Source organism: Microcystis aeruginosa NIES-2549, from assembly GCF_000981785.2.
Lineage (GTDB): Bacteria > Cyanobacteriota > Cyanobacteriia > Cyanobacteriales > Microcystaceae > Microcystis > Microcystis aeruginosa_C.
Genome location: NZ_CP011304.1, coordinates 980,580 through 1,211,265 on the forward strand (window position 1 = coordinate 980,580; position 230,686 = coordinate 1,211,265).

The 230,686-nt window shown below is 42.5% G+C and carries 211 protein-coding genes, 4 tRNA genes, 2 other RNA genes and 9 pseudogenes (2 of these 226 only partly in view); 119 read left to right on the top strand and 107 right to left on the bottom strand.

The genetic code is table 11. The features are described from left to right. Together myaer_RS04695 and myaer_RS04700 are read left to right on the top strand one after the other, a co-directional pair. Nucleotides 1-644, top strand: partial view of a class I SAM-dependent methyltransferase gene (locus myaer_RS04695; protein WP_046661161.1) — the 3' portion only. It extends 283 nt beyond the left edge of the window; the window shows 644 of its 927 coding nt (coding positions 284-927); its start codon lies off the left edge, out of view; it ends in the stop codon at nt 642-644. 14 nt (nt 645-658) lie between these two features. Beyond that, a complete protein-coding gene (locus myaer_RS04700) occupies nt 659-1,312 on the top strand; it encodes a HupE/UreJ family protein (RefSeq protein ID WP_046661162.1) in 654 nt (217 codons plus the stop codon). A 143-nt stretch (nt 1,313-1,455) separates the two neighbouring features. On the opposite strand, the gene myaer_RS04705 is transcribed toward myaer_RS04700, so the two are convergent. Beyond that, entirely contained in the window at nt 1,456-2,460 is a 1,005-nt protein-coding gene (locus myaer_RS04705) for a helix-turn-helix domain-containing protein (RefSeq protein WP_046661163.1), read from the bottom strand. A gap of 571 nt (nt 2,461-3,031) precedes the next feature. On the opposite strand from myaer_RS04705, the gene myaer_RS04715 reads away from it, so the two are divergent. Next, a complete protein-coding gene (locus myaer_RS04715) occupies nt 3,032-3,469 on the top strand; it encodes a helix-turn-helix domain-containing protein (RefSeq protein ID WP_046661165.1) in 438 nt (145 codons plus the stop codon). Nucleotides 3,470-3,953: 484 nt separating this feature from the next. Here the strand turns inward: myaer_RS04715 and myaer_RS04720 are convergent, their stop codons facing one another. Next, nucleotides 3,954-4,787 (bottom strand): GIY-YIG nuclease family protein, encoded by an 834-nt coding sequence (locus tag myaer_RS04720; protein WP_046661166.1) that lies wholly within the window; start codon nt 4,785-4,787, stop codon nt 3,954-3,956. Between the two features lie 721 nt (nt 4,788-5,508). Here myaer_RS04720 and myaer_RS04725 point away from each other — a divergent pair. Continuing rightward, nucleotides 5,509-8,259 carry a glycerol-3-phosphate acyltransferase gene (locus myaer_RS04725; protein ID WP_046661167.1) on the top strand — a complete coding sequence of 917 codons (2,751 nt, stop codon included), beginning with the start codon at nt 5,509-5,511 and terminating at the stop codon, nt 8,257-8,259. Nucleotides 8,260-8,863: 604 nt separating this feature from the next. Here myaer_RS04725 and myaer_RS04740 read toward each other — a convergent pair. From myaer_RS04740 to myaer_RS04750, 3 genes are all read right to left on the bottom strand, one after another. Continuing rightward, nucleotides 8,864-11,020 carry a putative PEP-binding protein gene (locus myaer_RS04740; RefSeq protein ID WP_046661168.1) on the bottom strand — a complete coding sequence of 719 codons (2,157 nt, stop codon included), beginning with the start codon at nt 11,018-11,020 and terminating at the stop codon, nt 8,864-8,866. 128 nt (nt 11,021-11,148) lie between these two features. Next, nucleotides 11,149-12,240: a polysaccharide pyruvyl transferase family protein gene (locus myaer_RS04745; RefSeq protein ID WP_052734162.1), complete on the bottom strand. Its 1,092-nt coding sequence runs from the start codon at nt 12,238-12,240 to the stop codon at nt 11,149-11,151. Between the two features lie 35 nt (nt 12,241-12,275). Next, complete coding sequence (locus myaer_RS04750; RefSeq protein WP_046661170.1) at nt 12,276-13,292, bottom strand: Npun_R2821/Npun_R2822 family protein; 1,017 nt, start codon at nt 13,290-13,292, stop codon at nt 12,276-12,278. 175 nt (nt 13,293-13,467) lie between these two features. Here myaer_RS04750 and myaer_RS04755 point away from each other — a divergent pair, with 175 nt between their 5' ends. Next, nucleotides 13,468-14,163 carry a response regulator transcription factor gene (locus tag myaer_RS04755; protein WP_046661171.1) on the top strand — a complete coding sequence of 232 codons (696 nt, stop codon included), beginning with the start codon at nt 13,468-13,470 and terminating at the stop codon, nt 14,161-14,163. A 91-nt stretch (nt 14,164-14,254) separates the two neighbouring features. After that, nucleotides 14,255-14,473 (top strand): annotated as a pseudogene (locus tag myaer_RS04760) (DUF433 domain-containing protein). Here myaer_RS04760 and myaer_RS04765 read toward each other — a convergent pair. Beyond that, nucleotides 14,474-15,106: a TetR/AcrR family transcriptional regulator gene (locus myaer_RS04765; RefSeq protein ID WP_046661172.1), complete on the bottom strand. Its 633-nt coding sequence runs from the start codon at nt 15,104-15,106 to the stop codon at nt 14,474-14,476. A gap of 211 nt (nt 15,107-15,317) precedes the next feature. Between myaer_RS04765 and myaer_RS04770 the strand changes: the two genes are divergently transcribed. From myaer_RS04770 to psbC, 4 genes are all read left to right on the top strand, one after another. Then, nucleotides 15,318-15,794 (top strand): YbjN domain-containing protein, encoded by a 477-nt coding sequence (locus myaer_RS04770; protein WP_046661173.1) that lies wholly within the window; start codon nt 15,318-15,320, stop codon nt 15,792-15,794. After that, on the top strand, nt 15,757-16,518 hold the full coding sequence (locus myaer_RS04775; RefSeq protein ID WP_046661174.1) for a lipoate--protein ligase family protein: 762 nt from the start codon (nt 15,757-15,759) through the stop codon (nt 16,516-16,518). The genes myaer_RS04770 and myaer_RS04775 overlap by 38 nt, the downstream gene beginning before the upstream one ends. Before the next feature lie 325 nt (nt 16,519-16,843). Continuing rightward, the gene (gene psbD / locus myaer_RS04780; protein WP_002737445.1) at nt 16,844-17,899 is read left to right on the top strand and encodes a photosystem II D2 protein (photosystem q(a) protein); all 1,056 of its coding nucleotides are present in this window, start codon (nt 16,844-16,846) and stop codon (nt 17,897-17,899) included. Then, a complete protein-coding gene (gene psbC / locus myaer_RS04785) occupies nt 17,883-19,265 on the top strand; it encodes a photosystem II reaction center protein CP43 (RefSeq protein ID WP_002790427.1) in 1,383 nt (460 codons plus the stop codon). Before psbD ends, psbC begins: the two co-directional genes overlap by 17 nt. 62 nt (nt 19,266-19,327) lie before the next feature. Here psbC and cobD read toward each other — a convergent pair whose 3' ends face one another. Together cobD and myaer_RS04795 are read right to left on the bottom strand one after the other, a co-directional pair. Continuing rightward, entirely contained in the window at nt 19,328-20,392 is a 1,065-nt protein-coding gene (gene cobD / locus myaer_RS04790) for a threonine-phosphate decarboxylase CobD (protein WP_046661176.1), read from the bottom strand. 31 nt (nt 20,393-20,423) lie between these two features. Next, on the bottom strand, nt 20,424-20,708 hold the full coding sequence (locus myaer_RS04795) for an HU family DNA-binding protein (protein ID WP_002759570.1): 285 nt from the start codon (nt 20,706-20,708) through the stop codon (nt 20,424-20,426). Nucleotides 20,709-21,254: 546 nt separating this feature from the next. On the opposite strand from myaer_RS04795, the gene myaer_RS04800 reads away from it, so the two are divergent. From myaer_RS04800 to myaer_RS04810, 3 genes are all read left to right on the top strand, one after another. Next, nucleotides 21,255-21,740, top strand: coding sequence for a DUF4168 domain-containing protein (locus tag myaer_RS04800; RefSeq protein WP_046661177.1), 486 nt, complete (start codon nt 21,255-21,257; stop codon nt 21,738-21,740). Nucleotides 21,741-21,817: 77 nt separating this feature from the next. After that, nucleotides 21,818-22,294 carry an urease accessory protein UreE gene (ureE, locus tag myaer_RS04805; protein ID WP_046661178.1) on the top strand — a complete coding sequence of 159 codons (477 nt, stop codon included), beginning with the start codon at nt 21,818-21,820 and terminating at the stop codon, nt 22,292-22,294. Nucleotides 22,295-22,676: 382 nt separating this feature from the next. Further along, a complete protein-coding gene (locus myaer_RS04810) occupies nt 22,677-22,958 on the top strand; it encodes a hypothetical protein (protein ID WP_046661179.1) in 282 nt (93 codons plus the stop codon). A gap of 23 nt (nt 22,959-22,981) precedes the next feature. Here the strand turns inward: myaer_RS04810 and myaer_RS04815 are convergent, their stop codons facing one another. Then, nucleotides 22,982-23,962, bottom strand: a complete 981-nt coding sequence (locus myaer_RS04815) for an aspartate carbamoyltransferase catalytic subunit (protein ID WP_046661180.1) — start codon at nt 23,960-23,962, stop codon at nt 22,982-22,984. Nucleotides 23,963-24,045: 83 nt separating this feature from the next. On the opposite strand from myaer_RS04815, the gene myaer_RS04820 reads away from it, so the two are divergent. The 3 genes from myaer_RS04820 to myaer_RS04830 all read left to right on the top strand — a co-directional run bounded on the left by myaer_RS04820 (nt 24,046) and on the right by myaer_RS04830 (nt 26,718). Beyond that, a complete protein-coding gene (locus tag myaer_RS04820) occupies nt 24,046-24,648 on the top strand; it encodes a GUN4 domain-containing protein (protein WP_046661181.1) in 603 nt (200 codons plus the stop codon). Between the two features lie 112 nt (nt 24,649-24,760). Further along, entirely contained in the window at nt 24,761-26,218 is a 1,458-nt protein-coding gene (locus myaer_RS04825) for an efflux RND transporter periplasmic adaptor subunit (protein WP_046661182.1), read from the top strand. Nucleotides 26,219-26,223: 5 nt separating this feature from the next. After that, nucleotides 26,224-26,718, top strand: a complete 495-nt coding sequence (locus tag myaer_RS04830; RefSeq protein WP_046661183.1) for an ureidoglycolate lyase — start codon at nt 26,224-26,226, stop codon at nt 26,716-26,718. A 12-nt stretch (nt 26,719-26,730) separates the two neighbouring features. On the opposite strand, the gene myaer_RS21525 is transcribed toward myaer_RS04830, so the two are convergent. The 5 genes from myaer_RS21525 to myaer_RS04850 all read right to left on the bottom strand — a co-directional run bounded on the left by myaer_RS21525 (nt 26,731) and on the right by myaer_RS04850 (nt 29,718). Beyond that, entirely contained in the window at nt 26,731-26,883 is a 153-nt protein-coding gene (locus myaer_RS21525; RefSeq protein ID WP_002759543.1) for a hypothetical protein, read from the bottom strand. Beyond that, complete coding sequence (locus myaer_RS04835; RefSeq protein ID WP_046661185.1) at nt 26,870-27,748, bottom strand: SDR family oxidoreductase; 879 nt, start codon at nt 27,746-27,748, stop codon at nt 26,870-26,872. Before myaer_RS04835 ends, myaer_RS21525 begins: the two co-directional genes overlap by 14 nt. A 3-nt stretch (nt 27,749-27,751) precedes the next feature. Then, nucleotides 27,752-28,060 (bottom strand): hypothetical protein, encoded by a 309-nt coding sequence (locus myaer_RS04840; RefSeq protein ID WP_046661187.1) that lies wholly within the window; start codon nt 28,058-28,060, stop codon nt 27,752-27,754. 67 nt (nt 28,061-28,127) lie between these two features. Then, nucleotides 28,128-29,189, bottom strand: coding sequence for an ABC transporter permease (locus myaer_RS04845; protein WP_046661189.1), 1,062 nt, complete (start codon nt 29,187-29,189; stop codon nt 28,128-28,130). Nucleotides 29,190-29,199: 10 nt separating this feature from the next. Continuing rightward, entirely contained in the window at nt 29,200-29,718 is a 519-nt protein-coding gene (locus myaer_RS04850; RefSeq protein WP_002737799.1) for an adenine phosphoribosyltransferase, read from the bottom strand. A 98-nt stretch (nt 29,719-29,816) separates the two neighbouring features. On the opposite strand from myaer_RS04850, the gene myaer_RS04855 reads away from it, so the two are divergent. Next, a complete protein-coding gene (locus myaer_RS04855; protein ID WP_046661190.1) occupies nt 29,817-30,443 on the top strand; it encodes a DUF3038 domain-containing protein in 627 nt (208 codons plus the stop codon). Nucleotides 30,444-30,445: 2 nt separating this feature from the next. Beyond that, nucleotides 30,446-31,099 carry a DUF4335 domain-containing protein gene (locus tag myaer_RS04860; RefSeq protein ID WP_046661191.1) on the top strand — a complete coding sequence of 218 codons (654 nt, stop codon included), beginning with the start codon at nt 30,446-30,448 and terminating at the stop codon, nt 31,097-31,099. Here myaer_RS04860 and myaer_RS04865 read toward each other — a convergent pair. Next, a complete protein-coding gene (locus myaer_RS04865; RefSeq protein WP_046661192.1) occupies nt 31,074-31,418 on the bottom strand; it encodes a HigA family addiction module antitoxin in 345 nt (114 codons plus the stop codon). The two genes, myaer_RS04860 and myaer_RS04865, sit on opposite strands and share 26 nt — an antisense overlap. Nucleotides 31,419-31,708: 290 nt before the next feature. Here myaer_RS04865 and speD point away from each other — a divergent pair, with 290 nt between their 5' ends. The 3 genes from speD to myaer_RS04880 all read left to right on the top strand — a co-directional run bounded on the left by speD (nt 31,709) and on the right by myaer_RS04880 (nt 33,072). Next, nucleotides 31,709-32,116, top strand: a complete 408-nt coding sequence (speD, locus tag myaer_RS04870; RefSeq protein WP_002781248.1) for an adenosylmethionine decarboxylase — start codon at nt 31,709-31,711, stop codon at nt 32,114-32,116. A gap of 59 nt (nt 32,117-32,175) precedes the next feature. After that, on the top strand, nt 32,176-32,481 hold the full coding sequence (locus myaer_RS04875; RefSeq protein WP_046661193.1) for a DUF6464 family protein: 306 nt from the start codon (nt 32,176-32,178) through the stop codon (nt 32,479-32,481). A gap of 78 nt (nt 32,482-32,559) precedes the next feature. Further along, complete coding sequence (locus myaer_RS04880) at nt 32,560-33,072, top strand: L,D-transpeptidase (protein ID WP_002781245.1); 513 nt, start codon at nt 32,560-32,562, stop codon at nt 33,070-33,072. On the opposite strand, the gene myaer_RS04885 is transcribed toward myaer_RS04880, so the two are convergent. The 3 genes from myaer_RS04885 to myaer_RS04890 form a co-directional block, all read right to left on the bottom strand. After that, entirely contained in the window at nt 33,034-33,684 is a 651-nt protein-coding gene (locus myaer_RS04885) for a TIGR04282 family arsenosugar biosynthesis glycosyltransferase (protein ID WP_046661195.1), read from the bottom strand. The genes myaer_RS04880 and myaer_RS04885 overlap by 39 nt on opposite strands. A gap of 118 nt (nt 33,685-33,802) precedes the next feature. Next, complete coding sequence (locus tag myaer_RS21425; RefSeq protein WP_162496088.1) at nt 33,803-33,958, bottom strand: hypothetical protein; 156 nt, start codon at nt 33,956-33,958, stop codon at nt 33,803-33,805. Next, entirely contained in the window at nt 33,958-34,683 is a 726-nt protein-coding gene (locus myaer_RS04890; RefSeq protein ID WP_046661197.1) for a GDSL-type esterase/lipase family protein, read from the bottom strand. The genes myaer_RS21425 and myaer_RS04890 overlap by 1 nt, the downstream gene beginning before the upstream one ends. A gap of 225 nt (nt 34,684-34,908) precedes the next feature. Here myaer_RS04890 and myaer_RS04895 point away from each other — a divergent pair, with 225 nt between their 5' ends. From myaer_RS04895 to clpB, 4 genes are all read left to right on the top strand, one after another. Then, complete coding sequence (locus tag myaer_RS04895) at nt 34,909-35,802, top strand: methylenetetrahydrofolate reductase (RefSeq protein ID WP_046661198.1); 894 nt, start codon at nt 34,909-34,911, stop codon at nt 35,800-35,802. A gap of 119 nt (nt 35,803-35,921) precedes the next feature. Next, nucleotides 35,922-36,230: a membrane protein gene (locus myaer_RS04900; RefSeq protein ID WP_046661200.1), complete on the top strand. Its 309-nt coding sequence runs from the start codon at nt 35,922-35,924 to the stop codon at nt 36,228-36,230. A gap of 22 nt (nt 36,231-36,252) precedes the next feature. Next, nucleotides 36,253-36,738, top strand: coding sequence for a GNAT family N-acetyltransferase (locus myaer_RS04905; RefSeq protein ID WP_046661202.1), 486 nt, complete (start codon nt 36,253-36,255; stop codon nt 36,736-36,738). A 92-nt stretch (nt 36,739-36,830) separates the two neighbouring features. Further along, nucleotides 36,831-39,491, top strand: a complete 2,661-nt coding sequence (clpB, locus tag myaer_RS04910) for an ATP-dependent chaperone ClpB (protein WP_046661203.1) — start codon at nt 36,831-36,833, stop codon at nt 39,489-39,491. Between the two features lie 359 nt (nt 39,492-39,850). On the opposite strand, the gene myaer_RS04915 is transcribed toward clpB, so the two are convergent. The 3 genes and pseudogenes from myaer_RS04915 to myaer_RS22285 form a co-directional block, all read right to left on the bottom strand. Beyond that, nucleotides 39,851-40,564, bottom strand: a complete 714-nt coding sequence (locus tag myaer_RS04915; RefSeq protein ID WP_046661204.1) for a choice-of-anchor R domain-containing protein — start codon at nt 40,562-40,564, stop codon at nt 39,851-39,853. A 297-nt stretch (nt 40,565-40,861) separates the two neighbouring features. After that, the gene (locus tag myaer_RS04920) at nt 40,862-41,449 is read right to left on the bottom strand and encodes a Uma2 family endonuclease (RefSeq protein ID WP_046661205.1); all 588 of its coding nucleotides are present in this window, start codon (nt 41,447-41,449) and stop codon (nt 40,862-40,864) included. A gap of 1 nt (nt 41,450) precedes the next feature. After that, nucleotides 41,451-41,555 (bottom strand): annotated as a pseudogene (locus tag myaer_RS22285) (hypothetical protein); the annotation flags it as partial. A gap of 631 nt (nt 41,556-42,186) precedes the next feature. On the opposite strand from myaer_RS22285, the gene myaer_RS22290 reads away from it, so the two are divergent. Further along, nucleotides 42,187-42,321, top strand: coding sequence for a hypothetical protein (locus tag myaer_RS22290; protein WP_255420522.1), 135 nt, complete (start codon nt 42,187-42,189; stop codon nt 42,319-42,321). A 244-nt stretch (nt 42,322-42,565) separates the two neighbouring features. On the opposite strand, the gene ltrA is transcribed toward myaer_RS22290, so the two are convergent. Beyond that, the gene (gene ltrA / locus myaer_RS04925) at nt 42,566-44,296 is read right to left on the bottom strand and encodes a group II intron reverse transcriptase/maturase (RefSeq protein WP_046661207.1); all 1,731 of its coding nucleotides are present in this window, start codon (nt 44,294-44,296) and stop codon (nt 42,566-42,568) included. 510 nt (nt 44,297-44,806) lie between these two features. On the opposite strand from ltrA, the gene myaer_RS04930 reads away from it, so the two are divergent. The 4 genes from myaer_RS04930 (at nt 44,807) to myaer_RS04950 (ending at nt 49,198) form a co-directional block, all read left to right on the top strand. After that, nucleotides 44,807-45,808, top strand: a complete 1,002-nt coding sequence (locus tag myaer_RS04930) for a pentapeptide repeat-containing protein (protein WP_046663608.1) — start codon at nt 44,807-44,809, stop codon at nt 45,806-45,808. A gap of 390 nt (nt 45,809-46,198) precedes the next feature. Continuing rightward, on the top strand, nt 46,199-46,858 hold the full coding sequence (locus myaer_RS04935; protein WP_046661208.1) for a sulfite exporter TauE/SafE family protein: 660 nt from the start codon (nt 46,199-46,201) through the stop codon (nt 46,856-46,858). A gap of 227 nt (nt 46,859-47,085) precedes the next feature. Next, on the top strand, nt 47,086-48,330 hold the full coding sequence (locus tag myaer_RS04940; RefSeq protein WP_046661211.1) for an RNA-guided endonuclease InsQ/TnpB family protein: 1,245 nt from the start codon (nt 47,086-47,088) through the stop codon (nt 48,328-48,330). A 247-nt stretch (nt 48,331-48,577) separates the two neighbouring features. After that, entirely contained in the window at nt 48,578-49,198 is a 621-nt protein-coding gene (locus tag myaer_RS04950) for a PEP-CTERM sorting domain-containing protein (protein WP_046661214.1), read from the top strand. 65 nt (nt 49,199-49,263) lie between these two features. Here myaer_RS04950 and myaer_RS04955 read toward each other — a convergent pair. The 8 genes and pseudogenes from myaer_RS04955 to myaer_RS04985 all read right to left on the bottom strand — a co-directional run. Continuing rightward, nucleotides 49,264-49,512: pseudogene (locus tag myaer_RS04955) on the bottom strand (flagellar assembly protein H); the annotation flags it as partial. Nucleotides 49,513-49,554: 42 nt separating this feature from the next. Beyond that, on the bottom strand, nt 49,555-50,409 hold the full coding sequence (locus myaer_RS04960) for an Rpn family recombination-promoting nuclease/putative transposase (protein WP_046661217.1): 855 nt from the start codon (nt 50,407-50,409) through the stop codon (nt 49,555-49,557). A gap of 30 nt (nt 50,410-50,439) precedes the next feature. After that, on the bottom strand, nt 50,440-51,294 hold the full coding sequence (locus myaer_RS04965; RefSeq protein ID WP_046661218.1) for an Rpn family recombination-promoting nuclease/putative transposase: 855 nt from the start codon (nt 51,292-51,294) through the stop codon (nt 50,440-50,442). A 111-nt stretch (nt 51,295-51,405) separates the two neighbouring features. After that, nucleotides 51,406-53,046: an MBL fold metallo-hydrolase gene (locus myaer_RS04970; protein WP_046661219.1), complete on the bottom strand. Its 1,641-nt coding sequence runs from the start codon at nt 53,044-53,046 to the stop codon at nt 51,406-51,408. 24 nt (nt 53,047-53,070) lie between these two features. Then, nucleotides 53,071-53,193, bottom strand: coding sequence for a hypothetical protein (locus tag myaer_RS22295; RefSeq protein ID WP_002737208.1), 123 nt, complete (start codon nt 53,191-53,193; stop codon nt 53,071-53,073). Between the two features lie 405 nt (nt 53,194-53,598). Continuing rightward, nucleotides 53,599-54,141 carry an HNH endonuclease gene (locus tag myaer_RS04975; RefSeq protein ID WP_046661221.1) on the bottom strand — a complete coding sequence of 181 codons (543 nt, stop codon included), beginning with the start codon at nt 54,139-54,141 and terminating at the stop codon, nt 53,599-53,601. A 15-nt stretch (nt 54,142-54,156) separates the two neighbouring features. Continuing rightward, complete coding sequence (locus tag myaer_RS04980) at nt 54,157-54,519, bottom strand: hypothetical protein (protein ID WP_046661222.1); 363 nt, start codon at nt 54,517-54,519, stop codon at nt 54,157-54,159. After that, nucleotides 54,516-55,211 carry a hypothetical protein gene (locus myaer_RS04985; protein WP_046661224.1) on the bottom strand — a complete coding sequence of 232 codons (696 nt, stop codon included), beginning with the start codon at nt 55,209-55,211 and terminating at the stop codon, nt 54,516-54,518. The genes myaer_RS04980 and myaer_RS04985 overlap by 4 nt, the downstream gene beginning before the upstream one ends. Nucleotides 55,212-55,499: 288 nt before the next feature. Here myaer_RS04985 and cysK point away from each other — a divergent pair, with 288 nt between their 5' ends. Further along, nucleotides 55,500-56,459: a cysteine synthase A gene (gene cysK / locus myaer_RS04990; RefSeq protein ID WP_046661225.1), complete on the top strand. Its 960-nt coding sequence runs from the start codon at nt 55,500-55,502 to the stop codon at nt 56,457-56,459. A gap of 69 nt (nt 56,460-56,528) precedes the next feature. On the opposite strand, the gene myaer_RS04995 is transcribed toward cysK, so the two are convergent. From myaer_RS04995 to myaer_RS05000, 3 genes are all read right to left on the bottom strand, one after another. Beyond that, nucleotides 56,529-57,245, bottom strand: coding sequence for a hypothetical protein (locus myaer_RS04995; protein WP_046661226.1), 717 nt, complete (start codon nt 57,243-57,245; stop codon nt 56,529-56,531). A 451-nt stretch (nt 57,246-57,696) separates the two neighbouring features. Further along, on the bottom strand, nt 57,697-57,885 hold the full coding sequence (locus myaer_RS21300; RefSeq protein WP_158524792.1) for a hypothetical protein: 189 nt from the start codon (nt 57,883-57,885) through the stop codon (nt 57,697-57,699). Between the two features lie 157 nt (nt 57,886-58,042). Next, nucleotides 58,043-58,933 (bottom strand): hypothetical protein, encoded by an 891-nt coding sequence (locus myaer_RS05000; RefSeq protein WP_046661230.1) that lies wholly within the window; start codon nt 58,931-58,933, stop codon nt 58,043-58,045. A 177-nt stretch (nt 58,934-59,110) separates the two neighbouring features. Between myaer_RS05000 and psbA the strand changes: the two genes are divergently transcribed. The 3 genes from psbA (at nt 59,111) to myaer_RS05015 (ending at nt 61,531) form a co-directional block, all read left to right on the top strand. After that, nucleotides 59,111-60,193, top strand: a complete 1,083-nt coding sequence (psbA, locus tag myaer_RS05005) for a photosystem II q(b) protein (RefSeq protein ID WP_002731626.1) — start codon at nt 59,111-59,113, stop codon at nt 60,191-60,193. Between the two features lie 268 nt (nt 60,194-60,461). After that, nucleotides 60,462-60,974 carry a helix-turn-helix domain-containing protein gene (locus tag myaer_RS05010; protein WP_046661231.1) on the top strand — a complete coding sequence of 171 codons (513 nt, stop codon included), beginning with the start codon at nt 60,462-60,464 and terminating at the stop codon, nt 60,972-60,974. A gap of 86 nt (nt 60,975-61,060) precedes the next feature. Further along, the gene (locus myaer_RS05015; protein ID WP_235614847.1) at nt 61,061-61,531 is read left to right on the top strand and encodes an IS630 family transposase; all 471 of its coding nucleotides are present in this window, start codon (nt 61,061-61,063) and stop codon (nt 61,529-61,531) included. 88 nt (nt 61,532-61,619) lie between these two features. On the opposite strand, the gene myaer_RS05020 is transcribed toward myaer_RS05015, so the two are convergent. From myaer_RS05020 to petJ, 4 genes are all read right to left on the bottom strand, one after another. After that, a complete protein-coding gene (locus myaer_RS05020) occupies nt 61,620-61,883 on the bottom strand; it encodes a type II toxin-antitoxin system RelE family toxin (RefSeq protein ID WP_002733470.1) in 264 nt (87 codons plus the stop codon). Continuing rightward, the gene (locus myaer_RS05025; RefSeq protein ID WP_046661235.1) at nt 61,873-62,166 is read right to left on the bottom strand and encodes a hypothetical protein; all 294 of its coding nucleotides are present in this window, start codon (nt 62,164-62,166) and stop codon (nt 61,873-61,875) included. Before myaer_RS05025 ends, myaer_RS05020 begins: the two co-directional genes overlap by 11 nt. Before the next feature lie 472 nt (nt 62,167-62,638). Beyond that, nucleotides 62,639-64,318: a DUF3352 domain-containing protein gene (locus myaer_RS05030; protein WP_046661236.1), complete on the bottom strand. Its 1,680-nt coding sequence runs from the start codon at nt 64,316-64,318 to the stop codon at nt 62,639-62,641. 116 nt (nt 64,319-64,434) lie between these two features. Then, nucleotides 64,435-64,755, bottom strand: a complete 321-nt coding sequence (gene petJ, locus myaer_RS05035; RefSeq protein ID WP_002732729.1) for a cytochrome c6 PetJ — start codon at nt 64,753-64,755, stop codon at nt 64,435-64,437. Nucleotides 64,756-64,947: 192 nt separating this feature from the next. Here petJ and petE point away from each other — a divergent pair, with 192 nt between their 5' ends. From petE to myaer_RS05055, 3 genes are all read left to right on the top strand, one after another. After that, nucleotides 64,948-65,325: a plastocyanin gene (petE, locus tag myaer_RS05040; protein ID WP_046661237.1), complete on the top strand. Its 378-nt coding sequence runs from the start codon at nt 64,948-64,950 to the stop codon at nt 65,323-65,325. 442 nt (nt 65,326-65,767) lie between these two features. Beyond that, entirely contained in the window at nt 65,768-67,495 is a 1,728-nt protein-coding gene (locus myaer_RS05050) for a succinate dehydrogenase/fumarate reductase flavoprotein subunit (RefSeq protein ID WP_046661240.1), read from the top strand. 83 nt (nt 67,496-67,578) lie between these two features. Next, nucleotides 67,579-67,652: transfer RNA gene (locus tag myaer_RS05055), tRNA-Met, on the top strand. Nucleotides 67,653-67,688: 36 nt separating this feature from the next. Here myaer_RS05055 and myaer_RS05060 read toward each other — a convergent pair. After that, nucleotides 67,689-68,417 carry a TauD/TfdA family dioxygenase gene (locus myaer_RS05060; RefSeq protein ID WP_046661241.1) on the bottom strand — a complete coding sequence of 243 codons (729 nt, stop codon included), beginning with the start codon at nt 68,415-68,417 and terminating at the stop codon, nt 67,689-67,691. A gap of 166 nt (nt 68,418-68,583) precedes the next feature. Here myaer_RS05060 and myaer_RS05065 point away from each other — a divergent pair, with 166 nt between their 5' ends. The 14 genes and pseudogenes from myaer_RS05065 (at nt 68,584) to myaer_RS05120 (ending at nt 75,897) form a co-directional block, all read left to right on the top strand. Beyond that, nucleotides 68,584-72,336, top strand: coding sequence for a HEAT repeat domain-containing protein (locus myaer_RS05065; RefSeq protein ID WP_046661243.1), 3,753 nt, complete (start codon nt 68,584-68,586; stop codon nt 72,334-72,336). Between the two features lie 44 nt (nt 72,337-72,380). Continuing rightward, a complete protein-coding gene (locus tag myaer_RS22635) occupies nt 72,381-72,575 on the top strand; it encodes a hypothetical protein (protein ID WP_419178825.1) in 195 nt (64 codons plus the stop codon). A 125-nt stretch (nt 72,576-72,700) separates the two neighbouring features. Beyond that, a complete protein-coding gene (locus myaer_RS05070) occupies nt 72,701-72,904 on the top strand; it encodes a hypothetical protein (RefSeq protein WP_002732229.1) in 204 nt (67 codons plus the stop codon). After that, entirely contained in the window at nt 72,901-73,170 is a 270-nt protein-coding gene (locus myaer_RS05075) for a type II toxin-antitoxin system RelE family toxin (RefSeq protein WP_046661244.1), read from the top strand. The genes myaer_RS05070 and myaer_RS05075 overlap by 4 nt, the downstream gene beginning before the upstream one ends. Nucleotides 73,171-73,223: 53 nt before the next feature. After that, the gene (locus tag myaer_RS21530) at nt 73,224-73,361 is read left to right on the top strand and encodes a hypothetical protein (protein ID WP_046661245.1); all 138 of its coding nucleotides are present in this window, start codon (nt 73,224-73,226) and stop codon (nt 73,359-73,361) included. A 1-nt stretch (nt 73,362) separates the two neighbouring features. Continuing rightward, nucleotides 73,363-73,695, top strand: coding sequence for a DUF6883 domain-containing protein (locus myaer_RS05080; RefSeq protein ID WP_002800853.1), 333 nt, complete (start codon nt 73,363-73,365; stop codon nt 73,693-73,695). Nucleotides 73,696-73,705: 10 nt separating this feature from the next. After that, nucleotides 73,706-73,948, top strand: coding sequence for a DUF4926 domain-containing protein (locus myaer_RS05085; protein WP_012267894.1), 243 nt, complete (start codon nt 73,706-73,708; stop codon nt 73,946-73,948). A 32-nt stretch (nt 73,949-73,980) separates the two neighbouring features. After that, a pseudogene (locus tag myaer_RS21885) lies at nt 73,981-74,202 on the top strand (element excision factor XisH family protein); the annotation flags it as partial. Beyond that, nucleotides 74,106-74,441, top strand: coding sequence for a XisI protein (locus myaer_RS05095; RefSeq protein ID WP_002762148.1), 336 nt, complete (start codon nt 74,106-74,108; stop codon nt 74,439-74,441). The pseudogene myaer_RS21885 and the gene myaer_RS05095, both read left to right, overlap by 97 nt. 97 nt (nt 74,442-74,538) lie before the next feature. Further along, nucleotides 74,539-74,757, top strand: coding sequence for a DUF2283 domain-containing protein (locus myaer_RS05100; protein WP_046661247.1), 219 nt, complete (start codon nt 74,539-74,541; stop codon nt 74,755-74,757). Between the two features lie 108 nt (nt 74,758-74,865). After that, nucleotides 74,866-75,180 carry a DUF433 domain-containing protein gene (locus myaer_RS05105; protein WP_002753976.1) on the top strand — a complete coding sequence of 105 codons (315 nt, stop codon included), beginning with the start codon at nt 74,866-74,868 and terminating at the stop codon, nt 75,178-75,180. Continuing rightward, the gene (locus myaer_RS05110; protein WP_046661248.1) at nt 75,170-75,442 is read left to right on the top strand and encodes a DUF5615 family PIN-like protein; all 273 of its coding nucleotides are present in this window, start codon (nt 75,170-75,172) and stop codon (nt 75,440-75,442) included. Before myaer_RS05105 ends, myaer_RS05110 begins: the two co-directional genes overlap by 11 nt. A gap of 31 nt (nt 75,443-75,473) precedes the next feature. After that, nucleotides 75,474-75,608: pseudogene (locus myaer_RS05115) on the top strand (element excision factor XisH family protein); the annotation flags it as partial. Between the two features lie 43 nt (nt 75,609-75,651). Continuing rightward, on the top strand, nt 75,652-75,897 hold the full coding sequence (locus tag myaer_RS05120) for a hypothetical protein (protein WP_002775412.1): 246 nt from the start codon (nt 75,652-75,654) through the stop codon (nt 75,895-75,897). Nucleotides 75,898-75,964: 67 nt separating this feature from the next. On the opposite strand, the gene myaer_RS05125 is transcribed toward myaer_RS05120, so the two are convergent. From myaer_RS05125 to bchM, 5 genes are all read right to left on the bottom strand, one after another. Then, nucleotides 75,965-76,312: a carbon dioxide-concentrating mechanism protein CcmK gene (locus myaer_RS05125; protein ID WP_002733188.1), complete on the bottom strand. Its 348-nt coding sequence runs from the start codon at nt 76,310-76,312 to the stop codon at nt 75,965-75,967. 104 nt (nt 76,313-76,416) lie between these two features. Further along, entirely contained in the window at nt 76,417-76,725 is a 309-nt protein-coding gene (locus myaer_RS05130) for a carbon dioxide-concentrating mechanism protein CcmK (protein WP_002782143.1), read from the bottom strand. A 27-nt stretch (nt 76,726-76,752) separates the two neighbouring features. Beyond that, nucleotides 76,753-77,271: a peptide-methionine (S)-S-oxide reductase MsrA gene (gene msrA, locus myaer_RS05135; RefSeq protein WP_046661251.1), complete on the bottom strand. Its 519-nt coding sequence runs from the start codon at nt 77,269-77,271 to the stop codon at nt 76,753-76,755. Then, on the bottom strand, nt 77,264-78,031 hold the full coding sequence (gene panB / locus myaer_RS05140; protein ID WP_046661253.1) for a 3-methyl-2-oxobutanoate hydroxymethyltransferase: 768 nt from the start codon (nt 78,029-78,031) through the stop codon (nt 77,264-77,266). Before panB ends, msrA begins: the two co-directional genes overlap by 8 nt. A gap of 3 nt (nt 78,032-78,034) precedes the next feature. Beyond that, nucleotides 78,035-78,727: a magnesium protoporphyrin IX methyltransferase gene (bchM, locus tag myaer_RS05145; RefSeq protein WP_002733840.1), complete on the bottom strand. Its 693-nt coding sequence runs from the start codon at nt 78,725-78,727 to the stop codon at nt 78,035-78,037. A 235-nt stretch (nt 78,728-78,962) separates the two neighbouring features. On the opposite strand from bchM, the gene pyk reads away from it, so the two are divergent. The 6 genes from pyk (at nt 78,963) to myaer_RS05175 (ending at nt 85,513) form a co-directional block, all read left to right on the top strand. Then, nucleotides 78,963-80,384, top strand: a complete 1,422-nt coding sequence (pyk, locus tag myaer_RS05150; RefSeq protein WP_046661256.1) for a pyruvate kinase — start codon at nt 78,963-78,965, stop codon at nt 80,382-80,384. Nucleotides 80,385-80,554: 170 nt separating this feature from the next. Continuing rightward, a complete protein-coding gene (modA, locus tag myaer_RS05155) occupies nt 80,555-81,352 on the top strand; it encodes a molybdate ABC transporter substrate-binding protein (RefSeq protein WP_046661257.1) in 798 nt (265 codons plus the stop codon). 3 nt (nt 81,353-81,355) lie between these two features. After that, a complete protein-coding gene (gene modB / locus myaer_RS05160; protein WP_046661258.1) occupies nt 81,356-83,194 on the top strand; it encodes a molybdate ABC transporter permease subunit in 1,839 nt (612 codons plus the stop codon). A 322-nt stretch (nt 83,195-83,516) separates the two neighbouring features. Next, complete coding sequence (locus myaer_RS05165) at nt 83,517-83,804, top strand: transposase (protein WP_268807326.1); 288 nt, start codon at nt 83,517-83,519, stop codon at nt 83,802-83,804. A gap of 67 nt (nt 83,805-83,871) precedes the next feature. Then, nucleotides 83,872-84,477, top strand: coding sequence for a hypothetical protein (locus myaer_RS05170; RefSeq protein ID WP_046661260.1), 606 nt, complete (start codon nt 83,872-83,874; stop codon nt 84,475-84,477). 217 nt (nt 84,478-84,694) lie between these two features. Continuing rightward, on the top strand, nt 84,695-85,513 hold the full coding sequence (locus tag myaer_RS05175; protein ID WP_046661261.1) for a transglutaminase-like domain-containing protein: 819 nt from the start codon (nt 84,695-84,697) through the stop codon (nt 85,511-85,513). A gap of 236 nt (nt 85,514-85,749) precedes the next feature. Here myaer_RS05175 and myaer_RS05180 read toward each other — a convergent pair whose 3' ends face one another. Beyond that, nucleotides 85,750-86,556, bottom strand: coding sequence for a hypothetical protein (locus tag myaer_RS05180; protein WP_046661262.1), 807 nt, complete (start codon nt 86,554-86,556; stop codon nt 85,750-85,752). Nucleotides 86,557-86,637: 81 nt separating this feature from the next. Here myaer_RS05180 and murG point away from each other — a divergent pair, with 81 nt between their 5' ends. Further along, the gene (murG, locus tag myaer_RS05185) at nt 86,638-87,711 is read left to right on the top strand and encodes an undecaprenyldiphospho-muramoylpentapeptide beta-N-acetylglucosaminyltransferase (protein WP_046661263.1); all 1,074 of its coding nucleotides are present in this window, start codon (nt 86,638-86,640) and stop codon (nt 87,709-87,711) included. Here murG and myaer_RS05190 read toward each other — a convergent pair. From myaer_RS05190 to myaer_RS05200, 3 genes are all read right to left on the bottom strand, one after another. After that, a complete protein-coding gene (locus tag myaer_RS05190; RefSeq protein WP_046661264.1) occupies nt 87,693-88,283 on the bottom strand; it encodes a Uma2 family endonuclease in 591 nt (196 codons plus the stop codon). The two genes, murG and myaer_RS05190, sit on opposite strands and share 19 nt — an antisense overlap. 35 nt (nt 88,284-88,318) lie before the next feature. Further along, nucleotides 88,319-89,179 (bottom strand): fructosamine kinase family protein, encoded by an 861-nt coding sequence (locus tag myaer_RS05195; RefSeq protein WP_046661265.1) that lies wholly within the window; start codon nt 89,177-89,179, stop codon nt 88,319-88,321. A 175-nt stretch (nt 89,180-89,354) separates the two neighbouring features. Then, a complete protein-coding gene (locus myaer_RS05200; protein WP_046661266.1) occupies nt 89,355-90,644 on the bottom strand; it encodes a M16 family metallopeptidase in 1,290 nt (429 codons plus the stop codon). Nucleotides 90,645-90,898: 254 nt separating this feature from the next. Between myaer_RS05200 and ssrS the strand changes: the two genes are divergently transcribed. The 3 genes from ssrS to myaer_RS05215 all read left to right on the top strand — a co-directional run bounded on the left by ssrS (nt 90,899) and on the right by myaer_RS05215 (nt 92,957). Then, nucleotides 90,899-91,086, top strand: a non-coding RNA gene (ssrS, locus tag myaer_RS05205) — 6S RNA. A 181-nt stretch (nt 91,087-91,267) separates the two neighbouring features. Further along, the gene (locus myaer_RS05210) at nt 91,268-92,638 is read left to right on the top strand and encodes an NAD(P)/FAD-dependent oxidoreductase (RefSeq protein WP_046661267.1); all 1,371 of its coding nucleotides are present in this window, start codon (nt 91,268-91,270) and stop codon (nt 92,636-92,638) included. Between the two features lie 64 nt (nt 92,639-92,702). Beyond that, nucleotides 92,703-92,957: a hypothetical protein gene (locus myaer_RS05215; protein ID WP_046661268.1), complete on the top strand. Its 255-nt coding sequence runs from the start codon at nt 92,703-92,705 to the stop codon at nt 92,955-92,957. 355 nt (nt 92,958-93,312) lie between these two features. On the opposite strand, the gene myaer_RS05220 is transcribed toward myaer_RS05215, so the two are convergent. After that, nucleotides 93,313-93,954, bottom strand: coding sequence for a hypothetical protein (locus myaer_RS05220; RefSeq protein WP_002766539.1), 642 nt, complete (start codon nt 93,952-93,954; stop codon nt 93,313-93,315). Nucleotides 93,955-94,241: 287 nt separating this feature from the next. On the opposite strand from myaer_RS05220, the gene myaer_RS05225 reads away from it, so the two are divergent. Next, nucleotides 94,242-95,288, top strand: a complete 1,047-nt coding sequence (locus myaer_RS05225) for a glucokinase (protein WP_046661270.1) — start codon at nt 94,242-94,244, stop codon at nt 95,286-95,288. A gap of 676 nt (nt 95,289-95,964) precedes the next feature. Here the strand turns inward: myaer_RS05225 and rsgA are convergent. The 4 genes from rsgA to dnaK all read right to left on the bottom strand — a co-directional run bounded on the left by rsgA (nt 95,965) and on the right by dnaK (nt 100,668). Beyond that, nucleotides 95,965-97,041, bottom strand: a complete 1,077-nt coding sequence (rsgA, locus tag myaer_RS05230) for a small ribosomal subunit biogenesis GTPase RsgA (RefSeq protein WP_046661272.1) — start codon at nt 97,039-97,041, stop codon at nt 95,965-95,967. Then, the gene (locus myaer_RS05235; protein WP_002792863.1) at nt 97,042-97,263 is read right to left on the bottom strand and encodes a sulfurtransferase TusA family protein; all 222 of its coding nucleotides are present in this window, start codon (nt 97,261-97,263) and stop codon (nt 97,042-97,044) included. It lies immediately after the preceding gene. A 2-nt stretch (nt 97,264-97,265) separates the two neighbouring features. Then, nucleotides 97,266-98,390 carry a molecular chaperone DnaJ gene (dnaJ, locus tag myaer_RS05240; protein WP_046661273.1) on the bottom strand — a complete coding sequence of 375 codons (1,125 nt, stop codon included), beginning with the start codon at nt 98,388-98,390 and terminating at the stop codon, nt 97,266-97,268. Between the two features lie 229 nt (nt 98,391-98,619). After that, nucleotides 98,620-100,668 (bottom strand): molecular chaperone DnaK, encoded by a 2,049-nt coding sequence (gene dnaK / locus myaer_RS05245; RefSeq protein WP_046661274.1) that lies wholly within the window; start codon nt 100,666-100,668, stop codon nt 98,620-98,622. A 572-nt stretch (nt 100,669-101,240) separates the two neighbouring features. Here dnaK and ahr point away from each other — a divergent pair. Continuing rightward, nucleotides 101,241-102,245 carry an NADPH-dependent aldehyde reductase Ahr gene (gene ahr / locus myaer_RS05250; protein ID WP_046661275.1) on the top strand — a complete coding sequence of 335 codons (1,005 nt, stop codon included), beginning with the start codon at nt 101,241-101,243 and terminating at the stop codon, nt 102,243-102,245. 133 nt (nt 102,246-102,378) lie between these two features. Here ahr and myaer_RS05255 read toward each other — a convergent pair whose 3' ends face one another. The 3 genes from myaer_RS05255 to myaer_RS22300 form a co-directional block, all read right to left on the bottom strand. Next, nucleotides 102,379-102,579, bottom strand: a complete 201-nt coding sequence (locus tag myaer_RS05255; protein ID WP_046663609.1) for a hypothetical protein — start codon at nt 102,577-102,579, stop codon at nt 102,379-102,381. A 201-nt stretch (nt 102,580-102,780) separates the two neighbouring features. Further along, nucleotides 102,781-103,368: a hypothetical protein gene (locus myaer_RS05260; RefSeq protein ID WP_004163689.1), complete on the bottom strand. Its 588-nt coding sequence runs from the start codon at nt 103,366-103,368 to the stop codon at nt 102,781-102,783. A gap of 1,314 nt (nt 103,369-104,682) precedes the next feature. Next, on the bottom strand, nt 104,683-104,817 hold the full coding sequence (locus myaer_RS22300; protein ID WP_268807319.1) for a hypothetical protein: 135 nt from the start codon (nt 104,815-104,817) through the stop codon (nt 104,683-104,685). A 265-nt stretch (nt 104,818-105,082) separates the two neighbouring features. Between myaer_RS22300 and myaer_RS05270 the strand changes: the two genes are divergently transcribed. Further along, a complete protein-coding gene (locus tag myaer_RS05270; protein ID WP_046661276.1) occupies nt 105,083-106,981 on the top strand; it encodes an Hpt domain-containing protein in 1,899 nt (632 codons plus the stop codon). An 11-nt stretch (nt 106,982-106,992) separates the two neighbouring features. On the opposite strand, the gene myaer_RS05275 is transcribed toward myaer_RS05270, so the two are convergent. From myaer_RS05275 to clpS, 3 genes are all read right to left on the bottom strand, one after another. After that, a complete protein-coding gene (locus myaer_RS05275; RefSeq protein WP_046661277.1) occupies nt 106,993-108,510 on the bottom strand; it encodes an ammonium transporter in 1,518 nt (505 codons plus the stop codon). 63 nt (nt 108,511-108,573) lie between these two features. Beyond that, nucleotides 108,574-109,392 carry a CPBP family intramembrane glutamic endopeptidase gene (locus myaer_RS05280; protein WP_046661278.1) on the bottom strand — a complete coding sequence of 273 codons (819 nt, stop codon included), beginning with the start codon at nt 109,390-109,392 and terminating at the stop codon, nt 108,574-108,576. Further along, nucleotides 109,385-109,672, bottom strand: a complete 288-nt coding sequence (gene clpS, locus myaer_RS05285; protein ID WP_002738526.1) for an ATP-dependent Clp protease adapter ClpS — start codon at nt 109,670-109,672, stop codon at nt 109,385-109,387. The genes myaer_RS05280 and clpS overlap by 8 nt, the downstream gene beginning before the upstream one ends. Before the next feature lie 198 nt (nt 109,673-109,870). Here clpS and myaer_RS05290 point away from each other — a divergent pair, with 198 nt between their 5' ends. The 5 genes and pseudogenes from myaer_RS05290 to myaer_RS05310 all read left to right on the top strand — a co-directional run. After that, nucleotides 109,871-110,371, top strand: coding sequence for a hypothetical protein (locus myaer_RS05290; RefSeq protein ID WP_046661279.1), 501 nt, complete (start codon nt 109,871-109,873; stop codon nt 110,369-110,371). Between the two features lie 156 nt (nt 110,372-110,527). After that, entirely contained in the window at nt 110,528-110,725 is a 198-nt protein-coding gene (locus tag myaer_RS05295; protein WP_002755355.1) for a hypothetical protein, read from the top strand. Nucleotides 110,726-110,728: 3 nt separating this feature from the next. Then, nucleotides 110,729-110,995 (top strand): type II toxin-antitoxin system RelE family toxin, encoded by a 267-nt coding sequence (locus myaer_RS05300; protein WP_046661280.1) that lies wholly within the window; start codon nt 110,729-110,731, stop codon nt 110,993-110,995. A 72-nt stretch (nt 110,996-111,067) separates the two neighbouring features. After that, nucleotides 111,068-111,355: a hypothetical protein gene (locus myaer_RS05305; RefSeq protein ID WP_103672694.1), complete on the top strand. Its 288-nt coding sequence runs from the start codon at nt 111,068-111,070 to the stop codon at nt 111,353-111,355. After that, nucleotides 111,271-111,759, top strand: a pseudogene (locus myaer_RS05310) (DUF4351 domain-containing protein); the annotation flags it as partial. The gene myaer_RS05305 and the pseudogene myaer_RS05310, both read left to right, overlap by 85 nt. 29 nt (nt 111,760-111,788) lie before the next feature. On the opposite strand, the gene priA reads toward myaer_RS05310, so the two are convergent. Then, on the bottom strand, nt 111,789-114,278 hold the full coding sequence (gene priA / locus myaer_RS05315) for a primosomal protein N' (RefSeq protein ID WP_046661281.1): 2,490 nt from the start codon (nt 114,276-114,278) through the stop codon (nt 111,789-111,791). A 571-nt stretch (nt 114,279-114,849) separates the two neighbouring features. On the opposite strand from priA, the gene myaer_RS05325 reads away from it, so the two are divergent. The 3 genes from myaer_RS05325 (at nt 114,850) to myaer_RS05330 (ending at nt 117,476) form a co-directional block, all read left to right on the top strand. Then, nucleotides 114,850-115,983: an RNA polymerase sigma factor, RpoD/SigA family gene (locus tag myaer_RS05325; RefSeq protein WP_046661282.1), complete on the top strand. Its 1,134-nt coding sequence runs from the start codon at nt 114,850-114,852 to the stop codon at nt 115,981-115,983. Nucleotides 115,984-116,098: 115 nt separating this feature from the next. Beyond that, nucleotides 116,099-116,230 (top strand): hypothetical protein, encoded by a 132-nt coding sequence (locus tag myaer_RS22305; protein WP_268807320.1) that lies wholly within the window; start codon nt 116,099-116,101, stop codon nt 116,228-116,230. Between the two features lie 85 nt (nt 116,231-116,315). Beyond that, nucleotides 116,316-117,476 carry an aminotransferase class V-fold PLP-dependent enzyme gene (locus tag myaer_RS05330; RefSeq protein ID WP_046661283.1) on the top strand — a complete coding sequence of 387 codons (1,161 nt, stop codon included), beginning with the start codon at nt 116,316-116,318 and terminating at the stop codon, nt 117,474-117,476. Nucleotides 117,477-117,481: 5 nt separating this feature from the next. Here myaer_RS05330 and myaer_RS05335 read toward each other — a convergent pair whose 3' ends face one another. Together myaer_RS05335 and ruvB are read right to left on the bottom strand one after the other, a co-directional pair. After that, entirely contained in the window at nt 117,482-118,258 is a 777-nt protein-coding gene (locus myaer_RS05335) for an RNA polymerase sigma factor SigF (RefSeq protein WP_046661284.1), read from the bottom strand. Between the two features lie 378 nt (nt 118,259-118,636). After that, nucleotides 118,637-119,713 carry a Holliday junction branch migration DNA helicase RuvB gene (gene ruvB, locus myaer_RS05340; RefSeq protein WP_046661285.1) on the bottom strand — a complete coding sequence of 359 codons (1,077 nt, stop codon included), beginning with the start codon at nt 119,711-119,713 and terminating at the stop codon, nt 118,637-118,639. A 23-nt stretch (nt 119,714-119,736) separates the two neighbouring features. On the opposite strand from ruvB, the gene hisF reads away from it, so the two are divergent. The 5 genes from hisF (at nt 119,737) to myaer_RS05365 (ending at nt 122,373) form a co-directional block, all read left to right on the top strand. After that, entirely contained in the window at nt 119,737-120,501 is a 765-nt protein-coding gene (gene hisF / locus myaer_RS05345) for an imidazole glycerol phosphate synthase subunit HisF (protein ID WP_046661286.1), read from the top strand. Nucleotides 120,502-120,510: 9 nt separating this feature from the next. Then, on the top strand, nt 120,511-120,729 hold the full coding sequence (locus tag myaer_RS05350; RefSeq protein WP_046661287.1) for a hypothetical protein: 219 nt from the start codon (nt 120,511-120,513) through the stop codon (nt 120,727-120,729). A 24-nt stretch (nt 120,730-120,753) separates the two neighbouring features. Then, complete coding sequence (locus tag myaer_RS05355; RefSeq protein ID WP_008196202.1) at nt 120,754-120,954, top strand: hypothetical protein; 201 nt, start codon at nt 120,754-120,756, stop codon at nt 120,952-120,954. Between the two features lie 117 nt (nt 120,955-121,071). Next, nucleotides 121,072-121,144, top strand: a tRNA-Ala gene (locus myaer_RS05360). A 131-nt stretch (nt 121,145-121,275) separates the two neighbouring features. Continuing rightward, nucleotides 121,276-122,373, top strand: coding sequence for an AI-2E family transporter (locus tag myaer_RS05365; RefSeq protein WP_046663611.1), 1,098 nt, complete (start codon nt 121,276-121,278; stop codon nt 122,371-122,373). 105 nt (nt 122,374-122,478) lie between these two features. Here the strand turns inward: myaer_RS05365 and myaer_RS05370 are convergent, their stop codons facing one another. Continuing rightward, nucleotides 122,479-123,318 carry an ACT domain-containing protein gene (locus myaer_RS05370; RefSeq protein WP_046661288.1) on the bottom strand — a complete coding sequence of 280 codons (840 nt, stop codon included), beginning with the start codon at nt 123,316-123,318 and terminating at the stop codon, nt 122,479-122,481. 220 nt (nt 123,319-123,538) lie between these two features. Here myaer_RS05370 and myaer_RS05375 point away from each other — a divergent pair, with 220 nt between their 5' ends. From myaer_RS05375 to myaer_RS05390, 4 genes are all read left to right on the top strand, one after another. Next, nucleotides 123,539-123,781, top strand: coding sequence for an Asr1405/Asl0597 family protein (locus tag myaer_RS05375; RefSeq protein WP_046661289.1), 243 nt, complete (start codon nt 123,539-123,541; stop codon nt 123,779-123,781). A 44-nt stretch (nt 123,782-123,825) separates the two neighbouring features. Beyond that, the gene (locus tag myaer_RS05380; RefSeq protein WP_046661290.1) at nt 123,826-124,401 is read left to right on the top strand and encodes a (2Fe-2S) ferredoxin domain-containing protein; all 576 of its coding nucleotides are present in this window, start codon (nt 123,826-123,828) and stop codon (nt 124,399-124,401) included. A gap of 121 nt (nt 124,402-124,522) precedes the next feature. Further along, a complete protein-coding gene (gene purU / locus myaer_RS05385) occupies nt 124,523-125,377 on the top strand; it encodes a formyltetrahydrofolate deformylase (protein ID WP_046661291.1) in 855 nt (284 codons plus the stop codon). Between the two features lie 113 nt (nt 125,378-125,490). Further along, nucleotides 125,491-126,120, top strand: coding sequence for a DUF3782 domain-containing protein (locus tag myaer_RS05390; RefSeq protein WP_046661292.1), 630 nt, complete (start codon nt 125,491-125,493; stop codon nt 126,118-126,120). A 37-nt stretch (nt 126,121-126,157) separates the two neighbouring features. On the opposite strand, the gene myaer_RS05395 is transcribed toward myaer_RS05390, so the two are convergent. The 6 genes from myaer_RS05395 to zds form a co-directional block, all read right to left on the bottom strand. Then, nucleotides 126,158-127,429 (bottom strand): MFS transporter, encoded by a 1,272-nt coding sequence (locus myaer_RS05395; RefSeq protein WP_080949801.1) that lies wholly within the window; start codon nt 127,427-127,429, stop codon nt 126,158-126,160. 9 nt (nt 127,430-127,438) lie between these two features. Then, an RNA gene (ffs, locus tag myaer_RS05400) (signal recognition particle sRNA small type) lies at nt 127,439-127,535 on the bottom strand. An 86-nt stretch (nt 127,536-127,621) separates the two neighbouring features. Continuing rightward, the gene (locus myaer_RS05405) at nt 127,622-128,758 is read right to left on the bottom strand and encodes a DUF58 domain-containing protein (protein ID WP_046661293.1); all 1,137 of its coding nucleotides are present in this window, start codon (nt 128,756-128,758) and stop codon (nt 127,622-127,624) included. 937 nt (nt 128,759-129,695) lie between these two features. Beyond that, a complete protein-coding gene (locus tag myaer_RS05410; RefSeq protein ID WP_046661294.1) occupies nt 129,696-130,715 on the bottom strand; it encodes a long-chain acyl-[acyl-carrier-protein] reductase in 1,020 nt (339 codons plus the stop codon). A 149-nt stretch (nt 130,716-130,864) separates the two neighbouring features. Next, entirely contained in the window at nt 130,865-131,560 is a 696-nt protein-coding gene (locus myaer_RS05415; protein WP_046661295.1) for an aldehyde oxygenase (deformylating), read from the bottom strand. A 229-nt stretch (nt 131,561-131,789) separates the two neighbouring features. Continuing rightward, nucleotides 131,790-133,250, bottom strand: a complete 1,461-nt coding sequence (zds, locus tag myaer_RS05420) for a 9,9'-di-cis-zeta-carotene desaturase (protein WP_046661296.1) — start codon at nt 133,248-133,250, stop codon at nt 131,790-131,792. Between the two features lie 137 nt (nt 133,251-133,387). On the opposite strand from zds, the gene myaer_RS05425 reads away from it, so the two are divergent. After that, nucleotides 133,388-135,826 carry a glycosyltransferase family 39 protein gene (locus myaer_RS05425; protein ID WP_046661297.1) on the top strand — a complete coding sequence of 813 codons (2,439 nt, stop codon included), beginning with the start codon at nt 133,388-133,390 and terminating at the stop codon, nt 135,824-135,826. A gap of 749 nt (nt 135,827-136,575) precedes the next feature. Here myaer_RS05425 and leuC read toward each other — a convergent pair. Further along, entirely contained in the window at nt 136,576-137,976 is a 1,401-nt protein-coding gene (gene leuC, locus myaer_RS05430) for a 3-isopropylmalate dehydratase large subunit (protein ID WP_046661298.1), read from the bottom strand. Nucleotides 137,977-138,253: 277 nt separating this feature from the next. Next, entirely contained in the window at nt 138,254-139,252 is a 999-nt protein-coding gene (locus myaer_RS05435; RefSeq protein ID WP_046661299.1) for an MraY family glycosyltransferase, read from the bottom strand. A gap of 353 nt (nt 139,253-139,605) precedes the next feature. Between myaer_RS05435 and myaer_RS05440 the strand changes: the two genes are divergently transcribed. The 5 genes from myaer_RS05440 (at nt 139,606) to myaer_RS05460 (ending at nt 143,162) form a co-directional block, all read left to right on the top strand. Then, entirely contained in the window at nt 139,606-140,466 is an 861-nt protein-coding gene (locus tag myaer_RS05440; protein ID WP_046661300.1) for a hypothetical protein, read from the top strand. A gap of 258 nt (nt 140,467-140,724) precedes the next feature. Then, nucleotides 140,725-140,850, top strand: coding sequence for a hypothetical protein (locus myaer_RS22310; protein ID WP_268807322.1), 126 nt, complete (start codon nt 140,725-140,727; stop codon nt 140,848-140,850). 503 nt (nt 140,851-141,353) lie between these two features. Next, nucleotides 141,354-141,815: a DUF2996 domain-containing protein gene (locus myaer_RS05450; RefSeq protein ID WP_046661302.1), complete on the top strand. Its 462-nt coding sequence runs from the start codon at nt 141,354-141,356 to the stop codon at nt 141,813-141,815. A gap of 79 nt (nt 141,816-141,894) precedes the next feature. After that, nucleotides 141,895-142,272, top strand: a complete 378-nt coding sequence (locus myaer_RS05455) for a DUF3110 domain-containing protein (RefSeq protein WP_004268065.1) — start codon at nt 141,895-141,897, stop codon at nt 142,270-142,272. Nucleotides 142,273-142,742: 470 nt separating this feature from the next. Then, the gene (locus tag myaer_RS05460; RefSeq protein WP_046661303.1) at nt 142,743-143,162 is read left to right on the top strand and encodes a YraN family protein; all 420 of its coding nucleotides are present in this window, start codon (nt 142,743-142,745) and stop codon (nt 143,160-143,162) included. A 449-nt stretch (nt 143,163-143,611) separates the two neighbouring features. Here myaer_RS05460 and myaer_RS05465 read toward each other — a convergent pair whose 3' ends face one another. Next, the gene (locus tag myaer_RS05465) at nt 143,612-144,412 is read right to left on the bottom strand and encodes a tetratricopeptide repeat protein (protein ID WP_046661304.1); all 801 of its coding nucleotides are present in this window, start codon (nt 144,410-144,412) and stop codon (nt 143,612-143,614) included. A gap of 274 nt (nt 144,413-144,686) precedes the next feature. On the opposite strand from myaer_RS05465, the gene myaer_RS05470 reads away from it, so the two are divergent. Continuing rightward, nucleotides 144,687-145,559, top strand: a complete 873-nt coding sequence (locus myaer_RS05470; protein ID WP_046661305.1) for a hypothetical protein — start codon at nt 144,687-144,689, stop codon at nt 145,557-145,559. Nucleotides 145,560-145,626: 67 nt separating this feature from the next. On the opposite strand, the pseudogene myaer_RS22435 reads toward myaer_RS05470, so the two are convergent. From myaer_RS22435 to myaer_RS05485, 3 genes and pseudogenes are all read right to left on the bottom strand, one after another. After that, nucleotides 145,627-145,848 (bottom strand): annotated as a pseudogene (locus myaer_RS22435) (hypothetical protein); the annotation flags it as partial. 24 nt (nt 145,849-145,872) lie between these two features. Further along, a protein-coding gene (locus myaer_RS05480) for an IS1 family transposase (protein ID WP_103672714.1) occupies nt 145,873-146,567 on the bottom strand; the annotation gives its coding sequence in 2 pieces (ribosomal slippage) (nt 145,873-146,225 and nt 146,225-146,567; 696 coding nt in all). A gap of 37 nt (nt 146,568-146,604) precedes the next feature. Then, nucleotides 146,605-146,865 (bottom strand): annotated as a pseudogene (locus myaer_RS05485) (hypothetical protein); the annotation flags it as partial. Between the two features lie 38 nt (nt 146,866-146,903). On the opposite strand from myaer_RS05485, the gene myaer_RS05490 reads away from it, so the two are divergent. Beyond that, on the top strand, nt 146,904-147,827 hold the full coding sequence (locus tag myaer_RS05490; RefSeq protein WP_046661307.1) for a lysylphosphatidylglycerol synthase domain-containing protein: 924 nt from the start codon (nt 146,904-146,906) through the stop codon (nt 147,825-147,827). A gap of 64 nt (nt 147,828-147,891) precedes the next feature. Here the strand turns inward: myaer_RS05490 and myaer_RS05495 are convergent, their stop codons facing one another. Next, the gene (locus myaer_RS05495) at nt 147,892-148,128 is read right to left on the bottom strand and encodes a hypothetical protein (protein WP_002738997.1); all 237 of its coding nucleotides are present in this window, start codon (nt 148,126-148,128) and stop codon (nt 147,892-147,894) included. A 117-nt stretch (nt 148,129-148,245) separates the two neighbouring features. Then, entirely contained in the window at nt 148,246-148,602 is a 357-nt protein-coding gene (locus tag myaer_RS05500; protein ID WP_046661308.1) for a hypothetical protein, read from the bottom strand. Nucleotides 148,603-148,716: 114 nt separating this feature from the next. On the opposite strand from myaer_RS05500, the gene myaer_RS05505 reads away from it, so the two are divergent. Then, nucleotides 148,717-152,040 (top strand): AAA-like domain-containing protein, encoded by a 3,324-nt coding sequence (locus tag myaer_RS05505; RefSeq protein ID WP_046661309.1) that lies wholly within the window; start codon nt 148,717-148,719, stop codon nt 152,038-152,040. Nucleotides 152,041-152,158: 118 nt separating this feature from the next. Here the strand turns inward: myaer_RS05505 and myaer_RS05510 are convergent, their stop codons facing one another. Then, nucleotides 152,159-153,001, bottom strand: coding sequence for a Ycf66 family protein (locus myaer_RS05510; protein ID WP_046661310.1), 843 nt, complete (start codon nt 152,999-153,001; stop codon nt 152,159-152,161). A 198-nt stretch (nt 153,002-153,199) separates the two neighbouring features. Between myaer_RS05510 and myaer_RS05515 the strand changes: the two genes are divergently transcribed. From myaer_RS05515 to myaer_RS05525, 3 genes are all read left to right on the top strand, one after another. Beyond that, entirely contained in the window at nt 153,200-153,355 is a 156-nt protein-coding gene (locus myaer_RS05515) for a WD40 repeat domain-containing protein (RefSeq protein ID WP_174236402.1), read from the top strand. Between the two features lie 164 nt (nt 153,356-153,519). Beyond that, nucleotides 153,520-154,503, top strand: coding sequence for a DNA polymerase III subunit delta (holA, locus tag myaer_RS05520; protein WP_002780413.1), 984 nt, complete (start codon nt 153,520-153,522; stop codon nt 154,501-154,503). Nucleotides 154,504-154,573: 70 nt separating this feature from the next. Next, a complete protein-coding gene (locus myaer_RS05525; RefSeq protein ID WP_046661312.1) occupies nt 154,574-156,274 on the top strand; it encodes a CHAT domain-containing protein in 1,701 nt (566 codons plus the stop codon). A 124-nt stretch (nt 156,275-156,398) separates the two neighbouring features. Here the strand turns inward: myaer_RS05525 and corA are convergent, their stop codons facing one another. Then, complete coding sequence (gene corA, locus myaer_RS05530) at nt 156,399-157,556, bottom strand: magnesium/cobalt transporter CorA (protein WP_046661313.1); 1,158 nt, start codon at nt 157,554-157,556, stop codon at nt 156,399-156,401. A 191-nt stretch (nt 157,557-157,747) separates the two neighbouring features. Between corA and pdxA the strand changes: the two genes are divergently transcribed. From pdxA to myaer_RS05550, 4 genes are all read left to right on the top strand, one after another. Further along, entirely contained in the window at nt 157,748-158,776 is a 1,029-nt protein-coding gene (gene pdxA / locus myaer_RS05535; protein WP_046661314.1) for a 4-hydroxythreonine-4-phosphate dehydrogenase PdxA, read from the top strand. Nucleotides 158,777-158,800: 24 nt separating this feature from the next. Then, nucleotides 158,801-160,165: an NAD-dependent succinate-semialdehyde dehydrogenase gene (locus myaer_RS05540; protein ID WP_046661315.1), complete on the top strand. Its 1,365-nt coding sequence runs from the start codon at nt 158,801-158,803 to the stop codon at nt 160,163-160,165. A 108-nt stretch (nt 160,166-160,273) separates the two neighbouring features. Continuing rightward, nucleotides 160,274-163,603 carry a helicase-related protein gene (locus myaer_RS05545; protein ID WP_046661316.1) on the top strand — a complete coding sequence of 1,110 codons (3,330 nt, stop codon included), beginning with the start codon at nt 160,274-160,276 and terminating at the stop codon, nt 163,601-163,603. Nucleotides 163,604-164,328: 725 nt separating this feature from the next. Then, nucleotides 164,329-167,745, top strand: a complete 3,417-nt coding sequence (locus myaer_RS05550; protein ID WP_046661317.1) for an Eco57I restriction-modification methylase domain-containing protein — start codon at nt 164,329-164,331, stop codon at nt 167,743-167,745. A 95-nt stretch (nt 167,746-167,840) separates the two neighbouring features. Here the strand turns inward: myaer_RS05550 and myaer_RS05555 are convergent. Next, nucleotides 167,841-167,913: transfer RNA gene (locus tag myaer_RS05555), tRNA-Arg, on the bottom strand. 57 nt (nt 167,914-167,970) lie between these two features. Between myaer_RS05555 and surE the strand changes: the two genes are divergently transcribed. Together surE and myaer_RS05565 are read left to right on the top strand one after the other, a co-directional pair. Next, nucleotides 167,971-168,783, top strand: a complete 813-nt coding sequence (gene surE, locus myaer_RS05560) for a 5'/3'-nucleotidase SurE (protein ID WP_046661318.1) — start codon at nt 167,971-167,973, stop codon at nt 168,781-168,783. 47 nt (nt 168,784-168,830) lie between these two features. Beyond that, complete coding sequence (locus tag myaer_RS05565; RefSeq protein WP_046661319.1) at nt 168,831-169,412, top strand: DUF3727 domain-containing protein; 582 nt, start codon at nt 168,831-168,833, stop codon at nt 169,410-169,412. Nucleotides 169,413-169,658: 246 nt separating this feature from the next. Here the strand turns inward: myaer_RS05565 and myaer_RS05570 are convergent, their stop codons facing one another. From myaer_RS05570 to myaer_RS05585, 4 genes are all read right to left on the bottom strand, one after another. Further along, a complete protein-coding gene (locus myaer_RS05570; RefSeq protein ID WP_046661320.1) occupies nt 169,659-170,489 on the bottom strand; it encodes a metal ABC transporter permease in 831 nt (276 codons plus the stop codon). A gap of 86 nt (nt 170,490-170,575) precedes the next feature. After that, complete coding sequence (trxB, locus tag myaer_RS05575; protein ID WP_046661321.1) at nt 170,576-171,934, bottom strand: thioredoxin-disulfide reductase; 1,359 nt, start codon at nt 171,932-171,934, stop codon at nt 170,576-170,578. Nucleotides 171,935-172,036: 102 nt separating this feature from the next. Continuing rightward, complete coding sequence (locus myaer_RS05580) at nt 172,037-172,807, bottom strand: HAD family hydrolase (protein WP_046661322.1); 771 nt, start codon at nt 172,805-172,807, stop codon at nt 172,037-172,039. A 42-nt stretch (nt 172,808-172,849) separates the two neighbouring features. Further along, nucleotides 172,850-174,043: a hypothetical protein gene (locus myaer_RS05585; protein ID WP_046661324.1), complete on the bottom strand. Its 1,194-nt coding sequence runs from the start codon at nt 174,041-174,043 to the stop codon at nt 172,850-172,852. 376 nt (nt 174,044-174,419) lie between these two features. Between myaer_RS05585 and myaer_RS05590 the strand changes: the two genes are divergently transcribed. Beyond that, nucleotides 174,420-175,073: a Uma2 family endonuclease gene (locus myaer_RS05590; RefSeq protein WP_046661325.1), complete on the top strand. Its 654-nt coding sequence runs from the start codon at nt 174,420-174,422 to the stop codon at nt 175,071-175,073. 48 nt (nt 175,074-175,121) lie between these two features. Here the strand turns inward: myaer_RS05590 and myaer_RS05595 are convergent, their stop codons facing one another. After that, nucleotides 175,122-176,102 (bottom strand): ABC transporter ATP-binding protein, encoded by a 981-nt coding sequence (locus myaer_RS05595; RefSeq protein ID WP_046661326.1) that lies wholly within the window; start codon nt 176,100-176,102, stop codon nt 175,122-175,124. Nucleotides 176,103-176,382: 280 nt separating this feature from the next. Between myaer_RS05595 and dacB the strand changes: the two genes are divergently transcribed. Then, complete coding sequence (dacB, locus tag myaer_RS05600; RefSeq protein WP_046661327.1) at nt 176,383-177,270, top strand: D-alanyl-D-alanine carboxypeptidase/D-alanyl-D-alanine-endopeptidase; 888 nt, start codon at nt 176,383-176,385, stop codon at nt 177,268-177,270. Between the two features lie 81 nt (nt 177,271-177,351). Here dacB and myaer_RS05605 read toward each other — a convergent pair whose 3' ends face one another. The 7 genes from myaer_RS05605 to patD form a co-directional block, all read right to left on the bottom strand. Then, a complete protein-coding gene (locus myaer_RS05605; protein WP_002739044.1) occupies nt 177,352-177,618 on the bottom strand; it encodes a DUF6761 family protein in 267 nt (88 codons plus the stop codon). A gap of 266 nt (nt 177,619-177,884) precedes the next feature. Continuing rightward, the gene (locus myaer_RS05610; protein WP_046661328.1) at nt 177,885-178,850 is read right to left on the bottom strand and encodes a M48 family metallopeptidase; all 966 of its coding nucleotides are present in this window, start codon (nt 178,848-178,850) and stop codon (nt 177,885-177,887) included. Nucleotides 178,851-179,201: 351 nt separating this feature from the next. After that, a complete protein-coding gene (locus myaer_RS05615) occupies nt 179,202-179,981 on the bottom strand; it encodes a hypothetical protein (RefSeq protein WP_046661329.1) in 780 nt (259 codons plus the stop codon). A gap of 151 nt (nt 179,982-180,132) precedes the next feature. Next, on the bottom strand, nt 180,133-182,268 hold the full coding sequence (locus tag myaer_RS05620) for a glycosyltransferase (RefSeq protein WP_046661330.1): 2,136 nt from the start codon (nt 182,266-182,268) through the stop codon (nt 180,133-180,135). A 129-nt stretch (nt 182,269-182,397) separates the two neighbouring features. After that, nucleotides 182,398-182,622: a hypothetical protein gene (locus myaer_RS05625; protein WP_046661331.1), complete on the bottom strand. Its 225-nt coding sequence runs from the start codon at nt 182,620-182,622 to the stop codon at nt 182,398-182,400. A 55-nt stretch (nt 182,623-182,677) separates the two neighbouring features. Continuing rightward, entirely contained in the window at nt 182,678-184,303 is a 1,626-nt protein-coding gene (locus tag myaer_RS05630; RefSeq protein WP_046661332.1) for a dipeptide ABC transporter ATP-binding protein, read from the bottom strand. A 72-nt stretch (nt 184,304-184,375) separates the two neighbouring features. Next, nucleotides 184,376-184,735, bottom strand: a complete 360-nt coding sequence (gene patD / locus myaer_RS05635) for a heterocyst frequency control protein PatD (RefSeq protein WP_046661333.1) — start codon at nt 184,733-184,735, stop codon at nt 184,376-184,378. Nucleotides 184,736-184,961: 226 nt separating this feature from the next. On the opposite strand from patD, the gene myaer_RS05640 reads away from it, so the two are divergent. Beyond that, entirely contained in the window at nt 184,962-187,259 is a 2,298-nt protein-coding gene (locus myaer_RS05640; protein WP_046661334.1) for a RelA/SpoT family protein, read from the top strand. A gap of 619 nt (nt 187,260-187,878) precedes the next feature. Here myaer_RS05640 and myaer_RS05650 read toward each other — a convergent pair. Then, nucleotides 187,879-190,872 (bottom strand): type ISP restriction/modification enzyme, encoded by a 2,994-nt coding sequence (locus myaer_RS05650; protein WP_046661336.1) that lies wholly within the window; start codon nt 190,870-190,872, stop codon nt 187,879-187,881. 211 nt (nt 190,873-191,083) lie between these two features. Beyond that, nucleotides 191,084-191,157, bottom strand: a tRNA-Pro gene (locus myaer_RS05655). 71 nt (nt 191,158-191,228) lie between these two features. On the opposite strand from myaer_RS05655, the gene lipA reads away from it, so the two are divergent. Further along, a complete protein-coding gene (gene lipA / locus myaer_RS05660) occupies nt 191,229-192,134 on the top strand; it encodes a lipoyl synthase (RefSeq protein ID WP_071846421.1) in 906 nt (301 codons plus the stop codon). On the opposite strand, the gene rdgB is transcribed toward lipA, so the two are convergent. After that, complete coding sequence (gene rdgB, locus myaer_RS05665; protein WP_046661338.1) at nt 192,097-192,690, bottom strand: RdgB/HAM1 family non-canonical purine NTP pyrophosphatase; 594 nt, start codon at nt 192,688-192,690, stop codon at nt 192,097-192,099. The two genes, lipA and rdgB, sit on opposite strands and share 38 nt — an antisense overlap. Nucleotides 192,691-192,779: 89 nt before the next feature. Between rdgB and hflX the strand changes: the two genes are divergently transcribed. Continuing rightward, a complete protein-coding gene (hflX, locus tag myaer_RS05670) occupies nt 192,780-194,423 on the top strand; it encodes a GTPase HflX (RefSeq protein ID WP_045359504.1) in 1,644 nt (547 codons plus the stop codon). 121 nt (nt 194,424-194,544) lie between these two features. Here the strand turns inward: hflX and myaer_RS05675 are convergent, their stop codons facing one another. Beyond that, a complete protein-coding gene (locus myaer_RS05675) occupies nt 194,545-195,657 on the bottom strand; it encodes a DegT/DnrJ/EryC1/StrS family aminotransferase (RefSeq protein WP_046661339.1) in 1,113 nt (370 codons plus the stop codon). Between the two features lie 228 nt (nt 195,658-195,885). Between myaer_RS05675 and myaer_RS05680 the strand changes: the two genes are divergently transcribed. Next, the gene (locus tag myaer_RS05680; protein WP_046661340.1) at nt 195,886-196,662 is read left to right on the top strand and encodes an ABC transporter permease; all 777 of its coding nucleotides are present in this window, start codon (nt 195,886-195,888) and stop codon (nt 196,660-196,662) included. Between the two features lie 53 nt (nt 196,663-196,715). On the opposite strand, the gene myaer_RS05685 is transcribed toward myaer_RS05680, so the two are convergent. Together myaer_RS05685 and myaer_RS05690 are read right to left on the bottom strand one after the other, a co-directional pair. Further along, nucleotides 196,716-197,732, bottom strand: coding sequence for a type I glyceraldehyde-3-phosphate dehydrogenase (locus tag myaer_RS05685; protein WP_046661341.1), 1,017 nt, complete (start codon nt 197,730-197,732; stop codon nt 196,716-196,718). Between the two features lie 366 nt (nt 197,733-198,098). After that, the gene (locus tag myaer_RS05690; protein WP_046661342.1) at nt 198,099-198,413 is read right to left on the bottom strand and encodes a DUF3155 domain-containing protein; all 315 of its coding nucleotides are present in this window, start codon (nt 198,411-198,413) and stop codon (nt 198,099-198,101) included. Between the two features lie 388 nt (nt 198,414-198,801). On the opposite strand from myaer_RS05690, the gene myaer_RS05695 reads away from it, so the two are divergent. The 4 genes from myaer_RS05695 (at nt 198,802) to myaer_RS05710 (ending at nt 203,506) form a co-directional block, all read left to right on the top strand. Then, nucleotides 198,802-200,058 (top strand): GAF domain-containing sensor histidine kinase, encoded by a 1,257-nt coding sequence (locus tag myaer_RS05695; RefSeq protein ID WP_046661343.1) that lies wholly within the window; start codon nt 198,802-198,804, stop codon nt 200,056-200,058. Between the two features lie 119 nt (nt 200,059-200,177). Beyond that, nucleotides 200,178-200,555, top strand: coding sequence for a type IV pilus biogenesis protein EbsA (gene ebsA, locus myaer_RS05700; RefSeq protein WP_046661344.1), 378 nt, complete (start codon nt 200,178-200,180; stop codon nt 200,553-200,555). Between the two features lie 34 nt (nt 200,556-200,589). Continuing rightward, entirely contained in the window at nt 200,590-201,666 is a 1,077-nt protein-coding gene (locus myaer_RS05705; RefSeq protein WP_046661345.1) for a phosphotransacetylase family protein, read from the top strand. Between the two features lie 40 nt (nt 201,667-201,706). Then, nucleotides 201,707-203,506 (top strand): ABC transporter ATP-binding protein, encoded by a 1,800-nt coding sequence (locus myaer_RS05710; protein WP_046661347.1) that lies wholly within the window; start codon nt 201,707-201,709, stop codon nt 203,504-203,506. Nucleotides 203,507-203,530: 24 nt separating this feature from the next. Here myaer_RS05710 and aroQ read toward each other — a convergent pair whose 3' ends face one another. Further along, entirely contained in the window at nt 203,531-203,986 is a 456-nt protein-coding gene (gene aroQ, locus myaer_RS05715) for a type II 3-dehydroquinate dehydratase (RefSeq protein WP_046663614.1), read from the bottom strand. 340 nt (nt 203,987-204,326) lie between these two features. On the opposite strand from aroQ, the gene mutL reads away from it, so the two are divergent. Further along, complete coding sequence (gene mutL, locus myaer_RS05720) at nt 204,327-205,979, top strand: DNA mismatch repair endonuclease MutL (RefSeq protein ID WP_046661348.1); 1,653 nt, start codon at nt 204,327-204,329, stop codon at nt 205,977-205,979. A 348-nt stretch (nt 205,980-206,327) separates the two neighbouring features. Here the strand turns inward: mutL and myaer_RS05725 are convergent, their stop codons facing one another. After that, on the bottom strand, nt 206,328-206,798 hold the full coding sequence (locus myaer_RS05725) for a DUF4079 domain-containing protein (protein WP_046661349.1): 471 nt from the start codon (nt 206,796-206,798) through the stop codon (nt 206,328-206,330). Nucleotides 206,799-207,178: 380 nt separating this feature from the next. On the opposite strand from myaer_RS05725, the gene der reads away from it, so the two are divergent. From der to myaer_RS05750, 4 genes and pseudogenes are all read left to right on the top strand, one after another. Further along, nucleotides 207,179-208,537 (top strand): ribosome biogenesis GTPase Der, encoded by a 1,359-nt coding sequence (gene der, locus myaer_RS05730; RefSeq protein ID WP_002741006.1) that lies wholly within the window; start codon nt 207,179-207,181, stop codon nt 208,535-208,537. 3 nt (nt 208,538-208,540) lie between these two features. Beyond that, nucleotides 208,541-209,416 carry an energy-coupling factor transporter transmembrane component T family protein gene (locus tag myaer_RS05735; protein WP_046661350.1) on the top strand — a complete coding sequence of 292 codons (876 nt, stop codon included), beginning with the start codon at nt 208,541-208,543 and terminating at the stop codon, nt 209,414-209,416. Between the two features lie 283 nt (nt 209,417-209,699). Beyond that, nucleotides 209,700-209,783: pseudogene (locus tag myaer_RS22440) on the top strand (RNA polymerase sigma factor SigF); the annotation flags it as partial. Between the two features lie 826 nt (nt 209,784-210,609). Further along, nucleotides 210,610-211,749, top strand: a complete 1,140-nt coding sequence (locus myaer_RS05750) for a sensor histidine kinase (RefSeq protein WP_052734164.1) — start codon at nt 210,610-210,612, stop codon at nt 211,747-211,749. Between the two features lie 519 nt (nt 211,750-212,268). Here myaer_RS05750 and myaer_RS05755 read toward each other — a convergent pair. Then, nucleotides 212,269-212,724: a peroxiredoxin gene (locus myaer_RS05755; protein WP_046661351.1), complete on the bottom strand. Its 456-nt coding sequence runs from the start codon at nt 212,722-212,724 to the stop codon at nt 212,269-212,271. A gap of 49 nt (nt 212,725-212,773) precedes the next feature. Beyond that, nucleotides 212,774-214,468 (bottom strand): ABC-F family ATP-binding cassette domain-containing protein, encoded by a 1,695-nt coding sequence (locus myaer_RS05760; RefSeq protein WP_046661352.1) that lies wholly within the window; start codon nt 214,466-214,468, stop codon nt 212,774-212,776. A gap of 135 nt (nt 214,469-214,603) precedes the next feature. On the opposite strand from myaer_RS05760, the gene myaer_RS05765 reads away from it, so the two are divergent. Next, entirely contained in the window at nt 214,604-216,247 is a 1,644-nt protein-coding gene (locus tag myaer_RS05765; protein ID WP_046661353.1) for a CocE/NonD family hydrolase, read from the top strand. Here myaer_RS05765 and myaer_RS05770 read toward each other — a convergent pair. From myaer_RS05770 to myaer_RS05780, 3 genes are all read right to left on the bottom strand, one after another. Further along, a complete protein-coding gene (locus tag myaer_RS05770) occupies nt 216,230-216,805 on the bottom strand; it encodes a hypothetical protein (protein WP_004268100.1) in 576 nt (191 codons plus the stop codon). The two genes, myaer_RS05765 and myaer_RS05770, sit on opposite strands and share 18 nt — an antisense overlap. 110 nt (nt 216,806-216,915) lie before the next feature. Continuing rightward, on the bottom strand, nt 216,916-217,875 hold the full coding sequence (locus tag myaer_RS05775) for an aldo/keto reductase (protein ID WP_046661354.1): 960 nt from the start codon (nt 217,873-217,875) through the stop codon (nt 216,916-216,918). Between the two features lie 358 nt (nt 217,876-218,233). Then, nucleotides 218,234-219,733: an SLBB domain-containing protein gene (locus myaer_RS05780; RefSeq protein ID WP_046661355.1), complete on the bottom strand. Its 1,500-nt coding sequence runs from the start codon at nt 219,731-219,733 to the stop codon at nt 218,234-218,236. Between the two features lie 130 nt (nt 219,734-219,863). Here myaer_RS05780 and myaer_RS05785 point away from each other — a divergent pair, with 130 nt between their 5' ends. Further along, nucleotides 219,864-222,062 (top strand): transketolase, encoded by a 2,199-nt coding sequence (locus tag myaer_RS05785; protein WP_046661356.1) that lies wholly within the window; start codon nt 219,864-219,866, stop codon nt 222,060-222,062. A gap of 74 nt (nt 222,063-222,136) precedes the next feature. Here myaer_RS05785 and myaer_RS05790 read toward each other — a convergent pair whose 3' ends face one another. Next, nucleotides 222,137-223,066 carry a 2OG-Fe(II) oxygenase gene (locus myaer_RS05790; RefSeq protein ID WP_046661357.1) on the bottom strand — a complete coding sequence of 310 codons (930 nt, stop codon included), beginning with the start codon at nt 223,064-223,066 and terminating at the stop codon, nt 222,137-222,139. An 84-nt stretch (nt 223,067-223,150) separates the two neighbouring features. On the opposite strand from myaer_RS05790, the gene myaer_RS05795 reads away from it, so the two are divergent. The 3 genes from myaer_RS05795 to myaer_RS05805 all read left to right on the top strand — a co-directional run bounded on the left by myaer_RS05795 (nt 223,151) and on the right by myaer_RS05805 (nt 228,595). Further along, on the top strand, nt 223,151-224,278 hold the full coding sequence (locus myaer_RS05795; RefSeq protein WP_046661358.1) for an ABC transporter permease: 1,128 nt from the start codon (nt 223,151-223,153) through the stop codon (nt 224,276-224,278). Nucleotides 224,279-224,353: 75 nt separating this feature from the next. Next, nucleotides 224,354-225,580, top strand: coding sequence for a glycoside hydrolase family 10 protein (locus myaer_RS05800; protein ID WP_046661359.1), 1,227 nt, complete (start codon nt 224,354-224,356; stop codon nt 225,578-225,580). 135 nt (nt 225,581-225,715) lie between these two features. Next, nucleotides 225,716-228,595: a UPF0182 family protein gene (locus myaer_RS05805; protein WP_046661360.1), complete on the top strand. Its 2,880-nt coding sequence runs from the start codon at nt 225,716-225,718 to the stop codon at nt 228,593-228,595. A 289-nt stretch (nt 228,596-228,884) separates the two neighbouring features. On the opposite strand, the gene myaer_RS05810 is transcribed toward myaer_RS05805, so the two are convergent. Both myaer_RS05810 and uvrB read right to left on the bottom strand, forming a co-directional pair. Continuing rightward, a complete protein-coding gene (locus myaer_RS05810) occupies nt 228,885-229,916 on the bottom strand; it encodes a hypothetical protein (RefSeq protein WP_046661361.1) in 1,032 nt (343 codons plus the stop codon). Nucleotides 229,917-229,920: 4 nt separating this feature from the next. Next, nucleotides 229,921-230,686, bottom strand: partial view of an excinuclease ABC subunit UvrB gene (gene uvrB, locus myaer_RS05815; protein ID WP_046661362.1) — the 3' end only. The gene runs 1,238 nt beyond the window's last position; only the last 766 of its 2,004 coding nucleotides appear in the window; its start codon lies off the right edge, out of view — the gene reads right to left on this strand; it ends in the stop codon at nt 229,921-229,923.

The window sequence follows — 230,686 nt, forward strand, 5'->3', positions numbered from 1 at the left end:
CAGCTTTTGAGGTAGAATCTGCCGCCTATGCTGTTCATTCTACCATCTGGCCCGGGGCGGGGATTGACGGCGATCCGCGATTGCGGCGGGAATATCACCGGATATTGAAGGAGCAAATCAAGGCAGAAATTAACGATATTGTCGATTTAGGCTGTAGTGTCGGCATGAGTAGCTTTGCGCTACAAGATACTTATCCTCAAGCCAGGGTAACTGGGTTAGATCTCTCTCCCTACTATTTAGCTGTTGCCCAATACCAAGCTCAACAAAAACAAAAGACGATTCAATGGCAACACGCGGCGGCGGAAAAAACTCAATTACCCAGTCAGTCCTACGATCTGGTATCTTCGTTTTTAATGTTCCACGAACTACCCCAACAGGCTACTAGAGAAATTTTCGCCGAAGCGCGTCGTTTATTGCGATCGGGAGGTTATTTGACGCTGATGGATATGAATCCGCGCTCGGAAATTTATCGAAAAATGCCCCCTTATGTCCTAACCTTACTCAAGAGTACCGAACCCTATCTCGATCAATATTTTACTCTCGATATCGAACGGGCATTAGTTGAAGCCGGGTTTCAAGCACCGATCATTACCCCCACCAGTCCCCGACACCGGGCGATTGTTGCGCGGGTTTCCGAATCATAATTTTGAGGTAATCAATGAAGATAATTTTTCGTCAAAGCTGGACAAGGATATTAACTATTGTCCCTCTCTTCCTGTTAATTTTTGCCAGCAAAACCCTCGCCCATCATGCCATGGCAGGGGAAACTCCTGATAATTTTTTGAAGGGATTTTTATCGGGTTTAGCTCACCCGGTTATCGGTTTAGATCATTTAGCTTTTGTGGTGGCTAGTGGTTTAATTGCTGTGGGGATGGAACAGGGTTTATTAATTCCGATCGCTTTTGCGATTGCCACTTTAATCGGCACAGGCATTCATTTACAGGGAATAAATTTACTTTTTCCTGAGGGGATTGTTGCCCTTTCTGTGGTGATTTTTGGCGTGATTTTAACCCTAAAAAAAGGTTTACAAACTCATTCTAATCTCTATACGATCGCTCTGGCAACTCTGGCAATGATTGCGGGAATTTTTCACGGTTATGCCTACGGAGAATCAATTATCGGGGCGCAAGTTGCCGCTTTAGTTGCCTATTTAATCGGTTTTACCGTCATCCAATTAGCGATCGCATCTGGTGCTTTTTTCCTTGGCAGTGTCATCAAGGAAAAATTAGCCAAGCAAGCAACTCTAATTAGCAAGTTAATCGGATTGGCAATTATGGCGATCGGTACAACTTTTTTAGTGGGAATTAAGTAAATTAATCTCGGTGGGGCTAATTATTAATGGCTCTCTTGAGGTTATGGGATCGAAGAAAGGGCGTACAATATACGCCCCTGCCAAACAAGTGCGGGAGAGCCGCTAAATCAAAAATAATCCTGATTTCTACCCCTACTATTTTTTTAGGTTTCCGAGGGGAAGTAACCAAACAGTTTTTTATAATCAGAGGCCAGATATCCTCGGTGAAAAAAACCTAATTCTTCGGCAATTTCATAAACTAATTTTGTCTGATTATTTTGGTTAAGAGATTGATGTAAAGCATTAAGACGAAGCAATTTAAAATAATTGTAAGGAGACATTTGATAGAAGTCTTTAAATATATATTCTAAGGTGCGTTGACTTACTTCTAAGTCTTGACAAATCGCTGGAATAGTCAGATCAGAACGCAGATTTTTTCTCATCATTTCTTCTGCTTTTTTGAGGATAGAGGTACGTCTGATAGCGTTTTTAGGGGTTTTAATATCTTTGGTTACTGCTAAAGTAAAAAGAAAATCTTTGACAATTTCTTCTTTTAATTTTTGACTGACAAAATTCAATCTTAATGCTTTTCTTTTCCCAGATATTTGTTGACGATCTAAATTAAATAGCATTTGATAAAGTTGATGACAAGATTGTTGGAGATGACGAATTTTTTCCGATGGGCAAATCACAATAGAAGAAGCAGAAGAATTTAAAAACTTTTTGGCTTCTGGTAGCTCTAAAGTTTGGCACAATTGTTGCAGATAATTATCATGAACGTAAAGCTGAAAACGATTAGAAAAAGGATGCTGAAAAACGGAAATTTCTGATTTAGGGGGTATAATCCCCAGATAGTTATTTTCTAATGGATACAAATTTTGGAAGAAGACAGAATTCACCTGAACAGGAATCGCAAAAACCCACATTTTAGAATGGACTACTCCCGCAACATTCGTTAAACAATTACGTTGCGATAATTCTAACATCACTTCATCGATGATGATCCTTGAAAGATACCCTTCAAAATTATCGCCACTGAGTTGTAAAGCATCTAAGTTGACAAATTCTCGATTCTGAAAATAATGAGAAAAGTCACAAACATATTCACTTTTAAAGGTTAATTCCTGAGAATTAATTAAAATATCGGTTTTATTGTCAAAAATAAACATCTATCTATATATAACTATTTGGTTATTTAGTAAAGTTAAAATTTTTTTTGCCCATCAATTTAAAAACTTGCGTTTTTTGGATCATCTTAGCATAAAAGACTGAGTAGTATGAGTTACAGCAGAGTTGATTTGTTAATTTTGTCCATCAGTGTAATTCCAGTTAAATCTCTCACTTTTTTCCGTTATCAATTACTAAGGAGATTTCGATGACTGAACAATATATGCCCCTTGAAGATTGCTCTGGGTGTGCGGTATTGGGTGGAGAATTCCGCAATTACGTCACCTGGCATTTTCTAATGACTCAAAATATACCACATTTAGCTATACCTATTATCCAGGGGTATCAGAAATTTACGAGGCTGTTGCTCCTAATATTAGCACTCGTTTCTATGCCATCGAAGCAACTATTGATTTCTCCAAAGCTAAAGGGTGCTTACAAGGTGTTCTGATGGCGCACGAAGGATGTTTTGGTGGACATAGTTTCTACATCTATCAGGGAAAACTATGTTAAGCTGTTCAAAATTTAAATAGCGTACAATAGAAATAGTAACCTAGTCAAATATTAATAGCCATGCCAGCCCCTAATCACTTAAATTCCGAGCAAAAAGAAAAATTACAAAAGGCATTAAAAGAAGAAAAAAATGCCTGCATTCGAGAAAGAATTTTGATACTATTGTTGTTAAATGACGGAAAAACTCAAGTCCAAATCTCTCAAATCATTGGGTGTTCACTGCGCACAGTATCCTATTGGTGTGTTCATGGAGATGCGGATAATTTAGATAGTTTAAAAGACAAGAGAATGGCGGGTAATTATCGAAAAGCAACGGAAGAGTATATCAAAATATTGTTAGAGACAATTGACAAAAATCCTCATGAAATGGGGTATGAATTTAGTCGTTGGACAGCCAAAAGATTAGCCACTTATCTAACAGAACAGACAGGAATCAAGTTAAGTAGTTCTCAAGTCATGAACATTTTAAAAAAAAGTCTATATTTAGGCAAAATCTAGTTTATAAGATCGACAAACCCTTGAAAAAACAAGAGAATTTAAACAGAAACTAGCGGAATATTTAAAAATAGCAAAAGAAGAATTAAGCTCAATTTCTGGTTCTTCGGTTTGTGTGATGCCATGACGGGAGTTTTAAGGGATGAAATCCTTACAGAAAAAGGCATTCGGCGATTTTTGTCAATTGTTTTCGTTCTAGAACGAACTAATCAATTAAGTCTCTTGCCAAATAAGGATTTAGTCGATTTATGCCACCCGATCAAACCATACCAAGTAACGAAGAACCCAATTTCTTTTATCGCTTTGACTCATTGTCAGCTGTAGAACATTTAAATTGGTTATTTAGGCAAAGGAACAGGGAACAGGAAAAGGGAGGCTCTCTCTCAACAAATTTGGGAGGCTATTCCCTTAAGTTGACACCAATGATCCTATGCGCCCAAAATGTAATATAGATATTTCTACAAAATTGAGATGCACCCATTCAAGATTACCCTTCAATCCAAAGTAACGGAACTAAATCATCGACAAAGCAGCATAAATCCGCAAAATCATGAGGATATTGATTAGACATTCTCTTAAAATCATGTTCTGGGATTGTTCTCATTTTTACCCCAGCAAGTTTTTGAAAATTTGTTACTGATTTAATCTGTTTATAATTATCGGTAGAGGTGATAGAGATTATCACTCCATTACAAGCCATTTCCCAATGATTATTATAGGAACGATTCTGACGAGCTAGGGCTTTTTGTCCGCGACTGCCTATTTGAAACTCTTCTGGCCCCCTGATTCTTCCCCAAGGTTTTCTTCTAATCTTAAAACTGGTATTTATATGATTATTTTCTTGAATAAAATTTTTAATCTTTGCGGCTGTCCCTTTCGGAGAACAATCTGTCCAGTCATATTTCAAATGAATATGTGGTAGCTCTTGAGAAGTTTGTGGTTTAAACCCAATAATGATTAATCGTCGAGAAAATTCCCTGAGAAAATTTTGGAAGACTAACTCTGATGGTACAATTTGTGGAGATTTAACTTGTGTTCTATTTAGCAAAGGTTGAAAATGTTTAATTAGATATAGTTCAATTTCATTTAATTCTTCATTATTGCAAACTTGCCAAGCTATTCTTACAGGATAATCTTGATTAATTTCTTGTAATTGATATATACGATGGTGATTTTTCCAGCGATTTAAAAGATTGACTGCTTGACCAATATAAAGAATTCTATTTTGAGAATCGATAGCAAAATATATGGCCGAACAATCAGGAAGTTGATTTAAATTATCTAGTTCTACTGAAGACATTGCCAAAGGATCGAGCAACATAAACCTAGTCTTATTTTATTTCCAATATAATAATTTTCTGTAATTGCTATCAATTATAAGTCATTATTCGCTTAATTTTTTAAGGCAAGGGTTTTAAAATTGCTGTAACCTTTATCCTGTATACTTTTTAGCGAATAAGGTAAACAGAACAGTGGCGATTCCTTAACCTCAAAATAGTCTTTTTGTATTAATAAATATTCTAGTAGAAGGCTCAATGCGTTTGCTAGACTGCATTTGAGACAATTTATCAAATTTTCGGTTCCAGAAATGAGCGAACGGTGAGTTAGAAAATTCATGTCAGCGAAGAAGTCCGTCAAGCTGTGGGAGAAGAAGGAGCCTAAGATAGTTTATTTACATCCTTACTCTCTCGACTTTACCTCGATTGAAAACTATTGAAAATTTTTGCCCAAAAGCCAAGTCTATCTTGGGAAAATTACAACCGAAAAATTATCGAGATTTAGACAAGGCTCTCGAAGAAGCTTTTAAGGCAGTCTCCAAGAAAGACACCCGTAATTGCTGCAATCACTGTTGTCATTATACCTCATCTGTCTGAGAAAGGCTGTAAGTATTTATAAAGTAAAATTTAAAATAAATAATGTCGTGGGTTGGTAGAGCTAAAATACTATATAAGATTTAAGGGAGTGTGGGCGGAATTCTTCTAATCCCGATACCTGACAGGACTCCACCGAGAAGTAACTATTTTTTAGAGCCAGAAAATATAATGACAGAAATTTGGGGATCCCTATTTATTTTTTTAGTCTGTCCCATAATCGGGGGATTGCCTCTGATCGATTGGATAAATTATCTAGTAACTGGACGTAAATTATCCCAATTAGGGACCGGTAATATCGGTGTAACTGCCGCCTTTTATCATGGGGGTAAATTAGCGGGAATTTTGGCGGTAATTTCGGAAGCAGCCAAGGGAATTATCGTTATTTTCCTAACCCGTTTCTTTTTTCCTACCGGCTCTCCTTGGGAATTATTAGCTTTAATTGCCTTAGTCGTGGGGCGCTATTGGTTAGGAAAAGGTGCAGGAACGACTAATGTTTTCTGGGGATTAATCGTTCACGATTTTGTCGCTGTTTTTCTCACCTCAATTATCAGTGGGATTAGCTTTACTATTTTTCGAGAAAAATCTACGGGTAGATTGGTAGGATTATTTTTATTAGCTTTAATTCTCACCTTGCGCCGTCCCCACGATTTAGGTTATATTATAACTGCCATTGCTTTAGCCTGTCTATTAGGGGCAATTTTTCAAAAAATAGCCGACGATTTAGACTTACCCGAAGCAACTGTTAACAATGAATCAAAAACTATGTTTCGTTTTTTTCGTGGAGATCGATCGATCCAAACTCTTGATGACAATCTAGCGGCTTTAAAAGTGGGACAAAAAGCCGCCACTCTATCCTATCTTAAGCGTACCGGTTATCCCATTCCTAGGGGTTGGATTTTACCACCAGGAGATGATCCACAACCCTTAATAGAATCTCTTCATCCTGATATTAATCATCCCTTAGTCGTGCGATCTTCCGCTATTGGAGAAGATAGTGAAACCGCTTCATCTGCGGGACAATATACTACAATTCTTAACGTCATCGATCAAGAAAATTTAGCGGCGGCGATTTTAAGTTGTCAAACCTCCTATAATAGTCCTAATGCCGTTAATTATCGACTCGATCGAGGTCAAGAAAACACGGCCATGGCTGTGTTAATTCAAGAACAAATTCGAGGAGTTTTTTCGGGGGTTGCCTTCAGTCGCGATCCGATTAATCCTCTCAGTTTAGATGTAGTTATTGAAGCTTTACCCGGAGATGCTACCAGAGTTGTATCGGGGAGAATCACCCCCGAAAGTTATCGAGTTAATTTAGAAGAAGATATCATCATCGGAGCGGGAGATATTCCCCCGGCTATTATTCAACAGGTAGCTAATCTTTGTCGGCAATTAGAAGCCCTTGATCATGGCATTCCCCAAGATATAGAATGGACTCATGACGGACAAAAATTATGGTTATTACAGTGCCGTCCTATCACCAATTTACAGCCAATTTGGACAAGAAAAATCGCGGCTGAAGTTATCCCAGGGGTAATTCGTCCCTTGCCTTGGTCAATTAATCGCCCCTTAACCTGTGGAGTTTGGGGAGATATTTTCAGTTTAGTTTTAGGCAAAAAAGCCCTCGATTTGGACTTCAATGAAACAGCCACTTTACACTATCAAAGAGCCTATTTTAATGCTTCTTTATTAGGAACAATTTTCCGTCGCATGGGATTACCTCCAGAAAGCTTAGAATTCCTGACCAAAGGGTCAAAGTTTACCAAACCACCTTTAACGGCAACCTTGGCTAATTCCCCCGGTTTATTAAAACTTTTAGGACGGGAATTACAGTTAGAAAAAGACTTTAGCCAAGATCAAAAAAACTATTTTATACCGACGCTCGAAAAAATTAACGCTACTTCCCTAGAAACTTTATCTTCTGGGGAGATTTTAGAGCAAATTGAGGAGATTTTAAACGTCTTAAAAAAAGCCACCTATTATAGTATTCTTGCCCCTCTTAGCTTCGCTTTGCGTCGCAGTATTTCCCGAGTACCTTTTGAGAAATTGGATAACTCCCAAGCACCAGAAATAGCCTCGATGCGATCGCTATCTGAACTGAGAAAAAATACGCTCGATCGAGATTTTGACTCGGCTTTTTCCCTCTGGTTAGAAACCTACGGTTATTTAAGCGAAGTGGGGACTGATATTTCGATACCGAGATGGCGAGAAAATCCCCAAGAGCTGCTACAACTACCCTTAGATAGTCCGGGCAATAATAGCCATAAAAAAGTTAAATCTTCCCATACTGTCCAAAAAAGATTAAATATCAAAAACCAAGGGACTGAAATTTACTCCCGTCTTTTAGCTCACCTACGCTGGCATTTTCTCGCTTTAGAAACCCTCTGGTTACGGCAGCAAATATTATCGGAGACGGGAGATATATTTTATCTAAATTACTCAGAAGTTATCCAGTTAGGTCAGAATAATAAAATCGCCAATCTTAAGCAAATTATCCGTCAGCGTCGCCAACAATTCCAAGAAAACTCTCAATTAACCGATATTCCCTATATCGTTTATGGACAACCCCCGAAAAAAGAATTTTTAGTCTCAAATTTAACTGCCAAAAAACGCTTACAGGGAATTGCCGCTAGTGGGGGGACCGTGGAGGGACGAGTCAAAATTATGCCAACCTTACAAAATCTAGAAATTGCCCCTAATACTATTCTCGTTATTCCCTATACTGACTCAGGATGGTCCCCTTTATTATCCCGGGCTGTGGGCATTATTGCCGAGGTGGGGGGACAATTATCCCATGGTGCTATTATTGCCAGAGAATACGGAATTCCGGCGGTTATGGATGTGCATCATGCCATGAAATTGTTAAAAGATGGTCAATTAATTCGTCTCGATGGCACTCAAGGAATTATTGAAATTCTCTAGGCATTAGGGGACAGGGTGTAGGGTGTGGGGTGTGGGGTGTGGGGTGTGGAGTGTAGGGTGTGGAGTGTAGGGTGTGGGGTGTGGGGTGTGGGGTGTGGGGTGTGGGGTGTGGAGTGTGGGGTGTGGGGTGTGGGGTGTAGGGTGTGGGGTGTGGGGAGAATCAATAAAAATAATCTCCTGACTCCTAACTCCTGAATACTGACTCCTAACCCAATGTTGGTCAAAGATAAGCAAAAATTATTTATTTACTCCAAAAACTTGAGAATATTTAAATTAACATTTCGCAATATTTACAAATTCTTAAGAATTAATTGAGAAAGATTTTTATTTAACAACGATGTTATGCTGGTTACAGCGATTTTACTGAATTTCATAATGGGGTATTCTATGCTTTTTTGGGCAGCAACGGTTGAAACCCTTGCCACACCTAGAAGGTAATCCTCATTAAGACAGGTAAATGAGTCAATTTCACCCACAACGATGATCTTTTTTTTGTGTAGTTTTATTGCAAAAAAAAAGTTTTTTTGACAAAAAGCACAAAGTATGCGTTATGAAGTGGGGAAGTGGGGTAATGGGGTGATGGGGAAGTGGGGTAGTTCGGAAGTTATCTGCTATTTTCCAATAAAAACCTTCTTTCTGCCCGAACAATTGCCTCTCTAGTGGCTAAAACTGCCTCCCTATCCACCGAAAGAGAAGTCACACCCCAAGCAATCAGATCATCGATAAGTTCGGGATACTGGACGATAGCCATGCCGCAAACCGAACAGGGAATCTGTAAAAGTTTTGCCTGAGTGATAATTTGTTTTAAGGCCGCTCTGACTGCGGGATGACGAGCGTTAAAATATTCTGAGAAATCTTCTCGATCGCTACCTAAAAGTAATTGAGTTAAATCATTAGTGCCAATAGCGATCAATTGTACGCCCGCTTGCACATAATCCCTCAATTGAAAGATTACCCCCGGTACTTCCACCATTATCCCCAATTGGAAAGAAGGGACTTGAGTGAGTAAAGCCGACTGTACCCGTTGCCGGCAGAAAATAAATTCCTCAACCCCGCGGACAAAGGGAAGCAGTAAATTAATATTGGTGGTGCCGGTGGTTTGTACCCGTCGTAAAGCTTGCAATTCTAGATCGAATAGAGTCGGATCTAATATATAACCATGGGTTCCCCGACTGTCTTTAGCCGAATCTTGAGCATCAAAAGAACGGTAAAATAAAGGCTTAGGCTGGATACTAAGGGCAAATTGTGCGATTAAATCACTTAATCTCTCGATCAATGCTTCTTGATGCTCTGGCGTTAACCATTCTTCTAGATTACGCTGAGAAAGTAACTCTAGAATCATCCATTCTGAGCGCAATAAACCGATCCCATCAATAGGCAGTTCTTGGATTCTGGCAATACTTTCAGTTTGACTGAGATTAACCATCAAACGGGTAGCGATTGCCGTCCCGTCGGTTTCTCTGGGGGGTGGAGGGGGCAAGGAAATCTGTTCCTGAGATGCTAGAGAAATAATTCCCCTCGTACCATCTACTAAAATTATCTCGCCTGAGCGGATAATTTCCGTGGCATTTTTCACCCCGACAATGGCAGGAATGGCTAATTCCCGGGCTAAAATGGCTCCATGGCTAGTTAATCCCCCCTGTTCCGTGATCATTGCTCGAATTTGGCGTAAATGGGGCAGTTTTTTCGGAGGTAAATTAGTAGTAACCAGAATGCAATCCTGAAAATTTGCCTCTGGGGAGTCGAAATTGCTGATCACTTTTGCCACTCCCGATGCCAACCCTGGGGATGCCCCTAATCCTCTTAAGGGATAATTGGAGGTAGTGGGGGTGATTTCCTGACTGTGACAGTTGAGAATATAAATTTGACCATCCAGCATCATCAGCCATTCTATGCTGGTTAACGTCGGTTTTTCCGCCAGTAGAGATTGAATCAGTTGACAAAGGCGATCGAGGGCGAAATTATCTAAACAGTAGCTTTCCTGTAAACTGGGTGCTAATAATTGTGGTACGAGCAGATTACTGTCACTATTGAGATAATAAGCCCTGGATTTATTGCCTAATTGCCGACTGCGTAATTGACCAGAGCGATCGATAATGTAGGTATCCGGTGCCACTTCTCCATTAACTAAACTGTGTCCTAAACCCCAAACCGCCTGAATTTCCCAGTTATCCTCATTAATCAACACATTTCCCGCACAATTGGCTGGTAATAACGGTTGTACCAGTAAAGATAATTGAATGTTTTCTAAACCAATTCCCATTTTTCGCCAATAAAATAGACTTCTGGCGGTGAATAACTCCGCCCAAGCTTGTTTTAGAGCATTTTCTAGATTATCTGCTTTAATTCCACTGATGGGGGCGGAAAATAAACCGAGAGTTCGCCGAGCCAGATTAGCTGGTAGGGAAAAGCGCCATACTAGGGTAGCCATGGATAATTGTGCCACGGCCGCCTCTAGTTCTTCTAACCAGAGAGGAGGAATTTCCGCTTGTAAAATGGCCCGCCGACTCTCTCGCGCAACTAATTGCAGAGCTTTGGCGTTATCTACGTCTAAATAGAGGGAAGATTGCGGAAAATCAGTCAGAAACGAGTCAGCATTGTCGATAGTTTCCAAAAATTCCGCAAAAATGCGGTTAAAAATGGCAAATCCCCTGATAATTGGGTATCCTCGTTGGTGCAATTCACTGGCAATAAAAGCTTTTTCCCCCACCAGGGGGCGATCAGAAGCACTAATGCGATCGAGCCAGCAGAGAATGGTCACGCGATTTGTTAAGAATGGTGAAAGGATTCTAAAATCATTGTGTGATTTTTGTCGCTTTTTATTTTTATCTGCTACTGTAAATTACTGTCACTGTCTTGAGGATTATGTCGTCATTAAGGAAAAAACCCTTAACCTAGACGATTGTGCAGTTCTTGGAGGGCTACTTTAGTCTGTAGAGGGTCTTCAACTAATTTAGCGATAGGAATTTGATGAGTCCAAGTGTCGTAAAAGGCCTTAATTTTATAGTAAGAGCCTGGAAAGACAAGATGGGGAATATCAAGCAGCAGACATAAAATATGAACATGAAGACGATTAGTAATCACGATCGGATATTGTTTTAATTGATAGATGCCACTGTGCATTAAACTCCATGATTTCTGATGGAGACGAGGATTATCTATGTCCTTAAAGACAGAAGCGTAGGGATGAAAAAGTTCCCATTTTTGGCGAGAAAGCCATTGATTAGGAGTAGCTAATCCTCGTTGCCAACCCTCGCGTATAAGTCTAGCCAATCCGGGGATATAAACCCATTTTTCGGGCAGTTTATTCATCCATTGAAGGGATATCCAATCTTCCACTACTAAATCGGGAATCTCTAGCTTAGAGGCAGAAAAAGCCGAATTTCTCTCTGTATCTACTCGATCGATATAGAGAATTGAGTTCTTAGTCGCTGTAATATTAGGCAGGGCAGGTAAATTAACCATTTCAAAAGCCATATCCGGGGCTTTAATAATGCGACAATTGCCAAAATGTTCCCCGGCGATAGCATAGCTATAATCGTCGCGGACAAAAATGGTTAAATCGGGATGGGAGTTGAAAATTTTGGCAGTTTTTTGTAGATTTTCCTGGGATTTAAAATAGATGGACTGGGGTAAAATAAAGATAGGTCGATCATGGTATCTGGCAATAATTTTTTCCCGACAATTTTGATACTTTGCCCAGAGATCTCCTAGATTTCCACCTCCAGTAAAAATAATCGGAGATTTCCCTGCTTTACGCTCTAGATCATCCTCAGAAAAACTATTAGCATGGGCAGTATATTTAATTTTAATTTTCGCAGTTTTACTTAAATAGAGAATGTCCCCTAACCAGATTAAATGATCTCCAAGATTAGAATAGTTCGGATAATCTAACAATGCACATTCTTCGAGGGAACGGAGTACAGACAAAGATTGATGTAAAGCATCTTTTACATCCTGTGGAGTTGACAAATTAGGCATTTTAGTCACTTAAATATTTTCAAGGTTAAGATAGATCAGGAAAAAAATCTTTTCGCTTTACTGATCATTTTATTTAGTTTTCGATTTACTTTAGTTAAGGGACTCGGTGACTGAAAATTATCGGGTTTTTGTTCAGGATTTTTGAGAAAACGATAGTGTATAAACGTATCTCGATAACGAATATCTATATCTTCCCCCTGACATAAACGAGTAAATCCAGCTGAAGAATAATTCATATAGTGAATCCTATGAATAGGTTTGAGTCCTTCTTGATTATAAAGAATGCCATCAATTTCCACAAAGGGATCCGCATCTGCACAGTTCCCTGTCCTGTCTTGACCATTAGGACTTAGAGTAAAGTTAAACATGGAATAGTTAGTGTGGAACGTCAGATAACTGAACAGTGCCGAACTAGACCACCAACAGCGATCATACACCCATTGAATCTCTTTTTTCTTGGTTAACCTTTCCTTGAGTACATCCATTTCTGCGGGGGAAAAAAGCCCAGATTTAGAACCAAAAAAACTGTCACAATGAAGTTTAGGGCGAATATCAGCCTCTGATAAACCAGTCGCTTGTTTGATCGCTTCCAAATCCAATTCTGTCGAAAATCTTTTTTTGTTGTGTTCCCAATCATCAAAAACTAGATCATAAACATCGAGCTTTTCAAAAATTTTATCTAAGGGTTTCATTGCTAAACTATCGGCATCAAAAAAGACAAATCTATCAAAATCACCGTCAAAAGCCGCAAATTTACGATGCACAAAACCCTTATACCAAGCGGGACGCTCTAAGGGTTTTGACGCTTGGGAATGATACTCCCATACCTCGTTAACAAAACCATCCCATCTAGCGAGAGATTGAGAATTATTAAAAAGAGTTACTTGGGGTCGAGAATCAATTTCTTTTTTAGTCTTTTCTAGGCGATCATTATAGGGAATTACACAGACAGGAATATCGGAACCAATATTCTTTTCAATACTGTTAAGCAGTGCAACCAATTGGTCATAAACAGTGTCATTGGCTAAAGTATATATTCCTTTTGAGAGCATGACATTTTTGGTTAAGTAACACGGATATCATACAGAAAATGTTGAAATATTGCAAGCTGTTCTCAAACCTGTTAGGTAAATACTCACTGGTTATCGTCGTTAACACTGCCCCAGAAAGTGGGCAAAAAACCGCTAAGATAGGATTCGGACAATATTCGATCGCTGCGAGAAATTCATGGATACACCTGCGAAAGTTTTGTTAGTGGATGACGAACCGGGGGTTCGTGAATCTGTGCAAGCATATCTACAGTACGGGGATGACTTCGAGGTAAGAACTGCTAGTAATGCTAACGAAGCCTGGGATTTACTCAATCAAGAAATTCCGGAATTAGTCATCTCCGACATTATGATGCCGCAGGTGGATGGCTATCAGTTTCTCAAGAAATTGCGCGAAGATGCCCGTTTTCAGACAATTCCCGTGGTTTTTCTCACCGCTAGGGGGATGACCAGCGATCGCATTCAGGGTTATAATGCCGGTTGTGATGCTTATTTATCCAAGCCTTTCGATCCCGAAGAATTAGAAGCATTAATCAAGTCTTTAATCGAGCGCCGTCGTCAATCCTTGCAAGCCACCAGCGAAAACGCTAAATTAGAAGAAATTGCCCGAGATATCCGGGAATTAAAACAGCAGGTGGGACAACAGAACACTTTTACTACTACTCCCCCCCCAATTAAAATTGATCTGACCCCCCGGGAACAAAGTGTTTTAGATTTAGTAGCGGAGGGATTGATGAATAAAGAAATTGCCAGTCGTCTAGAAACCAGCGTCAGAAACGTAGAAAAATACGTCAGTCGCTTATTTAGCAAGACTGGTACTAATAGTCGCACGGAATTGGTACGTTTTGCCCTAAAACACGGTTTAACCACTTAGTATAGCAGCTAGGGACAAAGTAGCGGACGGGAGTAGTTTATTAGCTGACGATGGCAGGCAACCCAATTACCGATGGAAAAACAACTTAAATATATGTCACGGCAAACCGTGCCTTGGAGGATAGCGTTATCCTGTTGAATTTATCCTAGAATTACTTAGTTCTGGCATGACTATTGCCGACATTTTAGCCCACTACGATGATATCGAAAAAACTTTGTGTCCTTTGTGTCTCAAGTATCCCCCGGAAATCATCAGTAGTTGGACAAGATTAAAGTTAACCGTCGGGAAAGTAATGGCAAATAGGCAATAATTAAACTTCTTTAACTAACACTCCATTCAGAAAAATTTCGGCAATACCTTCGGCCATTTCTTGTAAAGCGAAGGGGGAAGCATTGCTATCTAAAATAGTTTCACTGGAAAAACCAGCAATTGCGAACATTCCTAGAAAAACCTGGGCCACAATTTTCGGATTCATGGGACGATAGATACCACGATCGATCGCTGTTTGAAAAAAAGCCTCGGCCACATCGGTCATTTTAGCAATTACCTCCGATTGAATTCGCTCTTTTAATTCGGGGTGAAATTGCGCCTCTATAAAACAAACTCGCAATAAATCGCTATTTTCTCGCATTCTCAACACCCTACGCCGCATTACCTGCGCTACCGCTTTATAACTGCCCATTTCGCTCAATTCCGTCAGCAAGTCGGTGAGAATATCCACCCATCCCCTAGTGGCCACTTCGATTAAAATCGCCTTTTTGTTGGGAAAATAACGAAATAAAGTTCCTTCTGCCACATTTGCCTTTCCTGCTAGGTCTTTGGTCGTGGTTCCTTCATAACCCTTGGCGGCAAATAAACGTAAAGCGGCCTGTAGAATACGACTACGGATATCTTCTTCCCCAGAATTGGTCTCATTTAGGGAACGTCGAAAAAGACTTTGCATGATCATTGACAGCTAGAAGGGGATAGAGCCATTGTCATCGATCAAGTCAGGTGTTGACTCAAATGCTTCATAAAATTTTGAGTAATTGGGTTGAGGGGTGAGGGGTGAGGGAAATGGGGAAATTCAACTAAACCCCACTTCCCCAACCCGAATGTCTTTTTTTCTTTTCCCTTGGGATAAGATTGTGATCGATCGAGTTTAGGGAATTTTTATGACGACGGAAAGTTTAGCGACTTCAGAAGCAATAGAGTCAATGACCGATGAATTTCTGGCTAGTACAAGCAGTCACCAAGAAATGATTGAAACAGTTATTTCTACTCTGCAGCAGCATGATACTGCTATGGTACAACACACAGAAAAAGGTTATCTGTGGAAGTTTCAGTATGGTAGCGTTGAGGTGTTTGTGCAGTTAACTGGGGAAAGCGATGATGATTTTCTCACGGTGTGGTCTTCTGTGCTGACATTGCCTGTTAAGGATGAATTGGGATTAACCCGCAAGTTATTAGCGATGAATTGTGCCGAAACCTTTGAATCTCATTTTGCCATTATGAATGATCAGGTGGTGGTGATTTCTCAGCGTACTGTGGCCGATTTGTCTCCTGGGGAGATTTCGCGAGCAATTACTCTCGTGGCGACGGTAGCAGATAATAATGATGAAATGTTACGAGAATCCTTTGGTGGCAGCTAAAATTTGGCGTTATATCCCTCCAATTATCTCATCGGCAGAGCTACAAATGGCGATCGATTCTTGGTTACTAGAACAACACCGTTGTGGTCATCATCCCCCGACTCTGCGTTTTTATCAATGGTCGCCCCCAGCTATTTCCTTGGGCTATCATCAAGGACAATATCCAGATTTTTGGCGTAATTTGACTTGGCAAGGTCAAAAAATCTCCCTAATTCGTCGTCCTACTGGTGGACGGGCCGTACTACATCAGGGGGATTTGACTTATATGGTGGTAAATTCGGGGATGAAGGGGAATGTTAGGGAAGTTTACCAGCAAATCTGTCAATTCTTAATCACAGGCTGGCAAAATCTCGGTCTAGAATTGTCCTACGGTGCTGCCGGCCGGGGATATATCCATTCTGCTAACTGTTTCGGTACGGCTACCGGTGCGGATCTAGTCGATAATTGGGGCAATAAATTTATTGGTAGCGCCCAACTGCAACGGGGTTCCTCGATTCTCCAACATGGTTCCATGGTGCTAGAGCAAGATCATTCGCTGTTTGAACAAGTTTTCGGCAGTTATGCCCCTCAAAAGGTCAATTTAGCCCCAGATTTGACCCTAGAGACAATTATCGCTACCCTGAAAACCGCCGCCGAGGAATGCTTTGATTGTCAATTGCTAGAGCAACCCCTCGAGGATTGGGAATGGCGATCAATTAAAAAAATGAATATAAATACTCATTGACAAAAAAACTTTTGTGTGTATAAAAAATCAATTATGAGTCAAGTTGTATAGATTTGTAATTTTTTGCTAATAATGAGTAAAGGTAGATAGAGGCCGCAAGGAACCAAAATCTTACCAAACTCGAAATTATTGTCTAGCTTGTGCTAGTTTAAGAAACGTTAATCTTTTACAGTTTGTGAGGATTAACAGGCGATCGCAGCCAGTTTAGTCAAGCTAATCCAGTCAATCGATCGCCCCATCTTATAAGACAATGGGAGTAATCCCAGACTCAAAAAAGTTAAGAAATCTTGCCCGTGATTTCAGTTAAGCAAGAGGAAAAATACCCATGACCATTGCTGTCGGACGCGCCCCAGAAAGAGGGCTGTTTGATGCTCTCGATGACTGGCTCAAAAGAGACCGTTTCGTCTTCATCGGTTGGTCTGGTTTACTACTCTTCCCCTGCGCCTTCATGGCCCTAGGTGGATGGTTAACCGGCACCACCTTCGTCACCTCCTGGTACACCCACGGGTTAGCCAGTTCCTACTTGGAAGGCGGCAACTTCCTGACTGTAGCCGTCTCCACCCCCGCCGATGCCTTCGGTCACTCCATCCTCTTTCTCTGGGGACCGGAAGCCCAAGGTAACTTCACCCGTTGGTGTCAAATCGGCGGTTTATGGCCCTTTGTCGCTCTCCACGGTGCTTTCGGCTTGATTGGCTTCATGCTACGTCAGTTTGAAATCGCCCGTTTAGTCGGCATTCGTCCCTACAACGCCCTTGCCTTCTCCGGTCCGATTGCGGTGTTCGTCAGTGTCTTCCTGATGTACCCCCTCGGTCAGTCTAGCTGGTTCTTTGCCCCTAGCTTCGGCGTGGCTGGTATCTTCCGTTTTATTCTCTTCTTCCAAGGCTTCCACAACTGGACCCTGAACCCCTTCCACATGATGGGTGTAGCCGGTATCCTCGGTGGTGCGCTTCTCTGTGCTATTCACGGAGCGACCGTAGAAAATACCCTGTTTGAAGACGGTGAAGGTTCCAACACTTTCCGAGCTTTTGAACCCACCCAAGCGGAAGAAACCTACTCCATGGTGACTGCGAACCGTTTCTGGTCGCAAATCTTCGGCATCGCTTTCTCCAACAAACGTTGGTTACACTTCTTCATGCTCTTTGTCCCCGTGACTGGTTTATGGATGAGTGCTGTGGGTGTGGTTGGATTAGCGCTTAATCTACGGGCCTATGACTTCGTTTCTCAGGAATTGAGAGCGGCGGAAGACCCGGAATTTGAAACCTTCTACACTAAAAATATTCTGCTTAACGAAGGTCTGAGAGCTTGGATGGCTCCCCAAGACCAACCCCACGAAAACTTTATCTTCCCTGAGGAGGTTCTCCCGCGTGGTAACGCTCTCTAATATCCCTACCGCTAGTGGTCGTGACCAAAGTTCCACCGGCTTCGCTTGGTGGTCTGGTAACGCTCGTCTCATCAACCTCTCCGGTAAACTGCTCGGCGCTCACGTCGCCCACGCTGGTTTAATCGTTTTCTGGGCCGGGGCGATGACCCTGTTTGAAACCGCCCACTTTATCCCCGAAAAACCGATGTACGAACAGGGTTTAATCCTGCTTCCCCACTTAGCTACCCTCGGTTTTGGGGTCGGTCCGGGTGGTGAAGTAGTCGATACCTTCCCCTACTTCGTCGCTGGTGTTCTGCACTTAATTTCTTCGGCTGTACTCGGTTTTGGTGGTATCTACCACGCTATCCGCGGACCGGAAACCCTAGAGGAATACTCTAATTTCTTCGGTTACGACTGGAAAGACAAAAACCAAATGACCAACATCATCGGTTATCACCTGATTCTCTTGGGTTGTGGTGCGCTGTTGTTGGTATTTAAAGCCATGTTCTTTGGCGGTGTCTATGATACCTGGGCCCCCGGTGGCGGTGATGTCCGCGTCATCACTAATCCTACCCTCAACCCCGCAGTTATCTTTGGTTATCTGACCAAAGCTCCTTTCGGTGGCGAAGGCTGGATTATCAGCGTCAACAACATGGAAGATATCATCGGCGGTCACATCTGGATTGGCTTAATCTGTATCGGTGGCGGTATCTGGCACATTCTCACCAAACCCTTTGCTTGGGCGCGTCGCGCTTTCATCTGGTCTGGAGAAGCCTATCTGTCCTACAGCTTGGGCGCTCTTTCCATGATGGGCTTTATCGCCGCCGTTTACGTTTGGTTTAACAACACCGCCTATCCCAGTGAATTCTACGGTCCGACCGGTATGGAAGCTTCCCAAGCTCAAGCTTTCACCTTCTTGGTGCGTGACCAACGCTTAGGCGCTAACGTCGCTTCTGCCCAAGGCCCCACCGGTCTAGGTAAATACCTGATGCGCTCTCCCACTGGCGAAATTATCTTCGGTGGTGAAACCATGCGTTTCTGGGATTTCCGCGGTCCCTGGTTAGAACCCCTCCGCGGTCCTAACGGTTTAGACCTCGACAAAATCAGAAATGACGTACAACCCTGGCAAGTACGCCGCGCGGCTGAATACATGACCCACGCTCCTTTAGGTTCCTTGAACTCTGTGGGTGGGGTTATCACTGACGTTAACTCGTTTAACTATGTGTCTCCTCGCGCTTGGTTGGCTACCTCTCACTTCACCCTCGCCTTCTTCTTCCTGATTGGACACCTCTGGCACGCTGGACGCGCTCGCGCCGCCGCCGCCGGTTTCGAGAAAGGAATTGACCGCGAGACTGAACCCGCATTGGCAATGCCTGACCTCGACTAATTTCGGTTAGTTCGATGGCAGCGGCTCCCGTCTAGTTGGCGGGAGCCTTTTTGTGGTTAATATCAGACATTGACATCCTCAGACGCGGCTAAAACACTCTCTAAAGCCGATAATAATCGTTGATTTTCTGCCGGTAAACGGACAGCGACCCGAAAATAATTGCTGCCCAATTCGGGGAAACTGAGACAATCGCGGATAAAAATTCGATGATATTTTAATAAAGCTTCCTGTAGGGGTAAACAGGAAGATTGAGATTGTACTAAGAGGAAGTTAGCGGCACTGGTTTGGGGCTGTAATTGCGGAAATTTAGCTAATCCCTGCCATAAATCCTCACGGGCTGCCGTTAACCAATCCCAAGTTTGTTGTTGAAAATCCCTATCTTCAATTCCCGCAATAGCGGCAACCACAGCCAAATTATTCACCGACCAAGGATCGCGCCATCTTTGCCATTGTAACAGGCGATCGGGATGGGCGAGGACGTATCCTAGACGTAAACCGGGGAGACTGTAAAATTTAGTTAGGGAACGCAAAATCACGAGATTGGGATATTCCGGCAACAGAGATATTAAACTCTCCTGTTGTTGGGGGGGTAAAAAATCCATAAAAGCTTCATCCACTACCACCAAACCAAATTGCGATAGATAGGGACGAATGGCCGCCACCGTCCAGAGTTTCCCCGTGGGATTGTGGGGATTATTGAGTAATAAGCCTTGTTTTTTGGGATTAAACGGCTTTAAAGTGGTTAAATCTAGGGAATGTTGGCAGATTTTCCCACCAAAACTTTTTAAGGCCCGTTCGTAATCGTTAAAAGCGGGCGTTAGTACATAAACACTATCAAATGAGGCCAATTCCCGACCGGCCCAGGTTAATAACTCAGCCGCACCATTGCCGGGGAGAATCCAATCTGGGCCGATATTGTGCCATTGGCCGAGGGCAGAACGCAACTGCCAATACGCGGGGTCAGGATAACGAGTCAGACTGGTTAAATGGCTTTTAATAGCGGTTAGGGCGCTTTCTGGCGGACCGAGGGGGTTGATACTGGCAGAAAAATCGAGAATAGAGGAAACCGGACAGCCGGCAATGGCGGCCGCCCAGTCAAGATTACCACCATGTTTAGGTCTAGGCAAAAGACTTACAGCGAACGAAACTCAACAGTAATTATTCCTTATCCGGGGCTACTCTGTCTTTAAACAGTTTACCGGCCGAGAAAGCCGGGACGCGAGTGGCCGGAATCTCCATCTTATCGCCGGTTTTCGGGTTGCGTCCTTCCCTGGCCTGACGTTCCCGGGCCTCGAAGGAACCGAATCCTACTAGGGTTACTTTGTCCCCCTCAGAAACCGCTTCGATAATAGTTTCGATGGCGGCAGTGAGAACAGCATCTGCTTGTTTTTTGGTGACAGAGGCTTTGAGAGCGATTTGATCGATTAATTCACCTTTATTCATGCGCTAACTCCTTTTTTTGCGGTTTTTCTGAGTTTAGGGTGGTTGTCAGTAGTTTATGGTTCTCCTGTTGAGGACTCGCCAGGATCGAGAACAATAAATAATGCCTCAAATCCCCATTGGCTATATATTCCACTGCATTATTCTAAGCGGGAATTGTCTCGATCGGAATCGCTGAAACCTTTAATTTATCTAGATTTCCTCCCGATTCCCCGCCAAGGCGAGTGACAAAAGGGAATAAGCGAGAGATTAACAGCGATATAAGCTAATAAAAAGAGATTAGTTGGCTAAATTGCCGATAAATATTCTCTAAAAGCGATAGGTATCCTAACTTCCCAAAAATCGTTCATCGGTTCTCTCAAAGATTTTTGACTAATTTTGCCCCTAGAAACGTTAAAAAAGTTTACCAAAGCAATTTCTGCCCAAAAATTAAGGTTCGGGCTAAGGAGATATTCGCTAGAATTGGAACTTATGATCGTTAAAAATATTCAAAAAAGCAGGATTTAACTGGAAAGTTTGCTATCATTATCTATTCAGCGACAAACTCGCATGGTGATTTACTGCTATCCCCTAGCCGATCTAGGTCAAAGCTTAAGACGTTCTTTTATTGTGACTTTTTTGGCAGTAATCGCCATTCTTGGCGGTCTGATTCCCGAATTTTCTTGGACGACGGAGGTGGTTAGTTTCCAGTCCTCCGCTTATACTCAAGATTTTACGGCTGACCAAATTAAACGTTATGCGACCGCAGTTTTGTTGATCGAAACCCAAAGAAAACAAGCTTATCAGGCAATTTCGCGAATTTTAGGGAAAAGTCCTCCAGCAATCACCTGTAACCAACGGGAAAGCTTTAATAATCTTCCAGCTAATGCCCAAAGAATTGCCGTAGATTATTGTAATAACTCAAAAAAGATTGTCAAAGATAGTGGTCTGACTGCCGCTCAGTTTAACGCTATTACTAACCGGATTCGTACCGATGATAACTTGAGACGACGGGTGCAAAATGAGATGATTCGTCTGCAACGGGAGAATAAATAGAAAAAGTTCCTCAGTTTTTCGGGTCAAGCTGGAGTCAGGGCTACAATTAAGAATGTTTTTTCCCATTGACCACTACCATGTTAACTTTTACCGAGCGCTTACCACCCCGTCATACCGCTAGTCTACCTCCCCCAGAAACGGTACTTTTTAGCCTCCTACTTACGGCCGAAGAACGTACCCGCAGCCGTTATCGTCTCGACAGTCCCGAAGGTTTTTCCCTCTGTTTTCGTTTACCCCGCGGCACAATTCTACAGGACCGCGATTTCCTGCGGGGAGAAAACGGCGAAATTATTCAAATAATTGCTAAACCAGAACCAGTTATCACTATTACTGCCCCTTCAACCGATTTACTCCTCAAAGCTGCCTATCACCTCGGTAATCGTCATGTAGCCCTAGAAATTAATCCCGATTATCTCCGTCTGGCCCCCGATTCTGTCCTACAAGCAATGTTAGAAGGTTTGGGATTAGCTGTAAATGAAGAAATCGCCCCTTTTAACCCCGAAATCGGCGCTTATCAGCATTATCATGACCTGGAAGAGGGAAAAAAGGGATAGTTTAAAAAAGACCTCTTGCAGAAATCAAAAATCGTTGTTAGGGTTAGGAGTCAGTAGCCAGTAGTCAGTAGTCAGGAGAATTAAAAATGAGCATTAATCAATTAAATGGTCTATTTACAGATTCTATGCCATTTAATTCTTATTTTTGCCGTTTTTGAACCATGAAAAATTAATTATGCAAGAGGTTTAAAGAACGGAATTCGGTGTGGGTCAAAGTTCCTAGAAAAGCCTTGGGGATAGCTTGAGTATTTATACTTATTGTAATCCAGGTATGCTTTCCCTAAGATAAAGTTGACTGGTAATCGTCCAGAAATAATTACCGAAAACTTAGGGATTAAAACTCTTAGAATGATGTTTTTATTGTATTCAGGAAGTTGAAAAAATGAAGACCAAATCGATCATAAGCTTACTATCCCTTAGTATTATGGGAATGTCAATCTATGCAGGTCAAGTTAATAGTAGTGATTATCGAGCCTTGACCCCGGAAGAAAAATCACGGTTGACTGATGCTTTGCTAAAACAGGGTTGTAGGAATCCTAAAGCGATGAAATTTGATGTTGAGACTAACCAGTTTGAAGCAGAAGATGCTGTGTGTGAGGGAGGAAGAAAGTATGATATTTACCTTGATAAAAACTTGAGGATTGTTTCAATGAAACCAGACTAAACGCTCAAATCCCTGAGAAGCTTTTACTGGTCGCTGCGAAGATTACCGATCAGGTATAACAAAGCCATTCTGACAGCGACACCACTGGTAACTTGTTGGGAAATCAGACTAAAATCGGGATCGTCCATTAAATCGGAACTAATTTCCACTCCCCGATTCACAGGACCCGGATGAAGTACCTTCACCCCCGGTTGACAGGATTGCAAACGAGGACGAGTAATGCCAAAACTTTGATGATATTCGCGTAAACTGGGCAAAAGATTGGCAGTCATGCGTTCTTTTTGCAGTCGCAGGGTCATCACAAAATCGGCCTTTTCTAAAGCTGGTTCTAAATCCCAGTGGAGAAATAGGCGATCGCACAATTCTCCAAAATATTTCGGTAGTAGGGTGGGGGGTGCGGACAAATGTACTTCCGCCCCAGCCGTGGTTAAACTCCAGATATTGGAACGAGCGACGCGAGAATGGAGTATATCCCCAACAATAGCGATTTTTTTGCCCTCTAACAGTTCTAAACGGGGATTTTCCTCGTCTAACAGACAACAGATCGTAAACAGGTCTAAAAGTCCCTGAGAGGGGTGTTCGTGTTGACCGTCCCCAGCATTAAGAATACTGACCCCCGACTGCAAACGATCCATTTCTGCGGCAATTAAATCGGGAACCCCCGACTGTTGATGTCGGATGACAAAAATATCCGTACCCATGGCCACATAGGTTAAAGCGGTATCGAGAATCGTTTCCCCCTTAGTCAAACTGGAACTACCCGGGGCAAAATTAAGAACATCGGCCGAAAGACGTTTCGCCGCTAGTTCAAAACTACTACGGGTGCGGGTGGAAGGTTCAAAAAAAAGATTCGTCACCACTTGTCCCTGTAGGGCCGGCACTTTCTTGGTGCGTCGGGAAAGAACTTCACGAAAACTAGAGGCCGTTTGTAGCAGGGTTTGGTATTCTTCCGGTTGCCAGTCTTGCAATCCCAAAATGTGGTGTCGGGTCCAAGTGAAAGCCATAGGAGTTAAGGAGGCGGTAAAAACGGCAAATTTCGTCTATGCTATTGTAGGATTTCTTTGCATCAGGTTAATAAATAGGGTTTATGAGAATTAATTTTTCCTTCTGTCAGATCACCCTTGCGCTCGCTTTATTTCTTAATCCCTTGCCAGCGATCGTTGCCCAGACTACCACCTCTGGGGAAATGGTATCACCGACCACGGGCATTAATTACACTCGCCTGCAAAATTTCCTCGCTCAACAAAATTGGCGGCAAGCTAACGATGAAACCCGTAATTTAATGCTGAAAGCGACCGGACGGGAATTACAGGGCTGGTTTACCATGGAAGACCTGCAAAAATTGGCCTGTTGGGATCTGCAAAAGATGGACCAACTCTGGAAAGAAGCTTCCGGGGGTCGTTTTAGTTTCAGTACCCAATTTCGCATTTTTATCGAGACAGGTAATCGACCAGGGCGCTTAGTGGCGATCGAAAATTTTCAAACTTTTGGCGATCGTATCGGTTGGCGTAAAGGTGGTGATTGGATTATTTTTAAAGAAAATCTTAACTATACCCTCAATGCTCCCGTCGGTCATCTGCCGGCGCCCCGGGACGAATATCAGATCGCCGGTGGTCGCCTAGAATACTCCACCCTCGCCCAAAGATTAGTCACCTGTAATATTGTTAGCTTAGGGCAAAGCAAACAGTGATCACGCGATCAATTCTGTAGAATAAAATTTAAGGAAAAGCTTCTCTCCTCATCTTCCTCTTCCTTTTCCGATTTACTAGCACTTTTGCCGCTAAAAACGCGTAAATTTAACAATGATTAAACGATCCGTTAACGTATCGAGAGCGATCGGTTCGTCGATCGCCGTTTCCCTAATTATCACCGGTTGCGCCACCCAAACCCCCCAGGCCACTGGACCGGCGGCTGTTCCCGTCAAACTGCAAACCCTCGGCACCGACAAATTAGTGCAAAGTAGCGAATTTGTGGGTACTTTGATCGCCCAAGAGCGTGTTAGCGTCTCCCCTCAGATTACCGGTCGAATTCGGTCTATTTTCGTTAAATCTGGCGATCAGGTAACTCAGGGACAAAAAATCGCCGAATTGGATCCCGAACAACAACAGCAACAGGTAAACGCCAGTATCGGCCAGGTAAATTCGGCCAAAGCGAACCTCAACGGGTCTGAAGCAGATTTAAGGCAAAGACAAGCGCAAGCGAGGGCAAATAAAGCCCAAATTGCCCAGAATCGGGCTAATGTGGCTAATGCCGAAGCTAATGTGAAAAGTCAGATCGCCACCTTGAGCGCCGCCGAAGCCGATTTACAGAGAGCGAGAGCTAATTTAGATTTAGCGGAAAAAAACCTAACAAGAGCCGAATTTCTGGTTAAACAAGGCGCACAGCCCCAACAGGACTTAGATGATCGCCGCCGCGACATTCAGGCCGCCAGGGCGGAAGTAGAGGCCCGGTCTAAAAATCGTGATGCGGCCCGTCAACAGGTGACGGCGGCTAGAGCTACCCTACAGGCAAACAAAGAAGCATTAAATATCGCCATTCAAAACGAATTAGCCTCACGGCAACAGGTGGCGGCGGCGGCGGCAACAGTGAACAGTCGTCAAGCGGCGGTAGCCAGCGCCGAGGGGCAATTAGGGGCGACGCGTCAGAATTTAGTTTTTAACACCATTACCGCCCCGATTGATGGTTTTGTCGGCGATTTTAATCAAAGAAAAGTCGGCGATATTATCTCCCTGGGTGAAGAATTAACCTCGTTGACTAATAATAAAACTTTGGAACTAAATGTGCAGATTCCCGTGGAATTACAACCGCGTCTGCGCGTCGGTTTGCCTGTGGAAATTATTAATCCCGATGGCAGCCCGGGGGTTCGCGGTCAAGTAACTTTTATTTCCCCCACCGTTTCCCAAGCTACCCAATCGGTTTTAGTCAAATTTTCCTTTACTAATGATGGCAGTCTTCGCAATAACCAATATGTGCGGGCGCGGGTAATTTGGGATCAAAAACCAGGGGTATTAGTTCCCACCACGGCAGTGACTAGCATCGGGGCGCAAAATTTTGTTTTTGTGGCCGAAAAAGAAAAGGCTAAAGAAGGTCAAGAAAATGCCGAGGAGCGTTTAGTGGTCAGACAAAAACCAATTCAAGTCGGCACAATTCAAGGGCAAGCTTATCAGGTTATTTCTGGAGTAAATGCCGGGGAAAGAATTGCTATTAATAATATTCTTTCTCTCCGAGATGGTACAGCTATAACTGTTAGTCAGCAGTAATTTTTATGAGTAATTCGATTACCGTTCGTCCCCTGTCAGCGCAACTAATTACCGCCGAGAGTTTCCGTCCCTACGGTCAATTAATAACCCCTAGCCATGACGGGAAACTGTTTGATGAAAGCGATGCACAACTGCATTTAAAAAATGGTGTGCCACGCTTTTATATTATGCGTTTACAGACTCGCGGACGTAAATTTAAGCGAATTACTCGTCATAGTCAATGTACCCAATGTCTTGGTTCTTTGGGGGGACAAGAGTGGTTTTTAGGAGTGGCCCCCCCTAGTCCTCATCCTCAACCGGATTTAGAAAAATTAAAGGTTTTTCGCATCCCCGGGGACTGTTTTATTAAATTAGAGGTGGGAACTTGGCACGCTGGCCCACTTTTTGATCAACCAGCGATCGATTTTTATAATCTTGAATTGAGCGATACTAATATTGTCGATCATTTTACCTATAATTTTGCCCAAGAGCAGTCAATAGAATTTGAGATTGTTGATTGAAAAAATATTTTTTTACTTAACTTTTCGCAATCCTTTAGATAGATAGGCAACAAAAAAAGCCAACACTCCTGTCATTCCTACCTCAAAATAATTGGCCATAAGAATAGCGGTAAAAAACAGGAGCAAGATAATTAATATAGTCCGCTTTTGTTCAGATAATTTCATCTCTAATTGCCTCTAATTCGCTTTTAATACTTAATGGTTGATAACCCAAAGAAAAAGCAAGAGAACTATCAAGAGAAACATCCTGGGGACGGGGCGCACTCATGGGAACATCGGACTGTAAACAGGGTTTTATTTGTTCTCTGGGAATGTTAAAAACTGCCGCCATTAGTAAACCAAATTGATAACGAGAAACTCTTTCTTTACCCCCCAGATGAATAATCCCTTGCGCTTTTTCTAATGCCAAAAGTAAACCATTCACCGCACTATTAACCCCAACAGCTGTGCGATATTCATCAGTAAATAGAGATAGTTCTTTTCCCTCTTGCAGGGTTTTTAAAAAGGGTTGCAGAAAACTATTAGCGCTGGGAGAAGGGGAACCAAACATCAAAGGCATTCGACAAATAGCCGCCCGAGGATATATTGCTAAAATACCCTTTTCTGCCGCTACTTTTTGCTCACCATAGATACTGACGGGAGAAACAGGATCATTTTCGGAATAGGGGGCATTTTTACCATCAAAAACTAAATCGGTAGAGGTAAAAACTAGGGGTATTTGATATTGACTACATAAACGGGCAATTTCTAGAGAAGCTGTCAGATTAATTGCCTCGGATGCTTGGGGAAATTCTTGACAGAGATTCGGTTTTGATTGGGCAGCCCCATGAATTACTGCGTCGGGTTTAATCCGTTGAAAAATTTCTTTAACTGCGGCTAAGTCTGTTAAGTTAACTTTAATTAAATTCGGGTCATTACTATTGACATTGTGATTAAAATATGTACCAAAACTTGCCCAAGATGAGCGCGTTTTTTGGTAAATATGCCAACCTAAAAACCCACTAACTCCAGTGATTAACAGCGTTTTCATAGTTTAGAGATTAAATCCTTTTTCGTAGGCTAAAAACTGCACTTGTGGTTCCAAAGGTTCACTAACTAAACCAATTCCTGCAAATCCCCATCGCTGCATCAGTCCCTTTAATTGTGTTCCTGAGAGAGTTTCCACAGAAAAATTATTGGCTAAATCCTGAGCATGGGTATTGATATAACTTAAAGCATCGTAGGATTCTTTAAACAGAAGCAGATAACTGGCCGGAGTTTCGCTTTCACCTTTTCTCAGACGCGCCACTAGGTATTGTCCGTCTTGTTTTGACCTGAGTAAATAATGTGTATTTGCTAACATAGTTGGTTAAGTAAAAAGTGAAAAGAACGTAGGTTGGGTTGAAGCATGAAACCCAACGCCATTTCCCCTACTTTAAATCCTCCAATTTAATCCTAGGATCTACAGCTTTGAGAAGTAAATCAGCCAGGAGATTACCGATAATCAACATAGTAGCCCCCATCATTAAACTGCCCATAACTAAATATAAATCTTTCGCCGTCACAGCTTGCAGAATTAAACGACCTAATCCGGGCCAGTTAAAGAAAAATTCGGCGATAAATGCCCCACTTAGCAAACTAGAAAATTCAAAGCCCAAAAGAGTTATCAGGGGATTAATAGCATTGCGTAAAGCGTGGACATAGATAACTTTATTTTCCGGTAAACCTTTCGCCCTGGCGGTTTGAATATAATCCTGTCGCAGAACATCTAATAATTGTCCCCGCATCAATCTTTGTAATCCAGCAAAACTGGTAACTGTCAGGGCAATAGTTGGTAAAATCATGTGCCAAGCGATATCTAAAACTTTACCGATAGGGGAATATTCCGAATAGTTAATACTGGTCATATCACCCACCGGTAAAAGCGGCGAAACATTTTGGGCAAGAATTAGCAGTAAAAGGGCAGTGATAAAACTGGGGAAACCTTGACCAAGATAACTGATAACTCGGAAAAATTTATCGATAAATTGGTTTTGTTTGACGGCGCTGAGAATGCCCAAGGGAATCGCAATCGCCCAGGTTAAAATGATGGAAGTCAAAGACATTAATAACGTCGCTGGAATTCTCTCTAATAATAGGGAAGACACGGGACGAAAATAGGTAAAACTCAGACCAAAATTAAACTGAGTTACCACTTGCCACAACCATTTAACATACTGGACAATCGCCGGGTCTTTTAAACCAAAAAGGGCAATATATTGTTCTTTAGTTTCCTGACTAATCTTGGGATTAAGGTCAAGCAAAGCCAGAAAACCGCCGGGGGTTAATTGGATAATAGCAAAACTCAAAGCCGAAGCCAACAACAGAGTTAATAAACCCTGGAGAACACGCTTGACAATATATAAAAAAGTTTCGCTAGTTAGGAGAGATTGTAACCCATTAGCACTCGATCGAGCGTTTGCAGCCTTATAATTATCATCAGTCGCCGTCATAGAAAAAAACCTAATAATCGATGAGGGTAATAATCGGTAAATCGGGTAATTTTTCCCGACCACCGAGGTCGATTAACTCGATGATAAAAGCAAATCCTAACACCTCACAACCAATTTTTTCTAATAAATCGGCCGTTGCTTTCGCCGTCCCTCCCGTCGCGATTAAATCATCGACAATTAAGACTTTGTGATGGGATGCCACCGCGTCCTGATGAATTTCCAGGCTATCGCTTCCGTATTCCAAATCATACTCGATACTATGAACGGCGGCGGGTAATTTGCCCGGTTTCCGGACAGGAATAAATCCCGCTTCTAATTGGTATGCTAAAGGAACACCAAAGAGAAAACCCCTGGATTCCATACCGACAATGTAATCGGGGGATAAACCGTAATCGCGACACTTTGCCGTTAGGGTATCGATCGTGTAACGTAATCCTTGGGGATGATTGAGTAGGGTAGTAATATCGCGGAAGACAATACCCGGTTTGGGAAAGTCGGGAATATCGCGAATCAATGATTTCAGATCCATTCGGTTTCCGTGTCTCGTAAAATGGGGGACAGCTATCTATACAATACAATTTACAATACCCTGACTCGATCGCCCTTGTGTTTTAGTTCTCCTATATCATGACCCCTACTAGCCTAACGCCCGAATCTACAACATCAGCCCCAGAAAAACCGTTTATTTTAAGCGTTTTACCCGATTTTCCGATTGCCAGTCAGCAATGCGCCCTACATCTCCAACAGCATATCGATTTAATGCTGTTAGCGTTGGAATCCTTAGAAGTCGGTGCCGGGGAGGCCCTGTTAGCCCTCTGTAAAGAACTAGGACTCGATAAAATTGTCAAAAACCGGATTATTTTCTGGCGCTTACGCTGTACCAATCCGTGGCGAATTTCCTACACCCTCGACCGTCTCACCCTTGACCAAGCAAAAGCTTTAGTTATCATTGCCAGTTATCGGGCCAAACCTCTAGCTATATCCATCAGACAATTACTGTTAGCGCGGCAACAGATGGAATCAAAGGGTTTACCCGTGGATAATAATTTTCTTTTATCAGAATACCTAGAAAGATTTCGCTCCAATTTTCGCAGTCGCATGAACCCCCGTCGGGCCAAAGTATCGGTTTATCTTGCCGATGAAAATGCTTTAAATGAACTGGCTTTATCCCTCCTCGATCGGTTATTATTTTGTACTGGTACGACGGGAATGCAGCGGTTTTGGATTAGTTTATTTGATGGGGAGATAGTGTAAAAATGAGAAGACAGTATAGCCTGCCCAATTGTACCCTGATTCTCGATGGTTTCGGCGATGATTTTGCCCCGGCTAACCCCGGTGATAGCCGACCTTTACTCTCAATTTTGACTAACGTAGAATGTCGGTTAATCGGGGCCAATAAAGTCCCGCAAGGTGGTCGGGTTTTCTTGGAAAATTTGGTACAAGCGGTCAGTCAGTATGCCCAAGAATTTTTAAGTGGTGTTCGTCATCCCCAAGACCCCGTCCATGAACCAGATCATGTGTACCTAGAAAAGATTGACCAGAATCTCCATCGTCTGGTCTGGTATCCATCAACGGACTTGAACATCCCAGAAAGTCCGGTCAAGATAGAAATCAGTACCGTGCAGTTATTCGATTTAATAGAAGCGATTGACCAATTTTTTGCCGATACTCGCACTTTACCTGACCTAACCCTGAAATTACAGCCAGTTTCCCGTCGCTACCATAAGGTGAATGAATCGGCGGCCAGTCGAACAGTACCTTTTTTGGCGGGATTAGGCAGTCTTGTCGCTTGCGCCCTACTTTTCTATCTGTTACCCGTCCCCCAAGTCCGTAAACCCGAAAATCCCCCCATTCCCGCCGCTTCTCCCAGTCCTACCGTCCCCACTAATCCTGTCCCCCCTCCCAGATAAAATTAGGACCCTCGGCCACATCTGCAAAGGGAGTAATAGGAATGTGGTTATAAATTTCGGCATTCTTTGCCTGAGCTTGACGGAGATCGTAGTCTGTTTGAAGATTCAGCCAAAACTGAGGACTGTTACCGAAATATCGTGACAGACGCAAAGCTGTATCCGCAGTGATACTACGCTTACCCGCTAAAATCTCACCGATACGAGTTTGAGCTACGCTTAAATCTTTGCTCAGTCTGTAGGGGGTAATATTGAGCGGTTCCAGAAAATCTAACTTGAGGATTTCACCGGGGTGGATATTGGGCAAATGGTCGCTGTTCATTGCATTTAGCTAATTTTAGTGGTAGTCCACCACGCTCGAATCCTAACGCCTAACAATACTATTGTCAAGCAGACGTAAGCCTTCACCCCACACCCCACACCCTACACCCCACACCCTACACCCCACACCCTACACCCTACACCCCACACCCCACACCCCACACCCTACACTGTCTCAGTTTTTTAGAGAAAGTACCCGAGAAAAACCTGATTTTTTTTTCACAAGTTAGAAAAATTGTGTTATATTGGTAAATCTGTGAAGGTTTTTCGATAGGGAGTATTGAAAAAAAAATGACCAAACTGGGAACCCATTTGATTGTCGATGCTTGGCAAGTACCTGCTGACCTCCTCAACGATCCCGAGCGCATTCGTCGCGCTATCCTCGATGGAATTACGGCAGGAGAAGCAACGCTGATCGATTTGTGTGTCCACCAGTTCAGTCCCCACGGAGTTACCGCGACGGCGACTTTAGCTGAATCTCATATCGCGATCCACACCTGGCCTGAACACGGCTATTTCGCCGCCGATTTATTCTTCTGTGGTGCCGGTAAACCCGTGGTTGCCATGGAAATTTTGACCAAATCCCTGCAAGCAGGTGAGATTAAAGTGCGGGAACTAACCAGAGGATTCCCCGGTCCTGCGGCAGTTTATGAAAGCAAAAAGGAAGAACCCCTTAAGTCTTCCCTGGTTATGGCCTAATTTTTAGGGCCGGCCTCAATAATAAGTTAGCAGCACTGGCAATCGCCTAAACTGAAATCGTGATCAGGATAACCTTTGTTTTTATCCTCGCCCTCTTTCCCTCTCTCGTTAGTCTCTGGTTGATTAACCGATCCCAACAGAGATTAAGCAACCGTTTGAGGGGGATTCGCTATCGTCACGAATACAGCCAGGTGATGGCCAGTGATTTTTTGTCAATCCCTCTAGGGACAGAAAATAAACCGGCCTTGATCGGTGATCTTAGTTGTCGTTTTAATGCCTATTCCCCCCATTTGCGTTGTGCGGTTAATCCCACAGGTCCCTGTGAAGGTTGTCGGCAGTACGAAGCTAAAACCGGCACAGTGTAAGCGGCTTGAGCTTCCAAACAGTTCCCTATTTGCTATCCTTAAAAATTATCGCTATCGCAATTGAGGAGTGTGGGAATAATGGCGTTCAAACGAAATTTGACCCTCTTAATCATCGGATTAGGATTAACTTGTTTACCCCTATATCCGGCCCAAGCTAACCAAATCAGCACTGTCACCCCGAATACGGCGGCCAATCAAACTCTCGCTACCCATCTAGTCCTAAAACTGAAAGAGAGAAAAGTTTACGTTTATCAAGATAGTAAAGTTTTAGCACAATTTACCGTCGCCGTCGGCAAAAAAGGCTGGGAAACCCCCACAGGTAAATTTGAGGTGCGGGAATTAGTTCGCAATCCCGTCTGGAAAAGTCCCTGGACGGGAAAAGTCAGCGCTCCCGGTCCCAATAGTCCCCTAGGGGAAAGATGGATCGGTTTTTGGAGTGACGGCAAAAATTCCATCGGTTTTCATGGCACCCCCGCGGAAAATTCCCTCGGTAGCGCCGCTTCCCATGGTTGTGTGCGGATGCGGAATCGGGATGTGAAAGTGTTGTTTGATTTAGTCCGCATGGGAACCCCCGTCATCGTTCAACCTTAATTCCGGCAGGTATTTTTTTAAGATGAGCAGGTCTTCCGGGCGGTCAATATCGGCTAATTTAGGCAGATAGGCGGTTTTTAAAGCCAGTTTAGCGGCGATTGTCTGAGTTTTGGCCAAGACTTCCCCCGTCCCCCAAGGAATACCGTCAAAAAGCTCTGGAAAGACCTGTTTTAAAGCAATTAGGTAGTATCCCCCATCTAACGCCGGCCCTAAAACCATATCGTGGGTTTTTAGGGCTTCAAAGGCTGCTAAAATCTCTTTTTCCCCGATTTCTGGGCAATCTGTGCCAATCATAGCGATCGCTGTCATCCCTTGAGCAAAACCATCGGCAAAAGCATTTTGCATCTTTTCTCCTAAGTCTTTTCCCCGTTGAGAATGATAGGAATAATGCACACCTAACCAAGTACGCATTTTTTCCTCGCTGCCGCCATGATAGTAAATGATCAGGGAGAGAAAACTCCTCAAACCCGCTAATTTACTGAGGGTATATTCGGCCAGTTTGCGGTGTAATTCTTCGGCTCCCTTGGCTGCCAAAGCTGGAATCATACGGGTTTTTACTTTCCCCAATTCTGGGTAACGGGTAAAAATAATCAGTTGTTGTCTCCAGTCCACGAGTGATTGCGACGATGATATTAATTATTAGTTTTAGCCTACTGTTAATAGGAGGCAGCAAACCCAATAAAACAGGCGTTCTGCCGGTAATCACCGTCTGGCCCCGGCGGTGAGGATGTCAAATTACAATATAGACGGTCACTGACCCCGACGCTCTAAAAACTCTTTGTCGAAGATGATTATTTAATCTTTTAATAGGATTAGTTTGACCAGTTTCTTTACTGTCTCTTACGGTTTCCGTAGCGCCGCTAGAACCACTGATAACAGAGGACATCACTTTTCTACAATTCCTGTGAACGGTTGAATAAAACCATCCACACCGACAAAGGAGGTGAGGGGCGACCAGTTTAAAATATCCTCTAAAATTGATTGATAGCCCTGGACATTGGGATGAAGTCCATCTTCCATTAATCTTTCTTGACACCACAGATCACCCCGGTTCATCCAGAGATCAAATAAATCGAGATAGGGAATATTTTGATCTAGACAAGCTTGTTTGGTGGTTTCCTTAAAACTATACTGATCGCGATGGTTGAAGTAAAAACAATCTAAAAAGGGCATTTTCCGCTCATCCACGGGAATCATACCTATAAACAAAACCGGGCAAAGAGAACGGGCCCGGGTGAGTAAATGTTCGATTTGAGTTTGAAAAAGATCGTGATCGGTATAGGTGCGACCATCCGGCCGGCCTAAACGGGCTGTATCATTAACACCGACGGAGAGAAGAATCAGGTCAGGAAGACGATTGCGAATTTCCCCCCTGAGACGAAATTCTTGTTCTAAACGTTCGGACACTTGTACCACTCGATCGCCGCGAATCCCCAAATTATACAGGGCATGACCGGCACTTTCCATCCACAAACGACGTAAGCGTTCGGCCCAACCGCCACCCACGGGGTCGCCATAGCCATAAACAAGGCTATCTCCTAAAGCGACGATTTTGAGGGGATGGGTCATGATTAAGGCTTTGTCTTTAGTAGGAGGAGGAAGAGTTTGCATGATCGCTCGATCGAATCGGTTGTCCTTTACACTTGTAAACGAATTTGGTTAAACTGTCCGTGTATTATACTACATTAGAAAATTTTTCCTGCCAGTGAAGTCATCTGATATCAGCCAAGCACCAGCACTGACCAGTATAAAGCAGCCCGATGATCATTGCTTGCCTAAGAGCCATTTCCGGGCTAAATCTGCTATAAAATTTATGGTTAAAACCTAGATAAATTGATGACTACTCGTTTACGACGTGCGGTTCAAGACCGAGAATTTTTGATTACAGCCGAGATTACTCCCCCAAAGGGTGGTAATGCCAGTCATATGCTAGAAATGGCCCTCTGGCTAAAAAATCGCGTTCATGCGGCTAATATTACCGATGGCAGTCGCGCCGTAGTGCGAATGTCCTCTCTGGCTGCCTCCGCTATTCTCCATCAACACGACATTGAACCCATCTGTCAAATGGCCTGTCGCGATCGCAATGTGATCGGATTACAAGCAGATCTCATGGGCGCTCATGCTTTGGGATTGAGAAATATACTAGCTTTAACTGGAGATCCCGTCAAAGCAGGAGATCACCCCCAAGCTAGAGCAGTTTTTGACCTAGAATCGGTACGTTTGTTAAAATTAATCGATAAATTAAATAAAGGTTTTGACTTTAACGATAAATCTTTACCCGATGGACCCCTAGAACTTTTTGCCGGGGCTGCCGTCGATGTGCAGTCAAAAAGTTGGTCTGGTCTTCAAAGCCGTTTTGAGCGTAAAATCGAAGCAGGAGCGCAGTTTTTTCAAAGTCAATTAGTTACGGATTTCGATTGTCTTGATAAGTTCATGCAGCAGGTGGCCTCGCTGGCCGATAAACCGATTCTAGCCGGGATTTTTCTGTTAAAATCAGCTAAAAATGCCGTATTTTTAAATAAAAATGTGCCGGGGGTACAAATTCCTGACCAGATTATTCAAAGACTCGCCGATGCAGCCCATCCCCTCGAAGAAGGCATCAAAATCGCCGCCGAACAAATAAAATTGGCCCAGCAGTTATGTCAAGGGGTCCACATCATGGCGATTAAACGAGAGGATTTAGTCCCGAAAATTCTCGATGTGGCTGGTATCCCGCCAATACATAACTGAGATTAAAAGTCAATAGTTTTTAGAAAAAATTAACTTTCATTTTGACTAGCGGTCTTTTGACAAGAATTCTACCCCTAACCTAGGATGGGAAGGCTGAAAGCATCTTCGGGATTAAAAGCATGGATTCCAATCTAGGTCAAGAAAAAGAGAATAGTTGTGGTAATTCTGGGCGAAAATGGTTGTCGATCGGTATTGCCCCCACCGGTATAATTTCTATTGGTATTGTTCCCATGGGCGTTATTTCCATCGGTATTGTTCCTATGGGAGTAGTTTCCATTGGAACCGTGGCCATGGGGACAATTGCAACCGGTTTTGTGTCCATGGGACTTTTCAGTATTGGCAGCGTTGGCATGGGATTAAATAACGGCCATTTTTCCAATCTTAATTCTCCCCCGGCTGAATCTCCCCATAAACATCATCAGCATTAAAATCAAGATTTGACCAGCAATCATGAATTATTCCATCCGTGCCGCCGTTGCTACCGATGTCAAGGCTATTTTTGACCTAATTGCTGCCTTAGCGGCCTATGAAAAACTTAGCCATTTAGTCACGGGAAATAGCCAAGCTTTAGGGGAGCATTTATTCGGGGAAAAACCCTACATCGAAGCATTGGTGGCGGAAGTAGGGGGTAGAATAGTCGGTTTTGCTCTATTTTTTGCTAACTATTCCACCTTTCTCACTAAACCGGGGATTTATCTGGAAGATATCTTCGTTTTACCCGATTATCGCGGTCAAGGTATCGGGAAAGCTTTACTAATGGCTGTGGCTAAAATTGCCGTCGCTAGGGATGCAGGACGTTTAGAATGGAGTGTCTTAGATTGGAATCAACCGGCGATCGATTTTTATGAAAAAATGGGAGCTAGGGTCTTAAACGAGTGGCAAATTTGTCGCCTCACCGGGACTGCTTTAACCGAATTGGGTAATATCGATCAATAATTCAGCCTCTTTCTCGATCCTAGAACTTTGTGATCGATCGAGACTCCTTGCTATACTATACCTCTGACACTGGCTTTCCTCATTGGTGCAGAATGCAACCCACAGACTCGAATAAATTTACCGAACAAGCTTGGGATTCAATCGTTAAATCGCAAGAAATTGCGCGACGCTTCAAAAATCAGACCTTAGAAGTGGAACACGTTATTATTGCCCTCCTAGAGCAGAATAACGGTCTAGCCACCCGGATTTTACAAAAAGCTAATATAGAAATTCCCCGACTGCAACAACAGCTAGAAGTCTTCACCAACCGACAGCCGAAAGTGGCCATGGTCGATCAATTATACCTAGGTCGTGGTCTGGATCTGCTGCTCGATCGAGCGGAAGCATCCAGGGAAAGTTGGCAAGATAAATTTATCTCCGTCGAACATCTTCTCGTCGGTTTTGCCGAAGATGAAAGGGTTGGCCGGAAATGTTTACGCACTTTCAATCTTGACCCCCAAGATTTAGAATTAGCCATCAAAGCGATTCGCGGTACTCAAAAGGTTACTGAACCCAATCAAGAGGAAAAATACGAAGCTTTAGATAAATATGGCCGGGATTTAACAGCAGCGGCCAAAGAAGGCAAATTAGACCCGGTTATCGGTCGTGATGAAGAAATTAGACGGGTGGTACAAGTCCTCTCGCGACGGTCGAAAAATAACCCAGTTTTAATCGGTGAACCGGGGGTAGGAAAAACCGCTATCGCTGAAGGATTAGCCCAAAGGATTGTTAACGGAGATGTTCCCGAATCTTTGAAAAATCGTCAGTTAATTTCCCTCGATATGGGAAGTTTAATTGCTGGGGCAAAATATCGAGGCGAATTCGAGGAAAGATTGCGGTCAGTCATGAAAGAAGTGACCCAATCAGAAGGGCGAATTATTCTCTTTATCGATGAACTACATACTGTTGTCGGTGCGGGTTCTAGGGAAGGCGGATCGATGGATGCGGGCAACCTATTAAAACCTATGTTAGCTCGGGGAGAATTGCGCTGTATTGGGGCGACAACTTTAGATGAATATCGCAATCATATTGAAAAAGACCCCGCTTTAGAAAGACGTTTTCAACAGGTTTATATTAAGGAACCTTCCGTGGAGGATACTATCTCAATTCTCCGGGGTTTAAAAGAACGTTATGAGGTGCATCATGGGGTGACAATTACCGATTCAGCCCTAGTGGCAGCAGCTACCTTATCCCATCGTTATATTAGCGATCGTTTTTTACCGGATAAAGCGATCGATTTAGTTGATGAAGCGGCGGCAAAATTAGAGGTAGAAAGTACCACTAAACCCGCTGATTTGGAAATGATAGATCGTCGCTTAATGCAGTTACAGATGGAAAAATTCTCCTTAGAAAAAGAGGAGAAAAAAGATCGAGCTTTTCAAGATCGTTTAGAAAGAATTATCGAAGAAATTGAGGAATTAGAAAGTAAACAAAAGCCCCTCGCTGACCAATGGCAAACGGAAAAACATATCGCCGAGGAAATTAAATTATTGCGAGAGGAAGAAGAACAATTGCGCCTACAGGTGGAACAGGCGGAACGGGCTTATGATCTCAATAAAGCGGCCCAATTAAAGTATGGCAAACTAGAAATTTTACAAGGGGAATTAGAAGCAAAAGAAAAAGAACTAGAAACGATTCAAGTTGCCGGGGCAACCCTGTTAAGACAACAGGTAACTGATGCCGATATCGCCGAAATAGTCGCCCGTTGGACGGGAATTCCCGTCAATCGTTTAATGGAATCGGAACGACAAAAATTATTAGAATTAGAGTCTCATTTACAAAAAAAAGTTGTCGGACAAAATGAAGCGGTCACGGCAGTAGCGGCGGCGATTCGACGCGCACGCGCGGGAATGAAAGATCCCTCCCGTCCGATTGGTTCATTCCTATTTATGGGACCCACGGGAGTGGGTAAAACCGAGTTAGCGCGGGCCTTGGCGGGGTTACTGTTCGACTCCGAGGAAGCCATGGTTCGCATCGATATGTCGGAATACATGGAAAAACACGCGGTTTCGCGGTTAATCGGCGCTCCTCCCGGTTATGTGGGTTACGAGGAAGGGGGACAACTATCGGAAGCGGTGCGTCGTCGTCCCTATTCTGTGGTTTTATTGGATGAAGTGGAGAAGGCCCATCGGGATGTTTTTAACATTTTATTACAAGTGCTTGACGATGGGCGCATTACCGACTCTCAGGGGCGAGTGGTGGATTTTCGGAATACGATTATCGTCATGACCAGTAATATTGGCAGTGACCATATTTTAAATGTTTCCGAAGATGCCGATTATGAGGAGATGCGGAAACGGGTTTTAACAGCTTTGCGGAGTCATTTTCGTCCCGAATTTTTGAATCGTATCGACGATTTAATTATTTTCCATACCCTGAAAAAAGAAGAATTGCGTTACATTGTTCGTCTGCAATTACAGCGTCTGGAAAGATTATTAGCAGAACAAAAAATTAATCTAGAATTAACTGCGGCCGCAGAAGATCATATCGTTACTGTTGGTTACGATCCTACCTACGGTGCGCGACCTTTAAAACGCGCTATCCAACGAGAGTTAGAGAATCCTTTAGCCACAAAAATTCTCGAACAAGCTTTTATGGAAGGGGATACGGTGGTAATTGATTGTCTGGATGAGGTGTTAAGTTTTAGCAAAAAGGAGCTAAAAAAGGAAGGGACAACATTAGAATTAGCCGTGGTTAACCTCAGTTCGGATTAAAACCAGACAGAGGATATATTGCCCTTCTGAGTTTACCGTAAAAGCGAAAAATGCCGGAAAAGAACCCTATTTTTTTGCTTAAACGAGAGGGAGATTAGCTGGCACTCGCGGCGGCTGGATTTCCCGAAGCTTATGGCAGACTTGTCACAGAAAGTCAAGAAGAGCCAAAATTTTCTCGTTGGTTCAATAAGAAAAAACACACCGCTAACACTTCGAGACGGGAAAAGTTCCCCGAGAAAGACTTTTTCCTGATCGAAAAATTAGCGGTAATTTGTTTTTATTTACAGAAGTTAATCGTAGTTATTGATAAATCTCTATATCACGATAAGGTCAAGAAGATTTATCAATTCAGCTAATTTCTAAGCACGAGTAGAGAGTTTTTTCATCCTAGAGGCTAACCCCAATCCGCCTAGTCCTAACAAGGCAACAGCGGAACCCGGTTCAGGAATATTAGTAGGGGGAGTAGGAGGAGTGTTTACTGTCCCGTTAACACTGAATTGAAAAGCTTTAAATGCAGGATCAACGGACCAAGTACCTCCTTGATTAATACTAAAAAGGGAACTATCACCAATCGACCAGCCAAGCTCTCCTCCTTGGTTAACAGAGTTAGTTCTAGCCCATCGATATTGCCCCCCACTGACGTTTGATGAAATCCCAGCAACTAACCAGTAAGTAGTATCAGCGGCTAATGTTTGCGGAGTAGGAGCGCTAAAGTTGTTATTAGCGGCAGTGCTAGTAATGGGACTAGGATTATTAAAAGTGGTTATCAGAGCACCGGTGTCTCCAGCGTCGTCTCGATGGAGGCGCACAAATAACGAGTTATTTGCAGTCAGTTCTCGGAACAAAAGAGTGACCGAGTTAAGAGTATAACCATAACTAATACTGCCAGTTTTAAAACTTGAACGCACCCATTGATTAAATGTTATATCGCTTCCAGTAGTCGGATCTGAGGTTATTGGAGGTAGGTTGCTAACGAGGGTGGTGGCAGAAGCTTGTTGTCCTAAGCCCAAGGAAAGAAGGAGAGCAAGGCTACCCCCCCCCATTTTCGCCAAAATTTGCTGGTTTTTGGTCATTTTTCAAACTCTAAGGTTAAAAAGGATAAAGTTGATCTCGATTGATGGTCTATCTTCTGAGGGCTGCCTCAGAAAATAATCCTCGCAATAACTTAGCACAGATTTCTAGCTTCCGGGAAGGTAAATCGGCAACATTTATACGCACTGATACAAGATTAATCACATATCTTGTCGCGCAGAGTATTGTGTCCATTCAACTAATTTCGGCTCTTCTAGAGCCATAATATATCATAACTACTCTAGAAGAACCCGCAATATCAACTGATTTTGGTATATAATTGAGATTGTATTTAATCATTATTCTTCACTTAAGTTAAAATCAATTCGTTGATAAATATCCAGCAATGAGATTTGAAAATCCACAGAGTGAAACCTTAAAACATCATTCTCTGATTCAGATGCTTTAAACAACCATTCTCCATTATTTTGTTGATAAAATTGTTCCACATAATAACGGTATTGATCAATCAAAATATATTCCTTAAAGTCAGGAATTGAACGATAAAACTTAAACTTATCAGTGCGATCATAATCTCGAGTTGATTTCGATAAAACCTCGACAATGATTAACGCATTAGTTACAGTATTTGTGCCTTTTCCTTCATATAATGGTTTGCCTTTAATTACCATGACATCAGGATAAGTATAAAAGCGGTATATTGGCATCCATAACCGTACATCACTCATGAAAGTCCAATAATCTTCATTATTAATCTTAGCTGGAAAATTTTTATAAAAATTACCAGCAATCAGATTATGATTAGTAGTTGCTCCCGTCATAGGAATAATTTCTCCATCTAAATATTCATTTTTGTATTCTGCTGTTTCTTCTAGCTGACAATATTCTTCGGGTGTATAATACCGTTTTTCGATTTGAACTTGCATACTAACCTCCCTTATCTTGGTTAAATTTCCATTCAATAGCAGCCTTAATATTGGCTTGTGCTGAACCTTTGGTCACTAAAGAGATACCAGTTTTACCCCAAACTTGTAACCCAAATTCTCAAGTAACCTGACTGGGTGGATTGGCTTGGGAAACTCCCTGTTTGATCGAATTTAATAATAATTATACATAGTCATTGACAATATTAGTAAGTAGGTAGGTATTGAAAACTTTCAGATTCCCCCGCCTATCGGCACTCCCCTGATCAAGGGGGGATCAAGGGGGGATTAAAGGCAAAATCCATTTTTAATTTAATTATAACCAGCTACTTAACTCCTGTTTAAAAAAATTTTGTTTTTTCTTCTATATTCTCGAACTGTATATAAATTTTTACACGATCGGAGGCTTGTATTTCTGTAATTTTTATCTCCTCAATCCTGCCCCCAGTCTCAGACAATATTGAGATGACCAGTCTATACAATTATCCCCTAGGGAAAATCAAGCCTTTTGGCGAATTGATTAAAAAGCCATTAAGCGCTCTTGCCAAAACAGGCCACAACCTGATAGACTCATTAAACCAAGGCTTCAGGGAATAGAATGGAGCAGTTCATCCCTAAGAGGGATTGACTTTTACAAGGTTTTATGCCCGCTCAACTGGAGAGTCCCCGAAATCTGGTGATTAAGAGTTTTAGCCTTTTGGCTACTGGACTGACTAAGCAGACCTAACCAATTCAACTGTATGATACCGAGTCAAGACATCGGCGAGGCAGTAGATTCAGTCAGAAAAACTGACGCACAAGACTTCTCTAATTTAATGCCTAGACCTGGCTGGCAACAAGTGGCGGGTTTAGGTAGAGGTTGTTTTTGGTATTGAACCCCGATTCTGTTCGTTCTTTACCGGTTTTAGTGATTGCCAATAGGGATTAAGCCTGTAATTGGTTGAAAATTTCTATTTATTCGCAAAAATCCCTAGTTGCTCCCTGTTCAGTAATTTTCCCCAACCCATTCTCTGGAAATCACCTTCCAGAACAATTTAGTTATTTTAGTTACCTAAACTAACCAATTACTTGATTAGCTCGGCTGCAAAACCGTGCGTGCGACTTTCACCGCACACGGCTTCAAGCTACATCCAATATCTCTTGGAGAGATACCGCCATTCTATGGTGTGACTTGTGACAGTAGTTATGCACTATTGCCTTGTTCGTTTTTTTGTTGTTTTCCCTGTTTCCGTCTATATGATGTATCTCTAGGGAATCTTCTACAGTTAGGTTTTGTCCACAGATGTAGCATTTACCTTGCTGCTGTTTTATCCCGTAAGTTATATCTTTTGGGGCTTGCGGATGGTCTGCCATTCTTTTTGTCCAATATACCCAATCTCCGTCGTAAGGGCTTTTATTTCCTTTTACCTTGATATGTTGGGTGTATGGGAAATCGTATAGGGTAGGTACTGTATATTTTTTGTCTCCAATCTTCCATCCGAAAGTGTATTTGGATTTGGATGTTTGGTGGAATATTTTTTTACTAATGTACCCTATTCCTTCTTTGGCGAATCTTTTCCTTCCCCAGTTTAGGTATAGCTTGTTTAGCCTGTGAAATTCTAGTCGCCCAAAGGTTTCCCATGAATGGCTTCCTATTTTGAAGTAGTTTGCCCATCCTCTGATTAACCAGCTTAATTGGTTAATCATTATTATCGGGGCTTTATCGTGTCCACTATTGAGGATTTCTTTGATGTTGTTGATAAATTGTTCCACCGATTTCTCCGATGGTTTAACTTTAGTTAACATCATTAGTGGTTCCCCATTTCCTTTCTTATTGGATTTATATTTCCCTATATCATGGGTTCTGATATTAAATCCCAAAAAGTCAAGTCCAGGTTTTTCACCGTTGTATTCCTCTTTAGTATGACCTATTCTGGTTTTTTCAGGATTTAGGCTTAATCCCAAATCCTTTAGCCAGTTCTCTACCTCAATCTTGACTGCTTTGATTGTTTCTTCTCTGGCATGAAGTACAACAAAGTCATCAGCGTATCTGATTAATCTAGCTTCCCCTATTTCCTCCATTTTTCCGTTAGTCTGACCTATTCTGGTCTTTCTACAAGGGAATTTGGTTGAAATGTGAGTTTCTAAACCGTGTAAAGCTATGTTTGCCAGTAACGGAGATATTACTCCCCCCTGTGGTGTGCCTTTTTCGGTTTGATGAAATACATCCCCCACCATTACTCCGCTTTTTAGCCAAGCTCTGATTTGGGTTTCCATGACTGGAAAAGTATTGCATTTCTCGATTATCGCTGAGTGTTTGATGTTATCAAAACAGCCACTGATATCCGCATCCAAGACGTACTTGGTTTTTCGACGGACTTGGAGTTCGATGGCATCTATAGCATCATGACAGCCTCTACCTGGTCTGAATCCGTAGCTGTTAGGCTCGAATTTAGCTTCCCATTCGGGTTCTAGTGCCATTTTCGCTAATGCTTGCTTGGCTCTATCCTCTATGGTGGGGATTCCTAGATTTCTGGTTTTTCCGTTTGATTTGGGTATTTCTACTCTCCTCAGTGGCGTTGCCTTACCATCTAGTTTCAGGTTTTCAGCTAGTTTGATTCTTTCCTCGTAATTGAGGATTTTCTTGCCGTCTATTCCTGCCGTTCTCTTACCTTTGTTATCCTGTGTCACTCTTCTTACGGCTAGTAATTTAGCTTTGAAAGAGTTAATTAGGATTTTCTGGTATTTAACAACCGAACTTTTGTCACCCTTTAGGGATGCTTCGTAAATTTTGGATTGTAACTTTGATACGGTGTATTGGATGTTTGTCCAATCCACTTGTATCCATTCTGCTTCTTGAGCCTTAGACATAAGTTCAACCTGTTGATTTACTCTGATGTAGCCACTTATCTTTCGGCATATCTCTACTATTACGGTAGAGCTTTGGCTTGAGATAAGTTCCTTCCCCCCATTCTCAGATTTTGACTTAATCTCCTACGGTAGTAGGTTGAGAGTCTGGAGGTTCCCGTACCTTATTCCCCTGTCATTGTTTGTCCACTTAGGTTCTCACTTTCTACGGTACGGTCTGGGTAATCGGATTCCTATTACTCAACATAGGTTATACCACTGGCCGTATTGACCTTTTGGTCGCAGTGTATCAGTCCTTTTCACTGCTGCACTTTTCCGTAGTTCGGGCGTGAGTTCGCTTTCGCTAACCATATAGACTCCCACTTTCTAGTTCCGACTGGACTTGTCTTTCCTAGCTTTTTTTGCCCTTGCTTCCCCCCCTATCTTTGTCAGAGATAGGAAGTGGGCTGTGGAGTCACCTTCCGATAAGGTGGGGGGATTTACACCCTCATGACTGGGGTTGTGTACGTCGCACTGAGTAGTAATGCCTTAACCGATCGTGAACATCTAATCGAACTGTATAATCGAGGTGAACGCAACTTTGCCGAAGTCAGACTTAGCGGAGTCAATTTAAAGAGACAGTGTTTAAACCAGATTAACCTAAGTCATAGTTACTTAAAACGAGCCAATTTAACCGAAGCTTGTTTAATTAACGCTAATTTCAAGGACGCTTCCCTGGAAGAAGTTAATTTAAGCAAAGCTTGTCTTATCGATGCTAACCTAACTAAAGCCGATCTTTCTGGGGCAAATTTGCGCCAAACTAACCTAAGCGGCGCAATTTTGAGTAATACCATTCTCAAAAAGGCTGATTTAAGTTCTGCCTGTTTAATTCACAGTAGCTTACTTTTTGCCCAACTGTTCAAAGCAAATCTGGAAGCCGCTAATCTCACCTCAGCCACTTTAACCCATGCCATGGCGGGGAAAGCTAACCTAAAACGGGCTATTCTCACTCGTGCTATTCTTAGCTCTGCTAATCTTAGCCATGCTAACTTAAAAGAGGCTAACCTAATTCGAGCCTATCTCTATCAAGCTAATCTGGAAAACTGCCAGCTTCAATACGCCGACCTCAGCTATGCCGATTTACGCGGGGCGGATTTACGCGGGGCGGATTTACGTTGTGCTAACCTCGAAGGTGCTAATCTGACGGGAGCTAACCTCAATTGTAGTGATTTTGAGGGAGCTAACTTAACCGGAGCCGATTTAAGCAAAACTGACGCTAATAAAGCCAATTTTCGCCAGGCTAACTTAACCGGTTGTAATCTGCTCGGTGCTAATTTAGCCTCCGCTAACCTTTCCGGTGCTAATCTACACCAAGCGGGATTACTCTTGAGTTATTTAGTGGGAAGCAATCTTAAACGAGCTAATCTCAAACAAGCTAACTTAATTGGGGCGATTTTAACCGAAAATAATCTCCTTTCTGCTTCCCTCGAAGAGACTATTCTTCCTAACGGTAGTCGCGGCAATCTCCTTTCCTAATATTCCTAGAAAAACCCAGTTATAGAGACTTTTCCGCCGAGGTTTCTATAACCGTGGGGTTTTTCTTGGGGAATGATGAATTATAAATTATAAATTATGAATTGGGAGTGGGGAGTGCCAGAGTTGGGAGTGGGGAGAATAAGTAGCTCGTTATAATTAAATTAAAAATGGATTTTAGGTTCGATCCCCCCTGCTCCCCTTGATAAGGTAGGGTTGATTCATGAATCAACCCTACCCTTGATAAGGGTGGTGTCTGATAATTTTTAACGCCTACCTACTTAAATAAAAATAATCTCCTGAATACTGTCTCCCGTCTCCTGTCTCCTGTCTCCACTAGGAAATTAATTTTGCACGACTATTCAGCCCCCTCAAGGCCATGAACCGAAGATAATGGCAGACAATTACTTAATTTTACTGATAACAGGCGTTTTTTCGGGCTTATTAGCGGGTTTATTCGGTATTGGGGGTGGCACTATCTCCGTGGCGATCCTGTTAAATTTGGGCTACAGTTACGGAGAATCGGTGGCTACCAGCAGTTTAGCGATCGTTTTCACTTCCCTAGGGGGTACGATCCAAAATTGGCGATTAGGTTCCCTCAAATGGCAGCGAGTTCTCCTCTTAGGTTTACCCGGGATTTTTACGGCATTTATCGGGGTCTATCTGGTCAAATCTAGCCCCAAACACCTCCTAGAAGCGGCTTTTGGTTGTTTTTTACTGCTCAATATCTATTTAACCAATCTCAAGCAAAATTTAAGCCAAAAAGAGCCAGTTTCTGCCCTTAGATTGCATCCTAATCTAGCCTGTCTGCTAACCGGAGGAATCGCTGGATTTTTAGCCGGTATTTTCGGAATTGGCGGTGGGGCGATCATGGTGCCACTACAAATGATTTTTTTGGCAGAAAAGATCAAAATCGCCATTGTCACCAGTTTAGGTGTGGTTTTACTCAATTCGATCGCCGCCTGTTTCGCTCATGCCCAAGCCGGTCATATTCTTTATCAAAAATTTGGGTTAAAACCCCGTCGTTTTATGACGGCTTTTCCTGATCTTTGATGTAGCACTTAAGAACTTCCAGTGGCGCACCTCTCAGTTATCAGTTATCAGTTATCAGTTATCAGTGGGTAAGTTATCAGTTATCAGATGTGAGTTTTTAAGTGTGCAGTATTAAATAGAAGTTTCCTACTGTCTTTTTACTGATTACTGATCACTGATTACTAACCGACTTGGCATTATTGACAGACCTAGTTAAAATATAGTACAAACACACACATCTTAACTCAATGAAAGCAAGGTATCAATACCGCATTTACCCAACAGACCAACAAAAGAGGTTTTTGTCTCAATTGTTCGGGTGTGTGCGCGTTGTCTGGAACGATACCTTATCTTATTGCCAAGAACTCTATCGACAAGGAGAGAAAAAACCTAAATACACTGAGTTATCTAAAAGACTAACTCAAGTCAAAAAAACAGAAGAAAAACAGTGGTTAACCGAGGTTTCTTCTATTCCTTTGCAGCAGTCCTTGAGAGACTTAGAGACAGCCTATTCTAACTTTTTTGCATCTTGTAAGGGAGAAAGGAAGGGAAAGAAAGTCAAACCTCCCAAGTTTAAAAAACGCAAATCTAAGCAATCAGCGAGATTTACCGATAACGGCTTTACCGTTAACCAACACCACGTTACTTTAGCAAAAATCGGTGATTTAAGAATAGTTTGGAGTCGTCCATTACCCTCTAAACCTTCTAGCGTCACCGTGATTAAAGACGCATCAGATCGCTATTTTCTTAGTTTTGTCGTCGAGATTCAGCCCGAAATACTTCCTAATAATGGGGAGTCAGTGGGGATTGATCTAGGGATTGCTACTTTTGCTACCCTCTCAACGGGGGAAAAGATAGACGCACCGAAACCGCTAAAGAAACGATTAAAACGACTAAGAAAAGCACAGAAAAACCTTTCTAGAAAACAGAAAGGAAGTAACCGACGGGAAAAAGCTAGGAAACGAGTAGCTAAAATCCATGCAAAGATTAAGGACACTCGCACTGATTTCTTGCATAAACTATCCACTAGAGTTGTTCGTGAAAATCAAACGATAATTTTAGAGGATTTAAACACATCGGGAATGGTTAAAAATCGTAAGTTATCCCGTGCCATATCAGACTTAGGATGGCGTTCTTTCCGAGATATGCTATCAGCAAAATCTGATAAATATGGGCGTGATTTTCGGATAATTTCCCGATGGGAGCCAACGTCTCAGCGATGTTCCTGTTGTGGGAATATCGGCGGGAAAAAAGCGTTAAATATCCGTGAGTGGGAATGTCTTTTTTGTGGAACTTTCCATGATAGGGACATCAACGCAGCAATTAATATCAAGGTCGCCGGTGGGCAATCGGAGACCTCAAAAAACGGACGTGGAGGAAAGTGTAAGACTTCTGTTAAAGAAGCAGCATCCCGTGAAGCGTCAACCCATCCGAAGATCGTTCAATTAAGTTTGTTCGATCTGCCGGTCATCACCGTCCGGCCCCGGCGGTGAGGATGTCAATTCTTCATCCGCGCTTGCTCTTAGACCGGATCAACGGACTGGTTAATTTCTAACCCTTCCACTCTCTCCCTGATGGGCTTTTTTCCGTGTTCATCAATAAAAAACGGAGAATACTTGACAAATTCGGGGGGGGGGGTAGGATTATGATGCTTATTACTATTAAGCAATGATTTATGGGGTATAAATAGCAATTTTTCCCCAGTATTAGCCATGAAATTAACTTGTCAATTAATCAAAAATGACTAATCAACTGCTAAAAGCCCTTTGCCTTCCTGCGGTGACTTGTGCCGTTTTCAGTGCCATTCCCGCCCATGCTGCCATTTTTACCGCTACCTATACGGACACTGTTTTATTTGCTGGTGGTGCCGATAACGTTGCTGCTGGTGATACTGCGGTTATTACCTATCAGCTTGACAATGGGGGAAGTTCCCTGTTCAACCAAACATGGACCGCGAGTAACATTGTGAGTGTCACCTTCAATTTTGGTAATGGGGCCCACGTTACCACCTTTAATCCTAATGGTGGTGATGGGTTGACTGGTGATATAGGAAGCTTTGTCACCAATGCCTTAGGACAATTAACGGCTGTTCCTTTCGTATGGTCTGATGAATCTGATGTCAATGTCGTCTCAACCAATTCTACACAAACACCCAGCTCATGGTCCTTGGATGGAAGTAATGCCGTTTACACTACTGATAATTTAGGCAACTTGGTCAGCTTGACCAATGTAGCAGGTAACATCGTTGCTGCTAACTGGACCATTCAACCTGCCCAGACACAGACAACCCCAGAACCAGGCACCGTTTTAGGCTTATTAGCGGTGGGTTCTCTGGGTGTATTGGCTCGCAAACGGCAATAAATGACCAATTCTGCTGTAAGGAAGGTTTAACAGCCTTCTTTTTTGGTTAGGGTGGCGGTATAGTGTTATCTCCCTTTTTGTATAGCTCTAACCTGTTTAACCTCTAACTCTAAGGCGGATGCGACTTGCTCAACACTTAACCCTAAGGCTAACAAACGGGGGACCGCCTCTAATGCTTTGTTTAGTCTGCCTTGCTCAATGCCTTGCTCAATGCCTTGCTCAATCCCTTCCTCGCGACCTTCCTCGCGCACATCTTGAAAATACTGAGTTTGTTTTAATTCATCTAAACTAAACATAGTTTCTATCTCCCGACGATAGGATTAACAGGACCTCCTAGACATGAGGACAGAAGAAGATTATCTCCCTTTTTGTATAGCTCTAACCTGTTTAACCTCTAACTCTAAGGCGGATGCGACTTGCTCAACACTTAACCCTAAGGCTAACAAACGGGGGACCGCCTCTAATGCTTTGTTTAGTCTGCCTTCCTCGCGACCTTCCTGACGACCTTCCTGACGACCTTCCTCAATGCCTTCCTGACGACCTTCCTGACGCGCTTCTTCGCGCACATCTTGAAAATACTGAGTTTGTTTTAATTCATCTAAACTAAACATAGCTTCTATCTCCCGACGATTGAGAAGTGGTAACTTATAAACGAGAATCGTCTCTATTAATTGTAAGAGTTCTTGCGGTTTTTGGTCGGGGGTTAATTCTTGCCTCACTCTTTGGATTAATTTTCGGGTGCTATCAATCGCTTTTGCTTTAGATAGGGTGATTAATTGCACTGTAGCTAAACCAATCGAAGTTTGAGGAATGTTTTCTAATTCATTCAGATAAATCCGTCTGACTCGCTCGGAGTTGAGGAGTTCCCGATAGCGTTGAATTTGATTGGTTTCTACTTGAGGGTTAGGATAGACAATCACACCCCGCCAATCATTGGTTAAGTCAGTTTTACTGAGATATAAGAATATTTCAGTGAAAAAGCGCTGATAAAAAGCCTCATCTTCTTGAAATTGTACCTCACAGAAGTAGATAGGAGTCTGGGGGTGATTATTTTGAGGCAGAAAGACTCCATCGAGACGAAAGGAAAGTTGTTTGACTTCCACTGAGTCAAAGCGGTAGTTATTGGCTTCGCTGATAGGGAGTTGAATTAATTCAAAGAAGATAGAGGGGAATGATTGAAAGAGTTGATAAAAAATCGTGTCAGTTTTCATGCTTTTATTTTACAAGGCGATCGCATTTTTTTATGTCCCTTTTTGTATAGCTCTAACCTGTTTAACCTCTAACTCTAAGGCGGATGCGACTTGCTCAACACTTAACCCTAAGGCTAACAAACGGGGGACTGCCTCTAATGCTTTGTTTAGTCTGCCTTGCTCAATGCCTTGCTCAATGCCTTGCTCAATCCCTTCCTCGCGACCTTCCTCACGACCTTCCTGACGCGCTTCTTCGCGCACATCTTGAAAATACTGAGTTTGTTTTAATTCATCTAAACTAAACATAGCTTCTATCTCCCGACGATTGAGAAGTGGTAACTTATAAACGAGAATCGTCTCTATTAATTGTAAGAGTTCTTGCGGTTTTTGGTCGGGGGTTAATTCTTGCCTCACTCTTTGGATTAATTTTCGGGTGCTATCAATCGCTTTTGCTTTAGATAGGGTGATTAATTGCACTGTAGCTAAACCAATCGAAGTTTGAGGAATGTTTTCTAATTCATTCAGATAAATCCGTCTGACTCGCTCGGAGTTGAGGAGTTCCCGATAGCGTTGAATTTGATTGGTTTCTACTTGAGGGTTAGGATAGACAATCACACCCCGCCAATCATTGGTTAAGTCAGTTTTACTGAGATATAAGAATATTTCAGTGAAAAAGCGCTGATAAAAAGCCTCATCTTCCTGAAATTGTACCTCACAGAAGTAGATAGGAGTCTGGGGGTGATTATTTTGAGGCAGAAAGACTCCATCGAGACGAAAGGAAAGTTGTTTGACTTCCACTGAGTCAAAGCGGTAGTTATTGGCTTCGCTGATAGGGAGTTGAATTAATTCAAAGAAGATAGAGGGGAAAGATTGAAAGAGTTGATAAAAAATCGTGTCAGTTTTCATGCTTTTATTTCTGAACTTCCCCCTAGGAATATACTAGCTATGGCTAAAAGTCTTACAGAGCCTGAGTTAAAATTTAATTTTTTAGTATTTCTGTATGGAGGCAGACCCTAATCATATATTGGCCTCAAAAACGGGACAATAGCCTTCGGCAACCACTTTAAAACCGTAGAGGGGAGAAGCGGGATTCCAACAGCGCTGACTTTTGTAGTGGACACAGACACGACAGCAATCCATCTCCTCTAAAGCTTTGGTGATGCGATTAGGACTCTCGCTTAATAATTCCCGTTGGGAGACTCCCCGCAATAATAATTCTTCCCCTTGCCAGCGAGCTTCCACCAGTCCCGTATCGGCGAAATTACTCCACCGGGGATCCCGGGTGATCGACTCTGGTAAAGTGATAGTGATGATCGAATCCGATTCATTTAATTCTCCCTCATAGTGACTGGGGGCCGGGGGTGTCGGTTGCATAAAGCGATCGCCAATAGGCAATTCTACCAGGGTTCCCACGGCCGGAGAATGGAGTTGATAACGGCTTTGTAATTCTTCTAAACTGGTCAAATCCGCTAGATATAGGGGCGAGCCATGGACGAACATGATATGCTGTGGTCGCAGGTTATGGATCAGTTGGGTGGTGTTGCGACTATCGCTATGTTCGGCCAGTAGATAGGTTTCTTGGCTAATTAATCCCGAACGCTGTGCCGCTTTTAATCGGGGATTCTCCAGGTTGATATCGTGCAGGTGTTGGGGAGCTAACATTAACCAAGGTTTATCCCCTTGCAGATATTTACTCACCTCCTCTAGGCGATCAATTAGTAAAATTATCGGAGTGGTTCCCCCTAGAGGTGTCGGTTTTTCTGGCAACCTTCGCAACCGGGGACAGATGCGCTCATCCCAAAATAAGGGCTGATGTTTGGCAAAATTCTGGACAGATGCGGGAAATTGTGGTAAAATTTCTAGGTAGGCATCGCAAGCTTTAGCGATCTTGCCCCCAACCCAGATATCAATGTCGCGGCCCGTGAATTGGTGGTGCGATCTCAGTAATTTTAAAATTTCTTGACCCAATCCCAAAGCGGGGACGGGTAGTAAGACATTTTGCCCCTCAGCGATCGCATGATAGATGCGATTCATCAACTGTTTTTCCTGCTGTCGTCGGTGGGGATGGCGTTCTGTGCCGTAACTGCCTTCAATAATCAGCACATCGGGGGATATTCCCCGCAGCAGATCGATCGATAATCCTTCCACCAGTTGAAAATTAGACAGGGAAAAATCGCCGGTATAGAGGACCTTATAGGTGCGTTTGGGGGTTTTGTAGGTGAATAGGACTACAGCAGCCCCAGGTAGGTGGCCGGCCGGAAAAATCTCGACGGTGAGATCATCAAAGAGAGCGATCGGCGATCGCCATGGCCAACCCTGACAGAAACTGCCGATTTCCTCGGCAGAATCGGGCCATTGTAGGGGCAGCAGTTGTACTGTCACCTCACTGGCATAAACTGGCAATTGGGGATAGGTCTGATGGAGAGCCATTAACCCACGGATGTGATCGCTGTGGGCATGACTACAGAACACCAGATCCACGGGTGGTTTTTTGTTTTGGGTCAGGGGTTGCATATCGGCCAAACCGCAATCTAAAAGTATGCGATAGGGACCGATTTTCAGTAGGAGACAAACCCCTTCCGACGCGTGACCGACACCAAAAGGTAAACAGGATAAAAGGGATTTTGACCCCCAGACGGCAGTAGAGCGTTGAACCATGGCAACCCTGATTATGATGACTGGTTAGTGAGCGGAACCATTGCCATCGTAGTTATCGCTATCGTAAAAACCGTTGCGGGTGCCGAAAAAGAGACAAGAGACGGTGAATACAGCCGTTAATGCCAACAAGATTAATTTGATGTCCATATAATTAGTGCAACTCCTCAGAGGGTATCTCCCCTCATACTAACCCAACTTTTTCGGTTGTTAGCAGCTAGGTTTCGGGTTTGACCATCGGCGCTCAACCTTTTTTAATAATCCAACTTACCAGTAATTTGTGATGATTTCATCAAAAACTACTGATAATTGTCGGAAGAATTAGCATCTTTTGTCATAATAGTCAAGAAAAATTAACAAAAATTTAGCCTGATTTTAAATTTTCCCTTTCTAAAGTGCGACGTAATGATAGGTGTCAATTGTCTCTTTTAGACATGAGGCAAAAGCAAACAAGTTATTGATTTTGACTCAGATTAGCTCAATTCAATTATAGTGAAATTTTACTATGAGTTTTCGATTAGAGTTGAAGGCTATTTAGTCAGATTATAAACTTAATTAAGGTTGATTAAAAAGTTTGTTAAACTTGGCTAAGTCATTGGTCTTTTCCAGAAGAGGATAACGAAGTGCTGTTTCATCGACTAGACTAGATAAATACTCATAAGTGTGACGAAGTTCATAGGCATTATCATCACTTTTTGCTTGGTTACACTGCCAGCATACCAGTTGTAAATTATCAAAATCAAACATTTTTTCGGGACAGCGGGCTTTATTAATTATATGATCGATAGTGACATAATTGGGATGAAAAAATATCTGATTGATTTGATTAATAACTTTTTCCCCTTGATAATTATTATATTCGTAACCCCTTTTGATAGCTTCTGACTGGGAAGAAGTTTTAAATTCTTCGCCATGTTTCATCTTTTTGCCACAAAAAGGACAGGGTTTTTCTTTGGCCATTATTCGATATTGATTCGGGCTAATTAATCCTTTTTGGGGATGTTCGATAACTGCTAGATGTTGATTAGCATTCCAGATTTCTGCAATTTCATCGGAGCTATATAATTGAGACAACTTTGATTTTGATATTTTAGTCATGGCAGTACATAATAATCATAATAAAGGATATTTAGCCAAGGCTTTATCTGCTATTTCATGCAAATTTTTCGAGATTTTTTCTAACTCTTGTTTTCCTTCCTCAGATATTTTTTTAGCTTTTTCAGACTCAATAACTGATAAATCAATGGCTTTGACAAGATTTCCCTTATTTAATTCATGCTCAAATAAACTGACAACTTTATAAGTATTATTTTTAAAATCCTGAAGAAGCTCCCAAGAGCTTTTAACCTTCCCCCAGCCGCTATTATAATAGCCCTTTTTTCTCGCTTGTCTTTGTTGCTCTAGGGAAAGGTCATGAAATAGTTCACTATTTCTTTTTTGCCATTGGCGATAGTTTATTTCTTCTAGTAACTTCATTGCTTGAGTTCCTGGTCATCTGCAAAGTAACGAGTGATTTCTTGCCACTTTTTATCGCCATAGTTATTAATAATATATTTTTTAATATCCCCCAGTTGTCTTCGTAGTTTATCATTAGTTTTTTCCAGAGATTCAACTGTAGAGATGGCTCGCTCTTTTATTTGTGTAATCCCATGCTGTTGTTGCTGAATAGTATTTTTTAGATCGCTCACCGCTAGATTATAACTGTCTTTATGAACTAATTCCTTTTCTAGTAAGGCCTGTTGACGTTCCTGGCCAGTTTTAGATAGACTAGCCTTTAACCATTGACCTAAACGATAAATCTCAGATTGATCAAAATCTAATAAATCTTGACGTAACTGCTCTAACTTTTCTAGCAATTCATTAACTTTTTCTTGCCAATAACTGACTTCTTGTTTAAGCTCAACATTCTGGTTGTATAAATTCTGATTACTTTTTCCTAACTGTTCAATTTTGCCCTCGTGTCTGGATATTTGCAAGGACTGATGTGAATTAACTTTGGCTCTATCATTTCGTTCTTGTATGATAATCTGGAACAATTCCGCCGCTACAGGATCATCAAGATGTTCTGCAATCCATTCTAGATGACGTGCTTTTAACCTATCGCTCAAATAGCCCTTGATTTCTATATGTTGTTCTTTCAATAGGGCTAGATTAGATTTAATGGTCATGACCGTAATTCTGACTTTAGTAACTTAATCCATAGTTATTTTAGTACAAGTATAAGCTTTTGGAAAAAAGCAATCTTATCGGTCAAGGTAGTTTTGCCTGTCTCTGGGAATCAACTCGGACTGGGTGAAGAAACAAAGGAAAATGGAAATTTTACCGATCTAGGGCTGGCCTTTGCTATAAGTGAGCTATATAGCGCCTCCTTGGCTAGTGAGGAAATTCTCAAACGCTAAAGCTGAGAGCTTACCGCTATAAATAAGCACACGAATCACCCAGACAGAGAAAATATCATGCGTATCGCTCACGATGTCACCGAATTGGTTGGCCGCACACCTTTAGTACAATTGAATCGGATTCCCCAGGCGGAGGGCTGTCTTGGCCGAATTGTGATGAAATTAGAAGGGATGAATCCCGCTGCTTCCGTCAAAGACCGCATTGGCACTCACATGATTAATAGCGCCGAAAAAGCGGGTTTAATCAATCCAGAAACCACGGTTTTAGTGGAACCCACCTCTGGCAATACGGGAATTGCCCTAGCGATGACTGCGGCAGCTAAGGGTTATCGCTTAATTTTAACTATGCCGGAAACGATGAGTTTAGAGCGCCGGGCGATGTTAAAAGCCTACGGTGCTACCCTAGAACTTACCCCCGGTCCCCAAGGCATGAAAGGGGCAATTTTACGCGCTCAGGAAATCGTTGATAGTATCCCAGGCGCTTATATGTTGCAACAATTTCGCAACCCTTCTAACCCGGAAATTCACCGTCTCACCACTGCTGAGGAAATTTGGCAAGATACGGAGGGACAGGTAGATTTTATTGTTGCAGGTGTGGGTACTGGAGGCACGATTACGGGAGTCGCTGAAGTGATTAAATCGCGTAAACCTAGTTTTCAAGTGGTTGCGGTGGAACCTTTCAATAGTCCGGTGATTTCTGGGGGTAATCCCGGTCCTCATAAAATTCAAGGTATCGGTGCGGGTTTTATTCCGGAAGTTTTACGCACAGATCTGATTGATGAGGTAATTACTGTCAGTGATGAGGAAGCTTTTCAATTTGGTCGTCGTCTGGCAAAAGAGGAAGGGTTGCTTTCGGGGATTTCTTCCGGTGCCAATCTTTGTGCCGCAATTCAACTGGCCCAACGACCGGAAAATGAGGGTAAATTAATTGTGGTGATTCAGCCTAGTTTTGGAGAACGTTATCTGAGTACGCTGATGTTCCAAAATATCGAGGATCGCCAGTTAACTTTGGTGTAAAAAAATATCGTCTTCAGCCTCTAGCAGTCAGCTTTAGTTGGGGGCTGATTGCTAATAGCAGAGAGCTTTTTAATCATATTTAAAGAGGGATTTTTTCACCTGTAGGGGTATTTGTAAAGGTTGCGGTTTGATTGTTTCTTGGCCAGAAAAATTATCGAGTAAAGCCGATCGCACTTGTGCATCGGTTTCTCGTGAGAGAAGATAGCGGAAGTATTCTTGGCATTGTTCTCGACGACTGGGGGAAAGTTCCATTTCACTTAAACGTCGGACTGCCATTAAGCGCATTAAGGGATCATTGACTGTTAATTTTTCTAACCAGCGATCAAAGTTTTTGGACTCATTTTGACCGCGATGGTCGAGAAAATGCCATCCTAGTAGGATTAAGGTCAAAACCGTGCCAAATCCTTGCAAAATTGAGGCCAGGGCCAACCAGCGATTTTCGGCATAGGTCCAAATTGCCACAGCGAGATAGGTGGCTAAACTGCCCAAACCGCCACAGACTACCGCTAAAGTTAACTTACCGCTATCGGCGCTGAAAAAAGCACGCCCCCACAGCCACAGCGATGGCCAGTTTTGACCCTGGAGATGGTAAACTCCGATCATCGCCCCCACCCCGGTTAAAGTGGCCAAAACTAACTGCCAATTCCACGCCCAGAGGATCAAAAAACTAGCACAAGCTGCCGCCCATGTCAAGAATTGACGGGTTTTTTTTGCGGCGAGAGTTTTCATGACTCGACGCTGCACAGAGGGAGAAAAATAGGGAGGAAGGCGGAATACTGAAGACACGGGAAGTTTTTCACTGAGGGTTTGATGATCACTATAGCCTGTTCTCAGGCAGACAGATCATTTTTCTTGGTAAAAATCTTCGTGGGAAAAGAGCGCAGTGCTAGGGTGGGCTAAAATTGCGATCGAGAATCGGCTAAAGTTCAGTTTGGCAAGCTTAGGTGTTAAGATGGTTTGCAATCAAACTCAACTTTTTTTAGTAATAAGTAGTTCGACAATATTCTGTAAACTTATATACATAAACCTAAAGAAATGTATGAATTTGCAGTCTTTAGGACAGCAAGTTCTGATCAAGGATTTAAAGTATTAAGTATAAATACTGCGCCTGATTTTACCTAGTCACGCCAGCTATCTAACTGATCTATTTCACTTCCGAACAGGGTTAAAACGTCCTTTGTCTCGGTTGAGTCTTGCGGTACTTTTGCAAGATGAGCTTACCTCTTTAACTCTGCAATCAAGGGGATTGCTCCTTAGAAATTTCCGTCGTCCAGATATTGGAGGAGTTGTCACCAGAAAAAGTCTTGGCAGTGATGGAGAGAAGGGATGCGATCGCTACCTTGTTGAAGTGAAATCTAGTGGCTTTGTCTGTTTCTCTTGCAACAATCGGTTCTTCGTTACTTGGTATGGTTCGATCGGGGGGCATAAATCGACTAAATTCTTATCTGGCAAGAGACTTTATTGATTAGTTCGTTCTAGATCGAAAACAATTGACAAATATCGCTAAATGTCATTCCCTATAAGGGTTTAATCTCTTATAATCCCGTCCCTTGCATAACACAAACTGAAGAACCTTAATTAATTTATTCAGAGAGGAATCGTCTGATTAAATCTTCCCGTGAAGACTCCAATAATAAACGACTAGACTCCATCGGTGATAACTTAAGCAACTCATCAATAACTTTTATTAAAGACTCATCCAATTCTCCAAACCTCACTTGCATTAAATTTTCAATAATTTGTCGTTGTCCTTGTTGAAGTCCTTCTCGTTTGGTCGCCTCTTTCCACTCTAAATAAGATTGAGATAAAGCCATAAATACCTCCCTATCTTCTGATTCTAAAAGATTGTTAATTTCAACACTCACACGCCAACTAATCAATAATTCCATGACATTTTGACGGAAGGAATCGCCAGAAGGCAACTCAAGCAACTCTCTCACCGCTTGGCTTTGGGTTTTCCCCCGTCCCAACAATCTTAACAGTAAAGTGTCTGGGGTAATAGGTAACTGATTAATCGCTATAATTGCCGTTCGGTGAGAAGGAGATAAAAAGTAAATCCCTTCTGTCCAGTTTTCCAGTTCTAATTTAGCATCAAAACTCTCTAGTATCTGGAAACTAATAGAAGTAGCCAAAATCCATAATCTAGGTAAGTCATCCTCGTTTAACTCAGTTTTTTCCCGTTTCCCTTTCCGTTGAAGTTCAGCGAAAATCGAAAACAATTTTAAGATACAGTTGCGAATTTCCGTTCGATTGGGAGCATTGCGAAAAGGCTCAAGCAAAGTGCTTGTGGTCACCATTTGCCCTAAAAGACCCAAAAATTGAGCATTTCCCCGCATATTAGGGTGAGGAGAGAAGAAAATATCCACCTGACGGGTTTCATCCGCCACCTCCTTGCTGACTTCCACCTTTCCCAGAGGAGACAGCAATTCTTCTAGGTATTGTTTGGCAAATTGATCGTGAGGTTGTCGAGTCATATCTTCAATCTTAGACCAGAAAAGACCGGACTGCAGCCGACCCAGTTCATAACCTCAGCTTATCAATGGCATAAGTAACAATATCGTCAAACCCCTTTACAAACCGATACAAACTCTCTAAGATAGAGACATCATCAATCAATCGTACCTCGATAACTTAATAGGAATCATAAACCAATGACCACCACTCTACAACAGCGCGAGAGCGCTTCCCTGTGGGAGCAGTTCTGTCAGTGGATCACCAGCACCAACAACCGTCTCTATGTCGGCTGGTTCGGTGTGATCATGATCCCCACCCTGCTCACCGCCACCACCTGCTTCATCATCGCCTTTATCGCCGCCCCTCCTGTAGATATCGACGGTATCCGCGAGCCTGTAGCTGGTTCTCTACTCTACGGAAACAACATCATCTCTGGTGCGGTTGTTCCCTCTTCTAACGCGATTGGACTCCACTTTTACCCCATCTGGGAAGCTGCTTCCTTAGATGAGTGGTTATACAACGGTGGTCCCTACCAGTTAGTCATTTTCCACTTCTTACTAGGTGTCTTCTGCTACCTCGGTCGTCAGTGGGAACTGTCTTTCCGTTTAGGAATGCGTCCTTGGATTTGTGTGGCTTACTCTGCACCTGTATCCGCCGCTACTGCTGTATTCTTAATCTATCCCATCGGACAAGGTTCTTTCTCTGATGGTATGCCTTTAGGAATCTCTGGAACCTTCAACTTTATGTTCGTGTTCCAAGCAGAACATAACATTCTGATGCACCCCTTCCATATGTTAGGTGTGGCTGGTGTGTTCGGCGGTTCTCTGTTCTCCGCGATGCACGGTTCTCTAGTAACTTCTTCCTTAGTGCGTGAAACCACTGAAATCGAATCTCAGAACTACGGTTACAAATTCGGTCAAGAGGAAGAAACCTACAATATCGTTGCCGCTCACGGTTACTTCGGACGTTTAATCTTCCAATACGCTTCTTTCAACAACAGCCGCTCTCTGCACTTCTTCTTAGGTGCATGGCCGGTAATCGGTATCTGGTTTACGGCGATGGGTGTTAGCACCATGGCGTTCAACCTCAACGGTTTCAACTTCAACCAGTCGATTCTCGATTCTCAAGGTCGTGTAATCGGTACTTGGGCCGATGTGCTGAACCGCGCTGGTATCGGTATGGAAGTAATGCACGAGCGTAATGCTCACAACTTCCCCTTAGACTTAGCTAGTGGTGAACAGGCTCCTGTAGCTCTGACCGCTCCTGCTATCAATGGTTAATTCCTAGTCTGAACGAAAAGGCACTCCCGCAAGGGGGTGCTTTTTTGTTGTTTGATTATACTTATATTTTCCTTTTTTAACGAAAATATGGGGTTATTTAACTCGATAAAATTGCTGTGTCAGTTCAGCTGCATCTTTAACCCAAAGGACAAGAGCGACTATAGAAGGTTAATAGATGAAGTTTTTGTTATGATTAAAACTGAGAGATTTTCATTAAGAGTTATAGTAAATCCCGTTATAATAGGGTGAATAAAGACGAGGAAATAAAATGCCCAAAAAAGCGTATTTAGCCGAACATCTAAGTTCAGAGGAACTGAAAGATAGATACAGAGCAAGTCAAGATTCGGTGGAAACAAGAAGATGGCACTTGTTGTGGAAAATATCTTTAGGATGGACAATAAAAAATGCGGCAGTAGCCGTCGGATTAGATTATCAATATAGTTTTAAAATTCTCAAACGATATAATGAGTTAGGAGAAGAAGGAGTTAAAAATCTCAAGAAAAAGAGTCACGAACATCGGAGAGGAAAAGAACCTCTACTGAAGGAAGAACAATGGCAAAAATTAAAAGAAGAACTGAAAAAACGTCCTGCCGATGGTGGAATATGGACTGGACCCAAAGTGGCTAGATGGATAGAAAAGGAAACTGGACGAGAAAAAGTTTGGAATCAAAGGGGATGGGATTACTTAAAAAAGTTTAGATATTCTTGTCAAGAACCCAGACCAAAACATAAAAATAGTAACCAATTGAATCAGAAAAATTTAAGCAGAATTTCCCAGTAAGACTCTAATAATTAAGAGATAAATTTCCTAATTCTCAGGTAGAGGTCTGGTTCTTTGACGAACATCGAATCGGCTTAAAACCGATTATTAGAAAAGTCTGGGCTCCAATAGGAGAAAGGCCTTCTGCCCTAGTGCATCCTCGTTATGAATGGTTATATGTTTACGGATTTGTTGAGCCAAAAACAGGAAAAACACTCTGGTATTTAATCCCAAGAGTTAATCATCAATGGTTAAGTTTAGTCTATCAATCTTTGGCAAAAGATGTCGTGTTATCGGCAGAAAAAATTGTCCTATTAGTACAAGATAATGCTGGGTGGCATAGAAGTCAAAAACTTGAAGTTCCCGATGGAATCATGCTCGATTTTCTACCGGCTTATTCGCCAGAACTACAGCCAGCCGAGAGATTGTGGTCTCTAGTAGATGAACCTCTGGTTAATCAGTATTTTGAGACGATTGAAGAAATAGAAGAAATTCTGATAACTCGTTGTCAGTATCTCGAAACAATGACTAATGAAATTAAAAACTTGACTAACTATCATTGGCTAACTTATGACTGATTGTTATCATCTTTTTAAAACAGGATTTAGTATGATTCGCTCAACCCAAGAAAAAGTACTAGACCGCTGTTGCATTCATCGCGTTTTATTAGCGGTAAGCTTGACTGCGATGTTCAATGAGCAAGACAATAACTTGAGATTGACTATCATCAACGATATAAATAACCCGATAGTCCCCGACTCGGAAGCGATACTTCCCAGCAAATTCTCCCTTTAATGCTTTAATTTGAGGGTGATTTTTGGGCGTTTCTTGAAGAATCTTTAAACACTTAGCAATCTTCTTTCTCAAGACTGAATCAGCTTCAGAATAAACTTTATTAGCTTTAGCTGTTAAACAGACTTTATAAATCATCTGAGTTTTTCCAATCAATGAGATGACCTGATTGTAAATCCATTTCAGCTTCTTTTAATTTTTCTATGATATTGGGAATTTCTCTAATTTCTTGGGTTGCTTGCTCACTCTCTTTATCTGATAAATAAGCAGCAAATTCTAGAATAGTCTTTAAATTTTCTAATGACAAGGTTTGGAGATATTGTTGAATTTTTTGCTGCATTAAATCAATCTGTGCTAATGTTTCAGAATCTAAAAAATCTTCTGAGGTCGAGAGATTTACTTGAACGTCAGTAATATTCATAGTTTGATAAATTGCTCCTTTTAAGTTGATTATATATATCTTAGCGAATTTTTCAAGCTAGGGCTTGCTACCTTGGAATCTAATCTGGGAATTGATGACCCTCAGCGATTCGCGTCTGGAGAGGTAATGTTTCTCCCTCTACATTTATACTACCCCAGGAGAGTCCTTCCACAGAATCAATACCACTGGCTACTTGATAACCACCCTGGAACGGTTATTAGCGACGCTTGAGTAAAACCCAACCACACCAATGTCGTCAAGAATGTTGGGTTTTGCTCAAACCATTGAATCGAGCAGTTTTCTCCTAAGTATTAAATCGCTCAACCCAAACTACAAGCTTCTATCTGATAACTGATAAGTACCTAAGCAAAATTAATTACACATATCTAACCACCTCTTGCCTCCTGCCTTTTGCCTTTTGCCTATCTTCACTAGGAAATTAATTTTGCACGACTACTTAACTGATAACTGATTAAGACTTCACTCCCAAGTTAAAGAAAATCGTTCCCCGACGCACAGAATTTTCGCTACCTTGGCTGCTAATGGTAAGAGAACGCAGATTATTAAATAAAGGCTTAATCGATAATTCTAACACCCGCACGATCGGAAATTTTGCCTCGATTACCGGTTGCAATTGTCGCCAATCGACGTAAAAATAACCATCATTTTCTGCGGGTAAAGCAGTAATTGCCTGTCGAAACTTACCACTACTTAAGATGGGGTTTTTCTGTGCAGATAAAGCTAAACCCATCGCTTCCACAGAACTAGCGATAATTTCATAATTATCGACCCTAGTATGCACTCCCGTCACGAGCGTCTCTAGTTGCGCTTTTCCCCCCGGGACCGCCGTGGTTAACTTTGTCCAAGCTGTCACCGTTCGATCGAGTAAAGGCAGATTAACCACATTATAGCCGCGACTGCGGGCCAACTCATCCAAATGCTCGATCGCACTGTCCACCTCTACCCCCATCACCCGTTCCCCTAGAAAAACACTATCGGGTTCCATCCCCTTTGAACTAGGCACGAGAGCGAGGCTATATTCGCCTCTAACCCAGCTAAAAACGTCTTCAGGCAAATTTAAACCTAAAGGCGATTGGAAGCGGTTTAAGACCTGTGTTATTAATTCCTGTAGGGGACTATCTGCTTCTAACCCCTCCTCTACCTGAGTCCAAAAACGATTTAAATCGCGACTAGCGGCGACTAAAAGGCTATTTTCGCCGATAAAAGATAATGCTCCCACGGGACTAGATAAAATTGGTGCTTGGTCATCCTGTCCTAAGACTCCAATTAAGGCAGTTTGAGCGACTATTCCCCCAGATTTGAGGGTAAAAGCCGTGGCTAATCGTTGTTTCGCTTCGGGACTCTCCGGGACGGGTTGATTCGCGATCCAAGCCGATAACGGGGGTAAATTGCCGTAAACGATAGCTATACGCGGTTCGGTGATATTTTTGAGAGCTTCTCGGTAATCAGGGCTATTTTTTAGGTTTAAATCCGGTACTTGCACGTTATTAAGTGCCTCGCGCAAAACCTTGATATTATTGGCAAAAAGCACCGTATCACCCACCACGGCACTAGCGAGAAAACGATTATTATCTCCTGCGGTCAAGGGACGTTGATAAATGAGGTTAACTCCCTTGTAGAGTTCAAAAACGAGGTCAAATTTGCCCGAAACCGCCTGTTTTGAGTAGGAAGCTTGCAGAAATTCCTTAGCGCGTTCACCATCTTTACTTTGAATTGCCAAAAGATAACCCGGTTGGATACCATTATCGGTATCGCGATCGAAATCTAGGGAAGTAACAGCGAGGGTAATTTCTTCCCCTAACCAGGGTTTGATTTCCTTTTGATAATTTAATCCCGTTTTACCGAGCAGACTTTTTTCTAAATCTTTAATTTGTTGGTGGGAACGTCGTCGATTAGCCGGTGTAGCGATTAATTGACCAAAAGACTCTAAACGTTCGGGATTGACCAACAAGGATACCATAACCGGGGCCTGTTTCGGCACAAAAATCGCCGCCATCGGTTCCCGCAGCACCCCACCTTTGAGCAAAGACAGAGGACTATCGGCGAGAATCCAAGCAAAACTGGCTGTAGCGACTACTAGGAGAATGATTACCGTCGCACCTAAAATATAGAAAAACGATCGCAATTTCACAACCTTGTCCCGAGATGAACCATTAGCTATTTTAAGCCAGCAATTGACCCAAGAATTTCGATCGCTACAATTCTTACCAGACTGACAACCGATAACTGGCCACCGATAACTAATTTTTACCAGCCTTTTTCCGCTTGAGCGAGGACATAGTTAGCTACAGCTTCGATATCTTCAGCGCTGAGACGACCACCGAAAGCAGGCATCGCCCCCATACCTTTGGTAACTTGGGTAACGATAGCTTCAACGGAATCTTTGCCGTATTTAACTAAATCTTCTTTTTTCAGGGTTTTAGCGGCATTAACCACGTTTTTACCGCCCATGTGGCAGGAAGCGCAGTTAGCACTGAAAATCGAAGCCCCATCAGCTAAAGCGGGACGAGCCATACCGAATGTAACCACAGCCAAGAGCAAGCACAGGGAAATTAATAGTCTTTTCACGATTGGTTCTCCTCTATTTCTTAAGAAATTCCCCAACCATGGTCAGAAAAAACCGGTTTTCTTGTCAAAAGACAAGCTGTCAAACTTGGTGTAGAATGAATCAATGGGACAGTTAAAAGCAAACTTTTACTTTTTTGTCAAAAGACAGGCTGTCAAACTTGTCATCTTCCCTCGTGTAAAGGATTAACAAGCATGAAAAAATTAGGTTTATTGGTCGCTACCGTGGTGCTAGTCGTCTCTAGCTTCTTCTTCAACACTGCCTCCGCTGCTGCGGAAACCTTCACGGTGAAGATGGGCGGTGATGCAGGTACACTACAATTTGATCCCCCCACCCTCACCATTAAAGCAGGAGATACGGTGAAATGGGTCAATAACAAACTTTCTCCCCATAACATAGTTTTCGATAGCACCAAGGTTCCCGAAGCCCAAGCCAGCAAATTATCCCATAAAGGTCTGGCTTTTTCCGCCGGTGAGTCCTTTGAAAGCACTTTCAGCGAACCGGGTACTTACACTTACTACTGCGAACCCCATCGCGGCGCCGGCATGGTCGGAACGATTACCGTTCAGTAATTATCCGATTTTAGCCAAAAATAACTCGCGGTTAACTGCCGCGGGTTGTTTTTTTGGGAATTATGAAGACTTTTCAGTTATCAGTAAACAGGAATCAGTAATCAGTGAGGTTCTTCAGTTTGTCTTATGCAACGGACAGGGTTATAAGGAATGAAACTCTTATAGAGAAAGACATTTGGCGATTTTTGTCAATTGTTTTTGAACTAGAACGAACTCATCAATTAAGTTTTTTGCCAGATAAGGATTTAGTCGATTTATGCCCCCCGAGCGAACCATACCAAGTTCAGTAATCAGTGAACTGAAAACTCGCATCTGATAACTGATAACTGATAACTGATAACTGAAAGGGCTGTCTCCTGAAATATAAAGTCTCGGTTACAAAACTGACTTGCGAGCAATTCTCCCTCCACCATAGAAACAGAAGCCCGTAGGAAAATCAGCCATGAAAGAACACGATGTCGTTATAGTGGGCGGTGGGTTAGCAGGATGCCGCGCCGCCTTAGAAATCAAACGCCTCAACCCGACTATCGATGTTGCTGTCGTTGCCAAAACCCACCCAATTCGTTCCCACTCCGTCGCTGCCCAGGGAGGTATCGCCGCCGCCCTGCAAAACGTTGACCCCAAAGATAATCCCAAGGCCCACGCCTACGATACCGTCAAAGGTTCCGATTTTCTGGCTGACCAGGATGCGGTGGATATCCTCACCCAAGAAGCCCCCGAAGTTATCATCGAATTGGAACATCTAGGCGTGTTATTCTCCCGTCTCGAAGATGGACGCATTGCCCAAAGAGCCTTTGGCGGTCACAGCCATAACCGGGCCTGTTACGCCGCCGATAAAACCGGTCACGCCATGCTGCACGAATTAGTCAGCAATTTACACCGTAATCAGGTAAAAATCTACGATGAATGGTACGTTTTGCGCCTTATCCTCGAAGAAGGTACGGCCAAAGGCGTGGTTATGTACCAAATCGCCACCGGACAGTTAGAAATCCTTCGGGCAAAAGCAATTATGTTCGGGACGGGGGGCTATGGTCGCGTTTATAACACCACCTCCAACGATTTCGCCTGTACGGGGGACGGTTTAGCTTTATCGGCCAAAGCGGGTATTCCCCTAGAAGACATGGAATTTGTCCAATTTCACCCCACTGGACTCTATCCCGTCGGTGTTTTAATCTCAGAAGCGGTCCGGGGTGAAGGTGCTTATTTAATCAATAGCGAAGGTCGTCGTTTTATGGAAGACTACGCCCCCTCGCGCATGGAATTGGCACCCCGGGACATCACTTCCCGGGCCATTACCCTAGAAATTCGCGCCGGCCGGGGGGTAAATCTGGACGGTAGCGCCGGGGGTCCCTTTGTCTATCTGGATTTACGCCATTTAGGCCGGGAAAAAATTATGAGTCGCATTCCCTTCTGTTGGGAGGAGGCCCACCGTCTCGTCGGTGTCGATGCGGTAGAGGAACCGATGCCCGTCCGTCCTACAGTTCACTATTGTATGGGCGGCATTCCCGTTAATACCGATGGTCGCGTTCGCTTAAGTGCCGATACCCTCACCGAGGGCTTTTTCTCCGCCGGGGAATGTTCCTGTGTCTCCGTCCACGGGGCCAATCGTTTGGGCAGTAATTCCCTGTTAGAATGTGTGGTCTATGGCAGAAGAACCGGCAAATCGATCGCTAAATACGTCGAAAAACGCGCTTTTCCCGTCTTTAATCCCGATATTTACCTTCAGGATGCCAAAGAGGAAATCACCGCTTTATTGACCAAAAAAGGCACGATTCGCATCGGTCAACTACGTCAGCAATTCCAAGACTGTATGACCCAACATTGCGGCGTTTTTCGCACCGAAGCGACCATGCGCGAGGGAATTAAACAAATCGGCGAATTAAAGCGCCAATACGAGCAGATTTACCTCGATGATAGGGGGGATTGCTGGAATACGGAACTAATCGAGGCCTGGGAATTACAAAGTCTCATGGTGGTGGGGGAAATTATCCTCACCTCTGCCCTCAATCGTCAAGAAAGCCGAGGGGCCCATTCCCGCGAGGATTTTCCCCAACGGGATGACAAAAATTTCCTTCAGCATACCCTCGCCTATTATTCCCCCTCCGGCATCGATATCGACTATATGCCCGTAGTGATTCAGGATTTCACCCCCGTGGAACGTAAGTATTAACCTCTGGTCGGACGGTAAATGTAAAGGAATATTACAAACTCCTTGGCATTTACCGAGATTTAGTTCTATACTAGATAAAGCAACGCGGGATAGAGCAGTCTGGTAGCTCGTCGGGCTCATAACCCGAAGGTCAGTGGTTCAAATCCGCTTCCCGCCATTACTAATAAAGCCAGTAGTTAACCCCGATTTCCCGTTAGGGAACATCGAACATTACCCTTTCAAGACAGCGATTGGGGTCAATGTAGGATTGGCGAGAATGGAGACAAGTATAATTATCCATGATCAGGATCTGTTCTGCTTTTAAATAGAGCGGAACGTGATGGGCTTCAAACAGTGCCAAAAATTTGCCACATAAAGCCATTAAACGGGAATCTAGACCAGAAGCGATCGGTTTACTAAGATCGGGGCTAAATTCCCGATAAACCAGCACATTATAGCTAAAGCGGATGATTTCGGCATCTCGTTGCCAGATTGGTGCAAAACAGCTTTCTTTGCCGTCTTTGGACATAAAATATTGAGGTTGAGCCGCCATAAAATGTTGTTCCTCAAGGGTAAAATGACGCATTAAGTCATCAAACTTAACCAAAGTCGTCGCACCCCCACCCCAACGATCCGGAGTTTTACAGCGCAAACAGAGGTATTTAGGAGGGATAGCTTTGTAGGACCATTCTGTATGAGGTAAAAGCCCAATTCCGGGGGATTGTGCATCACTTTTTCCCATAGCGTCAGGATTTGCTTTGATAGGATAGATAATCTCTCCGTTAGTTTGGATAACGGGGGTTGCTTGGGTAATATCCTCTAAACCTTGCAACCAGCGATCGCCGCAAGGGTTATCGAAGACAAAAAAACCGTTTTTTTTGAGGTGGTTTTTTAGGGTAGCTGTGGATTGAGTGAAGGGTGATAATGTGAGAATTGAAGACATAATAAGCCTCTCGAAGAAATAGAATGTTTAGAACATCCCAATCTTCTGAAAAATGCTTATAATTGACGAGATCAGAATAGGACAGATAATAAGTTCCCCTTTCTGTCTCTTTTCCGATCGAATCAGTTAGATTGATAATGGGACTCGTAGTAAATGAGTTGGATTTATGTCTAAAGAACGTAAACAACGGGGTATCTTAGCCACGCCAACCGGAAAACAAAAACTTCAGGAAGCCAAAGCTAATGGACGAAATGAGCTTGGGAAAAAGTTAACTTATGACAATATTGCTGAAAAAGCGGTAGTGGATAAGAAAACGGTTGAGCGATTTATGCGAAGACTACAACTTATTGATCGAGATAATGCGTTGGCGATTTGTCAAGCGTTAGGATTAGAGATTACTGATGTGGTTGATTCTGATGAGTGGAATTATGACGAATCATCCAACACGGAGATTAATTGGACAGAAATTTGTCAACAAGCTTTAATTAATAAACCCCTCCGGCGATTTGCAACTGATGAACCCTGTGAGCTTGAGATATTCGTTCCTTTGGGGTTAGTGGAGCGTAAAAAACAGCAACGTCGCCCCCTTAATCAAGAAATGGAGAGAAATCAAGTCTATGAGGTGGAAGAAAAGGAAGAAATCACCCGACGCTTTGAACATGAGGAGTTTTTGAACTATATCGGTTTAGGAACAACTCAGGGAGAGAGTGATAAAAATATTGCCATTATTGGAGAGCCGGGGGCGGGAAAAACCACTTTATTGCAGAATTTAGCCCTAATTATCAGTGATCAGCAGAAAGGTTTACCGATCTGTGTCTCTTTGGGTGCATTATCTAAGGAGCGATCGCTGATCGGTTATCTTGAGGAGACTTGGTTACGCGATGGGTTAGCGGTAGGAGAGGTGAAGGAGTCGGATAAGGCTGATTTTCGTCAATTATTTGATAAAAAACAGGTTTGGTTGCTATTAGATGGTTTAGATGAGTATTCCGCCGATTCTCCCGTAGAAGCGTTAACATGGATTGAAAATGAAGTGCGATCGGGTTATTTACAAAAGGCGCGGGTGGTGGTGTCTTGTCGAGTAAATGTCTGGGATGCCAATATTAATCCCTTACGGGCGTTTGTTACCTATAAAACCTTAGATTTTGCCGATTTTCAGCGAGATCAGTTTATTAGGCAATGGTTCGGGAAAAAGGGCAATATAGCGTTAGGGGAACAGTTAATCGCTTGTTTGCAGGAAACGGGAAGAGAAAGGATTTGGGAGTTAGTTAAAAATCCGTTACGGTTGGTGTTATTGTGTCAAATTTGGTCGTTAGGAGAGGGAGCATTACCTGAAACCAAGGCGCAGTTTTATCAGCGTTATTTGCCTTATTTTTATGAGTGGAAACGGGAGATCCGCGATTTAACAGATAATGATGAGTTACAAGAATTGTTACATCAAGCATTAGGAAAATTAGCTATTGCGAGTTTAGGGGGAGAATCTCGCTATCGTATGCCTAGAAAATTAGCTAAAGCCATTATGGGTAATGATTTATTTAAGTTAGCGGTAGATTTTGGGTGGTTAAATATTGTAGATCGGGATCAAGCAACGGATGAGGCGGTTTATGCGTTTTTTCATCCTACCTTTCAGGAGTTTTTTGCTGCTTGTGGGGTGGAAGATTGGGATTTCTTTTTACCCCGAAATCATGTAGATCGTCCTGTAGAGGGGAAGGTTTATCGCATTTTTGAGGCGAAATGGAAAGAGGTGATTTTGTTATGGTTGGGTAGGAGTGATGTTAAAGATGAGGAAAAAGAGGCTTTTATTAAGGCTTTAGTTGAGTTTAAGGATGGTTGTGGAGAATGGAATTTACCAGAGGTTGATCGCGGTTTTTATGAGTATAGAGCTTATTTTATGGCAGCCAACGGGATTAAAGAATTTAATACCTGTTCTTTTGCTGATAAAATTGTGCATCAAATTATTAAATGGAATATTGTAAACGATAAACCTCTTTACATGACAACTGGATATAAATTAGATTTTGGTAATCATTTAAAAACTCACGTTAATAAGGTTTCGTCCGTTTCGGTATTGGCTGATCATATATCAGTATATTATGCCAGTCTTCAAGAAACAGACACCAAGCGAGTGATTTCTAAGTTAATTGATCTTAGTCTCGAAAATAACTCAATACTCGAAAATAACTCAATAATAGAACTTTTGGAAATTATTGGACAGGACAATAAAAATGCTATCATCGCACTAATAAATATGATTGAATCCCTCTCTTATAATGATGAAATACGTAGTCATGCAATAGAAAGTTTGGGTAAAATTGGAAAAGGCAATACAGAAGCAATTTCTGAATTAATAAACATTATTAAATCTACCTCCTATAATTACGAAATACGTAGTCATGCAATAAAAAGTTTGGGTGAAGTTGGAAAAGGCAATATAGAAGCAATCTCTGAACTAATAAACATTATTAAATCCAATGAATCTACCTTTTATTTTTATAATGATAAAAATGGAACACTTAATCATGCAGTAGAAAGTTTGGGTAAAATTGGAAAAGGCAATATAGAAGCAATCTCTGAATTAATAAACATGATTAAATCTACCTCCTATAATGACGCAATACGTAGTCAAGCAATAAAAAGTCTGTGTGAAATTGGAAAAGGCAATACAGAAGCAATCTCTGAATTAATAAACATTATTAATTCTACATCCTATAATGACAAGATACGTAGTCGTGCGGCATATAGTCTAGGTAGAATCGAATCTGGCAATTCAGAGGCAATCTCTGCATTAATAAGACTAATGCAATCTCCTGATAGCAAGATAGTCAACTTTGCACTAAAGAGTCTAATTGAAATTGGCAAGAAAAATTCTGATATAATCTCTATATTAGTTGATATTATGCAATCTCATTCTCCTGATAGCAAGATAGGCGACTTTGCCATAAAGAGTCTAGTTGAAATTGGCAAGGAAAATTCCGATATGATCCCTATATTAGTTGACATTATTCAATCTCATTCTATTAAAGCTACAATAGTTTCTACTGCATTAGAAAATTTAGCAAAAATTGGACAGGGAAATTTGCAAGCCATAAATACGCTGATTAGTATTTTAGAATCTTTGCAAAGTCAAGATATGTCTTTACAAAGCGAAGATATGATGTCGGAATCTTGTCGGAGTAGGGATCTTATCCTGGCTTCTGCTGCGGAAAGCTTAGGAGAAATCGGACAGAGTGATCCAAGAACAATTGCCGTACTAATTCATGCTTTACGCCCGCTTTACAAAAATTATTTCCTAATGCAGAAATTGGCAACTCGTAGTTTAATCAAAATAGGCATCAATAATTCAAATGTAATAAATCAGCTGGTCAATTCTTTACAATCTTTAAATGATCAAGAATCATCTTATTGGTGGGAAATTATTATCTTAGAAGACATAGGAAAGCGAGATAAAAATGTTATCAAAATTTTGAAAAAACTTCTCCTAGTTGCTTCCAATAATAATCATTCTTATTCCCATCGCATAAATTTAGCATCAGCTTTAGGGAAAGTAGAACCAGGTAATTCTGAAGCCTATGAAACGTTAATTGAAATTTTCATATCTACCCAAAATCTTGACGCAATAAAGACTTTAACAGAAATTCTTGAAGACAAACCAATCTCCTTAGTAGTGGCTCAAAAAATTGGCGATTACTTCGTAAATAATATTTCTAAAAAAATGTCAATAAGTAAAAAATACTACGAAACAATTTATGCTTTTTTTTATAAATTTACCCAAATATATTCCTATGGTAAATTCTATGAAATTTGGAATAACTCTTTTTATGCTTTTCAAGCAGTGCAAATCAACGATGAGATTGATGAAGTCTCTGCTAAACTTTTGCAAATGTTAGAAAAATACAGAAAAAAACCAAGAAAGAAACAATAAACACCAACAATATCCCCCAACTCAAACGTCATCTTATACCCCTAATCGCCCAAAATGCCCAATTAACTCTCATTTTCGGAGAAAGTGACCCCAGTGACACCCTTTTATCCCTCTGTCAACAACTTAACCCGACTATTCCCATCGCATGGATTACCGAAAACCCCATTGCTAACCTACAAACCTTCTCCCCCAACCAACCCAACCTAATCGAAGTGATCTTAAACTGGAAAAATCGGTAAACACCTCTGAATTATGCCAAGAATTGGGGATTCCGTTGGTTAAAGATTGTGAGGAATTGTTAGGGCAAATTCAGGTTACATTAGAAGAAGATTAGAAATCCAATCAAAATGAGGAACAGTGAATTATGAATATCAAAGATTATCCTTTTGCTCAAGACTTGATTACAGATAATCAAGGTCAGATACAGCAAGTTATTATTAACTTTGAAGACTATCAACAAATAATAGAAACCTATGAAGATACTGGACTCTATCGCGCCATGATAGACGTTAAAGATGAAACTCCCTTAACTTTGGAGGAAGCTTTAATTGAATTAGAAAAAGAATGAAAATCAACTATCTTCCTACTTTTATCAAGGATCTTAAAGATTTAAAAAGTACCTCCCCTTACTCAGTCATAAAAAACCTTGTCTTTACTGATATTTTAGCAGTTAAGCAGCTAAGCGAAATTAACAACCTTAAAAAATTAAAAGGAGAATATAATGCCTATCGTATCCGAATTGGTGACTATAGAATTGGTTTTTTTATTGAAGAAGATACAATTACATTTGCTCGTGTTCTTCATCGTCGAGAATTCTATCGTTATTTCGCGTAAAATTTCGGTAGATAAAGAATCATTGAAAAGCCTTTGTCGAAATAGCCCACAAAATGAATCACTGCGATCGCGCTTTCAACTACTGCCAACAAGCGCTTGAATTATGCCAAGAACTGGGGATTACCTTGGTTAAAGATTGTGAGGAACTGTTAGGGCAAATTCAGGGAAACTTAGGAGAAGCCAACAAATAAAATGAAACTTCCCAATGCCGATCAAGCCAACCTAGGAGACAAACTTGAACGTTACTGCCTCAATCCTGAGCATTCAAAAGGAAAACATAAAGCCTTGCTTTTCAAACAAAGATTAGGGATTACCTTAGCTAATAAAGAAATCCTAGAAAATGCTCTTAAAAAAGCAGTAATGGAAGGAGAAGCCGAACTTTATAAAATCGATCAATATGGCACTCACTATGATCTGAAATTTAACCTCTGTACCGACATCGGAGAATCCTTAATTTTAAGTTGCTGGATTGTCCAAATAACTGAAAATTTTCCTCGTCTTACTAATGTCTATCCCATTAATTAACTAGCCCATGATGAACACCATTCAAGAATACGATCTCGTTGCCCTAACGGAAGATGTTACGGCTACTCACAAAACGACCCATCAGCCCATCCTTCTGCGTCGCGGACAAATGGGAACTGTTTTAATGTCTTTTAATCAGCAAGCTTTTCTGATTGATTTTACCGATCAAAACGGCCAAACCTTTGCGATGGAAACCGTTGATCACTCAAAACTTCTACGGCTGATCAGTGAACCTGAATTAGTCTCAGTCTAAGATAAAACTTTCGCCAACTTTTAGATAGAACTCTTTATCTTGCTATTCGGGAAAAAACTTTCAACAGCTTATTTCATCAAGAAATTGGTCAAATACTCCTTGAAGAAAAAACACTAAGACTAATTATCTTTAACCCTGACAATGAGGTAATCACCCAATGGATAAACTCAACCATTACCGCAAAATTATTCATCAGATTCTTGTCCCCTATAGCCAAATTATTTATAACAATGCGGACATTCAAAATCGTCTAGCTTTTGATCCTCAGAATGATCAATATCTCGTCATTTCAGAAGGTTGGCAACAGAATCAGCGTTATCATGATTGTCTGATTCATTTAGAAATTATTAACGAGAAAATTTGGGTACAATGTGACAACACCGAAGACGGTATCACCAAAGAATTACTAAGCGCAGGCATTGCTAAAGAAGATATTGTTTTGGGATTCCATGAACCTAAAATACGTCAATATACAGGCTTCGCTGTCGCTTAACTTTCAAATATCATGGACAATTCTCAAAACCGCAATCACCCACCAAATGAATCACTATTAGAAGAAGATTAGAAACTCTTGATAACCCAAGTCAGCCATGAAAATCACCTACTTTCAAGATACGGACACTCTATATTTAGAGTTCAATAACAATCCCATTGTCGAGACTCAAGAAATCAATGAAAATACCTTGGCCGATCTTGATCAGCAGGGTAATATTTGTGCAATCACCTTGGAACACGCCAAAAGCTTAACGGATCTGAATGCTTTTTCCCTCGAAACTATTGTCGCGCCTCAATTAGCTTCAAGTTTATAAGAGTTGTCATAATAAAATTATTCTATAAACCTTGACGTGATATAATATATATGACATTTGGGCGCAGATTCCTTGTGACCCTATAATCGGACAAATTCGTTATTATCAATGACAACAACTTTAATCAATCACATTGAAATTACCCCAGAAACTTGTGGCGGTAAACCGCGCATCGCAGGTCATCGCATCAAAGTCCAAGATGTCGTTATTTGGCACGAACGCCTGGGAATGTCACCCGATGAAATTGTTTATCATTATCCCAGCATTACTTTAGCTGATGTTTACGCGGCCCTTTCTTACTATCACGATCACCTTGAAGAAATTAGACAACAAATCACAGATGATGATACCTTTGCCAAGGAAATGCAAGCTAAAACACCTTCTCTAGTCCAAGAAAAACTAAAAAAAATGAATGGGCAATAAAATTAAATTTCACCTTGATGAAAATGTAAGCTATAGCATTGCTCTTGGATTGCGCCAGCGAGGCCTTGATGTTACTACCACTCCAGAAGAAAATTTATTGGGGGTATCTGATGAAGTACAATTGCAATTTGCTTTAGCCAATGGTCGCGTGATTTTTACTCAAGATACTGATTTTTTAAGAATCAATCAACTAGCACGTTGCTTCAAGTCAGAAAAATTCCCCTCTATCCGTCCCAACCTAATCGAGACTATTGCTCACTGACTAAATAACGCGATCGCCGAATCATAAAAAAATGCCTGCCAAAGATATTTTCCATGATTGTGTAAAACACGCCCTAATCAAAGATGGCTGGATAGTTACCGATGATCCCTTAAGTCTTAAAATTGGCAAAAAAGACTTGTTTATTGATCTAGCAGAGGAACTGTTAACACAAATTGATACCCCCTAGTCCCCAAAAGAAGAATCTCCCCATGAGTAACCCTATTATCATTGAAACTGACTTAAAAGATATTCTCGCTAAACTTGACAATCGGTTAGAGCGAATCGAAACAAAACTAGAAGTATTACCGAAAATAGAGGCCGAAGTTTCCCAACTCAAAGAAGATGTCAAAGACTTGAAAGAAAGGGCAACGGCTCAAATATGGGCTTTGATAGTCACTGTTATCGGTGCAACTGTTGCAGCAATTATCAAATTCGGTTTTTTAACTAAAACTTAAATCATCATTAAAAACTAAGTTGGAACTAGACAAGTTCCAACCAGTAACAAAAAATTGACCTTGAATATTAACGACGGATTGGTGCCATCGCACCGTCGGCGGCGGCGCGAAAAGGTTCCACTGCCTCGCTATAATCGATCGGTAAAATAGCCACCACGTTATCGTGAGGACGGGGAATAATTACCCAGGTTTCTAAAGCTGCCCCCTCGGTTTTATTGACGGCTTCAATGCCGGCAGCCATAGCGGTTTTTACCTCCTGTACATCCCCACGAATATTGAGGGTAAAACGGGCGCTTCCTGCCCTTAAATAACCAACAATCGTGATCCGTCCTGCTTTTACCATCGCATCGGCGGCCGCTAGAATACCGGGGAAACCTTTGGTCTCGATCGATCCCACCGCGGGTTGGGCTGTCATAAATTAACTCCTAATAACAAAAATCAGATAAGTTCAATTGATAGAATCCAATCTATTTTCCAGTCTTTAACTATAGTCTAGTTTGGGGCCAATCGCTAGGGAAATTAACTGCGAAAACGGTCTGACTTAGCCGTATGCTGCACTGGTAAAACCGCCAGTACATTTTCTGGAGGATTCGGTACGATGTAATGACTGACCACATTACCACCAAAAGCGGTCATCGCTGCCGCTAATCCTGCCTCTACTGCCGGTTTAACCTCGGAAATCGGACCGCGAATCGCCACTAAAAATTCGCCCCTTTCCGCTAGATCAAAATAAACTAGGGTGACTCGTCCCCCTTTAACCATGGCATCCGCCGCCGCTAAAACGGGGGGAAAACCCAACGTTTGAATGACTCCGACCGCCTCGGGCATTTTTCCTGATCTCCTGCGAAAGCAACTTTACATTATACCCCGATCCTGTCTTGATATTTTCTTCTGCAAATCCCCGACCGATCGAGCCTGTTTTTTCTCTAAATACTGTTGATGGGACTGATCGGCCAGATAATAATCTCCTGCGGGTTCGATCAAAGTAACGATATCTTGCTGAAACTTTCCCGATAGTTGTAGTTGACGCTTGCCAGCAGTGGCGATTAACTTTTGTTCCGGGGTGTGATAGAAAATAATCGATCGATATTGTTCTCCTCGGTCTGGTCCTTGGCGATTTAACTGAGTCGGATCATGGATTGACCAAAAAACAGCTAATAACGCCTCATAGCTTATTTCTTGGGGATTATAGGCAATTTGTGCCACTTCCGCATGACCGGTAATTCGCGATAAGACATCGAGATAACTAGGATTGGGGAAATGTCCACCCATATAACCCACGGAAGTGGCTAAAACCCCTGGTAAACGCCGAAATGCGTCCTCGGTTTTCCAAAAACAGCCGGCCCCAAAGGTAGCTTTTTCGCCGTTATTCATTTCTCCTCACATCCTTGGCAAATTCTACAACTGCTTTTGTAATTGTCTCGCTTAAATTAGCATAAACTTTGGCAAAAGGGGGAGCTTTTTCGGTTAATCCTAGGATATCCGCCGTTACCAACACCTGACCATCACAATCTTCCCCCGCACCGATACCAATCGTCGGGATAGTCAATTTATCGGTAATAGTAGCGGCTAAATTGGCGGGAATATGTTCCAAAACCAGGGCAAATACTCCCGCTTTCTCCAAGGCTAAAGCTTCCTCGATTAATCTTTGTGCATCCGATGGAGTTTTTCCCTGCTGACGGTATCCTAAACGATGCACCGACTGGGGAGTTAATCCGATATGACCCATAACAGGGATGCCTATCTCGGTTAAACGGCTAATCGTCTCGACCATAGCGGGATAACCTCCCTCTAATTTTACCCCTTGTACTCCCGCTTCCTTTAACATCCTTCCCGCCGAGTGAATTGCCTGACTGACACTTTCCTGATAGCTGAGAAAAGGCAAATCACAGACAACTAAAGCTTGTTTTACCCCGCGAGACACGGCCGCCGCGTGGTGAATCATCGCCTCTAGGGTGATCGGTAAAGTGGTAGGATAGCCCAAAGCGGTCATAGCTAAGGAATCACCTACCAAGATAATATCAATTCCTGCTCGATCGAGCAGTCGCGCGATCGGATAATCCCAAGCTGTGAGGGTGACAATCGCGCGTTTTTGCTGTTTCCACTCGATTAATTTGCTGGTGGTGACTGCCATTCTTTATTCACTGCGGACAGCTTCGAGGATACGGGAAAAATAGAAACGAGTGCTAGTCATACTCGTCCGTTCAATTTTAAAGCCATTTTCGTTTAAAGCGGCGATAATAGTTTTTTCCTTGTGTTGATAAGCGCGAGTGGTTTTACTCGGACCGGGGAAAAATTGACCAATTTTCTTGAGAATGGTTAATAAACAGGTTTTAGGGGCAAAACTGAGGATTAAACGGGATTGAGCTAGGGATCCCAGGTGTTTAATCATTCCTAATGCTTCTTCTGTGGGATAGTGAATGAGAACATCAAGACAGATGACTGTGTGATATTGGCCGGTTAATGCTTCTAAATCTTGAACGGCAAAGGTGAGTTTACTGGTATCTGCTAACTCTTTGGCCGCTCTTTCCTTGGCTTCTGTCACCATTTTCTCAGAAATATCACTGGCGAAAATAGTTGCGCCCGCTTTAGCGAGGGGAATACTGAGACTACCGACTCCACAACCAGCATCACAGATTGAGAGATTGGGCAAATTGTCATCATTTTCTAACCAACCGATAACGGTATCGATCGTCTGTTGATGACCGATGCGAATATCTTTTTGTACTTTGTTAACTTCGCCATCCCCATAAATCCGGCGCCAGCGATCGAATCCTGTGGCATTAAAATAGTCCTTGACTATGGCTTTATCGTCTAATGTGTTGGTCATAAGGAAATCTAAACGAGTGGTCTCTGAGCTACGCCGAAAAGCGGAGATGGTTATTAGTTTATCCTACCGTGAAAGCTCTCAACCGTTGCCGCTGATGGCTGATTCCTGACTGCTCAGGAAAGGACCCGGAGCGATGGCAACTCTGTGGAAAAGCTTAATTTGTTTTCCGCTTCACTTTTAGTTAACCTAAATTGAATATCATGTAATCGTCCCAAGATCGATCAGTAAGGGTTCCATGTCAATTATTAACCATAGAACTAAGATCGTAGCCACGATCGGCCCTGCCAGTAATTCGCCAGAAGTCCTCAAGCAGATGATCGGTGCGGGGATGAATGTAGCGCGGCTAAACTTTTCCCACGGTAGCTACGAAGATCATGCGAGAGTTGTTAGTCTTTTACGGCAAATTTCTCAAGAATTAGACAATCCTATCACCCTCCTGCAAGATTTACAAGGGCCAAAAATTCGCGTCGGCAATCTCCCCAATGGTTCGATTTCCATCAACGACGGCGATTATCTCACCCTTGTCCCCATGGATGAGTATCGGGGAGAAGCGAACACGGTTTCGATCGATTATCCCTATCTGGCCGAGGAAGCCAAGTTAGGTGAGCAAATTCTCCTTGATGATGGCTTATTAGAGCTAAAAATCGTTGAAATTAACGGAAAAGACCTAAAATGTCAAGTGTTGGAGGGAGGAATTCTCAAGAGTCGCAAGGGAGTCAATCTACCCCGTCTCAATTTGCGCTTACCTTCCATGACCGAAAAAGACAAACAAGACCTAGAATTTGGTCTTTCTCAGGGGGTTGATTGGGTTTCCCTCAGTTTTGTTCGTAAAGGAGAAGATATCAAGGCGATTAAGGCATTTTTAGCCGAGAGAAATCACGCGGATGTGCCAGTGATAGCTAAAATTGAAAAACCGCAAGCGATCGAAAATTTAGAGTCAATTATCGAGGAATGTGACGGCATTATGGTGGCCCGGGGCGATTTGGGGGTAGAATTAAGTCCCGAAAAAGTCCCCATGTTGCAAAAACGCATCATCAGACTCTGCAATATGAAAACTATTCCCGTCATCACTGCCACCCAGATGTTAGAAAGCATGATTCACAATCCCCGACCGACTCGGGCCGAGGCCAGTGATGTGGCTAATGCAATTATCGATGGAACCGATGCGGTGATGTTATCGGGGGAATCAGCAGTGGGAGATTTTCCCGTCAAAGCTGTGGCTATGTTGGCCAAAATCGCCCATGATGTGGAAGCGGATGTGAAGTTTGATAATGTTCCCCCCAATCAGTCCGATGAAACTCACGCTCTCAGTGAGGCTTTAGTGGCGATCGATCAAACCCTTGATCTCCGTTATATTGTTACTTTTACCACCTCTGGCTACACTTCGCTACTGGCTTCTAAGGAACGTCCCTCGGTTCCCGTCATTGCCATGACTCCCAATAAACGAGTCTATCACCGTCTCAACCTAGTCTGGGGTGTGATCCCGATTCTTCTTGATCATCAGGTGTCCGTCTTTGAGGATGTGTTAAAGCAAACCGAATCAATTCTGCTGCAGAAAAATCTAGCGCAATCGGGCGATAAAATCCTGATTATGGCGGGAATTCCCATGCAGAAAACTAAAGGCACCAATTTCCTCAAAATTCACACGATTCCCTAAGTTCTAGGATTCAGGAGTCAGGGTACAGGAGATAGGAGATAGGAGATTATTTCTATTTATTCTCCCCACACCCCACGAAAAACTTTTTGCCGCAAACCCTAGATACAGATTTTGGGCGGTGGATTGGTTGTGATAGAAATATAAATATCGATCGCTTGCTATCAATATTGATGAAAAGACGATATTTTCTGGCTTTTATCGGCTCAATTGCCCTTAGTTGCTTATTATCTGCGGGCATAAACCTTTTTTCATCTACTATCACCACCGCCCAAACCCAGACAATTCTAGTTTCTGCCGCCGCTAGTCTCAAAGAGGCCCTAGAAGAAATCAAGCCGGGGTTTGAAAAAGCCCATAGTAACATTAAAGTTAACTATAACTTCGGTGCGTCGGGGGCTTTGCAACAGCAAATTACACAAGGTGCGCCGGCCGATGTTTTCCTCTCGGCTGCGACTAAGCAAATGGACGCTTTAGCAAAAGCTGGTTTAATCGATACAACTACCAGAAGAAACCTGCTCACTAATCGCCTAGTTTTAATCGTTCCCAAGAATTCCACCCTAAAAATCAGCGATTTTCCTTCCCTGACTAACAGTAATGTCAAAAGAATTGCCGTGGGTGAACCGCGCAGCGTTCCCGCCGGTCAGTACAGTGAAGAAGTTCTGAAAAATCTCGGCATTTTAGAGCAAATAAAACCAAAACTGGTCTTTGCCAACTCTGTCCGTAATGTTCTCGCCGCCGTAGAAACTGGTAACGCCGATGCTGGCATTGTTTACCTCACCGATGCCAAAATTTCCGACCGGGTAAAAGTAGTGGCTACGGCTGCCAATAATCTCCATTCTCCGATTATTTATCCCATAGCTGTGATTAAAGACAGCAAAAACCCGCAAGCTGCCAAGACTTTCGCCCAATATCTCACCAGCACAGCCGCTAAAAACATTTTTGAAAAATTCGGCTTCGGAATAGCCAGATAAACAATGCCCGACTTTTCCCCCCTATGGATATCCCTGAAAACCGCCACCATTGCCCTGATAATCATCTTTTTTCTCGGTATTGCCGCCGCTTATTGGATGTTAGGCTATCGTGGACGGTGGAAATCCCTAATCGAGGCAGTTTTCGTCGCACCCTTAATCTTGCCCCCGACGGTGCTAGGCTTCATTTTACTGCTTCTATTCGGCAAAAACGGACCATTAGGACAGTTATTAGACCTATTTAACTTTCGCATCGTTTTTACTTGGTATGCCGCCATCATCACCGCGACGGTGGTGGCTTTTCCCCTGATGTACAAAACCACCCTCGGGGCTTTTGAACAGGTGGATGCCAGTCTTTTACAGGTTGCCCGCACCCTAGGGGCATCGGAAGGGAAAATATTCTGGCGCCTACTTTTGCCCCTCTCCTTCCCCGGGGTATTAGCAGGATTAACCCTAGCTTTTGCCCGCGCTTTGGGGGAATTTGGGGCGACTTTGATGTTAGCGGGTAATATTCCGGGGCAAACTCAAACTATCCCGATGGCGATTTTCTTCGCTGTGGAAGCAGGAGCGATGACTGAGGCTTGGATATGGGTGTTTATTATCATGTTAATCTCTCTATCGGGGATTATCGCCGTTAATCTCTGGCAAAGTCAACGCAAACAGCAATTAGGACGACCGGGAGAAAGCAAACCTAACGAGATGGAGGACTGGCTGCCACCCTGGGAGGGTCGCGATTTTGCCCTTTTAGAAGCTGAAAATCAGCATTATAGGGATAAAATAGGCTTATTTGTCGATATAGAGAAACATTTACCCGGTTTTAACCTCTCGGTCGCTTTTAACTGCCAAAATCAGCCCCTAGGATTATTAGGGGCTTCGGGTTCGGGAAAAAGCCTCATTTTGCGATCGCTGGCTGGTGTGGAAACGCCCTCAAGGGGTCGTATTGTCTTAAATGGGCGCATTCTCTTCGATTCCGAAAAGGGAATTAATCTCCCCAGTCGTCAGCGTCGTATCGGTTTTGTGGTGCAGAATTATGCCCTTTTTCCCCATCTCACCGTGGCGGAAAATATCGCTTTTAGTCTCCCGAAAAACTTATCTAAAAAAGTTATTAAACAGCAGATTGCCACTCAATTAGAATTAGTGCAGTTACCCGGCATGGAAAACCGTTATCCCCATCAATTATCGGGGGGACAACAGCAACGAGTCGCCATCGCTCGCGCTTTAGCTAGTCGTCCGGAAGCTTTATTATTAGATGAGCCTTTTTCTGCCCTTGATACCCATCTACGCGCTCAATTAGAACGTCAGATGATCAAAACTTTAAGTAATTACGATGGCGTGACAATTTTTGTTACCCATAATATGGATGAAGCTTATCGAATATGTGAGAATTTATTAGTTATGGAAAAAGGGCGGGCTATTGCTAATAATTCTAAACAGAAAATTTTTGAGCGACCAGATAGCGTTAGTTTGGCCAAGATTACTGGCTGTAAGAATTTTTCGCGTGCTATTATAATTAATAATCAACAATTAGAAGCCATTGATTGGGATGTTAAATTACACACCGTCCCCGGAATTACCGACTATTTAACCTATACGGGAATTCGCGCCCATCAAATTATTTTTGGTCGAGATTTAGGCAATATTAATACTTTTCCCTGTTGGTTAGCTAATGCCATTGAAGGACCTCATCGGGTGACTCTCTATCTGAAACTTAATCAACCCTCCAACCACGACCGCGATTTTCATATCCAAGCAGAGTTATATAAAGATAAATGGTTAGAAATTAAGGAGCAAGCTTTGCCTTGGACTGTTACTTTATCTCCCCAGCGTTTATTATTATTAAAGTAATGGGCTAATTTTTCTCAAGTGCTGACAGATATAAAGCTTCTAAAATCCCAGACCATCCCGTTAAATACCCGATCCTGTCATTAGTTAGTAAAAATGTTATAATTGTAGTTATAAAGTCATGAATGAAAAGGGATCTTTTGATTGGATAATGCGAGTGAATTTACACTTAACCACTCCTGATGCAATGCTGGATGAAATGTTATAAATAGCAGCAGCGGTCGCTTGGAAGATATTCCGAAAAAAGCGAAATTGAATTTATTACAGCACTTTTCATGACAATCAAGTACAATAATAGGGGGAAGAAATCATCTCCGGGAAAACAATACAATGGGAAGGAGCCGTATTAATCATGGATAACTTAAGAGCGCATAAAGTGGCAGGGGTTGAACAAATGCTAGAAGCAGCCAGGGTACGAGTGATTTATTTATCTCCTTACTCACTGGATTTTAACCCGATAGAACATCTTTGGTGGCAATTAAAATCTCTCGTGAAAAAATTCGCCCCGACAACGGAAGAAGCCTTAAAAGCTATCTTAAATCTTGACTTGATGCTAGTGAGCGAGAAACATTTGAGAAACTACTTCACCCATTGCTGTTATTGTACTTCTTAGTTCGGCAAAGTACTTTAGTAGATTTTAGTTGTATCAGTTCACCCCATTTACTTAACCTTAATAACTAATGTCTAGACTGGTAAATAAATTACAATCCTATTATCGACAGGACGCAGGGACTTACTTAATTGAAATTAAACTTAATCAGTTACAGCAAGTCTTTAATTCTCTCGATCCTTCGCCATTTTTAGATAGAGATTTAGACGATAACGCCGAAAATTATATTATTAACTCTGTGGATGAATTTCCCCTCAATACTCCCCTTAAATTAGTCTTTTATCTCCCCAGTCAAGAACAGAACACCGCCCGAAATCTGTTACCCTCAGCTTTACATAATTATTTTGACTATCGCCAACAGGGAGAACAAAGAAAATTACGCACGATTTGGCGACAGGGACGCATATCTTTAATAATTGGTCTCTCCTTTCTTTTTGTTTGTTTGAGTCTCAGCGAATTAATTAGTCGTTTTGGCAGTGATACATTTATTCACTTCTTAGAAGAAGGATTATTAATTAGTGGTTGGGTGGCCCTCTGGCGACCTTTAGAAATCTTTCTTTACGAATGGTGGCCTGTCAGTTATCAACAAAAGATTTTTGCTAAACTGGCCTACATCCCCATTGAAATCCGTCTATTAGAGGAACCATCCACCCCGGACTCTTTTCAACAGATCTAATCCTGCCGATGGCTTGTGTTCAAAGTTACAAAGCTTTTATTTGAAGCAGTTTACAATAAAAGTAATTCTCTACAAAGCTTATCGGGTTTCAGCTTGGCTATTACTTTATACTCAAACTTTTAACTAAGTAGTCGGGCCTAACTTTTTTCAGTCTGGCGATTATTGGCGTTTCATCCCGACAAATCCCGACAAAATTGCTATCTAGATAGGAGTCCTAATGTTAATCCGTGTTGGTTATGAATTTGGCTTTGATGCCCCCTTACCCGTGGTTATGTTGTTAAAACTTTATCTACACCCCTCAATTTTAGCTCAAGTTAGACAATCGGAAAACTTGCAGGTGGAACCGGCAACAAAAATAGAAGAATTTTTAGATAGCTTCGGCAATCGAACCAGTCGTCTAATTTTACCCGCTGGACAGATCCGCATTCACAATGAAGCAGTTATCGAGAATGAATGGAAACCTGATATTGTTAATTGGAATGCCCAAGAAATTCCTTTAGCAGAGTTACCAACCCACGTTTTTCCCTACCTCATGAGTAGCCGTTATTGTGAAGTAGATTTGCTTGCGGAAATTGCCTGGGAACTTTTCGGACAAACTCCCCCCGGTTGGGCAAGGGTACAAGCGGTTTGTGATTGGGTTCATAGTCACATTAGTTTTGGTTATGAATACGCGCGGGTGACGAAAACCGCCTATGATGTCTATCGGGAAAGAAAGGGGGTTTGTCGCGATTTTAACCATCTAGCTTTGACTTTTTGCCGTTGCCTCAATATTCCCGCCCGTTATGCCTCCGGCTATCTCGGAGATATCGGTATTTCTCCCCAACCTCTACCGATGGATTTTAGTGCTTGGTTTGAAGTCTATTTGGACCATCAATGGTACACTTTCGATGCTCGTCATAACACCCCCAGAATCGGGCGGATTTTAATGACTCGCGGCTTAGATGCCGTCGATGCTGCCCTAACAACTTCTTTTGGTCAAGTAAATTTAACAAAATTTAAAGTATGGACGAGCGATGTTTCTCACCTCTATGCTTAATCAGAGTATTTAGTGAACCTCTTGCATAATTAATTTTTGAGGGTTCAAAAACGGCAAAAATAAGGATTAAATTGCAGAAAATCTGTAAATAGAGTTTGCTGAATAAATCTAAAAACTTGGTTGGATAAAACTTTTAGACTTTTTTGACATCAAAAAGTGCCAGCCATTGGAGTGAACGGGGAGAATAAAACCCTACACCCCACCAACAAGATTTTTCAGCAAAACCCAGATAAAATTTATTTTTCTACCTTAACCCGTTGACTAACGACAACAATCCCATCTCCTTGAATTAAAATCGCCGATAACCAGCGATTTTCCGGTGTTGCCGGCGCTTTTACCCGCTTAAATAAACCGCCGGACTGTAATAATTCCAATTCTAGAGGCTTTGTATTAATATAGCGCTCAATATCTACTTTCTCATCGATCGCCGCTCCGGCCAATAAATCATCCCCCAAAGGTTCGCGGACAATCACATCAAAATCAAATTCTTCACCCGCTTTCACCCTTTCGGGAATTCTCACTTGAATACTGGGGGGATTTTTGCCAGTGCTTAACTCAACTCTTTCGCTTAAAATCTCCTGATAAACCAGTTTATTGCCTTGAAATTGTTGACGAGAACGAATAGTAGCATTCATTCTCACCACTCGTCCCTGCACCTTTCCCGTCCCGGTAATTTTAGTAATTGTATTGGCCGTTAACTTGTCCCCGGAACGACTCCAAGATTCGAGGGTCGTGGTGTATTGTAGATTGTTATAACGTTCCCAAAAATGAGTTAAAGCTTTTTTAGTTTTTTCGTAGGTCAGGCCATCGGAGTTAGTAAATTTCGGGCTATAAAACTCCATTAATTGCTTGAGATTTCGCTCATTAGCCGCCGTTTCGATTTTAGAGATAAGGGTTTTTAAATTAGCTGGGGCAGTTTCTGGCTTTTCGGCCCGCAGACCGGTGGCAAGGGTAAAAGTTAACCCCAAACCTAACAGCAACGACAGGGAAAAATTGAGGGATTGACGAAAAAATTTATTGGGAATCGTGTTCAAGTTACGCATTAGTGATAGTTTGTGTAAGGATCGATCAATAACTATGGTAGATTATTTCATTCTAGGGCTAAATTTACCCTCTCTCGAATTATGGCACGCACTCCAACCCGTCTATTGATTGCCGCTAGTGGTACTGGTGGTCATTTATTTCCCGCTTTGGCCGTGGCCGAGCGCTTGCCGGATTACGAGATTGAATGGTTAGGAGTTCCAGACCGTCTGGAACAGTCCTTAGTTCCAAAAACCTATCCCCTGCACACTATTCCCATTGAGGGGTTTCAAACCCGTTTGGGGTTAAAAACTCTCAAGATTCTGCTGCGTCAACTGTGGGCCATTTGGCAAGTGCGTAGTTTAATCAAAAAACGTCAGATAGCGGCAGTTTTTACCACCGGGGGTTATATCGCAGGACCGACCATTTTAGCGGCTCGTTTAGCCAATATTCCCGTCATCCTACACGAATCTAACTACATACCGGGCAAAGTCACTAAAGTTCTCGGTCGCTGGTGTGATACGGTTGCCCTCGGTTTTCAGGGAACCGCCAGCTATTTACCCGGCACTCGCAGCACTTGGGTTAGTACACCAGTACGCGAGCAGTTTCTCATTCCCCAGTCCCTAGATTTACCGATTCCAGAGACTGCTTTTTTAATTGTCGTTGCCGGTGGTTCTCAAGGGGCCGTAGCTCTTAATCAACTTGTCCGACAAAGCGCTCCCCAATGGTTAGAAAAAGGCATTTATATCGTGCATCTCACGGGAGAAAACGACCCCGAAGCGGATAGTTTGCGCCATTCTAACTATTTTTCCCGGCCTTTTTACGACAATATGGCGGGATTATGGCAAAGAGCTAATCTGGCTATCAGTCGCTCCGGTGCCGGCACTTTAACAGAATTAGCGATCACTTGTACGCCTTCGATTTTAATTCCCTATCCTTTTGCTGCCGAAGACCATCAGTTCTATAATGCCAAAGTTTTCGCCGAAGCTCAAGCCGCTTATCTTTACCGTCAAAATGAGTTAACTGCTCAGTTTTTAAGCGAATTAGTCCTCGATTTATGGTCTAATCCCGAAAAATTGGCCGCCATGGCTCAACAAGCTTCTCATCTAGCTATTAGTGATAGTGCCGATTTATTAGCCGATTTGTTGAGAAGAAAGAGTCAAAAAGATAGTTTTTGAAACAAATCGGCCACGCGAAAAGTGAACCCCGGAACCACATCTTCCCCCTCCAGAAAATCTCCTGATGTTAATAATCCCTGCGGTTCGTACCCGCAACGATAAACTAAAACATAGTGTTGACCTGGACTGATAACCCAGAGCAAACGAGTACCATTGGCAAAATATTCGGCAATTTTGTCCTCGATTTCTGCCACTGTATTCCCTGGAGAGAGAATTTCTACCACTAAATCTGGCCCACCTTCTAAAAAACCCGTCGGCAATTCTTCCAATCCTTGCAGACGTTCCTTGTCAAAAAAAGCTATATCGGGAGAACGTTTATTGCCATTTTTCATGGTAAAAGCAGTGCTGGAGTCCAATAATACACCTAGTTTTCGAGATGTTACTAAACCGAATAAAGCAGCACTTAAAAGAATGGCAATATAACCGTGGAAAGCCCCAGAATTACCCAGATTAATTAACTCTCCCTTGACCAATTCGTAACGATTACCATCGTCAGGTAACGCCATAAACTCTGCATCAGTCCATACTTTTGTCTCTGGAGTTTTAATCACAGTAGTTTCTCGAATAGACATAATTGATCCTCGGTAAATATTCACAAGTAAAACCCTTAAAGAATTTCCTGTAACATCCGATTGGCCTGGGAGGCGTAACCACCACCAAATAAATTAAAGTGATTGAGAATGTGGTAGAGATTGTAAAGAGTTTTGCGCTGTTGATAACCGGCATCAAGGGGGAAAACATCGTTATAACCCCGATAAAAAGCCGCCGGAAAACCGCCAAAAAGTTCCGTCATGGCTAAATCTACCTCCCGGTCTCCCCAATAGGTGGCAGGGTCTAAAATTACCGGTTCCCCATCGACGGTAATTGCCGCATTTCCCGACCACAAATCACCGTGGACGAGGGAGGGATGGGGTTGATGCTGACTCAAAATCTCGCTAATAGCGGGAATAACTTGATCCTCGTCGGGAAAATTGCCGCCGCGCTCCTTCGCAAGTCTTAATTGATAGCCAATGCGCTGATGAGCGAAAAAATCCGCCCAATTGTTACTAATGGTATTAATCTGGGGAGTAGAACCAATGGTATTATTACACTGCCAACCAAAGCGATCGGATAGGGAAACTTGATGTAAATGAGCTAAATTTCGCCCCATTTTTTCCCAGCTTTGACTATTGCCACCGCCGAATTCTAACCACTCTAGCACTAAATAACTAGATTTCTCGGCAATTCCCCAACAAATTGGCTCCGGAACCCTGATAGTCTTGGTAGCGTGAATTTGCTTTAATCCTAAAGCTTCGGCGGCAAACATGGCCTCTTGGTTCGCTTGGTTAATCTTAACGAAATAAATTAAACCATTGCCACTGACGGCATAACCCTGATTGATACAGCCTCCACTAACGGGACGACTTTTCTCGATTTCAAAGGGTTTTTCTGTGGTTTGGGTAATATGTCGAGCAATTTGAGTCCACATAGGTTATCAGTTATCAGTTATCAGTTATCAGTTATCAGTTATCAGTTATCAGTTATCAGTTATCAGATGTAAGTTTTAAGTTAATTAGTTATTGATTTATTTATTTATCTTCATCTTTATCCCTGATTACTGTTCACTGATTACTGTTCACTGATTACTGATTACTGTTCCCTGTTTACTGAATTGGTCTTACCACCACCACACCGTAAGCGTTAGGATTTAAATACTCTTGACAGGCATTTTGAATATCCTCTAAAGTGAGGGCTTCAATGTGTTGGGGATAACAAAAAGCCGGTTGTAAATCACCGATCTGAGTATGATAATAACCGTAAAGGTTAGCTCGATCGCTCGGTCTTTCATTGCTAAAAATAAACCGATTGGCCACTTGGGTTTTAACTCGTTCCAGTTCAGAAACTGTCACAGCTTCCTGTTGAATTTGTCCAATCTGTGCTATTACTTCCCTCTCCACCTGCTCGATATTTTCCGAGGCTAATTGGGCCGACACGGAAAACACCCCTTGCACTGCTTGGGACATATTACTGGCAGTTATTTGGGAAACTAAGGCCTTTTCTTGGCGCAGAGATTGAAATAATCGCGATACCTTGCCCTGACCCAGAATAGCCGCTAAAACATCGAGAGGATAGGTTTTTTCTAAGTCTCTTAACCCCGGCACTTTCCAAAATAGGATTAAGCGGGCCTGCTGCAAATTTTCATCCTCGTATTCTTGACGGATAATCTCGTTAAAAGGGGCTTCAGGCTGTAGATTAGCGATCGGATGGGAAATAGGATCAGAATTGCCGTTACTGCCTAAATTATCTAGAGAATCGCTCACAATAGCCATTAAATCATCTACAGGCAAATTACCCACCACCGCCACCGTCATCCATTCGGGACGATACCAAGTCCGATGAAAATCTCGCATTTGTTGAGGAGTAAGATTTTCAATCACTGCCATCGGACCCAACACCGGACGACGATAGGGTAAAACTTGAAAACAAGTCTCCATGGTGCGATAAAAAGTGCGACGACGGGGATTATCCTGAGAACGACGAATTTCTTCTAAAATAACCTGTCTTTCCCGTTCAAAAGCTTCATCGGGAATTAAAGCTTCTAAAACCACTTCTAGCTGCAGCGGGGCCAGATGGGCGAAGTCCTGCGGGGCAGTGGTAATGTAATAATGGGTGTATTCTTGGCTAGTAGCGGCATTAGTCACCGCTCCCCTCGATTCGATCGCCCGTTCAAATTCGCCACTGTCTAAGTTAGGGGTTCCTTTAAAAACCATGTGTTCGAGAAAATGAGCCATGCCATTGATCTGATCCGATTCTAAGGCCGAGCCGACCTGCAGCCAAACATTGAGATTAACCGCTTCTACCGGTTGACTTTCGGCAATAATCGTTAAACCATTAGCAAGACGGTGCAGAATTGGAGTGTTAAGCGTGGCAGGTTTCCCTAGGATAGCCGTCATTCTTTATTAGTCCTCGGTAATCACTCTGGCAAAAATTGTCACTTTTCTCTATTGTAGTCCCAGATTTTCACAGAGCCAACAAGATCAGGTGTTAGGTGTTAGGAGTTAGGAGATAGGAGACTCCGAGACAGGAGATCATTTCATTTATCCTCCCCACACCCCACACCCCACCCCCCACCTCCCCACCTCCCCACACCCCACTTCCCCACTTCCCCACTTGCCTCTGAGAAAAAAAAATGCTATGATCGGACTAAATCGGGCTTCTACGTTGGTGACTGCCTTTCAAGTTTTTTGATCTATGCTTGATTGTGATAAGGGAGCAAGTAACCAATTCGTGTGGTAGTAAACCGAGCTTGTACTCGGAAACAGAAACGCGGAATATAAGTTCCCACCTGGTTAACCCAGGTCATAAACTTAGGTAAAACGGCGTAGCGGTCTTTTCAAGTTTTTCGAGCAGATCAGAGTCCCTGTACTTTTTTGGTTTTGCCTTCCGCGCTGGCCAAAAAAGCGCTGATTTATATTTTTTCTAGGTTAAAGACTGCTGTTTTCGGTAACGTTTGTCACCGCTAAATTGTGACAATCCGGACTACACTAGGGAGAAATTTATGAATTATTGTTAAGCAATGACTGAAAAACAGCCAAGAGTTGTTATCATAGGCGGCGGGTTTGCGGGTTTATACACGGCCAAAGCCCTAAAAAACGCTCCCGTTCATGTTACCCTCATCGATAAGCGAAATTTCCATCTTTTTCAGCCCCTTCTCTATCAAGTCGCTACTGGGGCGCTATCTCCGGCCGATATCTCCTCACCTTTGCGCTTAATCCTACGGGGTCATGACAATACAGATATTCTCCTCGATCATGCCATAGATATAGATCCAGTTAAGGGAGAAGTGATCTTGACAGATCACCCGCCGATCGCCTACGATCAATTAGTTATTGCCACGGGAGTCAGTCATCACTATTTTGGCAATGATCAATGGCAACCCTACGCCCCCGGGTTAAAAACCATTGAAGACGCAGTAGAAATGCGTCGTCGCATCTATCTCGCTTTCGAGAAGGCCGAGAAAGAAATCGATGCCGAAAAGCGGCAAGCTTTATTAACTTTTGTGATTGTCGGTGGCGGACCGACGGGGGTAGAATTAGCAGGAGCGATCGCTGAAATTGCCCACGGTGCGCTTCGGTCTGATTTTCACCAGATTAACCCCACAGAAGCGAAAATTTTGCTCTTAGAAGGGATGGATCGGGTATTACCTCCATATTCACCCGATTTATCCGCTAAAGCTGCTGCTTCTCTCATAAAATTAGGGGTGACAGTCGAAACTAACAGCATCGTTACCAATATTGTTGAAGGTTGTGTCAGCGTCCGTCAGGGAGAAAAGACGACAGAAATCGCTGCCGAGACAATTTTATGGGCAGCAGGGGTAAAAGCATCGAGAATGGGGCGAATTTTGGCCGAAAGAACCGGGGTAAATCTTGATCGCGTCGGCCGGGTAATCGTCGAACCCGATTTAAGTATCGCCGGTTATGCCAATATTTTTGTGATCGGGGATCTGGCTAATTTTGCCCATCAGGGAGATAAACCCTTACCCGGAGTTGCCCCTGTGGCCATGCAGGAGGGCGAATATCTGGCTAATTTATTAATTTCTCGCCTAAAAGGGCAAACTATTCAACCTTTTCATTATATCGATCGAGGTAGTCTGGCAGTTATCGGCCAAAATGCGGCCGTGGTTGATTTGGGATTTGTCAAGTTTTCCGGGTTCATCGCTTGGTTAGTCTGGGTTTGGGCTCATATTTACTATCTGATCGAATTTGATAATAAATTAGTGGTGATGGTGCAATGGGGTTGGAATTATTTTACCCGCGGTCGTGGCGCTCGTTTGATTACGGGAGAGGGGCAGAATTTAGCCTCGGGACAATTGCCGCAAAATAACGGCCAAAATAATAACAATCTTGCCGTTTCTAACCCGAAGGAAACTCTCTCTGCGCGATCATAAAAGTGTGAAAAAATAGCCGTGATTATCCAGTTATCAGTTAGCAGATAAGAACAATCGATCGATAATGAAAATAGAACGTCCTAACAGTCTAGAAATTACCCCAGAGGAAAGCCAAGAATTAGAATATTTACGAGTTACAATTGAACGAGCGATCAAAGATGGTGTGATCACAAGAATAGAATTTGAATCGATTAAAACGATCATGTTTTCTAACAAGAAAAACAATCCCGACCAAATCCTTCGGCAAGTGACACTCTATCGCCATTTAGTCGTTGAAAAACTGAATAATAGCGAACTAATTTTTGAATCTCCCCAATAGGGTGAAATGCTGTTGTAAGCTGCCCGCGCATTTAAATTGCTTGTTGAGATAGGGTGCATCTCACATTTGCAGGAATACCGACAATCAGCAATTGTCAGTGACTCTTAGATGATGACAAATGTATCAGCAGCTGCGTGTAAGCATCCCACCGAAAAGCTAATGCGCGGGGGGTTTGGGGGCGGCGCCACGCCCCCAACGGGGGGTTTGGGGGGTAGAACCCCCCAAAAGCTTGGATTGAGTAATAAAATCGGAAGTAATGCCCAATTTTAGCCGAGAGTTTCCAAGTAAAAATCCCAATTGGTAGATTGACAAAAATGAGATGCACCCTTACCTCCTGCCTTTTGCCTTTGTTAGCCTATTCTTTTTTGTCGCTACCTGGAAAAGCTCGACCTTGAATATTTTCTAAAGCTGAAACTGCCGCTCGGGAACCAGCGATAATATCTCGTTCTTCTCCCCCTAAATATAAGCGGCCAAAACTGCCCACGGAAGTAACGTGTAGGATATTAATTAAAGCGGCTTTTTCCGCCTGATTAGCGGCTAGGGAAGCGTAGGCGGCTGGTTGCACTTCTAAAACGTATAAAGTCTGTCCCGCCATTAACATCATACCCCGAGAACTCCGGTTAATTAATTGGGCTTGGTAAGCGTCAATGTTGCGAATAATTTGGCTAGAGACAATTTGCGGTTTCAGACAATCGCGCTGACTAACGCCTAAATACTGCAAAATTGCCTGACCGGCCGCCCTTACCTCTCCCTGACTGCTAGAATGGAGTTCTAAGAGTCCATAGAGTCGTTCTACGAATAGAACCCCCGGACGAACCACGGCGGATTTGAGGGCAATATCGGTGATGCGATTAATCTCGATGCCGGGGGAAATTTCAATCCAGAGGGAAGCATCCCCGGGTAAGGGTAAAAATCCTTGGGCGACTGTACCGATGTAAGCAGCGTGTTGAAGCTGTAAATTGTCAAGATAAACGTAACTGCGAAGTTCTACACCCAAGCTAATTTCTCCCTCTCTGGTCTATCTTAAAAGTTATGGGGACAGTGATAGGTTCTGCCGCCCTATCGATCGCCTTGAGGCGACAGTTAGATCTAAAATGTCTTTCAGTCCCCTTTCTGTCCTCTAGCAAATCCCCATTGCAACCCCGGAGCGACGATTAATCAATCCTTAATTAGGGCTTAGGCATTACCATCTTTCACTATAGTATAGAATTGACGGCCTTTAAATTTGCTGGGGAGAAGGGGTAAAAAACTATAATTATGGGTACAAACTGAGGGAAAACCAGCATGACGATTCTTTTAGGGGGAGATATCGGGGGAACTAAAACAATCCTGCGTTTAGTGGATTGCCAAAACTCATCGGATAGTCCCCAACCCCTGCTAACTACTCTCGATCAAGAAATTTATTCTAGTAAACAATACCCCGATCTGGTGCCGATCGTCCAGCAGTTTTTGGCCCGACAAACCACTATTCCCCCAGTGGCAAAAGCTTGTTTCGGTATTGCAGGTCCGGTGGTTAACAATAGTTCCGAATTGACTAATTTAAGTTGGTCTCTAACTGGCGATCGCCTAAGCCGCGAGCTGCAGATTGAGCGAGTAAAATTAATTAATGATTTTGCGGCGATCGGTTATGGGGTGTTAGGATTAGCCCCAGAGGAGCTGCACAATCTACAGTCGGCTCCGGCAGTACCGGATGCCCCGATTGCGGTTATCGGTGCGGGGACGGGGTTAGGAGAGGGTTTTTTGATTCCTGTCTCGAAGGGTAAATATCGGGTGTTTGGTAGTGAGGGTTCCCACGCCGATTTTGCCCCTCGATCGAGTTTAGAATATCAACTATTAAATTATCTCTTGGAAGTCTATAATATCGAGCGAATTTCGGTGGAGCGAGTGGTTTCTGGCCCCGGAATCACTTCTATCTATCGATTTCTCCACGATAGTAACTATAGTCAGTCATCACCGGCCATGGCGGAAATTTACCGTACTTGGTTAGCAGAAATGGGTAAACCGCAAAAAACCGTCGATTTAGCGGCTAAAATTGCCAGTTTTGCCCAAGATAACTCGGATGATCTCTGTTATCAAACCATGAAAATCTTTGTCGAGGCCTACGGTGCGGAAGCGGGCAATTTAGCCCTCAAGTTGCTTCCCTACGGAGGATTATACATCGCGGGGGGGATTGCGGCCAAAAATCTTCCCCTAATGACCGAGGGTCGCTTTATGAAGGCTTTTCGGGCTAAAGGTCGGATGACGGAGCTATTAAGCAATATTCCCGTCCATATCGTCCTTAATGCCCAAGTGGGACTAATGGGGGCGGTTTACTGTGCTAGTCAGCTATGAGGGAGGGTTTACTGGAGATGGCTAGGGATTATTTTAAGAATAGGATCGCCCCGCAAGCGGTCCGGATTGCTCTTTATTGGCCTTGCCTGTTGCCGATGAGTTCAGATCAAAAAGATTAAAAATTATGGCTCTCCTAGACTGATTATGATCAATTAGTAGCAAAATGCCAATTTAAGAAAACTCTTCTCCTAAAGTTATCAAAGTTATATAAAATTGAGTTAACATAGCGCAGTTTATTAAGTAAAGTATCCCCGTATATTTGAGGAATTTCCCTAAGCTGCAAAATCAAATATAAGATTAATATTGTCTAAATTTGAAGGGTGACACCATTGACGTTTTTAGTTATTAGATTTATTAGGGGTTTCCTTATTTTGTACCAGGTAACGGGACATCGGAAATTCTGTTAATCCCCCCTACAGCAGATGTTATGGCCTTTTGTCAACGGGAAAGTCCAGAAATAGAACAAGCTATGGCTCCGCTCATACCATGATCTGATCACTGCTGTTAGATTTTCATCTTTAGACAGTATTTAACCTGAGTTCGGGATAAGCTAAAACCCTAATTTTCTCGTTCGCTGTCAACCCTATTCTTTTGTGGAATGAGTAGGAAAATAGCCTTAACCCGAACTGAGGTTATTTATAAAGCAACCCTGAAGATAAACGCAACCTAACCGATTCTATTCAGAATCGTCATTATAAATATCTTGGAGAGTTTTATTTTCGTAGCGTTCCTGATCTTGATTTTTGCCGCGACGGGAGGGACGACGATATTTTTTATTAGCTAATTTGGGTTCGTAGATTTCTTGACCTGCTTCCTTAATTTTTAACTTTAAACTTGACTCTTTTGTGCTAGTTTTCTGTAATGACTGTTCTCGTGCGATCGCTTCTTCTAAAAACTCTAAATAATGTTGGTAACGTTCCCAATCTCCCCTCACCACACAGTTAGGTTCCCGACGGTGAGTACAATCATTAAATTGACAATTTCCCAAAGCTAAACGCTGTCTCACTTCCGGAAAATAAAAAGTTAATTGTTCTGGTGAACAGTTAATATCCGGTTGGTTAAACCCCGGACTGTCGGCCAATAAACCCCGATTTGGTAAAGCAAATAACTCCACATGACGGGTAGTGTGACGACCTTTTTGCAGTTTTCCCGACACATCCCCCACCCGTTGATTAATCTCAGGAATTAGGCAATTAATTAAACTCGATTTTCCCACCCCGGACGGACCGGCCAAGAGAGTGATTTTATGGTTTAATTGTGCTAATAAAGCCTCAAATCCCCGATTTTTCTCCACACTGACAAAAAAGGGCCGATATCCCCAAGCAGCTAGGCGATCGCCCCAGACCTCTATTTGTTTCGGTTCCCCCAGATCGATTTTATTGACACAGACGGCAATTTCCAAGCCTGTGGACTCGGCTTTCACCAAAAAACGACTAATCAGCCAAGGATCGAGGACAGGTTCAGCAAGGGCAAAAACTAGCAAAATCTGCTCGATATTAGCAACGGCCGGCCGATCGATCTCGGTACTGCGGGGGAGGACTTCTGCGATCACCCCCTGCCGATCATCAAAATTGGCTTCCTCCACGCGCACCCGATCACCAACCATCACCGATTGACCGATTTTTTGCAAGCGAGCGCGACGGGTACAGAGGAGATTCTCGCCCATAACGGCAGAATCCAAGCGTACCTGATAGAAATTCGCCTGTACGGCCACCACTGTGCCGTATAAATCGGTTAATTGTGCATCTACCATTTAGGAATCGGGGCGATAGACTTTGAGAACAAAAAAGCTATCTCTGTCCTCGATCGATTCTATCTGATAACCCTCCACTGTCAGGCTAGTGGGAACCTGTTCGATCGGTTCCCCGGCATCTAACCAGACTTCCAACCGTTCCCCGGCGGGCATTTTCTCTAATTGCAATTTTGTCCGGACAAAATTAATCGGGCAGGGAGTGCCGCGCAGGTCTAAAGTCATAGTTATTTATGGAAGATATTACCTAAAAATCCCTCGATGCCGCCTTTCCCCACGGTTTCCCCGCGAACTTTCGCTATTTTTTCCAGTAATTCCCGTTCTTCTCCCGTGACACGGGTAGGAATCGAGATTTTAACGGTAATGCGATGATCACCGCGACTGACGGGATTGCCTAATTTAGGAACCCCCTTATTTTCTAAAATCAGTACGGTGTTCGGTTGAGTACCGGCAGGGATAGTCAGGTCTTCTTGGCCATCTACAGTATTAACTTTGATGGTACATCCCAAAATCGCTTGGATATAACTAATCGAGATATCCGATTTAATATCATTGCCTTCCCGTTGAAATTCCCCATCGTTTTCCACGGTTAGATAAACGAATAAATCCCCCGGCGGGCCGCCTTTAAGTCCTGCGTCACCTTCCCGGGCAACGCGCAATTTCATGCCGTTGTCAACCCCGGCGGGGATGGTAATTTTCAGTTTTTTGGTTTCCTGTCTGCGTCCGGAACCGCCGCAAACGTCGCATTTTTCCTCGATCACTTCGCCAGCGCCGTCACAGGTGGGACAGACCGAAACCTGAGCAAAAGTACCGAAGGGAGTGCGGGTGGCGCGGCGCACCTGACCAGTACCATTGCAAGTAGTACAAGTGTGGGAACTGGTTCCTGGTCTGGCCCCACTGCCTTTACAGGTTTGACAGGTTTCCAGATGACGGATCCGGATTTCCTTTTCACCGCCAAACACTGCCTCGCGGAATTTTAGTCTAAAATCGAGACGTAGATCCTCACCCCGGGTAGGGCCTGTGCGTCGGCGGGTGGCTGTTTGGCCGCCCATGCCCCCGAAACCACTAAAGATTGTCTCGAATATATCGGCGAAACCGCCCATATTGTCGGCATCAAAACCGGCAGCGCCCCCAGAAACCCCAGCTTCACCAAAGCGGTCATAACGATTGCGGGTTTCTGGTTCCGAGAGAATCTCGTAGGCGCGGTTAATTTCTTTGAAGTGTTCTTCGGCTCCCAGTTCTTTGTTAACATCGGGATGGTATTTTCGGGCGAGACGACGATAGGCGCGTTTGATGTCTTCTTTACCGGCATCTCGCGAGACACCTAGAATTTCGTAGTAATCAGTGGGCATAGATGGCTATGGTTCTGCTGGCAATTTATAAATAAACTTTCGGTCTAGTTGTTACTTTAACAAAGTATACATAATAGTTTAGTTGGGTTATCCCTACTATTTTTTTCGGTGGGGGCTAGGGGTTGGGAAGTGGGGAAGTGGGAAGTGGCAAGTGGGGAAGTGGGGAAGTGGGGAAGTGGGAAGTGGGGAGAAAAAAGCTGATCACTGATAACTGATTACTGATCACTTTTTAATCTACGGCCTCGTAGTCACTGGCGCTCATTTCTTCCCCATCGTAGAGATCATCATCACTGTCCGATTGGGTGGATTTAGTTTCCAGATTACTATAGGTTCTGGTTCTAGTGCGGGAGAGGGTTGGCCCGTTGGTGAAGGTATTCGAGGAAGTGGCTTGGGTGCGGGTGGGTCGAGTCAGTTTTTCGGTGACATCGATCGATTCAAACCCAGTACCGTTAAGGGGTTGGTTTTGCTCTTGTCCACCCGTGTAGATGCGGGTACCGATTTCGAGGACAATCTGACGAAATTCTTCCAAGGTGGTTTTTAGCTTTTCTGGGGATAGGGAGGGGTCGCGCAGAGCGATTTCCAACTGTTGCCGCTTCTGGTCGGCCAGTTGCCGGATATCGGGGGCGACTAACTGACTGTTTTCCCTGAGGGTGACTTCGTAGCTATAGAAAAGACTATCGGATTGGTGGCGAATATCGATCATTTGCAGACGAAGGCGATCAGATTCGGCGTATTTTTCGGCTTCTAGGCGCATTTTTTCAATTTCGTTCGGTTTCAGCCCTCCAGTATGGCTAATTAAAATGCTTTGTTCTTTGCCGGTGCCTTGGTCGCTGGCGGCCACTTTCAAGATGCCGTTGACATCGATCTCAAAGGCCACTTCAATTTGTGGCACCCCCCTAGGAGCGGGAGGAATTCCTGTCAGGAGAAATTTACCGAGGGTTTTATTATCCTGGGCCATAGCCCTTTCTCCTTGGAGAACATGAATTTCCACCGAAGTTTGACCATCGGCAGCGGTGGAGAAAACCTGAGATTTACTGGTGGGGATAGTGGTATTGCGATCGATAATTTTGGTAAAGACTTCGCCGAGGGTTTCAATGCCGAGGGAAAGGGGGGTGACATCGAGTAGGAGGATATCTTCTACTTCTCCACCTAAAACTCCGGCTTGAATCGCTGCCCCCAAAGCAACGGCCTCATCGGGGTTAACAGAGCGATCGATCTGGCCGGTAGAAAAGAAACGGGAGATTAATTCTTGCACGGCGGGGATTCTGGTGGAACCACCAACGAGAATGACCCGATTGATATCGCTAGGCTGCAGTCCGCTATCTTTGAGGGACTGTTGTACGGGTTCGAGGGTTTTTTCCACTAATTCTCTGGTTAATTCCTCGAATTTAGCGCGAGTTAGTTCTAATTCTAGGTGTTTAGGGCCAGTTTCGTCGGCGGCGATGAAGGGGAGATTGATCGAGGTGGTAATCATGCTAGAAAGCTCGATTTTGGCTTTTTCGGCGGCTTCTCGCAGTCTTTGGATCGCCATGCGATCGCTGGTTAAATCGATGTTTTCTTGGCTTTGAAAGTTCTCCACCAGCCACCGCACTAAGAGGTTATCAAAATCGTCCCCCCCAAGATGGTTATTGCCGGCCGTGGCTTTCACTTCAAAGACCCCCTTCCCCAGTCTCAGGATGGAAACGTCGAAGGTTCCTCCCCCCAGGTCAAAAACGAGGATATGTTGATCTTCGTTTTGTTTATCTAAACCGTAGGCCAGGGCGGCGGCGGTGGGTTCGTTAATAATTCTTAATACTTCTAGTCCTGCGATCATGCCCGCGTCTTTAGTGGCTTGACGTTGGGCATCGGTAAAATAGGCGGGAACTGTAATCACGGCCTCGTTAATCGGTTCTCCCAGATAGGCCTCGGCATCGGCCTTTAATTTTTGCAGGATCATGGCCGAGATTTCTTGGGGAGTAAATTCCCGATCACGAATTTTGATATTGACGGTATCATCGCGACCGCGTTGGCAATGATAGGCAACTCGTCCCCTTTCTGCCTCCGTGTCTTGCCAACGCCTACCGATAAAGCGTTTGATGCTATAGACGGTATTTTCGGCATTAGTTACCGCTTGACGTTTGGCCAGTTGTCCCACTAGGCGCTGGGCCTTGCCGAATCCCACGATACTAGGAGTTGTTCTTCCCCCTTCGGAGTTGGGAACTATAATCGGCTGACCTCCCTCGAGTACGGCAATGCAACTGTTGGTTGTCCCTAAGTCGATGCCGATGACTTTTCCCATGACGCTCTAATAATAACGATAGTTAATAGGATACGATCGCTGACAAAAATTATCCCCAAATTAGAAACGGGCTTTTTACCTCGTCTAATCTTGCCTCGGATGAAAGCTGGTAGTTTTCCTCCGAGGCTAACAAAACTTGTCGGTAAAGTCCGCAAGCCCGCCCGGATCGGTGTGGTAGACCATATATCAAGAGTAACCCAAAACCAGGAATTTTGCTCATGCTTCTAGCCCCTATTCCGCACTTTGTTTTGTAGTATAAAAAAATTACCCTTTTGGGGATTTGGCGATCGCTAGTAAGATCAAATCCGTTTTTAATACTATGATTAATACTAAATCTGGTTATTAAAAACTGATTATCTATTGCTCCTTTTGCCTATTGCCTATTGCCTTTTGCCTGTCCTGATATGTAGCTTATACTCAACGGATTTAGTATAACTCCCAAGTTATGGATTGTTTCCCCCCGCTCCGGTGTTTCCCACTTTCCTATACCTTTTAAACAGGATTTAGTGCAAGCCATACTCAGATAAATTTAGGATAAGATAAGCAATAAACCGATCCTAGAGGACTTAATCATGATTAGAGCCTATGCTGCCCGAGAAAAAGGGGGGAAACTAGAGCCTTTTGACTACGATCCGGGTATATTAGGGGATGAAGATGTGGAAATCGAGGTGGAATATTGCGGCATCTGCCACAGTGACCTAAGTATGCTCGATAACGATTGGGGACTGACCACCTATCCCTTTGTCCCCGGTCATGAAGTGGTCGGCACGATCGCCGCTCTTGGTGCTAAAGTCAAAGAATTAAACCTAGGGCAAAGAGTCGGTCTGGGTTGGTTTTCCCGTTCCTGTTCCACCTGTGAAACTTGTATGTCGGGGGATCAAAACCTTTGTGCCACTGCCGAAGGAACTATCGTCGGTCGCCATGGCGGTTTTGCCGAAAGAGTCCGCGCTCATCATAGTTGGTTAGTTCCCCTGGGGAACCAGTTAGATGCTGCCAAAGCTGGCCCGCTTTTTTGTGGTGGTATTACCGTCTTTAATCCCATTGTCCAATTTAATATTAAACCCACGGCCCGAGTTGGTGTCATTGGTATTGGTGGATTAGGCCATATAGCCTTAAAATTCCTCAAAGCTTGGGGCTGCGAAGTAACCGCTTTTTCCAGTAGTCCCGATAAAGAAGCGGAGGCCAAAGAATTAGGCGCGACTCATTTTATCAATTCCAGAGACCCCGAAGCTTTGCAATCGGTACAAAATTACTTTGATTTTATCATCTCTACTGTTAACGTTAATCTCGATTGGGGTCTTTATATTGCCTGTTTACGTCCCAAAGGTCGTCTGCATATTGTTGGGGCTGTTCTTGAACCGATGAATACCTATGCTTTTCCCTTGATTATGGGTCAAAAATCGATTTCTGGCAGTCCTTTGGGTAGTCCCAGTACCATCAATAAAATGATCGAATTTGCCTCTCGCCATGGCATTGAACCGGTGACAGAAACCTATCCTATCTCCCGGGTGAATGAGGCCATGGAAAAACTGAGAACCGGACAACCCAAATATCGCCTTGTCTTGCAAATAAAATAAAACCATCTCTATCCCGGACGTAACCCCTATCTCTAAAAACCGAAAACCCACACCTTCCGCTCTCGGTTTGTGTGGGCTGATTGTTCACTTAATTCTAAGATTGAAAGCGTACACTTTGGCGAAATCTAAGAGCCTAACTCAGAGTAGCACCAGAGCGATCATAAGTTTGGGAAGAAAAGTCGGCCGCGAAGCGACGTTGAACGGTTTCTCCGCAACCATTGTCATTGTCAATACCGATTTCAGAAGCACTTCTGTCTAACATCGATTGTTGACGATTTTTGACGGCGTGGTGGTGACGCATCATTAAGGCACGAGCTTGTTGTTCTGTAGACATAATCATTTCCTCCGAGCTGCAAATCGCATTTTGAACTTTTTTAATCACCCATTAATATATATAACATACAATTCTGTATCTATTTTTACAAAATGCTCTAATCCCAGAAAAATTAACAAAACTTTACAATAGGAGGCAGAAGGCAGCTTTTATTTATTATCCCCACATCCCATATCTCACACCCCAAGACATCAATCGCCCTCAGACCTTAATCGAACTAGGTTCATCGACGGCGGCGATAATGCGATGACAACCGGAAAAGGGTTGCGCCCATTGATACTGGTGTTCTAAAGGATTACCCCAACAGAGGCCGAGATATAATTCCGTGCGCGCCACATCTAATTCCGCCCATTCGGACTGGGCAACTAATTCGGCGAGAGAATCGGCAGAAATGGGACGACGGGAGTTAAGCGCCCACCAAAAATTCATATTAGGGGTGATACTGTTCCAAAACTCTAAAACGGAGGCTTTGGCAGCCATGAGAATTTCCTTGTCACCTGCCACGGCAACTAATTGATTATGAATTTCGGGATAACGGAGAGTGCGATCGCCCCATTGACAAACACGCCAGATAATGCCCGAAACCTGATATTTTTGTTGATAATCGTGAACTTGGCGGCGAAAATCCTGATAGGCGAAGACTTTGCCCACCTTTTCTAGATTGATCGCCTTGGCAATCACCGGATTATCAATGCGCTCCGCCGGAGAGAGTAACAGACGTTCCCCTTTGCAAGTGGCGTGCATTTCTCGCTCGAGGATTTCAATTAACTGCTGTGTCGAGTAAGCCATACTACCGCTCTTACCTGAGAGAGGATTTCTTTTTATCATAAACTCGAATTTCCGTAGTGGAAAGGCTCGATCGCTAGAAAATTGTCAATCATCGGAAATATTGGCAGTATACCCCTTGATACTTATCGGCGAAACAACCCTCAAAACACCGGAATTGACAGGGAGAGAAGACAGTCTAACTGCTAGGTTTTACATCGGTTACTTTTTTTCTGGTCCAGAGGGCGAGAATTGTCAGGAAAAGTTAACCCATCACTCCCCCTCAAGGATTTTTATCGATTCCAGTTAATCGATCGGAAACCGTACAAGTGTATTTAATTAACAGTCCGACGTTTAATTTATCTTACTATTCCCCTGTTCTATTGCTCGCAGTCTTATTAAAATTTTTGATTGTGTTGGGTCATTGCTAATTTTATTAATATCTTCATCAGTAAAACCCCTAGTAAATAATAACCATATTAATGGCTCTTCCAGAGTATTTATGATATTTTAGCAGAAAATAATCCACGCAAGCCTTGCCAAGTAAAGTTCACCAGAATTCAAAAAAGCAATTTTAATAAAAAAAGCTTTTTGCTTGGTTGGATTCCAGCCTATTTAAGGGGTTAGGCTCATTTAAACTACTAATTTGCTATAACCAGTCTAGGAGAGCCATGTTAATTTTTCTCTCTTATGCTTGTCGCTAAATTCTCCCGCGATGATAGCGTCTAATCTTCCTAGATAGTTCTATCGCGTTCTTTCTGGTGCATATCTTCCGATTAATTGTTGGATGTATTCCCGAATACTACCTAGTTGAAAATCAATAAATTGAGGAATGATAGAATTATATAGACTGGGTTTATTCTGTAGCAGTTTCTTTTCTCAAGGATCGAGAATGGATATTTAAAATTACTTGGACAACTCTAATATCTTATTAATAGACTGGAGACAGCAGTAATTGTCCGTAGGCTACGAACCCAATCACTACAATTTAATTCCTCGGATAATGATACCCAGATTCCTTCACTTCCCCGTGACTAAAATAGGGAGAATATGTCAGGAATATTGAAGAATTAACTACTGACAACAGGAGAGGAATTAACCTGTGTTTTTTTTGACGTAAAACAATTACTTGCATATAATAGAGGAGATTGCCAATCATTAGCCAGAGAATTAAACTAAAAATAAAGGTAATCACCGTGACTATAATCCATCGAAAAAATCGAACAGTGACTTGTATATATGGGACTATATTGTATTAATTTAAGTCAGAATTATCTTAGATGTTGGCTGCTAAATCATCCCACAGCTATCGTTCACAAAAACCACAAAAAAACTCTACTAAAATTGCTCCATTGGCTCATCAATTACTTTAGTTTTAATTAAAATTAATTCTCCCAATAAGACAATCATGCCACTAATGCCAGCGAGGATAATAGCTGATTTGATATTAACATCACCTGAGGATGCCGTCATGGGGGCATCTCATTTTTATAAATCTACTAAGTTGGAATTTTTAAAGAGAAACTCTCCGCTAAAATTGGCCGTTAGTTGAGATTTTATCAATCAATCCCAGCTTTTGGGAGGTATAACCCCCAAACCCCAGAGCGCATTAATTTTTCCATGAGATGCTCACAGGCAGTTGTTGATGTATTTATAATGATTAAAGAGTCCCTGATATATTTACTGAAAAACTGGGCAATCTAGGACTAGACAGCATCGTGATAAAGGGGATAAGACCTTGGACTCCGCTAACGATCAGAAAATTCTCGGCTATTTCATCGAAGAAGCAAAAGAACACCTGGAAACTTTGGAACAGGGGATTTTAGACTTAGGCAATCTAGTGAACAACAATGAACAGATGAACGGGATGTTTCGTGCCGCTCATTCCGTCAAGGCAGGGGCGGCCATGTTAGGCTATAGCAGTATCCAAAAAACTGCTCACCGTCTTGAGGATGCTTTCACAATATTGAAAGAAAATCCCCTAGAAGTGGATCAAAAATTAGAGTCTTTGTTGCTCAAGAGTTATGATCTGCTTCAGATATTGATCGATAAGCTGCAGAGTCCCTTGGGTTTGCAAGCCGAGGAAGCTGACGCGATCATTAAAAACGGTGAAGCTACTTTTGCCGAATTACAGGCCCATCTTAACTATCTTCTCGGCCGGGGAAAATCTACCCCAGCTATTGCGGCGGCCTCTTCTATTTCTATCAGCGTTAGAGATATCCTCAAACAGATGTTACAACTGTTTAAACAGGAAGAAACCAGCGCTTCCCGTCAGCAATTACAAAAATTAATTTTATCTCTGTCTCAATTGGCTTCAGAACAGCAACAATGGCAATATTTAGTTAAAAATGCCCAATCGGCCCTGGCTAACCCCAAACATTCCTATCGTACTCTCGCTCCGGTTATTATTAGGGAATTAAAACAAGCCGGTGATTTATTAGAATGGGGTCGCGGGGAAGAAATCACCGTCAGTCAAGAATTGCAATTATTAGCCGCCGCCAAATTACCACAAATCCTGATTAACCCAGAAGCGGAATTGGTAGCTAGTACCCCGGAACTTCTTCCCGATCAAGATTTAGAAGAAGCTTTAACTTGGAGTCAAAATCAGGACCTTAATGGGTCGGAAAAGCCTTCTTTAGAGTTAAGTCAAATCCCAGGCAGGCGAAAAGCACAGATAGCAAGTCAAAGGGAAGCATATCAACTGGCTGAAGAAAAATTAACGCCCGAATTTGAGGAAAACCAACGAGCAACTTTAATTGAGGAAACTTTAGCTTGGACAGGGGGTAACTTGGAGTTAACCGAAATAGTTATTCGTTTGCTAATCGACAATAAAAACGAGTTACGCGAAGGACAAGAAAAACCAAGAATTGAACAATTAATTCAGAAACATATTGTAGAAAATTGGTTACAAAATAAAGCGGCAGTCCATCTCCAGACAATACAAAACAGTCTCTTAAATTCTGATGCAAATGTTAGGTCAAGATTAGAAACCTATCAGGATATTTTGCAGGGGAGAGTATTGGCTAATAATAAACCCGAAAAATTGGACCTTCAGCAAGCAGAATTAGTTATTAAAAATGGTGACTATCTAGAAGTTACTAATCGAATTTATCAAGAGGTATTTAATGTTCAATGGATCAAACAAGAATTAGAAAAATTAGTTAATGTGGAAAATTCTCCTGCTAATTTAACTAAGATATTATCTTTCTTGGCACTATTAGCCTTTCTTGGATTTACTTTTTGGTCATTAAAAACTCCTGAAAATGCTCCTAATGTGATGGCACCACCTCCAGAAATTTGTGATAAACGAGATTTTAATATTAGCTTAGAAAAGAATATTCAACAACTGCAAGAATTGAAACGGAAACAAGGTAATCAGTTTTCTGACAAGTGTGGGACTCAATTAAATGAATTAATGTTAATTCAGCAAGCAATAGGACTAGCTGCCGATAATTTTGTGGCTAATGTGCCGGGTAGAGAAGGTGGTTTTGAAATTTTGTGCAAAATCCCCCCAACTTCCCATAACTTTAAAGACGCTCAATATTGGGCAAAACGTTGGTATAATGACAGAGCTTGGAAATCGGATATCGATCGAGCTTTGCAAGATAATCCAGATTGCCAAAAACTTATTAAATAAACATCAATTTTTCAATCACTAAACACCCCATCACTACCATTTAATTCCTCGGATAATGATACCCGGATTCCTTCCCTTCCCCGTGACCAAAATAGGGAGAATATGTCAGTAATATTGAAGGTTTGACTCCCGACAACAGAAGAGGAATTAAGCTGTGGGTTTTTTTGACGTAAAACAATTATTTGCATATAATAGAGGAGATTGCCAATAATTAACCAGAGAATTAAACTAAAAATAACAGTAAATGCCATGACTATAATCCATCCAAAAAATTGAAAAGCGACCTGAGATATAGGACTATCCCTTGTTAATCCATTGGCGAATTCTCCCGCATCTTTGCTACTAAATAAACCCACCGCTATTGTTCCCCAGAAACCACAAAAAAGATGTACTGGAATTGCTCCCACTGGATCATCAATTACTTTAGTTTTAATTAAAAATTCTCCTCCAAATAAGACAATAATGCCACTAATGCCACCAATGATAATAGATGATTTGATGTTAACATAACCTGAGGATGCCGTGATCCCCACTAATCCTCCTAAAATGCCATTAATAATTGTGGATAAACTGGCTTTGCGGCCAATTAAAGGATTAAAAATTAATGCCAAAAATCCCCCAGTGGCAGCGGCAATCATCGTGGTAGTAATTGTTATGGGGACATCATTCAAATTTACCGCCGAACCACCATTAAAACCAAACCATCCTAACCAAAGAATGAAACAACCAAGAGTGGCAAAACCTAACTGATGGGGGGCAAAATTTCCCCTTTCTTTTGCTTCATAACGATCGGTTTTGCGATTATAACCAAAGCGTCCATCTCTCGGTTTTAGTAACCAAGCACCCACTAATCCGGCCATTCCTCCCACCGAATGCACCACCGTTGAACCAGCAAAATCTCGAAACTTAAATAAGTTATATAACCATCCTTCCGATGACCAAATCCAATGTCCAGTAATAGAATAAGAAAAAGCGACTAAAAAGAAACTAAATAGCAAAAATGCCCAAAATTTAACCCTTTCTGCCACTGCTCCCGATACAATAGTCGCCGCAGTTCCCGCAAAAGTTAATTGAAAGAAAAATAAAGTGGCAATTGAACGACCTGTCCACACCTCTTGGAATTGACTGTATTGATTATTGGGGGTTAAAATTTCCAAGAAAAATCCTGTACCACCAGAGAAACTATTTTTTAGTGCAGATGTATTACCAAACATTAAACCGAAACCAAACATCCAATAAGCCAAGGCAGAAACACAGAAGACAATTAGGTTTTTAGCTAAGATATTAGTGGCGTTATTAGTACGACAAAAACCCGTTTCCAGCAGGGCAAAACCCGCATTCATAAAGAATACTAAAGAGCCGGCTATTAACATCCAGAGATTAGCAACTAAATCCACAGTAGAATTATTTAAATCTTGTGCTGTGACTTTGCCTACACCGATCAATAGCATGACGATAAGAGAGAAACAAAAAGATAGGATATTACGCAAACGCGGGCGATATTCTAGAAAAGATAATAATCGATTCATGGGGTATAGCTATGATGGGCAATTTCCCCTTTATAGTAATTGATTTAATCGCTTATCGTTCACTCAAAACTGCTTTTTTCTGATCCAGATAGCGAGAATTGTCAGGAAAAATAAACCCATCACTCCCGCTAAAGGATTTTTATCGATTCCAGTTAACCAATCGGGAACAGTACCAGTGTATTTAATTAACTGACCCACATTTAATATATAGTATGCCCAGACTAAACCCGCGTGCAGACCGATACTTTTACCCAAACTACCACCACAGCCACGTTTTGCCCAACCGAGAATCAATCCTAGCAAGACTAAGGCAGGAAATTGGGGAAAAGTGCGGATAATTTCGGCTAAAGGTTTAATAAAGTGAGCAAAAGCGAAAATTAAGGCACTAATCACTAGAGCGATAGCGGGACGATAATCCTTTTCTAATTCTCCCAGTAACCAGCCGCGAAATAGTAATTCTTCGGCGAAACCCACCGCTAAAGCGACTAAAAACCCCTCTAGGATGATTTTGCTGATTTGGGGATTTGCGGGTAAGAAATTTAACCAACCTAGGAAAGCTTGGGACAGAAAAAGCGAGAAAGTGAAAAATAAACCGATCGCCAAGCCGTTAATTAACTCAATCGGCGTTTTTCTTCGCCAAATCAACCCATAACCAGCTAATCCCTCATCGCCATAAATTGTCCGTCCCCACCAATGGGATAACCCCAAAAATTCCAGATAGAGAACAGAAAGGGTCAAAATTGAGACTAGGTTAGCATTAGTGGCAAAAAAGTGATAGAGGGGAAGTGCGATCGGCAACCAGAGAAAAAGTAAGAGCAAAATAAAAACCCCCAGTCGCAGGGGGACTGGGTAAGTGGCAATTACGCGTAATCTTTTATTCATCGGGTTCGATGCTGCTGGTTAAACCTTTATTTTTCAAGGTTTCACAGTAAAATTCCGCGTGTTCTTGGATGCAGGTAATCACCAAGGCTGTACCATTCGTGTGCGCTTCCATCATGATATCGACTGCTTGGGGTTGCGTCATACCGGCGATCGTTTGCATTAAACTCTGAACCACATACTCCATCGAGTTAAAGTCGTCATTGTGGAGTAAAACGCGATAACGCGGCGCTGGTTTACGGATTGTCGCTGTGGAACGCTTTTCGATGACTTCTGTGGACACCGTGTCTCTCCTTTGAATCTATATCACAAATACAGGTCAATTACTAATGATCATAATCAAAATTTCCGGATTGAGCTAGGCTTTTTCTGTGATCCGTGGGGGGTTCGGTGTTGGGGAGTGGGGGACAGCCAAGGGAATGACATTTCTAGATGGATAGATCATAATTGAATTAATTGGCTAATTTAAGCTTATTTTCCCATGGCTACTGACGAATTACAAAACCTCGAAGACAATATTCAACGCTTAAAACAACAATTAGCGGGAAAGCGAGACACTTTAGTTACAATCGCACCGGAAGAAGAAGTTAGGATCAAGCAGCAGATCGAAGATTTACGCCGAAAAATTCGGGATTTTGAACGAGAAAAATGGGATTTAATCGCCAGCGACAGTCAAGAAGCATCTTTTCCTGATGCGGAGGTAATGGTAGCAGAAATTGTCACAGAATTGACGGCAATTACCACAGAACCACCCCCGGAACTTGCTTCTGCACAAATCTTAGAATTATTAAATCAAATTCTGGCTAAACTCAATCAACCAGAGCGATCGGCAGCGGCCAAATTAAAAGCGGCCATATCTACTATATTTCCTTTTGTTTCCCTGACCTACGAGGCGGAATTAGATACTGAGTTAACTTTTAAGCGTTATTTTCCCACATTTAATCGTGTGATTGCAGGGGTGAAAAATCGGCTAAAAAAGTAAGTATTCCCTCTAAAAGCTTGGCCAGTATCGATCGGACAATTAATATTAGTCAATCGGGAATCGGTAATACACAGAACAACATCTTTAATCTGTGAAAGATAAGCCTAGTAAATGTTATCATTGAAAATAGTTATTATCAAAGACAAGAGGTAATTTATGTCAGAATTGCAAGCGGAAGCGTTAAAACCAATATTAAAAGAGTTACTCTATGAGTTATTAATACAAGAAAAGGATTTACTAAAAGAGTTAATTTATGAAGTGCTGGAAGATACGGCTATGGCTAGGGCAATTCAAGAGGGAAAAGATAGTAACAATGTCAGTCGTGATGAAATTTTGACTCTGTTAAAAGAATAAGAGATGAATATTGAATTTCGTAAAAGCTTTGAGACAGATCTACGCAATCTCAAAGATCGTAAAATTAAGCGACAAATTCAGGCAATTATTGAGGAGATAGAATCAGCCAAAAGTTTAACCGAGTTGCGTAATGTCAAAGCGATTCAAGGGTATCGAGGATTTTATCGCATTCGGATTGGGGATTATCGTCTTGGTTTATATTTAGAGCAAGATACTGTCGCCTTGGTTCGTCTTCTACACCGAAAGGAAATGTATCGTTATTTTCCTTAAAGACCTCATTAATATTAATTTTATATTAGATTTATTTTGAGCAAAGATAATTATTTTTAGAGAGAATTGAAAATGAAAATTAATATTGAGCAAGATGGAACTGATAACAATCAAAATAATACTTTTAATCTGAATATTCCCGAACCAAAAGAACGTCAAGCTGTCCCTAGTAATGTGGGCAAAAGTACGGTTAATTTTGTCGGGAGGGAAGATGAGTTAACCTTAATTCATCAGCAATTGCAAACAGAACAAGGGGTGATTGTTTGTGCAGTAGAGGAGTTTATTTTCTCCCGGAGGGTTTCGGTACAGCTATTGTCGTCATTCATCAATTACCCGCAATCCCAGAGACATTATGGCTAAGATTATTGGGTAGAGGAGGAACAAGAGAGAGAGCCATCGATGAATTAGAGAGATTATCGCCGAATAATCCCCTAAAATCGGCTTCCTTAAACTTATTGTATAATTTGAGTAGAAATTTAGAAGCGTTATCGAAAAAAACACAGGAGGATAGGGAGTTTATTATGCGTTTAGCTCCACTTTACCAACAGGATAGAGAACAAGCGGTTCAGCAAGGTATTCAACAAGGAAGACAACAGGGAGAAGCGGATTTAGTCCTCCGTCAACTTCAGCGACGTTTCGGTGAAATACCCCAGAATCTAGAAGAAACCATCCGTAATCTTTCTGTAGAGCGCTTAGAAGACTTAGGACTCGCTTTATTAGACTTTGACAATCTGGCAGATTTAGACAACTGGTTGCATCCGTGAACAATGGCGATCATCTCATTCATCCTTGATTATTCTATAGTTAAGGGGTCCACATCGATCGCCATACTTACCTTGGGTAAAACTAAGCTTTTCAGAGGAAGAAAAAGACCACCGATATCAGCCTTTTCTCCTGATAATTTTAACAGAATTTGCCAGCGATAACGGTTAGCCACGCGCATAATTGTTGCGGGTGCAGGTCCCAAAATATCCCAATCGGGACCGAAATTATTAACACATTCCTCCGCAACATTTTCGGCACTTTTCTGCACTGCTTCCCCATCTAAACCACTAAAGCGAATTAATACTAAACTGCCATAGGGAGGATAATTTAAACCCTCTCTCTGCATTAATTCCGTCTCGACAAAACCCTCATAATCGTGGGTTTGCACTGCTCTAATCACGGGATGTTCGGGGGTATAGGTTTGGATAATTACCTTTCCTTCTCTTTCTCCCCTTCCTGCTCTCCCTGCTACTTGAGTTAGGGTTTGAAAAGCGCGTTCGGAGGCGCGATAATCGGAGTGATAAAGTAAACCATCGGCAGCCATAATTCCCACTAAAGTAACTCGCTCGATATCTAATCCTTTGGTGAGCATTTGGGTTCCAACTAGGACATCGTATTCACCATCAGTAAATAGTTTTAATAGTTCCCGGGAAGCATTTTTGTTGCGGGTGGTATCACTATCAAAACGCAAGCAGCGCAAATCAGGAAATTCTTTGCTTAATTCTTGGGTGACTCGCTGAGTGCCAGTGCCGAAAAATTTTAGATAGGGAGAACCGCATTCAGGACATTGTTTCGGATGGATGCGACCATAGTTGCAGTAGTGACAGCGTAGTAATTCCTGCGCTCCCGGTTCGGTGTGGTGATAGGAGAGGGAGACATCACAGTGGGGACACTCTAGCACATAACCGCAACTTCGGCAAGATACAAAGGTACTATGACCCCGGCGACTGACGAATAAAATTGCCTGTTCTCCCTTGTCGCGCAGGGTTTCCAGAGATGAACGCAGGGATTGACTAAAAAGAGAACGATTGCCTCGTTGCAATTCCCTTCGCATATCGACGATTTCCACCCGCGGTAAGGGGCGATTTTGGATGCGATCGGGCAAAGATAGGTAAAGACGGGGATTAGCTTGGGATTCTAGCCATGTTTCTAGGGATGGCGTGGCCGAGCCTAAAATTACGGGACAATGGTTTAATTGAGATCGCCATTTAGCCACGGTACGCGCGTGATAGGTGGGGAGTAATTGGGTTTGTTTAAAGCTGCTATCGTGTTCTTCATCGAGGATAATCATGCCTAGGTGGGGTAAAGGGGCAAAAATCGCCGATCGCGTCCCGATAATGACTTGCGGGGTTCCTGTCAACATCTGTCGCCATGTATCGTATCTTTCCCCTTCCGAGAGGGCGCTATGATAAACATAGACTCGATCGCCAAAACGGGCCACAAAGCGATCGGTTAGTTGCGGTGTTAATCCAATTTCGGGGACTAAAACCAAGGCAGATTTACCCGCTGCTAAGACAGGTGCGATCGCCTGTAGATAGACTTCTGTTTTACCCGATCCTGTAACTCCGTGTAAGAGGACGCTTTCACCACCTTTCAGGGTTTGAATGGCTTCTAGGGCTTGTTTTTGACTAGAAGTGAGTGTTTTTGGTTGATCCCTGCTCATAATCGCCGAGGATAAGCGCAGAAATTCCCGGTCCTCAATCACCACATAACCCTTGTCAATGAGCGGTTTAAAATGTTTGGTCCCCGCGAGTTGTGCCAATTCTGGCAGCCACATTTCTCCCCCCTGATGACGGAGAATTTCGACAATTTTGCGCTGATTTTCAGTTAAATCAGCAGGAAAGTCAGTTATTAGCAGGGTAATAGCTTTTTTTTGTTTAATATTAGGACTTTTGGGTGCTTCTAGATAACTTTCCACCCAACCGCGCTTAACTAAGTCTCGGATACCGTAATTAGCATTTTTTACTTTTTCTTGCAGGTATTTCGCCGAATAATCGCCTTCTTTTTGATTTTTTAGCAGGGATAAAATCTGACGGGAGAGGGGAGTGCAAAAAACTTCCGCACCGGGGGGAATCGCTGCCGGTTTTAATCTGATGCGACGTTGGGAACTTCGCAGTAAACCCGTAGGTAAAGCGACGCGAACAACGGTGATTAAATCCGTTGCGTAGTATTGGGCGATTTTCGTCAATAACTGCCAATAATTATCGGGAAAAAAACCCTTAGCAATCACATCTTCCACGGGACGAATTTGATTTTCTTCTAGTCCTGCGGGCAAATTTTCGAGAAATCTAAGAGCGATTCCCCCAATTACCTGAGAACCGAAGGGAACGCTTAAAATATCGCCGATTTCTACCGTTAAATCCCCGGGGATACTATAGGTTAATATTTGCTGATCCTCTTGACTATCTCTAGGATAAGGGCGATCGACCAAAACCTCTAACCACGGTTGCCCAGTTGTGGTTAATTGGTAAGGTGTGCGAGGTTCCGCTACAGTTAGAGTAGCACAGCGATCGAGCATGGTTATCAGTTATCAGTTATCAGTTAGGGGTTGGGGGTTGGGGAGAATGGGGTGTTTAAATTATAGTTTAAAGCTTGAGGGGGAATAAAACTAGCTAATTTTGTCTAAAAAAACTTTAAATATGGCTTTTTTGCCCACAAATTTTGATTTTTAGCGCGTGAAATCTTGCCAAATGATAATTATTGGCTATTAGCTATTAAATCCCAGCCTAGTTAGTCAAAACTTGAGAATAGTTCTCAATAAAAAAAGCGAAAAATAGTAATAAAAAGCTGACCACTATCTTGATTGTTAAGAAGCGTGATCCTTACCTAGTCAAATACCAAAAACCTTAGTTAGAGTGTATGAGTAGAAACACAAAAAGCTCCTCCCATTCACCAGAAAATCTTATTGTCTGGTTCGGGGATTTGTAACCATCGACACAGAATCGCGCAATTATATCCCAGAAATTGCCGCCATTAATTAAGAAAACGTTTAAAAAATCTGCTCCCCGAAAATTCAATGTAACAATCAGCCCATTGGGGGGAACTGAGTTTTTCCCGCTATTATAACCCCACTCCATCCATAACTGCTTATGAAAATCTCTAAACTGGCTGCCGATGATAATTTTAATCAAATCATTGCCCTTGAGACAAATCCTTTAGAACTAGACAGCGTGGATTTTGCTGAAAGAACTGACGAAGATCTGACTGAACCTTTACCGGAAACCCTAAAAACCACTCGTGGGGGTAGTGGAACTGGATACGATAAAGGCAGCAATGAAGATACTGTTGGGGCATTTTTTAAAGAAATGGCGCGTTATCCCCTGCTTAATGCGGAAGAAGAAATTGAATTAGCCTACTCGGTTAAGTTTCTGATGGAAGCGGAAGAAGTGCGCCAAAAACTGCAAGAAAATTTACATCGTCCCCCGACGAAAACGGAATGGGCGATCGCTTTACAATTAGATAATGAACGTCAACTGGAAAACCGTCTTTATCGGGGAAGAACAGCTAAACGGAAAATGATTCGTTCTAATTTACGCTTGGTGGTTTCCATCGCTAAACGCTATTTAAATCGCGGGGTTCCTTTCTTAGATTTAATTCAAGAAGGTGCGATCGGACTCAACCGTGCGGCGGAAAAATTCGATCCCAATAAAGGTTATAAATTCTCTACCTATGCTTATTGGTGGATTCGACAAGCAATCACCCGCACTATTGCTAACGATGCGCGCACGATTCGTTTACCGATTCACATTGTCGAAAAACTCAATAAACTCAAAAAAGCGCAGCGCATTCTCAAGCAAGATTTACAGCGCAATCCCAATGAACGGGAACTCGCGGAAGCGTTAGAAATGACTCCCGAACAATTGCGGCAATTATTACAATTGCGTCGTCAATCTCTCTCTTTAAATCATCGTGTAGGGAAGGGAGAAGATACGGAATTAGTGGATCTGTTGGAAGATGATGATCTACAACTTCCCGAAGATAAAATGAATGAGATGATGATGCGTCAGGAAATTTTCGCGGTTTTAAGTGATGTTCTCACGGAACGGGAAAAAGATGTTATCTCCCTCCGTTATGGTTTAGCTACCAGTCAACCCTATACCCTAGAGGAAGTGGGGGGAATGTTCAATTTATCTCGGGAACGAGTACGTCAAATTCAAACTAAAGCGATGCGAAAATTACGTCGTCCTCAAGTCGCACGTCGTCTGAAAGGATGGTTACATTAATAATTTTTTCTAACTCGTTCTCTCCTCTCTCCTTTTTCCTGGAGAGCTTTTTTTGTCGATCTTTAGCTTAAAATTAAGATAAAGTTGATTTTCTCAGTAGATAGTCCTAATACCTATGAACCTACATCTTCCCCCACCACAAGAGCATCTAATTCAACAGAAAGTGAAAACGGGAAAATATCAATCTCCAGAAAATCATCCTCTCATAGATGGAGAAACTTTTGTCACTGAAATTATTCATCGTTAATATACTAGGTAGTTAGAAGCTGAATATAATAGGCAATTTCTCAGCTATTTTTTCTAGTTCTGAATAAAATCAAATTTAATTCAATATGTCTAAAAATTCTTGGTTAATTCCCGATAATATTTATTTTCTCAACCATGGTTCCTATGGTGCAACCCCTAGAATAGTCTTGGATTATCAGCAACAATTGCGGGAACGAATGGAAAGGCAACCCTTAGCATTTTTGGGGAGAGAATTAGAGGGTTTATTAGATATTGCTAGGCAAAAATTAGCGGATTTAGTGGGAGTAAATAGCGATGATTTAGTCTTTGTTCCCAATGCAACCACAGCAGTAAATGCGGTGTTAAATTCCTTAACTTTTCAGGAAAATGAGGAAATTCTGATCACCGATCAGACCTATAATGCTTGTGCTAATGCAGTTAAACATATAGCTAAAAGATGGGGTTTAAAGGTAATTATCGCTAAAATTCCCTTCCCTGTGCAGTCTCCTTTAGAAATTAGTCAAGCAATTTTAGCATCTGTTTCTCCCCGGACAAAATTAGTAGTTTTAGATCATGTCACCAGTCCCACGGCCTTAATTTGGCCCATCGCAGAAATTGTGCAAGAATTAAATAATCGGGGTATTGATACTCTCATCGATGGCGCCCATGCTTTAGGTTTTTTACCCCTTAATATCAGGGAAATTAATCCCACCTATTATACTGCTAATTGTCATAAGTGGTTATGTAGTCCCAAGGGGGCTGCTTTTCTCTATGTGCGCGGGGATAAACAGGCAATAATTCGACCTTTAACTATTAGCCATGGTGCCAATTCTCTTCGACAAGATCGCTCCCGTTTTCAGTTAGAATTTGCTTGGATGGGAACCGATGATCCCAGCGCTTATTTATCGGTGCCAAAAGCGATCGAGTTTTTAAATTCTCTCTCTATTGATGGTTTACTGGGTCTGATGGCGAGGAATCATAATTTGGTTTTAAAAGCCAGAAATTTGCTTTGTCATGCCTTAGAGGTCAATTATCCCTGTCCAGAATCAATGATCGGATCGATGTCCTCAATTCTAATTCCTAGTTATGCTTGGACAGCAGAAGATTTATCCAGACAACTGTGGGAAAAATATCAGATTGAAGTGCCGATAATTCCTTGGGGAGAAGCCTCATTAATTGTGAGGATTTCTGCTCACTACTATAATTCGATCGAGCAGTATGAATATTTAGCTGCGGTTTTAAATTACCTGCTATTGGAGCCAAGATAATTTTGCTAAAACGCTTCCTGGACCATAGTTTCCTTGAGCATTTCTAAACCCTTTTTCACCCGACGGGAGACGGTGACAACACTAATACCTAATTGTTCAGCGGTTTCCCGTTGAGTAAGATCCTTAAGGAAGACAAATTCGAGAATATGACGGGTTTTGTCTTCTAATTGAGCCAGTGCCTGTTGTAAACGAATGCAATCCTCTTGACAAAGTTGAAAGCTGCGATAACCGGGATCGGGAATGAGGTCTTTTAAACAAGTATTATTATCTTCATCGTTATTAACCGTCGCATCGAGACTAAGAGGTTCACGATTTTGGAAAGCCAGTTTTACCTCTTGCCATTCTTCGAGGGAAATATTTAAAGCGAGGGAGATTTCCGTATCATTGGGTTGACGGTTGTGGACAGTTTGGAAATCCCGACGCACATTTGTCGCTTGTCTGCCTAAATCCAACCAACGGCGAGGAATCCGAACCGTGTAACCTTTATCGCGTAAATAGTGTTGAATTTCGCCGCGAATATAGGGAATAGCGAAAGAACTAAAAGCATGACCTTTGCTGCTGTCAAAACGATTGATCGCCCGAATTAACCCCATACAGCCAACCTGCACTAAATCTTCGTAATTTTCATGGCATTGATTGACCCAATGATGAGCTTCCCTTCTGACTAATCCTAGGTTCAACTCCATAATCCGATCCCGTAACTTATTCTCGCCTGTTTTTTGGTATTTTTGAAACAGGCTAAGAGTTTCCAGCTTAAGATTTTCTTTATTTAGGACAGACATAGCGTGCTAACAGACTTAAAGAACCATTGGCTGTAAAGGATCACTATTGCAATTAGCTTTGACAAATCCCAATACATCTAGATTAGAAGCGGAAAGCAATCACAACAATGTCATTCACTCTGATTATGATACAGCCTTTATATAGAGACTTGTGTGATTTCACGCAGTCAAGGCAGTATTTAAAGACACAAATGAGCTAAAACGCTGTAATTTAGTCAGCGCAATAAGAATTGTTAATTGAGAAGGGACAGAAGCAACCGGATTATTCCTACAGCCTTTCTCGTAAAGGTGAAGTATAGATTAAACCTTGCCGAAGTAAGGATTTCAGACGCAAAAACTTAGCTCATCTATCGGAGAAACGCTGTAATATCTAGAAAACTACAACTCAAACAAAGGCAAACTCTGATCCTTATTTTTCGGCAATTTCGCCAGTAATCCTAAATGTTCGTAGGCGGCGGCCGTCACCACGCGACCCCGGGCAGTACGATTAAGATAACCTATTTGTAATAAATAAGGCTCATAGACCTCCTCGATTGTCTTGGCATCTTCCCCCGTGGCTGCCGCTACCGCTTCTAATCCCACGGGTCTGCCTTGAAACTGTTCGATCATCGTCTTTAATACTAATCGATCGGTCCAATCTAAACCCATAGAATCCACATTTAATTGATTTAATCCCTCAGCGGCTAACTGGGGGGTAATCATAGTTTCTCCCTTCACCTGCACATAGTCGCGTACCCGTTTTAATAAACGATTGGCAATGCGTGGAGTTCCCCGACTGCGACGGGAAATTTCGATCGCACCTGCTTCAGTCATGGGAATATTAAAAATAGTGGCACTTCGGAGAATAATTGTGGTCAATTCCTCGACTGTATAGAAGCGCAGACGTTGAATCATGCCAAAACGATCGCGCAAAGGCGAAGTTAAAGAGCCAACTTTGGTAGTAGCACCGATTAAAGTAAAGGGAGGTAAAGAAATACTGCGAATTTTCGCCGCTTGACCCTTGCCAATCGTCACATCCAGTCGATAATCCTCCATCGCCGGGTATAATAACTCCTCCGTCACCCGATTCAGTCGATGAATTTCGTCGATAAAAAGAATATCCCGGGGTTTAAGATTGATCAGGATGCCGGTAATGTCCCGGGGACGCTCTAAAGCGGGAGCGGCCGTAATGCGGCAATTTACTCCCATCTCAGCCGCTAAAATTAAAGCCATGGTGGTTTTTCCTAATCCCGGCGGCCCGTAGAAGAGCAAATGATCGATCGCTTCTTGTCTAGCTTTGGCCGCGGCGATGGTGACTTTTAGATTAGCCTTTAAGTCCTGTTGACCGATATAATCCTCTAGGGATTGCGGACGGATCTGCGCTTCTGCTTTTTCCGTTTCTTCTATAGTGGGATTGGCAGTGAGCAGATTTTCCTCGGCAGCCGGGGGGGAATTATGCGATCGTTTGATGGCCATTGTTACAATCAAGAGTCTAGGATATGTTAGCGAAGCGGATTTTGCCTTGTTTGGATGTCAATAAAGGTCGGGTAGTGAAAGGGGTTAATTTTGTCAATCTTCAGGATGCTGGCGACCCCGTGGAGTTAGCCCGCTTGTATAATCAGGCAGGGGCCGATGAGTTGGTTTTTCTTGATATTACTGCTACCCATGAAGATCGCGACACGATTATTGATGTAGTCTATCGCACGGCGGAACAGGTTTTTATTCCTCTGACCGTGGGGGGTGGTATCCAATCCTTAGAAAATATTAAAAATTTGTTAAGAGCCGGGGCCGATAAAGTCAGCATTAACTCGGCTGCCGTGCGCGATCCACAATTGCTCGATCGAGCCAGCGATCGCTTTGGGAAACAGTGTATTGTGGTGGCAATCGATGCTAGACGACGTAGGGATGAGCATAACCCCGGTTGGGAGGTTTATGTTCGGGGTGGACGCGAAAATACGGGTATTGATGCTTTATTATGGGCGCAAGAAGTGGAAAAACGCGGGGCGGGTGAGTTGTTAGTTACCAGTATGGATGCCGACGGCACGCAAGCGGGTTACGATCTGGAATTGACAAAAGCGATCGCGGAAAGGGTGGAGATTCCTGTGATTGCTTCGGGAGGAGCGGGTAATTGTCAGCATATTTACGAAGCATTGACGGAAGGGCGGGCAGAAGCGGCTTTATTGGCTTCTTTACTCCATTATGGTCAATTAACCATCGCTGAGGTCAAAAATTATCTGCAAAATCAACAAGTACCCGTGCGTTAGCCCGGGAAAATGAGGGCAAGATTAGCAGAACTTAATCTAGTGATTGAGTCGGTTAATGTTATTAGTTGCTGCCGATTTCTTCGGACTGAAACCCAAGAAGAGCAAGGTTTACAGCTATTACTGAAAGCTAACGGCCGACGGCTGACAGCCCCGATCGAGCAACCGGCAAAAATCCCTGTTTTTAACTTCCGTCCGATTATCCCTGGGGAAAATTATGTATTAGAATAGAGGAAAGTTAACAAAATTTAAAATATGTTAGTTCCGATTCTCATCTTTGACCTCGGTCTTGTGGCCTGGTCATTGCATCTGATGCAGCAAGCGTTCGACCAGCAAGAGTTTTCCTTGATGCTGGCGGGAACCTTAGTAGCAGCAGCGGCAGCGGCTATGTTAGTAGTTTATTTCCTCATGGGTCACTGTTTAACCTATTTAACCCAAATTCCGGCTCCTGTCTAAATGGGGGCGATTGTTTTACCATTGTCTATGAGCGATCGCCTTTTGTCTGACAAATTTTTTTCTCTTCACCCCTTGACAAAAAATTATATTTAAGCTATATTCAAAGATGGTCTTCAAGGGGTTATAGCTCAGTTGGTAGAGCACCTCAATGGCATTGAGGGGGTCAGCGGTTCGAATCCGCTTAGCTCCATAGGGTTAGGATAAGAGTTTCGGGATTACTTGAGACTAGAAAAGTAACGAGGAGATGCTAGATTGAAAGAGGATTTCTGGTTAGAAAAGTCTCTTTTTACCTCGATACTATCTCAGGACGAAATTAGTTATATGATAGAGCTTTTTAAGCAACTACCTCGTTGGTTGCGGCTAAGTCTAGTTTTTCCGCTCTTATTTCTCAATGGTTGGTTATTATTCCAATTATTTAGCTATCTAGAACCCTTAGTCAGTATTTTTGTCACTGCTAGTTTACTAGCTTTTGTCTTAGATGTTCCCATCAAACTGCTGCAAAGACGCGGGGTTAATCGCAGTGGTTCGATCGCTATTGTCTTTTTAATTGCCCTATTAATTTTAATTGTTTTAGGTTTAATTTTAATTCCCCAGATTGTCGAGCAATTAAGCAGTTTAATCAATAGTTTGCCCCAGTGGATCGAGTCGGGAACCGAACAGATACAAAATTTAGAAAAGTGGGATAAAACTCAGAAATATGCGATTTATATCGAGCAATCAATCACCCAGTTATCGGAACGACTAACCAATGTTTTACAAACTCTTAGCACTCAATTACTAAGCTTTGTGCTGGGAACTATCAACAGTATCCTAAACATTCTCTTTGTTCTAGTTCTCACCGTCTTTCTGGTTCTCTATGGCGAACAAATTTGGGAGGGAATTTTAAGTTGGATTCCCTCTCCCTGGAATCTCAAATTAAGAACGATTATTCGTCAAACTTTTGAAACTTATTTTGCCGGTCAAACCATTTTAGCGGGAATTCTCAGCCTTGCTCAAATTTTTGTTTTTGTGATTCTCAAGGTCGATTATGCCCTATTATTCGGGGTGGCGATCGGTATAACTACATTAATTCCTTTTGCCAGTGCCTTTACCATTATTGGCATCAGTACCCTACTGATGTTTCAAGATTTTTGGTTAGGGTTAAAAGTTTTGACCCTGACTATTATTGTCGGTCAAATTAATGATAATGTCATCGCCCCTCGGTTAATGGGAGGTATGATCGGACTTAATCCCGTCTGGATTATTCTATCTCTTTTTATCGGTGGCAAAGTAGCAGGAATTCTCGGTTTATTGATAGCAGTTCCCATCGCTAGTGTGCTGAAAAGTACCATCGATATTATCCGCTCACAGCAGCGGGAAAAAGAACCGGTAGTTTTCCTAGAAGAAACGGTGAAAAATTCCTCGGAGGAGAGCAAATAATCATAAATCCTGTTTTTTCAGTGAACAGTAAACAGTAATGAGTGAATTGAAAACTCACATCTGCTAACTGCTAACTGATAACTGATAACTGATAACTGATAACTGTTATGAGCGGCTAATTTCTTCGAGAATAGCCATCGCTTCTGTCACCCTATCCCTAGGGATAAATAAATGATCGTGATAATAACCAGAAATGACATTGACGCTAATTGCCGCTTCGGCCAGTTTCTTGCTAATCACCGCTAAAAATCCCACCGCCGCTAAACTAGAATGCACAGAAAGAGTAATTTGTCTATAAATATATTTGTACTGTAAGTTCTGGCGATCGGCTTGCTGACGGGGAATAATCACCGTTATGCCTTCCTCTTCCTGAAATTGGCAGATAGGAGTTAATTGTAGCTGTTCTAGTCCTGTGGCTGTTAGGGAAGAAAAAACGAATTCTTCGGTATTTAGGACTGGTTTCAGGGATTGGAGCAGAATATTGAGGTTAGTTTCGCCTTCCTTCGGTTTTTCTGGCGATTTTTTCGCCGCATCCATACAATGATTAGCGGCAGCGTCAGCCAAACTATTTTTAGCTCGTTCAATCCAGCGCCAGCTAATGCGATCGAATTGGGCGACTAATTGACAAGCACGCTGATAAAAGGGACGTAAACTATCGCTTTTTACCTTCCAGTCTCCCTTAACTTGATTGATGACTAATTGACTGTCTCCCCGAATTTCTAGGCTTTTTAAGCCTAATTCTTGGGCTTTTTCCAATCCAATAATCAATCCCGTGTATTCAGCCTCGTTATTAGTGGCCCTCTCCATATATCTAGTCGTAGTCAAGGAATTACCCTCGGCTAAAACTATTACCGCTGCACCGGCTGCTCTCCCCGGATTGCCGCGAGAACCACCATCAAAATAGAGAATTGCTGAATTATCGGTTTTTTGAGCTTTTTTATCCATAATTTTCGTTAATAAATCTTGTTATCTCCATTTTTATCCCTTTGACAATTGTAGGCGGTAGCGATTCCTGTCGGCAAAGCGGACAAGCAAGATTTTAGCCGATCGCCGCTACTGGGTAACTTTTTTTTCTTCAGGTTATTGACAATTATTTGCAGTTGTCGGTTATACTGAGAACATCAGCCTAGAGTTATATTGCTAATAGTTCTCAATTAAAAGCCCCATGGGTATAGACAAATGGCCATCGGAAGGTGAGAAAATCTTCAATATTAGTGCTTGGGATCGCTGGCAGGTCTACCACTGGCTCCAGGCCCTAGACATTGAATGTAAATGCTCGCTCCATAAGCTTTTGCCGGTTCGCATCGAGGGACAGGATCAACTTTTACAGCTGTGGATTGTCCTGCGATGGGTAGAGGCTTCCCAAGGCTGTTTAATCGCTTGGCTGGAAACCTGTTGGCGGGTATAATCCTTGAGAAAAATTAGCAATCTGAGAGTAAAAAGTGAGAAAGTATGTCAAAATCTGTAACTACCATGGTTCCCTTTCAAGTAGTCGGTCAATTCCTCGGTTTTGTCCTCAAGGACGGATATAAGGTAAAATACCTGAGAATCAGTGTTGATAAACGGGAATATTGGTTTAAGCCCGAAAAAACACTGCGAGACCACATACCTCTCAATATTGCTCTCCACTCATGGCTAAAAGTGACGGGAGAAAGTAGTCTTTGTTCAAAAAAGGGAAAATTAAAACTGAGGGTACTAGGGATTGAGCATTTATCCGGGGAAAAAACCCCAGAAGTGGCCCCAGTAAAAGCGCAAAAAGCCACCGTCTTAATCTGTCAGAAGTCCGATTGTTGGAAAAATGGCGGTGCGAGAGTCTGCCAAAGGTTAGAGAGTGGTTTAGAGGAAAAAGGACTGGGAGAAGCGGTGAATATTAAATTAACCGGCTGTTTAAAACAGTGCAAAAAAGGCCCGAATCTGGTGGTTATGCCCGATAAAAAGCATTATAATCAGGTAGCTCCCCAAGATGTCCCCTCCCTAATCGAGCGGCATTTTGCCACTTCTGAGCAAGGGAATAGCCTATCAGTTTAACCAGAAATTTAATCGGCGATCACTATTGACAAACGATCTTTTTTGTGTATCAAAGGGACGAAGTGCCTAAAATTGTAATAAATTAGGGGTAGAAAAAGTCAATTCTTGCCACCGATAATTTATGACTGCTGCCACTGCAACCTTGTTAATTTCTTGTCCCGACCAGATTGGTCTGGTGGCGAAAATCGCTAATTTTATCTACGCTAATGGCGGCAATATTATCCACGCCGACCAACACACGGATTTTTCGGCGGGATTGTTTCTGATGCGGATAGAATGGCAATTAGAGGGGTTTAATTTATCCCGTGGGATGATCGAACCAGCTTTCGCCGCTATTGCCAAACCTTTGCAGGCTAGTTGGTCTTTACATTTTTCCGATACTGTCCCGCGTCTAGCTATTTGGGTGACAAAACAGGAGCATTGTCTCCTCGATTTATTATGGCGACAACAGGCGGGAGAAATTAGGGCAGAAATTCCTTTAATTATTAGCAATCATCGACAATTACAATCAGTTGCCAATCAATTTGGTATTGATTTTTATCATCTTCCTATTACTGCCGAAACCAAGATTGAACAGGAAGCCAGACAATTAGATTTACTGCGGGAATATCGGATAGATTTAGTGATTTTAGCGAAATATATGCAGGTTCTCACCCCAGATTTTATTAACTTTTTTCCCAATATTATCAATATTCATCATTCTTTTTTACCGGCTTTTGCGGGAGCTAATCCCTATCAACGGGCTTACGATCGAGGAGTAAAAATTATTGGAGCTACCGCCCATTATATCACTGCCGATCTCGATCAGGGGCCAATTATCGAGCAGGATGTGGTCAGAGTTAGCCATCGCGATACCGTAGCAGATTTAATTCGTCAAGGTAAGGATTTAGAAAGGGTGGTGTTAGCGCGAGCGGTACGTTTACACTTGCAAAATCGCGTTTTGGTTTACGCTAATCGCACGGTAGTGTTCACTTAAAATGGTATAAGATGTACTTGACAAAAAAGAGAGCATTGAAGGTTAAAAATTAGGAAGTACCGGCGCAATTGACTAAAATAGTAATAGACCAAATCAGAGAGAAAAAATCATCTATGGCAACTACATCAGAAGACGTATGGCGACTCTTAGCCGAATTAACTGCCGCTCAAAAAGAAACTGACCGACAACTCAAGGAAGTCAGTCAACAACAGAAGGAGACTGAACTACTATTGAAGGAAGTTAGTCAACAACAGAAGGAAAACGCCCAACAACAGAAAGAAACTGACAAACAACTCAAAGAACTGGGCAAACAAATTGGGGGACTCGGTGCCAAATTCGGCAGCTTTACCGAAGGACTTGCCCTTCCTTCAATGGAAACGATTCTCAGACAACGCTTTGGTATGGAAGTTATCAGTCCCAGTGTGCGAGTCAGTAAAGAAGGACAACACCTAGAAATTGATGTTCTTGCCTATAGCAATGGTGAGCTAAATACTGCTTATATCGTTGAGGTTAAAAGTCATGCCAGAGAGGATTCTATTACACAATTAAAAAGTATTTTGCAACGGTTTCGCCGCTTTTTTCCTGAACACAAAGATAAAAAACTCTATGGCATATTAGCGGCGGTTGATTTATCCCCGGAATTACGCGAAAAAATTCTGCAAGAAGGGCTTTATGTGGCTCGGATTCATGACCAAGTATTTGAATTAGATATTCCCGATAATTTTCAACCTCAAACCTATTAAATAACCCTGCCTTTAGGAAAAACTTTTTCAGTAAGCTTTATTGTACTTGTCCGCGCAGAGCATAACGATCTTTTTCTAAACCGAAAGCGAAGAGAAAAGAATGGCGTATGGTGGGGTTAGAAAGAGTAAAAAAGAGAAAGAGAGCGATAACAGCTAATCCTGACGATAAACTAAACATAGTTTTGTAGGAAATTGCTAAAACCCCCAGAATTGGACCTGCTAAGGCCGTTCCCACATCAAAACCGCCGATACAGATAGAATAGGCCCGGCCGCGTTCTTGGGGTCCAGAGCGATCAGAGATTAAAGCCAGTAACATAGGGAATAAAATCCCCCCTCCCGTACCTTCGAGAATAGCGGCTAAAATTAAATCGGAAGGAGATCGAGCAGAAGATAGAACCAACATGGATAAACCATAGCAAAAAACGCTAATAGTGATGAATAAACCCCGTCCATAGCGATCACTGGCTCCTCCCGACAAAATCCGTCCGATTACCCCCGATACTGCCGCACAACTGTAGAATAGACCGGCACTGAAAGGGATCTGATTTTCGAGGAGAAACAGGGGTAAAAAAGCGACTAAACCGCCGAATAAAGTGCCAACCAGCAGAAAAACTAAAGTGGGGACTAAAAAAGCTCGCTCTTGACATAATGCCCAAAAACTGCGCTCAATTGTCTGATTTTCTGCCTTCATTTCGGCTAATTTTTTCTTGAAGTCCGGTTCTTGAATGGAGAAACTCAGGAGAAAGGCGATCGCTCCTGAAGTGGCGGAAACTAGAAATAAACCGTCATAACCGATCGATTCGTAGAGATAACTGCCTAAAGCTGGACCGATTCCCATGCCTATGGGTGCAGTTAAGCTCATATAACCAATTATCTCTCCCCGTTGACGAACGGGGCAAAAATCCACCACTAGGGTACTGTAACCAGTGGTAAAAGCGGCGATACTGAGGCCATGGTAGGCGCGAACGGCGAATAAAGAGGAAAGATCGCGAAAAAATAGATAACCGAGGGGTGCGGTAGCGGCGACAATAGTTCCAAATAAAACCACTAATTTGCGACTGCGGCGATCAACTAGATTGCCTAACCAACTGCGCGATAAAATTAAACCGATAGCAAAGGCCCCCATGACAAAACCGATATCTTGTTTGCTACCGCCTAGGGAGTCAATATAGGTGGGGAGAGTGGGGACGAGAGTGGTGATACTTATCCAGAAAAACAGCGCCGTGACGAAGAGGATCAGTAGTTGACGACGAGTTTCGGCAGTAAGCGATCGAAAAGTTTTGAAAGCGTTCACAACAGCGACCGTCACAGGCAACAAAAAGACCCGGAGATCACGCCAGTCACAAGCATCCCGTATTGCTGCTACCTTCCGGTCCTGACAAGGTTAAGGCGTTGCGATCGCATGAGTCCGAGTCTTTTCTATCATAACATCTTTTTCGGGGATACCGGTATTTTTTTCCGGAGAATTTCCTCTCAATCTAGACTGTGAACAGAAATTTCCTCAACGAGGGGGTTTTTGCAATTGTTGTTGTAGAGAAGTTTCTGGTTCGATCGCCAATCCGCTAAACTGTCGGATGAAGAGGGAAGGACTCTCGCTGGAATCGGCAGCGAGGAAAAATAACCAACGGCTGCCGGGGGTGAGTTGTTCGATGGAATTGAGGTTACTTGTCAACCAAATTAGCGGTAAATTAGGCAGATTGGCGTTTTTTTGACTAGCTTTTGCATCTATAACCGCTAAAGTTTCTAAAATGACCCTTTCCCCCTGAATTAAACCCGTTTCACCGGTCCAGAGTTTCACATTTAATTGCCGACGATGGGCATAAAAATAGAGGGAAGCAGCGGCAATAATCGCCTGTTCAAAACTGTCTTCTTGCCAATCACAGAGGGTATCGAGACAGATAATCACTTCCTGTCCCCCCGTTAACACTTCTAATTCCCGAATTTGCAATTCTCCCAAACGGGCGCTAGTTTTCCAGTGAATTAAACGGGTAGAATCACCCTGGCGATATTGTCTCAGGTTACGCGTAAGTCCTTGACTAGCCCTTTGATAATAGCGATTATTTTCTAATTTTTGTGCCACCTCTTGACCGAGGGAATCGATCAGGGGACATTGTTGTAAGGGTAAAACTTGGGGATAAACTAAAGCTTTAGCCGCTGCTTGACTACAACGACGACACCAAAATAAACCGAGAGGGGCTGCTGTTCTTAATTGTACTTCTTGCCATTGATAAATACCCCTTTTACTGGTGGGTAAATAATAGGTCAAACGATGGCAACTTTTGGAGGCAATCGCTTCTATTGGGGTTATTTTTGGCTGATTGAGGACAATTGGCAGCAGATCTGTCACTTCTAACAGATTTATCGGCTGATTGCTAGTATTTTCTATCTCTAGGCTAATACTAAGATCGTCTCCCGCACTCACGGGTACAATGGCAAGACGACGCACTTTTAGGGGAAGAAGGGAACGACGGGGTAAAATTATTGATAAAATTAAAAGAGCGATCGTCGTGCCACAGATAGCATACAACCATCCCGCCATGGTATTGGTCGCAGCTCCGAAAAAACAGAGGGTAATGCCAATGATTACCCCACCACCGTAAGCGGGTAAGATACCGCGATCTTCTAACCAAGTTTTCATCGGGTTTAGTGGTTTTGTCGTCTTTGCTAGAATGCTAAAAATCAGGACCACATCTCTATAATTCCCCCAAAAGCCCTGAGAAACTATCACAGAGATCGGACTGATCAGCCAAAAGATTTCTATCCCTTGCCACTACTGTTATTTTTCTTAACAAAACTTAACAATTGAGGGCAAAATTTTGCTTGCTTTTGTGGGCAGATTTTGGGATAATATTTTTAAAAGAGTTTATTCATAATCGGAATCTAAGCAGTCAAAAATAAACACAAACATCCCATTATGAAACAAGCATAACCCAAGCCGCCGCTAAAGTCAAGCACTCATTCCTAATAATTATTAGATTTCTTGCATAATTAATTTTTCAGAGTTCAAATATTTATTAGTACAAAAAGACCATTTGGAAGTTAAGGAATTGATCAGGGTTTGAGCGAGTCAATTGGCGATCGCATTTTCGGCACTTTTCTGCTTACTTTATTCGCTAAAAAGCATACAGGATAAAGGTAACAGCAATTTTAAAACCCTTCCCTTAAAAAAGTAAGCGAACAATGAGTCGAAGGCTCTGCCTTAAAGTAGTATTCAGGTAGAACCTGGGAACGCGCTAAAAATCAGGTCCACACTTCTAGAATTATCCCAAAAGCCTTGAGAAACTATCAAGGAGATCGGACTGATCTGTTCAGGGATTTCTCTTCCTTGCCACTCTTAGGACTTTTTCTTAACAAAACTTAACAATTGATGGCAAAATTTTGCTTGCTTTTGTGGGCAGATTTTGGGATAATATTTTTAAAAGAGTTTATTCATAATCGGAATCTAAGCAATTGCTGATAAACACAAACATCCCATTATGAAACAAGCATAACCCAAGCCGCCGCCAAAGTCAAGCACTTACTCTAATTATTTTTCGCCTGAAACTTCTAATTCCGTGGGGGGTTGGGGGTATGAATTAAAATAACAAAGGTTGAAACCCGTGTTTGCGGGAAGCTGCGCCGATTTGTTCCATTTTAGGGACGGTAATTTGATTGCGTCCCCAGGAAAAATTAGTTTGCCAACCCTCCAACTCCAATAAAATCGCCTCGGCAAAACAGGCAAACATTTGACGAGAGGGAATATCCATATTAACGATTTTCATAATTTTCCAGTCAATATCGAGGGAATGCTCGACAATGCCGCCCTTAATCACCGAAATATCGGGGGCATTTAACACCATGCCTAAATTTTTCGGATAACCACCATCAATAATAATACAGGGGCGCTTGAGTTTATCTAGATCAATTTCCACCCCTTTAGGCATACTAGCCACCCAAACAATGATATCAGCTAGGGGTAAAGCCTCCTCTAGGGGAAGAATTTTACCGCGTCCTAACTCCTCTTGGAGAGATTGTAAACGCTCTTGATTGCGTGCCACATAGATTAGTTCTTTTGTATCGGTTTTTTCATTTAACCAACGACAAACGGCGCTGCCGATATCTCCAGTTGCCCCGCAAACCACGACAGTAGATTGAGCGAAATCGATGCCCATTTTTTCAGCGAGGGTTTCTACCTGAGTGCAGATGACGTAAGCGGTGTGGGTGTTACCGGTGGTGAAACGGCCAAAATCTAGCTCGATATTGCGCACCTGTCGATTATCTTTGAGATTAAACTCCTCGAAAATAATTGAAGAAAAACCGCCGAGTGCGGTGATATTGATATCACTTTTTTGAGCGAGTGCCATGGCATTTAGCACCTTACGAATAGCAGACTTTACCCAACGATTCGACAACATCTCTGGTAAAAAACAGGATTCGATATATTTTCCTCTGATGGTTTGCCCCGTGATGCTGGTGACATGAAAATCATCGACAATTTGCGGGGGGGCAGCACACCAAAAATCTAATCCCTGGTTAGCATATTCAGGATAACCTAGATCGTCGGCGACCGATTGGGCGTGTTCTAAACTGGTAAGATGACCTATAAGACCAAACATTGATTGTTCTTTCGTTAGACTAGATGGCACTAGATAAAAATTAGGATATTGCTAAGAAATCGTTAAGACTCTTAAATATAATACACAAAAGCGCCGCTCTGTGTTGAGCGGCAGCCGGGGGGAAGAAAAGAAATTTCGATGCTGAAGCTTTAGACAGCAGTTAATCCGTAGGCAGACATTCGCATGATATCACGGGTGCTGAAACCAATATTGCTTAAAGCTTCCCCGTAGCTAATCATAAAGTCTTCCACGAGGGCCTCTTTTTCCATACCGAGGACGCGAGCATCATCCTCGACTTGATTGAGCATTCTCCAGACAATGGGAAGATTAGCGCGATTTGCTGCTTCTAGTTCCTCTTTAGCGGTTTCAAAGTTAGCTTTTAGCCATTCTTCGCCAAAATTGAGATGTAAATATTCGTCTTTAACTACGCTTTCAGTAATTTTACGCGCAAAAGGATCAGCAACAGGAATATAAATATTATAGGCAGCGATCGCAAAAGCTTCGATAATCAAAGATTGGATTAATAAACAGGTGACAACTTTACCTTCTGCGTAGGCAATTTGGAAGTTCTCGTGCAGAGAGGAAAAGAATGCTCTGGCATAATCCATATCAGGAGTGATTTGCAAATTTTGGCCGCAAGCTTGAAAACCTTTCATGTGACGGTTTTCCATTTTTGCCAGACGGTGTAACTCTTCTTTGTTATCGGCGAGGATGTCTGCTAATTGAATATAATTGCTATTGGCCTCGTATTCGCCTTCAATAACGATGGCATTAATGCGACTATAGGCTGATTTATAGGTTTCGCTGGTGAAATCAAGCTCTGATGATACAGCAAGCTCTGGCATAAACTCGATTGACTCCTATTTCTGACGAGATTTTTCCGACGTTCTTTCCAGTCTAGGGTAAGCCTTCTAGATGGAGTTATCTTTTTACGAGTCTAGCTCGATCGGTCTTTTTTGTATAGCTTGGCTTGAGAGGCTGACTTCCCAAGTTAGCTATAGCGGTTATCTTTTGCCACTGAAAACAAGTTTAGAGGCAACCCCTTCTTAACAGACGAGATTGCCGGCTGTTTGCTCAAACCGTGGCCAAAGATTTCTGGCGCTCGGCCTGTTGTAAGATGGCCCTGGCTGCCTGTTTACCCGATAAAGTGGCTCCTTCCATGCTATCAATGTAATCCTGTTGGGTATAACTACCAGCCAGGAAAAAGTTAGGGATAGGAGTCGCTTGCGAGGGACGATAGACATCCATCCCCGGTGCTTCCCGATAGAGACTCTGGGCCAATTTCACCACACTAAACCAAGTCATCTTTAACTCCCGGGAGGAGGGAAATAACTGATGGACTTGCGCTAAAACGTGCTGGGCAATATCTTCATTTTTAGCTTTAATAAAAGGGTCTCCGGGGGTTAAAACCAACTGTAATAAAGAACCTTCTCCGGGGCGATAATAATCCCTAGGACTGGTGAGAGCAAGATCTGCAAAACAGGAAAAATCCGCTTGGTGGGTGTACAAAAGATTGTCAATTCCCACCGCTTTTTGCAGTTGTCGGCGTTTTTCGGCATCATTTAACTCCGTCACCCAACCGTCAAAACGCAATTGTACCGTAGCGACGGGGACGGCTTCTAGTCGGAAAATATTGTCAAAAATCGGCATTTTCCGCCAATCTTGGGGAATAAGACGCTGAATACCGGGGACATCACCAGCGCAAACATAGGCATCTGCGGTGATAGTTTCCGTGGTTTCTCCGTTAGCGACGATCATGCCATTAACTTGCAGATTTTCGCCCTCTCCAGAATAGAGAATTTCCCGCACCTGACGACGGGTAGAGATTTTGGCACCCCGTGCCTCCAGATAGTTAATAATCGGTTTATGTAGGTATTCGTGGGGGGAACCTTCCAACATCCGCAGGACGGAAGCTTCGGTTTTAGCGGCAAAAAATTGGAAAATCGTCAGCATACAACGGGCCGAGATATTTTCCGTATCGATAAATCCTAAGGCATAGGCGATCGGATTCCACATTTTTTTTAAACTGCCGTCATTACCGCCATGGCTACGAAACCAATCGGCAAAACTAATCGAGTCTAGATCCCGAATCGTTTTCATCGCTCCTTGGAAGTCTATCAGACCGCGGACGATGGGACTGGTACCTAAGGCCAGAGAATTAAAGATTTTATCGGCTGCTGAGAGTTGGGAGGAGGTAAAAAAGGCTTTTAAACCGTTAAAAGGCGCACCTGCGGCGAAACGGAAGTCTAATTCGCCGATTTTTCCCCCTTCGTTGATAAAAGTGTGGGTGTGTTCTTTGAGTAGTAGGGATTGAAAAGCGCCCACTTTTTTCATTAACTCAAAAAGATTATAGTAACAACCAAAAAAGACGTGCAAGCCCATCTCGATGTGATTACCGTCCGCATCTACCCAACTACCGACTTTTCCCCCGACAAAGGGACGAGATTCTAAGATTTCTACTGTACAGCCCGCATCGACCAGATCGATAGCTGTTGCCATTCCCGCTAATCCCGCACCAACGATCACCACTCGCATTTGTCAAGTTCCTGTTACAATTTTTCACTAAATCTTTATTTTACCCCGATCGGTCTGGTGTTTCTCGCTGGCGATTTTTTCAGGGTCGCTTGAGGGCGTGGCAGAATAATTGAGAGTTGCACTAGGGAGAAGTCATTTTGAAGCGATCGCTAGATGGGAGACAGGGATTAATTATTGTCAGTATTATATGGATATTGGGGATATTAGTCGATAGATTCTGGTTTAGTCTCGATCATACTATTCCTGCTTGGGATCAGGCCGATTATCTCAACGGTGGGATTATCTATAGCCAAGCTTTCCAAAATCCGCGCTGGTTTGACGGGGATTGGTGGCGCAGTTTATGGCTAATGTCGCCGAAAATTCCCCCTTTAACCTATCTTTTAACGATTCCCTTCTTTAATCTCTTTGGTATTAGTCTTGACGCGGGTATGTGGGTAATGGCTATCTATAGCGCCCTACTGCTCTTTTCTGTGTACGGATTGGGAATTATCCTCTTTAATGGGACTGTGGCTTTATGGGCGGTCTTAATCTGTCAATTTCTACCCGGTTTATACTATTATCGCCTCGAATATCTCTTAGATTTTCCCTTAGCGGCAATTGTAACGTTTTCTTACTTATGCTTGACATGGTGGCGATTTAGTGGACAAGGCTGGCCAAAAGCGATCGCTGTGGGTATTTCTTGCGGTTTAGGGATGTTAGTCAAACAAACCGCCCTATTTTTCCTCTTTTTACCGATTTTGTGGGTATTGGGCGAAAATCTCCGGCGAAAACGTTGGGGCAATCTAGCGCAATTAATGCTCAGTTTTTTAACGGCAGCATTGTTAATGTTTCCCTGGTATCGGACGAATTGGTTATTAATGTTAACCGCGGGCAAACGTGCCACGGTAGATTCGGCGATTTTGGAGGGAGATCCGCCTCTTACCAGTCCAGATGCCTGGACATTTTACGCCCAAGTTTTACCCTATTTTCTTTCTTGGGTATTGTTATTAGTTCCCGTGGTGGGATTATTAATCTCATTACGCCATAGAAAAACCGAAGATAAGGTTAATCGTCCTGTGTGGATTTGGTTAGGAGTTTTTCTGCTGGGGGGATACCTATTATCATCCCTCAACATCAATAAAGATGCTCGTTATATTTTGCCGCTTTTACCGACTTTATCCTTAATTTTATCCGTTGGTTTATTATCTTGGCGTGGTCGTTTTGGTCCTGGTATCCGTTGGGGAACGATAACTATTGCCGCTATCCTCACCAGCTTAAATTTATTCCCCTTGGGGGGAGATATAATTACTAACGTTTTCAGTCCCGAATTACAACACCATCCCTATTTAAAAACCGGCTGGCAAAACGAAGAAGTAGTTAAAGAGATTCTAGCCGATTCTCCCTATCTTCGCAGCACTCTAGGGGTTTTACCTTCCACCCCCGAATTAAATCAACATACCTTCTCTTTCTACGGTGGTAAACATAATTCCCAGGTTGCCGGCAGACAGGTGGGAGTTCGGGAAGAAGATATCGAAAAGGATGTCAATTCTTTAGATTGGTTTTTAACTAAAACTGGTGAACAGGGTTCCGTCCCCGATGTCCAGAAAAAAATTGTTAATCGAGTCGCCACCGGGCCAGATTTCCAAGTGGAGAAAACTTGGCAGCTGCCAGATGATAGTACCCTGTCCCTACACCGAAAAATATATCCTTCCGTCACGGTTAAACCCCTTGACAATGCGCCAAAACGGGTGGAATTAAGAGAGATTGCTATTGCCGAAAAAGCTTCTCCTAATCAACCCATTCCCGTGGTTTATAAATGGGCCGGAGACTGGCAACAATTAAAGTCAGGGATAGTGATTTTAAACTGGCAAGAAGTGGACGGTAAGGATTATTGGATGCACGATCACGGTATTGCTATGGGGAGATTAATGGCAGAAAAATTAACTCCAGAAGAGCAACAAAAGGGTTTTGAAGTCACTGAAAAAACCGCCATGCAGTCGGCAGCAACCCCCGGAGTTTATCGCTTATCTGCTGTCTATCTCAATCGGGAAACTGGCGAAACCTATCCGATTAAAACTAACGCTCAAATTACCATCGATCCTCAAGTTGCCAAGTTAGCAACGCCCCAATTAGATTTAGTGACCCAATTGCGCTTAAAGTCTGCTAATATTGGTCAAGGATTAACGGGTATTGAGCCAATTTTTGAGTTAACTAATCGTATCAATCAATACGATTCGATTCAGGATTATGTGCTGCAAGCAGACAAGGCTTTTTCCTATCGTTTACAGCAACAAAATCCCCCCGATAAGTTATCTTTAGCCTACGGATTAGCAATTTCTAAGGTACTACAACAGGATGTGGCAGGGGCAATAAAAGCCACGGAGGAAATGATTAAAATTGACCCCCATAATCCCTATCATTATGCTTATCAAGGTTTTATTTATCTCTACGATTGGCAACCGCAAGCAGCCCAAAAAGTCTTAGATAAAGCTAGACAATTAAATCCCGATAGTGAGGAAATTAAGACTTTAAATGCAGTGGCTGCCTTGATGGGGGGAAATCTCGTTAAAGCTTGGCAATTATGGCAGTCAAATTAAAATAGAGTGGGGTGTAGGGTGTGGGGTGTGGGGTGTAGGGTGTGGGGTGTGGGGAAGGAAACCTCTTTCATCTGTGGTGGTGAAAAATTTTTCATCGGGACTGAAATGGTAGATGTGGGATTTTTGCAGGAGTTCTATTTTCCGACAAAGATAAGTAAAAATTATTGATTTACTGCAAAAACTTGAGAATATTTAAATTAACATTCCGCAATATTTATAAATTCTTAAGAATTAATTGAGAAAGATTTTTATTTAACAACGACGTTATGCTAGTTACAGCGATTTGATAGAATTTCATAATGGGTTATTCTGTGCTTTTTTGGGCAGCAATGGTTGAAACCCTTGCCACACCTAGAAGGTGATCCTAATTAAGACGGGTAAATCAGTCAATTTCACCCACAACGATGATCTTTTTTTTGTGTAGTTTTATTGCAAAAAAAAAGTTTTTTTGACAAAAAGCACAAAGTATGATAGAAACCCAAGGTATTTCTGGTTGCGAGTAATTATTGTAGAGAAGGGAGATGGGAGAGGGGTGTGGGGTGTGGGGTGTGGGGTGTGGGGTGTGGGGTGTGGGGTGTGGGGTGTGGGGTGTGGGGAGAAGCTTTTTTCAGTGTTGCCAAAGGCACGGCGTAGCCGTCCAGTAAACAGTAATCAGTGAACTGAAAACTCACATCTGACTCCTGAATACTGACTCCTGACTCCTGAATACTGACTCCTGACTCCTGCCTCCTATCTCACCATTGAGACAACTACTGTAACAACTCCCTGGGATCGGTGACTTCCCCTTTAATCGCTGCCGCTACCACCATCGCCGGACTCATCAACAAAGTACGCCCGGAGGCGGAACCTTGACGACCTTTAAAGTTGCGATTGGAGGAGGAAGCGCTGATCTGATCTCCCTGCAATTTATCGGGATTCATGGCTAAACACATGGAACAGCCAGCCTCACGCCATTCAAAGCCCGATGCTAGGAAAATTTGGTCTAATCCTTCTGCTTCCGCCTGTTTTTTGACTCTTTCGGAACCGGGGACGATAAAAGCTTTCACATGGGGGGCCACATGATGACCTTGGGCAAATTTGGCTGCTTCGCGCAGATCACTGATCCGGCCGTTAGTACAGCTACCGACGAAGCAGACATCGATTTTTGTGCCTTTAATCGGGGCGCCGGGGGTGAGTTTCATGTATTGATAGGCTTCCTCTGCGATCGCTCTTTCACTGGCCGGTAAACTTTCGGGAGTGGGAATGACTTCGTTAACCCCGATTCCTTGGCCTGGAGTAATCCCCCAAGTAACTGTGGGTTCGATTTCGCCGGCATCAAAGACCACCACATCGTCATAAACCGCATCGGCATCGCTTTTAATGCTTTCCCACCAATTAACCGCACTTTCCCAGTCTTTAGGCGCAAAATCACGACCTTTGAGGTAATCGTAGGTGATTTGATCGGGGTTGATATAACCACATCGGGCCCCACCTTCGATCGCCATGTTACAAATCGTCATCCTTTCTTCCATGGACATCCGTTCAATTGTACTGCCAGCGTACTCGTAGGCGTAACCAACACCGCCTTTAACGCCCAATTGACGGATAATATGGAGAATTACATCTTTAGCATAGACACCGGGGTTTAAATCGCCGTTTACCTCCACTCGACGCACTTTTAATTTCGATAGGGATAGGGTTTGGGTAGCAAGAACATCGCGTACTTGGGAAGTGCCGATGCCAAAAGCGATCGCCCCAAAAGCGCCGTGGGTGGAGGTGTGGGAGTCACCACAGGCGATCGTCATCCCGGGTTGGGTTAGGCCCTGTTCAGGAGCGATCACATGAACTATGCCCTGATTGCCAGAACCGATGCCGTAGAAAGGAATATGATTGGTTTGAACATTAGTTTCGATCGCTCGGATCATTTCCTCAGCCAAATCGTCAAGGAAAGGACGCGCCTGATTTTCGGTGGGGACGATGTGATCGACGGTGGCAATAGTCCGTCCTGGAAATAATACTTTTAAACCCCTTTCTCTCAGCATCGAAAAAGCTTGGGGACTGGTGACTTCATGGACTAGATGCAGTCCGATAAATAATTGTGTTTGTCCACTGGGAAGAATCTTAACCGTGTGTGCGTCCCAGACTTTATCGAATAATGTTCTTGCGCTCATTGACTTTGGAATGATAGTCATCTCCCTAATCATATCAGCTAACCCCAGCCGATAAATATTAATTTTTTCTTTTCTCTTGGTTAGTAGGGCTAATTAGGTAAATAGCTCAGTTTTTCCTCGCTTAAAACCATAAGTTTTTGATTGAAATCAACGACTTTCGCTAATAATTATTTGAGTAATTACTTCTGCTCCTTACCCTCCGTTTCCTATAATCTTTCAAGAGGATTTAGTATAACATTCTCTTGATTTTACCCCAGAAGCCATAGCAATAAAAAAATTATTCTTTTCTTGTCACCGCTAAATTATGCTCGCTAACGCTCCTATTCAGATAAATTTCTCCGAGAACAATTAATCCTAGAATCAGAGGTAAACTCAGCCATGCTCCTAGAATTCCTAAATAGTTAATACTAATAGCAATCAGGAGAGTTACCCCCATATAAATAATCGCTACTTGTGAATGAGACAAGCCAGATTTTTGTAATCTTTGATAAAGGTGACTGCGGTGAGCTTGGAAGATATTTTCCTTTCTAAATAATCGACAAATCAGGGTATAAATAGCATCACCAATCAGAGGGAAAGTGATAGTTAAAGCTGACCAAAATTGACTTTGATTGTCTTGGTTATTAAGTAAAACCATAGCGACAATTGCCCCTAGACTGGTGCTACCCACATCGCCCATAAAAATTTTCGCTGGCGACCAATTCCAGAGGAGAAAACCGCCTAAAGCTGCCACTAAAAGCCATAAAATTGGTTGCTGAAAATAGAGAGCGAGAAATCCTAATTGTACCGCCGTACAGCCAGCCACCAAGCCATCGAGACCATCCATAAAATTATAAAAATTAATGATCGCGGTCAGACCGATAATTGTGAGAATAATAGCCAAAATTTTGCCGCCAAAACCCAAATCTGATAGCCACGATTGGGGAAAAGCACCGAAAAAAGTCACCGCAACACTAGCGGAGGATAACTGGACTAAATAGCGAATACTAGAGGGAATACCGCGACGATCATCGAGAAGGCCGATAATAATTAAAGGAGTCAGGGATAACCATAGGGGAATAAGAGGTAGGGAAGGAGAAAGGAGAAAATAACTGAGGCCGCTGGTCAGAGCAAAAGCGACGACAAAACCGAGTCCACCTCCCCTGGGTGTGGGTTGACTATGGCTGCTACGCTCATTGGGAATATCTAACAATTGTTGGCTAAAACGTTGTTTAATCAGGGCAACCACCAGAAAACTAATCAGAAAACTGATGACTGAGAGTAGGGATAATAACATAGGGATTTTTGCGCTCAGATTAATTATCGATCCTACGCTGTTCGGTGACAAAAAGTAACGAAAAAAGTCAATTATTTCTTTGTCGGGAGATTAACAACTGAAATAGTATCTCTGATCTGCTCCTCTACGGTGAAAATTTATTTACGGAGTTTCTCACAAAGATAAAGTATAATATTATCGATAGCTAAACTGCACAAAAAATGACAGCATATTCAGTAGAATTTGGTCAAAAATCCTCGACTATTGTGGCTAACCTGAATTCGTCGTTAACAATATGTAACAAAAAAGATGAACGGTCAACTGCCATATAATCTATTCTAGTATTGATAAATCATTCTAGTAGTGATCGCCTCATGTATAAGACTGTAACCTCTCTCATCCTCGCCGCTGCAACAAACTTTCCCTTAGTTAATGTTGCTGAAGCTCATAAGCACATACTGCCAACAAAAAGCAATACTTCCCATATTTCAGAAGATTATTCCTTAAAATCAAAGTTTAGTTTACTAAACACAATCACTATCGCTCTTTCAGATACGTTAACCAGACTTAGGAATAACGATTACGACCTTTTTCAGTTTCAGGTTGAATTTTTGCTGAGTCCTAAATGTCATGGAACTGTTAGTGAAAACGGTGAGTTAGCGAGTCGTGATACTGCCGATAATTGTCTATGGGATGACAGTTTGTTGGGAAAAAAGACTGCAAAACCTGATATTTATGCAATTTTACGGGAAGGAGATCAACCATTGCCTAAACGTAGTGATTGTAAAAATACAAAGTCTGTACATTGTATTTTAAGTTGTCCAGAAAATCAGTACCGTTGTCAGTTTACATTACTACTTGATTCTAAAAAAACATATTCACTATTCTTGGCTGATAAAGACTTAGTGGTTGATGATACTGCTGGTATTTTTGTGTTTTTTCCATTAAAAGATGCTGTAGGTGTAACTTATAACGATAAGGACGGTAGAAGTGTCGTCAGATTAAGTAGTGTAAACTTAGATACTCTTGATGCTTGTTTTTCTGCCATTGAAACTCTGACCAATAATCCGGCTAATACTCAGAATATCGAAAACCTCGAAAAGGCAAAAGATTTTCTTGATGGTCTTGTAAATTACCTGATGAAAACACAGCCTTTGCCAGACTTTAATACTATTGCATTTATTGGGGCGCAATGTAAAATTTATAATGATCAAGTTAAACCTCAAACATATTAAACTTAAATTGCAATTAATTATGCCTTTCATTAAATTTGGAAAAACCACCATTATATTCTTACCTGATCGTCAATCATCGGAAGGGGCGTTAGCCATCTGCGGTTATTTAGCGTTTTTGGTTACAATAATCACCTTAGTAATTTCTCCTGTTTGTGGTCTATTCGTTTTTATAACAAGCTTATTTAATAATTTGTTAATTCAATTTATCGAGCCTATCATGTAGAGTCAGGGTATTTACCTAGCAAAAATGATTCTAGAATGATTAAATCAGAAGCCAAAAATCCTCAAGGAAATCCCGATTTTAATGACTGTCGTAAATTTTTGCTCGACAAGGGTTATCAACTATCCGATGGTGCTATGTTTACTTATTTCTATAAACCTTAATTTATTTGGTTACATACATATAGCAGTTTTCATCAGAATGAGGCATGGGCAAGGGGCTTAAACCCTTTGTTTGCAAAACTTGTCGATACCTCAGTAACGTGAAAAGAGCTATAGGAGGTAAGCAAAGCACGAAGTTTTGAAAAATTTTGGCTCTTCTGGTTTCTGTGTGGAAACGGGGTCTATACTGATAGAATATCCGCAAAATAGCGCTAAAAGTCTTGCCTGATAAGTATTTCACGATTCCATAAGCAAAAATTATCACACAAAGTCGAGAAGAGGCAAATTTTCAGATATTTATTCCGAGAAATCGACTAAAAACTTTGCCAGATAAGGATTTGAGAGAATGACATTTGAGAGAATGAAACCACCCTACCCTTAATTCCCCCTTAATCAGGGGGGAGCTGATCGTGTTTAGCACCCAACTACTTAGCTAAAAAAACTGATAACCGATAACCCGGGAGAAAATATAATTGTAGCTACCTACCCATTCCAGATTAATTCCTATGGCAGAAGAAACCACCACTCCCGCAACTCCGGCAGCAGAAGCAGAAAAACCGGCTCAACCTGCGGCTGCTAAAAAACCGAAGGAGCCTACCGTCGAGGAAAAACCCTTTGCTGAATTTATCGAGCAGCATTTTCAACCCGCACTGGCTGCCGCCTTGCAAAAGCTGGGTATAGCTGATATGAAGTTGTCCTTTAAACAGGATAAAATTGCCGTGCAGGGCTTTTCTAGCTCTCCCTGTTGGCAGTTAAGCGGCAATTGGCTCGGGGGAATGCGTCAATTTAGCATTTATTTTTTGGAAGAAAACATCAACGGTAAAAAAGCTTTTTCCCAGGCTGAGGGCGGCGCTCAACCTAGTACACTTGAATCATTTATGATCGATGAAAGGAAAGTTAGTCTTGATTTACTGTTGTTTTACACCCTGCAACGGCTTAACGGTCAAAAGTGGTTGACGAGAAACTAAAATTGCTGAGGATTAGCGATCGAGAAGGGGGGTAAAATGAGCATAGACGACCACTGCTTATCGATCGCTAATAGTAATTATGCGTGTATTTGTACTACTTTTTAACGCAGGCACAGAAAACGAAGGTATCCACACCATTCAAATGGGAGCTATCAATAAGGTGTTGATGTTTGAATCGGAAGATGATGCCACCCGTTATGCGCTGCTGTTAGAGGCGCAGGATTTCCCGACTCCCACGGTAGAGAAAATTGATTCGGAGGAAGTGGCAGAATTTTGTCGCGATGCCGGCTATCAAGCGGAGATGATTGAAGCGGGTATGTTGGTAATTCCCCCCGAAAGCAATGCCTCCGAGTTGGATTGGCGAAAAGAGGAAGTCCCCCCCGCCGAAGAAGAGTTTTCCGAGATTCCCGATGCGGAGTTGGACAGCATCCGTCGTCGTCTAGAAGGACTTTTGTGATTCAGTGAACAGTAATCAGTAGTTCGGAGTCGGTCCTGATGCCAAAGTTGTCACCGCCAAACATGAAAATATTCTGATTGACGAATTGGCGTTATTTCAGCTTCTATTTCCAAGTCAGTGCCTCTCCTGATATGTAGCCTATACTCAACGGATTTACTATTACTTGCGATTTTATCCCTCAATCCAAGCTTTTGGGGGGTTCTACCCCCCAACCCCCCCGCGCATTAGTTTTTCGGTGAGATGCTTACACGCAGCTGCTGATACATCTGTAATCATTTAAGAGTCACTCCACTTGCAGGAGTGCCTCTCCTGATATGTAGCCTATACTGAACGGATTTAGTATGATTGACGAATTGGCATTATTTCAGCTTCTATTTTCCAGTCAGAAGACAGGATAATCAATCAACGTTGTTCCCTGTTCCCTGTTCCCTGTTCACTGATAACTGATAACTGTTCACTGATAACTGAATATGACAACCGTGGGGGAATTGGGCGAAAATTTGGTGGCGGATTGGTTGCAATTACAGCAATGGCATATCCTCCAGCGTCGTTGGCGTAGTGGCGGCGGTGAAATCGATTTAATCGTCTTGTCTAAATCTCAGGCGATTCTCGCTTTTGTCGAGGTGAAAACCCGCAGTGCTGGCAATTGGGATTTAGGGGGCAAATTAGCAATCGATGACCGTAAACAGGGGAAAATTTACGAAGCTGCCCAGATATTTCTCTCCTTTTATCCCCAATGGTCCGATTTAACCTGTCGTTTCGATGTGGCTTTGGTTAGTTGTCAAAAAAGTTCTCTATTAGCTTTACCTGAGTTTTCCCTTGATTATCCCTGTCAGCGACAGGCAGGTTATCAATTGCAGTTACAGGAATATCTCGTGGCGGTTTTCTAAAAACATAATACGCCCGCCTAGGGAGGCGGGCTTCATCTTGTACAAACGATATGGACTCCTAAAAATTTAACGGACTCAATATAATAGAGGTTTACCGAACCCACAACAGTCTATCTGTCAACTATCAAGATTTCTCAGTTTACCGACTCAGGTGCTGATTACGGCTCACTCCATCTGTCCTATATCGAGCAACAGAGGCGAAACCATACTTTACTTTACAAACTTCGAGAATCTGCGTCCGATTTAGCTGTTGCGTTGAGCTAGAGCAGGTGGCACAGGCTCTAGGTCTTTTTGCCTGGAAGGAAGTTGAGTCGCTTCCCTTGTGCCTTATGTTTTTAATATAACACCTTTGTCAGCACTCGATCGACCTTGTAATTAAAGTTTACATTTATTGATTTTGAGTAAAAATTGCCGTTACAAAACTATGGGGTGTGGGGTGTGGGGTGTGATTACTGGTTACTGATTAGGGACTGAATCTCCTCTCTGTAGGCAAAAGGAGCGAGACTGAGAGCCTCTTGAAAGAGGGGTTGAGCCTCTTGATTTTTGCCCTGTTCTTTTAGTACGATCGCAGCCGCCAAAATCGGTCGGAAATCGTTGACATCCATTTGTTGAGCTTGTTTATAGGCGTTTAAAGCTTCTGGATAATTTTGCTGCTCGAAATAGATTTTTCCTAAAAGTAACTGAACGGAAACGATATCGATTAAACTAGCGGGATTATTGGGATCGGCAGCCGCTTTTAAAGCGCGATCAATCGTGTCTTTGACCAAACTAATCGCCTCGATAGAGCGGTTTTGGCGGAGAAATAAATTAGTTAATCCGGTTAAGGCCCGTAGATCTTGGGGTTGGGAGGCCAAAAGGCTGCGATAACTGGCTGTGGCTCCTGCATAGTCCTCTATTTGCTGTTTCGCTTCCGCTAAAAGTAGTAGATAATCGGATTGTTGGGGGTTAAGTTGCGCTAATTTTTCTAAAGGTTCGATCGCTTGCTTTAAATCGCCCTGCTGTAAGCGAGTATCTAATAATCCCCGCAAAGCCGTCTGATTATCAGGTTCACGCTCTAAAACCATCTGATAACCCAGTGCTTGACTGGCTAATTCCTCTTGTTTCACTGCGGACAGATGACTCTGGCCCGAGGAGTGCTGACTTTTGAGAATAGAAGTCAATAGCGGCATAGTCGAGAAAGACAGCAAAGCAAATAACATCAGGATCAGACCGATGGACAGCCAACGACGGTTAGAGAGAGAGGCTTTCATAGACTGGGGTGGGGGGGAACAGACAAGAAAATGTTATAGAAATCTGGAGATTTGATTAGGGGATCGATCGAATTCGCCGCTCTTTATTGAGTACAATGGGCAAACGGTCAAGACTCAAAAGGGTTTTGACCAGGTTGACAGTCAAAAGATCATGGTTCTTAATATATTAGATGCCAGTAGAGTCGCCCTAGAGGGTTATTGTAACCCCCCAGATCGCGCTTTTGACTTGCTTGATTACTAATTTACTATGTGTCTCCGCCGCTAGGAGTGTGATATGAATCGTCCTGGGAATCGGTTTACCGAATCACCGAAAACCCCCCCGACTCCTGAAGTGGAAATTCAGGAAGTCCCCCTTGAATCCCCCCATACCGAGGCTGATTTAGCCGTAGAGTCAGCCACCCCCGAAGAAGTCAAACGCCAACAACCGATCCCCCCTCCCAGTCATCTGCGGCAGTATCGGGCGATCGGTCTGGTCTATGGTCATTATCAGCGATCGGAGGAACAATTAACTAAAGGCAATATTTTGACTGCCGATGGTACTCTGATCGATTCTGTGATTCTCGGCCGGGTGATCAGTTTGGTTAAAAATCATCTTGATCTGGAAAAACCGCATCTTTGGGTGGTTTATCCGCGCACCCGTCAGGAAAATGATGCCCTTCATGTTCAGATTGTCGGTGTTTGGGAACCAGAAACCCTGAAAAAAGAGGATGATCAAGAGATAGAAACGCTCCTCGCTTCTACCCCTGGTTATTTCTCGATTCGAGGTGAAGTCATCTTTACCGAACGGGAAAATCAAGCGGTAGTGGTCAAAATCCGACAAATGCCCAAAACTGAAGCGGACAAACCCAAGTTTTTTAAACTAAAATTGCGCGGCACTTTACCTAGTAAACCTGTCAGTCGTTTTTGGGATTTTCAGGTACAACTTAAAGGGGATGCCTTAACTATTTTGGAAGGTTTAGACCTCGGTTTTGCCAGCAAGAAAAAACCGATGGGTAAGGGAGGTTTTAAAAAGCCTTTTGATAAAAATCGTCGTCCCTCGGCCGATAGATATTCTGGACCGGAAGGGGAAGGAGAAAAACGACCTTTTACCCCCGGACAATTTCCCGTTCCTAGGCCTTCCCGGCCCAAACCCCTATCGGAAAACTAATTTTTTTCTAGGATGGGTGCAGAACCCATCCCTAGGTTTACGCGTTTTTTCGGTAGTTACTTTATCCTTAGTATCTGGGAATATAAGCGCGAATTCTATAACTATAATCTGTTCCCAAAATCTCCGTGATAAAAACCGCTAACTGAGTTCCTAAAATCGCTTCATCGGCGGAATTAAAAGATTTATAATCTTCTATTAACCACTCTTGACCACCATTAACTAAAGTACATCTAAATGTGCCAAGAGCTTCGGCGATTTCTGTATGTTCTATATAGTTTCTGGTTTTTACGGCGTTGCTGAATTAAGCTATGAATCAGTAAGGAATAGGCACTTCTTGAAACTTCAGATAATGAATTAATAAACGAATAGAGTATCCTAACATTTCTGTAGACTTAGAATAGCAGAGTGTTTTGCGATGCAATCGGGCTAGATAATGTCTTAAACGTGTGTTCTCACCCTCTACTCTGGTCATATAAGTCTTACTAATTATATGGTCGCCCTCTGCTATAAAACATGGATAAACTGACCATCCATCACTCACATAAAAATAGCATCCCCAAGACTTAACTAATTCCCATAATGGGCGAAACGTTTCGCTACTATGGTCTCCGATTACCCAACCTAAAATTCCTTTTTTAAAGTGGTCAACGGCTGTCCACACCCAGATTTTGTTTTTTTTGAGCCAACAAAGGTTTCCAATTCATCCAGTTCCCCTACTTCAGGAATTGTTTCTGGGTCATAGGCGACTGGCAATAATTCTCCCACAGATTTTACCCAATTAATTACGGTCGTATGATGAACTCCCTTTAGCCTTTCTATTCCTCTAAATCCCATCCCATTAACATAGGCAGTTAGGCATTCTCGCTTCGTTTTTTCGTCATAGCCTTTCTGTTTTTCATAGTTATTAATAAATTGACGGCCACAGGTTACACAAATATGATTTTGTTTACCTTGTTTATTGATGCCATTTTTACGGATATGGGTAGATTTACATTCAGGGCATTGCATTTTGATTTCCTCCATTCATATCTCTATTATGCAACGCCGTTTTTACTTCCCCCGCACTATCTGCCCTCAAACATAATTGATTAAGTTCTGAATAAAATTTGGCAGGAATTTTGTCTAAATCACCCCCTTTAGTCGCCCAACGCATAAAAAGATGAAATGACCAAGGAAGATTGAGGTAAATTAGATAAGACAAAACCAGAATAGTTGTTAAATATAAGGAGGAAGTCAGGAATTTATTATGTTTCCTTTTTGGAGACCGATTTAAATGTTTGGCTAAATCTAGCTTTGATCTTTTCATAAATTTTAATTAGTTAAAAGTAATTCGTAAAAAATAAGATGTATAAAAAAATCCTGCGTTTTGCTCCGATTATCCTGTCTTTGAGTTTGTTTATTCTAGCGGTCTGGGCAATTAGTCAAGAATTTAAACACTACACTTTTGCCCAACTGTTGGCTAGTTTGGATCATATTACCACAAGTCACAAGCTAGAAGCTATTTTTTGCATGGCCTTGGGTTATTTGTCGATGACGGGTTATGATCGTCTAGGTTTTTATTATATCAATCATCCCTTAGCTTTAGGCACTATTATCCGTACTGCTTTTATCAGTTATGCTTTTGGTAATACCATTGGTTTAACCTTATTTTCTGGGACTGCTATCCGTTATCGTTTCTATGCTCCTGCGGGGGTGGGGGTGGTGGATATTGCCAAAGTTATCACTTTTACCCATTTAAGCTTTTGGTTAGGAATGTTAGGCATTGGTGGTTTAAGTTTCCTCGTTGATCCCCAACGGATTCCTCAACTGTTAAAATTACCTTTTTTAACTACTAAACCTTTAGGAATAATTTTTTTATTGCTGGTTGCTGGCTATTTTTTCTTGACTATCAGCTATAAAAAACCCATAAAAATCGGCCAAGAAAATATCTATTTGCCTCCTTGGAATCTTTCCCTGGCTTTGATTTTGGTGACTTTTATTGATTGGATATTAGCGGCTAGAGTTCTATATCTTCTTCTTCCCAGCAACTACAATACTTCGTTTTTAGGATTTTTCGGTCTCTATGTATTTGCCATGACAGCAGGGGTATTAAGCAATGTGCCGGGGGGAATAGGTGTTTTTGAGTTTATCCTGCTGAGATTACGGCCAGAATATGTATCTACTGGCGAGCTTTTAGGTTCTTTAATCGCCTATCGAGCTATTTATTATTTCCTGCCTTTAATTGTCGCTTTTGTCTGGTTATTGGGTTACGAAACGCGCAGAAAATAATGCCCGCAAATTAGCTTAAACGGACAAAAAAGCTCCCATGCCGTCATAGCTGAGGAGCATCAATCTAGTAGGCTAAAGTTTCTAAAGTTTCGCGTAGATAGGAACAAATGCGAGCATCAGCATCGTCTCTATTTTTACCTGATTCTAGTTGTTCTTGCTGCCAACGCCGAAAACCGGAACTAGCGGCGATGGCTTGTTTTAAATGCTCCCAAGTGTGATGATCTTTGTGAAGTGGGGTGTCGGAAAATGTGGTGGAGTTGCCCATCTTTACCTCTGGTGGTAGGGTTGCACCTTTTAACATAACTTAAAAATCGCTGAAAATTCTGATAACTGGGACACAATTAGGCAGAAAAAGGTGTTGCCTAGCGGGAAAGCTGGGGGGATGCCAACACCTTTTTTAAGGAAATCTAGGGGATTTTTAGGAGATTTTGCTGGTTTCTGCCGCTTCTTCTGCCTCCACTGCCGCGTTTAAAGCTGCGGGGGGAATGGGGATAGGAAATACCGACGGCAGGTTAGCGGTGGCATCTTCGGCAGGCTGCCCAGAGTGAAAACGACGGTAGCTTAAAACACCAGCTACGGTGATTGCTCCTGTAGCGGCGGCAACCCCTAAAATAAGTTTGTTAGCATCCACAGGGAAGCTGTTATTGCTGCCAAAAATGCTTTTACCTTTAGCGAAAGGACAAGCGGAGGCGCTGCCAGCATCAAGAGTACCCAAAACAATGCCACTGACGAGGGTGGCACTAACGGCGATGGAGGTGAAAAAAGTTTTCTTCATAATTGCCTTGGGGATAGGTTGTCAATAGCGATCATCCTTGCATTATAGATATCTAAATCAGAATTGTCTATTTTATTTCCGTTGGTGACATTGAAATAATTTTGTTTAAGAATAATGAATTATCAATATCGTGTCGGGGGTAGTCTTGCCTATAACCATCCTACCTATATCGAGAGAAATGCCGATCGAGAACTGTTAACGGCGTTAAAAAATGGTCAATTTTGCTACGTTTTTAACTGTCGTCAGATGGGCAAATCCAGTTTAAGGGTACGAGTGACCCATATTTTACAGCAATTGGGCATGGATTGCGCGTCCGTAGATATAACCAGTCTTGGTAGTAATGATAATTTATCCCAATGGTATAACGGCGTGATCACCCGTTTGTTTTTAGGATTTAATCTGACGGGAAAAATTAATCTTAAATCCTGGTTGCGCGAGCGAGAGGATTTACCCCCCGTGCAGCGTTTGGGACAATTTATCGAGGAAGTTTTATTAGTTTATTGTCGGGGAGAGAAAATATATATTTTTATCGACGAGATCGATAAAATTCTCAGTTTACAGTTTTCTCTAGATGACTTTTTTTCCCTGATTCGTTATTGTTATAACCAAAGAGCGGAAAATGCCCAGTATGAAAGAATTACTTTTGCTTTATTCGGTGTGGCTACCCCAGCAGATTTAATTCGCGAAAAGACCCAAACATCTTTTAATATCGGCCAGGCGATCGAATTAACAGGATTTAATCTTGCAGAAATTGCTCCTTTAGCCGCGGGATTATCCAGTCAAAGTAATTATCAATCCGACTGCTTAGAAAAAGTTATTTTTTGGACGGGAGGACAGCCATTTTTAACCCAAAAAATCTGTCAGCTATTGCGGGAAAGTAATTTAGATATTGAGACGCTGATCAAAGAGAGAGTTATTAATAATTGGGAATCTCATGATGAACCAGTGCATCTGCGAACTATTGCTGATCGCTTGTTAAGAAATCAAGACAAAGCGGGTCGTTTGTTAGGCATCTATCAACAAATTTTAGAAAAGGGGGCGATCGCGTATGATGATAGTCCAGAACAAGGAGAATTAAGGTTATCGGGATTAGTGGTAAAAAAGGATAATCAATTAGTAGTTTATAATCCTATTTATCGAGAAATATTTAATTTTAATTGGGTGGAAAAACAATTAGAGCAATTGCGTCCCTACTCAGAAGCACTTGCCGCCTGGCAACAGTCTAATTATACCGATGAATCGCGGCTTTTACGCGGAAAAGCTTTAAATAATGCCCTCGATTGGTCTCAGGGAAAAAGCTTAAGTAATCTTGATTATCAGTTTTTAACTGCTAGTCAAAATCTCGATAAAAGAGAGGCAGAAATTAGCCTAGAAACTCAGAGACAAGCTAATAAAATTCTAGCAATTGCTCACCAAAAAGCCACCAAAAGAATTCAAATTGGCTCGGTAATTTTAATTGCTTCTCTTTTGGGTTCTCTCTTAGCCTTTATTCAGGTAAAACAAGCATGGCAGCAAGTAAAAAGCGCTCAATTAGGTATTCAATTACAGCGCAATGGTGATAGTTATTGGCAGCAATTTCAATTTGAACAACTAGAATCTTTAATGGCGGCCATGCAAGCAGTAAATAGTTTAAAAAATATCGTTACTGATGACCAAACCTTGAGTAAATATCCTGCTACCAGTCCAATTATTACCCTGCAACAAATTTTAGATCGCATTCAAGAAAAAAACCAACTGCAAGGACACCGGGGAACTATTTATAGTGTTAGTATTAGTCCTGATCGTCAAAAAATTGCCACTGCTTCTCAAGATGGGACGGTAAAAATTTGGAATCAAAAAGGTGAGAATGTTCAAACTTTGACAGGTCATCAAGGAGCAGTTTATAGTGTTAGTTTTAGTCCCGATGGTCAAAAAATCGCCACTGCTTCCGAAGATAAAACCGCCAAAATTTGGAACTTGCAAGGGCAAAATTTAGTCACCTATCCTGACCATCAAGAATCAGTTTATAGTGTTAGTTTTAGTCCCGATGGTCAAAAAATTGTGACTACTTCCAGGGATAAAACCGCTAGATTATGGAATTTATCAGGTCAAACTTTACAGGTATTTAAGGGACATAAAAAATCGATAGATGCAGCAATTTTTAGTCCCGATGGTCAAAAAATTGCCACCGCTTCCCGGGATGGTACGATTAAAATCTGGGATTTATCAGGTAAAATTATCTTGAGTTTAGGTCAAGATAATATTGGGGCTTTTTATAGTGTTAATTTTAGTCCCGACGGTCAAAAAATTGCCGGGGCAGCGGCCGATAAAACTGCTAAAATCTGGGATTTACAGGGAAATTTAATAGCTACTTTCCGGGGACATCAAGATTTTGTCAACAGTGTTAATTTTAGTCCTGATGGACAGTTTATAATTACCGCATCTAGTGACGGTAGTGCTAAAATTTGGGGACTGCAAGGGGAAGAAATAACTACTCTTAGAGGACATCAAGAATCAGTTTTTACTGCTGTATTTAGTCAAGATGGAAAAGAGGTGGTAACTGGATCGAGTGATGAAACGGCTAAAATTTGGCAACTGAATAATTTAAATCAAGCTAAGGCCGATAATACCAGTGTTACCATTAATTACCAGGGGAATATTATCGCTATTGCTAATAAAGATGGTCAGATTACTTTACTCGATTCCCATGGGAAAAAAATTAGAGAATTTACCACAAAAATGCGTTCAATCTATAGTATAGCTTTTCATCCCGATAGTAATCAGATAGCGATTACAGGAAGAAATGGAAAAGTACAAATCTGGAGCAAAAAAGGAACAATGCTTCAAGAATTTACCGCTAGTCAAGTACCGATTTATAGTCTTGCTTTTAATGGAGAGGGAACAGCAATAATCACGGGAACAAGCGAGGGAAAAATTCAATACTGGCATTTAAGCAATCATCGGCCTCAATTGATTAATTCTTGGACAGTTGATGATAGTATTATCTATGATTTGGTGTTTTCTCCTGATCATCAAAAAATTGCTACCGCTACTCGGGGAAAGATTAAAATTTGGGATTTACAGGGCAATCTTTTAAAGGAGATTAAAACCGATTCTTTTCCCGTTTATGGAGTTAGTTTTAGTCCCGATGGTGAGAAAATCGCCGCTATTTCAAGGGATGGTACAGCTAGACGCTGGGACATGGACGGAAATTTGCGCTCCGAGTTTAAAATAGAAGAAGATATCGTCTATGGGATCGCTTTTAGTCCTAATGGTCAGGAGATTTTGATTATTGCTAGGGATGGTCAAAAGCATCGATGGCCCTTAGAAAGAGAATATAATTATCTACAAAAATTGCTCGATCGAGGTTGTCTTTGGTTAGGAGATTATCTCAAGAATCGTCCCGAAAAACGAGAAGCTCTGTCCCTGTGTACTGGGAAAATAAAACCATCGAATTAAATTAATTTTTCAAGTTATATTGTCAACTTGGTTGGACTGGGTGGGGGCAAAGGTTAGATTAATTAGTTAATATCTTGAGTAATTATTGCCTAACCCACCCGCTAAATAATCTTAACTTTTAATCCGATGGGGGGGGATTTTCTTCCCTTTTTGAGCGAGTTTCTGGGGGAGTATCTTCTCTGATGGTTTCTTCTGGGGGCAAATCTTCCTCGCTAACTTCAATAATCACCGTTTCGCTAACGGCAATAGTTTCGACTTCAACAGTTGCGACAGGTTCAGTCGGGGGAATTTCTGGGGGAATTTCTGGGGCATTTTCGGAAGGGTTGATCTCTTCTATTGCCAAATCAAAATCATCGAAATCATCGAAATCATCGAAAGTTTCCCCATCATCAATAATTTCTGCGGCTTTTTCCCCAATTTCTGTCACTGATGTTGTAGTAGTTTCCCCGATAGCTGCCGCTTTTTCTATAACGGGGTCCACCGTTTCTTGAGCTTTTTCCTCAATTTCTGTCACTGATTCTGTAATAGGTTCCCCGATAGCTGCTGCTGTTTCGACAGCGGGAGCAACCGTTTCTTTAACCGTTTCTTTAACTTTTGCCGCTACTTTCTCAGGTTTAGCTTTAGTTTTAGGGGATTGGGAGGGAGTAACTTTCCCCAGACGATTGCCTAACCAACCGACAATAGTAAATAATTTAACCGGTTTGTCGGGATAAAAAAGTGCTTGTCTGAGTTTGAGAGTTTGCCAAGCGAAAGCAATAAATAATATGGCTGCGGCAACTTGTCCGAGGAGGATAGCGCCTGTAATCCTTCCCGCGCACAACCAGAGGACAAGGGCATAGAATAATCCTACCGCACTCCAGAGAAAATCATCTTGACGGTGGCGATCGGGGGCGATAAAAGCGGTGGTGAGGAGGTAGAGACTACTCAATCCCACAACGACCGCTAGGATATAGGGCAACATTTGCGATTCTCCTTTGACATTTCCTTTTTTATTGTGCGTTATTTGGGGTCGATCGAGTCTATTTTTTGATTAATTTTCAAAATTATCGAGTCAGATAGTCTTTACCTGTGTTTATGAATAGCCAGCGTTAATATTAGGAAATTCTGGGTTTATCCTCTGCTGCTTGTGCTGATCAGATTAAACAAGCTTTCGGATCAAATGATTAAGTTTTGGTCTTTAACAAGCAAAGAGGAATTAGGAACCCTTGATCGACCCACAGATAAACTGTTATCTTTAGTAATTAGTGACGATGAGAAATATTTAATTAGTGGTAGTGCTGACAAAACTGTAAAAATTTGGCAAAATGGGCAATAGTAACACCTCAAGATAAGTAAGTAGTTATAATTAAATTGAAGATAAATACCCCCCTGCCCCCCTTAATAAGGGGGGTGCCGATTCCCCCTTAGTCCCCCCTTGATAAGGGGGGTGATCTGACAACTTTTAACACCTACCTACTTAACTGCTATAATTAGAAACTTATGCCGACAATATTTTATTGGGGAGAAGATGAATTTGCTATTAACCAAGCGGTGAAAAATCTGCAAGCAAAACTTCTCGATCCCAATTGGATACAGTTTAATTATGATAAAATTAATGGTGATCGCAATGAGGCAATTATCGAGGCCCTCAATCAAGCGATGACTCCAGTTTTCGGCATGGGAAATCGTTTAGTTTGGTTAGCCGATACGGTTATTTGTCAACAATGTTCCGAGGATATTTTCAAGGAATTACAGCGCACTTTGCCCAATTTACCCGAAAATTCCTATCTGTTATTAACCAGTGCCAAAAAACCCGACTCCCGCTTAAAATCGAGCAAGTTTATCCAAAATCAGGCGGAGGTTAAAGAATTTGAACTAATTCCGCCTTGGAAAGTCGAGGAAATTGCCCAAAGAGTTAGGGAAATTGCCAAAGAAGTGGGGGTAAAATTAACTCCCGATGCGATCGAACTCTTAGCTGAATCAGTGGGAAATAACAGCCGCTTGCTGTGGATGGAGTTAGAAAAACTGCGTTTATTTAAAAATAATTCGGCGGGAACTATTGACAAAAAGGACATTTTAAGCTTAGTCAATGCCAGCAATCAAAGCAGCCTACAGTTAGCCAGTGCGATTTTAAAACGGGAGACAGGCAAGGCCCTAGAATTAGTCAATGAATTATTAAATCGTAACGAGAACCCCTTGGCTATCACCGCCACCCTAGGGGGTCAATTTCGCACTTGGGCAATAGTGAAATTAAAAATTGAAGAAGGAGAAAAAGACGAGAAAAATATCGCCGCCGCAGCCGAAATTGCCAATCCCAAGCGACTGTATTTCATTCGCAAAGAGATACAATCCTTTTCTTCTAAACAACTTCTGGCCACCTTGCCCATACTTCTTGACTTAGAATATCGTCTCAAGCGGGGTGCAGAACCTTTGGCGACTTTGCAAACCAAAATTATCGAACTTTGTTGTTTATTGGTGACTTAATACTCTTCCTTGCTTTTCAGAAATCCTCTAGAATAAGATTCTATAGACTTCAAACTTCTCAATAACCACAATGACCGATGATGCCATCCCTAGTCTAAATTTAGCCATCGCTAGTTTAGCCACGAGTAATAACTTCGCCCGTTGGGTGACGAAAGCACCCCTACCGGGGGGATATGTGCATCATGACTGTGAATGGACCGAGAGTCTAACCACGGAATGGATGGCCTGGCAGGAAATGTTCTGTCTGCAAAAAATGCCGACCTTGCCGATGTTAGAGCAATTAGAAGGAAATTATCGACCTAAACTGACTCTTTCGGGAGAAGGCGGCAGTTATAGCGGTCAATTAATGCAGAAACTAGGTATTAGTCTCTGGGAATGGTTATTTCAAGCATCAATTAGTCAAAGTTTCGCCCAAAGTCAGGGAATCGCCCTCGGCAAAAATCAGCCCCTGCGAATTCGCTTGGAATGTCGCAATCCCTATTTAATTCTGCTGCCCTGGGAAATTATGCAGCAAGCCGGTAAACAGGCCATATCTCTGCATCCGAATATACTCTTTAGCCGCACCACCAGCGATGTGGACCCACTGCCACCGATAAAAACGAGTAATAGTCTCAATATTCTCTTAGTTATCGGCGAAAAACAGATTAAAACCGCCGCTAGTTCCCTCAACCTCACCGCCATTAATACCGGTGGAGAAACTAATCCCGACCAGGCACTGGAATCCGAGGCCGCCAATCTTATCCGGTCCATCTCCCCTGGGGGCAGTAGTTCCCTCCAGAATTGGGGAGTGAAAGTCAAAGTCGATACCCTAATTCGACCGGGGGCCGAAGAACTGACCAGGGCCTTGGATACGGGTAAATATCAAGCTTTTTTCTACGCCGGCCACGGAATCGCCGCCCCCAATGGCGGTTCCCTATTTCTGCGGACAGGAGAACAGCTAAACGGGACGGAGTTAGCCCAAGCTTTGGTGAGAAATCAGGTCATTTTAACGGTTTTTAATGCCTGTTGGGGGGCTTATCCTGCTAAATCGGGTCAGGAGATGATTCCCCGCAGCAGTCTGGCGGAAGTCTTGATTCACCACGGCGTTCCCGCAGTTTTGGCCATGCGAGATGCGATCGCAGATCGCGAGGCCTTGAGTTTTATCGAAATTTTTACCCGCACCCTCTTCGGTTTCAAAGACAAAGAAGCACAGATGTCCAACTTGTTTCCCGGTCCGAGAGTCCCTATCGATCAGGCCGTTCGCATCGCCAGGCAGCAGTTATTAACCCTCTACAAGTACAATCAGCCCGCTTGGACTTTGCCGATTCTCTATATGCACCCGGAATTCGACGGGCAATTGCTGCAAACCCTTGATGAGACTCAATTACCGACGGTTATGCCCAATGTCTGCGGAACCATGCCCGCCGCTTTCTTATACTATCTCGATCGTCCCGAAAGAAAATTGTCAATCCGTGGTGGTGGCATGAATATAGGACGGGACAGGGAAAATGATCTACAGATTACTGAAAAATGGGTTAGTAAAAACCATTGTCGGATAATTTGCCGTAAAAAACCCGATTATCCAGACTATCAATACTTTCTCGAAGATTTCTCCCGTTTTGGTACTTTTATCTACCAAGATGGCCACTGGAAGCAGGTACATAACCAAGAAGTTCCCCTAGAGTCCGGTTTACAGATTCGTCCTCGCATTTGTGGTGGAATAATTAGGGTTTGTCGCAAAAGTTTGTCGTCGGGGTGGGGTGTGGGAATTATGAATTATGAATTGGGGTGATGGGGGAGTGGGGAAATTGAACTAAAACCCTAAAACCCCAAAACCCCAAAACCTGCCTCCTGACTCCTGACGACCGGCTACTGACTCCTAACCCCACCAACAAACTTTTTGCCGCAAACCCTATCTAACTTTTTGCTTCCTCTTTCAGGGAATAAATTGGTTTAAACCAACCTTTGCGCCAGAAGTAGAAAATCAAGCCTCCCGCTACGGCTAACATGACTAACCAGACCATGAAGTAACTCCATTCTCCTTTTAATTCTGGCATATTCTCGAAGTTCATGCCATAGACACCAACGATAAAAGTTAAGGGAATAAAAATCGTCGAAATTACGGTTAAAAACTTCATAATTTCGTTTAATTTATTGCCCATAGTGGACATATAAACATCCATCAAACTCGCCGCTAATTCTCGATAAGCTTCGATAATTTCCAGAATTTGAATGACGTGGTCGTAGGAATCCCGAAAATAAATTTGTACCTCATCGCTGACTATACCATGATGGTCACGCATCAGTAAATGTAGGACATTTCGCATCGGCCAAATTAAGCGACGCAGTGCCAATAATTCCCGACGGACATCATAGATTTCTTGCATTGTATCTCGATCGGGATTACTAATAATCGCATCTTCCAACGCTTCAATCCGATCTTCGTAGTGTTCTACCACGGGAAAATAACCATCGATAATCGTATCTAATAATAAATAGGTTAAATAATCCGCCCCCGATTTCCGTACTCGTCCCTGGGAAGTGCGAATTCGATCTCTGACTATCTCAAAACAGTCCTGTAATTCCTCCTCTTGAAAACTTAAAAGATAGCGTTTTCCCAAGACAAAACTCACCTGTTCCGTATCAAAACCGCTTTCATCTTCCTTCAGTCGCACCATCTGAGAAATCACTAACAATTGATTGTTATAATCTTCTAACTTGGGTCGCTGCGGCACATTAACCACATCTTCTAATAACAAAGGATGCAGATTAAAAATTTCTCCCACCTGTTTTAAAACCGTCTCACTCCCTAACCCTTGAATATCCATCCAAGACACGGTATTTGTGCCAATATAGGGGGCGCAAGCATTGGGGGTAATATCCACCTTACGAATGGCGTTATCTTCATCGTAGTCGATTAAAATAATCCGCGAGGGTTTGGCATCCGGTTCGATAATTAATGTCCCCGGTTCACTACCCGGTTCATCATAAAAATAATCGAAGTAGTCTTCTTCCTCGTCTCCATCGGTATCGGGACGGTTGTTAACGAATATATCAGGTTGTAGTTGGGTCATAAGCTTACAACAATCTGGCTAATTTGGGCAATAAGAAAACAGAAAAGTTAAAAAATTTAATTTGCCTAAAGTTACTATCTATCGCCATGAGATTACAGTAAACTGAAAATTGTTTACTGATTTATTCCCTCCTGATGATTGTCAACGATGAGATTAATCGGGAGAATTAGCAATATTGACGGCCAAAATTTATGGAATCCGCCTCTTTTATTCCCCGTCTAGTTATCCCCGTCGGTGATCCCGCCGGGATCGGCCCTGAAGTGGTGTTGAAAGCGATCGCCGATTCCCCAATCTCGTGCAGTTGTCAGATTACTCTAATCGGCACAAGAACGCTTCTCGAAAAAGCCTATCACGATCCCTATCTCCTCGATCGCTTTTCTCTGATCGATTTGCCCTACCATCAAGAAAAAATCGTTTTCGGGCGTGGGGATGCCCATAGTGGTGAAATTAGCTTTTTTTACCTGCAAGAAGCCATAAAACGCACCCTCAAGGGCGAATTTGACGGTATTGTCACCGGTCCGATTGCTAAATCCTGTTGGCAGTTGGCCGGTTATGATTTCCCTGGTCAAACGGAGGTTTTAGCTACCATGGCAGGAATTAACCGTTATGGGATGCTATTCGTCGCTAAATCCCCTCACACTGGCTATAACTTACGCACTCTCCTCGCCACTACCCATATCCCCCTGCGAGAAGTTCCCGATACTCTTAACCCCGATCTGATGACCCGAAAACTAGACCTATTGATCGAGTCTTTAAAGCTAGATTTCGGCATCGATCGCCCAAAAATCGCCATATCTGGCCTTAATCCCCACAGTGGCGAAGCGGGAAAACTGGGAAGGGAAGAAAAGGACTGGTTACAGCCTTGGCTGCAGTCAATGGGACAAAAATACCCACAAACCCAATTAATCGGCCTTGTCCCCCCCGATACGCTTTGGGTGGAACCGGGACGCGCTTGGTTTAGGGGTGCAGGGCAACCCGCCGACGCATATCTGGCATTATACCACGATCAGGGCCTAATTCCCGTCAAATTAATGGCTTTTGACTGTGCTGTTAATACTACCATCGGTTTACCTTTTGTTCGCACCTCTCCAGACCACGGGACGGCTTTTGATATCGCCGGTCTTGGCATCGCTAGACCCCAGAGTATGCAAGCGGCGATCCAATTAGCGATCGAATTATGTCAGCAGCGGGACAACCGGAGAACTAAACTAGAGATATAGCCCTCGATAGGAGACAATTGGGATATGGGTATCGCTTCAGTTAACCCTGCCACTGGAGAAATTCTCAAGACTTTTACCCCTCTAACCTCGGAGGAATTGGCGGCGAAATTGGCCCTAGCTGAGACAACTTTTCAGCAGTATCGCCAGATCCCCATCAGTCAACGAGGACAGTGGTTACGGCAAGCAGCGGATATTTTGGAACGGGATCAAGTGCTATTGGCTAAAACCATGACTCTAGAAATGGGGAAACCGATCAAATCAGCGATCGCAGAAGTCCTCAAATGTGCCTTGGTTTGTCGTTTTTATGCCGATAATGCCGGCGGTTATCTGGAAGATGTGTTGATTACCACCGATGCTAGTCGCAGTTTCGTCCGTTATCAACCGTTAGGGGTAATTTTAGCGGTTATGCCTTGGAATTTCCCCTTATGGCAAGTATTTCGCTTTGCTGCCCCCGCTTTAATGGCGGGAAATGTCGGCCTACTCAAACACGCTTCTAATGTTCCCCAATCAGCTTTAGCGGTGGAAAGAATTTTATTAGAAGCTGGTTTTCCCGAAGGCACTTTTCAAACTCTTTTGATCGGGGCCGATCGCGTTAGTGATTTAATTAACGATGAACGGGTAAAAGCTGCCACTTTAACCGGTAGTGAACCGGCGGGGATGAGTTTAGCAGCCGCCGCGGGAAAACAGATCAAAAAAGTGGTTTTGGAGTTGGGAGGTAGTGATCCTTTTATCGTTTTAGATAGTGCCGATATCGAGGCGGCAGCGGCTACGGCAGTGACGGCAAGATTGTTAAATAATGGTCAGACTTGTATCGCCGCTAAACGGTTTATTGTTATGGAAACTGTCGCCGATCAATTTGAACAGTTATTGGTGGCTAAATTCCAAGCTTTAAAAGTTGGTGATCCCCTCGATGAAACTGTTGATATCGGTCCTTTGGCCACGGCATCGATCGTCTCGGAAATTGCCGCCCAAGTTGAAAAAACCGTCGCTATGGGTGGTAAAGTCCTTGTGGGGGGTCAACGTTTAGAGGGAAAAGGTAACTTCTATCTACCAACGATTTTAACCGATATTCCCGCCGGTTCTCCGGGGGAAAAAGAGGAATTTTTTGGACCTGTGGCTTTACTATTTCGAGTCAAAAATATCGAAGAAGCGATCGCTTTAGCTAATGATAGTCCCTTTGGTTTGGGTTCTAGTGCTTGGACGAATAACCCCGCAGAAATTGAGCGTTTAATTACCGAAATTGAGGCCGGTTGTGTGTTTATTAACGGTATGGTTAAATCCGATCCTCGTTTACCCTTTGGGGGGATTAAACGTTCCGGTTTTGGTCGCGAATTAAGTGTGGAAGGTATTCGCGAATTTGTCAACGTTAAAACTGTTTGGATTAAGTAAATCAGTAGGGTGGGTTAGCAACGCGTAACCCACCACCATAACCAAAATCACTCACCATAATTATCGCTAGTTTACACTATCGAAGATCGCACCCTAGGGATTAAAAATATGCCGCGTATTATTGATAATATTGAGTCCCATTTATTGCCAATTTTACGCGAAAGTTTATTAGCATCCCAACGCGCTGATTTTTGTGTGGGTTATTTTAATTTGCGCGGTTGGCAGTCCATTGATACCTATATTGATCACTTTCTCGGTGGTGATTTGTCCTGTTGTCGTCTGCTGATTGGTATGCAGCAAGCACCCCAGGAATTACTACAGCAATCCCTGTCTTTATTGAAGCGCTCAAATGATATAGATAAGGCTACTTGCGCTCGTTTAAGAAAACAAATTGTTCAGGATTTTTGCCAACAATTAACTTGGGGGAATCCTAGCAATCGAGATCAGGCAGCTTTGCAACGTTTGGGAAAACAAATTCAATCGGGTAAGTTAGTAATTCGCTTATTTTTGGGCTATAATCTCCATGCTAAATTATACCTTATTCATCGACAGGATGTCAATAACCCAACGGTGGGATTTTTGGGTAGTAGTAATCTAACTTTTGCGGGATTACAACAGCAGGGAGAATTAAATATTGATGTCCTTGACCACGATGCTTGTGCCAAATTACAAAAGTGGTTTAATGATCGTTGGTTGGATGCTTGGTGTTGGGATATATCCTCGGATATTGTCAAGGTGATTAACGAAAGTTGGGCCAGGGAAAGTCTTATTCCCCCCTATCATATCTATTTAAAAATAGCCTACCATCTTTCCTTTGAAGCGAGAGCCGGTTTAGCGGAATACAAAATTCCCCGACAGTTTGACCAAGACTTACTAGATTTTCAGAAATCGGCCATTAAAATTGCCGCTCGTTATGTGCAAAGACGCGGTGGGGTATTAATTGGCGACGTGGTGGGGTTAGGAAAAACGCGCATCGCTTCCATTCTAGCATATATTTTGCAGGAAGACTACGATTTAGAAATCTTAATTATTTGTCCGAAAAATCTCCTAACCATGTGGGAGGATTACAGCTATAAATACAAATTAAGAGCGAAAATTATCCCCTTAAGTCAGGTTATACAGGAATTACCCAATCTGCGGCGCTATCGGGTAGTAATTATCGATGAAAGTCATAACCTACGCAATCGGGAGGGTAAACGTTATCGGGTGATACAGGAGTACATTAACACCAATGAAAGTCGCTGTATTCTCTTGACTGCGACTCCCTACAATAAAAACTATCTTGACCTGTCCAATCAACTGCGTTTATTCATTCAAGAGGATACTAATCTCGGAATTCGTCCCGAAAGACTACTAGAATCTCTGGGAGGAGAAATCGAATTTAATCGCAGATACCAATCTCCGGTTAGGTCTCTAGCAGCCTTTGAAAAAAGTGACTCTCCCGACGACTGGAGAGACTTAATGCGTCTCTATATGATTAGACGGACTCGCGGTTTTATCGAAAATAATTATGCTACAGAAGACGAACAGGGTCGTCGGTATCTAAAATTTGCTGATGGGTCGAGGGTTTATCTTCCCCAACGACAACTAAAGACAATCAAGTTTGACCTGCAAGACTCGGTTTATGCGCGTTTATATTCGGAAGCAGTGGTGATAACTCTCAACGGATTGAAGTTACCCCGTTACGGATTGGGAAATTATCTAATTAAAGGATGCCAAGGGACAGGAGAGGAAGAAACCATCTTAAAAAGTCTATCCCGTGCGGGTAAAGGATTAATGGGTTTTTGTCGGACGAATTTATTTAAACGTTTGGAGAGTGGAGGGTATGCTTTCCTGCAATCCCTTGACCGTCATATTCTCCGTAACTATATTTTCCTTCATGCCATGGCCAATAATTTACCCCTTCCCATCGGGAGTCAGGATCCAGCTTTGTTAGACACTCGTTATCTGGATGAGGATTTAGTCACTCAGGGAGAAGATGAAAGTATAGAAACCGAGGAGACTGGGGGGATAACCGGATTAGAAAAAGAGTATCAAAAAAGAGCCGAACAAGTGTATCAAAAGTATAGCGGTGATTATCGCAAGCGCTTTCAGTGGATTAACCCCGAGGTGTTTAAACCCGCATTGAAAAAAGACCTAAAATCCGATGCCTTGGCTTTAATAGCATTATTGCAAACCTGTGGGACCTGGCAGCCGGAGACCGACGAAAAGCTAGAGAAGTTATGGCAGCTGTTAGAGGAGAATCATCCCAGAGAAAAGGTGTTAATTTTTAGCCAATTTGCCGATACAGTCAGTTATTTAGTCACTCAGTTGCAAAATCGGGGAGTGGATAAGATTGCGGGAGTGACGGGAAACTCTGCTAATCCTGCGGAAATGGTCCATCGTTTTAGTCCCCGCAGTAATTCTCAGCAAGTGGGGGAAGAAATACGAGTCTTGGTTGCGACGGATATCCTTAGTGAAGGGTTAAATTTACAGGATTGTGCCATTATCGTTAATTATGACCTACCCTGGGCAATTATTCGCCTGATTCAACGGGCCGGAAGGGTAGATAGAATCGGTCAAAAAGCAAGTCAGATTCTCTGTTATTCCTTTTTACCTGCGGAGGGAGTGGAGAGAATTATTAAACTGCGGACGAGACTATCTCAAAGACTGCGAGAGAATGCGGACGTGGTGGGGACCGATGAGGTATTTTTTGAGGAGGAGATGGATAACCAGACTTTATTAGATCTGTATCATGAAAAATCTGAGGTTATCGATGAGGAGGAGGATCAAGAAGTGGATTTAACCTCGGAAGCGTATCAAATTTGGAAAAATGCGATCGAAGTTGACCCTAGTTTAAAACATACCATAGAGACTCTGCCGCCGGTGGTTTATTCTACCCGTTGCCATAGTGGGACAGCAACCCATCCGGAGGGAGTCATGGTTTATCTAAAAACTGCCGGGGGGAATGATGCTTTAGCATGGATTGATAAGCAGGGAAATAGTGTGACTCAATCCCAATTAACTATTTTACGGTCCGCTGCCTGTCATCCCCAAACCCCGGCCATTCCCCCCCATCCCCAACACCATCAGTTAGTACAAAAAGGTACAGAATTAATTGCGGAGGAGGAAAACAACTCCGGATCTAAATTGGGACGATTGACGGGAGCAAAATTTAAGACCTACGAGCGCTTAAAAAGGTATTCTCAAGATAGTAAGGATGATCTGTTTGCTCATGAGGATTTATGCAAGGCTCTCGACCAATTGTATCATTATCCCCTCAGACAGTCGGCTCTCGATCGCTTAAATCGTGGTTTAAGAACCGGCATCAGTGACCGACAATTGGCAGACTTACTGGTATCTTTATATAAAGATGACCGTCTCTGTATTGTTCACCCACAAGAATCCACCCAAGAACCTCAGATTATTTGTTCCTTGGGTTTATTTCAACCCTCTTAAGTCCCCCTTATCAAGGGGGATTTAGGGGTATCTAACCAATTCAAGGGGGATTTAGGGGGATCAAACCAATTCAAGTCCCCCAATTCAAGGGGGATTTAGGGGTATCTAAACCAATTCAAGTCCCCCTTATCAAGGGGGATTTAGGGGTATCTAAACCAATTCAAGTCCCCCTTATCAAGGGGGATTTAGGGGTATCTAAACCAATTCAAGTCCCCCTTATCAAGGGGGATTTAGGGGTATCTAAACCAATTCAAGTCCCCCTTATCAAGGGGGATTTAGGGGTATCTAAACCAATTCAAGTCCCCCTTATCAAGGGGGATTTAGGGGTATCTAAACCAATTCAAGTCCCCCTTATCAAGGGGGATTTAGGGGGATCAAACCAATTCAAGTCCCCCTTATCAAGGGGGATTTAGGGGTATCTAAACCAATTCAAGTCCCCCTTATCAAGGGGGATTTAGGGGTATCTAAACCAATTCAAGTCCCCCTTATCAAGGGGGATTTAGGGGGATCAAACCAATTCAAGTCCCCCTTATCAAGGGGGATTTAGGGGTATCTAAACCAATTCAAGTCCCCCTTATCAAGGGGGATTTAGGGGGATCAAACCAATTCAAGTCCCCCTTATCAAGGGGGATTTAGGGGGATCAAACCTTTTACTATATTAAATGTATCTCCAATCTCAGCGAAGCGAATTGGATTAGTTCATAATTTATCGATATTTATCCATTATGCCCCTCAACTTCTCCCGGACTCGTGACTTATTATCTAACTTCCAATTTGGGGAACTGTTTATCGAGGAATTGGGATGGTCTCATCCTCGCGCAAAAAAAACTGTTAGTATCACCGTTGACAACCAAGAATATCCCTGTCAACGGATTGCGGAAGTGTCCGGAGTAGCAGTATTAGAGGTGACAACTACCGATATACCCGATGCGAAACTTCGTCGGGACATTCACCAGCAAGTTATCGAAAGAATTGCCGAAAATCTGCTAATTTTCGTCGATGGGGGACGGACACGCAGTTTATGGTACTGGGTAAAAAGAGAGGGAAGTAAAAGTTATATCCGTGACCATCTTTATATAAAAGGACAACCGGGAGATTTATTTCTCGGTAAACTAGCGGAATTAGTCCTCGATATCACCGACTTTGAAGATGGGGAACCCTCCGTGGTGGAGGTGGCCCATCGCTTACAAAAAGGTTTCGATATCGAAAAGATTACCAAGAAATTTTATCAGGAATTTCAGCGAGAGCATTTACAGTTCCTCCCCTTTATCCAAGGAATCGATCGAGAAAGCGATCGAAAATGGTACACTTCGGTTATTCTCAATCGTTTAATGTTCGTCTATTTCCTGCAGCGCAAGGGATTTATCGATAACGACTTCAACTATCTGCAAAACCAATTACAAGCAAGTCAACGACGCGGGAAAAATTTATTTTATCGTCAGTTTCTGCAAACCCTCTTTTTCCAAGCATTCGCTCAACCGGAATCCCAACGAGATGAGACAGTAACTGCATTGGTGGGAAAAGTCAAATATCTTAACGGAGGATTATTTCTCCAACATCCCCTCGAAAATCTTTATCAAAACATTTATATTGATGACCAAGCATTTGAGAATATCCTCGATTTATTCTCCCGTTACTCTTGGAACCTTGACGACACTCCGGGGGGAAGCGATGACGAAATTAACCCCGATGTTTTGGGATATATCTTTGAAAAGTATATCAACCAAAAAGCTTTCGGTGCTTACTATACCCGTCCGGAGATTACTGAATATCTCTGTGATAGGACGATTAATAAATGGATTGTCGAGAGAAGCAATCAACATTATCCCCGCAAACAATTTGCCAGTATTTCTGAACTACTAATTAATCTCGATTCTCCCCTCTGTCAGCTTCTGATTGAAGATATTCTTCCCCAGCTTTCTATTTTAGACCCTGCCTGTGGTTCCGGTGCTTTTTTAGTGGCTGCGATGAAGACATTAATCGGAATTTATAGCGCGGTGATTGGGACAATTGAACTACGGGGAGACAGTAAATTAAAACAGTGGTTAACAGAGGTAAGAAAATCCCATCCCTCCCTCGGATATTACATCAAAAAAAGAATTATTTCCGATAATCTCTACGGTGTCGATATCATGGAGGAAGCAACGGAAATCGCAAAACTGCGTTTATTTCTCGCTTTAGTTGCTGCCGCACAATCGGTGACAGAATTGGAACCCTTACCGAATATTGATTTTAATATCATGTCGGGAAATTCCCTCATCGGGTTAATTCGCGTGGACGAAAAAAGTTTTAATCTCATGGGAGAGGAAAACATTCTGCAAACCCTCACCGCGCAAAATTATCAGGCAATTCTCGCAGAAAAAAACCGCAGTATTGAATTATACAAAGAACACGCTTTTCGGTTGGGAGAAGTAGAGGGAACCCCCCAAGAAAACCGTCTCCAGATGTTACGCAATCACATCGAGGATGTCAACCGCGAATCGGTGCAGAAATTAAACCAAATTCTCTTAGATGAGTTTAGCGGTAAGTTGTCAATTAAGTACGAATCCGCACAATTAACGGGAAAAGCAAAGAAACGTTTATTAACTCTTTCTGATATGCAGTCCCTGAAACCCTTCCACTGGGGTTATCACTTCGATAAACTGATTACAGAAAAAGGTGGTTTTGATGTGATTATCACCAATCCCCCTTGGGAAGTCTTTAAACCCCAAGCGAAAGAATTTTTTTCTCAGCATAGCGACTTGGTGACTAAAAATAAAATGGACATCAAGACGTTTGAAAAGGAACAGAAAAAACTGTTAACTAATCCCGAAATTGCTCAAGCATGGTTAGAATATCAAAGTCAATACCCCCACGTTAGTCTCTATTTTCGTTCCTCGGAACAATATAAAAATCAAATCTCTCTTGTCAATGGTAAAAAGCAAGGGACAGATATTAATCTCTATAAGCTTTTTGTTGAACAATGTTTTAATCTCCTCCATCCCCAGGGAGAATGTGGAATAGTTGTTCCCAGTGGAATTTATACCGATTTAGGAACCAAACAACTGCGAGAAATGTTATTTTCTCAGACAAACGTGACAGGATTATTTTGTTTTGAAAATCGTAAAACAATTTTTGAAGGTGTAGATAGTCGCTTTAAGTTTGTCATTCTAACTTTTGAGAAAAATAAACAAACTCTTTCCTTTCCTGTGGAATTTATGCGTCACGATGTTGAGGAATTACAACGTTTTCCCCATAAAGATAGTTTAGTAATTAGCGTCGATTTAATCCGCAAACTATCCCCCGATTCCCTCTCGGTGATGGAATTTAAACAAGATATAGATATTCATATCGCTGAAAAAATGTCTCGTTTTCCCCTGCTAGGGGAAACCCTTCCCGATACATGGAATCTCAAGTTAACTCGCGAATTTGATATGACTAATGATAGTCATTTATTTAAAACTGAACCCGCAAAGGGAAGACTACCCCTCTACGAAGGAAAAATGATTCATCAATTCACCCATCGGTATGCTTTACCGAAATACTGGTTAGATGAAAAGGAAGCAAGACAAGCTTTATTAAAACGCGGTGAAGTCGATAAAGGTCAAATCTTGGACTATCAAACCTATCGTTTAGGATTTCGTGATGTTGCTAGAAATACGGATATTAGAACTATGATAGCTACAATTTTACCTCCTAATTCATTTTGTGGCAATACAATAAGTTTAGAAAAAAATGAGAAGCAAGTAGCTATAAGTTTAAAAGAAAAATGTTATCTATTATCCATTTTTAATAGTTTTGTTTTTGATAGAAGCATCAGAGATAAAGTGACATCTCATTTATCATTCTTTTATGTTTATCAGAACCCTATCCCCCGATTAAAAGAGGGAGATAAATACTTTCAGGAGATAGTAGAAAATGCGGCAAAATTGATTTGTACTACAGAAGAATTTGAGCAATTAGCGAAAGAAGTGGGGATAGGCTCCCATAAAAATGGAGTAACAGAAGAAGCAGAAAGAATGGCAATTAGAGCGAAATTAGATGCAATAATTGCCCACTTGTATGAATTAACCCTAACAGAATTTCAACATATATTAACTACCTTTCCCCTCGTCCCCGAAAGCGTCAAAACTGCCACCCTCAAAGCTTATCAAACCCTGTAGGGGAATTATGAATGATGAAGTGGGGAAATTGAACTAAAACCCCATAAACCCCCAAAGGGTAGGGTTGATTCATGAATCAACCCTACATTACTTAACGAGTACGGAGGGAGTCGAACCCCCGACACCCAGGACCGGAACCTGGTGCTCTATCCTCTGAGCTACGTACCCACGATAAAATACTATTACATTATACCACTAGCCGGCGCAGTAGAGCAGAAATTTCCCATGACTAGCGATCGCTCTTTAAAATTACTTATCAGTAACGATGACGGTATTTCCGCGCTAGGAGTCCGCACCCTTGCCAACACCCTCGCTGCCGCCGGTCATCAAGTCACCGTAGTTTGTCCCGACGGCGAGCGCTCTGCCACCGGTCATGGCTTAACCTTACACCATCCCATCCGGGCCGAACAGGTGGAAGGAATTTTTCATCCCGAGGTGATTGCCTGGTCCTGCTCGGGAACTCCCGCCGATTCGGTAAAATTTGCCCTTAGTGCCGTCCTCAAAGAGCGTCCCGATTTAGTTTTAGCCGGCATTAACCACGGGTCTAATCTCGGCACTGATATCCTCTATTCTGGCACGGTTTCCGCGGCCATGGAGGGATTAATCGAAGGTATTCCCAGTATTGCTGTTAGTCTGGCCAGTTTTAAAGCTTGTGATTTCCAACCGGCTGCGGATTTTGCCCTCACGTTAGTCAGGAAAGTTACCCTTAACCCTTTTCCTGTTCCCACTTTACTCAATGTCAACGTCCCTCCGGTTAGTAGTGGCGAAATCAAGGGAGTGAAAATCACTAGGCAGGGATTGCGACGCTACGAGGAAACCTTCGAGAAAAGACTGGACCCCAGGGGTAAAAGTTATTACTGGTTAATTGGGGAAGTGGTGGAAGATATCGAACAACCGGACTACAGCCATTTACCCCCGGAAGTGCCTACGGATGTACGCGCTATTGGCGAGAATTTTATCACCATCACGCCCCTACAATACAATTTAACTGATGTACAGGGTTTTCAACATTTGCACCGGAATTCTTGGCTTGATTGAGGAGCATCTCATGATATTCTGATTCAATCATTAGCGTTTGAGAGCCTATGTCCCCTCAATTTAATTTTCAAGAAAACGAACTCGAAGAAGCGGATGTCATAACCCTCTGGGATGAGCAAGGTCGATCACTAGACTGTTATATTGAGAATGCCTATGAAACCGATGACCTTACCTATATGCTTCTTGTCCCCGTGGATACCCCGGTGATGATTCTAGCTTGGGACGAGGAATCGGAGGAAGAAGAATCTGATGCCTTCTTAATCGAAGATAGCGAGGAAATCGAGCGGGTTTTTGCCGATGCTAAGGCAGTTTTAGCAGAATTAGACCTATTGCTCAAACCCACTGCTCACACTTTAACCGTTAGTGGTGAATTGCCTCCCCTGGAAGAAGATAATGTTCTCAGTTTAGAAATCGATAGCGATGCTCCTTCCTCGTCATCAGAGCCGGAAGAATTGCAATTTCTCGCCAGTTTCTTTTCCGAAGACCAAAAATACTCGATTTACAGTCCCCTTGCTCCTTTGTTATTCTTAGCTGTCGGTGATGCGGAAGGGAAGGTTGAATTAGTTTCCCCCGATGATGACGGTATGGGACCAATTCTAGAGGAACTTTTGTTTGATGAACTCGATTAATTACTTGATTTTACCAAATCCGCCGGGCAAAATTATTGATAAATCTAGTCACAGTATATCTTTCGGGATTTCATCATCATTGCGATTAACACGGATTTGGTATTCTTTCTTTAAATTACGGCGTTTATCATAAAGATGAAGTATAACCTAACTTGGTATTAACGACCGGCTCCTGTCTCCCGAAAATAAAAACCTTATACCTCACTATTAAGATAAATGCTATCTCACCACAACTAGGGGAGAGCTTTAAAGATTAGCTATTTTTCTGGTGATAGTGAGGATGAAAGGTTTCCAAGCAAGACTGATTAAATAACCCAATCCTGCCACTAAAATAATTGTCGCCCCCGAGGTGAGATTTAAACTATAGGATAACCATAAACCAACCAAAGTAAAGACAATTCCTAAGATAATCGCTAGGAGCATCATTGCCTTCATATTTTTAACAAATTGTCCACTGATAGCCGCAGGAATAGTTAACAAAGCAATTACCATAATTAATCCCACCACCTGCATTACTGCCACAATAGTTAAAGCGGTTATTCCCATTAAACCTAAATAAATTATCTCCACGGGAATATTACGAATAATCGCAAAAGTTTCATCAAAAGATATGGCTAACAACTCCTTATAAAAGATACTAACTAAGGTTATAATTAATATATCTATGCCCGCCATTATCCATAAATCATCCCTCGGTACAGTTAAAATACTACCAAAAAGATAACTCATTAAATCAGCTTTATACCCGGGGGTTAAATCAATAAAAATTACCCCAATCGCCATACCAATCGCCCACATCACCCCGATTAAAGTATCGGCTCTCTCGCGGATGCGACGCTGTAAAAACCCCATGCCTAAAGCCGAAAAAAAGGTAAAAAATATCGCCCCCACCAGAGGATTAATACCAAAAAAATAACCGATTCCTATCCCTCCATAGGCAGCATGAGCGATTCCCCCACTGATAAAAACCACGCGATTAACTACTACCAAAGTACCCACAATCCCACAGGCAATACTAACTAATATTCCTGCGGCAATCGCATGGCGCATAAAATCAAATTGTAAAGCCTCTAGCATAGGGTGTGGGGTGTGGGGTGTGGGGAGCTTTTTCAGTAAACAGTAAACTCAAAACTCACATCTGATAACTGATAACTGATAACTGATTATTGATAACTTTCAATTACTTGACGAAAATCGCTTTTTTGTTTGACTCCGCGCATTTCCTTGACTAATTCCCGGTCCTTAAAGAATTGTACCGTGGGAGTTCCAGTTACTTGACCCATTTTGGCAATTTCTGGGTCAGCTTCGATGTCAATTTCCACAAAATAAATTTTGCCATCGTACTCATCGACCACTTTATCTAAAATCGGTTTCAGGGTTTTACAGGGGCCACAGGTGGGAGAAACATATTTTACCATTAACAAGCGATCGCCGTCGTGGAATAATTTCCGCAAAGCATAACCCCCAACGTGACGGGTTTTGTGAATATCAAAAGTTTCCTCCGTATCGGCCGGGGTTTCGCTAACGGTTTTCGTCTCGTAATGTTCAGAAGTGGCTGATTGACGGTATTCTTGGATTAAATTATGCTCCGATAACCATCTTTCTGCCAATAACGCCGCCATACACCCCGTACCTGCGGCAGTGATGGCCTGACGGTATTCGTGGTCCTGCACATCTCCGGCGGCAAAAACCCCCTCGACGCTGGTAGCAACAGTCCCCGGTTTGACTTTCACATAACCCACCTCGTCTAATTCTAGTTGTCCTTGGAATAGGGAAGTATTGGGAGTGTGACCGATGGCATAAAATAACCCTCTAACGGCTAATTCGCTGATTTCTCCCGTTTGCGAGTTTTTAATGCGTAGTCCTGCCATTTTACTGCCTGTACCGAATACATCCAGTGCTTGGGTGTGAAAATGAACAGTAACTTTCGGATTATTTAACACCCGGTCCTGCATTGCTTTCGAGGCACGCATCGCTTCCCCGCGAATTAATAAATGGACGTGAGAGCCGTATTTAGTTAAATATACGGCTTCTTCGGCTGCGGAGTCACCGCCACCAATGACGGCCAGGTTTTCCTCTCTAAATATCGGTGTAGCACCGTCACAGATAGCACAAGCGGAAATGCCGTTACTCCAGAATTGGGCCTCGCTGGGTAATCCTAAGCGTTTGGCAGTGGCTCCTGTGGCGATAATAATACTATTGGCCTTAACTTCCCGGTCCGTGGAACGAATGGTAAAAGGACGCTGACTTAAATCCACCGAGATAACATCTTCGGTATAGCATTGGGTCCCCCATCTTTCGGCCTGTTCCTTCATTCTTTCCATTAGCTTCGGACCGGTGATTCCTTCGGGAAAACCGGGGAAATTTTCTACTTCTGTGGTGGTCATCAATTGTCCCCCCGGAATGCCTCCCGCTTGGAAACCCTCGAACATCAAGGGTTTTAAGTTCGCACGCGCCGCATAAATCGCCGCCGTATATCCCGCCGGTCCCGAACCAATAATGACTAAATTCTCGACAGTCATAACCGTAAATGCAACTCATAACGACTACGCTTTTTAGTATAGCAGCATCAGTTATCAGTTATCAGTTATCAGTTATCAGTGTCATATTCCTCGTCACCGACTTTACCAGTGGGTGAAGTCTGCCGCAAATTGAGATAGGGATAACAGTTTAATACGGGTATCTTGAGCGACTTTTTGGCGCATTTGGGCGGTATTATAGCCCCAATCGGCTAAATATAAGCCCACGTCGTTTAAATCTGCTTGTTGCTGCACTAATTCCAAAGCATCGAGACGATCCTCGACAAACCACAAATTAGCGGGAGATTCTGGTAAATCAGCCAGTATTTGCTGAATAGTCAGGTATTTCGGCTGTTTAATTTCCTTGCCAATTAATCTCGCTGCCGGAAAATTAATTGCTACTTTTTGTAACAATTGCTTGACAAAACGACTTTCTTTTGTAGTGATGATATAAACCAAAAAATCCGAGTCTAAAAGAGAGGCCAGGCGATCAATCGCGGGTTGATAAAATTGATGTAAGGCTAACCAAGACTCTAGATCCGACTCAATCCATTGATCCCTAAGACCATCGAGAGCATTTGAGAGAACTTTTTTCGCTATTTTATCCCTTTCTAGCAGATTTTGAGCAATTGACGGCCAATTATTTAAAGCTTCCTCGTCAGGAATACCGAGAACGAGCGATCGCAACAGTAAAGGCATTTCCCAACCGGTTTCGATAACGGGACGAAGTTGCGAAAACCTCGGGAAAAAATCCTCGGGAATTATTTCCGGCCAAAGGGTTTCATAGGTGCGTTTGCTAATCTGAAAATACTCGATCATGCCATCACAAAGAACACCATCAAAATCCAGTGCTAGAATACGGGGGGATTGACTCATAAATGCTGGTTTAATCTCAATAATGGCAGTATAGCGCAGCTATTAGCTATTCTTTGCTTCATCGTTGACATAACATAGCTGTCTGATGATTTCGGTGACAGAATTTTTCAGTCCCTCTACATGAATCCAGCCCACATATACAGCATATACAATATTTTGATGATTGTCCTGTATATAAACATGATGGACACGATATAAATCTGAGCTTAAATAAATATAACCACTGGCATCTTTAAATTTACCTTCTAGTAATATTTTTTCTTTTAAAGGTTTCATTTTTGCCAGATCTTTAGTCACTCCAGATATTTTAGCTATTCTTTCTATGGCAAGCTCAACACAGGTGTTATCACTGTAACTATTGCCATGATTATAATCGTGCTGATCAAAATAAATTGTCTCTACGATATTTTTGGCCACTTTATCTGATGTTAGGTAATAGGTATGAGCATTAAGGGAATTCAATACTACGGCAGCAATTTCTACAGAATCAAAAATATTGCCAGTCGCTTCTAGATAATAATCGCTCATTAAAATCTTGGATACATCGGTTATAGAATCAAAAAGAGGACGAATTGGATAAGCGATAATATCGGAGGAATTGATCAGATTATTCCAGAGCAAACGCTGGCCTTGATGCTGGGTAATAAATTTTTCAATTTGATTAGCATCAATGCCTAGAGTTAGATTTAAAAATGGGATCGGTGAACCCATTGTTGTTACACTAGATAGGGAAAGTTTGCCCCGCTCTTTACCGATAAGATCACGAATTTCATAAGCGGGATCCTTCGGGTCAAAACGCTCAGAAAATAACAGATCCCAAAGGATTACAGTACCCAAAGAATGGGCAACTATATGTAATTCGGTTTCCCGGGGATAAGCTTGAATAAGATCGATTAATTGATCGGCAATAATGCGGCGAATTTGTTTTCCTCGATCGCTGCCTAAATAGGTAAATGCGTCACCGATAAAATAAGATAAATACTCTTTTCTAAAATTTTGATAGCGAAAGGATTGCTCGGGGTTAAAATTACTATTTTTCTGTTTTTGTGTCTGTAATTCTTGGTCTATATCTCGCCATAATTTTTCGGTTCCTTTGAGAACATTTCCCCAAAATCCTGCATAACAGTAGGGAATAATCTGATTTTTGCGTTTACATTCTTCTTCAATTAGTTTAATTAATTTATTGGCATAACTAGCGTCTCTTGTGGCCACTCCATGAATAAAGTAAATCAGCATAATAGATTTATCTCAATAACCGTTGATCAGAATCGGCTCTCTTGGATTTGGTAGGTAAAATGTATTCTAAGATACATTCCTCCTAGCGAGGGGATGGAACGAACCACAAAGACACAAAGGACACAAAGATTGATCGATCATATAGTAAGTTAAACTTATCACACACAACCTAGAAGAGCCTCGGAATCTCTTCCCTTCTTACTATACCCTTCTAGCTTCAGAAAAATATCAGGATGGAGCGAGATATAGTAATATATAATTAATCCGATTTGTGAAGAGATGGTGGCTTAAGCCTTGCTAACCCAGCCGACGAATTGCCATATAATACAAATGCCCGCTATTATAGAATTATATTTTTCCCTTTTAACTTAGTCCTATGGTTTCACAACTAGATAAAACTAACGTTACTGAAATTATCTACCCCGATAGCGATAGTCAACCCATGGCCGATAATACCTTGCAATTTCGTTGGATCACAACAATTAAAACTAATTTAGACTGGCTATTTCGCGAGCAGTCTGATGTCTTTGTTGCGGGGGATTTACTTTGGTATCCCGTGGAAAATGATAATAAACTGCGTCAAGCGCCAGATATCATGGTGGTTTTTGGGAGACCAAAAGGGGAAAGAGGTTCCTATCGACAATGGCTAGAAAATAACATTAGTCCCCAGGTGGTTTTTGAAATCCTCTCTCCGGGTAACACCCTCACGGAAATGGCCAAAAAACAGCTATTTTATGACCGTTATGGGGTCGAGGAGTATTATCTTTATGATCCCCATAAAAACGATGCCAGTGGTTGGATAAGAGGCGAAAATCAGCTAGAAATTCTGGAAACTCTCGATAATTGGGTTAGTCCCCGTTTAGGTATTCGTTTTCAGTTGGGGGAACCAGAAATGTTGCTTTTTTATCCCGATGGACAAGCTTTCACCAGCTATAACGAGGAAAAACAACGAGCAGAGGCTGAAAAACAACGAGCGGAAAGATTAGCCAAGAAACTGCGGGAATTGGGCATTAATCCTGACCAAATCTGAGAGAATGTTTCTGGGCTACTATTAAAAACGGATTTGCTCTGGGAGTGCCTATTGACTAGAGGTAATACCGCGCTGACGTAATTGGTCGATAAAAAATTCTTCCAGGGAAGCACGAGCTAAATTAAGACTAATCAAGCGAGCATCCATACTAGACAGGGCAGCCAGAAAAGCATCGGGTTCTCCCTGTAATTGTCCGTGCCAACAATTATCGCGCCAATGCAAACCGAGGAGCCATTGCTGTAGTTGCTCCTCCCTACCACCTTGAACAATCACCTGATAGACATCAGCACGACCGAGAATTTGGTCGAGGGAACCGACACAGAGTAATTCTCCCCGGGCCAACAGAGCAATGCGATCGCAAATTTGTTCCACATCGGAGAGAATATGAGAGTTAAAAAAGATAGTTTTCCCCCGTTGTTTGAGAGATTGAATAATTTCTCGCACCTGATAGCGACCGATAGGGTCTAGTCCCGACATCGGTTCATCGAGAAAGACTAATTCTGGATCATTGATTAATGCTTGAGCTATACCGATCCGTTGCATCATCCCCTTAGAATATTGACGCAATTGTTTTTTCTGGGCAGTTTTGCGGTCTAATCCCACTAAATCCAATAATTCAGGAATGCGTTTTTTCTGCACAGAAGAGGGAATCTTAAAAATGCCGCCGATTAATTGTAGGAATTCCCAGCCGGTGAGATAGTCGTAGTAGTAGGCATTTTCGGGAAGATAGCCGATGCGTTGCCTGACCGAGCGATCGCCAATTGGCTGACCGAGAATCAAGGCCCGTCCGGAAGTGGGTCGGACAATCCCCAAAAGGGTTTTTAAGAGCGTGGTTTTGCCTGCACCGTTCGGGCCTAATAATCCAAAGGTTTCCCCCTCATGGACAATTAAAGTACAGTTTTTCAAGGATTCGATTTTTTTATTTAACCAGAATCCCGTCCGATAAGTTTTTTGTAAGTTTAACGCCTCTAGCACAGTTTGACGGCTGGTATTCGTCATTGTTTTGGAGTCATCTGAGACAGAATACATGGGTTTTACATCCCTTTTCCTAGACTTTGCTTCTATTATCCCCAAATTGTCATCAGCAATGTCAACAGTATCAAAATAGCACGATTTTGGAACCCAGAAAAATTCCAAACGGTCTTGAGAAGGGGTATCAGTGCAGTTCCGGGCTATGACAAGCTTTCTTCTCTGGCATTGGTGTGAATTAGCCGCTAAAATCTGTTAGACAGGTAACTTTGACACTTGAGCGGCAACTGGTACAATAGGGCGAACACTCACGGAAACCAGACTCTTACACAAACACAGCATGAAACAACTCCTCACTTGCCTTAATTCCCTGACAGTGGCCAGTGTAGCCACTATCGCTTTGGCCTATCCTAGCATCGCTCAAGTTAATCTCTCCGTTTATCCCGCTCCTTCCTCGTCGAACGAATCCATAGAATTATACGTTCCCCCGCCGGAAAACAATAACATCGATAATACCTGTACTCAATTGATTGGGGCAAATATCGATAAAATTATCAGTCAAGCTCCCAATCAGTGGGGTATATTAATCGAATCTCTTGATCGCCAAACAGTTATTTATAGTCATAATGCCGATCGCTATTTTATCCCTGCTTCTAATACAAAGTTATTTACCACGGCTGCCGCTTTACAGGTGATGAACCCGGAAACGACAATTCAGAAAAAATCCCTGCGCGATTGGGTTAATATCACTAATCAGAGAAGTAATAATTTCTACGCTGACACTCTTTTTCGCTTTATCGGCGGTGCTAAAAATGTTACTGCCATCTTGGCACAATTGGGTATCAATCCCAGTGGTTTTCGTTTAGCCGATGGTTCGGGATTATCCCGCCAGAATACCGCTACTCCCCGCTCAATCGTGGAAATTTTGCGGGTGATGTATTATTCTCCTAATCGCGATACTTTCTATGCTTCCTTACCGGTGGCGGGTATTAGTGGCACCCTGAGAAACCGAATGCGCCAGACGGCCGCTACTGGCACAGTTTACGCTAAAACTGGCACTCTTACCGGTGTGCGGGCCCTATCGGGTTATCTAGAAAACCCCAACCAAGGACCGATGTTATTTAGCATTATCGTTAATAATCAACGGGTTTCCGGACAGGCTCTGGTGAAAGCGATCGATACTATTGTTCTACAGATGACCGAATCTCGTTCCTGTCAAGCTCAGTAAATCTCTCGTAAAAATCCCCAATTGTCCTGATCAGCTGTCCGCGCATTTAAATTGCTTGTGGAGATGAGGCAAGAGTAAAGGTTAATAATAGCCATAATCTGCCTCAGTTTGGGTTTGGGTTTGGGGGGAGAGATATTCAAAATTGGAAGGATCTCGCAGAAAACGAAATATTTCCTCTTCGAGACGATGAATTAGATAGGGTTCTATGGAACTAGAATCGCGTAAACAGGCTAAATAGCCTTCTACATATAGCCGGATCTCATCAAAACGGGAGCCACGGTGCCAAAGATCCACCATGTCATCGGTTAGTCTTTGATAGTAACGAATGGATTGGGTATCTTGGAGCATGGGCAGTAGAACAAAAAAAAGAGAGTGGGGGTAAGTGTTTATGGATCATCGTAGGGAGAATTGCTATTCTCGGTTCCCGATACCTCTATTGTACTCACCAAATCGGCAAAACACAGACAAGAGAATTTTCAGTGATCAGTAAAGGGTGTGGGGTGTGGGGTGTGGGGTGTGGGGTGTGGGGTGTGGGGAGAAGGGAGAATAAATAAAGGCAATCTCCTGAATCCTGTCTCCTGAATCCTGTCTCCTGTCTCCTGCCTTCGTATAGATTATTCATAGTTTCTTTGTCTTTTTGCCCGTTCAATTTCTGCTTGTAGTTCTGCTATTTGTCGCTGCAATCTTTCGCTTTCCCTATCATTAGCATCAACATTAATCGAGCTTTTTACCCCTGTTTTGGCATAGTTTCCCCGGCGAATTTGACGATAGGATTCCGAGTTAAACCATTCCTGTAGATAATGCACTCTTTCTACGGAAAAAGGATGAGTTAAAAAGGAACCATTACCGCCATTATAAATGATAAATTTATAAATCTGGTTTAAGTTATCTTGGTCTAATTGTCGGTAGGCTTCCCCTTGGCGAATAAATTCTTCTAAGTTGCATTCATGCAGATATTTTTGACTTCCTCCTGCACATTTCATTAAAGTTCTCAGGACTAAATTTAAATCATCGGTAACTAATAAAGCGGCTCTGTCTGCGGATAATTCGGCTTTTCTGCGCCATTCATAAAAGGCATAAACTAGACCGGTAGTAATGGCTTTTCCTAGTCCTAAGGTGATGTCTCCAAGCAAATTAGCCGCCCCCATCACCCAAAAAGAAAGTTGAATTAAAATACTATGATCGCATTTTAAATGACCTAATTCGTGGGCAAGAATTACTCGAATTTCTTCTTCATCTAAGAGGTCTAAAAGGGCAGTATTAAAGACAATATACGGATGTTCTGAACCCAAAGAATAGGCATTCGCTGAAGGGTTTTGACTGACATAAAGATTCGGTTCTGGGGACATATCTAAATCCCGCAGACATTGGCGATAGATGCCGTATAAAGTGGCGTATTGACGCGGGCCGACTTTTAGATCATTGCCCATCAATAAAATTTGCTGGGGACGTTCATAGAGATATTCGGAAAAACTTTTCGCTAATAAGTCAAACCCCGGAACTGATCTTAAGGCCTGTTCAGCCTGCTGATCTAGGGGATGTTTAAAAGCTTGACTGGAGATATCAGGATAAGTTGGCATATTAATAAAACCTCTTGTAAAAATCAAAAATTGTTTTTAGGGTTAGGCTTCGGTCGTCGGTCGTTAGTAGTTATGAGAATTAAGAATGAATAATAATCAATTAAATGGTTTATTTACAGATTTTAGACAATTTAATCCTTATTTTTGCCATTTTTGAACCCTCAAAAATTAATTATTCAAGAGTTCTATAGAATAAAAAAGTCAAAATTTGTCCTAAATTGAGCCTATACAAATGCTTGATACATCGGTTATATTAAAGATGAAGTATAACCTAATTTGGTATCGACGGCTGACTCCTCAAAAGGAAAACTTTGTACTTCACCATTAAGATAAATGCTATATACCGTAGCATTAATCATTGTAATAGAAGTTAAAATCTTTTAAGGCTAATATTCTCTGCTTATTTAAGCGATAATGATAGGCCACACGAAACTTTAACTTTTCCCAGTCGCTTTTTTGAATTTTGTTTTTACCAGAGGAAAACTTAAGATGTTCGACAAATTCACGCTCGATCATGTCAGACCATTCGCTAGGATAAGTAGGTAAACCTGCTTTCGCCGCGGCTAACCCCATTACTGGACCATCTGCACCATGAAGGCGGTGTATTTCTAAATATTTGGCAATTATTCCCCAATAATAAATGAATTCTTCTTCTTTTTTGCGATTTTTTCCGACAGCAAAGATAAATTCCCCAACATAGGGAGTGTTTTCAAAATCTATATCCAACTTCTGCGCCACTTTCTCATAATAAGGAATATTTTCGGGTTGATAACGAGTTAGATGAGCTTTTAGATTTTTGATTGTGCCGAAAACTCCGTCAAGATTATTAAATTGTTCAGGAAACACTAAGGATTTTATTAATCGAATATCCGTATCAATTTGAATAGTCATGTCGTAGCGTTCTAAGGCTTTCTCAATAGCAAAACGCCTGTCATTATAGGGAAACATGATACTATCCTGAATATGTTTAATGGCAATTACGTTACTTAAATCTTGAAAATCCCTTGGCTCATCAGTCAATATCAGATATTGAATACCGGGATGGTATTTTTCCAGATCCCGCGCTACGTTGACTGCACAGGAACGATACTTTTTGCCGAGAGCTAAACCGCAAAAACAATAACTATTCATTAATCACCGTCTGAATTTTTGTCTAGGTTCAGTCTAGCTTATCTTAGAAAATTCGTCAATACAAATCGTCGTTTTCGGGGTTAATTTGGTCAAAATAGGTTTTTAATTCGGCAAAATTATAGACCTGTGGGAGAAATGAGCTTTATTCTTGTTAACTATCCTTAGCAACAATTCCTAGATTCGATAACAAAACTTGTAGGTTAGTTTGCACGGTAGCGGGTTGGTATCTCTTAATAGTTTCTAGGGAATTATCAGCGAGTTTTTGCCACAATTGCATATTATCATAGAGTTCGATCACTGCGCGGGCAAATTCCTCGGCAGTATCGGCAATTAAAACATCCTGATGGTCGATTAATCCCATACCTTCGGCCCCAATTTTTGTGGTAATAGTGGGTAATCCTAGGGAAAGACTTTGACCAATTTTACCCTTCATTCCCGCACCAAATCGCAGGGGAGCAACAAAAATACGACTCTTTTGAAAATAGGGTTCTACTTCGGGAACATAACCAGTAACAATCACTTTATCACTGGCTAATTCCTTCACTTCATCCTTGAGGTTACTTCCCAATAAATTAACGGTAATATCAGGACGGGATGCCCAAACTAAGGGCATAATTTCTAAACATAACCACTTAACTGCATCAATATTAGGAGGGTGATTATAGCTACCAATAAATACTAAACCCGATCGCTGGTCAAAGGCAACTTTTTCTGACAGGGAAATTTCTTCATGGATATTGGGGATTACCCAAACATTTTTCACTCCCAAAGAGGATAAAACCTGTTTTTCGTCTTCGGTTACTACCACGGTTGCTTCTGCTTGGTTAGCATAGTTTAACTCTAATTTCTGATAGGTTTCCCAACTCCAGCTAGTATTTTGGTAACTGGGATCGAGATAGTCTTTTTGTCGTTTTAAACGTAGAAAATGTAGGTCAATTGTATCATAAATAATTGGCACTTTTGTTTTTAAGCGAATTAAATCCATATACTTATCGCACAATTCGGGACGACACAACCAAACTCCATCTATCAGGGGTAAATATTTGATTAATTTTTCTTCTAGATTATATCTTTGCGCTGTGCCATAAATAACTTCAATTCCCATCTGTTGCAGTACAGAAGTATAGGGTTGTTCAGGATAGCCATTATCGGGAAAGAAAATCACTGAATAGCCTAAATTGAGCAGTAGCTTAAGAATATTTAATAAACGCACACAGCCGGATTCTCGATCGTATAGTGGAACGTAGGAATCGATGACTAAAATTGTCGGTTTTCCTTGTAAACGTCGGGCAGCTTTGGGGACATTATTAGCATCGTTATCTAGGTGTTTAGTTAATACCTTTGACCATTTTTCTCGAAACTTAGTTTGATTAATAACTTGATATTGTTTTGTCCCACTGGAAAGGTCTGTTCCCGAGGTGATTCCTTCGTAGTGAATGACGTTAGATTGGGGTTGATAGAGAACTTGATAACCCAATTCTCGGAGGGCAAAACATAAGTCTGTATCTTCGTAATATGCGGGGATAAAGTCTTGACAAAAACCACCCAATTGTTTAAATAAATCCGTAGGAACTAATAAACTGGCCCCCGAACAATAGTCCACGGGACGCACATAATTATATTCTGGTTCATCGGGACTATCTAAGCGTCCATAATTCCAACCATCGGCAGAATTCCAGATAATTCCCCCCGCTTCTTGTTGTTTACCATTAGCATAAATTAATTTAGAACCCACCGCACCAATTTGGGGATTATTGATAATTAATTTTAATAAACTTTCTAAACAATTTTCCAGAATTCTAGTGTCATTATTGAGAAAATATAGGTATTGACCTTTTGCTTGACTAGCCCCATAATTACAGGAACGAATAAACCCAGAGTTTTCTGCATTAGTTAATACTTTAATTCCTTTAACTAAAGTGGCTAATTGTTCTAAGGTGTCATCGCTGGAAGCATCATTAACGATAATTATTTCATAGGCTAAATCAGAACTTAGGTTAACACTCAAGGATTCCAGACAGTTAAAGGTGTAGGCAAATTGGTTATAAACAGGAATAATAATCGAGACTAAAGGATCATCACTACTGGCAATTTCTAGGGGCCGGGGTTCGGCTAATTTAGCACTTTCGATCACCTGTTCTTCAAATTCAGAATAACTCTTTCCTGTAAGAATTTTAATAATTTTTCGTTTCGTCTTTTTGAGTGCTGGTTTCCATCCTTCCTCTTGGAGACTAAAGACAAATTTTTTGAGCAGTTTTTTAACTTTAAAAATAATCATTATTACCATAAATACTCCTCTGGAGAAAACCAATCTTGTGCTAAATTTAAATCTCTTTCTGTTCTAATATAGCGTTTCCTAAGCTAGTGAGGTACACATATTTTTCTTCCCTTTTGACTTTTGCCTCTTGCCTTTTGCCTAAAACCCATAACTTTTGTACCTCAGCAGACTGAAAAACGCTATAATAGCTCCTTCCTTTAATTGTTGCTTGAGGTAGTTTCTCTGTGGTTCCATAATATATAATTTAATCGCTTCATTAATTAAATTATTATATTCTTTTTCAGGATAATCACTACTTGCCAACCATCGATCGAGAAGTTGCATGGTATCTTCAGGGAGAGTTATCTGAAGTTGTCTGGCCATTTTGTTTTTCCTAACCATATCTAGATAATAACAATTATAAACCCCTAGGGCGATTTTAGTTGCTGTCGGGATAAATTCTCGGGGCTGCGGCGATTAATTTTTGAGTGTAGGGGTGTTGGGGATGGCTAAAAATCTGTTCAGTGTCACCCATTTCAACTATTTTACCCGCAGTCATCACCGCAATTCGATCGCAGAGGAATCTCGCTAACCAAAGATCATGAGTTATAAATAAATAAGTGAGATTAAATAACTTTTGTAACTCTAACATTAACTCTAAAACCTGTGTCTGAACACTAGCATCAAGCATACTAACCGGTTCATCACAAATAACTAATTCTGGACGAGTAATTAAAGCGCGAGCAATGGCTACCCTTTGCTGTTGTCCTCCCGATAACTCCCTAGGATAGCGTCGATAAAACTCCTCTGTTGGTGTTAAACCGACTCGCTCTAACATTTCCAAAACCTGCTTTTTAGCGGTTTCTAGACTAATTTTTTGATGGATCAAAAGCGGATCAGCGATACTTTCTCCCACCGTCATTAGAGGATTGAGACAAGCGAGGGGATCCTGAAAAATCATCTGCATTAAGCGTCTTTTTGGTCGCATTTTTTCCCCCGACAAGGGGGTTAAATCTTCTCCTAAAAATTCCACTTTTCCCCCGGTGGGTTTAATTAACTGTAATAGGGTTCGCGATAGGGTACTTTTCCCACATCCCGATTCCCCAACTAAACCGAATATTTCCCCTCGATACAGTTCAAAATTCACTTCATCCACCGCTTTAATAAATTTCTTTTCTTTCTTAAAAAAACTATCTAAAAAGTTACCTTCTAGGGTATAATACTGTTTTAAATTATCCACCTTTAACACCGTTTCTTTACCTTGAATTGCTGTTAATTTTTCCTCCCGCAGCTGTAGGTGTAAAGCAGCGGCCAAAAGAGAACGAGTGTAGGGGTGTTCAGGTGTATTAAAAACTGTTTTTACCGCTCCCGATTCAACAATTTTGCCCCCCTGCATCACCGCTAATCGATCGCAATATTCTCCCACCAGCGCTAAATCATGGGAAATTAACAATAATCCCATCTGTTCCTCGCTACATAAACGCTTTAATTCCCGCAGAATTTCCGCCGAAACCGTCACATCTAAACTGGTGGTGGGTTCATCGGCAATAATTAACTTAGGGTTTAATAATAAAGCTAAAGCAATAGCCACTCTTTGGCGCATTCCCCCGCTAAATTCGTGAGGATATTGGGACCAACGATTAGCGGGAATTTTCACTTTTTCTAGGACAGTACAAGCTTGACTTTTAGCTTGACGATAGGTTAAATTTCCTCGATGGGCTTGCAAAGTTTCCACACAATGATCGCCAATAGTCATCAGCGGATCCAGTCGCGTCATCGGATCTTGAAACACTAATCCCACCGCTTCCCCGCGAAACTTTTCTAACTGTTTGCTAGACAAAGATAAAAGCGATCGCCCTTCAAAGGTAATCTCCCCTTCCACATGAGTGCGATTAGGTAATAACCTTAAAATAGCCTTACCGATGGTCGATTTTCCACAACCAGATTCACCCACTAATCCCAGAGTTTCCCCTTTGCCTATACTAAAAGATACCCCATCGATCGCCCAAGCGGGAGAACTTAATTCGGTCGGGTAGGCAATTTTTAGGTCTTTAATTTCCAACATGACGCGATCGGTAAAGATAAAAGTCAGGACTTAGGGTCAAGTATGCCACACAAACGGCGATCGAGCATTTAATTACTGATCGACAACTTCCCCTAACAAAACCTGACAATACCCCTTTAAAGTCGCCACTCGCTCGCTAATTATCCGTAAACGCTTCTCCCGTCCTTGCCGGGCCGAGGCCAAAAATAACCAATCCGTCTCCAGCAATCGCCAGGACCGATATAGTTCCGTCTGGACCGTGCGCCAACGATTAGCCACCTCTGGGCTGAAATTGTCATCATTTAGTGACAATATCTCCCCCTCTAGACAGCTTTGTAAAGCTTGAAAAGATTGTAACCCCGTGGAGGCATCCCCATCCAGAAGGGCAAGACTGAAATCCTCCAGTTTTCTTAACAAAGATTCGTAGGCTTGATGGTAATTTGTCGGTAGCATCCAATACAAAGCGCGTTAGAATTTGTTACATAAGATTAACGATTTGCCGTCACGGTTGCAAGTCCTCTCTCCTCCCAATCAGAGACAAAAACTTAAAAGAATCGCGTCTTTTTCGCCGATCGATCCGATGCCAGTGTTAGAGAGTTAAGTAATCTGGCATCCCTTCGGCCTAATAGTTTTCCAGTTATCCGTCTCCTCCCCCCCCTATTATCCCCCCGATCTAACCATGAACGCCATCACTGCCATCCAACCAGAAACCCTCACCGCCCTTCCCCGGGCCACGGAACCGAAAAAAGCGTTAGTTTTACCCGATTGGCTGAAAGAATGCCTAATTACCTACGAAAACGACCCCCAGAATCCCGATAGCGATTTAATCTGTCGGGCCTTTAATTTCGCCCACAAACTCCACGAGGGCCAGTATCGCAAATCCGGGGAACCCTATATCGCCCATCCCATAGCTGTAGCGGGATTACTGCGGGATCTGGGGGGTGATGGGGCAATGATCGCGGCGGGATTCCTTCACGATGTGGTGGAAGATACGGAAGTCACCCCCGAAGAAATCGAGGCTAGATTCGGTGTCGAGGTGCGTAATTTGGTGGAAGCGGTGACAAAACTCTCCAAATTCAACTTTTCTAGTAAAACTGAACGGCAGGCGGAGAATTTTCGCCGAATGTTCCTGGCGATGGCTCAAGATATCCGCGTCATCGTGGTCAAATTAGCCGATCGCCTGCACAATATGCAAACCCTCGAACACCTTAACCCGCAACAGCAGCAACGCATCGCCCTCGAAACTAGAGAAATCTTTGCTCCTCTGGCTAACCGTTTAGGGATTGGGCGATTTAAATGGGAATTAGAAGATTTATGCTTTAAATACCTCGAACCCGATGCTTATCGCACCGTGCAGTTATTGGTATCGGAAAAACGTATCGATCGAGAGGCCCGCATCGAAACCGTCACTAACACATTGCGGGAAAAATTGCAAGAAATTGGCATAAAAGTTCTTGATTTACAGGGTCGCCCCAAACATCTCTACGGCATCTATCATAAAATGCACAATCAAGGCAAAGAATTCGAGCAGATTTATGATATCGCCGCCGTCCGCATTATCGTCGAAACTAAAGAGGAATGTTATCGTTGTTTAGCCGTAGTTCATGACCAATTTACTCCGATTCCTAACCGTTTTAAAGACTATATCGGTTTACCAAAAGCTAACCGTTATCAATCCCTCCATACTACCGTTGTTGGTTTAAATGCCCGTCCCCTAGAAGTGCAGATTCGCACCCTAGAAATGCACCATGTTGCTGAATACGGGATTGCCGCCCATTGGAAGTATAAAGAAACTGGTTCTAGTCAAACAACTTTAACCGCCGCCGATGAAAAATTCGCTTGGTTGCGTAATCTTCTTGACTGGCAAAAAGACCTTAAAGATGGTCAAGAATACATGGATGGCCTGAAAAATAATTTCTTTGAAGAAGATATCTATGTTTTCACCCCCAAAGGTGATGTGGTGGCCCTGGCCCAAGGCGCAACACCGGTAGATTTTGCCTATCATATTCATAGCGAAGTAGGTAATCAGATGAAAGGGGCAAGGATTAATGGTAAATGGTCAGTTCTTGATGCTCCCTTGCAAAATGGTGATCTGGTGGAAATTCTCACCAGCAAGAATAGTCACCCTAGTTTAGATTGGTTAAATTTTGTCGTTACTCCTAGCGCCAGAAATCGCATCCGGCAATGGTACAAAAAATCGCGACGAGAAGAAAATATTAGCCGGGGTCGTGATTTATTAGAGAAAGAATTGGGTAAAACTGGCTTCGATGCCCTGCTGAAATCGGAACGAATGCAATCGGTGGCTAAACAGTGCAATTATGTGGCAGTAGATGATTTATTGGCGGCTTTGGGTTACGGCGAACTTACCCTAAAAAATGTGGTTAATCGTCTGCAAGAAGCGGTTAAAAATCAACAGGAAATTTTAACGGTCAAAAATCCGCCCGATGTCCTGACTGATTCCCAATTGATTCTACCACCTTCTCCCGTTCAAAGGGCTTTACCTGTTACTAAATCACCGATCGCCGGTGTGGAGGGATTAGTCTATCGTTTAGCCGGTTGTTGTTGTCCTTTACCAGGAGAAAATATTACTGGTATAGTCGCCCACGCGGGGGAAGGTATTGTTATTCACCGTCAGGGCTGCTCGAATGTGGAAAAAGCCGAAGCTGAACGCTTAATTCCTGTTAGTTGGAACCCCGTAGATGAGCAGGGACGTTATCCAACTTATCCGGTAAATATTCAGATTGAAGTGATCGATCGCGTTGGGGTTTTAAAAGATATTCTCTCTCGTTTAAGTGACCAAAATATTAACGTTCGCAATGCCGGAGTTAAGACTAATTTCGGTAAACCCGCTTTAATTTCCCTGAAAATTGAAGTAAAAGACCTGCAACAATTTGAACGCTGTGTTACTCAAATTAAGCTGATGAGCGATGTTTTAAACGTTCGTCGCATCAGTCAGGTAAAAAGCGATCGAGAGTAGGTTAAACCTAGAATTCCTGCTGATACTCAATACTAAATCTGGTTGACACAAACCACTTTTAAGGTCTTAGAGAACGGGGACAAACAATCCAAAACCTAAAATTTTCAGTTCTGACTGCATAACCCATCAGCAGCCAAAAATAGACATGGATTGTTTCTCCCTGCTCCGATGCTCGCCACTCTGCCATCCCTTTTAAACAGAATTTATAGAGTTGCGTAGTTTGTAAATGAGTGACATAGTTTTAACTATTTTTAGTTAAGAAAATAGGGCATTTCTCATAAAGATGAAGTATAACCAGAAAGGGTAATGAAAACCTCTATATCAAGGTAGTAGGGTTGATTCATGAATCAACCCTACGAATCAACCCTACGAATCAACCCTACGAATCAACCCTACGAATCAACCCTACGAATCAACCCTACGAATCAACCCTACGAATCAACCCTACGAATCAACCCTACGAATCAACCCTAGGAATCAACCCCCCTTATCAAGGGGAGCAGGGGGGATCAAACCTAAAATCCATTTTTAATTTAATTATAACCAGCTACTTAGGGTTTTCTGAAAAAGTTTTTACTGGAGGCAGGGTGTAGAATAAAATTTCCCGGAAGCAATCTTTTTAATGTCTCATCGCTTCTATTATTTTCATGGTTTCGACGCTGACAGTACAGACTCTTTGTAGTAAGTCAATTACTGTTTCTTTATAATCGGCGAAGCGATAATTATTAAATCTTTCGGCGATGGTTTTATCTTTGGGTTTCTTTTCCTTATATTGATCTAATATCCATTCTAGGGCCGAACGATTACCGAGTTTATATTCCCAAGCAATTTTGGGAATATCTTGTAGGAAAGTGATATCATCAAGGTTGATGTAATTTTTTTCTCGGTCAGCTTTTAGTTTGGTTTTGGGTTTGAGGTTATTATTAGTATCAATGCGGGTTAGTGGGTAGGGTGCGACGGTTTCATAGTTGATGTGTAATTCCATTAGTTTGCTTCCCCATTCTACCCATTGAGAGAAGTTATCATAAAAGGGAAGTCGCGGAAATTCTCGCTTAAGATTTAATTCGTATTTACTGCGATATTCCGGGTAGTGGAGGACTGCATAAGTGTAGTGGAAGATATCGAGTTTGGTGATGGTTTTATCGTTGTAATGTTTTTGGAATTGCTGCAATCCCCAATCGGTGATATTATCGATACGGTTTCCTTCTTTGTCGTAGTAGTAAAGAGGGAGACATTGGGTACTACCCCCACTAACTAGCAAACAAGCAAGATCAATAATATGATTTGATACAAGAGATACAAATTTGTCTGAACCGACATTTAAGCCAATTATGATATTATTAAATTCATTGTTAAAAATATTAAACCATTGATAAGTCATTCCGTTGAAATGCTTGTCAAAATAGAGCCATTGTTTTGTGTATGGACGATAATAACTCATCAACATATTAGCATCGTTAAATACTTTTGAGATTCTTTGAGAAAGATACTTAGTTAATTCTCGATCCCACTTAATCTGATTTCTTCCTTGATAATTTTCATCTTTAAAAGTTCTCTGATAAACATCTACAAAAAACATCATCTTTGCTTCTAGTTTATCTCTTGAAAAATCATAAACCCACTCATCTCGCTGAGTTTTAAGTCCTGACGAAAACAACTTAAACACAGCTTTCTCAGACTTGCCACTTTTTACCTCCTTATCAATCAAGGGTAGCAGTTGATTAAAGTCATTATCTGATTGATTGAGCCAATTATGTTTTTTATCTGGGATGATATGCTCAAAATCAAGCTGATTAAGTTTTGTCGATGACAAAAACTCTAATTTTTGCGCTGCTGTATCCAATTCAGGACGGCGAGTATATAAAATTCGACAAGGAAGATTATTACTTTCTCGCTTCACAATCAAACTAATCGCCACCCCCGTCTGAATACCGAAAACATTATGAGTTGTCCCTGAAAGTTTAGGATTTTTCCTGACATTACCACCTAAATCAATGATATAAATTTCACTAAACTCATTCTCTACTACTTTTCTAAATCCATCATAAGCCAACGCATCGATAAAAGAAGAGTTAGATACAAAAGCAATGATACCATTTTTATTTAATCGATCAGAAGCCCAACGAATAAAACGAGTGTACATATCATAGACGACAATTTGATTCTGTGCCTTACCTTCTTTGACATAACTATATTTAATGCGCTTGTCAATCTCTTCATAACTTCGATTTGCATTATCTTGATTAAAATTATCCTGCTTGGCATTATAAGGAGGATTACCAATAATTACAGAAATATTGCGGTCATTTTGATTGTGAATCCGTTGGGTATTCTCCGCCGACATAGCAAACAAATCCATCTGCTTGATATTAGAAGAAGCATGGTCCAGGGTATCGACAAAACAGATATGCTCAAACTCCTCATACTCACCCATCTTCTGCTTATAGGTGAACTCAATATTCAAATTCGCAATATAATAAGGCAGAATTGCCACCTCATTACAGTGCATCTCATGCTTATACTTGTACCGTAACTTATCCTTCGGTAAATACTCAATCAACTCCGTTACAAAAGTTCCTGTCCCCGTCGCCGGATCTAAAATTTCTACTCCTGGATCCGCCAACAACTTCCTAAAATGCTTGTGGACTAAATAATCGACACTTTCAATCATAAAACGGACAATTTCATTGGGTGTATAGACAATTCCCAACCGGTCCGCCGCTTTCGGATTGTATGCTTTATAAAAATTCTCATAAATCGCCTTGAGAAACTTCTGCTTTTCGTGGTGGTTATAAATATTCGCCGCCGTCCGCCGAATTACCGCATAATAACGTTCAATAGTCCCTAAAGTATTGCGCTTGGTATTACCAGTAAAGAAAGTTTCAATCACTCCCTGTAATTCCCTGGCGATATTATTTTCCCGGTGAAACTGGGACTCATTAAAAATATTGATAAAAATATCCTCTGTCAAGATGTGCTGAATAATCATCTCTCGCACATCTTCCAGACTAATTTCTGGATTGATTGACTTGCGACAAATCTCTAAAAATTTGTCCCGCGCTGTCACAAAATTACGATTCGTCTCCGATTGTCGCGCAATTAAACCCCGCAACGCTTCTAAAATTGTTGGTAAATCTTCCTTAAAACTATCAATCGCCTCTCGAAAATCCTCAACCTCCGGACGTACATAATTAATAAAAGCATTAATAATCCCATCCAAAGCCTCATCATCGCGCATGGAGACGCGCAGTCTTTCCTCTCCTCCTTGAATTAAAACCGCCGTCTGGGAGTCTTCAAATAAAATATTGTCATTAGGGTAGCCTTTCGCTAACTTTTTCTCAATTTCCTCGTCTAAATTATCGTATTGATCCTTACTTTCCCAATAACCCCAATCTAACCGTAAAGCATCCTTTACCGTCCCGTCAGGATAGACAACTTTTCCCGACTTAGTGCGATAATCCAACTCCGGAATTAACAAAAAATCCCGCGCCTTGCAATAGTCATTTAATAAATTCTGAAAAGCGACTCTAATCGAAGTTTCCTTGCGACTGCCGCCATATTGGACAATCTTCTCAACTTCCGCCTGATACTGGCTGATTAATAATCTAGACATGGGCTTAGAGGAGGTAAATTAAGTAGTTAGTCGTACAAAATTAATTTCTTGGTTAGGAGAGGCAAAAGGCAAAAGGCAAAAGGCAAAAGGCAGTTCCTTCCTGTCTTCGTAGTTTTTTCCACTCCCTCGCCAGCAGGACTATATCCTAGAATACATTTTACCCAGCAAACCCAAGAGAGCCTATTTTGCCTCTCCCCTTGATTGTCTTTAATCGGGATGACAGGATTCGAACCTGCGGCCCCTTCGTCCCGAACGAAGTGCGCTACCAAGCTGCGCTACATCCCGAAAATTTTCAGCTAAATCATCATAGCATATTCGGCCTTGAGTGGGTCGAGACTTGCTAGGATATTAGGGATATAGGCAAAAATTATCGGAGTAGTTCAGGCGTGACGGTAAAACCAGAGTGGTTACGGGTAAAAGCACCGCAATGGCAGCGAGTCGGCAGTGTTAAGGAAGTTTTACGCGATTTAGGCTTAAATACCGTTTGTGAGGAGGCTTCCTGTCCCAATATCGGCGAATGTTTCCACGCGGGGACGGCTACCTTTTTAATTATGGGTCCTGCTTGCACTCGCGCCTGTCCTTACTGTGATATAGATTTTGAGAAAAAACCCCAACCTTTAGACTCCACGGAACCCCAGCGACTAGCGGCAGCCGTGCAACGTCTCGATCTTAATCATGTAGTGATCACTTCTGTCAATCGCGATGATTTGGCCGATGGTGGCGCTAGTCAATTTGTCCGTTGTATCGAGGAAATTCGCCGCATTTCTCCGAAAACCACCATCGAAGTGCTGATTCCCGATCTTTGCGGCAATTGGCAGGCTTTAGCTTTAATTCTTGCCGCTAAACCCGAAGTTTTAAACCATAATACCGAAACTGTTCCCCGTCTCTACCGTCGTGTGCGTCCCCAGGGGGATTACCAGCGTTCCCTAGAATTATTGCAGCGCGCTCGCGCCATTGTTCCCGCTACCTACACAAAATCGGGCATTATGGTGGGATTGGGGGAAACCGACGAGGAAGTGCGGCAAGTGATGGACGATTTACGGGCCGTCGATTGTGATATTCTCACCATCGGGCAGTATCTGCAACCATCGCCAAAACATCTCGGTGTGCAGGAATTTATCACCCCTGAACAGTTCCACGCTTGGCGCGAATATGGGGAATCTCTGGGATTTTTACAAATTGTTGCGAGTCCCTTGACAAGAAGCTCTTATCATGCTGAACAAGTCAGAGCCTTGATGAATTTGTACCCGCGAGAGTCTTGAGATGGGGCAGCAATTGCTCAAAAGCTCGTCCTCGATGGCTAATTTTTCTTTTTAATTCGGGAGACATTTCCGCAAAGGTTAAAGCGTACTCGGGGACATAAAAAATCGGATCGTAACCAAAACCACCTTTACCCCTAGGACTGGTGAGAATTTCTCCCGTGCAGATTCCTGTGGCGCTCAAGGCAATCTCACCATCGGGACGGGCGATCGCAATTACACAGACAAAACGGGCCGAACGATCCTGATTATCTCCTAATTCTCTGACTAGGCGATCGATTCTTTCTCGATCATTTTTACCATAGCGGGCCGAGTAAATCCCCGGGGCATTTCCTAACCCAGTTACTTCCAATCCCGAATCATCGGCGATCGACCATTCTCCCAATGTTAGGGCAATTTGAGCAGCTTTTAAATAGGCATTTTCAGCAAAAGTCGCCCCGGTTTCCTCAATCTCTAAATAATCGGGTTTTAACTGCAATTCTAGGTCGATATTAGTTAAGTATTCCCCTATCTCTGCCAATTTACCCGGATTACTCGTGGCTAGAATTAATTTTTTCATAATCGCTACAATAATAGATGAAACCCTAATTGTGAGGAAAGCCTATCGATACCATCTTCGGCAATACCCAGGGACTGAAAGCCAGTCAGATGAAACAGCTACAAAGGCTGTACCATGAACGCTTGCCTATCGATACTCTCACCACCCCAGAATTCGCCCAAAGACTGGCGGCTATTAGTACCGATATTCATCAACCCCTCTGCACCTATATCAACCGTCGCGGCCAGGTAATTCGTGTGGGAGTGGGAACCCCCCGACAAACCCAATTTTCTCTCTTGGAACTACCCCGCTACGGTTCCGAACGTCTTTGCGGAATTCGTTGTATCGCCACGGAACTCAAGCAGGAACCGCCAAAAGAATCCAGTTTAACCGCCATGGCTCTGCAAAGATTAGACGCACTGGTGATCTTAACATTAACCGGTACAGGTATGATCCGTCGCGGTGGTGGGGCGACTGGTTATGTGGAGCAGGTCTATCTGGCGCATCTCATACCACAAAGTCAAACAAATGTCAATAGTAATATATACTGGTCTGTCTCCCCGCCCTTAAATCTAGAGGATTTAAGCAAACAGGACTTTTTAGAGTTAGTGGAAGGACTAGAGGCGGAGTTTCAGCGCGAATTTACCGCTATAACCGTTGATACAGCCGAAGATCGGGTGCTATTGGTTGGTTTAATGACCGACAATATGAGCGATCGCCAGTTTGAGGACGGTTTAAGCGAATTAGAGCGTTTAGTTGATACCGCCGGGGGCAAAGTTTTGCAAGTCACCCGACAAAAACGGGATCATCCCCATCCTCAAACAGTGATCGGTTCGGGAAAAGTGGCAGAAATCGCCCTACAGGTGCAAACTTCGGGGGCTAATTTAGTTGTATTCAATCGCGATCTTTCTCCCGCCCAAATTCGCAATCTAGAGAACCAAATCGGGGTGAGAGTAGTGGATCGCACCGAGGTGATCCTGGATATTTTTGCCCAACGGGCCCAATCCCAAGCGGGTAAACTACAGGTAGAATTAGCCCAATTAGAATACACTTTACCCCGTCTGACCGGGCGCGGATTAGCCATGTCGAGATTAGGGGGAGGAATTGGCACTCGCGGACCGGGGGAGACAAAATTAGAAACAGAACGCCGAACTATTCAACGTCGTTTATCCCGTCTCCAGGATGAGGTGGATCAGCTGCAAGCTCATCGTTCCCGTTTACGCAAACAACGGCAAAAACAAGAGGTAGCCAGTGTGGCGATCGTCGGTTACACCAATGCGGGAAAATCTACTTTAATTAATGCTCTCACCGCTGCCGAAGTGTATACCGCCGATCAACTGTTTGCTACCCTCGATCCCACCACCCGACGCTTAACTATTACCGATCCCCTCACCCAAGCATCTCACCCCCTCTTACTAACCGATACGGTGGGTTTTATCCATGAATTACCCCCCTCGCTGGTGGATGCTTTTCGGGCAACTTTGGAGGAAGTAACGGAAGCAGACGCCTTACTCCATCTGGTGGATCTCTCCCATCCAGCTTGGGAAAGTCAGATTGCCTCGGTGTTAAAAATCCTCTCGGAGATGCCGATTCAAACTGGTCCAATGTTAATGGTGTTTAATAAGTTGGATCAGGTAAAAAGCGACGATTTGGAAATAGCTAAGGAAAAATATCCCCAAGCTGTTTTTATCTCGGCTATTCGGCGGCTAGGATTGGAAACTTTAAAACAAAAGTTAATCGATTTAACCGCTTAAGTATAGCAGTAAGCTGTCAGTATTCAGGAGACAGGAGTTAGGAGTCAGTATTCAGGAGATTATTTTTATTTATTCTCCCCACTTCATTCCTAATTCCTAATTCCTAATTCCCACTGATAACCTAGGAACTATGCAAACAATCTTTCAGCGCGTAGGCTACCTGTTGTTGTTCATCAAAGCTTAAATCGGGGAACATAGGTAAAGATAACACTTTTTCACTGGCCAATTCAGCCATGGGTAAATCACCTTTTTTATAGCCTAAATACTGATAAACCGGCTGTAAATGTAGGGGAATCGGATAATAAACCATCGATAGGACATCTTTTTCCTGCAAAGCTGCCCGAATTTGGTCACGATTTTCCGTTAGGATTGTGTACTGATTCCAAACGTGCTTACCCCCGGCTAAAGCGGTGGGTAAAGTGATATTAGGCAAAGGTTGCAGTAATTCCTGATAACGTTGGGCAATCTCGATCCGTTGATTATTCCAAAAATCGAGATATTTCAGCTTAATTTGCAAAATAACCGCTTGAATGGCATCTAAGCGGCTATTCACCCCGATTACCTCGTGGAGATAACGCACCTTGCTGCCGTGTTCTTTAATCATGCGAATTTGTGCCGCTAACTCGGGGTTATTGGTGGTAATTGCGCCACCATCGCCACAACCGCCTAAATTTTTGGTGGGAAAGAAGCTAAAACAGCCAATATCGCCGATACTCCCCACTTTCTGCCCATGCCATTCTGCTCCCGTTGCTTGCGCGCAATCCTCAATCACCAATAAATTATGAGAACGAGCGAAATTTACCACCTCAGACATATTGACAGATTGCCCAAAAAGGTGTACTGGGATAATCGCCTTAGTTTGGGGAGTAAGTGCTTTTTCCAACAGTGCCACATCGAGGTTAAAAGTATTAATATCGATATCGACAAAAACCGGCACTGCCCCGACTAAATTAATCGCTTCGGCGGTGGCAATAAACGAAAAAGTAGAAGTGATTACTTCATCCCCCGCTTGAATACCGAGGGCGCATAGTGCCAGATAAAGGGCATCAGTCCCCGAATTACAGGCAACACAATCGCTAACACCGTGATAGAGGGCAAATTGTCGTTCTAATTCGCTCACAGCTTCGCCACCAATATAGCGCCCAGAACGGAGGATTTCTAAAACGGCATGGTTAGCTTCTTCGCTGATGACTTGGTATTGACGGGATAAATCGACGGGGGGAATTGTACTCACGCGCTTTCACTCAAATTAGAGACTAATCGGGATTTGTCGGCGAAAAGAAGGAATAACGAAGGCAGGAGGCAGGAGGCAGTTTTTGTAACGGGGCATAAATTCCCTTTACAAAAACTTTTCGCCTTAAGGCGAGGTTTTAGAGCCGATTTTTTTGATAATTAGTCAAAAATAATTATAAACTTGCTATTTATAGATGAAGTACCCTTGTAATTTGTTTCTTTTATTTTTATGGATGGATTAGTAGAACTAAATCTGGTGGATTTGGGTTGGGCTTTGGGGATGATGGGTATTTGTTTAGTCCTCTCCCGTTGGTCAAATTTAGCTCTAGAGGGACAATTATTATTGGCGACTGGTCGATCGATCCTGCAATTATTAGTGGTAGGCTACGTTATCGCCGTTATTTTTTCCCTTGATAATCCTCTGGCAGTGCTGGGGATTTTGGCAGTAATGATGACTATCGCGACTATTGTTGCTAAAAATCGCATTGATAGCCGGGATAAAGCCCTATTACCGCTAGTTTTCGGCTCTTTATTGATTAGTAGCTGTCTAACTTTAGGTTATGCGATCGCTCTAATTATTCAACCAGAACAATGGTACTCACCCCAATACTTGATTCCCTTGACGGGGATGGTGTTAGGGCAAGCGATGAATAGTGCCTCTTTAGCCGGGGAAAGATTAAGCAGTACCATTAAAAGTCACCGTTTGGAAATCGAAACCCATCTTTGTTTAGGGGCAACCCCGCAACAAGCGATCGCAGATTATCAAAAAGCGGCGATTCGAGCTAGTCTAATCCCCACCCTCAATCAGATGATGGTAGTGGGTTTAGTCAGTTTACCCGGAATGTTCACCGGACAGGTATTGGCAGGAAGTGAACCTTTAAACGCCGCTTCCTACCAGATACTGATCCTGTTTATGATTGCCCTAGCCAACCTAATCACCGCTCAATTGGTGACAGAGGGAATCTATCGGCGCTTTTTCAGTGAGAATTTATCACTGCTCAGTTAACAGTTAACAGTTATCACCCACTGTTCACCGATTACTGTTTACTGATAACTGGTTTAGCTTTTCCACTTGCTGGCGACGACTTCAGCGAGATCAACCACCCGTTGGGAGTAACCCCATTCGTTATCGTACCAAGCGATAACTTTCACCATATCGCCACCCATCACCATGGTGAGACTAGCATCAATGATCGAGGAGGCATCAACACCGCGATAATCAGAGGAAACGAGAGGTAAATCATTATATTCGAGAATTCCTTTCAAAGAATTTTCCGAAGCTTCTTTGAGGACTTCGTTTACCTGTTCTGCGATCGTGCTTTTTTCCACTTGCGCCACTAAATCCACCACAGAAACGTTAGGAGTGGGTACCCGCAGGGCGATACCGTTAAGTTTCCCTTTCATTTCCGGGATAACTAAGGCTACAGCTTTAGCGGCACCGGTGGAGGTGGGAACGATGTTAACGGCTGCGGCGCGAGCGCGACGCAGATCCCGGTGACTAGCATCCAGAATCCGTTGATCACCAGTGTAACTGTGGGTGGTGGTCATCGTACCTTTGATGATGCCGAAGTTTTCGTGAATCACTTTGACGACAGGAGCCAGACAGTTGGTGGTACAACTGGCATTACTGATGACGTTGTATTTATCGTGTTCGTATTCGTGAGCGTTGACACCGACGACATAGGTTCCCACACCCGAACCTTTACCCGGTGCGGTAATGAGGACTTTTTTCGCTCCTGCGACAATATGCTTAGAAGCGCCCTCTTCATCAACGAAAACACCGGTAGCTTCGATCACTAGATCTACACCCCATTCTGCCCAGGGCAGATTGAGGGGATTGCGATCGGAATAACATTTAATGGTTTTACCGTTAACAATTAAAGAATTATCATCGGCATCGATATTAGCGTTAAGTTTGCCTAACATCGAGTCATATTTGAGCAGGTGAGCGTTACTCCGGGGATCGGATGTATCATTGATCCCCACTACCTCCAAGCCACTATTAGTCCGTCCTAACCAACATCTTAGGAAATTACGTCCAATCCGTCCGAAACCATTGATCGCTACTCTAATCACTGCTGCTTGCCCTCTACGTTTTAGTGCAATACATAAAAAAATAATTAATGTTCCCAATCATACCTTAAAGGTTGAACTTTGCGATCCTGATCGGAAATAATTTATTACCTCGCCAATTCTATCAGGTTTAAATGAGGAAATTTAATTGATTAAAGCGATTTAAAGGCAAAATTAGCCTAAATAACCGCTAAAAAGTTCTCATAACCCCATTCCCTCTTTAGCTGTCCGCCTTTTCGGCGATCAGCTCTGAGTTTTCAGTTTACTGATTACTCAAAGATACCCGCTCCTCTTATCCTCAAAAAAAAAACTCGTTTACTTTTCTGCAAACGAGTTCACTTTCCATGATAAGATTAATAGTCCTGTGATTTATTTAGCAACTGCTACTGCTACCTTGACTGGCTGGGGCTGCAGGTCGCGCAAACTTGGGAAAAGGAAGTGGTTTTCCTCCACATATTGCGCTCCAAACAGTCCTTTTTCAGCCCAGAAATAGCGATCAGTTGTATGCTCGTTACGCTTAACAATCAATAAAGCTGGTGGGCTAATGCCTATAGCTTGAATATACTTACGCGCCGCAGTTACGGGTTTATCCTCGCCACTTTCAATACTATACTGGGGTACAAGTTCAAGTATCTTACGTCCTTCTTGACGACGGCGACTTTTACGTTTCCGTTTTCTGGCCAACCCAATTACCTCCTATTTTGGCTAATCGTTGTAATGATAGTTACAAAAGCCGTAGCGATTATATCCCTTCTAGACCAAGAAATCAAGTGTCTCTCACAAACCCAATTACAGACAAGTTTGACTAGAAGCTAGACTGAGACTGTGTTTAAGTTTTTGTTACAAAAACACCCCCCCAAATCCCGATACAAAACTTATTATTCTTAAACTTTTTTTAATATATACCGTGATCCACCCCTAAAATAATGACCAAACCCTTGTCCTAATTGCTTTTTACTGGCTGCACTCGACCCAAGAGAATCGCCCTTCTCTCCCCTGTCAACTGGGAAATAAAACTCGCAGCCCTAGCTTTATCAAGGTTTTCTGATTTTTTACTTTTTACTTTCTTGGTATGCCCTTCTCTTTCCCCTCCCGGACTCCCCTGAGTAATGATTTTATTGCCCTCTGTCAGGCACAGATGGAACTTTTGCGGGAGCAAATGGAAGCGGACAGAAGTGCGGTTTATTTAACTGAACCTTTATCGAGCGATTTAATCCCAGTCGTTGTTTATCCGCCCTTTAATCCCCCTTCTCCCCAAAAAAAGCGGCTTTCCTTACAACCAGGGCAACCGGTGGCCGACCTGTTAACTGCGGTTAAATTAGAAGATTTATCCCACCTCTGGAGTAATCAGGAGAGCGTCAGCGGTCATCGCTTGTTTTTACCCTTAATGTATGAAGAGGGCATGATCGGATTATTGGTGACAACCAGAGAAAAACGACCTTGGCAAAGTTGGGAATTAACCCAGATGGAAAAAATCACCCAAACCCTCGCTTTAGCCTGTGTACTCGATCGCCAATTGGGAGAAGAACGTTATTATCGACAATGGCAACGTCAGCGCCTCGATACCTTTCTCCATCAAATCCGCAATCCCCTCACCGCGTTAAAAACCTTTGGTAAACTTCTACTCAAAAGGCTTTTAGCCGAAGAAGGTAACGATCCCGCCATTACCGGTATATTAAGGGAAAGCGATCGAGTTCGCGACTTAATCGCCGAATTTGAGGGACAAATTCAGCAAGAAAGCGAAAATTACCCCACTGTCGATATTCCTCTCCTGCAAGCGCAATCTTCCCCCACTGCCTTTCTCTTGCCTGCTGGCAGCACTCAGCTAACTCCGATCGATCTCCATGATCTTCTCGATCCGCTGCTCCTTTCGGCCCAAGCGGTAGCCAAAGAGAGAAATATCAGTCTAGAAACGATTTATGGGGAAGATATACCACTTATTCGCGCCAATATCCCCGGTTTGCGGGAAGTATTCAGTAATTTAATTGATAATGCCCTCAAATATACTCCTGCTGGCGGAAAAGTCACCGTCGAGGTGGAGAATGTTAAGAATAGTGTAGAAATTGTTTTTAAAGACACGGGTTATGGTATACCGAGGAGCGATCAAGAAAGAATTTTTCAACGTCACTACCGGGGAGTGCAAGCGGGGGGAGATATACCCGGTACAGGATTGGGGTTAGCGATCGCCAAAGAATTAATTACCAGCATGGGGGGGAAGATTGAATTGATCAGTCCCAATCCCGAGCAAACAAGTTCCCTCTACCCCGGCACGGTTTTTCGGGTTCATATACCAGTTATAGCCGATGATAACCTCAGTACAGAAACTTGATCTGGTCGTAAATTCTGCCTATTTTCTCCCTCGGGGAATCTCCCGATCGATCAGTTAAAATATATCGGAAATATCATTTTTACTGGTAACTTGGCTGTGAAGCAAAGAATTAACTAATTATGCCGACGATCGAACAATTAGAACCCGCTAATAAGGCCGATGTGTTAGTATATATGCCCTACTATGCCAAGGACAAACATAGTATGCTGCCCTATGCGATCGCTTTGTATCAGGGAGGATATTTAGAAGGTCGTCGTCGCATAGAAAATAGTGAAGGGATTCCCTTTGTCGCCTCTTGGTATGTATCAAAATTGCCCTCGGAGTTAACCCGTTGTCGTTTACAATTTGAAGGACAGGCCGACCTAAGCTATGAGATGACAATTATTAACGCCGAGTTGATCGAATATCTAATCGGTGCAATTAAAACCTTTAAGCAGCTAGGTTCGGCCGACTTTTCGCAGGGATTTTATCGGAAACTGCTGCGATTTGAAGGATAAAAATCGAGATTGTACGGGTTAAAAGGAGCAAATCGTGGCGAAATCAGCCAAATCTATACTTATCTCTTCCCTAGAACCCCTCAGTGGTAAATCGGGAACTGTCGTCGGTTTAGCGCATCTATTGCGACAAAAAGGACTAGAGATAAGTTACGGCAAACCAGTGGGCAATTGTCCGGGCTACGTCGATGGGCAATTGGTCGATGAGGATGTAGAATTTATTCGGCAATTACTAGAATTATCCCCCGAGCGGCTGCGTTTACCAGTGATTTACACAGATGTGGATTCCGTTGCTAAACGTTTACAAGGTGCAGATAAACAGGACTACGGCAATATTCTTGCTGGTTATCTCGATCGAGTTAACAGTGATATTACCCTCCTCGAAGGGCCGGGGACTCTCTGGGAAGGGAGTATTTTTCAGCTGTCGATGGGGGAGATGGCCAAAATTCTCCAGACTCCGATCCTATTGGTGGCCCGCTATAGTTCTCCCCTGATTGCCGAGAGTCTGCTGAAAGCAAGAGAGGAATTAAATAATCAGCTGCTGGGGGTAGTGATTAGCGATATCCCGGCCGATGATTGGGAGGAAGTACAATCTCTCCTGAAACCCTATTTGGCCGGCCAAGGAGTGGAAGTTTTAGGACTGTTACCCGCTAGTAAACTGCTGCGTAGTATTAGTGTTCGGGAAATTGTCCATCTTTTGGGGGCAAAAGTATTATGTCGGCCCGATCGTTTAGATTGGATGGTAGAAAGTTTAGCGATCGGGGCAATGAATGTCAACGCCGCTTTAGAATATTTTCGCAAGGGGGAAAATATGGCCGTGATCACGGGCGGCGATCGCACAGACCTACAGTTAGCTGCCCTAGAAACTTCTACCACCTGTTTGATCTTAACTGGTTCCATCTCTCCGGATCCCCTGATTCTGGGCCGGGCCGAAGATTTAGAAGTCCCGATTCTCTCGGTAAATTTAGATACTCTCACCACCGTGGAAATCGTCGATCAGGCCTTCGGGAAGATTCGCTTACAGGAACAGGTAAAAGTCGCTTGTATTCGACAATTAATGGAGGAACATTTCCAGATCGATCGCCTGTTAGAAAAGTTAACAATAGGGGCGTAATTTCTCCCCAGCTGCCGAGAATTTCATGGGAAATCACTTCATGACTCCATCACCCCCCCCTGTGTCCCCTCCGGTCAAAGAAAATGACTGGAGCTTACTATTAAGATTACTTCCCTACGCCAAAAAGCAAAAAGCCCTGCTATTTTGGTCATTAATACTTCTTTTTCCCCTATCTCTGACGGGGGCGATCCAACCCTTAATTATCGGTCAAGCGGTCTCCCTTTTGCAAAAGGAACAAACTTGGGGTTTTTTGGCTCAAATGCCCTTAACGGCAGCCATTAACACCTTAATTATTATCCTGTCGGCTGCGATTATTTTACGACTGATTTTAGGGACAATGCAAGGTTATCTAGTGCAGAAAGTCGGTCAGTCCATTACTGCTAATGTCCGGGAAGATTTATTTAGCCATGTCACCTCCCTTTCCTCCAGTTTTTTTGATCGCTCTCCCGTGGGACGTTTAGTCACCCGTTTAACCAGCGATGTGGAAGCATTAGGAGAAGTTTTTGCTAGTGGCGCGATCGGAGTTGTCAGTGATTTAGTCTATATTGTAGTTATCATCATCACCATGTTTACCCTGCAATGGCAATTAGCCCTATTGTTGGTGTTGATGTTATTTCCTGTCACTGCTTTAATTATCTTTTTTCAAAAACAATATCGCAGCGCTAACTATCAGGTACGCGAGCAATTATCAAAACTTAATGCCCAATTACAAGAAAATGTAGTCGGAGTTAATATTGTTCAATTATTTCGCCGCGAACGCTTTAACGCTGAAATGTTTCGCGCTATCAATACTCACTATCGGCAATCCCTAGATAAAACAATTTTTTATGATTCGGCCGTCTCAGCTACTTTAGAATGGATCGGATTAATTGCCGTGGCAGGAGTATTATGGTTAGGCGGTATTTTTATTCTCCAGAAAACCATTGATTTTGGGGTTCTATCGGCTTTTATTTTATTCTCCCAACGTCTCTTTAATCCCCTGCGTCAGTTTGCCGAAAAATTTACCATGTTTCAAGCGGGGTTTACTGCTATCGAACGCATTGGGGAATTAATTAGTATTCCCATTGAAATCACCGATTCTAACAATTATAAAGAGATATCTTTCCCAGAAAAACTTAAAACTGGCGAGATTATTTTTGAAAATGTTTGGTTTGGTTATAAACCGGATGAATATATTATCAAAGGTCTCAATTTTACTATTAATCCGGGGGAAAAAGTCGCTTTAGTCGGTCCCACTGGTGCGGGAAAAAGTTCAATTATTCGTCTTCTCTGTCGTCTTTATGAACCAAATAAGGGCAGAATTCTAGTGGATGGTATCGATATCCGTTATCTTCCCCAAGCGGAATTAAGACGTTATATTGGTGTCATTCTCCAAGAAACTTTTCTCTTTGCTGGGGATGTTACTCGCAATATTACTTTAGGAGAAAATTATGATTTTGAGCAGGTGAAGGCAGCGGCTAAATTAACTAATATCGATCACTTTATCGAGGAGTTACCCGATGGTTATCATACCCGTTTACGCGAACGGGGCGCAAATTTGTCGGGAGGACAAAAACAATTACTCGCTTTTGCGAGAGTCGCTATTCGTAACCCAGAAATTTTAGTTTTAGATGAAGCTACTGCTAGTTTAGACGTGGGGACAGAAGTATTAATTCAAGAAGCTTTAGAACAGATTTTAGTCGATCGTACTGCTATTATTATCGCTCATCGTCTCTCCACTATTCGCGATGTCGATCGAATTCTTGTGCTGAAACGCGGGGAATTAGTCGAATCGGGAACCCATGAAGATTTATTAACCAAAGACGGCCTCTACGCTAGTTTGTCGAAAATTTGGGTTTAAAACCGCGAAGTTCCAGCATTTGTCTTAAATTTTCCCATTCTTTTGCAAATAATCGACTAATGCCCATAATCCTAAGCGATAACTTTGGGCCCCAAAACCGCTAATCTGTCCGATAGCTATATCGGCAATGTAGGAATGATGACGAAAAGACTCGCGTTTGTAAATATTGCTTAAGTGTACTTCCACACAGGCAATTTTTGTGCCTAAGAGTGCGTCGCGGATGGCGATACTGGTATGAGTATAAGCTGCTGCATTAATCAAAATACCGTCATGCTGACCCCATGCTTGCTGAATCCAGTCCACTAATTGCCCTTCCTGATTGGACTGGTGCGCGGTTAAATTCACCCCTAAACGGGTAGCTTCTTCGCTTAAAAACTGGTTAATCGCTTCTAAATTGACGTTACCGTAGAGATTCGGCTCTCTTTTCCCCAATAGGTTTAAATTCGGCCCGTGTAAAACCAGAATGCTTAGTTTATTCACCACTGTCCTCCCTATGATCACCAGAATTAATCTTATCTCTATCAGGGATTATTGCCTATCAACAGCATTTTTGCCGCTACGGTAATCAGACTAAATCCAGTTATTAAAAACTGATTCTCGGAATAAATAGCTGAAAATTTGTCAAAACGTCGTGCTTTGTAGGTTGATTCATGAATCAACCTACTATGAGAGCAAAACCTGTACTTCCCTGCTTCCTAGGGTCGTTTCATTCTCTAAGGAAGCAGCGATCGCCGATAAATTGGTAGGGAGGGGAGTCCTTAATCAAGCACCCCCTGTGCGACAATGTATCGAGTTTGCCCTTGGCTAAAACCATTAATTGATGACCTTACCCATACAAGTTTTACCCCAAGACGTAATTGATTTAATTGCCGCAGGAGAGGTAATCGACTCTTTAGGTGCTGTGGTGCGAGAATTAGTCGAAAATGCCATTGATGCGGGGGCAGATAGGATTACCATCGATATATCTCCCCAAAATTGGCGAATACAAGTATCGGATAACGGCAGGGGAATGTCTAGAGAAGATTTGCAACTGTGTAGCTATGCCCACAGTACCAGCAAAATCCGCCAACGGGACGATCTTTGGCAGATTACCAGTCTCGGATTCCGTGGTGAAGCTTTGCACAGTATCGCACAGGTGGCGCGTCTGCGGGTTGCCAGTCGCCATGACGATGATTTAGGTTGTTATTGTCTTTACAATCACCAAGGCGAGCCGGATAATTTAGAAACGATTCCTATAGCTATCGGCACTATCGTCACGGTAGAGAATCTCTTTGGTAACTTTCCTGTGCGTCGTCAAGCTTTACCGTCAATTAACAAACAATTAAAGGATATACAGACTTTAATTCATAATTTTGCTCTCTGTCATCCCCATATTACTTGGCAGGTTTTCCAAGATCATCAAGATTGGTTACGCATCAGTCCGGGTAAAGATGCCAGTCAAATATTACCGCAATTAGTTAAATCTCTGCATTTTAACGATTTAGCAGCCCTAAAACTTGACTTAACGACTCCTGACGCAGAATTGGCTCAAATTGAATTAGTCATCGGTTTGCCCGATCGCATTTCTCGCCATCAACCGGATTGGGTTAGAATTGCTGTTAATGGGCGAATGGTGCGCTCATCGGAGTTAGAACAGGCAATATTTAAAGCTTTCGCTCGCACAGTCCCTAAAGATCGCTATCCCGTTTGTTTTCTCCATCTACATCTTAACCCCCGTTCGATCGATTGGAATCGTCACCCAGCCAAAGCGGAAATATACCTGCATAACCTCATTTTTTGGCAAGAACAGATAATTTCAGCCATAGACAAGGCGTTAGGACTAAATCCCGAACATATACCTGAAAAAGCGCAAAATCAGCGCGTCAGTCAAATTCTCAAGGCTGCCGAGGAAAAAAGCACCTATACAATAGGGGAAAAATCCAGGAAAAATCGGCTGGAATTAAAGGCATTAGCCCAAATTCACCAAACTTATATAGTTGCTGAACATCCTAACGGATTATGGTTAGTGGAACAACATATTGCCCATGAGCGGGTTTTGTACGAACGTTTAGAGGATAACTGGGAAATCGTGCCGTTAGATACTCCGATCATCTTAAATCAGTTAACTACTCGACAAGTCGAACAATTACAACGTTTAGGATTAGAAGTTGCTAGTTTTGGCGATCGCTCTTGGGCTATTCGTAGTATTCCTGTTCTACTAAAAGAGCGCGAGGATCGGGCCGATGCTTTACTAGAATTAAGTTTAGGGGGCGATTTACAAACCGCTCAGGTTGCTACCGCTTGCCGTAGTGCGATCCGCAATGGTACAGCTTTAAGTTTAGAAGAAATGCAGAATTTACTCGATGATTGGCAAAATACTCGTAATCCCCGCACCTGTCCCCACGGAAGACCGATTTACTTATCCTTAGAAGAAACCTCGCTCGCTCGCTTCTTCCGTCGTCATTGGGTAATCGGCAAAAGTCACGGCATTTAATCAGTTATCAGTGATCAGTTATCAGGATTCAGGATTCAGGAGTCAGGATTCAGGATTCAGGAGATTATTTTTATTTAGGGTTGGCTGAATAAATCTAAAAACCTTGTTGGATAAGGTTTTTAGACTTTTTTCCCTCAAAAAGTGCCGACCATTGGAGTGATCAGGGGGAAAATTCAGGTGCTTTTTCCCCGAAAATTAGGTAATTGACCTCCTCAAAATCGGTAAAACCCTACACCCTACACCCTACACCCACCAGCAAACTTTTTCAGCAGACCCTATTTATTCTCCTCTCCCTTCTCCCATCGGGTGAGATGCGTCTGATGACGCATCCTCTCTGTTTAGGTTTTCTTACATTTTGCTGAGAATACGCTGGACGATATCCATTCCTGTGAAGGCTTGCCAGCCAAAAAGACCTAAAATGACGGCATTAAGGGTAATATGGGTGATTCTAGCCAATTCGTTGCCTTTTTGCATTAAAGGTACTAAAGCGGCACTAATCGAGATTAAACCCACCATCCCTAAACCGGCCAGCAGATGGGGCCCGACAAATAATTTACCGTTATTAATATAAGTCACCGCCATAGCCCCGATCGTCCCCAACACCATTAAAGCGAGGATGAGGGAGCCAATTTGATAGTGTTTAGTGCGAAAATCCTTGGGCAATAATTGTTTTTTTAGGTCTTTATCTGCTGTCCGCGTCCGTCGCCATTGTAGCCCCGAATAGAGGGCATAGATAGTTAATCCTAATAAAACCCACATGAGAATGGGATGGCCAAATTGTGACCAAGTTTTTACGGCACTGGGAATCTCGAAGTTCATAGTTGTCTGTTCTCATCAAAGATCGCTTCTTAATAAAAATTAACATGAATCGCTCGCGCTTCCTTGTTTTCTGGGTCACTGGACCTGTCATACTAAATTCCGTTTAAAAGCTATAGGAGAGTGAGGTGTGGGGAGAATAAATAAAAATAGTCTCCTGACTAAGCTAAGACGCATTTAACCCGCTTATTCTTAGATTAGCCGAACCTCCCCCAATCCCTTTACTATTGCCTTTTGCCTTTTGCCTCTTGCCTCGTCTCAACAAGCAATTTAAATTACGAACAGCTTATCTTTGTTCAAACCAACGTTTAAATCAACCAAGGTCGATCGCAAATCGCTATGATAGAATATTGGGTCTTTAATTTCCGTCCCCTTCTCCCCTTATGAAACTGCCTGTCGTCGCTATTATCGGTCGTCCCAATGTGGGCAAATCTACCCTCGTCAATCGTATCGCTGGAGATCAACAGGCGATCGTTTTCGATCAACCCGGGATTACCAGAGATCGCACCTATCAACCAGCTTTCTGGTGCGATCGAGATTTTCAAATTGTCGATACAGGAGGGCTAGTTTTTAACGATGACAGCGAATTTCTCCCTTTAATCCGCGAACAGGCTTTAATCGCCCTAGCAGAGGCAAGTGTGGCGATTTTTGTCGTCGATGGCCAGGCAGGAATTACCGCCGGCGATCGAGAAATTGCCGCTTGGTTACGACAGCAAAATGTGCCGATACTTTTGGCAGTCAATAAATGTGAATCGGTGGAACAGGGTATCCTGCAAGCGACGGAATTCTGGGAATTGGCCATCGGTGAACCCTTCCCCATCTCGGCCATTCACGGCTCTGGTACAGGAGAACTACTTGATGCCCTGATTAAATATTTGCCACCCGGGGCGGAAATTCCCGAAAATGAAGAGATTAAAGTGGCAATTATCGGTCGTCCTAACGTGGGTAAATCCAGTCTTCTCAATGCTTTAACCGGACAACAACGGGCGATCGTCAGTCCGATTTCGGGAACCACCAGAGACTCGATCGATACTTTAATTGAACGAGAAGGACAGGTGTATCGGTTAATTGACACCGCTGGCATTCGCCGTAAGAAGAATGTGGACTATGGAGCCGAATTTTTCAGTATTAACCGTGCTTTTAAGGCAATTCGCCGGTCTGACGTGGTGCTATTCGTCATCGATGTGCTAGATGGTGTCACCGAACAGGATTTAAAATTAGCGGGGCGAATCATTGAAGAAGGGCGTGCGGTGGTGCTAGTGGTCAATAAATGGGATGCGGTGGAGAAAGACACCTACACCATCAATACTTATACCAAAATGCTCCAAGATCGGCTGTATTTTATGGATTGGGCAGAAATGATCTTTGTCAGCGCCATGACGGGGCAAAGAGTCACTAAAATCCTCGAATTAGTCGATATTGCCGCCGAATCTCACCGTCGTCGCGTCAGTACCTCGGTAATCAACGATGTGATCGAAGATGCGGTTAAATGGCACAATCCCCCCACCACCAGAGGCGGAAAACAGGGGAAACTATACTATGGCACGCAAGTATCGAGTCAACCCCCCACGATCGCCCTTTTTGTTAACGATCCCCAGCGCTTTAATGATAACTATCGCCGTTACATCGAAGGGCAATTCCGGCAACAGTTAGGCTTTAAAGGAACCCCGATCCGCTTAATCTGGCGCGGCAAACCGGCGCGAGAAGTGGAAAAAACGGTTAATAGAGCCACCAAGGTCTAATTTATGGATTTATTGCGAAGTTTGCCCATCGGTCTTTATCTCGATCAACCGATTACTCGACTACATCAACTAGATGCGCGGGTAAAATTTATCTGGTTAATGGCTTTTTTAGCAGCACCTTTATTGGCTAATCCTTGGTGGCGTTTAGCTTTGGTGGGATTGTTAATGTTTTTAACCCTGCTTGCACCTATTCCCCCCCGCGTCTGGCGGCAACAGATGGGCTGGCTGATATTTTTGGCGATTATCGTCTTTCTGATTACTGCTATCACTCCCGATGGTTTAGCGGTGAGTATTCAGCCGCGTTTACCGGAGGAAGGGCTGAATTTACCGCCAGCAAGTGATTATCAGTATGTTTTATGGGATAGAGGCCGTTTATTTGTTACCCGACGTTCTTTGGAATTAGCAGTGAGAATTAGTACGTTAGTTTTTACTTTGATTTATAGCACTAATCTCTTTTTGTTGACGACGGCCCCGGAAGAAATTACCGAAGGGTTAGAGAATTTAATGAGTCCTTTACGGCGATTTAATGTGCCGGTGACGGAAATTTCTCTGACTCTTACCCTGTCTTTGCGCTTTATTCCTCTGGTTTTAGAAGAAGTGCAAAATCTGGCTAGGGCAGTGCGAACTAGGGCGATCGATTGGCAAAAATTAGGGATTAAAAGAAGTTTAAACGTCTGGTTAACAGTAGTGGAAAAATTACTAGATAATTTGCTTTTGCGTGCGGAACAAATAGCGATCGCTATGGAGGTTCGCGGTTTTACCAGTCCCAATCAGCATCAAGTGCGCTGGCACCAATTACAGTTAAGATGGGCTGATTTTATCGCTTTATTTTTGTTAATTCCCTTTTGGGCAGCCCGATTAGTTTGGGGTGGTTTATAGCAGTTATCAGTTATCAGTTCACTCATTACTGTTCACTGTTCACTGAAAATACTTCCCATTGCCCTTGATTGACTGGGTTTTAGCCTACTTGTGTCTTGAAATACTTCCTTTGCTGTCTGAAATCACACAAGTCCTGATATAAAGACTGTATGATCATAGTCGGAGTAAATTACATTGTGGCGATTGCTTCCCGCCTCTAATCTAGACTGTATCGGGATTTGTCATCGCTAATTGTAATGGTGATCTTTGACAGCCAATGATTTTTTAAGTCTGTTAGCACGCTATGTCTATTCTAAATCAAGAAAATCCTCAGCTAAAAACTCTCAGCCTGTTTCAAAAATACCAAAAAACAGGGGATAATAAGTTATATTATCGGATAAAGGTAGAGGCTAGTACACTGTCTGTCACAACTAAAGAAAAAAGGTATTAGCCTTGCAAATTAGGGCATTCTCAAACCCGACAGGCCCAAGAATAACAATGAAGGGAAAAGGGGTTAACCTTTGCGGTTAACAATTTGGATCTTCTGGTTTCTCTGTGAAAACGAGGTCTATACTGATAGTTTCTTGCTCGGCTCGTCCGAAGTCATCGCCGAACGTCAAAATAGCCCTAAAAGTATTGCCCGATAAGCATTTCACGATTCCCTAAGCAAAAACGATTACACAAAGTCGAGAAGAGCAGCAATTTCCTACTAAAGATAGATATTTAAACACATCAAAAATACTATTTATAAAGGTAAGTTACAGCGTTTCTTATCAGGATGGAGTATGACGGGATTTGGCATTGGGCAAGGCGCATCTAATTTTTGTAAATCCACTAAGTTGGGATTTTTAAAGGGAAACTCCCCGCTAAAATTGGGTGTTAATTCTAATTTTATCACTCAATCCAAGCCTTTGGGCGGTTCTACCTCCCCTAAACCCCCCCCTCCGTGGACGAAGTGCCTCCCCCGAACGCCAGATTAGATCGATTGTATTATTTTTTCCGGGAAATGCTTACAAGCAGTTGTTGATGTGTTTGTAATCATTTCAGGGTCACTGATAATTGCTGATTGTCGATGTTCCTGCAAATCTCCGATGCACCCATTTGGCATCATCTCCAGAGGACTGCTACTGTTCCGACGTTCCCCAAAACTAGAGATTTCCTCCCTAACCATCAAGATAACCGCTATAGCTACAGCAACTAACAACTAAACAACTATGATCAATCCAGATATTCGCCATAGTGCCTATTCACCCTCATTCACGACTAAACAGCATCCGCGAAAAGTAAATCAGCAATTAGAAGTCAGAATTCGGCAAAACAATCAGGAGTTAGCAGCAGCGTTAGAAAAGCTACAATCCTACGCAGAAAAGCAGACTTTAGCTGTAGAAGTGGCAAATGTGGGACTATGGGATTGGGAGCTAACCACTGCCCCAGAATACCCCCCCCTAGACGGGGAAAAACTAGCAGACCTAATCCAGGGCGCTTGTACTCCCTACAAAAAAGAATATATAAGACCCGATGGTAATATAGTTCCCGTGATCATGGGTTACGATTTGGTAGCTACAAAAAGAGGGGAAATGGTGGCGATTCCCCTTAATTTAATCCCTGTTAAAGAGACAGGGCTACAAATACAGAGTTTGAATGCGACTTTGACTAAAATTAGCCAACTTTTAGTCAAAAGAAACCAAGAATTAGAAAGTTTTGCCTATGTGGTTTCCCACGATTTGAAAGCACCTTTACGAGCGATCGCCAATCTTTCCCAGTGGCTAGAAGAAGACTTAGAAGAAAATCTCACCGAAGAGACGCGCCACAATCTGCGGCTACTTCAGCGGCGAGTTTATCGTCTCAAAACCATGATTGAAGGTTTGTTAGACTATTCTCGCATCGGTTTAAATTCTCTACCAGAAGAAACGGTAAACCTGACAGAATTAATCGAGGAAATTATCGCAAGTTTAGCAGTACCTCCTGATTTTACTATCGAAGTCAAGTCACCTTTACCAACTCTTGTCACTAAACGTTTATTGTTATCTCAAGTATTTTCTAATCTAATTAGTAACGCCATTAAACACCATCATGACCATCAAGGACACGTTGAAATTCAAGCTATCGATCGAGGTGATTATTACGAGTTTAGCGTCAAAGATGATGGACCAGGTATCGCCACCGAACATCAAGAAAAAATCTTTGAGATTTTCCAGATACTAAATTCGCGAGATCAAAAAGAAAATACAGGGATAGGTCTATCAATTGTCAAAAAAATTCTTGATAATCAAGGAGGGAGAATTTGGATAGAATCCCAAGCAGGTGAAGGGGCAACTTTTTATTTTACTTGGCAGAAAAATACTCCTAGTTAAACCCCAACTAAGTTGATAACCGTGGTTTTTACTCCTCTGTTTTAAGATGGGTTTTGACCCATAATACTAAATCCGCTGAGTATAGGCTACATATCAGGAGAGGCACTCCTGCAAGTGGAGCGACTCTTAAATTATGACAGATGTATTAGCAGCTGCGTGTAAGCATCCCACCGAAAAACTAATGCGCGGGGGGTTTGGGGGCGGCGCCACGCCCCCAACGGGGGGGTTGGGGGGTAGAACCCCCCAAAGGCTTGGATTGAGTGATAAAATCGGAAGTAATACGGCCATCCGTTGAGTATGGGCTACATATCAAGAGAGGCACTAATGCAAAACGGAGAAGCAATAATCAGTTTTTAATAACTGGATTTAGTATAAGCTCTCAGCCAAAACCAGAGGAAAAGTGCCAATTCAAGTCTGAATTGGCGTGTTTTTAAGTCAGAATCAGGACAATTACTGGATAGATGTTGTAATTTCTTTCCAGGTAATTATCTGATCGGGATTTCTTTCATAATCATCAACTTAAAAAGATTTAATCGTGTTTAAAGATTCGGTAACGTGAGCTTTAAAATCTAACATAGAATCAAAAATATGTCTGACGATTCCCTCTTTATCAATGATATAGGTAACTCGTCCGGGGAGGACGAATAAGGTAGAGGGAACACCGAATAATTTCCGCACTTGGTTATCGCTATCACTTAAAAGGGTGAAGGGAAGATTATATTTTTGGGCAAATTGTTGATGAGATTGGGGACTATCGGCACTAATACCAATAACTTCCGCACCCGCATCGGTAAACACTTCATAACTATCGCGGAAAGCGCAGGATTCTGCGGTACAACCCGGAGTGTCATCTTTGGGATAGAAATAAATTACTAGGGATTTTTTACCGATTAAATCGCCGATATTAACCGTTTCCCCTGTTTGGGAAGGGAGAGAAAAATTGGGAACTTGATCGCCTACTTTTATAGCTGCCATAAGATTAATTAATCGATAGATAATTGTGGATAGGTTGATACTTTACATTCTAACCTTTTTTGGCCTTTTGTTTAGCGCGTTTAGCGGCAGCTTTGGCCGCTTTTTCCGCTTCAATGCGTTTTTGTTCGGCTTTTTGTTTTTCTTCGTCTAGTTTTTCTAGATAATAGTGATAATCTCCAGCATAGGCAATTAATTCGCCGTCCCGAATCTCGACAATTTTGTTAGCTACCTGGGAGATAAAATAACGATCATGGGAAACAATTAAAACCGTGCCTTCATAAACTTTTAAAGCCGATTCTAACATTTCCTTGGCGGGAATATCGAGGTGATTGGTGGGTTCATCGAGAATTAATAAGTTAGCGGGAGCAAGTAACATCTTGGCTAAAGCAAGACGCGCTTTTTCGCCACCACTCAAAGATTCTACTTTTTTTAATACCGTTTCCCCACTGAATAAAAATCGCCCTAAAAGACTGCGAACTTCCACATCTTTCCAATCGGGAACTTCATCATGAATGGTATTTAAAACAGTTTTAGTTAGGTCTAAAGCTTCCGCTTGGTTCTGCTCAAAATAACTAGGAATAACGTTATGTTTACCGATTTCGATCGAGCCTTCTGTGGGAGCTTCTAAACCAACAATTAAGCGTAAAAGCGTCGATTTCCCCGCTCCATTCGGACCTAAAAACGCCACTCGATCGCCCCTTTCTATTTCCAGATTTGCTCCCAAAAAGAGAATTTTATCATCGTAAATGTGAACAAGATTTTTGATAGTTACCACTTCTCGACCACTACGCACTGCTGGAGGAAACTGGAATTTTAAGGTACGCACATCGGCGATTGGTGCTTCAATTTTTTCTACCTTTTCTAATTGTTTTTCCCGGCTTTTTGCTTGGGTGCTACGGGTGGCACTGGCCCGGAACCGATCGACGAAAACTTGCTGTTTTTCTAGTTCTTTTTGTTGACGTTCGTAGGCACTTAACTGAGCGGATTGTTGTTCGTATTTTTGCTGTAGGTAGGCAGAATAATTACCTAAATAAGTGGTAGAAACTCCCCTTTCAGTTTCGACAATTTTGGTACAGAGGCGATCGAGAAATTCCCGGTCGTGGGACACTATGACCATGGGAGTGGTTAAATCCTTGAGGAATTTTTCTAACCATTCAATGGTTTCTAAGTCTAAATGGTTAGTGGGTTCATCGAGGAGTAAAATATCGGGAGTTTGTAGGAGAATTTTGCCTAAACTCATCCGCATTTGCCAACCACCACTAAAGGAACTTACCAAGCGATCGCCGTCATCAATAGTAAAGCCCATTTCTGGTAAAATTTTCTCGATGCGTGCTTCTAATCCATAACCATCTAACCCTTCAAATTGTCTTTGTAAGCGATCCAATTGATGAATTAAGCGATCTAATTCTTCGGGATCGGCTTTTTCCATGTGCTGGGGAATTTCTATTAGTTGATGGTGGACTTGATTCGCTTCTTGAAACACCGTCCAAAATTCCTCGCGTACCGTCCGACGGGGATCCACTTCAAATTCTTGGGTAAGATAGCCGATATGGAGACTGGTAGGACGGATGATCTCCCCGGCGGTGGGTTCCACTTCCCCCATAATAATCTTTAGTTGGGTGGATTTTCCGGCCCCATTGACTCCCACCAACCCGATGCGATCGCCAGTTTTTACTTCCCAAGTGACATCTTTTAACACTTCTCCCGTCGGGTAAATCTTACTAATTCTCTCTAGTCGTAGCATCGCTGATTTTTCTCCAGTCCTAGGCCGGTGAGGCAGTCCGCCTTTATTGTAACATTTAGTTAAGCTTTATCTGGTCTTTGTCAAGTTTTCTCGATTGAGCCACCCGACAGTATTTTTGATCTGAAAGAGATAATAATGCTTAATCCCTACCCCATAAAAAAAGAAACGGCTAGTTTAATCACCAGAGATGGAATTAGTTTAGCTGCCGATATTTATCGTCCCGATAGTAGGGAATCTTTGCCCATTTTACTAATGCGACAACCCTACGGAAAAGCGATCGCTTCTACGGTGGTTTATGCCCATCCTAGCTGGTATGCACGTCAGGGTTATATTGTGGTAATTCAGGATGTCCGGGGACGGGGAAACTCGACGGGAAATTTTAATTTATTTGCCCATGAAATTAGGGACGGATTAGAAACCATTGAATGGGTTTTAACTATTCCTAATAATACGGGTGTGGTGGGAATGTATGGTTTTTCCTATCAGGGAATGACCCAATTATATGCCGCTGCCAATGGTCATAGCGCTTTAAAAACTATTTGTCCAGCGATGATTGCTCATGATTTATATCGAGATTGGGCCTATGAAAATGAAGCATTTAATTTACAATATAATCTCGCTTGGGCAATACAATTAGCGGCGGAAACAGCTAGATTAAAAGGGGACGAAACTGCCTATCAAAAACTCTGGGTAGCTTCCCGAAATTTACCCCTTTTTGATCCTATTGCAGCCTCTCCCCAAATTCTACATGATTTGGCCGCCGATTCTTTTTATCACGATTGGATTACTCGTTATCTTCCCGATGACTATTGGCAAAATTTATCACCGCAACACCTTTTAAAAAATATCGATTTGCCGATGTTACATATCGGGGGTTGGTTCGATCCTCATCTCCGGGGAACTTTGAGTTTATACCAAGAAATGCAAAGTCGTTCTATTTATCCCCAACGGCTAATTATTGGTCCTTGGACTCATCTACCCTGGGGGAGAAAAGTAGGAGAGATAGATTATGGTCAAGAGGCAATTAGTCCTGTGGATAAAATGCAGCTGCAATGGTTTGATTATTTCTTAAAAGGTCAGGAAGTGGAGTTATTTAAAAATCCTTCCGTGTATCTATTTCAAATGGGATCTAATCAATGGCGATATCTAGAGAAGTTTCCTGGAGAAAATCAGCAAATTTATTATCTTGCTAGTCAGGGTTTAGCCAATCTGCGGGAGGATGAGGGGAAATTAAGCGCGATTTTGTTAGAACCTGCGATCGAGGATACCATCGTTCACGATCCTTGGCGACCGGTCCCATCTTTAGGAGGTCATAGCGTCTTACCTGGGGGAATATTCGACCGCACCATGCTAGACTGTCGCAGTGATGTAATTACCTACACTTCTCCCCCCCTAGAGAAGGATTTAACGATTTTGGGTAGTCCCCGTCTGGATTGTTATTGTCAAGCAGATGCGGTTAGTTTCGATATCTGCGCGGTGGTTTCTCAAGTTACCCCCGATGGTCGAGTTTTTAATATCACTCAGGGTTATAAACGGGTAAATAATCCCGAATCACCCCTAAATATTGCCCTACAGGCCACTTTTATCACTATTCCTCAAGGTCATAGCTTGCGTTTAAGTCTGAGTGCCTCTTGCTTTCCTGCACATCCCGTCAACGCGGGGACCGGCAGCTATCCCCACCAGAGTCGAGCGATCAATTTTTCTATTATCACAATTAAGGTTTTTTGTCAAGGAAATTTTCCTGCAAAATTGCTATTACCTTTAGTCGGGGAAAGCTAAACCGCTGCGAGGATCGCGAATATATAAACCTAACACCAGGGAGGAGATAACCGTATCCCAGACGGGGGTGAATTTTTCCGCATCATTGACCCAATAATCCATAGTAATTAAACATTGAACTCCGGAACCAATACCCACGGCAATGCGCGAATAAGCGGGTCGATTTTCTTGGGGGTCGATGAATTGAATTTGCACCCAAACAATGCGGACAGTTTGACGTTTTTCTTGGATAACTTCGCCGATTTCGTGAGGATTGCGGCTATCTTCACGAGCTAATTTTTTGACCATTCCTTTTAGGGGTAATTCTTTCCAATCTCCGGGGGGAAGTAGATTATAGGAAACCTCTAAACGACAATCATCATCGGGAGGTTTTCTATCTAAAAAACGAAAGGAATTATCATCGGGTTCAAAATGCCAATCCTGAGGAACTTCAAAGCGAACTGCACCGCGACCAGCTACAAAAATACTGTTACCCGGACTAGATTTCCAGTTATGATCTGGATTTAAGTCGAGGGTTTCTTTGATCCATTGCAGATTGTGTTTTTTCGATTTAGCCATAGCTATAATCCTGCGGTAAGAATCGGACTATAGCTATTATTATACAGGCTTTTTCCTGAGAATTAACCAAAGCTTCTGTCTTCACCCTTAAGATAACTGCTGTATAATTTTTAGAAATCCCACAGCACAGGATTATCATCCAAGAAATCAGTTACCTGTTTACCAATATTATCAATTAATTTTAGGTCTTCTGGGGTTAAATTAATTGTCATTGCTTGAGCGTTATTAACTGCTTGAGCAGCATTTCTTACCCCAGCAATTGCATTAGTTTGGGGTTGCTTAATTAACCAAGCCAGAGATAATTGAGCTAGGGAACAATTATAGCGGTTAGCAATCGGTTCTAATTGAGTTAAAGCCGCTTGTACCCTCTGAAAGTTTTCGCCATGAAAGAGTTTATTTTTAATTCTATGATCCTCGGATGCCAACTGATAACCGTTTCTAAATTTTCCTGTTAATAAACCTTGGGCAAGGGGAGAATAGGCTAGAATAGAAATATTATTGTCTATACAATAGGGCATAATTTCCTTTTCTACCGAGCGCCAAAAGAGAGAATAGGGAGGTTGAATACTCTCAATTCTGCCGTATTGACCAGCTTCTTCCAGTTGAGAGCGGGAGAAATTGGAAACCCCGATAGCGCGAATTTTTCCCTCTGCTTTCAGATAATTAAGAGCGGCCATAGTTTCAGAAATAGGCACTATTTCCGTGTTCCATGAGCCACTAGGCCAATGAATTTGATAAAGATCTATATAATCGGTTTGGAGGTTTTTTAAAGAGCGATGGCAAGCGGCGATAACTTCCTCGTATTTGAGGTGATTAGCAAAGACTTTGGTGGCATAAATTACCTGTTCTCGCACATCGGCCAAAGCTTGAGCGACAATCAATTCTGAGTGACCTTCCCCGTAGATTTCGGCTGTATCTATAGTGGTAATTCCTGCCTCAAAAGCGGCACGAATGGCTTTAATACTTTCCTCATCTTCAATACCTGCCCACATCCTTTTTCCTGCTTGCCAAGTACCCACGAGAAGGGGAGTAATTTCTATATTAGTCTGACCGAGATAGCGTTTTTGCATAACAGTTTTTTTGATGGGTTAAGTATGCTTAGGGTTTTAGTCGGGTTTAGGGCGGAAAATCTCAGCTAAAGAGGACTAAAGTGACAAGGATAAAAACTTTTACCAGTAGGGGTGTAAAAAACAAACTTAACAAGCCACAAAAAAGACCCAATAAGCGGGTACTGAGGCTAATTATTTCGCCGTGAACATGGTAGCTAATCGACAGGGAGATTAGGGCTAGAGTAAGGAGAAAAATCATAGTTTTCTTTCCTGAGTCTATCGAGCAGAAAAGCCGTGACCGCTCACGACTTTTTGCCGCTTCTATATCTATTATTAGCTCGATTACTTAACCAATGACATCGGGTTAAAGTAAACTTTTTTAACGGAAAAGATTAAAAAATCCGTTGAAGAGGCCTGTCAGACCGGTAAAGGGACTTAAAACCGTGCCGAGGGTGTCGGTAGCAGAGGCCAGACCGTTACGATGAACCACAACCACATCATTATTGCGGAGAATCGGGTTAGTTTTCTCGTTGATACCCTGGGAAAAATCGATATTAATTGAGGTTTTGGTGACGGTCCCGTTAGGATTGAGACGAATTAATTCCACTGTGGACTGATTGGCCCGACGCTTATCAAAGTCTCCTGCGGTTAAAATTGCCTGATTGAGAGGGGTATTGGGAGGCACTTCAATTGTCCCCGGTTTGGCCACTTCTCCGACCACTTTCACGTTAATGGTTTTAGGGGCAAAACTGGCCGCTGCTAGGGTTTCCGATTCCTTGGCCGAGATGGCGGTAGCGGTGGGGATAATCACCGTATCCCCTTCTTGAAGAAAGATATCGCCGGTCATATCACCTTTATCGAGTAAACTCCAGAGATCTACAGGGATTTTCTGCTGGGAACCGTCACGAGTATAACGCAGCACTTGCACCTGTCGGATATCGGCCAGAGGTTTGATGCCTCCCGCTTGTTGGATAGCTTGGGTTAGTCGGGCCGGTTTCCTGGTGCCACCGCGATCTTGGTCATTATTATTGTTATTGTTATTATTGGCAGTGGGGACAATACGATGGGACCCCGGACGATAAACTTCTCCCACCACAGTAACATTAATTTCTCGATCGCTATCTAGTCCAAAATTGGCATCAGCTAATTGATTGACTTCCCCGACGCTAAGGGTCGTTTTAGTGGGAATAACGATGCTATCGCCATCTCTAAGGCTAATATCTTGGGTTTTATCGCCTTTTTGGATTAATTGCCAGAGATTGGCTTGTATTAGCTGTTCTTGTCCCTTGAGGTTGCGTCGGATTTGAACTTGACCAATATCGGCCACCGTAGTCACTCCCCCCGCTTGCCGGATTATTTCGGTCAATAGGGGCGTTTTTTGGCTTTGTTCGGGGTTAATTGTATAGGTTCCCGGGCGATTGACTTCTCCCGCGATGGCGATTTGCAGGGGCCGGGGGGTGAGAACGCTAACAGTAACCACGGGACGTTTGAGATAGGTGGTGTAACGTTTGGCCAAGGTTTGGCCGGCTTCGGTGACGGTCATTCCTTCCACTTTGACGCTACCAATCAGAGGTAAAGTTAGGGTTCCATCGGCTAAAACAAGGAAATCGCCGCTTAAATCCGCCACTTGGTAGATGGTGACGCGCACTTTATCCCCTTCTCCTAGGGTGTAATCTTTGCTTTGGGCGGGGATAGGGGCGGTCGCTTCTTTAGGGGGGGCAGCACTACTCGGAGGAGTGGCTTGGACTGAGCGAGCTTCTAAGGAAGTTAGGGGGGCAATAGTGCCGATAATTAATAGATAACGTAGTGATTTACTGATTAAATCCTGTAATTGGCTGCTATTTAACATTATCAATAGGACTAATTTTATCGTTGACATTGGCGATCAGTGTAGCACAAATAGTCGATCGCCTATGGAAACCCCCTCTAATATCGCATCTATCGAGAGTTACCGCTAACTGTAAGATAGTGTTAACGATTGCCTGTATGTAAAGGGGTATATTAATTTTATGACAGCTACTAGCACAATTCCCGATTTTTGTCAAGGGATAAAATATTTTGGGGCTTCCTTACCCGAATTTGATAAATATGCAGGAAAAGCCGCTATTGCTGAGGGAAAAACCGCTATTAGTGAGGCTAATGACCCGAATGCTATCTATCAAACCCTCTTAGCCGCCGATGCTTTGCGTTACCTCACCCTACAAATCACCGCTACCAAAGAATCGGGACACCCCGGCGGTTTTGCCAGCGCTGCCGATGTGATTGCCTCTTTGATGATGTTAGGCCAGAAAAATATTTTCACTGAAGTGGGCCATCATGCCCCCGGTTTTTATAGTAACGTCTTTCTTGATCGCTCTCTGGAAGCCATGGGCATCAGCAACGTCACCCAATTGGGAGAACGTTTTCGGGAAAAACACGGACTTTTAGGGCATCTTTCCGGACAAATCCCCGGACTTCTTGGGCCGGCCGGTCCTCTGGGCCAAGGCCAACATTTTGCCATGGCGGCGGCCAAATTACACCCTAATACCCTTTTCCCTGTGACTATCGGGGATGGTGGTTTAGGAGAACCCTACATTATGAGTAGTTTTGGTCATTTTCATACTGCTTATCCAGAAATTACCAATTTTCTGCCGATTTTAGTCTGGAATGGCTATTCCCAAGAACACCATAGCATGGTTTCCCTGAAAACTAACGCCGAAATGGAAGCCTATTGGCGCGGTAATGGTTTCGAGGAAGTGATTCTCATTAATGCCAAAGACTTCGATGATGCTAATCAAAATGGGGAATATGTAGATAGCACCAAATTCTCTTTTAACCAGCGTCTGGAGTTCATGAAAGTGGTGTTAATGGCCACGGATAAAGCCGCCCAATTAGCCCTAGGTGGTAAACTAACGGTGATCATTATTAAACAACTTAAAGGGGCGGGAGTTCACAAACGGGGAGCTGCTTCCCATAATCTTTATCCAGGCGATTCTTTAGAAAAAGATTATATCGTTAGTGCCTTACAGGAACGCGCTTTACCCCCTGAAGCTTGGGCAATTGTTCGTACTAATTTCGAGCGCTCTGGAGGCGGTCCGGCAGCAGAAACAGTGGTAACGGAAAAAGTCTTGCCGCTGCCAGATTTAGGAACCTTACCGATAACCGAATATACTGTGGGTGGCGATAAAAAAGTAGCCACCACTGCCATGGGGGAATTAGTGGTAGCTGTGGGTAAAGCTGACCCCAATTTTGTTGTCACTAATGCTGATGGTAATGCCGCTTCGGGAATTAATAATATTAACGTCGGTTTAAAGATTATTCACCCCACCACCGATGATACCTATTTCCAAGCACCTAACGGTCAAGTTTATGAGCCTTTAAGCGAGGATGCCTGTGCCGGGTTAGCCGTCGGTTTATCTCTCTTGGGAGGGCGGACTTTATGGTGTTCCTACGAGTCTTTTGCTATCAATGGTTTACCGATTTGGCAGACTGTAACCCAAGCGATGGCCGAGTTACGTCGTCCCACCCCTTCTACTATTACTTTATTCACCGCCGGAGCCTTAGAGCAAGGGCGTAATGGTTGGACACACCAACGCCCAGAGATTGAAAATTATTTCGCCGCTATGATGCGAAATGGCAATATTTTCCCTCTCTTTCCCTGCGATGCTAACAGTATTCAAGTCTGTTATGAATGGGCCTTAGGAACCAGCAATAAAGGCATTACAATCACCGCTAGTAAATCGCCTTTACCGGTGCGAACCACCTTTGAGCAAACTCGTCAAGCTTTGGAAAAAGGCGGCGTAATTCTCCACGAATCGGAAGGCAGCAAAAAAGTCGTTTTTGCCGTCATTGGTGATATGACTTTATTACCCGTCTTTGAGTCTGCACAACAGTTAGAAGCAGCAGGAATCGGGGTAAAAATCGTCTCGGTAATTAATCCCCGTCGTCTCTACCGTCCTAGCGATGTGATGAGTGAAACTAGCTCGGAAGCTGATAATAATTTCCTTGATGATGCTGGTTTTGACAGTCTCTTTGCCGGTGATGCTTTAATCGGAGTAACCGGTGGTACAAGCGCCATGTTAGAACCAATTATGTTACGCAGTAATGCGCGTCGGGATGTCTTCGCTTGGAAACGGGGAGAAACCACCGCTAGTGCTGGGGAAATTATGGCCTATAATGGCTTAACTGCCAATGCTTTAACTGCGCGTGCTACCCAGTTATTAGGTTAAGTTCCCAGTTAGTTTTTTTGATTATTCCCTACTTTCTTTGATTGAAAAGTAGGGATTTTTTTCTCAGGTCACTTTTACCAACGAGGTAAACTTTTAATAATTTTCCATAGGCGAGGGTATTGGAGAGATAGATAGCGCTTAATATGGGATTTTAAACTAACTAAATCCTGAGATTCTTTCAGTTCTCTATCTTGATAAAAACGAATTAAATCATCCCGTCTTTTCAGTAAAATTTTAATTTGTTGGTAATCTTCCGAGCTTAAAACTTGATGGGGTTGAATATTTTCTGGCAGCGGGCGCGGGATGTAAAAAGTTGTATGAGATGGTGATAATTCTTCGATAGGACGTTCTTTGGTATAGAGATAGATAGAAAGAGATTTCCGGGATAAATGCCGTTGATTTTCTGGTAAATTAATCTGAGAAAATCCATGCCATGAATATTCATTGGTTTCAAAAATAAGACAACGATTAAAGATAGGTACAAAAGATTTAATCTTATTTTCTTCTGGTTGACGAGGATTGGAATGTAACTCTAGATTTCCTCCCCAATCTGCTTGCCATTGGGGATTTAAATAGATTAATAAATTCAAGCGGCGATGATACCAATGACGCTCATCGAGGTTAAAATCAATGTGAGGGTCTAATTCTTGACCGTGTAAATTTTCATGGGTTCCACCCCCATAAAAACTAGGGTCTGGAATTAAATTATCAATACCGGTTAATTGGGAAATTAACTCTAAAAACTCTTGAGCTTGAATGTAGCGGCCAAACTGTTGATAAACACCCCCTAAACCGATTAAATCCTCATTAACCGCCTTCCCGCCAACTTTTCCTAACTCACTAATGGCTTTTTGCGGATTAAAACTGGGAAAATTTTCCAGCAAAATTTGCGCTTGCTCCCTAACTAAAAAATTATCGATGACCAAATGCTTAAACGGTTGCGCTGTCTCAAAATCTTGACGATAGACAGAAGATTTCTCATAAACAAGGGGATTAATAAACATTAGACAGCTTTTTTGTTGGTATGATGAATTGTAGCAATCAAACTGGCAAAATAAAGATTAACTCTCCTATTGACCTCATCGCCTATGGACTGGTGGCACAAACTCAAAGATAATCCTCTCGCTCGTTGGGGAGCAGTTTTACTGTTAATCTTCTATTTAAGCGTAATGGCGGCGGATTTTGTCGCTCCCTACTCTCCCTACTCCTCCCAACCCGGTCAGTCTCTCCTACCCCCCACCGAAATCTTTTGGCGCTCGCAGTCGGGAAGTAACAAGGGTGAGTGGATTGGCCCCCACGTCTATCCCACCACTCAAAGTGCTATTAATATAGAAACTGGTGAGCGGAAGCTAATGAGAGATTTTAACAACCCCTTGCCGCTGAGTCTCTTTGTTCAGGGTGAAACCTATAATTTCGGTCAAATTCGCCTACCTTTGCCGCCAAAATGGCAGGAAGTAACTTTATTCCCCGGTATCCCTTTTGATCTCCATCTGTTCGGAGTCATCGGCGATGGTAGAATCAATATATTGGGAACTGACGAATCGGGACGCGATAGTTTTAGTCGCCTGATTTTCGGAGGCAGAATTAGTTTATTTATCGGTTTGGTCGGGATTTTAATTTCTTTCCCTATCGGTTTATTTGTCGGTGGCGTTTCTGGCTATTTTGGCGGTTGGTTAGATGCGATTTTAATGCGTTTTGTGGAAGTTTTAATGACTATCCCCGGCATATATTTACTCGTGGCCCTAGCGGCCGTTTTACCCGCAGGATTAACCAGCACCCAGCGCTTTTTATTAATCGTCCTGATTACTTCTTTTATCAGTTGGTCGGGATTAGCGCGAGTAATTCGCGGTCAAGTTTTATCCCTGAAAGAACAGGAATTTATTCAGGCAGCCAAAGCTATGGGAGCAAAACCCCTTTATATTATTCTGCGTCATGTGCTGCCCCAAACTGCCAGTTATATCATTATTTCTGCTACGTTAGCCGTGCCGGGGTTTATTGTGGCCGAATCGGTTTTAAGTTTAATTGGTTTGGGAATTCAACAACCGGATCCTAGTTGGGGAAATATGCTTTCTTTGGCTACCAATGCCTCAATTATTGTTCTACAACCCTGGTTAATTTGGCCAGCTGCTTTGTTAATTATTCTCACCGTTTTAGCTTTTAATTTACTCGGTGATGGTTTACGCGATGCCCTAGATCCTCGCAATTTAGAGAGATAATTTAGTTATTTTAGCAATGAACAGTTATCAGTTCACTGATAACTGAAAAGTCTTCCCACTTCCCCACTTCCCATTATGAATAAAATCAGTAAAACCTTTAATAATTTCGCCGATAGTTTGGTGATTTATAGTCAAAGATACGGAAAAATAAGCTGGTTAATATTTTTAATTATCTTTGCTTGTATCATGACGATAACCTTTAATTATCCAGCACAATCGACCAATAAAACCCAAGAAAAACCCGAAATTCGTGGAGTTTGGTTAACTAATATCGATAGTGAGGTATTATTTAAACCAGAAATCCTAAAAGATGCCCTTGATAGGTTGGCCGATTTAAACTTTAATACTATTTATCCCACGGTCTGGAATTGGGGTTATACACTCTATCCTTCTAAGGTAGCAGAAAAAGTGACGGGACGAGCGCTCGATCCCCATGAATCTTTAAAAAATCGCGACTTTTTAAAGGAAATAATTAGCCAAGGTCATCGGAAAAAATTAAGAATTATTCCCTGGTTTGAATTTGGTTTTATGGCTCCTGCGGATTCAGAATTAGCCAAACGACATCCCGATTGGTTAACCCAAAGACAGGATAAAAGCGTAATTTGGTGGGAAGGAAAAGTGCATCAACGTGTGTGGTTAAATCCCTTACATCCGCAAGTACAAAACTTTATTACCGATTTAGTCAGCGAGATTATTACTAACTACGATATAGAAGGAATTCAGTTTGATGACCATTTTGGTTATCCCGCCGATTTTGGCTATGATGAAACCACGATTAAACTCTATCAAAGGGAACATTCTGGACAATTACCACCGCAAGATTACCAAGATAAAGCATGGATTCAATGGCGGGCCGATAAAATTACTGACTATATGAATAGTTTAGCCCAGACGATTAAAAAGCAGCAACCTAGAGCGATTATTTCCCTATCTCCTAATCCCTACACTTTCTCCCTAGAATCCTATCTTTTAGATTGGCAAAAATGGCAAGAAAAAAACTTGATTGATGAGTTAATAATACAAGTGTATCGAACTGATATGAACGCCTTTGACTGGGAATTATCACAACCAGAATTACAGCAAGCTAGAGAATCTATCCCCGTAGCTATTGGGATTTTATCTGGTTTAAAAGGTCGTCCGATTCCGATGGTTAATATTACTCAACAAGTGAAAAAATCGAGACAACAAAATTTTGGTGTTTCTTTCTTTTTCTACGAAACTTTATGGAATATGAGTAATGAATCGCCTTCCTATCGACGCAGGATTTTTCGAGAAATACTCCAGTCTGCTAATCCTAGCTAAAACTGCTGACTTTAAGCGAAATTATTGCCCTAATCAGGCTATAGTTTCTTAAGTTTATCTTTAAATTAATAAAAAGCAGCAGGGAGAAACTAGAATCGCTAGAATAAAAGAAGACTCTCCCTTATCACTTTATTCATGCTGATCAGACATAACCGAAGCTCGATCGCTAAACCTATTTTACTGTTTCTTGGCTGCCTTGTGATCGGGCAGTTGGGGGTGTTAGTGGTAGCCAATAGCCTCTGGTTTACCGAGATGGGTTATTTAAACACTTTCCTGAAGCAATTATCTTGGCAACTAGGATTAGGTTGGGGAAGTGCGATTCTTTCTCTACTTTTTATCTTTACTAATTTACGTTTAGCCCAGCGTTTTCGTTGGCAAAAACCCAAAGAAGATAGTTATCCTCTTAGTCCTCAATCTCCTAGTATTAATTTACTCAGCCTTTTGATTATTGCAACGGGAATTGGAGCTTGGATCGGGTCAATGTTATTGTATTACAGTAAACTAGCCCTCAGTCTCTGGACACCGGATTTTAATCTCCCTAACCTTAGTTCTTCCCTCAATTCTCCTCTGGAAATAGTTTGGATTAGGCAAGTATTAACCGATATTTCCAGTAATCTGTGGCAAGGGCTAATTATCGCTTTTTTAGTCTTGGGATTATTAATTAAAACCGAGTATTTTTTGCGAATAATATCTGTAGTATTTACTGTAATGCTATCTTTTATTATTGCTGGGCAGTGGGCGAATTTTTTAAAATATTTTTATGGTGTTCCTTTCAATATTAACGATCCTCAATACGGGAATGATTTAGGTTTTTACATCTTTCAATTACCCCTGTGGCAGTTACTAGAATTATGGCTCAGTGGTGTGGGAATATATACTCTTTTTGCCGTTAGTTTAACCTATCTTTTTTCGGGCGATAGTCTTTCTAAGGGAACATTTCTGGGGTTTTCCCGTCCGCAACTGCGTCATTTATACGCCCTGTGGAGTGGGTTAATGGGGCTGCTAGTATTACACCATATTATTCAGCGTTACCTGCTACTTTATTCTCCCGAAGGAGTAGTTTATGGTGCGGGTTATATCGATGCTCATGTTGGTCAATTTATTGAAATTATTCTGGGAATTATTGCAGGAATAACCTGTATATGGTTAGGAGAAAAAGCATTATTTGGTAAAAAAGACCGTCGCAAGTTATACAAAAATACTAAGAAAAAGTTGGTATTTTCCCCCTACTTAGTTCCTGTATTTCTCTATTTAATTGTTTGGATAAGTGGCACAATTATCAGTGGAGGATTACAAAGAATAATCGTACAACCGAATGAATTAGTGAGAGAAAGACCCTATATTGAAAGAAGTATTCAATCCACAAGAGCGGCTTTTTCCTTAGATAGAATTGATGCCCAAGTTTTCGATCCACAGGCCGAATTAAATGCCGAAGTTTTAGAGAGAAATCATCTAACTATCGATAATATTCGTCTTTGGGACACCAAACCACTGCTAGAAACTAACCGACAATTACAGCAAATTCGCTTATATTATAAATTCCCCGATGCTGATATTGATCGCTATCGGGTACGAGTAGGATTGCCTGAAAAAATCGAGGAACGTCAAATATCTGAAAAACAACAGACCATTATTGCCGCTAGAGAATTAGATTATAGTGCGGTTCCCACTTCTGCTAACACTTGGGTGAATAAACATCTCGTTTATACCCACGGTTATGGGTTCACTCTTTCCCCGGTTAATTTAGTAGCTGCCGGGGGTTTACCCTACTATTTTGTCAAAGATATCGGCACAAATAAAGACGAAGGAGCCCTACAAACCTCTAGCAAATTAATTGATTATAGTATTCCCATTGGTAAACCCCGCATTTACTACGGGGAATTAACTAATAATTATGTGATGACTCCCACCACCGCAGAAGAATTGGATTTTCCTAGCGGGGATGGAAATGTCTATAATACCTACGATGGCAAGGGAGGAATCCTAATTGGGACCGGGTGGAGACGTTGGCTATTTGCCCTTTATCTGCGGGATTGGCAAATGTTATTTAGTCAAGATTTTACTCCCGAAACTCGGCTATTAATGCGTCGTGATATCCAAAATCGCGTGCAAACTATTGCTCCTTTTTTAAATTATGATCGCAACCCCTATTTAGTAGCGGCAGATGTGGGCGATAGTAGTAGTAAATTACATTGGATTATTGATGCTTATACTATTAGCGATCGCTATCCCTATTCTGACCCAGGAAAAGATAAATTTAACTATATTCGCAATTCGGTGAAAGTGGTAGTGGATGCCTATCATGGAACGGTGAATTTCTATGTTGCCGATGAAAATGATCCAATTATTCAGACGTGGAGTAAAATCTTTCCTCATCTTTTTAAATCTTTAGCAGAAATGCCGAAAACTCTCCGCAGTCATATCCGTTATCCTGAAGATTTATTTAGTACCCAAGCAGAAAGATTATTAACCTATCACATGACCGATCCGCAAGTATTTTATAATCGGGAGGATCAATGGGAAATTCCCCTAGAAATTTACGGCACAGAACCCCAGGCCGTATCACCCTATTATTTAATCATGAAACTGCCAGATTCCGACAAAGAAGAATTTATTCTCCTCCATCCCTATACTCCCTCTAGTCGGCAAAATTTAATCGCTTGGTTGGCAGCGCGTTCAGACGATAGAGAGTATGGTAAGTTATTACTCTATCAATTTCCTAAACAAAGGTTAGTGTACGGACCGAATCAAATTGAGGCTTTAATTAACCAAGATCCAGATATTTCTCAACAGATTTCCCTTTGGAATCGAGACGGTTCTAAAGTTTTGCAAGGACACCTATTAATTATTCCCATTGAACAATCGCTGCTTTATGTAGAACCTTTGTATCTAGTGGCAGACCAAAATAGTGTCCCGACAATCGCTAGAGTAACAGTTGCTTATCAAAATAAAATTGTCATGGAACCAACCTTGAAGGAAGCTTTAGAAAAGCTATTTCAAGGTGATCAGAGCTAAGTAGCTGGTTATAATTAAATTAAAAATGGATTTTAGGTTCGATCCCCCCTGCCTCCCTTGATAAGGTAGGGTTGATTCATGAATCAACCCTACCCTTGATAAGGGGGGTGTCTGATAATTTTTAAAGCCTACCTACTTAAATTGCCGCTAATTTGTGGCCAATTAGCAAGAAAGCTGATGCTGGTTCCAGAACAATCCTCAATATCCCCAAATTCGCCCAGAAAATTGCCTGCTCTGGTTAATCAGCCAATTTTAAAATCCACTATCATCAAAGGATTGAGTTATGCTTTTAATTAGAAAAGTGGGCAATTAATTCTGTGCGAGATGAATTAATTATTAAAGGGGTAAACTCCTCCACTGGTAATAATAAAATGCGATCGATAATTACGGATAAATCTGGGTCTAAACTACCAAAACGAGCTTTCAATAAATTTTCTATCACCAGACGTTCTCCTTGTTGAAGACCCTGTTGAAGACCCTGTTGAAGACCCTGTTGAAGACCCTGTTGAAGACCCTGTTGAAGACCCTGTTGAAGACCCTGTTGAAGACCCTGTTGAAGACCCTGTTGAAGACCCTGTTGAAGACCCTGTTGAAGACCCTGTTGACGGCCAGCATCCAGTTCTTCCTGAAGACGGGAAGTGTATAAAGGTGATAATCTCATAATTAACTCTCTGTCCTCCTGTTCAAGCTCTTGATCGTTAGTTAAAGAGGTTCTCAAGTTTAATAATAATTCTAGAGCATTTACCCGAAAAGGATGATCCTCTGGTAACGATTCTAGCTCATCGATCGCCCTTGCTTGTACTTTTCCCCGGCCTAAAATTCTTAACCAGAGAGTTGCTTCTGTTGGGGGTAATTGATGGATAACAGTGATTGCCGTGCGTAAAGAGGGAGCTAAAAAATAGATACCTTCCCCCCAATTCTCCTCATCTAATTTAGCTCCGAATCCTCCTAACAGTTGCGCGGAAGCGGTGGGAGTCAAAATCCAGAGACGGGGGATTTCCCCATCGTTAACATTCGTTTTCTGACGATTTGCTTGACGATTAATTTCCCCTTCCACTTGCAACAATTTTAACAGACAAGTCCTAATTTCTGTAGCGGTGACAGGATTGCGAAAGGGTTCAAATAAACAGGGATTAATCGCCATTTTTCCCAGTAATCCCAGCAGCTCTCTAGGATTATTATCGAGAATATTCGGTGAAAACCAGACATCGATTTCTCGTACTTCTCCGCGTACAACCCGTGCCGATTTTACCTCTCCCAGAGAAGATAATAATTCTTCGAGATAATCTTTGGCAAACTGGTCATGAATAAATCTAGTCATAGGTTTATCTAAGATGATTTAATAACTTATCTCGTAATTGCTTAATCCGATCACGATATTTAGCCGCTGCCTCGAATTCTAGATTTTTCGCCGCTTCTTTCATTTGCGCTTCTAGTTGTTGAATTAACTCGGGAATTTGTTCCAAAGAAAGTTCTTCTATATTCTCACAAACCTGCTCTAATTGTTGGGAATTTAGGCGACGGGAAATATCCAGAAAAGCCAAAATTGAATTACTCGACCTTTTAACAATCGGTTGCGGAATAATCCCATGTTTTTGGTTATATTCCTCTTGAATAGCTCGTCGTCTCTTGGTTTCTTCGATCGCATTAATCATACTATCGGTGAGATTATCTCCGTAAAGAATTGCCTGACCGCGAATATGACGAGCAGCCCTGCCGATAGTTTGAATTAAAGAGCGGGTAGCCCTTAAAAATCCTTCCTTATCTGCGTCTAAAATCGCCACTAAAGACACTTCCGGCAGGTCTAACCCCTCGCGAAGCAAATTCACCCCGATCAGCACGTCAAAGACCCCTTCTCGCAGGTCTTGGATAATTTCAATCCGTTGAATTGATTGAATTTCCGAATGTAGATATCTAACTTTAATTCCCCTTTCTTGCAAGTATTCGGTTAAATCTTCCGCCATGCGTTTAGTTAAAGTGGTAATCAAAACCCGTTCATTTAAACGCACTCGCTCCTTAATTTCCCCTAATAAATCATCCACTTGTCCCTCGGTTGGTCGCACAAAAATCTCTGGGTCTAAAACTCCCGTC

Excerpts from the sequence above, each read along its gene's own strand:
- myaer_RS04700 (WP_046661162.1), top strand. The coding sequence starts at position 659 with ATGAAGATAATTTTTCGTCAAAGCTGGACAAGGATATTAACTATTGTC.
- myaer_RS04705 (WP_046661163.1), bottom strand. The coding sequence starts at position 2,460 with ATGTTTATTTTTGACAATAAAACCGATATTTTAATTAATTCTCAGGAA.
- myaer_RS04715 (WP_046661165.1), top strand. The coding sequence starts at position 3,032 with ATGCCAGCCCCTAATCACTTAAATTCCGAGCAAAAAGAAAAATTACAA.
- myaer_RS04720 (WP_046661166.1), bottom strand. The coding sequence starts at position 4,787 with ATGTTGCTCGATCCTTTGGCAATGTCTTCAGTAGAACTAGATAATTTA.
- myaer_RS04725 (WP_046661167.1), top strand. The coding sequence starts at position 5,509 with ATGACAGAAATTTGGGGATCCCTATTTATTTTTTTAGTCTGTCCCATA.
- myaer_RS04745 (WP_052734162.1), bottom strand. The coding sequence starts at position 12,240 with ATGCCTAATTTGTCAACTCCACAGGATGTAAAAGATGCTTTACATCAA.
- myaer_RS04750 (WP_046661170.1), bottom strand. The coding sequence starts at position 13,292 with ATGCTCTCAAAAGGAATATATACTTTAGCCAATGACACTGTTTATGAC.
- myaer_RS04755 (WP_046661171.1), top strand. The coding sequence starts at position 13,468 with ATGGATACACCTGCGAAAGTTTTGTTAGTGGATGACGAACCGGGGGTT.
- myaer_RS04765 (WP_046661172.1), bottom strand. The coding sequence starts at position 15,106 with ATGCAAAGTCTTTTTCGACGTTCCCTAAATGAGACCAATTCTGGGGAA.
- myaer_RS04770 (WP_046661173.1), top strand. The coding sequence starts at position 15,318 with ATGACGACGGAAAGTTTAGCGACTTCAGAAGCAATAGAGTCAATGACC.
- myaer_RS04775 (WP_046661174.1), top strand. The coding sequence starts at position 15,757 with ATGATGAAATGTTACGAGAATCCTTTGGTGGCAGCTAAAATTTGGCGT.
- psbD (WP_002737445.1), top strand. The coding sequence starts at position 16,844 with ATGACCATTGCTGTCGGACGCGCCCCAGAAAGAGGGCTGTTTGATGCT.
- myaer_RS04795 (WP_002759570.1), bottom strand. The coding sequence starts at position 20,708 with ATGAATAAAGGTGAATTAATCGATCAAATCGCTCTCAAAGCCTCTGTC.
- myaer_RS04800 (WP_046661177.1), top strand. The coding sequence starts at position 21,255 with ATGGTGATTTACTGCTATCCCCTAGCCGATCTAGGTCAAAGCTTAAGA.
- ureE (WP_046661178.1), top strand. The coding sequence starts at position 21,818 with ATGTTAACTTTTACCGAGCGCTTACCACCCCGTCATACCGCTAGTCTA.
- myaer_RS04810 (WP_046661179.1), top strand. The coding sequence starts at position 22,677 with ATGAAGACCAAATCGATCATAAGCTTACTATCCCTTAGTATTATGGGA.
- myaer_RS04815 (WP_046661180.1), bottom strand. The coding sequence starts at position 23,962 with ATGGCTTTCACTTGGACCCGACACCACATTTTGGGATTGCAAGACTGG.
- myaer_RS04820 (WP_046661181.1), top strand. The coding sequence starts at position 24,046 with ATGAGAATTAATTTTTCCTTCTGTCAGATCACCCTTGCGCTCGCTTTA.
- myaer_RS04825 (WP_046661182.1), top strand. The coding sequence starts at position 24,761 with ATGATTAAACGATCCGTTAACGTATCGAGAGCGATCGGTTCGTCGATC.
- myaer_RS04830 (WP_046661183.1), top strand. The coding sequence starts at position 26,224 with ATGAGTAATTCGATTACCGTTCGTCCCCTGTCAGCGCAACTAATTACC.
- myaer_RS21525 (WP_002759543.1), bottom strand. The coding sequence starts at position 26,883 with ATGAAATTATCTGAACAAAAGCGGACTATATTAATTATCTTGCTCCTG.
- myaer_RS04835 (WP_046661185.1), bottom strand. The coding sequence starts at position 27,748 with ATGAAAACGCTGTTAATCACTGGAGTTAGTGGGTTTTTAGGTTGGCAT.
- myaer_RS04840 (WP_046661187.1), bottom strand. The coding sequence starts at position 28,060 with ATGTTAGCAAATACACATTATTTACTCAGGTCAAAACAAGACGGACAA.
- myaer_RS04845 (WP_046661189.1), bottom strand. The coding sequence starts at position 29,189 with ATGACGGCGACTGATGATAATTATAAGGCTGCAAACGCTCGATCGAGT.
- myaer_RS04850 (WP_002737799.1), bottom strand. The coding sequence starts at position 29,718 with ATGGATCTGAAATCATTGATTCGCGATATTCCCGACTTTCCCAAACCG.
- myaer_RS04855 (WP_046661190.1), top strand. The coding sequence starts at position 29,817 with ATGACCCCTACTAGCCTAACGCCCGAATCTACAACATCAGCCCCAGAA.
- myaer_RS04860 (WP_046661191.1), top strand. The coding sequence starts at position 30,446 with ATGAGAAGACAGTATAGCCTGCCCAATTGTACCCTGATTCTCGATGGT.
- myaer_RS04865 (WP_046661192.1), bottom strand. The coding sequence starts at position 31,418 with ATGAACAGCGACCATTTGCCCAATATCCACCCCGGTGAAATCCTCAAG.
- speD (WP_002781248.1), top strand. The coding sequence starts at position 31,709 with ATGACCAAACTGGGAACCCATTTGATTGTCGATGCTTGGCAAGTACCT.
- myaer_RS04880 (WP_002781245.1), top strand. The coding sequence starts at position 32,560 with ATGGCGTTCAAACGAAATTTGACCCTCTTAATCATCGGATTAGGATTA.
- myaer_RS21425 (WP_162496088.1), bottom strand. The coding sequence starts at position 33,958 with ATGTCCTCTGTTATCAGTGGTTCTAGCGGCGCTACGGAAACCGTAAGA.
- myaer_RS04890 (WP_046661197.1), bottom strand. The coding sequence starts at position 34,683 with ATGCAAACTCTTCCTCCTCCTACTAAAGACAAAGCCTTAATCATGACC.
- myaer_RS04895 (WP_046661198.1), top strand. The coding sequence starts at position 34,909 with ATGACTACTCGTTTACGACGTGCGGTTCAAGACCGAGAATTTTTGATT.
- myaer_RS04900 (WP_046661200.1), top strand. The coding sequence starts at position 35,922 with ATGGATTCCAATCTAGGTCAAGAAAAAGAGAATAGTTGTGGTAATTCT.
- myaer_RS04905 (WP_046661202.1), top strand. The coding sequence starts at position 36,253 with ATGAATTATTCCATCCGTGCCGCCGTTGCTACCGATGTCAAGGCTATT.
- clpB (WP_046661203.1), top strand. The coding sequence starts at position 36,831 with ATGCAACCCACAGACTCGAATAAATTTACCGAACAAGCTTGGGATTCA.
- myaer_RS04915 (WP_046661204.1), bottom strand. The coding sequence starts at position 40,564 with ATGACCAAAAACCAGCAAATTTTGGCGAAAATGGGGGGGGGTAGCCTT.
- myaer_RS04920 (WP_046661205.1), bottom strand. The coding sequence starts at position 41,449 with ATGCAAGTTCAAATCGAAAAACGGTATTATACACCCGAAGAATATTGT.
- myaer_RS22290 (WP_255420522.1), top strand. The coding sequence starts at position 42,187 with ATGATACCGAGTCAAGACATCGGCGAGGCAGTAGATTCAGTCAGAAAA.
- ltrA (WP_046661207.1), bottom strand. The coding sequence starts at position 44,296 with ATGTCTAAGGCTCAAGAAGCAGAATGGATACAAGTGGATTGGACAAAC.
- myaer_RS04935 (WP_046661208.1), top strand. The coding sequence starts at position 46,199 with ATGGCAGACAATTACTTAATTTTACTGATAACAGGCGTTTTTTCGGGC.
- myaer_RS04940 (WP_046661211.1), top strand. The coding sequence starts at position 47,086 with ATGAAAGCAAGGTATCAATACCGCATTTACCCAACAGACCAACAAAAG.
- myaer_RS04950 (WP_046661214.1), top strand. The coding sequence starts at position 48,578 with ATGACTAATCAACTGCTAAAAGCCCTTTGCCTTCCTGCGGTGACTTGT.
- myaer_RS04960 (WP_046661217.1), bottom strand. The coding sequence starts at position 50,409 with ATGAAAACTGACACGATTTTTTATCAACTCTTTCAATCATTCCCCTCT.
- myaer_RS04965 (WP_046661218.1), bottom strand. The coding sequence starts at position 51,294 with ATGAAAACTGACACGATTTTTTATCAACTCTTTCAATCTTTCCCCTCT.
- myaer_RS04970 (WP_046661219.1), bottom strand. The coding sequence starts at position 53,046 with ATGGTTCAACGCTCTACTGCCGTCTGGGGGTCAAAATCCCTTTTATCC.
- myaer_RS22295 (WP_002737208.1), bottom strand. The coding sequence starts at position 53,193 with ATGGACATCAAATTAATCTTGTTGGCATTAACGGCTGTATTCACCGTC.
- myaer_RS04975 (WP_046661221.1), bottom strand. The coding sequence starts at position 54,141 with ATGACTAAAATATCAAAATCAAAGTTGTCTCAATTATATAGCTCCGAT.
- myaer_RS04980 (WP_046661222.1), bottom strand. The coding sequence starts at position 54,519 with ATGAAGTTACTAGAAGAAATAAACTATCGCCAATGGCAAAAAAGAAAT.
- myaer_RS04985 (WP_046661224.1), bottom strand. The coding sequence starts at position 55,211 with ATGACCATTAAATCTAATCTAGCCCTATTGAAAGAACAACATATAGAA.
- cysK (WP_046661225.1), top strand. The coding sequence starts at position 55,500 with ATGCGTATCGCTCACGATGTCACCGAATTGGTTGGCCGCACACCTTTA.
- myaer_RS21300 (WP_158524792.1), bottom strand. The coding sequence starts at position 57,885 with ATGCCCCCCGATCGAACCATACCAAGTAACGAAGAACCGATTGTTGCA.
- myaer_RS05000 (WP_046661230.1), bottom strand. The coding sequence starts at position 58,933 with ATGACTCGACAACCTCACGATCAATTTGCCAAACAATACCTAGAAGAA.
- psbA (WP_002731626.1), top strand. The coding sequence starts at position 59,111 with ATGACCACCACTCTACAACAGCGCGAGAGCGCTTCCCTGTGGGAGCAG.
- myaer_RS05010 (WP_046661231.1), top strand. The coding sequence starts at position 60,462 with ATGCCCAAAAAAGCGTATTTAGCCGAACATCTAAGTTCAGAGGAACTG.
- myaer_RS05020 (WP_002733470.1), bottom strand. The coding sequence starts at position 61,883 with ATGATTTATAAAGTCTGTTTAACAGCTAAAGCTAATAAAGTTTATTCT.
- myaer_RS05025 (WP_046661235.1), bottom strand. The coding sequence starts at position 62,166 with ATGAATATTACTGACGTTCAAGTAAATCTCTCGACCTCAGAAGATTTT.
- petE (WP_046661237.1), top strand. The coding sequence starts at position 64,948 with ATGAAAAAATTAGGTTTATTGGTCGCTACCGTGGTGCTAGTCGTCTCT.
- myaer_RS05050 (WP_046661240.1), top strand. The coding sequence starts at position 65,768 with ATGAAAGAACACGATGTCGTTATAGTGGGCGGTGGGTTAGCAGGATGC.
- myaer_RS05060 (WP_046661241.1), bottom strand. The coding sequence starts at position 68,417 with ATGTCTTCAATTCTCACATTATCACCCTTCACTCAATCCACAGCTACC.
- myaer_RS05065 (WP_046661243.1), top strand. The coding sequence starts at position 68,584 with ATGTCTAAAGAACGTAAACAACGGGGTATCTTAGCCACGCCAACCGGA.
- myaer_RS05070 (WP_002732229.1), top strand. The coding sequence starts at position 72,701 with ATGAATATCAAAGATTATCCTTTTGCTCAAGACTTGATTACAGATAAT.
- myaer_RS05075 (WP_046661244.1), top strand. The coding sequence starts at position 72,901 with ATGAAAATCAACTATCTTCCTACTTTTATCAAGGATCTTAAAGATTTA.
- myaer_RS21530 (WP_046661245.1), top strand. The coding sequence starts at position 73,224 with ATGAATCACTGCGATCGCGCTTTCAACTACTGCCAACAAGCGCTTGAA.
- myaer_RS05080 (WP_002800853.1), top strand. The coding sequence starts at position 73,363 with ATGAAACTTCCCAATGCCGATCAAGCCAACCTAGGAGACAAACTTGAA.
- myaer_RS05085 (WP_012267894.1), top strand. The coding sequence starts at position 73,706 with ATGAACACCATTCAAGAATACGATCTCGTTGCCCTAACGGAAGATGTT.
- myaer_RS05095 (WP_002762148.1), top strand. The coding sequence starts at position 74,106 with ATGGATAAACTCAACCATTACCGCAAAATTATTCATCAGATTCTTGTC.
- myaer_RS05100 (WP_046661247.1), top strand. The coding sequence starts at position 74,539 with ATGAAAATCACCTACTTTCAAGATACGGACACTCTATATTTAGAGTTC.
- myaer_RS05105 (WP_002753976.1), top strand. The coding sequence starts at position 74,866 with ATGACAACAACTTTAATCAATCACATTGAAATTACCCCAGAAACTTGT.
- myaer_RS05110 (WP_046661248.1), top strand. The coding sequence starts at position 75,170 with ATGGGCAATAAAATTAAATTTCACCTTGATGAAAATGTAAGCTATAGC.
- myaer_RS05120 (WP_002775412.1), top strand. The coding sequence starts at position 75,652 with ATGAGTAACCCTATTATCATTGAAACTGACTTAAAAGATATTCTCGCT.
- myaer_RS05125 (WP_002733188.1), bottom strand. The coding sequence starts at position 76,312 with ATGACAGCCCAACCCGCGGTGGGATCGATCGAGACCAAAGGTTTCCCC.
- myaer_RS05130 (WP_002782143.1), bottom strand. The coding sequence starts at position 76,725 with ATGCCCGAGGCGGTCGGAGTCATTCAAACGTTGGGTTTTCCCCCCGTT.
- msrA (WP_046661251.1), bottom strand. The coding sequence starts at position 77,271 with ATGAATAACGGCGAAAAAGCTACCTTTGGGGCCGGCTGTTTTTGGAAA.
- panB (WP_046661253.1), bottom strand. The coding sequence starts at position 78,031 with ATGGCAGTCACCACCAGCAAATTAATCGAGTGGAAACAGCAAAAACGC.
- bchM (WP_002733840.1), bottom strand. The coding sequence starts at position 78,727 with ATGACCAACACATTAGACGATAAAGCCATAGTCAAGGACTATTTTAAT.
- pyk (WP_046661256.1), top strand. The coding sequence starts at position 78,963 with ATGTCAATTATTAACCATAGAACTAAGATCGTAGCCACGATCGGCCCT.
- modA (WP_046661257.1), top strand. The coding sequence starts at position 80,555 with ATGAAAAGACGATATTTTCTGGCTTTTATCGGCTCAATTGCCCTTAGT.
- modB (WP_046661258.1), top strand. The coding sequence starts at position 81,356 with ATGCCCGACTTTTCCCCCCTATGGATATCCCTGAAAACCGCCACCATT.
- myaer_RS05170 (WP_046661260.1), top strand. The coding sequence starts at position 83,872 with ATGTCTAGACTGGTAAATAAATTACAATCCTATTATCGACAGGACGCA.
- myaer_RS05175 (WP_046661261.1), top strand. The coding sequence starts at position 84,695 with ATGTTAATCCGTGTTGGTTATGAATTTGGCTTTGATGCCCCCTTACCC.
- myaer_RS05180 (WP_046661262.1), bottom strand. The coding sequence starts at position 86,556 with ATGCGTAACTTGAACACGATTCCCAATAAATTTTTTCGTCAATCCCTC.
- murG (WP_046661263.1), top strand. The coding sequence starts at position 86,638 with ATGGCACGCACTCCAACCCGTCTATTGATTGCCGCTAGTGGTACTGGT.
- myaer_RS05190 (WP_046661264.1), bottom strand. The coding sequence starts at position 88,283 with ATGTCTATTCGAGAAACTACTGTGATTAAAACTCCAGAGACAAAAGTA.
- myaer_RS05195 (WP_046661265.1), bottom strand. The coding sequence starts at position 89,179 with ATGTGGACTCAAATTGCTCGACATATTACCCAAACCACAGAAAAACCC.
- myaer_RS05200 (WP_046661266.1), bottom strand. The coding sequence starts at position 90,644 with ATGACGGCTATCCTAGGGAAACCTGCCACGCTTAACACTCCAATTCTG.
- myaer_RS05210 (WP_046661267.1), top strand. The coding sequence starts at position 91,268 with ATGACTGAAAAACAGCCAAGAGTTGTTATCATAGGCGGCGGGTTTGCG.
- myaer_RS05215 (WP_046661268.1), top strand. The coding sequence starts at position 92,703 with ATGAAAATAGAACGTCCTAACAGTCTAGAAATTACCCCAGAGGAAAGC.
- myaer_RS05225 (WP_046661270.1), top strand. The coding sequence starts at position 94,242 with ATGACGATTCTTTTAGGGGGAGATATCGGGGGAACTAAAACAATCCTG.
- rsgA (WP_046661272.1), bottom strand. The coding sequence starts at position 97,041 with ATGGTAGATGCACAATTAACCGATTTATACGGCACAGTGGTGGCCGTA.
- myaer_RS05235 (WP_002792863.1), bottom strand. The coding sequence starts at position 97,263 with ATGACTTTAGACCTGCGCGGCACTCCCTGCCCGATTAATTTTGTCCGG.
- dnaJ (WP_046661273.1), bottom strand. The coding sequence starts at position 98,390 with ATGCCCACTGATTACTACGAAATTCTAGGTGTCTCGCGAGATGCCGGT.
- dnaK (WP_046661274.1), bottom strand. The coding sequence starts at position 100,668 with ATGGGAAAAGTCATCGGCATCGACTTAGGGACAACCAACAGTTGCATT.
- ahr (WP_046661275.1), top strand. The coding sequence starts at position 101,241 with ATGATTAGAGCCTATGCTGCCCGAGAAAAAGGGGGGAAACTAGAGCCT.
- myaer_RS05255 (WP_046663609.1), bottom strand. The coding sequence starts at position 102,579 with ATGTCTACAGAACAACAAGCTCGTGCCTTAATGATGCGTCACCACCAC.
- myaer_RS05260 (WP_004163689.1), bottom strand. The coding sequence starts at position 103,368 with ATGGCTTACTCGACACAGCAGTTAATTGAAATCCTCGAGCGAGAAATG.
- myaer_RS22300 (WP_268807319.1), bottom strand. The coding sequence starts at position 104,817 with ATGACGGCATCCTCAGGTGATGTTAATATCAAATCAGCTATTATCCTC.
- myaer_RS05275 (WP_046661277.1), bottom strand. The coding sequence starts at position 108,510 with ATGAATCGATTATTATCTTTTCTAGAATATCGCCCGCGTTTGCGTAAT.
- myaer_RS05280 (WP_046661278.1), bottom strand. The coding sequence starts at position 109,392 with ATGAATAAAAGATTACGCGTAATTGCCACTTACCCAGTCCCCCTGCGA.
- myaer_RS05290 (WP_046661279.1), top strand. The coding sequence starts at position 109,871 with ATGGCTACTGACGAATTACAAAACCTCGAAGACAATATTCAACGCTTA.
- myaer_RS05295 (WP_002755355.1), top strand. The coding sequence starts at position 110,528 with ATGTCAGAATTGCAAGCGGAAGCGTTAAAACCAATATTAAAAGAGTTA.
- myaer_RS05300 (WP_046661280.1), top strand. The coding sequence starts at position 110,729 with ATGAATATTGAATTTCGTAAAAGCTTTGAGACAGATCTACGCAATCTC.
- myaer_RS05305 (WP_103672694.1), top strand. The coding sequence starts at position 111,068 with ATGAAAATTAATATTGAGCAAGATGGAACTGATAACAATCAAAATAAT.
- priA (WP_046661281.1), bottom strand. The coding sequence starts at position 114,278 with ATGCTCGATCGCTGTGCTACTCTAACTGTAGCGGAACCTCGCACACCT.
- myaer_RS05325 (WP_046661282.1), top strand. The coding sequence starts at position 114,850 with ATGAAAATCTCTAAACTGGCTGCCGATGATAATTTTAATCAAATCATT.
- myaer_RS22305 (WP_268807320.1), top strand. The coding sequence starts at position 116,099 with ATGAACCTACATCTTCCCCCACCACAAGAGCATCTAATTCAACAGAAA.
- myaer_RS05330 (WP_046661283.1), top strand. The coding sequence starts at position 116,316 with ATGTCTAAAAATTCTTGGTTAATTCCCGATAATATTTATTTTCTCAAC.
- myaer_RS05335 (WP_046661284.1), bottom strand. The coding sequence starts at position 118,258 with ATGTCTGTCCTAAATAAAGAAAATCTTAAGCTGGAAACTCTTAGCCTG.
- ruvB (WP_046661285.1), bottom strand. The coding sequence starts at position 119,713 with ATGGCCATCAAACGATCGCATAATTCCCCCCCGGCTGCCGAGGAAAAT.
- hisF (WP_046661286.1), top strand. The coding sequence starts at position 119,737 with ATGTTAGCGAAGCGGATTTTGCCTTGTTTGGATGTCAATAAAGGTCGG.
- myaer_RS05350 (WP_046661287.1), top strand. The coding sequence starts at position 120,511 with ATGAGGGCAAGATTAGCAGAACTTAATCTAGTGATTGAGTCGGTTAAT.
- myaer_RS05355 (WP_008196202.1), top strand. The coding sequence starts at position 120,754 with ATGTTAGTTCCGATTCTCATCTTTGACCTCGGTCTTGTGGCCTGGTCA.
- myaer_RS05365 (WP_046663611.1), top strand. The coding sequence starts at position 121,276 with ATGATAGAGCTTTTTAAGCAACTACCTCGTTGGTTGCGGCTAAGTCTA.
- myaer_RS05370 (WP_046661288.1), bottom strand. The coding sequence starts at position 123,318 with ATGGATAAAAAAGCTCAAAAAACCGATAATTCAGCAATTCTCTATTTT.
- myaer_RS05375 (WP_046661289.1), top strand. The coding sequence starts at position 123,539 with ATGGGTATAGACAAATGGCCATCGGAAGGTGAGAAAATCTTCAATATT.
- myaer_RS05380 (WP_046661290.1), top strand. The coding sequence starts at position 123,826 with ATGTCAAAATCTGTAACTACCATGGTTCCCTTTCAAGTAGTCGGTCAA.
- purU (WP_046661291.1), top strand. The coding sequence starts at position 124,523 with ATGACTGCTGCCACTGCAACCTTGTTAATTTCTTGTCCCGACCAGATT.
- myaer_RS05390 (WP_046661292.1), top strand. The coding sequence starts at position 125,491 with ATGGCAACTACATCAGAAGACGTATGGCGACTCTTAGCCGAATTAACT.
- myaer_RS05405 (WP_046661293.1), bottom strand. The coding sequence starts at position 128,758 with ATGAAAACTTGGTTAGAAGATCGCGGTATCTTACCCGCTTACGGTGGT.
- myaer_RS05410 (WP_046661294.1), bottom strand. The coding sequence starts at position 130,715 with ATGTTTGGTCTTATAGGTCATCTTACCAGTTTAGAACACGCCCAATCG.
- myaer_RS05415 (WP_046661295.1), bottom strand. The coding sequence starts at position 131,560 with ATGCCAGAGCTTGCTGTATCATCAGAGCTTGATTTCACCAGCGAAACC.
- zds (WP_046661296.1), bottom strand. The coding sequence starts at position 133,250 with ATGCGAGTGGTGATCGTTGGTGCGGGATTAGCGGGAATGGCAACAGCT.
- leuC (WP_046661298.1), bottom strand. The coding sequence starts at position 137,976 with ATGAGCGCAAGAACATTATTCGATAAAGTCTGGGACGCACACACGGTT.
- myaer_RS05435 (WP_046661299.1), bottom strand. The coding sequence starts at position 139,252 with ATGTTATTATCCCTACTCTCAGTCATCAGTTTTCTGATTAGTTTTCTG.
- myaer_RS05440 (WP_046661300.1), top strand. The coding sequence starts at position 139,606 with ATGTATAAGACTGTAACCTCTCTCATCCTCGCCGCTGCAACAAACTTT.
- myaer_RS22310 (WP_268807322.1), top strand. The coding sequence starts at position 140,725 with ATGATTAAATCAGAAGCCAAAAATCCTCAAGGAAATCCCGATTTTAAT.
- myaer_RS05450 (WP_046661302.1), top strand. The coding sequence starts at position 141,354 with ATGGCAGAAGAAACCACCACTCCCGCAACTCCGGCAGCAGAAGCAGAA.
- myaer_RS05455 (WP_004268065.1), top strand. The coding sequence starts at position 141,895 with ATGCGTGTATTTGTACTACTTTTTAACGCAGGCACAGAAAACGAAGGT.
- myaer_RS05460 (WP_046661303.1), top strand. The coding sequence starts at position 142,743 with ATGACAACCGTGGGGGAATTGGGCGAAAATTTGGTGGCGGATTGGTTG.
- myaer_RS05465 (WP_046661304.1), bottom strand. The coding sequence starts at position 144,412 with ATGAAAGCCTCTCTCTCTAACCGTCGTTGGCTGTCCATCGGTCTGATC.
- myaer_RS05470 (WP_046661305.1), top strand. The coding sequence starts at position 144,687 with ATGAATCGTCCTGGGAATCGGTTTACCGAATCACCGAAAACCCCCCCG.
- myaer_RS05490 (WP_046661307.1), top strand. The coding sequence starts at position 146,904 with ATGTATAAAAAAATCCTGCGTTTTGCTCCGATTATCCTGTCTTTGAGT.
- myaer_RS05495 (WP_002738997.1), bottom strand. The coding sequence starts at position 148,128 with ATGTTAAAAGGTGCAACCCTACCACCAGAGGTAAAGATGGGCAACTCC.
- myaer_RS05500 (WP_046661308.1), bottom strand. The coding sequence starts at position 148,602 with ATGAAGAAAACTTTTTTCACCTCCATCGCCGTTAGTGCCACCCTCGTC.
- myaer_RS05505 (WP_046661309.1), top strand. The coding sequence starts at position 148,717 with ATGAATTATCAATATCGTGTCGGGGGTAGTCTTGCCTATAACCATCCT.
- myaer_RS05510 (WP_046661310.1), bottom strand. The coding sequence starts at position 153,001 with ATGTTGCCCTATATCCTAGCGGTCGTTGTGGGATTGAGTAGTCTCTAC.
- myaer_RS05515 (WP_174236402.1), top strand. The coding sequence starts at position 153,200 with ATGATTAAGTTTTGGTCTTTAACAAGCAAAGAGGAATTAGGAACCCTT.
- holA (WP_002780413.1), top strand. The coding sequence starts at position 153,520 with ATGCCGACAATATTTTATTGGGGAGAAGATGAATTTGCTATTAACCAA.
- myaer_RS05525 (WP_046661312.1), top strand. The coding sequence starts at position 154,574 with ATGACCGATGATGCCATCCCTAGTCTAAATTTAGCCATCGCTAGTTTA.
- corA (WP_046661313.1), bottom strand. The coding sequence starts at position 157,556 with ATGACCCAACTACAACCTGATATATTCGTTAACAACCGTCCCGATACC.
- pdxA (WP_046661314.1), top strand. The coding sequence starts at position 157,748 with ATGGAATCCGCCTCTTTTATTCCCCGTCTAGTTATCCCCGTCGGTGAT.
- myaer_RS05540 (WP_046661315.1), top strand. The coding sequence starts at position 158,801 with ATGGGTATCGCTTCAGTTAACCCTGCCACTGGAGAAATTCTCAAGACT.
- myaer_RS05545 (WP_046661316.1), top strand. The coding sequence starts at position 160,274 with ATGCCGCGTATTATTGATAATATTGAGTCCCATTTATTGCCAATTTTA.
- myaer_RS05550 (WP_046661317.1), top strand. The coding sequence starts at position 164,329 with ATGCCCCTCAACTTCTCCCGGACTCGTGACTTATTATCTAACTTCCAA.
- surE (WP_046661318.1), top strand. The coding sequence starts at position 167,971 with ATGACTAGCGATCGCTCTTTAAAATTACTTATCAGTAACGATGACGGT.
- myaer_RS05565 (WP_046661319.1), top strand. The coding sequence starts at position 168,831 with ATGTCCCCTCAATTTAATTTTCAAGAAAACGAACTCGAAGAAGCGGAT.
- myaer_RS05570 (WP_046661320.1), bottom strand. The coding sequence starts at position 170,489 with ATGCTAGAGGCTTTACAATTTGATTTTATGCGCCATGCGATTGCCGCA.
- trxB (WP_046661321.1), bottom strand. The coding sequence starts at position 171,934 with ATGACTGTCGAGAATTTAGTCATTATTGGTTCGGGACCGGCGGGATAT.
- myaer_RS05580 (WP_046661322.1), bottom strand. The coding sequence starts at position 172,807 with ATGAGTCAATCCCCCCGTATTCTAGCACTGGATTTTGATGGTGTTCTT.
- myaer_RS05585 (WP_046661324.1), bottom strand. The coding sequence starts at position 174,043 with ATGCTGATTTACTTTATTCATGGAGTGGCCACAAGAGACGCTAGTTAT.
- myaer_RS05590 (WP_046661325.1), top strand. The coding sequence starts at position 174,420 with ATGGTTTCACAACTAGATAAAACTAACGTTACTGAAATTATCTACCCC.
- myaer_RS05595 (WP_046661326.1), bottom strand. The coding sequence starts at position 176,102 with ATGTATTCTGTCTCAGATGACTCCAAAACAATGACGAATACCAGCCGT.
- dacB (WP_046661327.1), top strand. The coding sequence starts at position 176,383 with ATGAAACAACTCCTCACTTGCCTTAATTCCCTGACAGTGGCCAGTGTA.
- myaer_RS05605 (WP_002739044.1), bottom strand. The coding sequence starts at position 177,618 with ATGCTCCAAGATACCCAATCCATTCGTTACTATCAAAGACTAACCGAT.
- myaer_RS05610 (WP_046661328.1), bottom strand. The coding sequence starts at position 178,850 with ATGCCAACTTATCCTGATATCTCCAGTCAAGCTTTTAAACATCCCCTA.
- myaer_RS05615 (WP_046661329.1), bottom strand. The coding sequence starts at position 179,981 with ATGAATAGTTATTGTTTTTGCGGTTTAGCTCTCGGCAAAAAGTATCGT.
- myaer_RS05620 (WP_046661330.1), bottom strand. The coding sequence starts at position 182,268 with ATGGTAATAATGATTATTTTTAAAGTTAAAAAACTGCTCAAAAAATTT.
- myaer_RS05625 (WP_046661331.1), bottom strand. The coding sequence starts at position 182,622 with ATGGCCAGACAACTTCAGATAACTCTCCCTGAAGATACCATGCAACTT.
- myaer_RS05630 (WP_046661332.1), bottom strand. The coding sequence starts at position 184,303 with ATGTTGGAAATTAAAGACCTAAAAATTGCCTACCCGACCGAATTAAGT.
- patD (WP_046661333.1), bottom strand. The coding sequence starts at position 184,735 with ATGCTACCGACAAATTACCATCAAGCCTACGAATCTTTGTTAAGAAAA.
- myaer_RS05640 (WP_046661334.1), top strand. The coding sequence starts at position 184,962 with ATGAACGCCATCACTGCCATCCAACCAGAAACCCTCACCGCCCTTCCC.
- myaer_RS05650 (WP_046661336.1), bottom strand. The coding sequence starts at position 190,872 with ATGTCTAGATTATTAATCAGCCAGTATCAGGCGGAAGTTGAGAAGATT.
- rdgB (WP_046661338.1), bottom strand. The coding sequence starts at position 192,690 with ATGAAAAAATTAATTCTAGCCACGAGTAATCCGGGTAAATTGGCAGAG.
- hflX (WP_045359504.1), top strand. The coding sequence starts at position 192,780 with ATGAAACAGCTACAAAGGCTGTACCATGAACGCTTGCCTATCGATACT.
- myaer_RS05680 (WP_046661340.1), top strand. The coding sequence starts at position 195,886 with ATGGATGGATTAGTAGAACTAAATCTGGTGGATTTGGGTTGGGCTTTG.
- myaer_RS05695 (WP_046661343.1), top strand. The coding sequence starts at position 198,802 with ATGCCCTTCTCTTTCCCCTCCCGGACTCCCCTGAGTAATGATTTTATT.
- ebsA (WP_046661344.1), top strand. The coding sequence starts at position 200,178 with ATGCCGACGATCGAACAATTAGAACCCGCTAATAAGGCCGATGTGTTA.
- myaer_RS05710 (WP_046661347.1), top strand. The coding sequence starts at position 201,707 with ATGACTCCATCACCCCCCCCTGTGTCCCCTCCGGTCAAAGAAAATGAC.
- mutL (WP_046661348.1), top strand. The coding sequence starts at position 204,327 with ATGACCTTACCCATACAAGTTTTACCCCAAGACGTAATTGATTTAATT.
- myaer_RS05725 (WP_046661349.1), bottom strand. The coding sequence starts at position 206,798 with ATGAACTTCGAGATTCCCAGTGCCGTAAAAACTTGGTCACAATTTGGC.
- der (WP_002741006.1), top strand. The coding sequence starts at position 207,179 with ATGAAACTGCCTGTCGTCGCTATTATCGGTCGTCCCAATGTGGGCAAA.
- myaer_RS05735 (WP_046661350.1), top strand. The coding sequence starts at position 208,541 with ATGGATTTATTGCGAAGTTTGCCCATCGGTCTTTATCTCGATCAACCG.
- myaer_RS05750 (WP_052734164.1), top strand. The coding sequence starts at position 210,610 with ATGATCAATCCAGATATTCGCCATAGTGCCTATTCACCCTCATTCACG.
- myaer_RS05755 (WP_046661351.1), bottom strand. The coding sequence starts at position 212,724 with ATGGCAGCTATAAAAGTAGGCGATCAAGTTCCCAATTTTTCTCTCCCT.
- myaer_RS05760 (WP_046661352.1), bottom strand. The coding sequence starts at position 214,468 with ATGCTACGACTAGAGAGAATTAGTAAGATTTACCCGACGGGAGAAGTG.
- myaer_RS05765 (WP_046661353.1), top strand. The coding sequence starts at position 214,604 with ATGCTTAATCCCTACCCCATAAAAAAAGAAACGGCTAGTTTAATCACC.
- myaer_RS05770 (WP_004268100.1), bottom strand. The coding sequence starts at position 216,805 with ATGGCTAAATCGAAAAAACACAATCTGCAATGGATCAAAGAAACCCTC.
- myaer_RS05775 (WP_046661354.1), bottom strand. The coding sequence starts at position 217,875 with ATGCAAAAACGCTATCTCGGTCAGACTAATATAGAAATTACTCCCCTT.
- myaer_RS05780 (WP_046661355.1), bottom strand. The coding sequence starts at position 219,733 with ATGTCAACGATAAAATTAGTCCTATTGATAATGTTAAATAGCAGCCAA.
- myaer_RS05785 (WP_046661356.1), top strand. The coding sequence starts at position 219,864 with ATGACAGCTACTAGCACAATTCCCGATTTTTGTCAAGGGATAAAATAT.
- myaer_RS05790 (WP_046661357.1), bottom strand. The coding sequence starts at position 223,066 with ATGTTTATTAATCCCCTTGTTTATGAGAAATCTTCTGTCTATCGTCAA.
- myaer_RS05795 (WP_046661358.1), top strand. The coding sequence starts at position 223,151 with ATGGACTGGTGGCACAAACTCAAAGATAATCCTCTCGCTCGTTGGGGA.
- myaer_RS05800 (WP_046661359.1), top strand. The coding sequence starts at position 224,354 with ATGAATAAAATCAGTAAAACCTTTAATAATTTCGCCGATAGTTTGGTG.
- myaer_RS05805 (WP_046661360.1), top strand. The coding sequence starts at position 225,716 with ATGCTGATCAGACATAACCGAAGCTCGATCGCTAAACCTATTTTACTG.
- myaer_RS05810 (WP_046661361.1), bottom strand. The coding sequence starts at position 229,916 with ATGACTAGATTTATTCATGACCAGTTTGCCAAAGATTATCTCGAAGAA.